We start from the raw sequence: 230,686 nt of genomic DNA on the forward strand, positions 1-230,686 counted from the left end.
AACTGTGTTGTTTCCGTATCACCGACCATTGCATCACCGGGGTCAGTAGTACAAAGCTGCTTACCGGTGCGGGATCGCTTGTCATCTTCATCAAAGTGTTGCCAAATCAAATTAGCATTAAACTTATCACTGGGAGTCCATTCAAAAATGGCACGCGTGGAGTAGAGATCCCGGTCGTTAACATCATTTTTGGTATAAGTATTGTAATCAAAGCCATCCCGCTTGGTCATGGCTCCAGAAAAGCGGAAAGCCATAGTTTCACCCAGCGGTATATTCAACATACCCTTGGTACGCTTACTATTATAATTGCCCACTTCAACCTCAATCTCTGAGGCGAATTCATCTTCCGGCATGATTGGTAACATATTAACCACACCAGCAGTGGCGTTACGACCATATAATGTGCCCTGAGGGCCACGCAGAACTTCTACCCGCTGTACATCAAAAAATTCCTGCTCAAACAGACGATTCCTGATTAAAGAAGCATTATTAAAACTTACTGCAACGGCAGGATCACTACTGGCAGAAATTGACTGAGTTCCTACTCCTCGAATAGAGAAATTGTATGAGCTAAAGTTTGTTTTGGAGAAGTTAACATTGGGAACGGCTCGCAGCAGTTCATTGCCCCCTTCAATCTTTAAAGCATCCATGTTATCCCCAGATAGCGCAGAGACTGCAATAGGCACATCCTGAATGCTTTCCTCAATTTTCTGTGCGGTAACCGTAACTTCTTCAATAGCCGAACCAGAATAGTTACTGGGCTTGTCCCCTTGCCCCTCCTGGGCAAATGCTGCCACAGATGCAGTATTTATTACCAAACAGGCAATCGCCACACTGTACCAGGGGATTGAATAGTCGCTAGGGTTTGCGGCGGGGATTGCTTGAGCAATCAAATTTTTTTGTTTATGAAGGCGCATCATCATACTGAGTTTCTCTCTCTTATGCTCACTATTATTTTTTTTCAAGGCCAAAACTGCCTTCCTTGGGGCCCAACTAGATTGAAGACGTAAAAAAATGATATTAGGGGGGATTAAAAATAGGTTAAAAGTTTAAAAATTTTACTTTTATTAAGTAACGCACAAGAATTGGGCACAATTGAAATCTGAACGTTGAAAACCGTGCCTGAATGGTTGGTGGTATCTATATTAAATAGAAATTTTTCAACAAATAATTCCCTTTAGAAACTCATATTTACATTGTAGATATAATGTAAGTCCTCACAGAATGTTGACGTAGAACAGAATTGTATAACATATGAAAGAAAGAGTTTCTAATAGATATCATACAGTTAATGTCTAGTTTGATTCAGCTTATTATCCATTAAAGAAGCATAGAAATTAAATGTGGTTACTATTTGATAAACCTAAGTCTTACTAGATAAGTATGCTAGTAGTGAGAATGGCCTTGTCTAAAGTAGGTAGAAAATATCAAAAAAATCATAACGCTCTAATATTTAAAAATTTTTAATTTAAATTCTGGCGTTTGTTTTTCCTCTGGCAGATATTTTTCCAGGTAAGCTTATTCTATTAAAAGCATGTCATTCTATTTGGTGAGTTTAGATATATATTCTATAGAACTTGATACACCACTCATCAAATAAATTTCTGTAAAAATTCTATCTATTAAATTTATAGCATTTTTCAGGTATGTGATTTTTATGCTCTGATCTGGTGCATGTCTTCCGTTCTTGATCCATCAGTAGGGTCCTAATCCAGTCTTTTTAGGGGGAACTTATACCGATATTTCTTAGCTCTTAGAGGATCAGCTTGAGTTCAAAGTACTTATATAAAATCTTCAATCAACAGAGGCATAACAATGAAATTTATCACCACATTAATTGCTGCGGTAATTTATATATTACAGGCAACTATTCAAGATTATAAAATCAGAGAGCGAGAATATTCCGTTCCACTTTCAACTATGCCAGATAATGTACAGGCACTTGCAGATGAAATGTTTGAAGAAGCAACTAAAGATAAGCAGCTTACTGCAGAGCAAGCTCAACAGATTGAAGCTGGTATTTGGAAGATGTTAGGTGAGGGCGCTGTACTTCAGAGAAATCATGAGCTGAAAAAAACAAGAGAAAAAATATCTTACTTAGGGCAGCTCTTATCTTGGTTTATGAAGGCAAAAGGGCTGACCTATGCACAGATTGAAGAAAAATATAGAAGCGAATTTACTGAATCTGAAAAGGAGCTACATAGAGCAATTGTAGAATCTGCCTCTCGTTCCAATCAGGATCTAGTCGGCAAACTTTGGAAGTCAATTTGCAAAACCTTTTGGAGGCAGGCAAAACTATAATCAGAATCCTGATATTTAAGTTTACTTAAATGCCAACCTTATTAAGTTCCTAATAGGTTTATATTAGGAACTTGTAATGGCGCTGATCTTAAACCGGATGAATATAGTCTTGCTCTGATGAATAGAGTAGCTATCCAGATTCTATAGAAGTAGTAATGCAAATGACAAATCTATGTGGCTCTGGGTTGCTACTCTAAATTACATAGCTATTTATTTTCATCACTTAGGTCGATAACTTCGATTCTTACCCCTTTATCAACCATCTCGGATAAATGGAATTTACCGTTAGGTTGTTTCACTATGGATTTTTCAATATCACCAGATACAAACTCCCATAGCTCAGGGTTCAGTGCATTTGGCTTTGGTTTGTAAACTTCCGCAGTGAAACCACGTTTTGGCTCATTTTCACGTAAAATAACGATATCACCCTTGTAATCTGGAGCTGTTATTATCGTTAATGTAGTTGTTTCGATCTTATCGCCGAATCCTTTTTTGTTCCACTCTCGTAAAACAACATTAACTTGAGCTTTGTCCAGTTTAACATCATCCGTTTCCGTGCTAGCACAGGTGAAGGATGACAATGTCATTAAAAATAGTAGTAGGATTTTTATAGGTTTTAGCATAAATATAATTACTTACAGTTGGTGGAAGTAATAGTTAAAAGGTTGTGCGTGTCTGGCGGTACAACAATAATTCCTGAGAGCCAGGGAAACATTTTTAATTGTGTCTTAGTGTATAATCCATCGCCAGCTTCTTTTTCCCAGTGTGATTCGTACACAAACTCTTTTGAATAAAGCCATACGTGCCTACCGCCACTTGACATTCCCAGTCCAAATGGAATATTTGCAAACGTGTTGTAATCTGCGTCTTTTTTCTTTGTTAGATTCAAGTAGGTAGTTACTTTATTTTTACTCGGATTATAGTTAATAAGAGTATTGCTTATAGGCACACGACTGACACTATAAGTACAGCTTTTCTTTACCTGGTTGTAGTAGCTTGCAATATGTTCACCCAGACCATCGCTTGGGTGGTTAATATCAGGATTATAATATACTCCTTTCCAGTTATGAGTATTAATCAAGTATTTTGCTAACTCGGTACCTTTTTCTCCAAGTCCACCCACTCGCTTGCTGGAATTAAGATTTCCAAGTTTCTCAAAGCTATATTTAAGAACCCAAATTGCCATTGTTATACAATCGCTAGAAATATGATTTTTATATTTTGTGGGGTTACCTATTTTAAGCTGGCTACCAACATGATTGCTGTGATCATTCATAATGGAATTAATCTTGTCTACAGCATGCTGTGAAAATGTCTTTGTCATACCTAACTTCCCAGTTGTTATTGTTGTGGAATTTCCTTATCGAGAACGATTTGATTAGATGACAATAGCCAATTAGGGTCAAGGAAGTGAAAACAGAGATCCTGTACTGCTGAGTTTGTTATAGTGTATTTTAGGCTGATAAAATCGCTCTAAAAACGGAGCTACTTCACATATTCTATTTTTGATATTTATCAATCACCGACATAAATCATTAAGAATCAGAAAGTTAGTACGGTGAATAGTAGGTATACACCTGGAACCTTTGAATCTTGATGCTGCTAACGCAAGAAATAACAAAGCATTACACCGAGTATCAGAAATAAAAAATGGGGTGTGATAGATAATCCTCGCCCAAAGTTTTCTGTTAAATCAGAGCGCGTTATCCATATTTGGAGTTTCATTTCTGAAAAGTGGACTATCGTACCGGGTATGCCTGTTATTAAGTGTTGGAGTAAACATCCCTACTATCTAAACCTTGTAATATTATCTTGATGGCTTGCTGGATACTTAGATAATTAAATAATCTATGGATGTTGCGTTGAAGAGGTTTGTTCTGTGATTGCTGGGGATTTAATACCTTCAGACTCCAATCTTATGCTCAATAATTTCTTTGCTAATGGATGTAAACTTTCTGTATCAATCTCCTTGAGTCTGCGCTTACCTAAACGCTTATCCAGTGTGGCTAGGGACTGAATTAATGGGTTCTCGGAGTTTAGAGCTTCATCAATTTTGAGGGTATGAACGAATTCCCAGCAGGCTTGATAGGCATCTTGCCGAGATAACTCTCCATATTCCATCTCACCATAGGATATTTTCTGCTTTTCACTTACATGCTTAGGCACTTCGGAATCAGTAACCCAGCGATTATCCTTTCGATAGTAATCGCCACTCGCTCTATTCCAAAAGGCCCTTGTACAGAAGTTTGCTATGACCTCTTTATCAAGAGTCAACCAGGCATGTCCACACGAACAGTTTCCATAACTGGTACTATTGATAGAGATACGGCCATCCAGGGATGGAGAAAATTTTTCTTCAACTAGAGATTTAAGCTTGCTCCATTTCATTGGGGGATATTCCTACTTACTAATAACATCTAATTAATAAATTGATTCGATTGCTGTGGCCAATCAAAGATTAGGGTTCTGATAACTGCACCCTTCTACACAAGAACTCTACGCTTTTGTTATAAGTTACTTTTATAGGGTTGTCCATTTCTAAATGTTTGATCCATGGAGCATATAGATACTTGTTAAGATTAATACCCAGTTGAGAGTAAGCTAAGGTTTGAGTAAAGAAGCCTAACGTATACAAACTTAAGATCATTAAAAATAAGATCACTATCTTCTTCATGGCATCAGCAATTATAGTAGTAGAATTTTTATTGACCTGAGGTTCATCATTACCAATAAATCCTATTGGCTTGAGGATCTATGGGTATTTAATATCTGTACAAGTCGGGGTTGTATGTGATCTCCCCTTATTGGTTGTGCCTATTGTTTATCGACTTCGTTTTACAGTTTGTATTCATAGTGAAGAATTCAAGCATTTTCTGAAATGGAGCTCATTTTTTTCGTGCCAAACTTCGGCTTCCTCAATCCATTGAGTTTACTTTGTTTAGAGATGGCCCCGAAGACTCAGCCTCTTCAATTTCTCGATTTACTAGAGCTAGTAAGCGTCCCAAATATATAATATCATCTTGTATTTCTGAGAACCCTTCTTCTTCACACTCTCCTTCAGTTGTTTGATTTAGAATGCCTTCATAGGCCTGAATTGAAGCTCTAATATAGGTAAGGTCTTTGTAGCTAAATGGCATTTAATATCTTTTGATTTATGTACTTGCGAGTTATTTATGTATAAATCAACAATAGATTTTTTTGAGCTCTAAATCTATGTATATCCAAGATTACTATCTTGTGTTATTCAGGGTTACTATATATAAAAGTTATAGTTTCTGCTGATCCTTCAATTTATTTGACTTTATAGCCGTTTCAATCTCTTTAGCTTCCTTCAGTATTTTAGATTTGTTTTTTTCAACAAAATTTCTAATATCTGATTTGCTTAGTTGTTTATCTTTAGTCGTCATTTTTCCGGTCTCTCATGCGGTCGATTTCAGTTGGATTTGTTTGTTTTCCTGATGGTTCTTCTATTGTTGTGCCTTTTGATTTCTTTTTTACTTCTTCAGCATGTTTCTTCATTTTTGAACGAATCTCATTGATTCGGTCTTTATCTTTTTGTGAAAACTTGTAGTCGCTCATAATTTTTTCATTCCAACTCTTTTCCCGTGATAGATCTCAGGTGCTGAAAATCCTTGGCTTTCGTAATAATCTATTGCACCTTTTACGGGGTCTAAAACCCAAACCTCATCAGCACTAATCAAGTTGGCATAAACAGTAGCTCCAAAAGATAATATTGGAAAGACACCTTCGCCCAAAGGATTTGGTCTTACCGGTGTGGATTCTATAAGGTTCATTCTTACCTTTGTGCCATGCTTGGATGCAAAGCCATAACAAAGCCCGCAAAGTTGATTTTCATACCAAACTGACATTTCATATCTTTTTGGCTTCTTCTGATATGCATTAAATTCTGGCTCCCAGTCCCAACTGGCTCTCGAAGATCTTAGATTTGCTCCTCTCATCTCTTTCCAAGAGTCAGCCAGTCTTGCTGTCTTCAAACTAATACCCTTTATTGATGACTGAGGCCATGATTCCTGTGTAATAGACCAAACCTCTTCTCTGAGCGCTTGGTAGTATCCAATAACAGAAGGGTAATTGTGAAAAGTTAAATCTTCCATAGTATTTCCTATACTTAATTCAAAATATTTTCACTATATTAGAAGAGCTATTTTCTTAGTTGGTAAGATGCCGCAAAGTTTGATCCAGTTTCTAGATTTACTCGGACAGTTCATGGTGCCCAAGGTGGCTGTTGTCGTAATTTGAACCATAGTTGTATACAGCACTAAGCTCTGCTGAAAACATAAGTAGAGTCAAAGCCGGAACTTATGATTTTCAGCAGGAGCGTCCTGTTAAAGTGGATAACTACCCTTTCCACTGGTTCCTTCGAAACAGCTTCCAATTACGATTAGAGATATTACTTGGAAAATAGTCGTCCCAAGCGGTTGGTAAACATTTTGGTTGACGACGGTTTCTAATCTTTATTGGGATCTCTAGTTCATTTTCCAACGAAGCATAGTATTGCTTCATCTCGTTCTTGGTTTTAGGGTGTCGAAAATACCCCATATGGATCTCCATTAGCTATGAATTGCTAATGGAAACCAAACCCTCTTTTTAATAGTAGATTTCTATAGTTCATGCTTTCCTGCCAAAGAGCTTAAATAGTGTGCTCAACTGAAGCTGCATCATATCACTTGTCGATCAATGCCAAAATGGCAAATAACTATACTTAGAGCCGATATATCAATCGGTAAGTTATCCAGTACAGGCGAAAAACACCTATGCAGAGATAGGAACAAGTGTGCCGATTAAGTAGGATTTTAAGTGCTTTATGAAAACGGCATCGCGGCTAAAAAGAGACAATCCTTCGTGTCTCACTGCGATACCTAGGCTATTGGGATATTTTCTATCGACACAAGAATGACATACGGAGTGGTGGTTTTATGATTAATTGCTTTTATTTCCCACGTGAGAGCGAGTAAGGAGTAACCACCTAAACCATCACTCTTATGGATAACGCAAATTATCTAAGCTAAGGAGCATAAAAATATAGGCACTAAAATGATCTTATTGGATTTTATTCAGTTTGTTTTAGTGTCAAAGCTGCGTAAAATCGATTGATATTTATTGGTATTTTGGCCGGAATTGGGTGGCCTTTTGTGGGCCGATGACCAAGGACCAAAGGGATTCGAGAGAATCAAGACATCTAAGAGTTTTCTAAAGAACCATCTTCTCACAGGAGAACGGTAGCGTGACGTAACAGTAAGTAAAAGGCGCTGACCCAAGGTGCAGCAACACCAGGGGCCAGCTGACCAAATTGATAACATGACTATCAAAATGGCTATATGGATCATACGCTAGAAACCCGCTCGTCTTCAATAAAGTGGAGTACATTCAGCGGCTTGGAGCGACTCCCCAAGCTCTGGAAGCGTTGTGCCTGCCTTTTCTTCTTCTTTGCCTACCGTTCCCGCGCACCACCCCTATTTCCTCAAAAAGTCAGTTTCTCAGCCTTCCATCAGAGAAGGTCTAGCCATGGTTTGAGTATCAGTAGGAAAACAATATGTTGATCTTAAAGCGCCGGACAGGTGAAAACTTAAGGATTGGAGCCAATGTCTCAGGTACAGTCTTGGAAGTTAAGGGTAATCAGGTGAAGATAGGGATACGTGCTCCCAAATCTCTACCCGTACATCGTGAAGAAATATATGTGCGCATTAAAAAGGAATGGGCCACGAGAAAAGGGATTTTCTAAGAAACTTATCACGATTATAGTGTGATCGAAGCTGTGGCAAATTACAGTGTCGAAATTGGAGTAATTTGCCACTTATCTAAATCTCTAAAAAAGACTATTATCAACTAAATCATCTTCTAATAAAATCAACTAACACCTCCATCTTTTTTTTCAAGTCAAGAACTGAACAGTGGTTTTTATCTAATATTTTAACGACAGATTTAGCAATTGAGACTTTCTTATTTGCATAACTCAATGCGATATTGTTAATTGAGGTGTTATCTATTTTGGTTTTATCTTGGTATTGATAGCAATTGGAAATAGCCATGTCGAATGAGGAAAATTTTTCAAAAATAAAATCGGAGGGTTGTGTTCCCTTTAATTCTAATTTCTTATGATTATCCCCCTTGCCAATGGATTCACGTTTGAAACCTTTCTGCGTTAGAACTTCAAATAATAAATTTTTATCAATATAGTTTTCAATTTCACGGCCGTCTGTAATCCAAACTTTGATATAATCTTCAACAGATGAATCTAGGCCAATATTATCAATATTGGCTTCTTTAAGCCTATCTAACATGGAATTTAAATAAGCTTTAAAGGCATCATTATCCCGTTCTTCTTGAGAGGAACAATCAGAGTCAGCTATCAAGTACGCTTTTCTGCTGGTACTTAAAATGTTTATCATGTTCTGATCGATATCATCTAGCGCTGTAAAAGATGCAAGGTTTGTTCCGCCAAAGTATAAGAAAGAATAGTCCTTGCCCTCTTTAAGTTTTTCATCAGAAAATATATCAATCCATTTTTTCAGATAAACTCTATCACTGGGTCCTTCAACCCAAATAACAGTGTTGGCCTGCAGAATTTGAGAAGCTTTAACACCCAGGGAGTCTAATGTTTCGTAGTGCTTGATTACATTATCATTTGGGGTAATCAGGCTAGCACCATTATCTGATTTCAAAGTTCTATAAATGGCCCAGTTTTCATTAAGACAGTCAATCAGGGATGGGGAATGAGTAGTAATAAAGAATCTGTGGCTATGTAGTTCATTCTCAAATATGTTCACTAGTTTAACGACAGCTTCTGGATGTAAGTTAGCTTCTGGTTCCTCCAGAAATACGTTTAAATTTTTATCTTTATTAATCCAAAGATGTGAAAGTAGCATCACTATTTGAGAAACACCTGTACCTAACTGATCTAATGAAAAAGATAATCCCGATCTGAATTCAATACTCAAATCTGTATCCACAATATCGATATTGACTATTTCTTCAGCTAGAATATCGGTTAGCCATTTTTTAATTTGTCTTTTATATCCGGCCCATTTTGATGGGGTTGCCCTATTGAGTCTTAATTTATCTAATTCCTTAATTATTTTTGCGCCATCAAAATAGTAGTTTTTTTCATTGTTTGAATTACGCGAATGATGTCGGATAGGATCGACAAATACTAAGGAAGTTAAGAAGCGACTCCAATAGAATTCGTTATCATTAAAGCCGGCCACATCATCAGTGGGATCTACCCATATATCTGCCTTTAAATTTGAACAAATTTGACCGCGGTCATTGAAGATTGGTTTATCATTTATTTTTATATTTAAGACTGAGGTGTTGGAGCTAACGTTGTGACAGCAATCTAGAGAAACTTTACTCTCATTCGTTCTATAAGAAACCTTATCATTCTCGGTAAAGTTATTATCCTTTGAAAGGATAATTTCGCATTCTATTTTATCTTTGCCCCAATTCCAGGTTTGGCTTTCATCAAGTTCAGTGGCAACTGTAATCGGTTTTCCAGTAAGAAGATTTTCATGGGCTATACTTTTCAAATAATTAAAATATTTAGATAAATTCGATTTTCCTGAATTATTTGGCCCAATTAATAGATTTATCGACTTTAGATCTTTTATATCGACTCCATCTAAATCATATGAGCGCCAGCCACAAAGTTTTATAGAGTCAATTTTCATTTTAATTTATCCTGCTTATGCCAGGAGTTCATCAGATTTTTAAGTGAGTAGTCTTCAGGTTTTCCTAATTGCCAAGATTGATGGTACCTAACATCATTACTTTTAGGCATTGGGTTAGGCTCCCTAAATTGAACTTTCCTTGGTAAAGAAATAGAGTCACCGGAAACAAATGCTTCACCGTCTCGAAGACTAGGTAAGACATCAACTTGACCAGCTAATGTGTCAGGTAATAATCTTTTAATTTTGTTTTGGTCCAGATCATTGGTAAGCCTAAGAGCTATATATGTTCCACATTGTGATAATACGGTCGTAGAAACATTTGATGGACGTTGAGTGACAACCGTCAAACCAATACCATATTTTCTACCTTCTTTAGCAATTCGTTCAACACGTTCTTTTGAAATGTTGAACTTTGAGCTACTATCCTCAGGAATGTAGGTATGAGCCTCCTCTAAAACTAGATTAAGAGGGATGTTTTCAGGATCTAAATCCCAATACTTAAAATCAAAACATAGTCTTGAAATAACTCCCACACATACAGCTCTTACTTCAGCGGGTAATCCGCTTAAATCAAGTATGTTTAGATAGCTCTGATTTTCAGTCAAGCCTAACAAAAATTCGAAATATTCAGCTATTGACGTTTCATTATTAATCTTGTTGTGCAGAAATGAATATCTTGTATCACTCCGAACTGCTTCGAGTTTTAGGATGATACTTTCATATGGTTTCTTGGCAGTAGCACTTGTTTGAGTTTCTTTTTCATTTATTAAGTCATCTAAAAGAGCATCAATATTGAAAAAGATTGGTGTATCTGCAGAGACTACCACTTCATCAATATTTCTTTTTTTGACTTCATCCTCCTTTAGTTTTGTTATGAGCCTTTTTATTATTGCTTTTTGATTTGAGCCTGGTTCAAGATTGTAAACCCCAAAAAACTCTTCTAAATCTAAGAACCAATATGGAAGTGAAAAGTTTGGCCAGGGGATGGCACTTGTCTTTTTTCTAAAGATTTCATTTTGTGTATCTCTTCCATAACCAAATGCCGATGGATACTCATTGTGGATGTCAAAAAACAATATGCGGGGGTGCTCATAGCTAGATAATATAGATTGGACTATCGATGCTACCGTACAACTTTTTCCACTTCCGGTTGTACCTAATATTGCAGTGTGTCTACCCATGAGTTTATCCAGATTTAAGTATGTCTGGTTATCATCACTTTCATCAGTAACACAAAAATGTTCCTTATCTTCTCTCTGATCTATACCTATTAATTGATTTACTTGATCACTACTCAGAAAGTATGTATCGCAATTAATTGTAGGAAAACGTTTAGTGCCTCTCTTGAATTTTTCTTCTACTGCACAACCCAATATTGAAAGCGTTACGACCTTTCTCTCTTCTCTAACTATATCAAAGCCATGATCTGTCCTTTGGGTTTTTTCAATCTCAGTTATTTGCACCTTACTAATTGTGCAAATAGTATCGCCATGAGCCCCGCCACAGTTCACATAAGCGCCAACTTCGGCACAGTGTTTGATGTTTTCAAATTCACGTTCCAGAGCTTCGGCATGAAGTATTATCTCACTTCCATCAACTTCTTTAATTTTGCCAAACTTTAAATCCTGTTCTCTTAATGTTGACACTGTGTAATTTCCTTATTAATTTCTCTGAATAATTTCTAATTGGCCTGAATTTTAGATTGTTAAAGCCCATTTAATAGTATGGTCTTCATAATATCACTTCTCAACATGACCCAGTAATGGGGGGCAGTCTGTTGAGCATGAATAATAAGTATATTAGTCATTTATGGCATATGGTCGTGTTGTTAATATTTTGACATCTGTAATAGATGTCTTATTTTGGGCTAAAGGCTTGTCAATAATAACCAATGGGATTAGGAGTAATATTTATAGGTCTAGGAAATAGTGTTTGATATTTTTTTTAAATTTTTATGTGATTAACCAATGGTATAGGGTATATGAAAACAGTCAAAATATTTCGTAATGGGGGATTATTAGCTTAAGTTGAGTATCTTGAATGGATATTCTAAGTCAGATTATTTGCTAACTAGAACTATCGTTCCGAAAATACGATTTTCACGCACTAGAAGAAAACAACGCCGCCACCGCCAATAAAGTAGCCACCCAAATCCCACAAAGAATCTTCCAAAAAAGCGAAGCATCCCCTTTCTCAGTAGGATCTTCTCTTAGGTAATCCGGGTTCGGATTGGCCAGATCGCGCATAAATTCCGTTAAGGTGGAGTAGCGCTGTTCCAGGTCGATACTACATCCCCGTTCCAGGGCGCGGTCGAACCAGATGGGGACTACCGGATTAAACTGGCTGGCGGTGCGGTAGCGCAGGCGTTCGAAGTCGGCGTGGGAGCGGCAGTTTTCAATTTCTTCGCCGTAGGGCAGTTCGCCTGTAAATATTTCGTAGGCAATAGTGGCGAGGGCATAGATATCGCCGCGAATACCGCTGTTGTGCCCGAGGATATAGTGGGGGTCGGAGTAGCTGGCGGTGCCCAGCGCTTCCGGGTGCTCCAGGGGGCGGAAAATCTCGGCACTGCCGGCTACATAGACTGAGCCGAAGTCGATAATTTTTACCCGCCCGTCGCCGTCGATCATGATATTGGCCGGGCGCAAATCCTGGTGAATGGTTTCCTGATCGTGGAAGGCCTGTAGCCCGGTGGCAATTTCCTTAAGGATGCGAAACGCTTCCGCCGGTTTGGGAAAGCGGTTATTGGTGATCCACTGCTCCAGGGTGCTGCCCTGCACATACTCCATCAGGTAATAGAGCGCGGTGCGCGGGCGGGTCTGCCGGTGCAGGCGCACTACCTGGGGGCTGCGAATACGCAGGCCTATCCACTCTTCCTGAATAAAGCGGTCGATATAGTGGATATCGTCCTCGTAATTTATCGAGGGAGTTTTCATTACCAGGATTTCCCCGGTGGCACTGTCACGCACCAGGTACAGCTGGCTGCGCTGGGAGGAGAACAGCTCCCGTTCCACCTGGTAACCATCCAATACCATGCCCGGTTCCAACTCCGGGGGGAAGGGCAGGCGGGTAAGCTGGCGGCTGTAGTCGTCCAGAGTGGTTTGTGGCAATGCCTTTACCTTTACCACTAATGCGGAGAGGTTATCGTCACTGCCGTTTTCCTCGGCAAGGCGCACCAGGGTTTCCGCTGTTTCCTGTTCGCTTAGTTGGGTATCTGCCAGCAGCTCGCGCAGTAAATCCTGTTTAATAAAGTCGTGCACCCCGTCGCTGGTAATCAGCAGTACATCGTCCTTAGCCAGGCTGAGCTGGCCGTAATCCACTTGCAGGCCGGTATCCATTCCCAGCGCGCGGGACAGCATCTGCTGGCGGTGGGCCAGGGTGATGTTGTGGTCCCGGGTGAGGCATTTAAGGTTGTCGCCGCGCAGGTGATAGATGCGGCTGTCGCCGATATGGAAATAGTGGGCGGTGCGGGATTTAAAAATCAGGGCAGAGAAGGTGCAGAGGAAGCCCTTTTCCTGTTGGGGAAAGTCGTGGCTCTTGCGGTATAGCTTGCTGTTAATGGAGGCGAGGATTTTCTGTCCGGCGTGGGCGACAGACCAGGTATCCGGCACCTTGTAATAGTCCCGCACAAACTGCTCGGTGGCGGTGTGGCTGGCTTGGGCACCGGCTTCGGCGGAGCTGACACCATCTGCCAGCGCGGCGACTGCACCCAGGTATTCCTGTAAGTGCGGGCTGGCTGGCCAGTGATAGATTGCCGCGTCTTCGTTCTGCGGTTTGATGCCGGCACTAGTGCAGAGGCCGTGGCTCAATCGCGGTGTCTGGGCTTCGGGGTTTGCCTCGGTTTCTGTTTGCACCCCGGAATTGGTTTCGCTCACAGCTTTCTCCTATCTCTTTTCGTCCCCTCAGACCAACGGCGAAAAACAAAGAAGGGCCATTGGCCCTACTTTGCGTTTGTTGCTGGATAACTGCTTTCCGATCACTCCACGCTGATCAGCTGCACTGTGCCATCCGGTAGCACTTCGGCGATATTGCCTTTGGGCTCTTCCAGGAACAGGCAGGCGAAGAAGATCACCGCTGCTGCGCCGCAGATAATCAGGAAGAACTGGCTGTAGCTGACATAAGACAGGGCGGTAAGGAAAGTAACCGCACCCACGTTGCCGTAGGCTCCGGCCATACCGGCGATCTGCCCGGTCATGCGGCGCTTCACCAGGGGTACGACGGCGAATACGGCACCCTCACCGGCCTGCACGAAGAAAGAGCAGCACATGGTGGCCACTACCGCAGCGGGAATCCACCAGCCGCCGTTGATCTGGCTCAGTACAAAGTAACCCACTGCCAGGCCGCCGATCAGGAACATCAGGCTGCGGCGGCGTCCCAGTTTGTCAGAGAAGTATCCACCAGTTGGGCGAGCCACCAGGTTCATAAAGGCGAAGCCAGAGGCGAGCAGGCCGGCCTTCACCGGGCTCAATCCTTCAAAGGTTTCCAGGAAGAACAGGGGCAGCATAGAAACCACGGCCAGCTCTGAGCCGAAGGTGACGAAGTAGGCCAGGTCGAGGATGGCTACCTGCTTGAAGTTGTATTTCTCCAGCTCGGGCACACCTTCGCGCAGGTGGTCTTTGTTTACATTCCAGATCATGCGGGTCTGGAAGGCAAACAGTGCTACCAGCAGTCCCCACATCACGTAGGTGGCATTTTGGCTCAGCAGGGCTACGCCACTGGGAGACAGTTTGTAAGCCAGCGCTGCGAGTGCCAGGTACATGGGCACATTCATCAGCAGGTAGAAGTAGAAATCCCGCTTGCTGGTCACTTCCAGGCCGCCGCTCTTTTTCGGTTTGAAGTAAGTGGAACCTTTCGGAGTGTTGCGGGCAACGCGGTAGTAGATGATGCCGTAGAGGCCGGCGATGATGCCGGTGAGGCCCAGGGCATAGCGCCAGCCGTCTTCACCGCCGAACAGCAGGGCGATGGTGGGTAGGGTCATGGCACCGGCAGCAGAACCGAAATTCCCCCAGCCGCCGTAAACACCTTCTGCCAGGCCAACTTGTTTGGCTGGGAACCATTCACCCACCATGCGGATACCAATTACAAAGCCGGCACCCACAAATCCCAGCAGGAAGCGGAACAGGGCCAGGGATTCATAACTGTCTGCAGTGGCGAAGCCCAAACAGATTAAAGATGAGGTCATCAGCAGCCCGCTGTACACCAGGCGCGGCCCCAATTTATCCACCAGCATACCGATAATGATACGGGCGGGGATGGTGAGTGCCACGTTGAGGATTAACAGGGCTTTTACTTGCTGGCTGGTGAGGTCGAACGCTTCCTTGATAAAGACCATCAGCGGAGCGTGGGAGAACCACACCACGAAAGTCAGGAAAAACGCAAACCAAGTAACGTGCAGCGTCTTTATTTTGGGATCGCCCCAATTAAATAAATTGAGGCCGCTGGATTGACTCATGACTATTTTCTCCGGCTTCTCAGAAATTTTTAGAGGTGGATAGGATCATGACCGATAGTATTTGAGCAGCGCCAGAGGGAAAGCGCGCAAAAGGGGTAACTGGAAGGGAAATCGATTTGTATATGGAAGGGAGTAACCCCTTGGGGTTAGTAGCTCGGAGTGGGTAGGGGCGGTTTTTAGTGCGTTTCTACCCCTGTGGGGGTAGTTGGCGGAAATTGATAATGATTAAAAAGGGTTTTTGGGAGTAATTGTCGCTAGCCGATTTTTTGTGCATCTTGCCAATAGCTTGCCTCTGTAGATTTCTCGCCCCCGCTGTAATTCTGTGATCACTTATCTGGGGCGGGGGCCCAATGCGGTGAATAACCGGGGTGGCAATTAATTTTCGACAGCCAATATTTTGGAGATGCCTGCCGTGCAATATACACAGCAACTCGCCGGGCGCGCGCTGATATTTGCCTCGGCCATGTTCGCCGCTAACTTCTCTGTTTGGACGCTTTATGCGGTATTGGGGGTAGAGATTCGCGGGCAACTGGATCTGTCTGCAACTGAATACGGGGTTCTACTGGCTGCGCCGATTTTGAGTGGGGCGCTGTTGCGTTTTCCGGTGGGATTACTGGTGGAATATTTTTCTGCGAAAAAGCTGATTTTATTGCAGATGCTGTTGTTGCTGCCTGTGCTCTTTTTGTTGCCCTTTATCGATAGCTACGGGGCTCACTTGCTGGCGGGGCTGTGGCTGGGTATTTCCGGGGTGTCTTTTGTTTTGGGGATTCGCTATATCAGCCCGTGGTTCGAAAGAGGGCGGCAGGGTACTGCGATGGGCATTTTTGGTGCAGGAAATGCCGGAGCTGCAATTACCTTGGCATTGGCTCCTGCCATTCAAAATTGGTTTGGGCGCGAGTGGATAGGGCCGGTTTATGGAGCCGGGATTATCCTGATGATGGTTTTATTCGAATTTTTTGCACCAGAGGAAACCCGCTATATGCGCAGCCGGGGAAAACCGGATCTGCGCAGTCATTTAAAGCCGTTAACGCAAATCCGGGTTTGGCGTTATGGCCTCTACTATTACTTTGTTTTTGGCAGTTTTCTCGCGCTTTTACTGTGGTTGCCGAATTACTATCTGTCGGTGTACCAAGTCAGTACACCGGTTGCAATGGCACTCACCCTGTTGTTTGTGGCCCTTTCCAGTTCACTGCGCGCTTTGGGGGGCTGGTTTGCCGATCGCTACGGTGCGCGCACCGTCAATTGGAGTGTTTTCTGGACTTGCCTGGTCTGTCTTTTCTTCCTCAGTTACCCGCCCACCAGTATGACTATTCACGGGGTGGAACGGGATGTGCATTTAAATATTGAAGTGGGTATTGAGCTGTTCACTTTACTGCTACTGGTTATCGGTATCGCCCAGGGATTTGGCCGCGCGTCTGTTTACAAAGCGCTGCACGATAATTTCCCCGCGCATATGGGGAGTGTTGGCGGTACCGTAGCCACTATTGGTGCCCTCGGTGGTTTTACCCTGCCTGTTCTTTTTGGTATCGCTCAGGACTTAGTAGGTATCCACAGTGCGGCCTTTATGCTGCTCTACGGTGTGCTCGCTATTTGTATGTTGGTTATGTATTTGGCGATTCAAAGAGAAAATTATATGCAGCGTTTACAGTACGCACAGCAAAATAATTTCCTGCTTGAGGAAACCAGCGAAACCGAGGCTTTGCCGGATAGGTAGTGCCCACTACCAATAAGGGATTACGCCTGAGTAAAGGCTAGGGAGTAAAGATTAATTAAGCAGGAAAAAATCTATGGTTTCAGTCGAGTCTGAAAAATTGTAATTTGTCACTGTTCACTCCGTTGTTGCAAAGGAAAAGCGTCATGACCGTTTCCAAATTCCCAAAAATTCTCGGTGCCTTACTGTTGGGGGCATGCAGCACTGTTGCATTGCAGGCCGCTGCGCAGGAAAGTGAAAATGCCACTCTGGTGGATGCGTTGAAATCCGGTGAAGTCGGATTGAATCTGCGTTACCGCGTAGAGACTGTTGATCAGGATGATATTGATGATGAAGCAGTTGCATCCACTTTAAGAACTCGCCTCAACTGGCGCAGTGGCAGCTACCGTGGCTTTACCAGCTTCCTGGAAATGGATGATGTTACGGCAGTTGGCAATGACAGCTACAACTCCACCGTTAATGGTGAAGGCGAATACCCGGTAGTGGCTGATCCGGAAGGAACTGAAATTAACCAGGCCTACATTCGCTACAGCGGTGGAAATTCCATAATTACCGCCGGTCGCCAGCGCATTAACCTGGACGGGCAGCGATTTGTCGGCGGTGTTGGCTGGAGACAAAACGAGCAGACCTACGATGGTGTTCGTTATCAGTACGGCAGTGCCGATAGCTTCCAGTTGGATTATAGCTACGTCTACAACGTTAACCGTATTTTCGGTGAAGACAGTGCTGGTTCCGATATGGGCGGCGATATCCAACTGCTACACGCAATTTATCCAGTAGCTGAAAACCATAAAATCAGCGCTTTTGTTTACAATCTGGATCTGGAAGATTTCACCGATAATGCAAGTCGCACTTATGGGGTAGATTACAAAGGTAAATTTGGTCCGGTAAAAGCCAACCTGAGTTATGCGCACCAGTCAGATATTGGTGACAACCAGTATGACTATAGTGCTAATTATTACCTGGCAGAACTTGGCGCTGATCTGGGTCCTGTTGCGGCAAAACTCGGTTATGAAGTTTTGGGTTCCGACAATGACGTTGGTTTTAAAACCCCGCTGGCAACCTTGCACAAGTTCCAGGGTTTCACTGATAAATTCCTGGGAACCCCCGCTGACGGTGTCGAAGATCTGTATGTTGGCGGTTCTATGAAAGTGGCCGGTGGCAAGCTGGGCTTGACCTATCACAACTTTGAAGCGGCCGAGGGCTCCGTTAGTTACGGTGATGAGTGGAACCTGAGCTACGGGCACAAAATCACCGACGACATTTCTGCACTCGTTAAGTACGCAACTTATCGTGCTGATGAGTACAGCACTGACACCGACAAGCTTTGGATCATGGTAACCGCTAATTTCTAAGCGGCTGAAAGAACTCCTTAGCGAGGCCCCCGGCTTCGGCCGGGGTTTTCCCCGCACCTTGAACCTGTTTTTATAATTTATAAATTTTAATCGACTGAAGCTCCACGTTTTGATGTCTCCCCGAGGAGCATCAGTTCGAGCACCAAGGGAGTACCACCTTTGCCCCAAGCATAAATTAACCAGCTTGATACACTGACATCAGTTTAAACACCGAGTCCCGCTACCTAAACCGCGTCGTTTTTTATTGACGTTGCAAGGTGCCGGGACCGTGGCCGTACCGGCCACCAGGGTCTAGCGGGAAACTGCGCGGCCTCCCGAAATTGGAAAGGCGTTTAATGTTACAAGACAATTTTGGCCGTAGGTTTTACTACCTGCGCCTGTCCGTGACGGACATCTGCAACTACCGCTGCAACTACTGCCTGCCCGAGGGCATCGGTTGCGGACGTTCCCTGGAAGGGGAAAATCCTCTCTCAGTCGCTGAGGTGGGCACATTAGTGCGCGCTTTCGCTTCACTGGGTACGGAAAAGGTACGCCTTACTGGCGGAGAGCCCTCCCTGCGCAAAGACCTGGTGCCGCTGCTCGAAGCCGTGCGCGCTAGCGATAAGATTCGCCGCTTAGCCATCACTACCAATGGTTACCGCCTGCCCAGTCAGATAGACGACTGGCACCGCGCGGGTTTGGATCAGGTGAATGTCAGTATCGACAGCCTCGACCCGGCTCAATTCCACCATATCACCGGCCACAATCGCCTGGATAAAGCCTTAGCAGGCCTGGATCGCGCCCTGGCCTTGGGTATCGATACCAAGGTCAACGCAGTGCTGATGCGCCAGTACAACCTGGCCGAGCTGGATAATTTCCTCGCCTGGGTTCGCGAGACTCCGGTGACCCTGCGCTTTATTGAATTGATGCGCACCGGCGATAACCGCGAGTTCTTCGCCAGCAACCATGTCTCCGGTGGCGATATAGAAACCCTGTTGCTGCGGGAAGGTTGGGAGCAGGTGATCCGCACCCGCGATGCCGGTCCGGCGCGGGAGTATTTCCACCCGGATTACGCCGGTCGTATCGGCCTTATTACCCCTTACGGCAAAGACTTCTGTGCAAGCTGCAATCGCCTGCGGGTATCGGCTCAGGGCAAGTTGCACCTGTGCCTGTTCGCCGACCAGGGCTTTGATATGCGCGAAATCATCGCCGATGGCGATAGCGAGGCGCTGGCAGCTCATATCCGCGAGTTGATTGTGGATAAGACCGCAGGCCACCAGCTGCACGAAGGTTTTACCGGCGCTACCCGCAACCTGGCGATGCTGGGGGGCTAGGGTTATGGCCAGGGCTATTGTTAGTAAATCAACAATCGGCGTGGTGCTGGCCGGCGGCCGCTCCAGCCGGATGGGCCGCGACAAGGCCCTGCTGGCCCACCCCCAACAGGGCAATTTTTTGCAGCATGCCGAGGCATTGTTGAGTGAGCTTCCGCTGGCAAAAGTCGTCACCAGCGGCGCCCGCCCCGGAGCGATTGAAGACCTGGTGCCGGAGCGGGGTCCACTGGGCGGCCTATATTCGGTAGCCCTGGCAACCGGTGCTGATGCGGCCCTGGTGATCCCGGTAGATATGCCTCTGCTCGGGCGGAAGCACCTCGCAGAGTTATTGGCTGAGGGGCAGACAAGTGGCCGGCCCTGTTATTTTGAAAACTTCTTTTTTCCCCTGTGGCTGCCTTTAAATGGCGACTGCCTGGATTATTTGCGCCGTGCCGTTGAGGGCAGTGCGCGCAATTCTGTCGGCGCGCTGCTGCGTCACCTGGGGGCCAAATCCATACCCATAAAAAGTGCTGGCGATTGGCATCGCAATATCAATACGCCGGCAGATTATCTCGGCTTGAGTACGCCGGATAAAACTCCAGAAAACAGTTTTTTGAGAGACCACTGATTATGTCCGCACACGCTAGCAAAGAATTTGTACCGCTCAATATCGCGGTACTTACCGTATCCGATACCCGCAACGAGCAGACTGATACCTCTGGCCAGTACTTGGTGGAAGCCCTCAAAACTGCCGGCCATCAGCTCGCAGATAAGCGCATTACCCCGGACGATGTTTACCAGATGCGCGCGGTGGTCTCCGCCTGGATTGCAGATCCGAAAGTACAGGTGGTATTGGTGACCGGTGGTACCGGTTTTACCGATCGCGACTCCACGCCGGAGGCCCTGAGCCCGCTGTTCGACAAAACCGTCGACGGCTTCGGCGAGCTGTTCCGCCATATTTCCCTGGGGGATATCGGTAGCTCCACCGTGCAATCCCGCGCGCTCGCCGGCCTCGCTAACCGCACACTGATATGCTGTATGCCCGGTTCCACCGGAGCCTGCCGCACAGCTTGGGAAGGCATATTGCTGGAGCAGTTGGATGCCCGCCACAAGCCCTGCAACTTTATCCCCCATGTGCGCTTTGCCAGCGCACCCTGCGAGAGCCGGGGGTAATTTGTGAGCCAGTTAACCCACTTAAACCAGCGCGGCGAAGCCAGCATGGTGGATGTTACCGAGAAGGACATCACTGACCGCAGTGCCCTGGCCGAGAGCAGCATCTGTATGAGTGCAGAGGCTTTTGCACTGCTGAGCCAAGGGGCGCACAAAAAAGGCGACGTGCTCTCTGTAGCTCGTATCGCCGGCATCCAGGCCGCCAAGAAAACATCGGATTTAATTCCCCTGTGCCATCCACTGGCATTGACCAAAGTAGCGGTGGATTTCGAATTACAGCAGGAAAAGCATAATGTGCATATCACTGCTTTCTGCCGCTTGGCCGGGCGCACCGGAGTAGAGATGGAAGCGTTAACCGCAGCTTCGGTAGCGGCGCTGACTATTTACGATATGTGTAAAGCTGTGGACCCGGCGATGGAAATCGGCCCGACCCGTCTGCTGCAAAAAACCGGCGGTAAGCGCGGCCACTGGCGCGGCGATGCTGCGGACAAGGCGTAAAAATTTCAGAGGTGTAAAGCGATGGTAAAGGTTCTGTTTTTCGCGCGTCTGCGCCAGCAATTGGGCATGGGCGAGACTACCCTGGAGGACTTTTCCGGCAGTCTCAGCGAGTTGCGCAATACCCTATGTGAACAGCACCCGGATTGGAGCCCGCACCTGCAAAGGGATGATATTCGTATGGCCCTGAACCAGGAGCTGGCAGAAACCGGAGCCCAGGTGAAGGCTGGGGATGAAGTTGCATTTTTCCCGCCGGTTACCGGCGGTTAGTGGTGCCAATATGAAAGCCGTTGATCGTATTGAAGTCTGTGAAGCGCCCCTCGACGTAGCGGCTGAATATACTGCGCTGCAGGGCAACAGTGGTGATGGTGCCTGCGCCCTGTTTGTGGGTTCGGTGCGGGACTTCAATGCGGGCAGTGATGTCTGCGGCCTGGCCCTGGAACACTATCCGGGCATGACGGAAAAAAGCCTGCAACGGATTATTAATGATGCCCGCGATCGCTGGTCCCTGGGTCGTGTGACTATCGTCCACCGTGTTGGCCCCATGCAGATCAACGATGAGATTGTTTTTGTCGGTGTTACCAGCCCCCACCGTCAAGCTGCCTTTGCCGCCTGCCAATACATTATGGATCGCCTCAAAACTGAGGCGCCTTTCTGGAAGCGCGAAGCGGTTGCGGATGAGTCCGGTAAGCCTTCAGAGCGCTGGGTCGAAGCTCGGGCCAGTGATGCTGCGGAGATGGAAAAGTGGTCCGCCGGCTGAGCTTGCTGCTATCCGCTTTACTGGTGGCCATCGCGCTACCGGTAAATGCGGATAACTGCACCTTGCGGGTGGCGGTAGCGGCCAGTTTCCGCCCGGCACTGGAAGAGGTACTGCCAGAATTTGAGCGTCGCCATGCCTGTGTGGTGCAAATCAGTAGTGGCAGCTCCGGGGTGCTCTACCAACAAATAGCGCACCGCGCGCCCTTCGATTTATTCCTGTCTGCCGATCGCGAGCGACCCGAACTGTTGGAAAAGCAGGGTGGGGCACTGGCCAACAGTCGTAAGACTTACGCCCTGGGTTTACTGGCTCTCTGGCACCCAAAATCGGAATCGAATATCGAGCAGTTACTGCAAACCTGGCCTGATAAAATTGTACTAGCCGATCCCAAAGTAGCGCCCTTTGGCAGTGCCGCCCGGCAGGCGATGCAAAGCCTGGACTTGTGGAAGAAAAAACAAACTCAATTAGCCCGGGCCCACAATGCTGGCCAAGCCTATTTAATGCTGGATTCCGGCAATGCGCAGCTGGGCTTTGTCGCCGCCAGCCAGATGCAAGCAGCCGGCCGCGATAACTACTGGCTGCTGCCGCAGCGTTTGTACAAACCCATTGAACAGCAGTTGCTGATTCCCACCCAGAGCCGTCGGCCTAAAGAGGCGCAGTCCCTCGCTGACTATTTGCGTTCAGCGGAAGTGCAGGTGCAACTACAGCACTTGGGTTACGGTGTTTTGCCAACTCAATATCGAAGTAGAGATGGAGGGAGTGGCTAATGAGTATCGCTGCTGCCGACTGGCAGGCCCTGTGGCTAACGTTAAAATTGGCCGGCTTAACTACCTTGCTCTTGTTTATTATCGGCGTGCCCCTGGCCTGGAAATTGAGCCAATGGCAGAGCCGCTGGCGCCACGGTATCGAGGTATTAATTACCCTGCCGCTGGTACTGCCACCCACGGTGTTGGGTTTTTATTTACTGCTTTTATTTTCTCCCAACTATGCGCCCGGGCAGTGGCTGTCACACATTTTTGATGGCCCTTTGGTGTTTTCTTTTACCGGCCTTGTATTTGCGTCAGTGATTTATTCCCTGCCGTTTATGGTCCAGCCGCTGTTGGCCGCGTTTAATGCCAATGGTCAGCGCCTGACCCAGGCTGCCGCAGCACTGGGTATACCGCCCTGGGCGGCACTATTAAAAGTTCTTTTGCCGGCGAGTCGCGCCGCTATTGTGAGTGCCTGCGCTTTAACGTTTGCCCATACCCTGGGTGAGTTCGGGGTAGTGCTGATGATTGGTGGCTCTATTCCCGGTGAGACCCAGGTGGTTTCTATTGCTCTTTATCAACATGTGGAGGCGATGGAATACGGTGCGGCGCACCGGCTGGCTTTGATGTTGATGGGAATTACTACGGTACTGCTACTCGCTGCCCGTTGGCTGGGACATAGTTTGGCCCCGCGCGGATCAAACAACGAGCAGGCTAAACCGGTAATGGGGGTGCTGGGCTAATGGAAATCACCTTACCCCTATTCGGTACTGCGTCTACCACTTCTGATTCCAGCGGATTGAGTGTTACAGGGCTGGTGACTCCGCTTAACGCTGCGACTCCCTGGCAATTAGAGCTGCCAGCCTCTGGAGTTTTTGGCCTTACCGGTCCCTCCGGCAGCGGCAAGAGCACATTACTGGCGGCCCTGGCTGGTCAGCGCCATTGCCGTGGCAATATCACTTTTGCCAATACGGTTTGGCAGCGCGGACGCCGCGCCCTGGCTACCCACAAAAGAACGCTTTCTTTGGGCTTTCAGGATAGCCGCTTGTTTGCCGGCCAGTCGGTGGCAGATAACCTGGCAGTGGCCCGCCGTTACAGCCGCAGGCCACTGCCAGAGGAAGAGCATGATCGGCTGCTAAAGGCTTTTGGTATTGAACCGCTGCTACATCAGCCGGTAGAGCTATTGTCTGGTGGAGAGGCCCAGCGTGTGGCTGTATTACGCCAGCTTTTTAACAACGCGCCGCTGCAATTATTTGATGAGCCGCTTTCAGCGGTTGACCGCGCCCAGGTACTGCGGCGCCTATTGCCGACCCTACGGGATTTCTGGGCCCGATATCCGGCGCTGGTAATCTGGACCAGTCACGACTTTGATGAAATCCAGCTGCTGGCCCAGCGCTGTTTGTGGATGGATTCTGCCAATTTGTCCGCACCACTTCCCTTACCTGAAATTGCCCAGCGTCTGGATAGCCACGGCGTAGGGGATAGTTGTCGCAGCCGGATTGAAGCGCGAGTGGAATCCCTAAACGATGGTCTGCTCACTTTGGATCTAGGGGGGATTTCCATCTTTGCAGATAGGGTGACAGGCCATTATCGAAAAGGCGATACCGCTGCTTTTCTGCTGGAAGCTGGAGATATCAGCCTTAGTGTAGAGAAGCCGGGCCTGTCCAGTATCCTTAATTGCCTGCCGGTAACTTTAGTTGCTAAGCAGAACCTTACCGATGGCCGCATTCGTTTACAGTTAGCCGCTGCTGATCAGGTGTTCTACGCAGATATTTCCCGTCTCTCCTGCGAGCGCCTAGAACTGCGTGAGGGCACTACCTACTTTGCCCAGTTTAAGGCCGGTAGTCTTGCCGGTTTGTAAGTAGTTTCAGGGCAATTTCTGAAAGTGCATTTCTTCGATCCCTAAAACCACAGCAATTTTTTTGCTAAGTTTGAACACCAGCTAACTGAGTGGTGCTCCTATGGGCGTTGTGTTGGGAATTTCCCTCTTTAACGAGGGCGATAAGTTTTACCGGGAAAAAGCACAGGTCGAGGGCTTACCCGTAGCGAAAGCTGTGACCATTGAGGATCTACACCCAGTACTTATTCGTTGCATAGAAGAAGGCGGGCACAACTATCGAGTAAGCCGCCTGGAATCGGGTGAGCTGGAAATTGCCGAGCTACTTGAGGATTGTGAGCCCTACCGGATCGATGCTTTCCGCTATCAGCTTCGCCGAAAGGGCGACGCTATCGTTATCCACTCTACTTACAAAGACGATGCCTTGTACTTTCATCTGGCTTGCCGCGCAGCCAGTGGGCAGAGAGTTAAGATAGATTTCAACGGCGAGCACCCGTTTTATAACTATGACTCCATAGCGGAATACCAGGGTGGTGGTAACTATCATCTGGCTAATCTCTTCGACCTTCAATATCTGCCCGGTTATATCGAAGAGCACTGCCGGCGATTTATTCACTGTCCGGAGTACTGGTCTTTTACCTTCTTTATCCCGTATTTGGGCAAGGTAGAGCTGAATAACTACACTTCCGATCCAGAACAGCCTCTCTACCACCTCGATTTCTATTGCCCGGAGCGCAAGCTAAAAATCTTCCAATCGGCGACTGAGAGAGAAGGCTCTTACTATTTTCGCGACGCTATCTCGACAGAAAAGCTGGTGCAATTGCTAGAAGATATGGCGACAGAACTGCTGCCAGAGCTGCAAGAAGCGGGTGTTATGTCTTGCTTGAGCTGCTTTGAAGCTATCCATCAAGCCTACAGTGAAATTGAGAGCACCATTGAGACGGATGACAGTCTTGCCTCAGTTGCGGAGGATCTTGTTGGGTACCAACAGAGTATCTGCGGCAGACCTGTCCAATACGAAGTCACTGAAAATGCAGATGGGTCTATTACTGTGCAGGCCTACTATTTTCAGCCGCCCATAGGTTACAACTATACGATTAGTGCTGAGGATATCGCAGGGTGCCATATCTATTTGGATAAGCTGCACGATTTAGATTTTTATGAGCAGATGTGTATGGCTATTGCCAGGCATCTATGCCCGACGATGCCGACCGTTGAAGACTTGGATGAAGTGACGATCTACTATCGCAGGGATACCGATAGACAGCTGATTTCCAGCCTGCTTGAAGGTTCGGATATAACGCCGATATTGGTTCAGGTGAAATAAAAAAGGGGAGGTTAAACCTCCCCGCAACAGCGGTTCCCCGCCCGTGAGACCAAATTATGGATTGTAGAATTCACCGTTTTTGCGCAGGTAGAACCAGTAGTTAACTACCAGGCAAACCGCGTAGAAAATGGCAATGCCTGCCAGAGCGTATTCCGGGGTGGTGGCTTTGATCTGCTCGCCGAAGACCTTGGGAATATAGAAGGCACCGTAGGCGGCAACTGCTGAGGTCCATCCCAATACCGGGCCTGCCTGCTCTTTCGGGAACACCATGGCGATGGTGCGGAAGGTAGAGCCATTGCCGATACCGGTAGCGGCGAACAGCACCAGGAACAGTAGGAAGAAGGGCAGGAAGAACTCTTCCGGAGTGGCTGAGCCGTAGGCGGCCTTCATGTAGTAAGCCACACCCAGGGCACTACCCACCATGATTGCTGCACAGATTTGGGTAACCAGGGCTCCGCCGATACGGTCGGAGATCCAACCACCTACCGGGCGAATCAGAGCGCCGATAAACGGACCCATCCAAGCGTACATCAGGGCGCTGGGGCCATTGTTGTTGATGGTATCGTGAGTCATAACCCCGTCCACCATCACGTGGCTGTATCCGAAGATCACCTTTATAGCCAGGGGGAAGGCCGCTGCGAAACCGATAAAGCTGCCGAAGGTCATGGTGTAAATGACACTCATCACCCAGGTGTGCTTGTTGTTGAAGATACGGTACTGACGCTGCAAGCTGGTTTTAATCTCACCGGGCAGCAGCTTCAAGCCGAACACGGTAGCGGCGATTACCAGCACCAGAACGATTTCCTTGGGCACACCCCAGCCTGAACCGTTGGCCGCTTCGGGAAGCAACAGCCACAGACCTGTGATTGCGGTGAAGAGGCCGATTCCCAACATCATGGTCATCTTCAACATCGCGCCGATAGAACTGCCCACATCCGGGGTGACTTCGTCGGTGCGCAGGTTGTTCATACCGAACCAGCCGACAAAGGCCAGTGGAACCAGGAACAGCAGCCATACAAAACCGGCATTTTGAATCCACGCTTCAGAACCGGCTGGTACTTTACCAATCAGGGAGCCAGAGCTGCTCACCAGGGTCATGGGATCGCCGCCAGCGGCCCCGAAGGCACCGAAGGTCATAAACAGCGGTACCAGGATCTGCATGGTGGTAACACCGAAGTTACCCAAGCCCGCATTCAGGCCAAGCGCCAACCCTTGTTTTTCCTTGGGGAAAAAGAAGCTGATATTGGACATGGAAGAGGCGAAGTTACCACCGCCAATACCTGACAGCAGAGCCAGCAACTGGAATACCCACAATGGGGTCTCAGGATTTTGCAAGGCGATACCCGTGCCTAGGGCAGGGACCATCAATAGGGCCGTGGTAAAGACAATGGTGTTGCGCCCACCGAATAATCGAATAAAGAAACTACTGGGTATTCGAAGGGTAGCGCCGGTGAGACCGGCAATTGCCATCAGGGTAAACAGATCGGCTTTGGCAATGGGGAAGCCAAGGTTGAGCATTTGAACGGTAATAATGCCCCAGTAGAGCCACACGGCGAAGCCGCACAGCAAACTGGGAATGGATATCCACAAATTCCGGTTTGCGATTTTTTTGCCCTTGGACTGCCAGAACTTGCTGTCCTCTGGGGCCCACTCGTAGATGTCAGACACGGCGGCCACTCCTCCTCGAAATGATTCGTCCGGCCACTATGGGCCGGGGCTTATCCCTGCTCAATTACCAACAGTAAGTAACCCCTTTGCCCCCGCGCGTAATAGCTACCCATTTGGGGGTAAGCGCAGGCACTGAGCCCTGTGTTAAAGTCACTGTTCAGAATTAGTACAACTTACAGCAATGAAGCAGGACACCCCATGACTTCTTCTGCCACGGTAATGATGGTTGATGACCATCCTCTGTTTCGTAAAGGTCTCAAGCAATTGTTTGCTATGGAGCCCAGCCTGGAGTTGGTAGCCGAGGCCAGTAGCGGGGAGGAAGCGCTGGAGCTGGCCAAACAGCACGAGCCGGACCTTATTCTATTGGACCTGAATATGCGCGGTATGGACGGGCTGGATACCCTGCGGGCAATGCGTGCAGCTGATGTAGCCTCACGTATCGTGATACTCACCGTTTCCGATAACAACGCGGACGTAGTTTCCTGTATTCGTGCCGGTGCCGATGGTTACCTGCTCAAGGATATGGAGCCGGAAGATATTCTCGATCAGGTTATCCAGGCCACACACGGCAAGCTCGCTATCAGCCAGCGCCTTACCGAGATCCTCGCCTCCGCTCTTCGCAAGCCGGACAATTCCGGTGCGGATACCCTGTCGACGCTCACCAGTCGCGAATACCAGATCTTGCAATTGATCGCCGATGGCCTCAGTAACAAGTTAATCGCCCGTGAATTGGATATCAGTGATGCCACTGTAAAGGTTCACGTTAAACACTTATTGAAAAAGTTGGGCATGCGCTCCCGGGTGGAAGCTGCTGTGTGGATGGTTAATCAGAAGCGACCGGAATCCCAAAACCGCAGCCACTAGTTTGTCCCAACCGCAAAGGAATGAAGTAAGAGATATTGTCCATGCCCACTATCGACTGCTGTAGCCAACCGGGCCTGATGCCCATCGAAAGCGCCCGCGAAAAACTTCTCGAGGCACTGAGCCCAACCAGTGGCACTGAGACTTTGCCCCTGGCACAAGCCGCCGGTCGAGTATTGGCTGAGGATGTTATCTCCACAGTAAACCTACCGCCCTGCGACAACTCCGCAATGGACGGTTACGCCCTGCGCTTTGAAGACCTGGCCAGTGGCTTGCCGCTGGAACTGATCGGCAAATCTTTTGCCGGTGCACCTTTTGACGGTGTGGTGAACCCCGGCACTTGCGTGCGCATTATGACGGGAGCCGCAGTACCGGCCGGTGCAGATACGGTAGTGATGCAGGAAAATGTCGATGCCCAGGGGGAGTCGATACGAATAAATTGTGAAGTTCGCGCTGGCGACCATGTTCGCCGCTGCGGTGAAGACGTGGCTGAAGGAGCTAGCTTGCTTAAGGCCGGAGAGCGCATCAGCGTTCCACATATTGCCCTGCTCGCCGCTGCCGGTGTGGGCACAGTGACTGTAGTGCGCAAACCGGTAATCGCACTTTTCTCCACCGGCGATGAATTGCGTCAGTCCGGCGACGCCCTGGGTAAGGGCGATATTTACGATAGCAACCGCATTGCCCTGTTATCAGCCCTGGACCAGCTGGACCTGGATATTTTGGATTTGGGTATATTGCCCGATAACAAACAGGCTATTACCAATGCCTTGCAGCGTGCTTCCGAAGAGGCCGATGCTATTATCACCTCCGGTGGAGTTTCCGTTGGCGAAGCGGATTACACCCGTGAAGTGTTGGAAGAGCTGGGAGAGATCGGCTTCTGGAAAGTGGCGATGAAGCCCGGCAAACCTTTTGCATTTGGTTTCCTACAGGGAACGCCCTTCTTCGGCCTACCCGGCAACCCAGTTTCCGCCCTGGTAACTTTCTACCAACTGGCCGTTCCCGCCCTGAGTGTGATGAAAGGCGATCAGTGGACTGGCCCGCAGACCTTACAGGCAAAACTGTTAAAACCGCTGAAGAAAAAGCCGGGCCGTACCGATTTCCAGCGGGGTGTATATCGCAGTGATGAAAACGGGATATTGGTAGTAGAACCGGTTGGTACCCAGGGGAGCCATATTCTTTCCGGTCTGGCTGCTGCTAACTGCTTTATCGTTTTGGCGCGAGAGAGTGGCAGTGTAGAGGCTGGGGAGCAGGTGGTGATTGAGCCTTTGAGGGTGCCGTTGGGGTAGGGTTTTTTATAGCTGCTTTCGTATTGAGTATGGGCTCGTATAAGCTATATCCAAATTAATTTGATTGAAATGGGTAAGGGCGATGAGGATTAGCTTCGCCCGTTGGGCTCGCTGCTCTGCGGCAGCTTTGCTGCCTCCGAGTCGAACCTGAGTTTGAGCGAAGCCTGGGAGTTAGCCATATACAAGAAAGCCCGCATAAGCGGGTGGTGTGCGTGAGGATTAGCTTCGCCCTTTGGGCTCGCTGCTCTACGGCAGCTTTGCTGCCTCCGAGTCGAACCTGAGTTCGAACAAAACCCTGGGAGTTAGCCATATACAAAATAGCCCGCATAAGCGGGCTTTTTTGTATATGGCCCGCCCGAGAGGATTCGAACCTCTGACCTTCGCCTCCGGAGGGCGACGCTCTATCCAGCTGAGCTACGGGCGGTTTAATTGGCTATCTGTGCCAATGGGAGGCGGATTATACAGAAGCTGGGGGGCGGGTTAAAGGACATTCTGTTGGCTTATATAGTCTTTGGCAGGTGGCGATGCAGTGCTTATAATGCGCGGCGTAGGAGTTTGCGACGATATTTTGAACGTTTGTGGGCCAACTCACTTCGGTCCTTTTGGGGGAATATGATGAAGCGTATTTTGGGTATTGTGGCGGCATTGGCCGTCAGTGCGGCTACGGCAGTGGCCCAGCAGTCTGTTGATGAAGAAATCGCAGAGCGAATTGCTCCGGCAGGTGAAACCTGCATGAAAGGTGAAGAGTGTGCAGCGGCAGTAGCGGCAGCACCTGAAGGTGCTAGCGGCGGCGCTGCTCGCAGTGGCCAGGATATCTACAACGCAAGCTGCCAGACCTGTCACGCAATGGGAGTTGCAGGTGCGCCAAAATTCGGTGATGCCGCAGCTTGGGCGCCCCGTATTGCCAAGGGCATGGACACTCTTTACAACAATGCCATTAACGGTATCAATGCCATGCCGGCCAAAGGCCTGTGTATGGACTGTAGCGATGACGAGATCAAAGCTGCTGTGAATTACATGGTGGATAACAGCAAGTAAGCTGTTTCACTATTGGAAAAAGGCCGCTCATTGAGCGGCCTTTTTTGTATCTAGCCTAAGGAAAACCTGCTTTCAGCCACATATTTGATTTTTTAATTATTTTATTAAGTCAAATATTAAAGAATAGATTTGTGAGTTGTCATATATGACTATTGGAAAAATTTTAAAATATAAATGTAATAAGCCGTAATTAGGCGCCATTTCCCTCCAACCCAGCAGAATCTGTATTATCCGCACCTGCTTCTTAAAAAGATGTATATAACAACACAGGGAATTTATTTATGAAGCTAGGGAAGTTGCTTTATTTCACTACTCTATCGTTTTTATTAGCTGCTTGTAGCGGCGGCGGAGGTAGTGGTGGAAGTGATAGCGATAATGGAGAATTACCTGATACTTCTGGTGGGGGTGGTTCGCAATCAGTACAGTTCACGATTCAAGGTCGAATCGGAGAAAGTATTGATGATGTTGCCACTGTGAGAGTCAAAGTGGGTGACACTGATTACGATGCAGCTGTTGATGGAAAAGTATTTTCTGCAGAAATAAAAGATTTAGAAGTTGATGACTTAGTCAGCATAGTGGTTAGTTATCCGGCCAATGAAAATCGTAAAGAAATTATCCTCAAGTCTTATGTAGGAGATGTTTCACTGGTAGAGGCGCGGGAAAATGACGGCTTGGTTTCTGTTGATGAGCTGCCGACACTTTATGTAAATGCGATGTCTACCGCTGCAGCTGCTTTTTTAGAAAAAGTTAATGGAGGCGAAATTACTTTATCTAGTGAGTTGTTGAATGCATCTCAGGTTTTGCCACAAGAAATGCTGTTAGAAAGTGCTGTTGGGCTTCGTTATGTTATTAGTGGTGGTGAATCGCCACTTTTTTCTCATGATAATACTTATGAGTTTATTCAAGATTATCCGGTAGCAGCAAAGGTAGCACTACAGTTGAAAAATACGTCTTCTGTAAGTGCTGAAAATTATCAAGAGCTTCTAGCCCAGCTTTTGAGTGATAGTGAGCAAATTACACCTGTTGAAGGTTATTCTGGAGAGGATGTAATACTTGTTACAGCAGATCCACAGATAGAGCGTATTCGTGGATTTGTGATGAATTTATCTGGAGAGGAATCGGGTTCAGGGCAGTTTATAGATGACCACTATGATGTTGAAACAATTGACCCGTTAACTTATGTAATTTCCGACAATAAAACAATTTTAGATGTATCAGGCTGGGATCGAGGCGGCTATTTTCCAGAAGAGTGTACGGCGGATGGAAATTTTTCGGCTAAACTCAATAGTATCCAATTAACAAAATATTACGATGCTGCATTTTATTCAGCGTATAAAATTGATTATGCCTATTCGTGCGAATCACCAGATTTAAATGAGGTAAACGCAGTTAATTTCCAAGCGGGAAAACAGTTTGCCCAAGTAAATATCCAGAGAGTGGGAGATTTGAAGGAGATATCTTCAGCTGAATTTTCTATTGCTGGCTTTAGAGATCGATCTGGGGATAGCAATTTTTCATACGCAGATGCTTGGCAACCTTCGATCATTACTCCAAATGCAAATGGAACGATTGATCAAAGGTTTGACCTTCTTTCTGGTTATGAAGATGGTGGTGTACTTTCTTTTAATGATGCCGGAAACCTGGTTATAGAAAGTAATCGTGGGGTAAAAGTAGAATACTATACTTTTGGTACTTACGGAGCTGCTATTCGGACTTTGGGTGTTTTGCGCAGAGCGGATGGTTCTTTAGTTTCGGTTGGAGGCCACTTTGCCACACCGGTCGTGCGCGGTACTGTTATGCCTGCTCCTTCCGACATATTCAATTACGGTGGTATCTTCGATTTATTGGATTCGGAATTCCCAAGCTATCAGGAACAATTCGGATTACGGTACTTTGCCGATGGAAGTGGTACACAAGTTTATGAGGGGAGTGAAGGAATTACAGAGTCTGGATTTAACCTTTTCAGCTGGTCAGATACAAATATTATGCGTGAACATCGCTATTTTGTAGATCCTACTACCGGTGAAACTTTTAGTTCTTGTCCTGCAGACAATGTTGATTGTGTAGAATGGCGATATCGAGAAGTAGAGCCCCTCTTTTTTGATGGTACTTACTACTATCTCCGTGTTTATCAGGAACAAGACTTCTGTAAGATAAGTGGTAGTGATTCATGTAAAGAAGCCTGGGGCTATATCGATCGCTGGACCTTGTCAGCAATCCAGTAACTGATTGATACATACTAAAAAGGCCGCTTTTCAAGCGGCCTTTATTGTTTTTGGAGCTGATGGGTGGGTGTATAAACTTCAATCAAACATACTCAACAACGACCCCAAAGTTTCCTCTCCCTTCGCCTGATTCTGCTCCGGCGTCGCCTTACCAAACCCTTCCAACAACACATCTTCTTCTGGCAATTCGTCAATAAAGCGGCTGGGCGTGGTGTCCTGGGTTTCGCCGAACTGTTTGCGCTTGCCTGCCAAAGTCATGGTTAAGGTGCGCTGGGCACGAGTGATACCCACGTAGGTGAGGCGGCGCTCCTCTTCGATGTTGTCGTCTTCAATACTGTTGCGGTGGGGAAGTAAATTCTCTTCCATACCGATCATAAACACGTGGGGGAATTCCAGGCCCTTGGCGGCGTGCAGGGTCATAAGGCTGACCTTATCGGTGGCTTCCTCTTCTTCCTGGCGCTCCAGCATATCCCGCAGGATCAGTTTGGAGATGGCCTGTTCCAGGCGAATATCCTGCTCCAGCTCATCGTCGGTGCCCTCCATAATCTTGTTGAGGCTCTCCAGCAGCCAATACACATTCTCCATGCGCTTCTCGGCCACCTTCTCGCTGCTGGCGTTTTGCGAGAGCCAACCGGCGTAGTCGATATCTTCCAGCATTTCACGCAAGGCGCCATTGGCGGTGGTATCGCGACAGTTGCGCTGTACCCCTTCGAGCCACAGGGCAAAGCGGTTCAGGCGTTCGTAGCCCTGCTCGTTGATATGCTCCTTAAAGCCCAATTCCGAGCAGGCTTTGAACATAGAAATCTCGCGACCCTTGGCGTAGTTGCCCAGGGCTTCCAGGCTGCTGGTACCTATTTGGCGACGCGGGGTATTGATGATGCGCAGGAATGCGTTGTCATCATCCGGATTCACCAACAGGCGCAGGTAGGCCATCACGTCCTTGATTTCAGCGCGGGCGAAGAAGGAAGTACCGCCGGACATCTGGTAGGGAACCTGGTGTTCCTGCAGTTTCATCTCAAGGAGACGCGCCTGGTGGTTGCCGCGATAGAGCACGGCAAAATCCATAAACTTGCAGCCGCGACGGCTCTTCTGCAGAAATATCTCGTTGGCGACCCGCTCCGCTTCCTCATTTTCATTAGCCACCTTGAGAACGCGGATCTCCTCACCCAGGCCGCGATCGGACCATAATGCTTTGTCGAATTCGTGAGGATTGTGGGCGATCAGGTGGTTGGCCACTTTGAGGATGCGGCTGGTGGAGCGATAGTTCTGCTCCAGTTTGATCAGGCGAAGGTTAGGGAAGTCGGTCTTCAGCGCACTCATGTTCTCCGGGCGCGCGCCGCGCCAGGCGTAGATAGACTGATCATCGTCTCCCACCACTGTGAGGCCGCCGCGCCCGCCCACCAGCAGCTTTACCAGCAGGTACTGGGAGTTGTTGGTGTCCTGATATTCGTCCACCAGCAGGTAGCGAATCTTCTTGCGCCAGCGTTGCAGCAACTCCGGGTCTTTGTCGAACAGCTGTACCGGCAACAGGATCAGGTCGTCGAAGTCGACGGCATTGTAGGCCTTGAGGGCTTCACAGTAGCGATCGTAGGCAATGGCGATGGCCTGCTCGCCGGGGCTCTGTGCCTGCTCCAGGGCACGGCGCGGGGTGAGCATATCGTTCTTCCAGTTGGAGATCTGGTTCTGTACCCGATCCAACAGGTCTGTATCCAGGTCGCCATCCCTGAGCATCAGCTCCTTGATCAGGGCGCGGGCGTCTTCGGCATCGAAGATAGAGAAGCCCGGCTTAAAGCCGGCGGCGCGGTATTCCTTACGCAGGATATTAAGCCCAAGGTTGTGAAAGGTGGATACGGTGAGACCGTGACTCGCCTTGGACCGCTTGCCATCCGGGCCTGCCAGCAGTTTGCTGACCCGCTCTTTCATCTCCCGTGCCGCCTTGTTGGTGAAGGTGAGGGCGGCGATATTGCGCGCGGCGTAGCCACACTGCTCGATCAGGTAGGCGATCTTGCGGGTGATTACGCTGGTCTTGCCGGAGCCGGCACCGGCCAGCACCAGGCAGGGGCCATCGACATACTTCACGGCTTCGGATTGGCGGGGATTGAGCTGGGTCATAGATGGGGCTGCATCTTCGCGTCGCGGAAAAGCGGGAGATTCTAGCAGTCTTGGCTCGAATCATCCCAGTACCAGTGCGAACCACCGGCCACACGTATACTTTGCCCTTGGGATTGGCTATAACTGCGCCTTATTCCCTGCTTGTGTAACCCCATGCAACAACCCATCGCCGGCTACCACCTGGATGAAGAGAATCACTGGGTGGCGGAGCTCGCCTGTGGCCACTTCCAACATGTACGCCACAATCCTCCCTGGACCAACCGGCCCTGGGTGATCACTGAACAAGGGCGCGAGTCTATGCTGGGTTTCCAGCTCAATTGCAAGAAATGCGATGAGGGCGCACCGCCCGATACGCTCGAAAAGGTTGTATAGCCATGACAAAACTCTGGGTCGATGCCGACGCCTGCCCGGTCGCCATCAAGGAAATCCTGTTTCGCGCCGCTGAGCGCACAGCCACAGAACTGACTTTGGTGGCCAACCAAGCGGTGCGGGTGCCGCCGTCGCGCTATATTCGCTCCGTGCAAGTGACAGCGGGTTTTGATGTGGCGGATAACGAGATAGTGCAGCGCTGCGAGGCGGGGGATCTGATCATTACCAGCGATATCCCCCTGGCAGCAGAGGTGATCGACAAGGGTGCTGAAGCCCTTAATCCCCGTGGGGAGCGCTATACCAAAGCCAATATCCGCGCGCGTCTGAATATGCGGGACTTTATGGATACCCTGCGCTCCAGCGGCGTGCATACCGGCGGACCACCGGCCCTTAGCCAGGCGGACCGCAAAGCTTTTGCCGATCAGTTAGATAGATGGCTGGCAAATAGTCGCAAGTAACTTTAAGGAGAATTGCCGTGGATAATTTGAGACTGAAGCCAATGGAAGAGTGGCAATTCCCAACATTGATGCCCTGGCTACCTGATAGGGAGCAGTGCCAACAGTGGGGGGGGCCTGATTTCAGGTTTCCGTTCGAGGGGAAGTCCTTCTTGGAGGATTGTCGTTGGCCGGAGTTGCCCAGCTACGCACTTCAGGACAGCAGCGGTGATGTGCTGGCTTTTGGGCAGTATTACCAACACCTGGGCCGCTGCCACCTAAGTCGCTTAATTGTCTCCCCCAATCATCGCGGAGCCGGATTAGGGCGTGCGCTGGTAGTACAGCTTGCACAAACAGGAGCCAGAGCCCTGGATGCAATCGAGTGCTCTTTATTTGTCCTGCGTACTAATCTAGCGGCACGGACTCTCTACCAGAAATTGGGTTTTGAGGAAGCGGCTTATCCAGGTCAGCGAAAATGGCTGGATCAGTGCGATTTTATGGTCGCACCGTCTGTAGATTTTCAGCAGAAACAAAATATTGAATAGCGCGAATATTTCATGCCTGAATTAATACAACCCACGACCGAACGCTTGCAGCTGCGTCAGTGGCGAGAGGAAGATAAGCCTGTATTTGCCGAAATGAATGCGGACCCAAGGGTGATGGAGTTTTTCCCCTCATTGCTGACGCGACAGCAGAGTGATGCCGGTGTGGATCGCAGTATTGCGTATATTGAGAAATACGGCTGGGGCTTTTGGGCCTTGGAACTGAGAGACACCAACGAGTTTCTCGGATTTGTCGGTATGAAAAATGTGACCGAAGATTTGCCCTTCACTCCAGCGGTAGAGATTGGCTGGCGCTTGGCCTTTCCCCACTGGGGAAAAGGCTATGCCAGTGAAGCTGCACAAGCATCTTTGGATGTAGCTTTTAATACCCTGAATCTCAGCGAAGTCGTTTCCTTTACTGCACTACAAAACCTTCGTTCCCAGCGGGTGATGGAGCGGCTGGGTATGCGGCGAGATTCTCTCGTCTTTGAACATCCACTGGTCCCCAGCGAAAGCCATCTGCAGCGGCACTGCCTTTATCGCTTAAGTGCTGATGATTGGAAAAAATCTTGATGTGATTAGCTTCAGTTAGCTCGGGAACCATTACTTTTTCTTGGGTTCGGAGAGGGGGTGAATATGAGGTTCACCCCCTCTTCAACAATAACCAAGCAAATATAGCCCCACCATTAATTTCAGGTGAGGGCAGGGAGTTCTCGCTATGGGTTTTCTTAAATCGGCCTTTATAACGGCAACTGGTTTTCTGCTAGCGACTTTGCATATCGGCGTGTCCGCCGAACCTCTACTTAAAGTCAGTAAACGCCCTGATGGATCAACGCTTTACTGGTCTTTAGAGCAACCATCGGCTAAAGGGAAATATGGCTTGTTCCTGATAGCCCAGGGATCTGGCTGCCTACCTGCTGTTAAAAATACTACTATCCAGCAGGCTAAAGAGTTAGCGGCAGGATATGTTGTTTTAGTGGTAGAAAAATATGGTGTAACTCACTCTGACAGCCCGGAAGAGCAATTTAAAGATTGTTCAAAAGAGTATGTAGCTAACCATACCGTTGAGCAGCGTGCGGTAGATGTAGAGCAGATTGTCGACGAACTGCGCGGGGCTGATTGGTGGAATGGCAAGCTGGTCTTGTTCGGCGGTTCCGAAGGTGGTGATCTTGTTGCACGACTGGCGCCGAGGCTAAATCCCGATGCGGCAGTGGTCTTTTCAAGTGGATTGGGGGAATCCTTTGCTCAAGTGCTAAAGAGCTTGGTTCCGCCCCACGTAGCTAAAGAGGTAGATGCCAAACTCGCCTATGCCCGAGCTAACCCAGAAAGCGCGGAAGTCTGGGGTGGAAACTCTATGCGTTGGTGGGCCGATGTCGTCGATCGGGTACCGGTCAACGATTTATTGAACAGCCATGCCCCCATATTATTGATCCAGGGCACAGAAGATAAATCTGCCCCGGTCAGTTCCGGCCGAGCAGCACGAGATGCCTATGTATCAGCCGGACGTTGTGAGCTGACTTATTGGGAGTACTCCGGTTACGATCACTATATGACAGATAGGGATGGCGTAAATCACCGGGGAGAAGTCTTTGAAAGAATTTCTGGATGGATCAAAAAGACTGCACTAAATGGAGCTCCCGGGTGTATCTCTGGTGCCGGTAAAAGTTGAGACTGATCAATGAATATAAGAATCCAATTAGCCGCAATAGTAATGGCAGCTTATTCCAGTTTTTCGGCAGCGGAAAACTATGCTGTCTTACCACAACTGGAAACCTACAAAGTACCAGAATCCTGGCGTCAGCCAGTAGCGCCTCTAAAGATTGCAGGTAACACGTGGCAAATAGGTACCGAGGGAATTACCTCACTGTTGTTAAAAGGCAAAGAGGGATCAATTCTAATTGACGGTGGCATGGAACAAACGGCTGAGCATTTATTGGAGAATATGCGCAGATTGGGAGTCGCCCCCTCGGATCTCAAGTTAATCTTGCACAGTCAGGCCCATGCAGACCATGTAGGTTCCTTAGCCGAGCTAAAACGCGTAACTGGTGCACAGGTAGTAACCAATGCCGAGTCAGCGGTGTTAATGGCTCGCGGTGGTGCCAATGATATTCATTTTGCCGACGAACTTTTATATCCGCCAATAAAGGCGGATCGTATCCTGCACGATGGCGAGCAAGTGGTTCTAGGGGATTTGCGTCTACGCGTACATTTTATCCCAGGCCATACACCAGGCAGTATGGCCTGGACCTGGGAAGACAAAGTTGATGGTAAAACTAAAGATATAGCTTATGTGGATAGCCTTACAGCGCCCGGTTACCAACTGATTGATAACCGCCGCTATCCCAATATCTTAGAGGACTTCCGCACAAGCTTTGCCCGTGTGCGGGATTTACCTTGTGATTTACTACTTACCCCTCATGCACCTGCCAGCGGTTGGGAGTTTAAAAACAAAGCTATACAGAAAAAATCAGTAAGCTGTCATCAATATGCAGAGAAAGCGGAAGAAAAATTAAGTGAAAAGCTGGAAGCTGAGAAAGATCCAGCTGACTAGATATTTGCGCTACAAAACATGGCTCGGCATATTAATGCCGGGCCAAAAATTGATGCACCTTTGGCACAAGATAGAAATACATTAGTGGGACCAGAATAGCGGTCATTATTAGCGCTTTTAAACCAATTGCAATTTGCAATTCCAGTGCCTGCATCCCTAGAAGTAATAGAGTAACAATAGGGTAAACCAATGCCCAGATGCACAGGGCGTGTAGTATCGGTTTCTTCATTTGTTCAATTCCTCCATAAATTTAGAAATTGTCTTAAAATATCCGGGCAAGATTTTTTGTAGAAATTGTTTTCCATTCTCAGTAAGTGCTACACATTTTGACCTGCCATCGCTGGAGTCTGCTTCCATTACGATGAGCTCATCTTCCACCATGCTTTTCAGGGTTCGTGTCATTACCGGGCGAGAAACATCGATGCGCTCTGCGATTTCTGAAGCCAGCAAACTGTCTCTTTGAGGCTCCCGGTCGATAACGATCATTACCAGGAAGCGCAGCTGGGAGGTTCCGTGTTCAGAAAAATAGCCCTCCAGCTCCCGCAATAGGAGGCTCGCATCCCGCATCATGGTAAGGGCGCCCTGAACGGCAGCAGGATCTTTTACAGAAAATCGTTTGGAATATCCCTCAACCATCTGTTGTGAGGGAAGTTCTTTGAGAAAAAACATAAGGGTTTTAAGCTAACCTCTCCAGCTTATTGATCTCCACAGGCTCTTTTAGCCACTCTTGATAGGCTTCGAAAATTGGGGTGATGTAGGGCATAATGTAATGCTTATCGAGATCTTCCTGACTGCGCCACTCCTCGTATAAAAACAAGTTTTCCCCGTCCTCGTGTACTGCAAACTTCAGGCAGCCCTCTTCCTCCAATGTATTAGCCACTATGGACAGGATGGCCTGCTTGGCTTGGTCAAAGAACTCTGTCTTGGGAGAAATCTTGGCAATAATGAATAAATTTATAGCCATAAACGTCACTCTCTATGGAATCTAGTTATCATGATAATCAAATGGGGTGGATTGTCAAACTACTTGTGGGTCAGTTTAATGTAAGGAGTGGAGGAGAACAGTCGGTTTACTTAACATTGTAGAGATAGCAGTGGCTCAACTAGGAGCCACAGAAATGATGATTGCACGAAACTAGTAATGAGCTACCTTGGAGTGGCAAAATAAACTTGGCGCTTGTAAAGCTTACGCCACTGGATACCGTCTTCTGATTTCCATATGTCATTATTTATTCCCTCACCCTGACCCCCAATAAGTAATAGATGGTCACCATTGCTCACTATTTCGTGAGAGCCTCTGGCTGAGAAGGGGGCGGAAGAGGTTTCCAGAGTCCAGTTAACCCCATCCATAGAAGACCATATATCATTGGTATATTCCGCCATTTCTGTGTCCCATCCCCCAATTAGCCATAGCTTATTCTTAAAGGCTACAAATTGGTGATCGTAACGAGTATTAAAGATTGGGTTAAGCGTTTCTTTTGACCAATTGATACCATCGGTAGATGACCACATGACATCATCTGAACCTAAGTCCCCTTTTCCTCCAAAAACCCAAATTTTATTATTGAAACTGAGTGCCTGATGAAAGTGGCGAGATATAAATGGAGGGTTATCTGTGACAAGTGTCCAGTTAATACCATCTATTGATGACCAGATATCTTTTTTTCCTGTATCGCCATAATCTTCGGTACCTCCAATAAGCCATAGCCGCTCATCGTAACTTATGAGTTGATGGCCGAATCGGGCTGAGAATCCAGGAGTCTCTGACTCTAACTTCCAATCTATTCCATCAATAGATGACCAAACGTCATTCTTTAATCCGTGAGATTGCTCGCAACATGCTCCGTCATTACCTCCAATTAACCACATTTTTTCATTGTGGATCGCGACTTGATGTCGATAACTGAAAGGGAAATTTGGACTGTCTGTCGCTAGTGTCCAATCTGCCCCGTTACTAGATGACCAGATATCATTCTTTGAACTTCCAGAACCACCAATAATCCAATATTTATTTTTATAATAAATAGCTTGATGTTGTGTTCTTGGTGGTATCTCATCAGTTTTTGTGTGTTGTTGCCAATTCACACCATCTATAGATGACCAGATGTCATTTCTTAACCCACTAAACATACCACCTGACCGACCGCCAATTAACCATATTTTTCCGGTAAAACTAATAGCTTGATGGTTTTCACGGGATGAAAAAGGAGTACTTTCGGTTTCTTGCTGCCATCTAACTCCGTCTGTTGATGACCAAATATCGTTTATATTATTTGGGCTGCCACCTTCACTGCCACCAATTACCCAAAGCTTATTGTCATGGGATACTAGTTGGTGGTCTTCTCTCGCCATAAATGGGGTCTCTTCTGATACCTGTTTCCAATGTTCTCCATCCTCTGATGACCAAATTTCACTCTTTGTGAAATCAAATCCCAGGGCGCCGATCATCCATAGTTTATTGTTGAAACTAATTGTTTCTGCTGCCCATCCGATTAAGAATGAGGGGTCTTCTGTAACAAGAGTCCATGTGACTCCATTAGTAGACGACCATACATCATTGTGAAAATTGTCCCCTGTTGAATCTCTATACGCACCACCAATGATCCATAATTTATCATCGTGAGTAATAAACCTCTGTGTAATGCGACTCGGAAAATTGGGATTATCCGTAACCAGTTCCCAGGTAATGCCGTCATCTGATGACCAAATTTCATTATTTTCAGGGTTACTAATAGGACTTAGAACAACCCATAATTTATTATTGTATACGGCGGCTTTAGGGGACCAGGCTAGAGGAAAAGGTGCATTTTTGGTTTGTAGTTCCCAAATAATTCCATCACTACTGGACCAGATATCATTTTGGTACTCCAAACCATCATAACCACCGATGAGCCAAAGTTTTTCTTTAAAAGCTATTACCTGGTGTCCCTCTCTCCCAGAAAATTCTGATGTGGTTACTGTGACAGAGGCTTTTGAAGTATCAGAAACAAGATTGTAGAAAGCTGGCTGGGAGAGAGTGGCAGCTGTATCGGTAACTATTTGACCGTTGATAGTACTTAACTGCCCATTTTTACAAGTATTATAGCTTTCTAGATTACACTCATTCTCAGCGCTACGATAAAATAAGATATTGTCATCTGACTCAGAAAACTGAATTTTAGTATCAGATTTGCCTACCCACGCAGTCATACTGATTGTTTTTATTTCAGAGTTAACTTGATAGCTAGATGAAGCGGAAAAGTATTGATTGTCCTGATCTATATTTGCCGTTATGGTAGCTGAGCCTGCGGCTATAGCAGTGATTAAGCCTTCTGAATCAACAGTGACTATTTCTGGATTATTAGAACTATAAGCGATTAAGCCTGAGCCTTGCCCAGTTGCAGTATTTTGTAAACTGTCGCCAAGATATAAATCAATTGAACCAGTATAGGCGAATGTCAAATTTTGTTGGCTCAACGATGAGTCAGACTTCTCACCACCACCACCACCACCACCACCACAGCCAGTTAAAAAAATACTAATAAATATAGTGATAAATAATGATAAAATGGGGTTAATTTTTATTTTTATCATCGACTCGTCCTTTATGAGTACGTACTTACGTATTAATTAGAGCTAATTTTATATAGAAAATAATAACAGTATTTAGATACTGATTTTAATCCTAAATATTGATAGGGATTGGAAAGGGTTAATAACTATCTACTTTATAACTCAGGTTTTTGACTAGTTTGATAAAGCAATTACATTTCTTCGGTCGAGATTTCTATAGGCTAGTGCCTCAGCAATTTGAGTAGTACTTATATGTTCAAAATTAGTGAGGTCTGCCAGGGTTCGAGCTACTTTAAGAATACGGTGGTAGCTACGCGCGGATAGCCCCAGTTTTTCCACCGACTGTCGTAAGAGGTGCTTTTCCTTTTCCCCCAAGGCACAGTGCTTTTCCAGCTCTGCGCCTTTTAACAGGTTATTTGTCTTACCTTGCCGCTGTATTTGTTGCTGGCGTGCGGCACAAACTCTCTCTCTCACGGCATCGGAAGTTTCTCCGGGAGCTGAATCCTGTAATTGCACAGCATTCATAGTGCCCACCTCCACCTGCATATCGATACGATCCAGCAGGGGGCCAGAGAGTTTGTTGCGATATCGATCTATTTGGTCTGGGGTACAGCGACAGCGGGGCTCGCCTAAATAGCCACAAGGGCAGGGGTTCATAGCCCCAACCAGCTGAAAGTGGGCGGGGTAGGTGACTTGGGCTCGGGCGCGGGAGATTCGCACTTCACCATTCTCCAGGGGTTCTCGCAGTATCTCCAGAGCGTGCCTGGGAAATTCGGGCATTTCATCGAGGAACAGGACTCCCCGGTGCGCAAGGGATATCTCACCGGGCCTTGGGGTGCTGCCACCACCGACCAGCGCTGTTGGTGAGGCGCTGTGGTGCGGGGCCCTGAAAGGGCGCAGGCTCTGGTGAGGGAGGCCTGCGCTGGAGTAAACGCTCGCTACCTCTAATGACTCTTCAGTTGTCAGCGGGGGCAATATTCCTGGCAGGCGGCTGGCCAGCATGGTTTTGCCGGTGCCGGGCGGACCGTAAAAAAGCAGATTGTGGCTCCCGGCTGCTGCCACTTCGAGAGCGCGGCGGGCCTTTAGTTGGCCGCGCACATCGGCTAAGTCTGCGCAAAGGTGCTCTTCGGCAATAGGCTCTGCAACAGCTTTGGGCATAGATTCACGCCCATGAAGTTCGGCGCAAACTTCCAGCAGGGAGTTGGCAATGCTGACTTCGCCGGTAGCCAGCGCGGCTTCCGCACCGTTCTCGGTAGGCACAATGAGTTTACGGTCTTCATTGGTGCAGGCTACGGCTGCCGGTAAGCTACCACTTACTTCCCGCAAGGCGCCAGTGAGTGCTAGCTCGCCAATAAATTCATAACGTTCCAGAGTTTCGGTGGGAACCTGTCCCGAGGCGCTGAGAATGCCGATGGCGATGGCCAGATCGTAGCGGCCACCTTCCTTGGGTAAGTCGGCGGGGGCGAGGTTGACGGTAATACGGCGCTGGGGGAAGTCGAAATGGCTGTTGATTAGGGCGCTGCGCACACGGTCGCGGCTCTCCCGCACCGCCGCTTCCGGTAAACCCACAATATGAAAAGCAGGGAGGCCATTTGCCAGGTGGGTTTCTACGGTAACCAGAGGTGCAGAGACCCCGAGCTGAGCTCGGGAGTAGGTGACTGAGAGGCTCACGATTTCATCCTTGAAGTGGCTCCCTGGGCTTAGTCCTTGGCGGCGCTGTCTCTCTGCGCCAGGGCTTGCTCCAGCATTTCGACCTTGTCTTCGAGTCGTGCCAGCTTTTCCCGGGTCCGGCGCAGTATCTCCACCTGAGTGTCGAACTCTCGCTGGGAGACCAATGGCAATTTATCCAGTGATACCTCCAGAGCACTGCGCAGGTCACTGGTCACCACGGCGCCCTGTTGTTGTAGCTCTTTCAGCAGCTGTTGCAGTTTATCTGCTGCCACGGGCATTTCCTCGCTAAATAAGATGGATATGAATAGCACGGGATTGTAACCCAGTGCATTTTTTGGAAAAAGCAGCCTAACAGCGCACCGTTCTGAGCGCACCTTAATCTTTACCTCCCCACTTCAGTGCAAAGGAAGAAAGGTAGTTCCATGTTGGTGCAACACTTTGCCTTCGAGTTTCTATTCGTACGAATTTTACTAATTCAATTACTCCTAACTTATTGATTTTACTTGCGGTTGCAGTGTTGGCATCAAGTCTGCAAACAATCTGTGCAGGTGTCCCATTAACGATCATTGGGAGTCTGGGAAAGTAGCAGTTCACGAGACGCAAGCGACCCTCTGTCACACCCGACAGTGAAGGACTGATTGCAGGCGGCGCCATAAAAGCACTCGAAAAAACAGCTTCAAAAGCCTTGGAGGATCAAAGTGGAAAATAAAATGTATAAAGTTGCCACTCTCGTCACCGGTGCCGTTCTTGCACTGGGCGCTGCAAATTTATCGATGGCTGCCGAGGGCGGTCCCAGCGTTAGTGCCAATGTGGGTCTTGTTTCTGACTATAGATTCCGTGGAATTAGCCAGACTGATGGAAGCCCCGCAGTACAAGGTGGTGTCGATATCGATTTTGGAAATGGCATTTATATTGGCACCTGGGCGTCCCAAGTGGATTTTGATTATGAGACTGATCAAACCGACTACGAACAGGATTTTTACGGCGGTTATAGTGCGGATATCAATGACAGCGTTAGCTTTGATGTTGGCTACATTTATTACGCCTACCACGGAGGAAGTGAAGATGAAGATTATCAGGAAATATACGGCAGCCTGAGTTTTTCAGATTTAACGTTGGGGTTTGCCTATTCCAATGATTATTGGGCGGATACCGGTGAGTTTTATTACCCTTATGCGGAATATAGTTTCGCTCTTCCCTCAGATTTTTCTCTCGATCTACATCTGGGATTAAACCTTTTTGAAGAAGAAGGTTTTCTCGATGAATCTGATTCCTATATCGATTACTCCGTTTCCCTCAGTAAAGAATTTGGCGGCTTGAGCCTGAGCGCTTCTTTCGTGGGCACCGATGTTAGCGATAAAGAGTGCTACGAGACCGATTGGTGCGAACCTACATTGCTCGCCGGCGCGACTTATACCTGGTAATACAAAAGGGCCTTCGTTAATGCGAGGGCTCGTTTTTCTTTAGGGGAATACCATGAAATTAATCACTGCAATCATTAAACCCTTCAAGCTGGATGCTGTGAGAGATGCCCTGCGGGAGTCGGGGGTTAATGGTGTAACGGTCACTGAAGTGAAGGGCTTTGGTCGCCAAAAAGGGCATACGGAGTTGTATCGCGGCGCAGAGTATGTGGTGGATTTTCTTCCGAAAACCATGCTGCAAATAGCGGTGGCAGATTCGCAACTGGATGCGGTTATCGAAGCAATTGGTTCCAGCGCGCAGAGTGGCAAGATCGGTGACGGAAAAATATTTGTCGCAGAGCTTGAGCAGGTCGTGCGCATACGTACCGGAGAAACCGGTAATGCAGCAATTTAATTAAAAACCGAAAACATAATTTTAATAAATATCCAGATTTGAACGGAGAGGAATATGGAGAACCAAATTTTTCAATTGCAGTATGCAATTGATACTTTTTACTTTCTGATGTGCGGCGCCTTGGTAATGTGGATGGCCGCCGGCTTTTCTATGCTGGAAGCTGGCTTGGTGCGCTCCAAAAACACCACGGAAATTCTCACCAAGAATGTGGCCCTGTTTGCGATTGCCTGCATTATGTATCTGCTGACTGGCTACGCCATTATGTACGATGGTGGCTGGGCATTGTCCGGTATTGAGGCGTTTAGTCTGGAAGGCGTCCTCAGCGATTCTGCAGAAAATGGTTTTGAGGGTGACTCCGTTTATTCCGGAGCTTCAGACTTTTTCTTCCAGGTGGTCTTTGTCGCTACCGCTATGTCCATTGTGTCCGGTGCGGTTGCCGAGCGTATGAAGCTGTGGAGCTTCCTGGCCTTTGCAGTAGTTTTGACCGGTTTCATCTATCCACTGGAAGGTGCCTGGACTTGGGGCGGCAAAGAGGTTTTCGGCCTGTACAACTTGGGCGATCTTGGTTTCTCTGATTTTGCCGGTTCCGGTATCGTGCATATGGCGGGTGCAGCGGCTGCGCTTGCTGGTGTTCTGCTACTGGGCGCGCGCAAAGGCAAATACGGCCCCAACGGCCAAGTGTATGCCATTCCCGGTGCTAACTTGCCGTTGGCAACCCTGGGTACCTTTATCCTGTGGATGGGCTGGTTTGGCTTCAATGGCGGCTCCGTACTGAAGCTGGGCGATGCTGCCAGTGCGCACTCCGTCGCCATGGTCTTTGTGAATACCAATACCGCTGCTGCCGGTGGTGCTATTGCTGCACTGATCACCGCCCGTATCCTGTTCGGTAAAGCTGACCTGACCATGTTGCTCAATGGCGCGCTGGCCGGTCTGGTAGCAATTACTGCGGAGCCATCGACCCCGACTGCATTGCAGGCAACCCTCTTCGGTATGATCGCTGGTGTGTTGGTGGTCTTCTCTATCATCACCCTGGATAAGTTGAAAATCGATGATCCGGTGGGCGCTATCTCCGTACACGGCGTTGTCGGCTTGCTCGGTTTGCTATTGGTACCTGTGACTAACAATGATTCCAGTTTCAGCGGGCAATTGATTGGCGCACTGACCATCTTTGGCTGGGTATTCGTCAGTTCATTTGCAGTGTGGTACCTGCTCAAGCTCGTCACTGGTATCCGTGTGAGCGAAGATGAGGAGCAAGAGGGTGTTGACTTGACCGAATGCGGAATGGAAGCTTACCCGGAATTTATGAACAAGTAAGTTAACAGTGTCGGTGCTGCCCCATAGGCGGGGCAGTGGCCTGGGTAAGGTTCTCTCGACGAGGACGAATCAGGGGAAATACTCAAGATGAAATTGATTACGGCTGTAGTAAAGCCCTTCAAATTGGATGATGTACGCACTGCCCTGTCTGAAGTAGGCGTGCAAGGAATGACCGTCACCGAGGTAAAAGGTTTTGGGCGTCAAAAAGGCCATACAGAACTTTATCGTGGCGCCGAATATGTGGTGGACTTCCTACCGAAAGTAAAATTGGAACTCGCTGTTGATGATGAGATGGTGGACTCCGCTGTTGAGGCAATCACCAAGGCGGCGCAAACCGGCAAAATCGGTGACGGCAAAATCTTTATCACGGCTCTCGAAGAAGTCATTCGTATCCGTACCGGTGAAACCGGTAGCGAAGCTGTGTAACCTGTTTGATAACTCTTTCATAACGTAGCGATTGAGTATCATAAGCCCCGCAAGGGGCTTTATACGCACTTCTGATAAGTCCCGCTATCTAGCCTTCGATCTTTGTTATCTATTTAGCTTGAAATACCTGCTACCGGTGCAGGCGCAAAAATCTGCATAACTAACTGAAATATTCCCATTTCATTTCCCAACAAAAAACTCTACAGCCTCCTCCTTGTGTTACTGGCACGGGGGTGGGGAACTGCCTATAAATTAATCGCCGCTATTGACGCGGTAGGGGATCGCCACTGAAAAGTGGTTGTCAGTTTTGTAGATGCCGCGGGAAAGGGGCGGCACAGAGGTACTCCCTCTGTAACAGGAGTAAAGGTTACAGGGTTTTAGCTATGAAAGATGGTTATGAAGATCAGGGTAAGAACTCTCGCAGCAAGGACTCCGAGGAATTTGCAGAAGAACGCAGTATCACCTCTCGCCAGCGCGCCAGAAGCCAGTTAAGTTCCGATGTAGAGGAGTTTCTCGCCGGTGGCGGCGCGATTAGTGAAGTTGATCCAGAAGTTACCGCCGACCCCCCGCGCAAACCGCAGCCAAAATACGGCAGCCGCCCTATCTAATCTCTCTGGTCGCTGTTGCTCCTCCAGCAGGAGGAGTGACAGTTGGCCAAACCCCTCTCAGCCTCTCAGAGCTTTTACCGATTGAGCAGTTTCGGTAGCAGGCGCTCCAGGACTTCGCCGATATAGGATAGGAATAAAGTGCCCAAGCTAGACCGGTAGTACTGGGGATCAGCAGAGCCTACCGCTAGAGTGCCAAGTTGATTGCCCAAAGGAACTACGGCAGCTGAAGCGATATATTGCGCTTTTTCCGCAAATAGGAATTCTTTTTCCCGCTGGCGCAAAACACCACAGATGGGGCGGCCGTTACGAATTATTCCGCCAATTGCCGTCTCGGCATCGGAAAATGTGCTGGTCTGAACTTGTCCCAGGCTTTGGCGGGGAGCAGATAATGGCTCGAACAGAGTCAGGCTGGTGAACTCAACATTGAAGTCAGCGGCGAAACTGGCATAGAGAGCTTCTGTGACTTCACCGATATTTTCAGCTTCCAGCAGTGCCAGGATAAGTCGGCGGCTATTGAAAAATAACTGGTCGTTGTCCCGGGCGTTGTGCAAGAGCTGGTCGAGGCGCTGGCGCATTTCGATATTGCGCTCACGCAGCAAATTCGTTTGGTGGGTCATCAGCGACACGGTCTTGCCATTTTCCCGCGGCAACTTGATGGTTTCCAGAAGTTCCATGCGCTCTTCAAAGAACTCCGGGTTTTGAATCAGGTAGCGGGCTACCTGCCGTGCCAGCAGTTTATCGTCACGCTGGGTTTCCTTGTGAGTGTCGCCGGCAATCTCTTCGGGGGGCTGATTGGCGTCTGTGTGTTCCATTGTGTTTGCTTTTTCTGGCACGGGGATGGGGCATCGGACAACTGATGTGGCGAAGCGTTCTGCTCTCTGAGTTATCCCGTACCCGCTTGTGGCGGGTCTACTGCCAAATACCCGGACAATTGTTTAGAGAATAATCTGCCCGTGAAAAACCGTGGTTGCGGGCCCGGTCATAGTAACTGGCTGGCCGGGTCCGCTCCAGTGAATTGTCAGTGTGCCGCCGGGGAGCTGAATTTGGACTTTGTCATCCACCAGGTTTCGCAGGCGAGCGTATACCATGGCAGCACAGGCGCCGGTGCCACAGGCACGAGTTTCGCCAACGCCGCGCTCAAATACCCTGAGCCGGGCTTCGGTGCGTGTATCCACTTGCAGAAAGCCAGCGTTGACCTTTTGTGGGAACCGCGGGTGGCGTTCAATTAGGGGCCCGAGTCTTTCTACCGGTGCGGAAGCGATATCTTCCACCAGCAGAACCGCGTGGGGGTTTCCCATGGATACAGCACCAATGGTGAAGGTCTCCCCGTCCACTTCCAGGGGATAGGACTCTGCACGGCGATCGGCGGAAAAAGGTACTTTTTGGGGCTCAAGGACTGGTGCTCCCATATCGACACTAACCTGATCCCCGTCCAGCACTCTAAGGTGCAGTAAACCGGCGGCAGTTTCTACTTGGATATTTTTCTTACCGGTAAGGCGGCGTTCACGTACAAAGCGGGCAAAGCAGCGGGCGCCATTGCCGCAATTTTCCACTTCGCTGCCATCGGCGTTAAATATGCGATAGCGAAAATCCGCCTCGGGTGTGCGGGGCGGCTCCACCAGCAGTACCTGGTCGCAGCCCACGCCGAGGCAGCGGTCTGCCAGGCGACGAGTTTTTTCCGGGGTCAGTTTAATTTTTTGGCTGACGCCGTCGAGCATCACGAAATCGTTGCCGAGCCCATGCATCTTGCTGAATTTAACGCGCATTCCATTTCTCTGTTCGTACTGATTTTCCGCGGCGTTAGCTGCGGTTTGGGGCCCGGGCTGAAAAATGGACCCCACTGCGATGCAAGTAGCTGATCAGGCTTTTTTGGGGACAGTGGTCTCACCGCGAACCAAGTCGGCAAAAGTCTCCCGCTCACGCACCAGGTAAGTTTTGTCGCCATCCACAAGTACTTCAGCAGCGCGACAGCGGCTGTTGTAATTGGAACTCATGGTGAAACCGTAAGCACCGGTCGACAACATGGCTAACAGTTGCCCCTCTCGCAGAGATTGGGAGCGGTTTTTACCCAGGAAGTCGCCCGTTTCGCATACCGGACCGACAATATCCCACAGGGTACTTTCACTCTCGTCCGGTGTCACTGGCACAATATCCTGCCACGCCTGGTAAAGGGCCGGACGCAGGTTGTCATTCATGGCGGCATCGACGATAGCGAAGTTGTGCTCTTCGGTACGCTTCAGGTATTCGACCCGGGTCAGCAGGGCGCCGCCGTTGGCGGCAATGGAGCGGCCGGGTTCGAGAATCAGGGATAAATTGCGTTCGCCGATACGCTTGTGGACCTCCGCCAGGTAATCCCCGACAGGGGGTGGTTCCTCACCCCGATAGCGCACTCCGAGGCCTCCGCCCAGATCCAGGTGTTCCAGAGTAATTCCCAGCTCGGCGAGCTGATCGATAAGGACCAGCAGGCGATCGAGTGCATCCAGGAAGGGGGCGACTTCGGTGAGCTGGGAACCGATATGGCAATCCACACCGGTAATTTTCAGATGCTCAGAATCCGCTGCGTGCTGATAAACCTCGATCGCCTTGTCTATGGCGATGCCAAATTTATTTTCTTTGAGACCAGTAGAAATATAGGGGTGGGTTTGTGCATCCACATCGGGATTGACCCTGATGGAAATTGGGGCGGTCTTGCCACACTCTGCGGCCACGCGCTCAAGGCGGTCAATTTCCGCTTCTGATTCAATATTGAAGCAGTGCACTCCAACCTCCAGAGCACGCCGCATTTCCTCTGAGGTTTTACCCACTCCGGAAAATACGATTCGCGATGGGTCGCCACCGGCGAGCAGCACTCGCTCAAGTTCCCCGCCGGAAACAATATCAAAGCCCGCCCCCAGCTGTGCCAGCACTGACAGAATGCCCAGGTTACTGTTGGCTTTCACTGCGTAGCAGATTAGGCCGGGACGATTGCCGAGGGCCTCGGCGTAATCCCGATATTGCCGTTCAAAGTGCGCGCGGCTGTAGACATAAGTGGGGGTGCCGAAATTCTCAGCTATTTGTTCCAGTGAAACCTGCTCAGCCCACAGGCTACCGTCGCGATAACTAAACTCTCTCATATGACCGGTTCTTACTCTTCTAAATCTTCCTCGACATTGGAGTCATCCGCTGTGCCCGATTCGTCGTCGACTTCGATAGTCGGGCCGGTCTCAATGGTGTCATCGATATCGAAGTCGGGCCCATAGCCGTCTTCAGATTCAATTTCATCAACGGTTTCCACCGCTTGCTCTGCTGCAGAGCCGGGCTCGCCCGGTTGTGCCGCACCGCTGGTGGGTACTGTCTCCGGCGGGCCACCTGGAATATTGGAGGCGGGCATGGCGGGGTCCTGTGGAAGATAGAGAGGACCTTTTTGGCCACAGCCCAGTAACAGTGCGGTGGCACCGATGGTGATGGTTAATAGAGAGAGTCGTTTTTTGAGCATCGATAACATCCTGAGAGTCGGAGAGTCGGAGATTCGCAGCGGCAACCGGCAAAAGCCTGATAGTATAGCGGCCCACCTGATTCAACACATTACACGGTAACAGAAGTAACCAAAGATGAGCCAAGCGGAATATGATGCGGCTGTGGAGCAGACTCTAATCGGTATTGAGGATGCACTCGATCACTGCGATTGGGATATTGACTACGAACGCAGTGATGCGGTGCTGACCCTGACCCTGGAAGACAATGGCAGCCAGGTAATTCTCTCGCGCCAGTCCGCCAACCGGGAGTTGTGGGTCGCCGCTAAATCCGGCGGCTACCATCTTTCTTTTGAAAACCCCGGTTGGAAGTGCACCACGACCGGTGAGGACCTGCCGACTTTGCTCGACCGCGTATTGAGCGAGCAGCAAGGCGAACAGGTTTCCCTCGGATTATCCGCTTAAACGCGCTGCGAAATCTCTTCCCGTGCGCGCTTACAGGCCGCGCGCACCTGGTTCGGTGCGGTACCGCCAATATGATCGCGAGCCGCAACCGAGCCCTCTAAAGTCAGCACCTCAAATACATCTTCGCCAATTTCTGTTGAGAACTGTTGTAGTTGGGCCAGGCTGAGTTCGGATAAGTCTTTATCCTGTTCAATAGCAAAGGATACGGACTGCCCGACAATTTCGTGAGCATCGCGGAAGGCCACCCCTTTGCGTACCAGGTAATCAGCCAGGTCCGTCGCGGTGGAGAAGCCCTTGGCCGCAGCTTCCAGCATATTTTCTTTTTTTGCCTTCAGTGCCGGCACCATATCGGCAAACGCGCGCAGGCAATCCAGAGCGGTATCGGCGGCATCGAATAGCGGCTCTTTATCTTCCTGGTTGTCCTTGTTGTAGGCCAGCGGTTGGCTCTTCATCAGTGTGAGCAGCGCAATCAGGTGGCCGTTAACCCGGCCGGTTTTTCCGCGCACCAGCTCCGGAACATCGGGGTTTTTCTTCTGCGGCATAATTGAGGAGCCGGTGCAGAAGCGATCGGGCAGGTCAATAAAGTCGAACTGGCTGGAGGTCCACAGCACCAGCTCTTCACTGGCCCTAGACAGATGGGTGAGCAGCAGTGCGGCGAAAGCACAGAACTCGATAGCGAAGTCCCGGTCGCTGACTGAGTCGAGGGAGTTTTCTGTGGGGGCATCGAAGCCCAGCAGCTCCGCTGTGCGTGCGCGATTGATCGGATAGCTGGTGCCGGCCAGTGCTGCGGCTCCCAACGGTGAGCGGTTAACCCGTTTGCGGCAATCCATCAGGCGCTCGAAATCCCGGCTCAGCATGGCATTCCAGGCCAGTAAGTGGTGGCCAAAGGTCACCGGTTGCGCGCTCTGTAAGTGAGTAAAACCGGGCATAATGGTATCGGCTTCGCGCTCCGCCAAATCGACCAAGCCATTTTGCAGGCGGGTCAGTTCGGCAGCAATCAGATCGATGCGCCCACGCAGCCACAGGCGGATGTCGGTTGCCACCTGATCGTTGCGCGAGCGGCCGGTATGCAGTTTCTTGCCAGTGGCACCAATGCGTTGGGTCAGGCGCGCTTCGATATTCATATGGACATCTTCGAGCTGCACAGACCAGGGAAATTCTCCCGCTTTTATCTCTTCGGCGATGCCCTTCAGGCCGTCGGCTATCTTGTGATATTCATCAGCACTTAATACCCCCACTTCTGACAACATCTGCGCGTGGGCAAGTGATCCCTGGATGTCTTCCATGGCCATGCGCTGGTCAAAAGTCACCGAGGCGGTAAATCGCTCGACAAAGGCATCGGTGGCTTCACTAAAGCGGCCGCCCCAGAGTTTGGCGGCAGGATTGTTGGCGGACTCGGAGGGGGATTTTTCGTTACTCATGGTTTTCCTGGCTGCAGTGAGATGAAAGGCTGGGGAGCTTGGTGATATCTTGCGCTTGGAACTTTGGGACAATCAAGAATAACAACTGCATGTCATTCCCCTGGCCGTCGGGCATTATAACGCAGAAAATTCGAAAATATCGCACGGAAAATAAGGATTCTGCGCTATCTGGGCAGCTTCCGTTTCTGCCAGACCTCTGTAGTGTCACCTCTCTGGCGGTACTGGTATTGATGGGGGAATTGCTGGCATTGGTACTGGTCCTGGCCCTGGATGGTTTACCGGAATTCAGTTGGCAGCGCCTGGGGCTGATCTCTCTGGTGATCCAATGGGTGATATTGCCCTCGGCCGCGCTACTTTGCCGACTTCGGCCGAGCCTGGCGAAAATGCCCCACAAACTCGCTGGCGGCTTGAGTTTTATTGCAGTGCTGTCGGTGCTCATATTGGTGATGGCAGTGCAGCGCTCCCTGCGCGCGGTGCTGTTACAGACCAGCTTTGACAGTTGGGGGTTTGCGGGCGACTGCCTGCTTGGGGCTATTTGTGCGGGGGTGGTATTGCGCTACGCCTATCTTCAGCAGCAACTCTACAACCAGCAGCAGGCGGAGCTCGGTGCCCGAATTGAGGCACTTCAATCGCGGATTCGCCCCCATTTCCTCTTTAACAGTATGAACAGCCTGGCTAGTTTGATCGCTGTTGATCCTGATCGCGCGGAGCGATTGGTAGAGGATTTATGTGCATTATTTCGTGCAAGCCTCGCCGATCCAAAGCTGGTGCCTTTAGCGCAAGAGATTACTCTAGCCCAACGCTATTTGGAGATTGAAGCCCTGCGTCTGGGGGAGCGTTTACGCCAGAGTTGGCAGCTAGACGAGGGCCTGGATAAGGTTCAGCTGCCCAGTATGTTGCTACAACCCCTATTGGAGAATGCGGTGTTGCACGGTGTGGCACAGTTGCGGGCAGGCGGAGAGATCAGAGTACAACTCTCGCAAGAGGGGGGCATGTTCAAAGTTGTTATTGAAAACCCGTTGCCACAGGACAGTGCAGTTCCTGCGAAGACTGGTAATGGCATGGCGACAGAGAATATTCGCCAGCGTCTCACTGCATACTACGGCGATCGCTTCAAATTTACCGCCCGTCGGGAGGAGGGCCGGTACCGGGTCATACTACAGCTACCCTTATCTCCCCGGGAAGTGGACCGGCGGGAAATAGAGTCCACCACAAATTCCAAGAAGACTATCGAGGTGATGGAGTGACCCAATTGCGCGTACTGATTGTTGATGACGAGCCTTTGGCTCGTGCCCGTCTGCACCGGCAGTTGGAGAGGATCGATAATTGTATTGCTGTAGGAGAAGCGGCAGATATTGAAGCCGGACTATCACAGATCCGCGAACTCGACCCGGACCTTGTGCTACTGGATATTGAAATGCCCGGTGGTAGTGGCCTGGAATTGGCTCAGCAGTTATCCAGCTTTGTGTATCCGCCGGCAATAATTTTCTGCACTGCCCACGATGAGTTTGCTTTGCCCGCTTTTGCCACCTCAGCGATTGGTTATCTATTAAAACCTGTGAATGTCGAACAGCTGCGCGAGGCAGTTTCCAAAGCGCAGCGTCTGAGTAAGCTGCAGCAGCAGTTGTTAACCAAGCAGGATCTGGAGGAGCCCAGTGGCCGCAGCCGCATTAAGGCGATAAGCCGCCTGGGGGTGGAGCTGCTGGATGTAGATTCTATCCGCTGTCTGGTTGCGGACAGCAAGTATGTTGTAGCCCATCACTCCGCTGGAGAGACCATTCTGGATGAGTCTCTAAAAGAGCTTGAAAGTGAGTTTGGACAGCGTTTCGTGCGTATTCACCGCAGCGCACTGGTGGCTGTGCAATATATTGTTGGGTTGCGCAGGGACGGTACAAATTACCGGGTAGAGCTGGATGGCGTAACAGCAGCGCCGCTGGTGAGCCGGCGCATGCTGCCTTCGGTAAAAGGATTGATCGCAGAGATGTGTTAGAGCTTAAATGCTTCCGCGGATAAAAACAGCGAGTACGGCTGCAACCATTAATACCGCAAAACATACCCTGATTATTCGCGCCTGCCTGGGTTTATGAAAAACCGGCCTCAGGCTTCCTCCTAAGCACAACCAGATAAAATCCACCGCAGCGGCTACCAGTAAACAGACCAAGCCTGTGGCTAAATAGCTCAGGCCACTCTCTTCAATCGGTAGTAAGAATTGGGAGAATATGGCGAGAAAAGCAGCATAGGCCTTGGGATTCAATAAGTTAAAAATAAACCCATCCAGCAGCGACGGAGGCTGAGCCGTCGACGATTCGCCCTGCTCCAGTACCGGGGCCGTGGCAATTTTGATCGCGATATAGCCAATATATAAGGCACCGCAAAGCTGAACCGCCAAGCGCGCTTCTGGCCAGGCTGCCAGTAGTGCGGCGATGCCGGCGGTTGCCCCGACAATGGCGACACTCAGGCCAAGCAGGATGCCGATAAGGAAACCGCCGCTTTTTCTCACTCCAAATGTCGCTCCCGATGCGGCCAGGGCAAGTGGTGCTGGACCAGGGGAGCCGAGCAATAGAGCGGTTGCTGCAATTAGTGAAAAGAGTGCTTCTAACATATTTTTTGGTCCTACTTCCCGCCTGCAACGTCAATAAATGAACCGGTAGTAAAGGTGGATTCATCACCGAGTAGCCAAGCCACAGCTTTAGCCACTTCCTCTGCTCGTCCCCCACGCTTGAGTGGAATCGCAGACTTTACTCGCTCAATTCTGTCTGCTTCGCCACCATCAGCGTGCATTTCTGTATAAATAAAGCCAGGCCTAACACCATTTACGCGAATCCCTTCATCGGCAACTTCCTGGCTGAGCCCGATGGTCAGCGTATCGACAGCGCCCTTACTCGCTGCATAGTCGATGTACTCGTTAGGTGATCCCGAACGGCTGGCAGCAGAGGAAATATTCACGATGGTTCCTCCAGTGCCCCCATTTTTGATAGACATTCTTTTGATTGCTTCCCGGCAGCAGAGCAGGGTGCCGGTGATGTTGGTACTCAGGATTTCATTGATGCGCTCAGCGTCCATCGTTTCGACGCGCATTTGCGGTTTAATGATTGCCGCGTTGTTAACCAGGCAGCTAATTGGGCCTAGTTGCTCGTCGACCATATTGAATAGCTGAACAATATCTTTCTCCGAGGAGATATCGGCGCGAACGGCTATTGCTAAAACACCAAAAGATCGAAGCCCGGCGATCAGTTCTTCCGCTTGCTGCTTGCGCTGCCGGTAGCTAATGGCAATCTGATACCCCCTGTGGGCAAGTAATTTGGTTGTCGCGGCACCAATGCCCCGGTTGCCGCCAGTGATCAAGGCAACTTTTTTATTCATATTGATTGGTCACTCTTTAAACGGGATATTGCGCAGGAAAATAGAGACTTATTGAAAGGCTATTTTCTTCCAATAAAAATGCTGCAGAAAAGAGCCTGCGATATTATTCAATATCGGGCGGGATCAGCTTTTGCATTGCGGAAGTATCCGCAGCGGATTATACCGGGTGAAAACCGTTTACAGGCTGGGGACCTTTGATATGTCTGTAAACGGTTTTGATCTGGCTGGATCGGGGGCTAGTAGAGCTGAGGACCACCGTCTCCGTACTCTGAATCATTTTGTAGACTCAACTCGCCAGCGGCACTATTTAAGTACTCGGCATCGGATTCGGATTTGAGCTTAATCATCAGGCGCAAATCGTTGGCGGAGTCGGCGTGGGAGAGGGCATCCTCATAGGTAATTTCTCCCCCATCGTAGAGCTCGTAGAGTGCCTGGTCGAAGGTCTGCATTCCCTGCTCACCAGAGCGCTTCATCAACTCCTTGATCTTATCCACTTCGCCCTTGCGGATCAGGTCCGACATCAGCGGGGTATTGATCATGATTTCAAGGCAGGCACGGCGGCCATCGCCATCGGGGGTCGGTACCAGCTGCTGGGCCACCATCGCCTTCAGGTTGAGGGACAGGTCCATAAACAACTGTTTGTGGCGGTCTGCCGGGAAGAAGTGAATGATCCGATCTAGGGCCTGGTTAGCATTGTTGGCGTGGAGGGTGCACAGACACAAATGGCCAGTCTCGGCGAAAGCGATGGCGTGGTCCATGGTTTCGCGGGAGCGCACCTCACCGATCAGAATAACATCTGGCGCCTGACGCAGAGTGTTTTTCAGGGCTACATCGAAAGACTCGGTATCCAGGCCCACTTCGCGCTGGGTCACAATACAGCCGCGATGCTGGTGGATAAATTCGATCGGGTCCTCAATGGTGATGATATGGCCCTTGGTGTTCTCATTGCGGTGGCCGATCATGGAGGCGAGGGATGTGGACTTACCGGTACCGGTGGCGCCCACAAAAATGATCAGCCCGCGTTTGGTCATGGCCAGGTCTTTGAGTACGTCGGGTAGTCCGAGTCCATCGATAGTGGGGATTTTGGTTTCGATGCGACGCAGCACCATACCCACCAGATTGCGCTGAAAGAAGGCCGATACCCGGAAACGCCCCACGTTGCGCACTGCAATCGCGAAGTTCAATTCCTTTTGCTCGGCAAACTCGCGCCGCTGTTTCTCGTTCATGGTTCCCACCACCAGCTCGCGCGCTTTCTCTGGCGTGAGCGCGGTGCTGCTGCAGGGCACCACTCGGCCGTGCAGTTTTATGGAGGGCGGGACGCCCGCCGTGATAAATAAATCCGAAGCGCCCTTCTCTACAACCAGTTGTAGAAGTCTTTCAATATCCATGGTGTTTACCGCGTTTTATCTCGACTTTTCTTCCCCAGATTGGGGGCGGGTTTTGGCCGTTTAGAAGTTCTCCGGCATCTTGGCTTTTTCGCGAGCCACTTCGCGACTGATAATGCGGCGTGCCACCAGGTCTTCCAGACATTGGTCCATGGTCTGCATGCCGACGCTGGCTCCGGTCTGGATGGCCGAGTACATCTGCGCGATTTTGTCTTCGCGGATCAGGTTACGGATGGCTGGGGTACCGCGCATAATTTCGTGGGCAGCGACCCGGCCACCGCCGTTTTTCTTCATTAGCGTCTGGGAGATAACGGCCTGAAGGGATTCCGACAGCATTGAACGCACCATGGCTTTCTCCTGCGCCGGGAATACATCCACCACACGGTCAATGGTTTTGGCGGCGGAAGTGGTGTGCAGGGTGCCGAATACCAAGTGACCGGTCTCTGCCGCAGTCAGAGCCAGGCGAATGGTTTCCAGGTCCCGCATCTCACCTACGAGAATGATATCCGGGTCTTCACGCAGTGCAGAGCGCAGTGCTTCGGCAAAGCCGTGGGTATCACGGTGTACCTCACGCTGGTTCACCAGGCACTTCTTGGATTCGTGCACAAATTCGATCGGGTCCTCGATGGTGAGGATATGCTCGTATTTGTTGTCGTTGATGTAGTCCATCATCGCCGCCAGGGTGGTGGACTTACCGGAACCCGTGGGCCCGGTCACCAGCACCAAGCCACGGGGAGTATCCGAAATCTGCTTGAATACCTGACCCATTCCCAAGTCTTCCATAGTGAGAACTTTGGAGGGAATGGTCCGGAATACGGCGCCGGCACCTCGGTTGTGGTTAAAGGCGTTTACACGAAAGCGGGCGACACCGGGGACTTCAAAAGAAAAGTCTGTTTCCAGTAGTTCTTCGTAATCCTTGCGCTGCTTATCGTTCATGATCTCGTAGATTAGGCCGTGTACCTGCTTGTGCTCCATTGAGGGCAGGTTGATACGGCGCACGTCGCCGTCGACACGGATCATCGGCGGCAGGCCCGCCGAGAGGTGTAAGTCCGAGGCGTTTTGCTTGGCGCTAAAGGCGAGGAGTTCAGTGATATCCATACTGCTACCTTATGGTTCTTGTTTGGGCTCAGGTAAAATCGCCGCTCAAATCGGTAAGGGCATCAGTATATGCGCAAAGAGACAATCGTCGAAAACCTGAATGCAGTAGGTGAGCGGATTGTGACATGCTGCAACAACTGCGATCGCAACCCCGCAGAAATTACCTTGTTGGCGGTTTCCAAAACACGACCGGCGGAAGACCTGCGGATTGCTTTTGCTGCTGGCCAGCATCACTTTGGCGAAAATTATTTACAGGAAGCCCTGCAAAAACAGGATGCCCTGTCCGACCTGGATATTCACTGGCATTTTATTGGGCCGCTTCAATCGAACAAAAGCCGCGCTGTGGCAGAGCGATTCCAATGGATGCACACGGTGGATCGCTTAAAAATTGCCCAGCGTTTGTCGGCACAGCGCCCCAGTAATATGACACCACTCAATATCTGCTTGCAGGTGAATATCGATGGCGAGCAGAGCAAGTCTGGCATAGCTCCACAGGATTTGGTGGCTCTGGCGCGTGAAGTGATGATATTGCCGGGGCTGTGCCTGCGTGGCTTGATGGCGATTCCCGCTGCTCGTGACAATGTATTTGAGCAGGAAAAACCATTTATCCAGTTGGCAGGGTTGCTGCAAAGTCTTCGTGAAGAATTTCCTGAGCAGACCTTCGATACTCTATCCATGGGGATGTCTAAAGATATGGAGGCTGCTATTGCCTGCGGCGCCACTATTGTGCGTATCGGCACAGATATTTTTGGGGCACGAAACTATTCTGCATGACAGAATTAGTACGCAAGTAGATTTTTTTGGGATACGGGATGACAAAATCTGGGACTGTAGATGTATTGCTGCTGCTTTTATCAGTGAGCGCGGTGCTATCTCTGTCTGTAACGAATAGTGTACTGGTGACTTGGGTGGCGCTTGAGTGGTTGGCTTTAATCTGCCTGATTGCATTTGTTTCTCCCAAAATCTCATTGGTTACCGGTTTTTTGAATTCGGCAGTTATTGGGATATTCGGAGATAAGAGCCGCTATTGGCTTTGGATACTGGCGATTGTTCTGAACTTGATCGCGATTGTGGAAACATTTCCTTTTTTGTTTAGTTAATCAGGGGCTCCTTACATAGTTAAGTTCTAAAAAGAAAACGGCCCTAAAGGCCGTTTTCTTTCTCTGGGAACAAATAATTATTGTTCATTCAAGCTGAGCTGCTTTTTTTGATCTTCACTCAGCAGGTGTTGGGCAAAAAAGAGCGCTGTTGCCTGGGTAAAGGCATCACTGTTCTCTTTCTTGCGGTAACCGTGCCCTTCATTGAGTGCGTTCATATACCAGACTTGATTGCCATTCTCGCGAAGTGCAGCCACGATTTGCTCAGCTTCGGTGACAGGTACCCGAGGGTCATTTTGTCCCTGCACTACGAACATTGGCACCTGGATCTTGTCCACATTGTTGTTGGGGCTGATTTTTTCCAGGAAAGCGCGCATCTGCGGATCCCGCTCATCACCGTATTCGACTCGACGAAGGTCGCGACGATAGCTCTTGGTATTGGTGAGGAAGGTGACAAAGTTAGAGATGCCGACGATATCCACTGCTGCTTTTAAACGATCGGAGTAGTAAACACTACTGGCCAGCACCATGTAACCACCGTAGCTGCCGCCAAACACAGCAACGCGTTCCGGATCCAGATCAGGCTGGGTAGCAATCCAATCCAGAAGAGCACCGATATCCCTGACTGAGTCCTCGCGCTTGTAGCCGTTATCCATGGCTAGGTAGCTCTTACCATAACCAGCGGACCCGCGTACATTTGGAGCAATTACAGCAACGCCAAGTTTTTCTAGCCACAGCTGGTATGTGCTGGAAAACATGGGGCGGTACTGTCCTTCAGGGCCACCGTGGATTGAAATAACCACAGGTACAGGGCCTTTGGCATTGCGCGGCTTATAGACGAATGCGGGAATTTCACGCGGCTTTCCATCCACCTCGTCGAAAGTGGGATAGTGCACCAGTTCGGGTTCGACAAAGCTTTCGCTGTCGAGACCACCGACTTCACTAAATGTCCATCGGGTAAGGTCACCACTGGATAGCGGGCGGCGGCCAAGGTCCATTACAAAGGAATCGGAGGGAGTTTTAGGCGTGTTTAGGGTTAGGGCCAGCTTATCACCTTCGGGGTTAAATTCTATTCCGCCGATAAGACCGATCGGCAGAGAGTCGACCTTGCGGTAGCGGTCATTGCGTGGATCGTATAGATAGAGGGTGGACATACCATTTTCGTTGGCGACAAAAGCGCCGCGGCGACCGTCTTTACTGAGGATAAAGCTGCTGATATCCCAGGGGATATCGGAGGTAATTATCTTTTCATCGCCACTCTCCAGGTCTTTGCGGATCAGTTGGGTAAATTCGCGCCCTTTGTCAGAGATGATATAAACCGAGCGATTGTCATAACTGAAACCCGCTGGGAAATTGCGGGAATCAGCCTCTTCATCGCTCGTACCGGCGAGTAGTGAGACTTCGCCGCTGTCGAGATCCAGCAAATGGACATTAGATCGAGTGGAGGAGATATATTGCATGACCAAAATTTGGCTGCCGGATTGTGAGAAATCACTGGGACCCCACCAACTGCCATCCTCAGACTTAAGGATCAAGCGGTCTTCTTTTTTGTCACTGTCGAAAGTGGTTAGCCATATATCATTGGCCCTGCCATCTCGGCGAGTACTTTGGTAAGCGATAGCTGAGCCCTGCTTATTCCAGAGAATACTGCCATTGCGAGACTCACCATCAGTAATCATCTCGCTAGTGCCATTTTCTGTATCAAACAGGAAAATCTGGGCGTATTCATTGCCGCCGGCATCCATGGTGAATGCCAGTTGGCGGTGCTCCGGGCGGGTAGAGATGCCGCCTATCGGTTCTTCGAAAAAGGTTAGCTGTCGGCGAGCGCCACCTGCATTCTCTACCTTGTGTAATTGAGAAACTTCGCCGAAGCGGGTACTGACATAGATACCGTTACCTTCAAGGTCCCAGCCCCGGAAGCTAGCTGAGCGTACGTTCTGATAACGATTGAGCTCATTGATGATAGTTTGGGGAATGTTTGGCACATCTTCGAGTACCAATTGGCCGTTGTTTAGCGTACGAGTTTCTACTGCACCAGCGGCACTGGTCGCAGTGATCAGTGTCGCTATAAGCAGTGAACGCCATCCTTTTTGCATACTGTCCTCCGTTAGGAGCCACTTGGTATGGCTCTCTTGTTATTTGAATCTGGCGGCCACATATTAGCGGAATGCCCCGAACGGGGAAAAGCAACAAAATTTTTGTAACCGCCCAAGGTGATATGAGTGAGTACAGCGAACCCTAAGATGGTTTTTATTGGTGGCGCCGGCAATATGGCGGGGGCAGTGATCGGTGGTTTGGTGGCCTCCGGTTATCCGGCGGACCGGATCACTGCTACAGGCCGTGATCGGGACAAACTCAATGCTTTTGCCGAGAGCCATGGGGTAGCTATTAGTGACGATAATGTTGCCTCTATTATCGATGCCGATGTAATTGTGCTGTCGGTGAAACCGCAGGTTATGCGAGAACTTTGTGAGGGGCTGAAACCCCATTTGGTGGATCGCTCGCCCTTGATTATCACTTTTGCTGCGGGAATTCCGCTCGCGGCTTATCACCGTTGGATGGGAATGCACCTCCCTATTGTCAGGGCTATGCCTAATACCCCGGCCCTGGTGCAAACCGGAGTTACCGGTCTTTATGCCGATAGCAAGGTTACGGATGAACAGAAGGAACTTGCCGAGCGCATCGTCGATGCGGTAGGTATCTCATATTGGGTTGAGGAAGAGCGCGGCATCGATCAGGTGATTGCGGTAGCGGGATCGGCACCGGCTTACTTTTTCCAGTTTATGGAGGCCATGATTGATGCGGCTTCCGCCGGTGGCCTTGCCCGTGCGGATGCGGAGCGCCTTGTGTTGCAAACTGCCCTGGGCGCCGCCAAACTGGCGGTCGCCAGCGATGTTGATGTCGCCCAGTTGAAGCGCAATGTGATGTCACCAGGTGGAACCACTGAGCGCGCTGTTCAACGTTTCGAGAAGGGTGGGTTGCCGCAGTTAGTGGCCGATGCCATGCGCGATTGCGAGGAGCGGGCGACGGAAATGGCAAAGGAATTGGATCGGTAACAGGTTCCGGTCCAGTTGGGTAGGTGCAGCGGTGGCTGCTGAGAATCTTTTTGTTTAGGGTTTATCCATGGTCAATACCTTCAGCGATATCGGCGTTTATGTCGTGGGCATACTGGGCATTTTGTTCCTTTTCGCCGTGTTATTGCGTTTCCTATTGCAGTTGGGCCGTGCGGATTTTTACAACCCCATATCTCAGGGAGTTGTGAAGGTTACCAACCCTTTGCTGCTGCCGCTGCGCAAAGTGGTGCCAGGACTTTTTGGCGTCGATATGGCCTCAGTAGTACTGGCGTTGATAGTCGGTTGGGCGATGATTATGGCTTGCGCCATGATTGCAGGTTACGGCCTGGTTAACCCCCTCAGTGCCCTGCTGTGGTCGTTGATCGGCTGTGTCTCCACTGTGATAGCGATGGTGTTTGTCGGCTTATTGGTCTCCATCGTTGCCAGTTGGATTGCGCCGAATAGCGGCCATCCAATTCTAATTTTACTGCACCAACTCCTGGAGCCATTTTGCGGACCTGTGCGACGCTTGATCCCGCCGTTGGGGGTGATTGATATCAGCCCGATATTTGTCTTTATCCTGCTCACTGTGATTAACAGGCTGCTTATTGGTTTTGCCCAAATGGCCAACATGCCGGCTTTCGTGTACAGCCTGTTTTGGCATATCCCCGGCTTTTAACCGGACTCTGATCACCCCAAAATATCCCCTGCATCTTTCAAGCCCCGCCCTCTGGGGCTTGTGCAGTTGTTCGAAGGTTTCTTAAATTGTGACCGGCTGAACATTTCTTCACCTGTGCGTACTAGATCGTATTTGGCGCGGTGTTAGACTCTTATACTATCGATTGACGGCCCTTTCTCTTGTCTTAGTAGGGGCCGGTAGTCCCGGGTCTCAATAACAAGAACACCGTGAAATGGAAGACGCACTTTTACGCCAGCATATTTCTGACTACGACCGTTGGAAAAAGAATCTCGATCGCCAGTTTGCCCACTTCAGCCAATGGCTTGAACAGCACTTCTCTAATTCTGCTGGTGCCTGCCAGGTTGTACAGCAGGCCCGCGCCCTACTTGCAGATGACCAGTTCACCCTGGTTTTAGTTGGGGAGTTTTCACGGGGGAAAACTGAACTGCTCAATGCCCTGTTGTCGCAAACTTACGGCCAGCGTCTACTGCCCTCAAGACCGGGGCGCACCACTATGTGCCCCACGGAAATTTTCAGTGATGGCGGTGAGCGCGCCAGTCTGCGGCTGCTTCCGATTGAGACCCTGGCGACGAATACCAGCCTGGAGAGCTTCCGCCGAATTCCGCAAAAATGGGTAACTCACGAGTTTGATGCCAATGATCCCGAGGCAACCCGAGAGACTTTATTGAAGGTTGCCTCGACCAAGTCAGTAATGCCGGAAGAGGCCGCCCGCTATGGCTTTGATCGGCGCCACTTGGATGGCAAGGGGAACCTAGTCGAGATCCCCGCCTGGCGTTTTGCTTTGATTTGTCTGCCGCACCCATTGTTGGATCAGGGGTTGCGTATTATTGATACCCCGGGACTGAACGCCCTAGGCAATGAGCCGGAGCTCACATTGAGTACACTGCCCGGGGCCCAGGCGGTTGCCTTTCTGCTGGCTGCCGATGCTGGGGTAAGTGGTACCGATATGAGCATGTGGGAAACTCACCTGGCGCCACTGCAAGAGCATCGCGGAACATCCGTGATGGCCCTGCTCAACAAGATGGATGTGCTTTGGGATGATCCGGAGGAGGATGCTGAGCTGCTGTTGCGACGCATGCGCGCTGAAGTGGCCGGCCTCTTGTCTCTGCCTCAGGAAAGTGTTGCCGGTGTCTCTGCAAAAATGGCTCTGTTGGGGCGCCAGCAGCGGGATGCTGATTTGGTGCGAAGCAGCCGCTTCGGTGAGTTTGAAAGGATGCTGGTTCAGCGCCTGCTGGAGCACCGGCATAAAATGGCCGAGCACCGCTCACTGCATCAAGCTCTCACCCTGATGGCTGATACCCGCGATCTACTCAAGCGTCGTTTGAATAGTGGCCGGGCAGCGCTGGCTCACCTGCAGCGCAATAGTGGCAACACCTCAGAGCAATTGGCAGAGTTGGAACAGTTGCAGACGACCGTGCGCGAGCAGCATAAGATTTGTCATCAGGAATTGCTGACGCTCAAATCCAGCCAGAGAATGCTTACACGACAAAGCACTTCTTTGTTGGCGCCGATATCCAGACAGCAGTTGCAGGCGCTGATTGACGATACCCTGGCTACTCTCAATCGCCGTTGGACGCCCATGGGCATGGCCAGGGCTATCGATACTTTTATGGAAGGGGTAGACCATCAGATGTCTAACCTCGAGCGGGAAGTGGATCAGGCTAATCGCTTGCTCGACGCTGTATTTGAGCGCTCCAGCTTGAAGAAAGTAGATGATGCCGAGCAGTATTTTACTATCCGCAAATTTCGTTTCGCGTTGCGTGGACTGCATCGCCAGGCCGCTCAGCTGAGGCGATCCCCGCAGTTGTTATTGGCGCGCCGCAGCCGTCTCAGCGAGCGCTTTATTACCACGCTTGCCAGTGAAGTGGGTCGGCTGTACAACGATATGGGTAACAAAGCGGAAAATTGGTTAGAGCAGGCTCTTGAGCCTCTCAAACAGCATGCGCAGTATCAGAAACAATTACTCAATCGCCATTTGATTAAACTCACCGAGTTGAAACAGAAAACGCGCAGCCGCCGCACGGATCTTCGAACTCTCGAGGATGAGGTTCAGCGCAATGATAAGGCGCTGGTGGCGTTAGAGGATTTACTGCGGCACAACAGCACTGCACCACAGCCGGTTGCGCCGGCGCCGCGCGCGCACAATGTAACCCCCTTGAAGGCCTCCCATACCACCTGAATTGGGTGCTAATTGATATTGGTTCTGACTGGCATTTGTTATAAGTTGCAGTGATCTTATTCACTGACTGCTTCGGCAATTTGCCAGGCAGCACCTATCAACCTGACAGATACAGTGCCTTGTCAACGGAAAATCCTATCGCTTCTGCGGAAGCCCAAACCGCAACTACCGGTGACCCAGGCTCCGTGGGCCTTGTTGAGCCTAAAAGTCATTACTTTAGTGAACCGCTGGAGTTGGCCTGTGGCCGAGCGCTGAAAAATTACACTCTGGTTTATGAGACTTACGGTGAACTCAATAGGGAAAAGACTAACGCAGTTCTGATCTGTCATGCTCTGTCTGGGCATCATCACGCTGCGGGGCGACACAGTATCGATGATAAGCGTCCGGGGTGGTGGGACCACTATATCGGACCGGGTAAGCCGATAGATACTAATCATTTCTTTGTGGTGTCCGTTAATAATCTCGGAGGTTGCCACGGATCTACCGGCCCCGTATCCATCAACCCGGATACCGGCACTACCTGGGGGCCGGATTTTCCATCACTGCGTGTCCGCGACTGGGTCCACAGCCAAGCGCGTCTGGCGGATATGCTAGGTATTCGACAATGGGCGGCGGTTGTTGGCGGCAGTCTCGGTGGGATGCAGGCGATGCGCTGGTCACTGGAATACCCTGAGCGCCTGCGTAATTGTGTGGTGATTGCCTCTGCCATGAAGTTATCTGCACAGAATATCGCGTTTAATGAGACCGCACGCCAAGCGATAACATCCGATCCAGACTTTTGTGATGGGCACTACCTCCAACAGGATAAGTTACCCCGTAGAGGCCTGGCCGTTGCGCGTATGATCGGGCATATCACTTATCTGTCTGACGATGGGTTGGGGCGCAAGTTTGGTCGAGAATTGCGCAGTGGCAGCTTTCAGCAGGGGTCGGATGAAGAGGTGGAGTTTCAGATACAAAGTTATCTGCGCTACCAGGGGGCCAGTTTTTCCACCACCTTCGATCCCAATACTTACATTCTGATGACTCGAGCGCTGGATTTCTTCGACTTAGCTCGGGAATACGGGGATGACCCGGTAGAGGCCTTCTCCCATGCCAAGTGCCGGTTTTTATTGGTGTCATTTACTTCTGATTGGCGCTTTGCGCCGGAGCGCTCGAGGGAAATCGCCGATGCCCTGATGCACGCGGATATTCCAGTCAGCTATGCCGAAGTAGAGTCAGTAATGGGACACGATGCCTTCCTGCTGCCCAATGGTCGTTATGAAGGTGTATTTCGTGCCTATATGCAGAGAGTTGCGGCAGAAATTGCTGAGGAGGTGTACTGATGCGGATAGATTTGGATGTGATCCAGGAATGGATCGCTCCCAACAGCCGGGTTCTCGACCTCGGCTGTGGCGATGGTGCACTGCTCGATCAGCTGGGGAGAAATAAAAATGTGAAAGGCTATGGCCTGGAGATTGATCCCGAGCAAATAGAGCGATGTGTGGCCCGTGGGGTCAATGTTGTCGAGCAAAATCTGAATACAGGGCTGGGAAATTTTGCTGATGGTAGCTTTGATGCTGTGGTGATGACCCAGGCACTGCAAACCTTGAGTCAGCCTCATTTAGTGGTAGAGGAAATGCTCCGGGTTGGGCGGGATTGCATTATTACGTTTCCCAATTTTGGGCAGTGGAAGGCCCGCTGGCACCTCGCATTCTCCGGGCGCATGCCAGTATCCGACTTATTGCCATACGAATGGTATGACACTCCCAATATTCACTTTTGTACTTTTACAGACTTTGAGGTGTTATGCCGAGAAAATGGCTGGGCGATTCTGCATCGGCAAGTGGTTTCTGAGTCCATGGTTGGGCGGGCATTCAAAGACTTTTTACCAAATTTGTTTGGTGAGACAGCCATCTATCACCTAACTCGCTAAACTAAGATTTGCGCCAGCTCTTTTGTGGAGGACTTTGGCGCGATAAATAGATCGAGAGAGGCACTCCTGAGGGGGCCTGACTGGAATTGACCACCAAACCTGCCGGGAGAGGTGGCGCCTATAACAACTGGAGGTGGAGCGTGAAACGCATCCTTACCCTGGCTGCTTCTGTGGCCTTGCTATTTTTATCTGTCGGCGCTGCCGCGCAAGAAGCGCGTACGATTAAGAACTACGCTGATTTTGGCGACTATCGAGTAGTCTATTCAGTGTTCAATAGCGATTTTATTCAGCCGGATATCGCCCGTCAGTACCAGTTGGCTCGAGCAAAAGATCGGGCCTATGTAAATGTCTCTGTCGTCAAGAAAGAGGGCGGAACTCATGGCCTTAGCGCTGAGATGTCTGGTACAGCTACCAACCTGATCCAGCAGTCAAGACCACTTAAGTTCAAAGAAATTCGGGAAGGGGATGCTGTTTACTATCTTGCGCCCCTGCGTTTTGAGGATGAGGAAACCCTTACTTTTAACGTAGATATCAAGCTGCCCAATGGTAAAAGTGAGACGATCACTTTCCGTCGCAGACTGAACCGATAGATATCTGCCAAGGTTCTACTGGCTGAGAGCTGGTCGAAATCCCTTCTTTAAGATTCACCGCGGGCCGAGGCCCGCTTTTTGTTTGAAGCAATATGGTAAATAAAATTGTTCTTGCCAGCGGTAATGCCGGCAAACTTCGCGAGTTTTCACAGCTGTTCGCCTCATGGGATATACAGGTTCTTCCTCAATCTGAATTTGGGGTAAGTGACGCTGATGAGACCGGATTGAGCTTTATTGAGAATGCTTTGATTAAGGCCCGCCACGCCAGCCGTATCAGTGGCCTGCCGGCATTAGCCGATGACTCCGGGCTGTCGGTAGATGCATTGAGTGGTGCGCCGGGAATTTACTCTGCACGCTACTCAGGTGCCGGGGCGACTGATGAAAAAAACAATGCGAAGTTATTGGAGGTCATGGTTGATGTTGAATCTAAGCATCGCACTGCCAGTTTCCACTGCGCGCTGGCTTTTGTGCGGCAATGGGATGACCCGGTGCCTTTGGTATCTAGTGCAAAGTGGAGCGGGACGATTCTGCGGGAGCCGGCGGGAGAGCAGGGATTTGGTTATGACCCGCTGTTCTTTGTTGAATCTGAGGGAATGACTTCCGCTGAACTGCCGAGAGACTTGAAGAATCGACTGAGCCACAGGGCCCAGGCTATGTCTCAATTTGAGCTTTTATGGCAGCAAAATATGCAGGGTGCTGACCTTGCCTGATCAGATTGCTGAATTACAGCTGCCACCGCTGAGCCTGTATATCCATATCCCCTGGTGTGTGCGCAAATGTCCCTACTGTGATTTCAACTCCCACCAGGCTGATAGAGACCGGGCTAATTCGGACTACGCCCTACCGGAATCCGAGTATGTGGCGCAGTTGCGTCTGGATCTGATCAGCCAGTTGCCCTGGGTGCAGGGGCGAAAATTGCAGTCCATCTTTTTTGGTGGCGGCACGCCGAGCCTGTTCTCCCCCCAAGCAATTGGGCAGATCCTGGAGGCTGCTGAGCAGGTGGTGGGTTTTGCTGAGGGGGTCGAGATAACCCTGGAGGCCAACCCCGGCACTTTTGAACAAGCCAAGTTCACTGGCTATCGATCTGCTGGAGTTAATCGTCTTTCTATTGGAGTGCAAAGCTTCGATTCCAATCAGCTACAACAATTGGGACGTATTCACAGCGGAGAAGAGGCCGAAGGTGCCCTGGCAATGGCGCGTCGTGCGGGCTTTGACAATATTAACCTCGACCTGATGCACGGATTGCCCAATCAGACCGAGGTGGAAGCCCTTGGCGATTTGCGCCGTGCAATTTCCTTGGCTCCAGAGCATATTTCCTGGTACCAATTAACGATTGAGCCAAATACTGCATTCTACAGTGCGCCACCAGTCACCCCCGGCTCCCAGCTGATCGCCAGTATGCAGGGCAGCGGACGCGAACTACTGGCGTCCGAGGGCTATCGTCGTTACGAGGTGTCGGCTTATAGCAAACCCGAACTTGAATCCCGCCATAATATTAATTATTGGTCATTCGGAGATTATCTGGGGATTGGTGCCGGTGCTCATGGCAAGGTAACCCTAGCTGAAACTGGGCAAATTCTGCGCAGTCGTCGCACACGCACTCCGAGGGACTACTTGTCTATCGCCAGGCAAGATCCCGAGCTGCTGCATAGTGCCTTGTCTGAACCCCATACTGACAGGGTTGAGAATGAGGATTTGCCACTGGAGTTTCTTATGAATGCCCTTCGCCTGGCGGATGGTGTTCCCAGTGATACTTTCACCCGCTACACCGGATTGCCGATGTCCGAGCTGCAAAAACAATGGCCTACCTTGATGGCAATGGAGCTTGTAGAGTGTTTGGATAAGCGGATTGCTGCCACGGCTTTTGGCTTTGACTATATCGATGAGATTTTGCAGCGCTTCCTGGAGCAGGCGTAAGTCTGTGGCAGGAAAGACTTGAAATCCCATTTTGCGCCCCAATTTTGAGGGCAATGGTGCATCGCAGCTGTATAACCACCGCTGTGACCGTGAGAAGATGCGTTGGCGGTGCCCACGCATCGAGTAACTAAAGAACAGGAATGCAATATGAGCGAGCACTCAATCGTCAACGTATCTGACGCTGAATTCGAAGCAGAAGTTCTCAAAGCTGAAGGCCCGGTGTTGGTAGATTTTTGGGCACAGTGGTGCGGTCCGTGCAAGATGATCGCTCCAGTGCTGGAAGACCTGGCCGGCCACTACGGCGATAAGTTGAAGATCGTAAAAGTAGACGTTGATGCGAATAAAGAGAGCCCGGCCAAATACAATGTCCGCGGTATCCCCACGCTGCTGCTGTTCAAAGGCGGCAATGTCGAAGGTACTAAAGTCGGCGCACTGTCCCGCGCGCAGCTGACTGAGTTTATCGACGGTCAGCTGTAAGACTGTCGTTTCCATCCTGCAAAGGGGGTAAATTTCTTTGCAGGATTGGAAACACCCGTTATACTGGCTGTAATTCTGAAATAGTTCAGCGGTCTTGAATTAAATGAGACGAGCTGACAAAACGCCCCTCCACAGGGTCCCTGACCATCCCCGGCGCGTATACTCCTCGAGTTGAACTTGTTCTGATAATGCTCCATAAATTGATTATGGAGAGCAAAAGTTTACTGAGTACTGTGGTCTTGGTAGGAAAAGGTACCTAGGTGTATCGGGTAAATAAACGAGCTAATCTCTAATATCAAACCCCTCCTCAAAATTTCAGGCGTGTCCGCGCCATATGACAACAGAAACATTAATAAGCAATTGGTATGAATCTCTCCGAATTAAAAACCAAACCCATTGAAGAGTTGATTGAAATAGCCAAAGGCATGGGCCTTGAAAACCTGGCCCGTTCGCGCAAGCAGGATATTATTTTCAATATCCTCAAGCGCCACGCCAAAAGCGGTGAAGATATTTATGGCGACGGCGTATTAGAAATCCTTCAAGATGGTTTTGGATTTTTGCGTTCTGCTGACTCCTCTTATCTTGCGGGACCGGATGATATATATGTATCTCCAAGTCAGATTCGCCGATTTAATTTACGTACGGGTGACTCAATTTCCGGAAAGATTCGCCCACCGAAAGAAGGTGAAAGATATTTTGCCTTATTAAAAGTTAACGAAATTAATTTTGACAAACCGGAAAACGCACGTAACAAAATTCTTTTCGAAAACCTCACTCCTCTATTCCCCAACGATCGCCTCACCCTCGAGTGCGGAAACGGCTCCTCCGAAGACCTGATTGGTCGTATTATTGATCTTGTAGCTCCAATCGGGAAAGGCCAGCGCGGCTTGATTGTTGCGCCGCCGAAGGCCGGTAAAACGATTATGTTGCAAAATATGGCACAGGCCATTACGCGCAATAATCCAGAGTGCCACTTGATCGTACTTCTGATTGACGAGCGTCCTGAGGAAGTGACAGAAATGCAGCGCTCCGTGCGCGGTGAAGTTGTTGCCTCTACTTTTGATGAGCCGCCGGCACGTCACGTACAAGTTGCGGAAATGGTAATTGAAAAAGCCAAGCGCCTGGTTGAGCACAAGAAAGATGTGGTTATCTTGCTCGACTCTATCACCCGCCTGGCTCGCGCTTACAACACAACAGTTCCTAGCTCCGGTAAAGTATTAACCGGTGGTGTTGATGCTCACGCCTTAGAGCGCCCGAAGCGCTTCTTTGGGGCAGCGCGAAATATTGAAGAAGGCGGAAGTCTGTCTATTATTGCTACTGCACTTATCGATACCGGCTCGAAAATGGACGAAGTGATTTTCGAGGAATTTAAAGGTACCGGTAATATGGAATTGCAGCTGGATCGCAAAATTGCTGAAAAACGCGTATATCCGGCCATTAATGTGCGCAGATCCGGCACTCGCCGGGAAGAGCTGTTAATGCCTGAGGGCGAGCTGCAGCGAGTGTGGATTTTGCGTAAGCTGTTACACGATATGGAAGATGTGGCATCGACTGAATTCCTAGTGGATAAATTGAAAGATTTCAAGACAAATGACGAATTCTTCCTATCCATGAAACGGAAATAATTTTTGTATATAAAGTAGCGCCTAAAAAGGCGCTCTTTATTTATTAGGAGCAGAATAAGACGATTAATTGCGTCTATTACTGTTGAAAAGGCGAGCCAATAGGCATATAAAGTTCCACATTGTGGCGCTTGATATGGATTTTAGGCAACGCGCCTTACTGAATTGGCCCAGGGGTTTATTTCTCCGCAAAGGGCCAATCTCAAATGGTTAATCTGGTGGAGCTGGTTATCCATTTGTGACTGCACGACAGCCCACACACCTAGTGAGAACCTTTTGTGAATATCTATATTGGAAATCTGGCCTACGCGGTAACCTCTGACGACCTGCACGAAGCTTTTGGTGCATTCGGAGAGATCTCTCGGGCTACTGTTATCACCGACCGTGAGACTGGCCGCTCTAAAGGCTTCGGTTTCGTAGAAATGCCTAACGACGATGAAGCGCGCAAAGCTATCGAAGAGATGAACGACCAACCGCTGTCTGGCCGTAACATCCGCGTTAACGAAGCTAAGCCTCGCGAAGATCGTCCGCGTCGCCCCCGCTTCTAAGCTGTAAAAAGCTTATTATTTCCGCGGCTCGCAGCCCAGGCTTGCGAGCCGCGACTCCCTCCCTCCTCTCTCTTCATTCCAATTGGTGTGTTGTTACCCATCCTGCGCCTTCTGTTTTACACTGCGCTCTGGTTTATAGTCACGCCTTGTTAGCCCATGAAATATAAAGATCTACGCGACTTTATTAAGTTGCTGGAAAAGCGCGGCCTACTAAAACGAATCAAGCACCCTGTTGACCCCATTTTGGAAATGACAGAAATTTCCGATCGCGTATTGCGAGCTGAGGGGCCTGCATTGTTGTTTGAGAACCCGGTAGGCTTTGAGACCCCAGTTCTTGCCAATCTTTTCGGAACACCAGAGCGAGTCGCCCTGGGGATGGGAAGAGAGAGTGTTGCCGAACTGCGTGAAGTGGGAGAACTGCTGGCTTTTCTCAAGGAGCCGCAGCCACCGGAAAATCTCCGCGATGCCTGGGAGAAGTTGCCGGTCTTTAAGCAGGTCCTGAATATGGGGCCAAAAGTCGTAAAGGGTGCCGCTTGCCAACAGGTGGTCCTTGAGAAGGATCAGGTTGATCTTCATCAGCTGCCAATCCAAACCTGCTGGCCGGGAGATGCCGCTCCGCTGGTCACTTGGCCCTTAGTAATTACCCGAGGGCCTGAGAAGAAACGGCAAAACCTGGGCATATACAGGATGCAATTAATCGGAAAGAACCGCCTGATAATGCGCTGGCTCAGTCATCGCGGGGGTGCGCTGGATTATCGGGACTGGTGTAAGAAGCATCCCGGTGAACCCTATCCGGTAGCTGTTGCCCTGGGTGCCGATCCCGCCACAATTCTGGGGGCCGTTACCCCGGTGCCGGATACTTTGTCTGAGTATGCCTTTGCCGGCCTGCTGCGGGGGGATAAGACAGAAGTGACTGATGCCTTACTCAGTGATCTTCAGGTGCCTGCCAGTGCCGAATATGTTCTGGAGGGATTTATCTATCCCGATGATATGGCTGATGAGGGGCCCTATGGGGACCACACCGGTTACTACAACGAAGTGGACAGCTTCCCTGTGTTTACGGTAGAGAAGGTTACGCACCGTAAAAATCCCATTTACCACAGCACCTATACCGGGCGCCCACCGGATGAACCTGCGATTTTAGGCGAGGCTTTAAACGAGGTTTTTGTGCCAATCCTGCAAAAGCAATTTCCTGAAATTGTCGATTTCTATTTGCCGCCGGAGGGATGTTCTTACCGTCTCGCCGTGGTCACCATGAAGAAGCAGTATGCGGGTCACGCCAAGCGGGTAATGATGGGTGTCTGGTCTTTCCTGCGTCAGTTTATGTACACCAAGTTTGTTATTGTCGCTGACGAAGACGTCAATGCCAGGGATTGGAAAGATGTAATCTGGGCGATGACCACGCGTATGGACCCGGCGCGGGATACGGTGATGGTAGAAAATACTCCGATTGATTATTTGGATTTTGCTTCGCCGGTCTCCGGTTTAGGCTCAAAAATAGGTTTTGATGCGACTAATAAATGGGAAGGTGAAACTAGTCGGGAGTGGGGTGTACCTATTGAGCGCGACCCGAATGTGGTTAAAAAGGTTGATGAAATATGGTCTAAATTGGGCCTCGAATAAGCACAGCGATATATTTTCAGTACTCCCGTCCGAATAAGCGCCCTTGGTGGAGCTCAGTACAGTGACCGCATAGCGGTCACTCTTTGTTTTTTCTTCCTTCTTTGCATCTATAGCTTTTACTGTTGGCGTCGCAGTCAGGTACGGGCTAGATCGTGGCCCTGAATTAACTATAAGGATTGCTTTAATAAGGAAAATTTATGTAGTGGGCCTGATAGGGATAGTCATTTTCGTATTTTGGTATTAGTACCAAATGAGCAGGAATAAAATGCTTGAAATTATAGTATCGAAGAATTTATATATGTAGTTACTTGGTAGGCAGCCATACCTTGAATAGCTATTGCCAGAATAAAAGTGTGGGGGATAATCCGAGGTATTTGTCGCCATTTATTTTTGAATTGGACGTTAAATATGGTTTATTAGCTTGATGAACAGAGATATGGATATTAAATCGGCCAATGCGATGAAACGTATTGCTATTCGCCTCATGAAAATATAAAAACAACTGTAGGATGACCACTCCTGAAATTTTTATTTTAAGGAGGGCCTTTCTTGTTGTGTATTTTTCTAAGGTTGGATGAGAGTATGATAGGGAATTTATCAAAACTAGTAATTCTATTTTTGGGGATAGTAATATTTCAGCCTGTAATTGCCAGCCAGGATAATGGTGCAGAGGCAATTTTTGAGAAGATCAAAGGGCTAGCTGGAGAATGGAGAGAGGAAGGGGCAAAAAATGACGATTTTGTTATTAGTTTTTCCGATACAGCTGGAGGAAGTGTAGTACTGGAAAGTTGGCTCTATAACGGGCGCCAACATTCCCTGACGGTCTACCACTTGGATAATGATAATTTAATAGTGACGCACTATTGTCCCCAGGGTAATCAGCCCAGGTTAAGTTGGCAAAAAAATAGTGTTGAAGATACTTTGGCATTTTCTTTCAAGGATGTAACTAATTTTACTTTGGACGGTAAGAGTCGTCTGGATAGCCTTTCTTTTACCTGGTTAGGTAACGGCAAGTTACAGCGGGAAGAGACTTACTTGAAGAACGGGGAGCAGTTACCCTCATCCCTGACCCTGGTACGTAAATAAGCTGCCAAATCGTTATTAACTGATAGTTTAGATGTATTATTTCTCAAAGCTGGAGCGAAATTCGCGCCAGCTTTTTTATTTGTGAACTTTATTGTGGTTTTGGTTTATATAAGTATGATTCGCGACAGAATTTACATGCTGCTGCCAGTATATTGGCATGGGGTGACAGTGCAGGCTATGTCTGGGTTGTGTTTTTGCGTATGGCGACATGCTGCATTGAAAACAAGTAGATATCTAATTCCTGGGGTTGGGAAACGGTTGAAGTTGGAAGTGAGTAAATAACTAAAATTAAATGGAGAGGTAACAAATGGAATTAATTATTTTTGTAATTATTATGGTGGCAGTTCTTGTTCTGCCTCTGAAGTTGGCAGCTGCCATGTTGGGGGCGAAAAATACGGGTGTATTTTATTGTCTTTTCGCTTTGCTGTTGGCCCTAATTATTCAAAGAATTGTTGGCGGCATGTTGCCGGGTGTGACGGATAGCGCTGGGATTTTAATGACAATTCCCCTGGCTGCTATAGCCTATATGCTGGTACTTGGTACGGGTTTTTTAAAGGCTATTCTAATTGCCCTTTTACAAGGGGTAATTACTTATTTTGCCATGTTACTTTTTGTGGGCTTGCCTTGGGCTGTTTAAAAACGAAATAAATTCTCGTAGAAAGTCTGCAAGCGGCGACTTATTGAATGTTAAATCGCCATTTGCACTATCATTGATTACTAATAGTTTCCTTGCGTGCAAGCTATAACTTTCTGCAAATGGATGCTCTACACATCAGCCTCCGTGCCAATGATGTGTTTCCTGGATTGGGTTTCTACTGGGCAGGCTGTAGGTCCTACTTTCCAATAGGAGCCGCAAGAAACTTACTTAAAACATCAATATAAGTTGGAAAAGCTTCGAATTGGGGTAAATGTCCAACCCCTTCCATTTCGACTAATTCGGCTTTGGGGATTTCTGCTGCTGTACGCTTGCCTAATTGATCGTACCGGCCTAATTTTTCTTGTACCGCTTCAGGCGCGCGGGCGCGGCCAATAGCTGTTCGATCTCGGGTACCTATAATCAGTAGGGTAGGCACCTTGATATTGGCAAACTCATAAAGTACCGGTTGAGTGAATACCATTTCGGAAGTTAGGGCATCCACGGTTGCCATATGAGCCGCATCGGGTCCCAGGGTCCAGCCAGCTTGAATATCCAGTAGCGGGTTATATTCTTCGCGCCACTGCTCAAAAAAGTAGGCTTTACTCATGTAGCGTTTGATAGATTCTGGAGTTTGTTTTTTTTCGCGAGCAATCGCTTGGTCCAAAGGTTCATAGGGAACCCATCGCTTCCAGTCTTCAAGGCCTATAGGGTTTACAAGTGCTAGCTTTTTGACTCGCTCCGGGTACATCAGGGTAAACCGGGTAGCCAGCATGCCTCCCATAGAGTGCCCAACTACCATAACCTCTTTTATTTTCAATTTATCCAATAAAACCTTGGTATTGTTGCTAAGTCCCTGAAAAGTGTATTGGGTTAACGGTTTACTGGATTTTCCGAAACCGATCTGGTCCGGCGCTATAACCCGGTACCCTAGCTGACTGAGTTGGGAGATAGTCTCCTTCCAATAAGCCGCCGAAAAATTCTTACCGTGTAACAGGAGTACCGTGCCTCTTGCATCTCTACCCTCTGCAGGAGGTACATCCATAAAGGCCATTGCCAGTGGTTGCCCCTGTTGTTCGAAATGAAAGTGATGAACTGGATAGGGATATTCGTAATCAGTTAAGGCTTTATCTTGAGGAGTTACTGAATATTCAGCGGATGCATGGCCAGTAAAAAACACACTGGCGGTAAAAAGTAAGGCAACTATGTAGCGCACAAAGAGGGTCACAGCCGTGTCCTTATTGGTAAACGGGAGTTCACTATAGGCGCAATTGGGGAGTGGCTGAAAGGCCCGTCGGCCTTTCAGGGGAGATGACTCAGGCGTGAGCGCCTAGTAGGGGAGTGCCTTGACTGGGCATAGGCAACTGGGGCAAGTCCTTGACTGCTTGTAGCAAGCCTTCCTCATAGAGTTTTGCTGCTTTATCTTTTTCCCCAAGGGATTGAAATAGGCGAGCCAGTTCAGCGGAGGTAGCGGGATCTTGGCGCAACAACAGGCTTTTCTCAAAATATTGCTGAGCTTTGCCCCAAAGTTCATTGCGCATTGAGAGGCGTCCGAGACAGGTTAGCAGTGCGGCACTCTCCCCATACTCTTTCAGCCAGGCTTCAGCAGCTGATATTTGTGCCGCAGGGGCGGCCCCCACCAGGCAGCCGTAGAGTTCGGCAAGCTTGGGGTCCCAGGCTCGATTGAGTAGCCAGCGCAAATGCTTCTCTGCCTCGGTATCTTCGCCGATCCGATGCAGTTGCTGAGCGTAGAGACTGCGCAGGGCTTCGTTGCGTTGCCAGCGGCCACTCAGGCTTTGCCAGGTATCGTGTAATTTATCGATATCTTTGCGATTAGCAGCCTCAGTCAGTTGATGTTGATACACCTCGAGTTCAAGCTGGTGCAGCTCAGCTTTGGGCATGTTCGCATGTTTCTCCAATTCGGGCAGTAATGCGCGAAGACGGCTCCAGTCACCCAGAAGGTAATAAGCCTGCTTGAGAAGTTGTAACAGGGCAGGATGTTTCGGCTCGAGCTGCTTGGCGCGCTCCAGGCTGGCGATACACTGCTCGTAATGTTTATCCAGGAGCTGCATACGAGCTTGGCTTAGGGCCACAGCCAGGCGGGTATCTTCACCACAGGCCTCCGCTTTGGCGAGTAACTCATTGGCCTCCTCACGAAAGCCCAGCTCAAAGGCGCTGCGTGCTGCCGCCAAATAATTGATCAGCGGGGCTTCAGATCGAGGGGCGCTCTTCAGCAGCTGACGGCGCGCCCGGGACCAGTTGCCCTCCATAAATTCCACCAAGCCGCTGGTCAGGCGTCGGCGCGCTACACGCTGGCGACCAAATCTCAGCCGGTCGACACTACCTCGGAATCCGCGAAAGATACTGCGAGCCAGCCAAATGGCAAAGAAGAGGATAATTAGAGCTGCTGCCAGCGAGAAAATTGCGAACCAGAGGTTCATCTCGTAGCCTTTATTCAGTTCACCGCCAATACCGATTACCAGGTAGCCGGGATAATTGTTAATAGCCTCCGGTAGAAAAGCGCCGAGCAGCAGTAGTACCAGAGCGGTGAAGAACAGTTTTTTCACTGGTTCTCCTCCTGTTGCGAGGCAGTTGGTGTGGCGGTGCCGGATGTTTTGTGTAAGCGCTCAATATAATTGCGCAGGGCAAGCTGGGAGGCGCTGAGGTCAGGCATTTCGACCTGGATACGCTGTTTGCTAAGTTCCGCTAATTGTTGGGCCAGCGCATCGCGCTGCGGACTGGCAGTGCCATAACTGAGTAGTAGCGACCGCGCACTATCCAGAGCGTCCCTGTAAACCGTGGTATCGCCGCGAAGCAATGCCAGTTGGGCCTGCTCCATATAAAGGCGCAGAGTCTGGCGAAAGCGAGCTTCACTCTGAGGGGAGAGCATTACCGGGTTGATGTCTCCATCAATGGGGCGTACCGATTCGCGCATAAAGCGGGTGAAGTTGTGCCACTCCCGCTTCCACAGGGGGGCACTCTCCTCAATGCTGGGCTGCTCTTCACTGGGTTGTTGTTCTGCCGAAGCCATATCGAATCGCGGTTGAATATTTGTGCGGACTAGCTGTTCTTCCAAGGCGCTGAGACGGAGGTATAAACCCTGGCGATCGATGTTTTGGACCAGTTTCAGTGAGGTGATATCGCGGGCAAGTTGTTGGCGTACTCCGTATAGATCTGGTAAGTCCACATCGCGCAATATCTCGTCCACGCGCTCGACAAGCCCCAGCGCAGCGCGACTATCGTCTTCGAGAAGCAGGCGTTGGTTGGCTAGACGCAACAGGTAATCTGCCTCAGCCAATTGCCAATCGTCGCGGCTTACATTTCCCAGCTGGCCCAAACGGTTTCCCTGTGCGGTGACACTGCGCTGCATGGAAGCCAGTTGCTGCTGCAGTTGGGCGATAGTACGATTTTGTCGCTCCAGTTGATTGCGTAAATTGGCATCGGCCTGCTCCAGCTGACTGAACTCCCCGGAATAATCGGGGGTTTGGGGTTCAGTTGGGGCTGGGGTAGCAGCAGGGGTTTCCGAAGTGGTATTGGAGGTCGGCGCTTGGGTGGTGTTTTCAGCGGCAGCCGGCACTTCCGTTGCAGGGGTAATAGTGGTGGTGCTCTCCGGGGCTGCCGTTTTTCCGGGTAGATAGTTGAGGTAAGCGCCAAGGTGTTCGCGCAGCTGAGGAGAGTTAAACCAGGCCAGTGAGGCCACAGCAATCAAAATGAGGATGACCAGTAGCCACCACCACAGCCCATAGGATCTACTGGCCGCAGCACCGCCGCTGGCTTTACCCGTAGAGGCTTTTTCCTCTGAGGCTTTGGCGAAATTACTTTTGCCTTTTACAGGCTTTGTGTTTTCCGGGGGCTCATTGGTCGCGGCTATATTTTGATCTTTTTTATCGGTCATGGGTATGGCGGCGCAGGTGGAAAATGTCGTCAGATTATAACGAGTGGCGCGAGCCTTAATAGCGGGCTAAACGCCGTTTTAAGATTTTTAGCGCAAAGCGGTCGAGAATTCGATAGCAAATCAGCCGAGGGCTTTACGCAGTGTTTCCAGCATAGCGTTATCGCCGGCATTTAGCGCGCTATAGCAACGGGCAAAACCAAGCTCATTTGCCCGAGTGGCAACTCGTATACTCGGGCAGATAAGAGCGATTTCAAAGAGTGTATTGCGGTTTATCTGGCGGATACAGGTAACCAGGTTATCGAGTGTTTCACCACTGTGCACACTGATAATATCGGGTTGGAATTCATACTCAGCCAGGGAGGTTGCAGCCTCCGGTGGCAGCACTCTCCGATAGAGTTCGCAATAAGTTACTCGCGCACCCCTATCACTCAAGGTGTCGCCGATAAGAGGGCGGCCACCGGAGCCGCGAAAAATAAGAACTCTTTTTCCGTCCAACTGCTGTAACCAGGGTAGGCGCAGCAACTCCTCGGAGTTCATCGTATTGCCGCTTTGCTCGCAGGGTATACCTCGCTTCTCCAAAGCGCTGGCCGTTGCTGCACCGATCGCCAAAAAGCGAGGTACTTGGGGGAGTTGTGGCCAGTAGTCTTCAAGCCAGTCTACGCCGTAGCGCACGGCGTTCTGGGAAACAAAGATTGCGACATCCGTTTGATCAAAATCGAGGATTGAGTTTTTTATGGCCTGTATGGCAGCTTGATCCTCAATTGGCTCTATGCCGAGCATGGGGATGTTATCTACCTGGGCCCCCAGGCCGCGCAGTAGCGCACACCAGTTATCAGCCTGCTGCGTTGGCCGCGTACTGAGAATACGTTTGCCCTGCAGCAGGTCGGGGATGAAATCGCCCATATCAGATACCGGCGAGGATTTTATCGGCACCATCGGCCAGTAACTGTTCCGCGAGTTCAGTACCCAGTCGCTCTCCCTCAGCGGCAGGGCCACGATTGTCGGCATGTATCATGGTTTTGCCATCGGGACTGCCAACGAGTCCGCGCAGCCACAGGGTGTCACCATCCAGCTCGGCGTAGCAGCCGATAGGCACTTGGCAGCCGCCGTTGAGGCGCTTAACCAGGGCGCGCTCCGCACTGAGTCGGGCTGCGGTTTCCGGACAGTGGAGCGGTTGGATCAAGGCTTCCAGTTCACTATCGCGGCGCGACTCGATACCCACTGCGCCCTGTCCACCAGCGGGGAGCAGGATGTCTGTTGCCAGGAAGCTGCGGATACGTTCCGGCATTTCAAGTCGCAGCAGTCCGGCCGCAGCGAGGATGATTGCGTCGTAATCGCCGGCATCCAGCTTGGCCAGTCGAGTATTCACATTGCCCCGTAAAAAGGTGACTTTGAGGTCCGGGCGACGGGCAAGTAATTGGCATTGTCGGCGCAAGCTGGAAGTGCCGACTACTGCTCCCTGGGGCAGGTCATCAAGGCTGTCATAAAGATTACTGACAAAGGCATCGCGGGGATCTTCACGCTCACAAATAATCGGCAGGTGAAGTCCTTCGGGGAATTCCATGGGGACATCTTTCATCGAGTGAACTGCGATGTCCGCACGGCCTTCGAGCATCGCCACTTCCAGTTCTTTAACGAACAGGCCTTTACCGCCCACTTTGGTTAGTGGGATGTCCAAAACCTGGTCACCCCGGCTGGTGAGGGGCAGTAACTCGATAAGAAGTTTGGGATGCGCCTGTTGCAGGCGGTCTTTGACATAGTTGGCCTGCCACAGAGCCAAAGCACTCTGTCGGGTGGCAATGCGAATACGATCTATAGACATGCGGCTCAATCACTTATTGGTTGAAGCGGCCATTCTAACAGAGTCGCAATGCCGTGAGGTTCTCTGTAGCCGAGGGGCTAGCCCCTGGTGCGCAGCCAGTCTTCGAGAATTATCCGTGCGGCTATTGAGTCCACTGGGTCTTGTGCGTAGTTGCCACGATGTCCGCGTTCGTTGGCCTCTTCCTTGGCGGCTCGGGTGCTTAAACGCTCGTCAATGAGCTCTACCGGTAGTCCATAGCGACCGTGCAGGCGCTGGCTGAATTTTCGCGCACGCACGCCAAATTCACTTTCACTGCCATCCATATTGAGGGGGAGGCCAACCAGTAAAAGGTGGGGCTGCCACTCTTTGATCAGGCCTTCGACGGAGTCCCAATTGGGCTTGCCATCTTTGGCGGGCAGTGGGGCCAGTTCCCGTGCTCCACCGGTAAGGCTCTGGCCGTAAGCTACGCCAATAGAGCGGGTTCCAAAGTCAAAAGCTAGCGCTGTGACGGGTTTATTCATAGGGGTCAGTAATTTTTCTGTTAGGCGTGGCCAGCTTGGGAGCCGAGGCCGGAAAGATCGATGCCGTGGCGGGCGGCGGCGCTTTGCCAGCGTTTTTCGACCGGTGTTGCGAATAGGGTTTCGGGCTCTGCTGGCAGTGTCAGCCAGGCGTTTTCTGTCAGCTCCTGCTCCAACTGACCGGGCCCCCAGCCTGCGTAGCCGAGGGCGAGTAGTACATCGTCAGGGCCGCGCCCTGCGGCGAGGGATTCGAGGATGTCCTTGGAGGCAGTCAGGCTGATATCTGAATTGATTTCGGTGGTAGAGTCGAAGTGCATGCCGGTGCCGTGCAGTACAAATCCCTGCTCTGGCGACATTGGGCCACCGAGAAGGACTGGCTCGTCACCGCGCAAGCTGAGATCCTCCAGAGACAGCTGCTCGAATACCTCGTGCCAGTGCACTTTACTGGGCATATTGATCACTATGCCCATGGCACCGTCGCTATTGTGCTCAACAATCAGTGCGATAGCGTGTTTGAAGCGCGGGTCCTCCATACCGGGCATAGCGAGAAGGAACTGGCCGCGCAGGTTTCCGTGAGTCAGGTCGCTATCGATATTCGAATTAGGCATAGATCAGTAATAAACCGCCAGTTGAAAGCCTATTTTAGCCTCGGATGGGCAGATCCCCCGCAGAAGTAGTAAGTCCCCCGGTTCTTTCGAATTGCCAGGTACGGATAATTTCCAGTCGATCAACTTCGTTCTTGATCTCTACTGGGAAGGGAGCGAAGGGAGCAGCCAGACGCACAATTTGTTGGGCCGCATCATCGAGAATGCGCTCGCCGGAGGATTGAAGAATAACAACCTTCTCGACGGCTCCGGTGGGAAGTAACCGCACCATCATGCGTAACTCACCACTAATTTGTTTTTCCAAGGCCTCTTCGGGAAAGTTATCACTGCCAACAGCTTCGATTTTCTGGCGCCATTCATGTAAATAAGCGGCATCGGCTGAGGCTCTGGTAGCTACAGATGTCAATCTGCGTACTCGGGGGCGCTCGGCAATAGTTTGGCGAATTTTATCGAGACGCGCCTCTAAGCTAGCTATTTTAGGGTTGCTCAATGGCAGGTCATTGGGTGCGTCGCCACGCTTTTGCTCGGATAATTTATCTTCCGCTGAAAGTTCGGGAGCCTGAATCGGGCTCTCACCAACAGTGGTAATTAACAGGCGGCGCTGCTCTGCTGGCCGCGCAGATTGTTGTTGTGGCAAGGGCGTCACACGATGAATTTGCGTATCGGCAAACTCGGCACGGCGCTTAGTGGATAACTCTTTCCGAGAGTCTGCCGTACCACTGGCTAATTGGTTATGCTGTGCCAAGTAGTCAGCATCCTCTGGGGCCTGAGCGGAATTTTGCAAAGAAAGTGTGACTTCAAGTGTCGGTGGCGCCTGTGCACCTTCGGGAAACTCAAAAGTTAGCCTAAAGATAATTAACACGTGCAAGGCGACCGCAAGAAACAATGAGAATACAAAGCGATCACGCTGCATTGCATGAAATTGAGTCGCGTTGGCAGAGGAATTCATTATCTATTATCAACTACTACTTATTCGGGCGTGCATTTCACACAGCCTTGTTCTCAGTGGTAAACCGCCCTGAGAGTTATCAAACGCCCAGTTTACCTTTTTTGTGCCAGCAGGTGTGTGATGCCGCTCATTAGTCGCGCGCCTATGTCCGTATTGTAAGCGGCATCAATTTCCCGTACACAAGTGGGACTGGTAACGTTAATTTCTGTTAGGTAGTCACCAATAACGTCCAGCCCGACAAATAACAGACCTTTTTCTTTCAAAGTGGGAGCGACTTGCTCAACGATCCAACGATCCCTATCGGTCAGGGGGCGTGCTTCGCCGCGCCCGCCGGCTGCAAGATTGCCGCGAGTCTCGCCCGCTTCCGGAATTCGCGCCAAGCAATAGGGAATCGCTTCACCGTTAACGACCAGGATACGCTTGTCACCGTCTTTGATTTCGGGGATGTAACGCTGCGCCATAATCTGCTGGCGGCCGTGCTCGGTAAGCATTTCCAGAATTGCTCCAAGGTTGGCGCCATCTGGTTTGCAATGAAAGATGCCTGCACCGCCCATACCGTCTAGAGGTTTAAAAATGACATCTTGATGAGTTCGATGAAATTCCCGCAGCTTCGCCATATCGCGGCTGACTAGAACCGGTGGGCAGCACTGGGGGAAACTTGTCGCAAAAATTTTCTCATTGCAGTCGCGTAGCGCCTGAGGCTTGTTGACTACCGTCGCACCTTCGCGCTCTGCCGCTTCGAGAATATAAGTGGAATAAATATATTCATTATCAAAGGGGGGATCGACGCGCATCAGGATTACATCCAGGTCCCCGAGTGGCATTTCTCTGGACTCTTCCAGAGAAAACCAACGATTTGCATCGTCAAAAACCTGCATAGGGCAGCCGCGCCCAGTTGCGCGTCCATTCTCCAGGTAAAGATGGCTCTGCTCGAAATAAAACAGTTGGAAACCACAATCTTGTGCGGCTTGTAACAGTGCAAGCGTCGTATCTTTTTTAAAATTGATCTGGGCGATGGGGTCCATCACCACACCGAGGGAATAATTCATACGGGTTTCCAAATCGTTGGGTATTTCTATCCCAGTTATCACTGGTTTTGCTCCCAAATTTGTGGCCGCTACCAGCGTTGTTGGATAGATAAGGTAAGAGCAGCTTTGCGAAGGTGCAACCTTCTTAACGCAATACCTCCAATGAATGTATAAGTGGCGATAATTTGAACTGCGTCGCCTGCAGTGTGTCGACTCAGCTAGATTCGCCTGGGGTTCTGTGATAAAAGTTCGTCTCAGCGTGCGACCTTCGCCAGGCTAGGCGCCCGGACCCCGCAAGCGGTTTGAAAAAAGGGCGCAACTAAAGTTTTCGCGTGCCCGAAAATAAGTAAACAGGGGATTCAAAAAAGACTATGGAGCTTAACTGGGAAAGTCTGACTGTCATGGTGATCGACGACAGTAAGACAATTCGCCGCACTGCGGAGACGTTGCTGCAAAAGGCGGGCTGTACCGTGGTCACCGCGACAGACGGTTTTGATGCGTTAGCAAAAATCGCGGACTCCCGTCCGGATGTCATTTTTGTCGATATTATGATGCCGCGCCTGGATGGCTATCAAACATGTGCGTTAATAAAAAATAACAGCGAATTCCGCTCCACCCCTGTTGTAATGTTGTCGAGTAAGGACGGTTTGTTCGATAAGGCAAAAGGGCGTGTTGTTGGTTGCGATCAATATCTGACCAAACCTTTTAGTAAGAGCGAGCTGCTGGGTGCTATTTCCGCTCATGCCAAGCCGCACCATGCCGCATAAGTGGCCTACAGAAAAAGAAAATATAGATAACGGACTCCATTGTGGGCATTGTGCCCACAAGCTCGGTACCAAAATTTAATTAGAGTACAGATTTTCCGGTAGTTACAGACCGGTTGATTTTTGTACCCACACTATCGGTAGTCATAGTGCATCTCGGCACATGCTAGCGAGGATAATCACAACAAAAACCGCCGAGCGCAGTAGTTGTTGCCGAAAAGATGTCATGGGGGAAATGATGGCAAGAGTACTAATAGTTGATGACTCTCCTACAGAAACACATAAGCTGACAACCATTCTTGAAAAAAATGGCCACGCAGTAATCACCGCTCCCAACGGTGAAAGCGGAGTTGAAGTAGCCCGCGCCGAACGCCCCGATCTGATCCTGATGGATATTGTGATGCCGGGTCTCAACGGTTTCCAGGCCACCCGTCAATTAAGCAAAGACAGCAATACCGGTGAAATTCCGATCATTATGGTAACTACCAAAGATCAGGATACAGACCGTGTCTGGGGTATGCGCCAGGGAGCTAGGGCTTACCTGACCAAACCTGTCGATGAGAGCAAATTGCTGGATGCGATCGGGGAGGTGTTGGCCTAATAGCCAGCTGCGAAAAGTGCAGTCACAAACACCTTATTTAACTCTGGTTGATATTGCACGGCGCGCCAAAGCGCAGGCCACTGGCCTGCCTGGCCGCCGGGAAATCAAACCCTATTGGACCGGTATCGGTTTCTCTCTTCTGGATAACCACTTTGTCGCCTCCATGGATGACGTTGTGGAATTGCTCGAAGTGCCACAGCACACCTTTATTCCGGGCGTTCAGCCTTGGGTTAAAGGCGTCTCTAATGTTCGTGGTCGCCTGCTTCCCCTTATTGATCTCGCAGCTTTTTATGGTGGCTACCTCTCAGGTCCGCGCCAGCAACGTCGTGTTTTGGTGCTCGAGAGGGATAAGACCTACGTGGGGCTTATCGTGGATAAATTGTTTGGGATGCAGCACTTGGCGTTTGAGTATGCCCGTGAGGCACCGACAGATTTGAGTGAACCATTTGCGCCAATGGTGCACGGCCAGTTTGTTTTACAGCAGCATCGTTGGCTCGTTCTCGATATGCGGGCACTGATCAAGGATGCGCGTTTTATGGATGCAGCTTTACGCTGACTAATCCAGTTCTTTCTTTCCGGTAGCCGAGGGTGGTCGACCGGATGGCCCGCAATTAGTGCAGGGATGTACAGCACTGACTGAGGGGTCTTGTCATTAAAGCGTTAAAACTAAAGTGGTATTAAACCGGCCTAATGCAATGGCCCGCTAGGAGTAAATTATGAAACCAGGCTCCCAGAGTTCCTTTTCCGCGCTGCGCAGTAACCCTGCCGCGCTGGTATTAGGTCTACTGGTACTCGCCACGCTGGCGGGGCTTATTGTCAGTATTTATTTGGTACAGACTCGAGACGAGCAGGATAAAGAGTACCTGCAGCAAGTCGCCGAGTTGCGGGCCCTTTCCTATCAGGTAGTTTCCTATGCGCCGGCGGCAACCGCAGGCGATAGTGAGGCCTTTACCGAGCTGGAAAATGTTACCGAAGAAATGGCTAATGCCTGGAACCAGCTTCAGCGAATGGATGACAGCAGTCGCCGCGCCCTGGGTGCTCAGCTGTCTGCTTACGATCAGGTTTGGCGCAGCTTGCGCGAGCAGGTCGACACGATCATCGGCAACCAGGAAACCATCGTATTTCTTAACGATATCGCTTCAACGCTGAGTGACTCGCTTCCGGAATTACAGGCGGAGCACAACAATATTGTAGAAATTCTGCTGGCTAACAACGCTCCGGCAAATCAGGTGGAGCAGGCCCAGTTGCAGGTATGGCGTGCGGAGCGTATTGGTCGAAATATCGATAAAATGCTCCAAGGTGGCGATGATGCCGAAGCCGCCGCTGACCAGTTTAATACCGATGCCAGTCTTTTCGGTAAGGTGGTTGACGGTATGAAGAGCGGCGATGTGGTGATGGGGATTTCCCGTATTACCGATGAAGAGGCTCGCCACTCATTGGATGAAATTACTGAGCTGTTCGGCTTCGTAAGCACCTCCGTGCGGGATATTTTCGAAGCAACTCCGGCCCTGTTTGCTACCCGCCAGGCCTCTGACGGCATTATCGCGTCATCTCCCCAGCTGATCGAAGCATTGAGTACGCTGAATGACCGAATCGTAAACCTTTCAGATGATCGCCAGCCCAACAACCTGACCATTGCTGCACTGGCTTTGGTCTTCGTTTTGTTGATCTTCGGTATGATGGCGATGGCATTCTCCGGTACCCGCCGAAACCTGAAAAAAGAGGAAGATACCAACGAGCGTAACCAGCACGCGATTATGCAGCTGCTGGACGAGCTGGCCGACCTCGCCGACGGTGACTTGACCACCTCTGCAACGGTAACCGAAGCCTTTACTGGTGCGATTGCCGACTCCATTAACTTTACTATTGACCAGCTGCGTGTGCTGGTATCGCGGATTAATGGTGCTGCACAGGAAGTATCTGGCTTGTCCCAGGAAACCCAGCAGACTGCCCTGCACCTCGCCGAGGCCTCTGAGCACCAGGCGCAGGAAATTGCCGGAGCTTCCGCCGCGGTTAACGAAATGGCGGTCACCATTGACCAGGTATCTGCCAACGCCTCTGAATCTGCCCAGGTAGCCGAGCGCTCGGTACATATCGCAAGTAATGGCGCCAAGGTGGTACAGAACACCATCAAAGGCATGGATAACATCCGCGAGCAGATTCAGGATACTTCCAAGCGAATTAAGCGCCTGGGTGAATCCTCCCAGGAAATTGGCGATATCGTAAGTTTGATTAACGACATTGCCGACCAGACCAACATTCTTGCATTGAATGCCGCGATCCAGGCGAGCATGGCCGGTGATGCCGGTCGAGGCTTCGCGGTGGTTGCGGATGAGGTACAGCGACTTGCGGAGCGCTCTGCAGCTGCAACCAAGCAGATCGAAGGCCTGGTAAAAGCGATTCAGTCCGATACCAACGAGGCGGTAATCTCCATGGAACAAACCACCAGTGAGGTGGTACGTGGAGCTCGTCTGGCCCAGGATGCGGGTGTTGCACTGGAAGAAATTGAAAGTGTATCCAACAACCTGGCATCGTTGATTCAGAACATTTCTAACGCTGCACGTCAGCAGGCTTCGTCTGCAGGCCACATTTCCAACACGATGAACGTGATTCAGGAAATTACCTCGCAGACCTCTGCGGGTACCCAAGCTACCGCCCAGTCCATTGGTAACCTGGCGCAGACCGCGAGTGCACTGCGAGAATCCGTTGCCGGCTTCAAACTTCCGCAAGAGGAAAGTGTTGAAAGCAACAGCGAGCTGTATGACGTGGAGTTGCCGGAAATGGATACAGATACTTTCGCTATTGAAGGTGAAGATACTCATTCATTGGAGTCCCGCGAAGACCGGGCCCTGGCCTAACCCACACAATAATACCCGGCCATTATGAAAGTTGGCCGGGTGCAAAAGGGGCGCACGGAATTGCTTCCGATAAATCCGCGGGTTTTTCTCGCTGAAAACTGTAGCGCTTGAGTACTGAATAAATTATTGGGGACTTGGCGTGAGTCACGACAACCCGAACTTTATGGCCTTGGATTGGCTGATCGGTGAAATTAACGAGACTTTGGCGCAAGCGCGCCAATTTCTTGAGACGTTCGCTGTAGAACCCGATGCGGGTGCCTCTCTTCTGCAAAACAGCTTGTCGCTGGTGCACCAGGTGCACGGTAGCTTGCATATGGCACAGCTCAGTGGTGCCGCGATGTTAGCAGAAGAGATGGAGCAACTTATCCAGGCCCTCGCCACTGGTGCGGTTGAAAATACCGACGAGACGCGCGAATTTTTGATGCGCGCATTGCTGGAGTTGCCCCTTTACCTCGAAAAGGTTTCTTTTCAGCGTCGTGACAATGCCGTTCTCTTACTTCCCCTGATGAATGACTTGCGCGCAGTGCGCCGCGAGCGATTGATCAGTGAAGGAGCGCTTTTCTCACCAGAACTGTCTTCATTGGCAACGGTGATTGGAAAGCGCCAGCCCCTCGTCGCCGATAGCGCCCGCTTAAATGACTTGGTCACCAAGTTGCGCAAGATGTATCACGTAGCGGCTGCGGGTCTGATCCGGGATGTAAACAGCGGCGAAAGCCTGGCTTACCTCACCAAGATTATTGAAAAAATGCAGCTGCTTTACAGTGGCAGCTGCCGCCAATCCCTGTGGGAAGTACTGTTCGGTATTTTGGAGGCGCTCGGCGAACACCGTATTAATGTGCAGCCCGCACTGCGCCATTTACTGCGCAAGGTGGATATTGAATTCAGGTTGTTGCAGGGGCGTGGCGCAAAGGTATTGGACGCGCGCCTGGATCAGGACTTTCTGCGAAACCTACTTTTTTATGTCTACCTCGCCGGTCCGAATGGGCCGCACTGCGAGAAACTCTACCAGCGCTTCGCACTAGATAAGGCGGTTCCCGGTACGCCTCGCCCGGATACTGAAGATGTATTGGCGATGGGGCCAGAAGCCCTGGGCAGTGCAATTGCTGCAGTGCGCGATGAACTGCAATTGGTGCGTGAAGCACTGGAGCCCAGTACAACCGATACAGAACAACCCTCGCTGTCAGATACGGCCGCTGTGGCCAAGCGCCTCGCGGATACACTCGGTATTTTGGGATTGGAAGCGCAGCGGGTTCGCGCTCGCAGTGTCTACGAAGACCTTCGCGACGCCTCCCGTGGTACTGACGTTGAAGAGTACCTGATGCGTGCCGCCGGGGAATTGGTTCAGCTCGATTCAGCGCTTGCCGCCACCGTCGATCGCAATAAAAAAGTCGACGATGAGCAGCCCATTATGGGCGACGCCACTGACTCTGTATTACGCGAGGCCAGACTCGGTCTGGAAGCGGTAAAAGAAGCGGTCATGGAGTATGTGGCCAGCCATTGGGATATCAGTTACCTGAGTCGTGTGCCACAGCGTTTACAAGAAGTCTGTGGTGGTCTCGAAATGGTGGGTTACCAGCGAGCGGGTGAAATCATCTCCGCTTGCAACCGCTATATTGGCAGCTCCCTGATTGAGGCTGGAGAACAGCCCGAATGGACAATGCTGGATACTCTGGCAGATGCCATTACCAGTGTTGAATACTACCTGGAGCGTCGTGCGGAAGGTCTGGCTGATGCAGAAATGCTTTTGGCACTGGCTGAAGATAGCGTAGAGGCTTTGGGCGTTTCGCTGAAGATCGTCGATGAGAGTGAGGCCGACGTCAGTCTGGAAGCGTCCCCGATATCAGAACCCGAACTGCCAGATCTTATTGATTACGATTTAATCCCCGATGACGAAGCCACTGCGGTTTCTGACGAATCTCTGGACTCTCAAGCTGAAATAAATGCGGAAGAGTCATCTGCCATAACTTTGCAGCTGCCTGTCGATGAAGCAGATTCTGTTGTGGAGTCCGAGCTGGAAATCGATGGAGAGTCTGCTCCGGAGGAGTCTTGGTTCTCTGATGGGGCTCCTCAGGTTGAAGCTGCTTCGGTACTTGAAGTTGAAACTGGGATAGAGGCTCCTGAAGCTGAGGAAGCGCCTGCTGAGATTGCTGACTTCATTGAAGCTGCACCGATGGTAGAGTCTGCTGAGGTTGAGCCGGTTGCTGCAGTTGCAGAGGTCGCGGATACGACGGAGGAACTCGGTGATGACACTGAGAGCCTGATTGACGATGAAATTATCGAGATCTTCCTGGAAGAAGCCGGGGAAGTTCTTGCGCATATCAGTTGTTACTTCCCGGAGTGGGCTGCCAATTTTGCCAATCAGGATGCCCTGGTAGAGTTTCGTCGGGGCTTCCATACCCTGAAGGGGTCGGGCCGTATGGTCGAGGCCCTGGATATTGGTGAACTGGCCTGGTCTGTGGAGAATATGCTCAACCGGGTTATCGATGGCAGTGTGAAACCCGGGCCTGCCCATGTATACCTGATTGAGCAGGTGTATCAGAAGTTCCCCTCAATGATTGAGGCGTTTAAACACGGACAGAGCGACCCCGATCAGCAGCTTACCCTGCAGTTACAAGCCTGGGCTGAGCAGCTGAGTGCGGGAGAGATGCCCGCTGATCTGGAAGCCCAAAGTGCAGGCGGTGTCGCGGCAGTTGACGCTGTTGAGGACACCGGAGAAGACCTGGCTCAACTCTGGGAAATTTTTGCCCAGGAGGCAGAGACGCACCTCAATGTCGTAGATGAGTATCTGCAGGATATGCAGGCTGCCGCGCCTTTGTATGGTGTTCCCAGCGATCCAATGCACCGGGCACTCCACACACTAAAAGGCTCCGCACATATGGCGGAAGTCAAAGTGGTTGCCGAAATTATGGCGCCACTGGAGCGCTTCGCTAAAGAGCTGCGTATTTATCAGGTGCCTATCGATGCAGATATTTTTGATCTGATCAATGATAGCGCCACCTATGTGCGTGAAGTGCTGGAACAGATTCGCTCTTCAGAGCCTCTCGCAATAGAGAAATCGGAACAGTTTCTTGCTCGCGTTGCTGAATTGCAGGAGCGCTCTGTAGGTCACTTGATTCGCGAGCGTGAGGCGAATGAACCTCGCGCGGTCGATCCCCAGCTTCTCGAAGTCTTGATGGCTGATGGCATGCGGGTGCTGCTTGATGCAGACCAAATGCTGACTGAGTGGCGCGCCGACCCGGCAGATAAAAGTCGTGTTGTATTGGTCGCTGACGAACTCAATGTTCTGCAGGAGGCGGCCAGCCGGGCGCAGTTGCCGATCCTGGCCGAGCTCGCTGAGCTGTTGCTGAATGTTTATCGCAAAGTCCTTGCTGGTGACCTTGAGCAGGAGCCCGCACTATGGGCCTCTCTTGAGCAGGGACACAACGAGTTGCTCGATTTAATCGATGCAGTAGCAGCAGCACAAGACCTCCCTGAAGTCAGCGAAGCTGTGGAAGAGGCGCTTCGCTACCTGGCTCAGGGTGAGGAAACCAGTTCATCAGCAGAAGATGACTACGACCTCGATGAACTGGGAATCGATAGCGAAGCACTGGCTATTGCCGAGCCTGAAGAGCAGGCGCCGGAGCCCACGGAAGTAACCGAGCTTCTGGTTTCAGAAGCATCCCCTGATGAGTGGATTGAGCCACCTGTATTACAGGTGTCGCACGATGGGGAATCTCTCGATGGCGAGGCTGAGGATTCGGAAATTCCTCAATTGCAGGCCATAGAAGTTGAGGCCGCCGTTGAGGACGTTTCTCAATTTGAAGAACCCTTCTCTGCACCTGAAGTTGAACCTGCTGGCGACCTGGCTATCGAGCAACCGGGTAGCGAGGTGTCATCACAGGATTCCGCTCAGTCTGTCGATTTACAGAAGCTGCTGGCAGACATTGACCCGGATGTTGTCGACGTCTTTATGGAGGAGGCTGGAGATCTTACCGATGAGCTGGAGGAACTGATCCAGAGTTGGGAAGAGGAGCCAGAAAGCCGTGAGCAAAGTGAAGCCCTGAAGCGTGTATTGCACACCTTTAAAGGTGGTGCACGCATGGCTGGCCTAATGGGGTTGGGTGAAGTAGCTCACCGTTTTGAAACGGTGATCGAAGGCATGCGCGACAACGATCGGCCCTCCGCAGATTTCTTCGCCAATGCCCATGGTATCCACGATCGTCTCGCCGATGGAGTAGAGACAGTTCGCGCCTGGATGGCTGGTGAACAGCTTGATGCTTTTGTACAGCTGGTCAGCACCGATTGGGCGGATCAGAAGCCGGCTAACTCGGCAGCTGCAGAAGCAGTTATTGAATCTGAAGTTTCAGACGAACAACCTCAAGAAACTGTTCTCGTAGCGGATGCGGAACAAGGTGATGAAGTCATTGCGGCCGAGAGTACTCAGCCGGATGCTGATGTAGTTGCTACGCAGCTGCCCGAGATCGCTGTAGGTCAGGAAAGCGATAACGTTTTGCCGTTTATCCGCAAGGCCGGTAATGCAGAGCAGGAGGTAGCGGCACCGACCCGGAACCAGCCCCAGGAGATGGTGCGTGTAGCTGCTGAACTTCTGGAGGAGTTGGTAAACCTCGCCGGTGAGACTGCAATTTCCCGTGGTCGTCTTGAAGAGCAGATGAGTGAGTTCGGTCTCGCCCTGGACGAGATGGATGTGACGCTGGTGCGTCTCAACGAACAGCTGCGCCGCCTGGACCGCGAGACCGAGGCTCAGATCCTGTTCCGCCAGGAGCAGTTGGCAGAGCAGGACGGCGACTTCGATCCGCTGGAAATGGACCGTTACTCGTCTATTCAGCAGTTATCCCGTTCCCTGCTGGAGTCCACATCTGACTTGATGGAGCTGCGCTCCACTCTGAATAACAAGGCGCGGGATACAGAGACCCTGTTGCTCCAGCAGTCCCGAGTAAATACCGAATTGCAGGAAGGTCTGATGCGCAGCCGCATGGTACCTTTCTCCCGTCTGGTACCGCGCCTGCGTCGCATCGTGCGCCAAGTAAGTGCTGAGCTGGGCAAGCAGGTCGAGTTGGGATTCTCCAACGTTGAAGGCGAGCTGGACCGGTCCATGTTGGAGCGTATGGTTGCGCCACTGGAGCATATGCTGCGCAACGCTGTGGACCACGGCATTGAAATGCCAGAGGAGCGTTTGGCTGCCGGCAAGTCTGAGCGTGGGCGTATCGATGTGGCGCTGAAAAGGGAGGGCAGTGAAGTTGTCCTCACCATCCGCGATGATGGTGCCGGTGTCAATTTGATCCGGGTGCGTGAAAAGGCGGTGGAAAATGGCCTGATGAGGCCGGATGCTGAGCTCTCGAATAATGAGATTCTTCAGTTCATTCTGCAGGCCGGTTTTACCACTGCAGAAAAAGTTACCCAGATCTCTGGCCGGGGTGTGGGAATGGACGTTGTATCCGCCGAGCTGAAGCAGATCGGTGGCAGCGTCCATATCAACTCAGAGGCAGGCGCAGGAACAGAATTTGTCGTTCGGCTTCCGTTCACAGTTTCGGTTAACCGCGCTTTGATGGTGCGAATTGGCGATGACCTGTTTGCACTGCCGCTGAATACCATCGAAGGTATTGTGCGCCTCAGTCCATTTGAGCTGGAGCACTACTATCGCTCAGATGATGCGCGTTTCGAATACGCCGGAGAACTCTATCAGGTTAGCTATTTCGGTACTCTGCTGAAGTCTGGTGCTCAACCCAAACTCAGTGTCGATGATATGCAACTGCCCGTTTTGTTGGTGCGCTCTGAAGGGCACGCTATGGCATTACAGGTGGATGCCATTAAGGGCAGCCGCGAGATTGTAGTGAAAAGCCTCGGCCCGCAGTTCTCCGGGGTTCAAGGGGTATCAGGTGCAACGGTAACTGGTGATGGTAGCGTCGTGGTGATTCTCGATGCTCACGCCCTGCTGCGTCGCCAGGCCACTCAGCTGGCAAGGCCGGAAGTGCCGCAGCTTCAAATTCAGGAAGAGCCTGAAGTGCAGTCCGAGCAGGAGGCGCGCCAGCAGACCGTTATGGTTGTGGACGACTCGGTTACAGTGCGCAAGGTAACCACGCGCTTCCTGGAGCGAGAGGGCTATCTGGTTAGCACTGCAAAGGATGGTCAGGATGCGGTTATCCAGCTGCAGGATAAGATCCCGGATCTGATCTTGCTGGATATTGAGATGCCGCGTATGGATGGCTTCGAGGTTGCCCGCCATATTCGCTCCAGCAGCCGCCTGCGCGATATTCCTATCGTAATGATTACTTCGCGTACCGGTAATAAGCACCGCGATCACGCTATGTCCCTGGGAGTTAACCACTACCTGGGTAAACCTTACCAGGAAGATGTACTGCTGGCGGCTATTCGTGAGTATGCGGATGCCGAAGCTGTCGGAAGCTGAGACGGCAAACATCAGGAATAATATAGAGATAGGCAATGAGTGAAGTTGAAGCGCTGCCGGTAGATGTCCCCCAGGAAGTGAGCAGCCTGTTATTGCCCCTTGAGCAGGGGCAGCTGCTGGTGCCGGTGGACAGCCTCTCAGAGGTTGTTGCAATGCAGACGCCGATGGCAGTTCAAGATGTACCCGAGTGGTATTTGGGAGATCTGATCTGGCGGGAACAGCGCCTGCCGGTGGTATCTTTTGAAGTGATGTGTGGTGGTGCCTTGGGAGCAGTTGCAGAAGAGGGGCGTATTGCGGTGCTGAGTACGGGAAATCCCGATGGTGAGCTGCCGTATTTTGCATTGCTCTTGCGCGGCACTCCGCGCCTGGTACGGGTTACCCCTGAGGAGTTGGCACTGCGAGAGCAGCCGCTAAGCCCTGGAGAGTTAATGCATGTGGCGCTTTCTGGTGAGGAGGCGGTTATTCCCGACCTGCAGGGATTAGAGCGGGCCTGCTTGCGCTATCGCAGTGACTGAGTTGTTTTGCGATGTATCACCAAAAAAGGGGCCTGAGGCCCCTTTTTTGATTGAGCTGTTCGCTTAGAACAGCTCTTCCGGTAAAGAATCCTCCCGGCCATCCTGGCTGGGCATATCCATATCTTCATCGGTGTAGCGATTGCGATATGGGTTATACACTTCGCGGCCGGGCACCCGGTTGGTCCTGAATATCTCAAACATGCCCCCGTAAGAGGTACGCAAGCCATTTTGAGGGTTGATGCGTACCGTAACTATGCCATCTGGTTGAGCCAGGTGGCGCTCGGGAAGACCTTCGAGGGCACTGCTCATAAAATCGATCCAGATAGGTAGAGCGGCCGAGCCACCGTATTCATTTTTACCCAGTTCGCCATAGGAATCGAAGCCAACCCAGGCACTGGTAGCCAGGTAGGGGCTGTAACCTGAGAACCACGCATCCCGTGGACCATTGGTGGTACCGGTCTTTCCGGCAATATCACCGCGTTTCATCGCCAGAGCGCGGCGCCCGGTACCCTTTTTGATAACATCTTTAAGCATCGAATCCATTATGTATGCCGTCTCTGCGGACATGGCTCGCGGAGCGCGAGGACGCGCTTGGCTCTTGCTCGGGTCGAGGGGGCCAACGGGCAGTACGTGTAGTTCCGCTGGCTCTTCACCTTGATCGACCCCTTGTCCTTCCAGCTGTAATTCCGCGAGATCGACGGGTTCAGCGGACAGGGTTTCAGAGCCTGTGCCCGGCTCGGGACAGTTATCGCAGACCGTGAGAGGCAGTGCTTGATACAGGACTTCGCCATTAACATCCAATACCCGGTCAACCAGGTAGGGTTCCACTCGGTAGCCACCATTGGCGAAGGCGGCATAGCCTCGCACCATCTCCAGGGGCGTGAGAGCGGAGCTACCCAGGGCGATGGTCAGGTTGCGGGCGAGCTTGCTGCGCTCAAACCCAAAGCCTTCGACAAAGCCCAGGGCGTAGTCCAGTCCTAGGGATTGCAGCAACCGGATTGAGACCATATTGCGGGACTTGTACAAAGCCATACGCAGGCGGGTTGGGCCGAGGAAGGTCCCTCCGTCATTTTCTGGCCGCCATACATCTTGCAGGTTGGTTTCCTCAAAGATAATCGGGGCATCATTGATAATGCTCGCCGCTGTATATCCGCGCTCGATCGCAGAGGCGTAAATAAAGGGCTTGAAACTGGAGCCGGGTTGCCGGGCGGCCTGAGTGGCCCGATTGAAATGGCTCTGGCGGAAGTCGTAACCACCGACAAGGGCGCGGATAGCCCCATCTTCGGGCTCAATAGATACCAGGGCGCCCTGTGCTTCCGGGACCTGGGCTAGAACCCACTCTTCAGTCACCTGGGGTTCAGCAGGCTCGATATCACCGCCCTCGGGATCCGCAAATGGATCGGCTTGAAGAGGCTCATCTACAGCGGTGGCGATCATCTCGCTACTGGAGTTGCTCTCTTTCTTTTCCTTAACGACCTTGCGCAGCCGAATAACATCCCCGGGAGCAAACATTTTTTCAGCGGATTGAAGGCGTGCTCCCCGGGCGCTCTCAGAAATATAGGGCCTGATAGAACTGAGCCCATTGCTCCAAGGCAATTCAATTACGCGCCGATCTCTCAGTTGAACTTGAAGTTTCTTGGGTTCTACCGCAGTGACAACGCCGGGTTCCAGACCGCCGAGAATGGGAATCTCGTTGAGTAAATCGATAAGTTGGTCGCTATCTTGTAGCAATTCCGGTGCAAGGCGCTGTTCTGGGCCGCGATAGCCGTGGCGCGCATCATAGGTTTCCAGACCGTGCTGAAGCGCATTGCGAGCCGACTCCTGCAGGCGACTGTCTATCGTTGTTATGACCTGGAAGCCGTCGGTATAAGCGTTGTCGCCAAAGAGGTCTACTGCCTCCTTCCGTGCCATCTCGGCGATATAGGGTGCATCCAGGTCGAGGTCCCGGCTGTGATAGCTGGCTGTTACTGGCGCAGTAATAGATTGGTTATATTGATCCTGGTTGATATAGCCAAGGTCGAGCATCCGCATCAGGATCCAGTTGCGGCGTACCAGGGCTCGGGAGGGGTTGGCGAGAGGGTTGAAGGTCGATGGTGCTTTGGGAAGTCCCGCCATCATAGCCCACTGGGCCAGATTCAGATCCTTGATATCTTTGCCGTAATACACCTGAGCTGCAGCTTGGAAACCATAGGCGCGGTTTCCAAGGAAGATCTTATTGATGTAAAGGGCGAGGATCTCGTCCTTGGTCAGCTCCTGTTCGATTTGCAGCGATAGCAAAATTTCATTGAACTTGCGCACAAAACGCTGCTCTCGGCTGAGAAAGAAGTTGCGCGCCACCTGCATTGTCAGTGTACTACCACCAGACTGGATAGAGCCGGTCTTAATCAGCTGCGAGGCGGCCCGCATCAAACCTTTGATGGAAACACCATTGTGGGAGTAAAAGCTTGCATCCTCAGCGGCGAGGATCGCTTTGATAAAGGGTTCTGGCGTTTGCTCGATCGTGATAGGGTTGCGCCGCTTTTCACCGAACTCACCGATCAGTTTCATATCCCGTGAGTAGACCCTCAGAGGGGTCTGTAAGCGGATATCGCGGAGGCTCTCCACTGAGGGCAGCCCCGGTTTGAGGTAGAGGTAGATACTGGCTAGGGCCATTGCTGTAGCGGCCACACCGGCAAGGCCGAGCCAAAGCAGTGCGAGCAGACGATTGCGGGCTTTTACGGTCATGAAACTGCTTCTGTGTACTTCATCAAAGTGATTAGGTGAATAATTATACGAATATTGTGCGCTATTACCTATGCAAATGCAGGTTGAAGCGTTAATTTAAAGTGCTATAACATCAAACCCTCATAACCCACGGAAAAGATAAGAAAAAATGGGAATTTTCCCTTTTCTGAGCAAAGGCCCTAAGGCCATGTTGGGACTCGATATTAGCTCTACTGCGGTCAAGTTGCTGGAGCTAAGTCGCAACGGCGACAAATATCGGGTCGAAAGTTACGCCGTGGAACCTCTCCCACCCAATGCCGTAGTTGATAAGAATATCAATGATGTGAGGGCGACGGCTGAGGCTATTCGCAAAGTTGTGCGACGCTCCAAGACCCGCCTGCGGGAAGCTGCCGTTGCCGTCTCTGGGTCAGCGGTGATCACCAAGACGCTCGAAATGCCAGCGGACCTTACTGACGAGGCATTGGAAGCCCAGATTGCAATCGAGGCTGACCAGTATATTCCCTATCCGCTTGAAGAAGTCAGCCTGGACTTTGAGGTGCAGGGGCCCTCTGAAAAGGGGGAAGGCCAGATGGAGGTCTTACTCGCAGCTTGCCGCACAGAAAATATTGAACAGAGGATCTCTGCGCTGGATGAGGCCGAGCTGGAACCCGGTGTGGTAGATGTTGAAGCTTACGCCATAGAGCGAACTTACACACTGTTGGAAGATCAACTCCCCCCTCAAGAACAGCTAGTCGTAGCCGTTATAGATATTGGAGCGACGATGAGTGCCCTGTCCGTCCTTGTGGATGGTAAAACAGTGTATACCCGTGAACAACTCTTTGGGGGGCGTCAGCTCACCGATGAAATTCAGCGGCGCTATGGTCTCTCAGTAGAGGAAGCGACTCTGGCGAAGCGCCAGGGGGGTAGTGGCTTACCAGATGACTATTTTGCTGAAGTGTTGGAGCCCTTTAGAGACGCGGTAGTTCAACAGGTAACTCGTTCTTTGCAATTCTTTTATTCCTCAACCTCATATAGTGATGTGGACCATATCCTTCTGGGGGGGGGAGTTGCGGCGATGGAAGGAATTGGTGAGCTTATTAGCGAGAAGCTGGGGCGACCGACAATGGTTGCTAATCCATTTCACAAAATGAGTGTGTCTTCACGGGTTAATCGTCAGGCTTTGGCAAATGAAGCCCCCTCACTAATGATTGCCACAGGGCTGGCGATGAGGGAGAAGGACTACTGATATGGCAAAGATTAACCTTCTGCCTTGGCGCCAGGAATATCGCGCTCAAAAGCAAAAAGAATTTCAGCAAATAATGGTAGTCGTTGTTTTTGCTGTGGCTGCCGCTATGTTTGGCTGGATGAAAACTGTTGATAAGCAAATAATCTATCAAAATGAAGGCAATCAAATCCTGAAAAACAGGATAAGTGAATTGGACATTCAGGTAAAAGAAATTAAAGACCTGAAAAAACGCCGGCAGGAATTGATTGATCGTATGCGTGTAATTCAGGAGTTACAGGGTAACAGGCCACTTGCAGTGCGTTACTTTGATGAGCTTGTTCAGGCTACGCCAGAAGGTGTATGGCTTAGCTCTATGGAGCGAGTGGGTAATAAGCTGTCCCTGTCAGGTGTGGCGGAGTCTAATAATCGGGTTTCTTCTTTTATGCGGAACCTGGATCAATCTGATTGGTATGAGGCTCCAGCTTTAGCAGGGGTTACTGCTAGTCCGCGGCATGGCGAGCAAGCGAGTGCTTTCGAGTTGACGGTCAATGTCACAGGTAGAAAGCAGGAAGATGACCAAGGCGCTGCGAAAAAATAAGGGACCGCACCATGGCACTGGCAGATACGCTAAAGCAGATAAATGAGCTTGATCTCAATGATATCGATTTTTCTCGTATGGGCATTTGGCCCTTACCGGGGCGGATAGCCCTGCTGATTATTATATCAGCAGTCATTGTTGGACTCGGTTATCATTTTTTAATTAGCGATCGATATCAGCGGCTTGAATTGGCTGAGAGTAAAGAGCGGCAGCTGTTTAAGCAGTTTGAAAAGAAGCAGGAACAGGCTCACAACCTAGACGCCTATAGACTTCAATTAGAGGAAATGAATCAGACTTTTGGTGCATTGCTCAAACAGCTACCCAAAGACACCGAAGTTCCTGGTTTACTTGAAGATATCGATGAGTATGGGCGGGGAAGTGGCCTAACGATAAGTGATATTGACTTGCAGAAGGAGCGGGTCGGTGAATTTTACGTAGAGTTACCGATCCAGATATTCGTTAAAGGTGGATATCATGAATTTGGTGCTTTTGTGAGTGGTATTGCTGGTATGCCCCGAATAGTGACTTTGCATGATTTTAAAATAGTAAATGATAAAGAAGGCGGTTTGCTCAGAATGACAATCAACGCCAAGACCTATCGCTATAAAGATCAAGGTGAAGAGGGATGATTAAATACCTCTCGATTGCAGTTGCTCTGCTATCAATTGTCGGGTGTGACTTAAACTCTGATCACAGTGAGTTGCGTAAGCGAATGGCTGAAGTGGAACGGAGGCCTAAAGGTCAAATTGAGCCTATACCGACATTTACCCCTTATAGCCCCTATGTTTATGTAGCGGCTGCTCAGCGAAGCCCCTTTACCAGGCCTGTTCTTGAGTCCGAACAGCGTATAGTGGGGCGCAGGTTAGATGTTGCTCCAGATTTAACTCGTCAGCGAGAGCTACTAGAAGGGGTTAATATTGATGCGCTGTCGATGGTTGGTAGTTTGTCACGTGATGGGCAGATCTGGGCTCTGATAGACGATGGCTCTGGTGGAATTCATCGCATAACTGTTGGTAATTATCTCGGAAAAAATCATGGCCGAGTAGTGAATGCCACTAATGCACAGCTCGATATTTTAGAAATTATACCGGATGGCACCGGAGGCTGGATTGAACGGCCGCGGGCTCTGGCGTTGGAAGAGAGGGACAACGGATAATGAACAATAAACAGTTCGCCTTTTTAATGACTCGATTCCAGTTATTGCTGCTGGGATTGTTGTTATTCCCAATAGCGTCCAATGCTCAGGTAAACCAGCTCAATGACATTCAATTTTCTGAGCTGCCTGGTAGCCGGGTCCAGCTTCGTCTTACCTTCAGTGATAAGCCCCCAGAACCAACGGGTTACACAATAGAGCAACCCGCGCGAATAGTTTTAGATTTTGCCGGAGTAGAAAGTGTGCTTCCGCAAAAAAAATACTCTCTAGGCATCGGAGCCGCACGGAGTGCAGTCATTGTGTCCAGCGAGGATCGCACTCGACTTATCGTTAACCTGGATGAGTTACCGGTATACTCCAGTGAGCGCCAGGGTAATCAGCTGCTAATGGAGATAGGAGCAGACTCTTCTGAGAGTGAAGCTAGTGTCGCTGCTGTTCCGCAACATGATGCTGGCATGAGCTTGGGGGGTGACAAGCAGTTCCGAGCCTCAGGGAGTGTGGCTGTAAATAATGTTGATTTTCGCCGTGGTGAAGAGGGTGAAGGCAAGGTAATAGTTAGTCTCACAGACCCTGCGGTTAATATTGATGTTGAACGTACAAACGGAAAAATCTATTTGACTTTCCTGGGGGCTGAACTGCCCGAGTCTTTACGCCAGAGACTGGATGTTACAGATTTCGCGACTCCTGTTAGTTCAATTACCGTAGATTATGACGGACGTAACACTGTTATTTCAGTTGATCCAAGCGATGTTGAGTACGATTACTTGGCGTATCAGGCGGACACCGAATATGTATTAAGTGTTAAGCCACTTACAGCTCAAGAGATTCGTGAAAAAGAGAAAGAGTTTCAGTTCGATGGTAAGAAGCTTTCACTCAACTTTCAGGATATTGAAGTTCGCTCAGTGCTTCAGGTGATTGCTGATTTTACCGACTTAAATTTGGTAGCCAGTGATACAGTTCAAGGCCGTATTACGCTGCGCCTGGATGGTGTCCCTTGGGATCAAGCACTGGCACTTATTTTGAAAGCAAAAGGGTTGGATAAGCGCCAGGAGGGCACTGTCATTATGGTTGCGCCAGCGGCTGAGATCGCTGAACGAGAGCGCCAGGAGCTTGAAACTCGAAAGCAATTAGAAGAATTGGCTCCGCTGCGAACGGAATATATTAGTGTTCGCTATGCTGATGCAGGGGAGTTGTTTGAACTCTTCTCTGGAGGGCAGAACGGTGGATCTGGCCAAGGTGGATTTGCGGGAGGTGGCAGTAGTGGAAACTCAAACACCCCAACAATGCTTTCTGCCCGCGGTAGTGCAATTGTGGATGAGCGCACTAATACTATTATCTTGACGGATACTGAGGATAAGATTGCCCAGTTTAGGGCGTTAATCGAGGCTATTGATATCCCGATTCGCCAAGTGATGATTGAGGCACGAATCGTAACTGCTAGTAGTGACTTCCAGAAAGAGTTAGGTGTTCAGTGGGATTATGCTGATCTTACCGAAATTGGTGACGGTACTTATGGCCTAACCTCAGCGAGTAATTGGTTGGAAGAAGACACTTCTTTGGCAGAGCTAAGTACTCAATTTGACCCAATGTTGGTTGATCTTGGAGTCACCAATCCAGCTGGTAGTCTTGCCTATCATATTTTGAAGGATAATTTCTTCCTTGGCCTGGAATTGTCAGCCTTAGAGGATAGTGGACTGGCAGAGGTTGTTTCTCAGCCAAAAGTTGTGACCGGTGATAAACAGGAAGCCACTATACAGTCTGGTGTTGAGATCCCCTATCAGGAAACCACTTCTTCTGGGGCTGCTTCTATCACCTTCCGAGAGGCTGTACTGGAATTGAATGTGACCCCTCAAATTACACCAGACAATAACATTATTATGTCTCTAAATATTGAGCAGAATAGTGTGGGTGAGTATGTAAGTGTGGGTGATGGCCAAGTCCCCTCTATTAATATCAACACCTTGGCGACCAAAGTATTGGTACGCAATGGTGAAACAATTGTTCTAGGTGGTATTTTTGAAGGTACCGCTGTAGAGAGTGAAACCAAGGTTCCCTTGCTGGGCGATATTCCTTATATCGGTAACTTGTTCAAGCAGACTATACGCACGGACGATAAACGTGAGATCCTGATGTTTATCACACCGCGTATTCTTGAAGATGAGGCTTTTTACTCTAAGTGATCACCCGCTCTATTTTCCTGGTCGGCCCCATGGGGGCCGGCAAGTCTACTATCGGCAGGTTGTTGGCAGCTCAATTACAGCTGCCTTTTGCCGATACCGACAAAGTGCTGGAAGAGCGCACTGGTGCGGATATTCCCTGGATTTTTGATGTGGAAGGCGAAGCCGGATTTCGCCGTCGTGAGAGTGAAATATTGGAAGAGCTCTGCCAGGGTGAGTGCCAGGTTATCGGTACCGGTGGCGGAATAGTTTTGCTCGAGGAGAATCGACGCCAGCTACAAAAATATGGCCATGTAGTTTATTTGCAGGCCAATATCGATCAGCTTCTGGAGCGCACTTCCAAGAATACCAATCGCCCGTTGCTTCGTGTACCCAACCCCCGTCAGCGTATTGCGGAAATTTTGCAGGAACGTGAGCCTCTGTATCGTGAGGTTGCAGATATTATTTGCGACACCAATGACCTCTCCCCCAAACAAGCATCCCTTCTGGTCGCAGAACACTTAGGCAGCCTGCTGTCCGATTAGTCCCAAGCGTCTGTGCTAAAGTGCGTCTCACTTCTGTTGAGATAAGCACTAGGGGATTGAGAGCAGTATGCAAAGCCTTAACGTAGAACTCGGCGAGCGTAGTTATCCGATAATTATTGGTTCAGGTTTGCTCGGTGACCCGCAATATGTCCTCCCTTACATTAAAGGCCGGCAAGTTTGCATTGTTACCAATGAAACTATTGCTCCTCTTTATTTGGCGACATTATTGGAAGGGCTAAAAGGGCTCGATAAAGTGGATGTTGTCGAGCTTCCCGATGGTGAAGCTTTTAAATCACTCGACACAGTAAATCGAATTTTTGATGTGCTGCTGGAAAAGCGTCACAACCGCACTACGACACTAATCGCGTTGGGCGGGGGTGTTGTTGGAGATATGTGCGGTTTTGCTGCAGCCTGTTATCAGCGCGGGGTTAACTTTATTCAGGTACCGACTACCCTGCTGTCTTTGGTTGACTCCTCTGTTGGGGGAAAGACCGGCGTTAACCATCCCCTTGGTAAAAATATGATTGGCGCCTTCCACCAGCCCCGCCTTGTCCTCGCGGATACCGATTCCCTTGCCACATTGCCTGCACGTGAATTTTCCGCAGGCCTCGCTGAGGTCATTAAATACGGATTGATCTGTGACAGCCCATTCTTCGAATGGATCGAGGAGAATTTACAAAAGTTATTAACGAGGGAGCCCGCAGCACTGGCTTACGCTATTGAGCGCTGCTGCGCCGACAAGGCGAATGTTGTTGCCAGTGATGAGCGCGAGAGTGGTCGTAGGGCGATACTGAATCTTGGCCACACCTTCGGCCACGCTATTGAGGCAGTGCAGGGGTATGGCAGTTGGTTACACGGTGAGGCCGTTGCCGCCGGCATGGTTATGGCGCTGGAATTATCCAGATTGCGCGGAGATATCGATGCAGAGCTGGTGGAGCGATTGCGAGTGATGCTAGAGGCGGCTGATTTGCCGCAGCAGGCACCGGAAGGTATGACAACCGATGAATTCCTCCAAGTAATGCAGGTGGATAAGAAGGTGCTGGACGGAAAATTGCGTTTGGTACTGCTAAAGGCGCTGGGAGAAGCAATTATTGTCGATGATACCCCTAGAAAAATGATTATAAATGCACTGAAAAACTGTGGTGCTGAGTGATAACCCTGCTCTTATTGTCAAAATAATAGGACTGAGTACCAGAAAGGTTAGCTGCTAGAAGATAAGTTTGGTTTTGTTCGGTTTGACAGACTAATACACTGCTAAAAGTTGAAAATGTAGTGTTGGGCAAGTAATATTGCGCCCCCCCGAAAGGAAAGGCGGGGCAAAAAACCGCCAATAACAACAAAAAAAGCCCCAGCAGAGGGCTTTTTTTATCTCGGGATCTTTTTCCAAGGGACCGCAGGAGAGCGTAGCGCGAAGCTTAAAGTGACATTCGCCCATAACAGGCACTTCTTTTTTTTAAGCGCCAGTGGTCCCCCAATCGATAGCGACGAGGAATTCTATGGGTAGCAGTCTGTATCAGTTGGATGAGTTTAAGGACAACTGCGGTTTTGGTCTGATCGCTCATTTGCACGGTGTGGCAAGTCACAAGTTAGTGCAGACGGCCATTGAATCCCTCACTTGCATGACCCACCGGGGTGGTATTGCCGCCGATGGTAAAACCGGTGATGGTTGCGGTCTTTTGCTGCAAAAGCCGGATGCTTTCCTCCGCGCAGAAGCCAAGACCCTGTTTGGTGCTGAGCTGACAGCAACCTACGCAGTGGGATCGATCATGCTCCCACTGGATCATGCCGAGGCCGATAAAGCCCGACAAATTCTCGAAACTGAGCTGGAAGCTCAGGGCTTAAAGACTGTCGGCTGGCGCACCGTACCGACCAACCCGGAATGCCTGGGCCCCATTGCCCGGGATTGCCTTCCGCACTTTGAGCAACTGCTGATCAACGATGCGGACGAGCCCCTCGGCGAGGCGAAATTCAATGCCCGTCTGTATGTGGCCCGTCGCAAAGCCGAGTTGCGCTTAAGTAGCGAAGTCTATATCGCCAGCCTTTCAACCAGTGTCCTCTCCTACAAAGGCCTGATGATTCCGGCTGATCTGCCCAAGTTTTTCCCAGAACTGGCCGACCCGCGCCTGGAAACCGCGATCTGTGTTTTCCACCAGCGCTTTTCTACCAATACCATGCCCCGCTGGCCCCTGGCTCAGCCATTCCGCTTGCTGGCACACAATGGCGAGATCAACACTATTACCGGCAATCGCAACTGGTCTGTTGCCCGCACCAGTAAATTTGCCACTGACCTGATTCCAGAGCTGAATGAGCTGGTGCCCCTGGTTAACCGTGAGGGTTCCGACTCCTCCAGCCTGGACAACATGCTGGAGATGCTGTTGGCGGGCGGCATGGAGCTGCACCGGGCCGTGCGCATGCTAGTGCCGCCGGCCTGGCAAAATGTTGAAGGAATGGATGCGGACCTCCGCGCTTTTTACGAATATATCTCCATGCATATGGAGCCCTGGGATGGGCCGGCTGGATTGGTGATGACGGATGGCCGCTATGCCGTGTGTACCCTGGACCGCAACGGCTTGCGCCCCTCGCGCTGGGTGATTACCAAGGATGACCTGATCACTGTGGCCTCCGAGGTGGGCGTGTACGACTATGCCCCTGAAGATGTTGTAGCTAAGGGCCGCCTTGGACCGGGGCAGATGCTGTCGGTAGACACCCAAGAGGGCAAGCTCTACCACACCGCTGACATCGATAATATGCTCAAGCGGGCGCAGCCCTATAAGCGTTGGCTCAAGGATAAAGCACGCCGTATCCGCTCTACTTTAGTTACCGCGCCGGTGGACAACAACTTCTCCCACCAGCAATTCAAGGTCTACCAAAAGTTGTTCAGCTCCTCCCTGGAAGAGCGCGATAAAGTCGTCCGGCCCATGGCTGAAGCGGGCCAGGAAGCGGTCGGTTCAATGGGCGATGATACGCCGATGGCGGTTTTGTCCCGCTACAACCGCTCGCTCTACGACTACTTCCGCCAGCAGTTTGCCCAGGTAACCAACCCGCCAATTGACCCCCTGCGGGAAACCGTGGTGATGTCTCTGGAGACCTGCCTGGGTCGAGAGAAATCCGTATTTGAGGAAACCCCCGAGCACGCAGATCGGGTGATCCTGTCTTCGCCAGTACTTTCCCATATGAAGTACACGGCACTCTTATCCCTTGATCGCCCGGGCTTCGAAGCGGAGATCTTCGACCTGAACTACGACCCCGCTGAACAGGACCTCAAGTCGGCGATTGAACAGCTCTGCGCCAAAGTTGAGGTCTCAGTGCGGGCGGGTGCTGTGATTGTAGTACTGTCCGATCGCGATATTCGCGAGGGGCACTTGCCAATCGATGCACTGCTGGCGACGGGCGCGGTGCACCACCACCTGGTACATGCGGGCTTGCGCTGTGACTCCAATGTTGTGGTGGATACCGCCAGCGCCCGCGATGCACATCAGTTGGCCTGTTTGGTTGGTGTCGGTGCCACCGCAGTACACCCGTATTTCTCCTACAGCATTATCAATCACCTGATCGATACCGGTGAATTACTGCTGGATGCCGCTGAGGCGCAGAAAAATTACCGCAACGGCATTATCAAGGGCCTGTTAAAGATCCTGTCCAAGATGGGCATTTCCACCGTTGCCTCTTATCGCGGCGCACTGCTGTTCGAGCTGGTGGGTATTTCCAAGGATGTGGTGGACCTGTGTTTCCCCGGAGCGCCCACTCGCATTGAAGGTGCCGGCTTCCCCGAGCTGCAAGCCGATATGGCGGCCCGCTCTGAAATTGCCTGGAAAGCCCGCAAACCTGTTTCCCCCGGCGGCCTGCACAAGTTTGTCTACGGCCAGGAGTATCACGCATTTAACCCGGATGTGGTGACTACCCTGCGGCGCGCTGCCAGCACCGGTGACTATGCCGCGTGGCGGGACTACGCGGAGCTGGTTAACCAGCGCCCGGTGGCGACATTGCGGGATATGCTGGACTTCAAGGAGAACATCGAACCGGTAGCTCTGGAAGACGTGGAGCCGGCAGAGCAGATTTTGCGTCGCTTTGATACGGCGGCCATGTCACTGGGGGCCCTGTCCCCCGAAGCCCATGAATCCCTGGCCCAAGCGATGAATCGCCTGGGTGGGCGTTCAAACAGTGGCGAGGGCGGTGAAGACCCAGCCCGTTTTGGCACTGATAAAGTTTCCAAGATTAAGCAAATTGCCTCCGGTCGTTTTGGCGTAACACCGCACTACCTGGTAAATGCGGAGGTATTACAGATTAAGGTAGCCCAGGGCGCCAAGCCCGGTGAAGGCGGCCAGCTGCCCGGCGGCAAGGTCAACGAATTGATCGCGCGGCTGCGTTATTCGGTGCCCGGCGTGACCCTGATTTCCCCGCCGCCGCATCACGATATCTATTCCATCGAGGATTTGGCGCAGTTGATCTACGACCTAAAACAGGTCAATCCCGATGCCTTGGTCTCGGTAAAACTGGTATCGCGGCCTGGGGTTGGCACCATTGCTGCGGGTGTTGCCAAAGCCTATGCGGATTTGATCACCATCTCCGGCTACGACGGCGGCACAGCAGCCAGCCCAATTACCTCGATTCGCTATGCCGGGTCGCCCTGGGAGCTGGGATTGGCGGAAACCCACCAGACCCTGCGCGCCAATGATCTGCGCGGCAAGGTTCGGGTACAAACCGATGGGGGGCTGAAAACCGGCCTCGATGTGATTAAGGCGGCAATTCTCGGTGCAGAGAGCTTCGGCTTTGGAACGGCACCCATGGTGGCGATCGGCTGTAAGTATCTGCGCATCTGTCATCTGAATAACTGTGCCACCGGTATCGCCACCCAGAAGAAGGACCTGCGTGACGAGCACTATATCGGCACCGCAGAAATGGCGATGAACTTCTTCCGTTTTGTCGCCGAGGAGACCCGCGAGTGGATGGCCAAGCTCGGGGTGCGCAGCCTGGAAGAGTTGGTGGGGCGTGTGGACTTGCTGCGCGTACTGGATGGCGAAACTGACAAGCAGAAAAAGCTGGATCTCGCGCCTCTATTACATACGGATGAGCTGTTGGACAGCAAGCCGCAAACCTGTCAGTCCGCGACGAATGATCCCTGGGATAAGGGTGAACTGGCGGAGCGGATGGTGGCGGATATCCTGCCTACCATCGAAGGCTTTAAAGGTGGCGAGTTCAGCTACGACGTGACCAACTGTGACCGATCCCTGGGGGCGCGCCTGTCTGGTGAGATCGCCAAGCGCTACGGTAACCAGGGCATGGTTGAAGCTCCGGTGAAACTGCGCCTCAAAGGGGTCGCCGGCCAGTCATTCGGTGTGTGGAATGCCGGTGGTTTGGATATGTATTTGGATGGCGATGCCAACGACTATGTGGGTAAGGGCATGGCCGGCGGCAAGCTGGTTATACGACCGCCGCAAGGTAGCTCATTCGCCTCCCAGGAAACCAGTATTGTCGGCAATACCTGTCTCTACGGCGCCACTGGCGGCAAGTTATTTGCGGCGGGTTGTGCCGGTGAGCGCTTCGCCGTGCGTAACTCCGGTGCCTTTGCGGTAGTCGAAGGGGCTGGAGATCACTGCTGTGAATATATGACCGGGGGTATGGTCGCGGTTCTCGGGCGCACCGGATTTAACTTCGGCGCCGGTATGACCGGTGGTTTCGCCTATGTCCTGGATATGGAGCGGGATTTCTTCGATCGCTGCAACCATGAGTTGATCGAGCTGCGCCGAATCAGCAGCGAAATTCTCGAGCCACACCAGAGTCACCTGCGCGAAGTTATCGAAGAGTATGCGGCGGAGACCCAGAGCGCCTGGGGCGCCGAGTTATTGGATAACTTCGATGATTACTTGAGCCGTTTCTGGCTGGTTAAACCAAAGGCGGCGAGCCTTGCAGATCTTCTTTCCGACGTGCGCAAGCGCGGCGAATAAAGGCGGGGTGGAGAAACAGTATGAAAGACAGACTGAACAACGACTTCCAGTTTATCGACGTAAGTCGCATCGATCCGCCGAAGAAGGACATCATCACCCGCACCGGCGAGTTTGTTGAAATTTATGAGCCTTTCAGCGAGCGACAGGTGGCCAGCCAGGCGCACCGCTGCCTGGATTGTGGCAACCCCTATTGCGAATGGAAGTGCCCGGTACACAACTACATTCCCAACTGGTTGAAGCTGATCAGCGAGGGCAATGTTATTGAGGCAGCTGAACTCTGCCACGAAACCAATACTCTGCCGGAAGTCTGTGGCCGGGTGTGTCCCCAGGACCGCCTCTGTGAGGGCGCATGTACCCTCAATGATGGCTTTGGTGCGGTCACCATCGGCAATGCGGAAAAGTACATTACTGATACAGCCTTCGCCCTGGGATGGCGCCCGGACTTAAGCCATGTTGAGAAAACGGGTAAACGAGTAGCGGTGATTGGTGCCGGCCCGGCTGGGCTGGGCTGCGCTGATATTTTGGTACGCAATGGCGTGCAGCCGGTGGTGTTCGACAAGCACCCGGAAATTGGTGGCCTGATTACCTTTGGTATTCCCGAGTTCAAGCTGGAGAAGTCGGTAATGCAGCAGCGCCGGGAAGTGTTTACTGAGATGGGCGTTGAGTTCTGTCTCAATACTGAGGTGGGTAAGGACATCAGTTTTGAGCAGCTGCTCAATGACTACGATGCTGTTTTTATGGGGATGGGCACTTACAACTACATGAGGGGCGGCTTCCCCGGTGAAGATCTGCCCGGTGTTCACGATGCTTTGCCATTCCTGATTGCCAACGTAAATCGCAATATGGGCTGGGAGCGCGATGCTTCCGAATTTGTTTCGGTTGAGGGCAAGCGCGTGGTGGTTCTCGGTGGTGGTGATACCGCCATGGACTGTAACCGCAGCTCGATTCGATTGGGTGCTAAGAGCGTAACCTGTGCCTACCGCCGCGATGAGGAAAATATGCCCGGCTCACGTCGGGAAGTGGCCAATGCCAAGGAAGAGGGCGTACAGTTCCTGTTCAATCGCCAGCCGGTTGAGATCGTTGGAGATGGCAAGGTGGCCGGGGTTAAAGTGGTTACTACGGAGCTCGGTGAGCCCGATGAAAACGGCCGCCGTCGCCCTCAGGTGGTGCCCGGTTCTGAAGAAATTATCCCGGCGGATATCGTTCTGGTGGCCTTTGGATTCCGTCCCAGCCCGGCGGAGTGGTTTCCGCAGCACAATATTGAAGTTGCCGACTGGGGTGGCGTCGTCGCTCCAGAAAAACAAAAATACAAATTCCAGACCTCCAATGAGAAGGTGTTTGCCGGCGGCGATATGGTGCGCGGCTCCGACCTGGTAGTGACCGCTATCTGGGAAGGGCGCCAGGCCGGTGAAGGTATTCTCGATTACCTGGATATTTAATCGTTTCTGATTTGCAGTGGGGGCAGGGTCCCTCACTGCCCAATTATTCCGTGCACATTTGTGCCAGTCCCAATAGGCACCTCGCAATATCTTTGCCACCCTGTGTATAGCGGCCAAGCCCCTGTACAATGCCCGTTTTTTTAGCCCGCTCGGTGTGCCTATGTCTGATACCAAACCGTCCGAATTGAAAAACGACCGCTTTCTTCGCGCCCTTCTGCGCCAGCCAGTGGATCGAACGCCCGTGTGGATGATGCGACAGGCGGGGCGCTACCTGCCGGAATATCGAGCCAGCCGCGCCGAAGCTGGCAGCTTTATGGATCTGTGCCGCAATACTGAGCTGGCCTGTGAGGTAACGCTGCAACCTCTGGAGCGCTACCCGCTGGACGCCGCCATTCTGTTTTCCGATATCCTGACTATTCCCGATGCCATGGGCCTGGGCCTCTATTTCTCTGAAGGAGAGGGCCCGAAGTTCCACAAGCCCCTGCGCACGGCGGCTGATATCGAAGCCCTGGAAGTGGTGAACAGCGAAAAGGATTTGGACTATGTGATGAATGCCGTGTCCACCATCCGCCGCGAGTTGAATGGTCGCGTGCCGCTTATCGGCTTCTCCGGCAGTCCCTGGACGCTGGCGACTTATATGGTTGAAGGTGGCTCCAGCAAGGATTTTGCCCGCTGTAAGGAAATGCTCTACAACCGCCCTGAGCTGATGCACCAGTTACTCACGGTGCTGGCCGACTCTGTTACCGATTACCTGAACGCCCAGATTCGCGCTGGAGCCCAGGCCGTACAGATCTTTGATACCTGGGGTGGGGCACTCAGCCACAGTGCTTACCGTGAATTCTCCCTGAAATATATGCAGAGAATTCTCCAGGGGCTGATTAAAGAAGTCGACGGTCGTCGAGTGCCGGCCATCCTGTTCACTAAGGGAGGTGGTCAGTGGTTGGAAGCAATGGCTGATACTGGCGCTGACGCCCTGGGCTTGGATTGGACGACAGATATTGGCAGTGCCCGCGCCCGAGTGGGAGACAAGGTGGCCCTGCAAGGCAACTTGGATCCAGCTGTTCTCTATGCGAGTCCCGAACGAATTCGCACAGAAGTGGCGGCTGTTTTGAAGTCTTTTGGTCAGGGTAGTGGCCACGTTTTCAATTTAGGTCACGGAATTACCCCCAAGGTAGATCCGAAACATGCTGGAGCCATGATTGAAGCTGTGGTAGAGCTGTCAGCCCAATATCACGCTTAAACGGGTCACTGATCTCTGAGTCTGTGAATGCAGTCTCACTTTGGGCGGGTGAACCTTAATATCTCTCCATGATATAAAGGTGAGCTTGCCCAGAGGACCGAGGATTTTACGCCACGGGGTCTTTCAGGGCAGCTTTTTAGCGTTAACTACAGTTGTCGGCACCTTCCCCAGTGGCAATCGAACAAGCAAAAATTTCTGTCGGTGATTTACAGCGCGGCATGTTTGTCTCCAAGCTCGACAGGCCTTGGACACGAACCCCATTTGCGCTGCAGGGTTTTTATATCCGCGATTTGGAAGAAATCCGCCAGCTACAGAAATACTGCCGGTTTGTTTATGTCGATATACACAAAACTGTCGGCAGTGCCGGAGTTACCCTGCGCCGATTACTCGGGGGCAGCGACACTTCCGCAAAGGGCCGTGCTTCCGGCCGCACAGCGGTCACTATCCCCTGCAAACCTGTCACTGTTTTCCATAAAAAATACCCCCCTCCGCAGCCGGCGCAGCGAGAAGCCAGTAATGCGCGCAAGCTTCACGGCCAGATCCTCTATGGTATGAATGAGGTAATGGGGCTTGTCTCCAACAACAGGCCCATACCGGTGCAGCAGGTCAACCAAGTCGTTGAGGATTTAGTAGAAAGTGTGTTGCGCAGTCCCGATGCGTTTGCCTGGCTGGCTCGTGTGCGAGATAAGGATGAGCACACCTACAGTCACTCGGTGCGTGCCAGTATTTGGGCGGTGCTATTCGGCCGCCATATCGGTCTTTCACGCAGTGATTTACTAAAGCTCGGGGTGGCTACTCTGCTGAAGGATGTAGGCAAGCTGGCTATCGACGGGGAAGTGCTGCAGATGAAGCAGCGCGACCCGCGCAGTGAATTGGAGTATCGAAAGTTTGTGCAGCACAGCGTCAAGATGCTGTCGGCAGACCCAGAAATAGATCCGAAGGTTATCGAAGTCATTAGTGCCCACTGCGAGCGCCACGATGGTAGTGGTTACCCTGAGGGCTTGCGCGGTGACAGGATTTCAGTGTTGGCGCGCATGTGCGGAATAGTGACTTTTTATGATGAAGCCACTAACCCAAGAGGTTCCAGTGAGCCGGTAGCGCCATCCCGGGCGGTTGCCAAGTTATATGACCTGCGGGGTATCGCCTATCAAGAACAGCTGGTGGTGGAGTTTATCCAGGCTATTGGTCTCTACCCCACTGGTACCCAGGTAGAGCTGTCCACTGGAGAGGTTGGCGTGGTGGTGGAACAGACCTACGACCGGCGCTTGCGACCAAAGGTAATGATCGTTCTCGATGGGCAAAAACAGACGCTCAGCAAGCCTCGCCTGTGTGACTTGGCTGAAGTTGAGGATCGAGAACAGAAGCTTATCGAGCGTGGCAAGATGAGTGTCGAGGAAAAGATCAGTATCCTCAGGGATATAGAACCCGGAGCTTACCCTCAGGTGGATGCGGCGAATATTCGCGACAATTATTTATTCCGCGGTGGTCGACTGGGGCAGCTGCTGACGCGCCTGACAAAATAAGCCCCCTTTTTCAGAGACGGCTGTTAAAACTGCCGCCTCTCCTTATTAATATCAGTCCTTGCCGGATAGTAAATTACCGAAATGCTCACCCATGCGCACAGGCGACTCGGCTTCCAGCTGGTCGAGCCAGCTCACCTGGTCTGCGCCAAATAGCATAATGACGGTAGAGCCCAGCTTAAAGCGTCCCATCTCCTCACCTTTCTCCAAGTGGATGGGTGCCTTATCCAGATAATCCGTATTGATGACTTTGCGCTGGATAGGAGCGACTTGTCCGGCCCATACGGTTTCGATACCGGCGACAATCATTGCACCCACCAGGATCATTGCCATGGGTCCGGCTTCAGTATCGAATACACAGACCAGACGCTCATTGCGCGCGAACAGGCGCGGAACGTTTTCTGCCGTTACCGTATTTACAGAGAAAAGCTGCCCGGGCACATAGGTCATGCTGCGCAGGGTGCCGGCCATGGGCATATGCACCCGGTGATAATCCTTCGGTGACAGATACACAGTGGCGAAGTGTCCGTCATTAAATTGCGCCGCTACCTTGGGATCACCGCCCACCAGTTCAACCAGGCTGTAGTCGTGACCTTTAGCCTGGAAAATACGGCCGTTATGGATCTGGCCCAGCTGGCTTATGGCGCCGTCGGCAGGGCTGGCGAGGGTGTGTTGCCCTTCGACAATGGGGCGGGCTCCGTCCACCAGTTCGCGGGTAAAGAATTCATTGAAGGTGCGGTAGGCAGTGCAGTCGCTCTCTTTGGCCTCCTGCATATCTACACCGTACTTATCCACAAACCAGCGGGTGAAAGGATCTTTGATCCACTTGAGTTCTGTATTCGCCAACCAGCCGGCAGCGCGGGAGAGTGCGTGTTGCGGCGTTAGGTATTGCAGGGCGGCAAAAAGTTTAGGGTTCATAAATCTACGTCTTTTCTCAATGTATCTACTGCTGTACCGGCGTATTGGGCAAATTGCCCCACTCACTCCAGGAGCCTGGATAAGCGCGAATATCCAATCCCAGGGACTTGCCCACTAACCAGGTAAAAGCGGAGCGGTGATGGCTCTGGCAGTGGGTGACAATTTTGTGTGAGCTATCAATTCCCAGTGCAGCGAGGAATTCGCGGGCATCCGCACGAATACGCAAGTCTTTTTGCGGGTCCATCAATTGGGTCCACTCGCAATTGATTGCTCCCGGGATATGACCGCCCTTCATTGCCAGGACCCGCTCACCGCGATATTCCTGGGGTGAGCGAGCATCCCAAACAAGGAATTCATCATTGCCCAGTTGATCCTGGATTTGCTGGGCGTCCATCGCAGCTGTGCTGTTGACGGTGATTTGAATATCACTCGGCTCGATATCTGGTGCCTCGGTAGTGAGAGGAAGGCCGGCGCCTCGCCAGGCCAACATGCCACCATTCAAGTAGCTGTAATTGCGGTGGCCTATCATTTCCAAGGTCCACAAAAAGCGCCCAGCCCAACCGCCGCCTTCGTCGTCACAGGCGACCACATGTTGTTCCGGCTTTAAGCCGATAGCTTGAAACACCTGGGTCAGCTGTTCGATGCCGGGCAGTTTGCCCGGTGCGGGCGCGGTGCCAGCCATCAGCGCCTGGAACGGCAGGTGAACGGCCCCTGGGATATGGCCGTTGAGGTAATTGTGGGGTGAGCTGAGGTCTACAATCAGCAGTTCTTCGCGCTCAAGCTGAGTCGCGAGCTCATCCGCTTCGATGATCAGTTTCAAAACTTGTTCTCCGATTCCAGGCTGTTGCGCAAATGCAGAAAACTATTCATGCGACGCTCGCTAATTTTTCCATCGGTCAGAGCCTCCTGGATAGCGCAACCGGGTTCGCCCTGGTGGCGGCAGTCGCGAAAGCGGCAGTGTCCTATAAATGGTCGGAATTCCACAAACCCTTCCAGTAGGGCGGCCTCCTCCATATGCCAGAGTCCAAACTCGCGAATCCCGGGGGAGTCTATCAGATCACCCCCACTGGGCAGGTGAAACAGTTCCGCGGCAGTGGTGGTGTGAGTCCCCTTTTGGGTTGCCTCTGATAGAGCACCGGTGCGGGCGCCGGCACTGGGAAGCAGTGCGTTGACCAGGGATGACTTGCCCACCCCGGACTGCCCTACAAAAACGCTACATCCCTGCGCAAGGGTTTCCAGCAGCTCCGGCAGGCCCTCGCCAGTTTTGGTAGATAACCGTAAAACCGGGTAGCCGAGCTCCGGGTAGGGGGCGAGTAGCTCCTCCAGTGAATCGCGATTGCGTTCATCGATCAGGTCGGTTTTGTTGAGCAGCAGCATGGGTGCTATGCCGGTGGTCTCTGCGGCTACCAGGTAGCGGTCTATGGCATTGGCAAAAGGTTCGGGGTAAGGGGCGATAACGATCAATATGCGATCGATATTGGCTGCAACAGTTTTCAGGTCGCCGTAGCGATCGGGTCTTTGCAGCTCGGAATTGCGCGGCAGGCGCGCGCCGATAACACCAATGCCCCCATCGCTGTCTTCGCTGGCAGGGTGCCAGGCAACGCGATCGCCGGTCACCAGGGTTTCGATATTGGCGCGCAAATGGCAGCGCTGGCGCAGGCTCGGATCACTCTCGCTCTCCACTAAAACCTGTGTGCCATAGTTGGCGATAACCAGGCCGATCTGTTCCTGCTCCAGTTGCCCCTCTTCCAGGGCCTCTTCGGCAGATTGCTCACGCTTGCGGGCGCGGGCTTCACGTTCCTGCTGGATTTTGTTGATACGCCACTGTTGGCGGCGATTTAATTTGCGTTTACTCATGCACTAGCACCTGGAGACTAGCGGCGGATTATAGCTATTGCAGGGTAGTTGCGGTAACTTGCGCGGAAAGTTTGAGGAGACCCGTTGTGGATCAGAACAACCTGATCTGGATTGACCTGGAGATGACAGGCCTGAATCCGGACAAAGAGCGCATTATTGAAATTGCCACAGTCGTGACGGATTCACGCCTGGAGATTCTCGCCGAGGGTCCCTCAATGGTCATCCACCAGAGCGATGCCTTGCTAGATGCAATGGATGAATGGAATACCGAACAGCACGGTGGTTCCGGGCTGGTAGCTCGGGTCAAAGAATCCAGTATTTCCGAAAGGGGCGCGGAGAGGGAGACCCTGGAGTTCTTGCGACAGTGGGTCCCTGAGGGAGCATCTCCCATGTGTGGCAACTCTATCGGCCAGGATCGCCGCTTCCTGGTGAAATATATGCCGGAGTTGGAATCCTATTTCCACTATCGCAACCTGGATGTCAGCTCGGTGAAGGAATTGGCTCGTCGCTGGCGCCCAGAGGTTTTGGATGGAGTTAAAAAACACAGCAGCCATTTGGCGCTCGACGATATCCGCGATTCTATTGAGGAATTGCGCCACTACCGCGAGACTTTTTTCCGCCTCTGACCCCCACTCCCGATTAGCCAGCGGGCTTGCGTTTGATTTTACGCTTGCGCCTGCGCCCGCTGCGCAACCGCTCCAGCGCCCAATCGATATGCTCCAGCACCAGGGGCGTGGCGTCGGCGCGCGCACTCTCCAGGGTGTTGATGACTTCGGGCGTGGCCTCGCCATTGCCTAAGGCAACAGCCAGGTTGCGCAGCCAGCGCTCGTGGCCGATTCGGCGAATCGCCGAACCCTCAGTCTTGCGCAGGAATTCCTCTTCGCTCCAGGTAAACAACTTCAGTAGCTCACCATTGTCCAGTCCGTGTCGGGGATGAAAATCTTTTTCCTTGGTGGGCTTGGCGAACTTATTCCAAGGGCACACTATTTGGCAGTCGTCGCAGCCGTATATCCGGTTGCCGATGGGCTCGCGAAATTCCTCAGGGATTGGGCCTTTGTTTTCAATAGTGAGGTAGGAGATGCAGCGCCGCGCATCCAGGGTGCGATCATCGATAAAGGCATCGGTGGGGCAAACCCTGAGGCAGGCGACACAGTCGCCACACTGATCATGCTCCTCGCTGATATCTATGGGGAGTGGCAGGTTGGTGTAGATTTCGCCGAGGAAAAAGTAAGAGCCGGCGGTCGAATTCAGTACCAGCGTATTTTTACCAATCCAGCCCAGGCCGGCCTTGGCTGCCAGGGCCTTCTCCATTACCGGGGCGCTGTCGGTAAAAGCCCGACCTTTCGATTCAATGCCCCGCTCGGCGCAATAGGTATCAATTTGCTTTGATAGATTGGCCAGGCGTTTGCGGATCAACTTATGGTAATCGCGGCCATTCGCATAGCGGGATACATAGGCCTTACTCGAATCCTTCAACACTTTAATAGGCTGGGTGTCCGGCGGCAGGTAGTCCAGACGCACGCTGATTACCCGCAGTGTTCCCGGCTCCAATAATTCGGGGCGCCAGCGTTTCTCACCGTGAGCGCCCATCCAGTCCATATCAGCGTGATAGCCCGCATCAATCCAGGCGCGCAGGCGTTCCCCTTCCTCCTCCAGCTGGCAATCGGTAATACCCACTTGTTGGAAGCCCAGTTCTCTGCCCCAAATTTTGATCTGTTGGGCTAAGTCGGCGAGCAGTGATTCGGTCATAGATAAAGCGGCTCGATATTCCCTGCAAGCACAATGCCTGGCCGGGGCGGTATACTTTGCGGTTGGCGCAAACGATGGCGATGTAATTGCCTATTTTGCCACAGATGAATTCTTGACCACATCGCGGGAGCTGCATGGACACGCCTCAACCTCTATACAGTGCCGAGTCGGTACGTGAGCTGGATCGACAGACGATTGCTGCACTGGAAATCCCCTCCATTCAACTGATGAAGCGCGCCGGTCGCGCGGCTTTTTCACATCTACGCAGGCACTGGCCGGAGATTGGCCGCCTCCAGGTTTTCTGCGGTGGTGGGAACAACGGTGGGGATGGCTATGTGATTGCCGCCCTCGCCGCGCAAAAGAAAATCCCGGTCACCGTTTATGCGTGTACCGATCCTCAGCACCTGAGTGGCGATGCCCGGGAGGCCTATGAGTACGCCTGCAGGGAAGGTGTCCAGGTGGTGAACTCTCTCGCAGAACTGGATACGGCGGATGCCAATACACTGATTGTGGATGCATTGCTGGGAACGGGCTTTAGCGGTGAGCTGCGCTCCGGCGTGGCGCATGCGGTTGAGCGAATCCGCAAAAGCCCTGGCCCGGTGTTGGCTGTGGATATCCCCTCCGGTCTGAGTGCCGATACCGGCAGTGCCGGCGAGGCGGTCAGTGCCGATATAACGGTGACTTTTATCGGCCGCAAAATGGGACTCTACTGCGGTCGCGGCCCGGCGCTCTGCGGAGAGGTAATTTTCGAAGGCTTGGGGGCACCTGAGGCTGCCTACCGAGCAGTTGAGCCTTTGGCTATGCGTTACGAGGCTGATGCTATCCGTCGCCTGCCAGCGCGTGCCGCCGATAGCTTTAAAAACCAGTTTGGCCATATTTTGGTTGTCGGCGGTGATACCGGATTTGGCGGTGCTGCATTGATGGCTGCGCAATCCTCAGCGCGCTGTGGAGCCGGGCTGATTTCCCTGGCGACCCGCCCTGAGCATTTGTCCGCAGCGTTAACTCGCAGTCCAGAAGTGATGGCCCATCCGGTGATTTCCGGGCAGGAGCTGGAACCGCTGCTCGAAGGCCCCAGCGTAATTGCAGTGGGCCCCGGTTTGGGACGCTCCCCCTGGAGTGAGCAGCTGCTGGCGCGAGCCGGCCGAGCTGAGGCGCCCTTGGTCGTAGATGCCGATGCATTGAATATTCTCGCCGAGGGCCGGGTTCTGGCCGGGGTCCGGCGGGATGACTGGGTGTTGACCCCACATGTGGGGGAGGCCGCCCGCCTCCTGGGTTGTGATACCGCCGAGGTGCTCGCCGATCCGCGCGCCGCTGCTATTGCAGTTCAGCAAAAATTCAGTGGCGTGGTGATATTAAAAGGCGCCGGTACCCTGATTGCACATGATGGTGGTGTTGACCTGATCAACAGCGGTAACCCGGGCATGGCTTCCGGTGGTATGGGAGACCTCCTCACCGGTATTGTTGCAGCATTGATTGGCCAGCACTTGCCGCTGGTGGAGGCTGCCCGACTGGCGGTGTGGTTACACGGAGAGGCGGGTAATCGCGCTGCCGAAGAGGGTATGCGGGGATTACTCGCTACGGACTTATTGCCCTGGATTAGACGTTTGGTAGATTGATGGCGAGTGAATTGAAATTACATTTGGCTGATGAAGCAGCCACCGTATCCGGCGGCAACTTGCTCGGGCAGGCCTGTCTCGCGGCGGGCCTGCAACAGGGGCTGACGCTGTATTTAAATGGCCAGCTGGGTGCGGGAAAGACAACTTTCTGTCGGGGGGTACTGAGGGCCTTTGGGCACGAGGGTGCGGTAAAGAGCCCCACTTACACCCTGGTGGAACCCTACGAACTCGAGGCTCACCGGGTTTACCACTTCGACCTCTATCGTCTGGGTGACCCGGAAGAGTTGGAGTTTATGGGGGTGCGGGATTATTTCTCTGCGCAGAGTTTGAGTCTTGTAGAGTGGCCCGAGCGGGGCGAGGGCATATTGCCCGATCCAGACTTGGAAGTTGAGTTGGAAGTACCGGAAAGTGGTCGCCAGCTCAGGTTAATTGCGCACTCGCCCGAGGGTGAGCGCGTAATAGACCTGCTGCAAAAGCTGCTGCGAGCATCCTGAAAACGCCTGAACACAGGGAAATACTGATACCAATAAGCAAAGGGGCTGGGAAGTAATGAGTTTTATGTGGCGGTCTCTGTTAGTTGTCGCGCTGTGGTTGGCAGTTTTCCTGCCGGCTTCTGCGACGCAAGTGGAAGGTGTGCGCGTCTGGAGAGCACCCGACCATACGCGTCTGGTTTTTGATTTAAGCGACCCGGCAGAGCACAAGTTATTTACCCTCAAGGACCCCCACCGGGTGGTTGTCGACCTCTCTGATACCGAGTTGAAGGCTGAGCTGGACAAGTTGGATCTGGACAAGACGCCGATCGCCCGGGTGCGCCATGCCCGTCAGAATAAAAAAGATCTACGGGTTGTATTGGACCTAAAGCAGCAGGCCAATCCGCGCAGCTTTGCTTTGCGGCGCCATGAAAACCTGCCGGATCGATTGGTGATCGACCTTTATGACGAGGTTAAAGGCAGCGAGAAGACGCTGGAGCAGGTCAGTAGTGAACGCAATATCATTGTCGCTATTGATGCAGGGCACGGCGGGGAAGACCCCGGGGCTTCCGGTCCCGGTCGCTTGCGGGAAAAGGATGTGGTGCTGGCGATTGCCAAACAGCTGCACAAAAAGATAAACGGTGAGAAGGGCTTTACCGCCAAACTGGTGCGTACAGGGGATTACTATATTCCTTTGCGGGAACGGGTAAAAATTGGGCGCAATATGCGTGCGGACCTTTTTGTGTCGATCCACGCCGATGCCTTTACCCGTAAAGATGCCCGTGGCGCCGGGGTTTATGCGGTCTCCTCCCGGGGCGCAACCAGTGAAACCGCCCGCTTTTTGGCCGCGAGGGAAAACGAGTCCGATCTTATCGGTGGTGCCGGCAGTTTGAGCCTAGGCGATAAGGATGACACCCTTGCCGGCGTATTGCTCGACCTCTCCATGACTGCCACCATGAATGCCAGCCTGGATATCGGCGCCAGTGTGCTGTCACAGATTGGCACCGTCACTCACCTGCACAAAAAACAGGTGGAGCAGGCCAATTTCTCGGTGCTGCGTTCGCCGGATGTGCCTTCAATTTTGGTGGAGACGGGTTTTATTACCAATCCCCAGGAAGCGAAACGCCTGCGCGATCCCAGTTTCCAGCGCAAGCTGGCGCAAAAGCTCAGTGACGGTATAGTGGCGCACTTTAAGAGCCGCCCCCCGGCGGATACCTGGCTCGCCGCCAACCAGAGCGATAAGTCTCGCAACCACGTTATCGCTCGCGGGGAGACCCTTTCGGGTATCGCGGCGCGATATAATATCTCCGTCGCCGCCCTGATGAGAGCGAATGGCATCAAGAACTCCGTGATTCGAGTGGGGCAGACCCTGAGTATTCCTTCCGGCTGAGACCTCAGTGTCGAGCGGTCCTTGCAGCATTAACAGGCCAGATTCATGCACGATAAAATCCAGCAACTCTCTCCCCGCCTCGCCAACCAGATTGCAGCTGGTGAGGTAGTTGAGCGCCCGGCATCAGTAATCAAGGAGTTGCTGGAAAACAGCCTGGATGCGGGCGCTACACGGCTAGAGGTCGATGTGGACGGCGGTGGTAGCAAGCGCATGAAAGTGCGCGATAACGGCAAGGGCATAGAGCGGGAAGACCTGCCAATGGCCCTGGCCCGCCACGCGACTTCCAAGATTCATGCATTGGAAGATCTGGAGGCGGTGGCCACCCTGGGCTTTCGCGGTGAGGCCCTCGCCAGTATTTCCTCGGTGGCGCGCCTGGCATTGACCAGCAGCCGCGATGAAAGTGGCAAGGGTTGGCAGGTAAGTGCGGAGGGCCGCGACATGCAGGCGCAGCTCGCGCCCTCGGCTCACCCCCGTGGCACCACTGTGGATGTGCGCGATCTGTTCTTCAATACGCCCGCTCGGCGGAAATTCCTGCGCACAGAAAAAACAGAATTCAATCGCATTGACGAGACGATTAAGCGCTTGGCGCTGTCCCGATTTGATGTCTCTATCAGCCTGCGCCACAACGGCAAGGGTGTGCATAATCTGCGTGCGGGCACCGGGCGGGTGGAAATGGAGCGCCGTGTCGCCCAGGTGTGTGGGCCGGCGTTTATGCAGAATGCGCTGCATATCGATGTGGAGCGCAGCGGCCTGCGCCTGTGGGGGTGGGTTGCGGAACCCGCATTCTCGCGCTCCCAGGCCGACTTACAATTCTTTTATGTCAATGGCCGGGCTATTCGCGACAAGGTGGTCAGCCACGCGGTGCGCCGGGCGTTCGCCGATGTTTTGTACCATGGTCGCCATCCGGCATTTGTACTTTATCTGGAGCTGGACCCGGCTTCCGTCGATGTGAATGTGCACCCGACCAAACACGAAGTGCGTTTTCGCGATAGTCGCCTGGTGCATGACTTCCTGTTTGGCAGTTTGCACCGGGCCCTGGCGGATGTGCGTCCGGGGCAGAAAGAGGAAACAGAAAGCGAGCCGGAGCAGGAGCGCCAGGAACAGGTCACGGGTTTACAGGCCGGTGAATTTGCCGGGCAGCATAAAATGCCACTCAGCAATCGCCCCTCGCCCTCAAATCTGCGCGAGCAGATGAACGCTTATGGCGCTCTGCACCAACCGTATCAGGACTCATCCCCGGCGACACAACAGCCGCGGGGCGCCCCTAGCAGCCGGCCAGTGCCCGTGCCCCAAGCATCTTCCGGGACGACCATAGGGGCCAGTGCGGGCATTGAAGGCGAATCAGAAGTGCCGCCGCTGGGCTTTGCCCTGGCGCAGTTGCATGGAATCTATATTCTCGCGGAAAACGAGCACGGGATGGTTGTTGTCGATATGCACGCTGCCCATGAGCGCATTGTCTATGAGCAGATGAAAGTGGCTTATGCGGCCGGTGGAATTCAGGCTCAGCCCCTCCTGGTTCCAGTGAGTCTGGCTGTCAGCCAGCGGGAAGCGGACTGCTTCGAGGAGCGCAGCGAGGTGTTTACCGCGCTTGGTTTCGTATTGCAGCGGGCCGGTCCGGAGACCTTACTGGTGCGCCAGGTACCCACAATGCTGCACGGCGCGGAAGTGGAACAGCTTGTGCGCGATGTACTCTCGGACCTGCTCGGCGAAGGCGACAGCGCCCGTATTGGTGAGCGCATCAACGAAGTGCTGGGGACAATGGCTTGTCACGGTTCTGTTCGCGCAAACCGACGTCTGACAATCCCGGAAATGAATGCTCTGTTGCGGGACATGGAACGCACGGAGCGCAGTGGCCAGTGCAACCACGGTCGCCCGACCTGGACCCAGGTTAAACTGGCAGATATGGATAAGTGGTTTATGCGCGGCCAATAGGTACGCGGCAGAAGTGGGTGGTAGTTTGAATAACAGCTTGCCGGGTGATAAGCCCCGTGTAATTTTCTTGATGGGTCCAACGGCCTCCGGCAAAACGGATCTGGCCATGGCGCTCGCCGATCGTTTGCCCGTGGAATTAATTAGTGTTGATTCTGCTCTCGTATATCGAGGCCTTGATATCGGTTCGGCCAAGCCCTCAGTAGAAGAGCTAGCTGCATACCCTCACCGTTTGATCGATGTCTGTGACCCGTCTGAGTCTTATTCGGCAGGTCGTTTCCGTAAAGATGCTCTGGAAGCTATGGCAGAAATTACCGCTGCTGGTAAAGTGCCATTACTGGTTGGCGGAACTATGTTGTATTTCCGTGCTCTGTTGGAAGGCATGGCAAAATTGCCTGAAGCGGACGCAGCGGTGAGAACAGAAATTGAAGCTCGCGCAGAGCGTGAAGGGTGGCCTGCATTGCATGCGGAGCTGGCCCAGGTGGACCCGCAGTTGGCGGCAGAGCTACATCCCAACCATTCGGTGCGTATCGAAAGGGGACTGGAAGTTTACCGCCTCACCGGTGTTCCGCTTTCGCAGTTGCGTCGCGAGCAGGAAGCTGGGGGAATACAGGAGCAGTACCAGGTGTGCCAGATGGCCATTATGCCCCGCGATCGCTCCCTGCTTCACCAGCGAATTGAACTGCGTTTTCGCAAGATGCTCACAGCGGGCTTTATTGATGAAGTCCAGGGTCTGCTGGACCGAGGAGACCTGCACGAGGACTTACCGGCAATTCGCGCGGTGGGATATCGACAAGTTTGGCAACACTTGCAAGGCCAAACCGATTACGATGATATGGTGGCCGCTGGAATTGCGGCGACGAGGCAGCTTGCCAAGCGCCAGTTAACCTGGCTGCGGCGCTGGCCAGACCTGCTAACTTTGTACACTCAGGATGAGCAAGGTGGGGTGCGTGAGAATGACGAAATATTGGCTGAAGCCTTGAAATTTCTCGCTTAAGCATCCATAACGTGGTTGGGCTATTAAACGACAAGCCCGTTCAGTCAGTTTTCACAGAGTCCGGCCTTTTCCGGCTCGCTACTACACTACTTATACGCGTATTCAACCTCAGTCGTTTTTTGATCCGCGCTCTTCGCGGGTGCGATTGCGGCCTGCATACCGCATTCAGCTTTTTGACAAGGAGAAAAAAGATGTCAAAAGGGCACAGCTTACAAGACCCTTACCTCAACGTATTGCGCAAAGAGCGTATTCCGGTTTCTATCTATCTGGTAAACGGCATCAAGCTCCAAGGGCAAATTGAATCCTTCGACCAGTTCGTGGTGTTACTCAAAAATACTGTGAGCCAAATGGTGTATAAGCACGCCATTTCTACGGTTGTTCCGTCGCGTGCAGTGCGCGTACCGCTATTGAATCCCGCAGCCCAGCACGGCGGCGAGGGTAATGGTGAAGGCGGTGAGCGCGAATCCTTTAGCTAAAAGATCCGTATCAATTTCACCTGCACCCCGTTTTGCCGGGGCGCCAGCAGCTCGGTGAGCCCCTTGCAGGGCTTGCCGGTTGTCACCTCAGTCAGGGCTTATCGCGCCCTTTTCGCAATAGAGAATTCCCATTGTTTTTCGATCGACCGGAATCCGGTGAGCTCGCAGTACTGGTACACCTAGAACTCTCCGCCATCGACAGTCCCGACGACCCTCGTGAATTTGAGGAGTTGGCCCTATCTGCCGGAGCAGATCCTGTCAGTTTTATTTTCGGCCAGCGCGCCACTCCAGACCCGAAGACCTTTGTTGGCCGAGGTAAATTGGAGGAGATTCGCCAGGTGGTGAAAGATCAGGAAGCCGCCCTGGTTATCTTTGATCACATCCTGTCTCCGAGTCAGGAGCGCAATATTGAGCGCGAATTAAAGTGCCGGGTGCTGGATCGCACAGGGCTTATTCTGGATATTTTTGCCCAGCGTGCGCGAACTCACGAGGGTAAGCTTCAGGTGGAATTGGCCCAGCTACGCCATATGGCAACGCGGCTGGTGCGAGGCTGGACCCATCTGGAGAGGCAAAAGGGTGGTATCGGCCTACGTGGGCCCGGTGAAACCCAGTTGGAGACAGACCGGCGACTGCTGCGCGCGCGCATAGACTCCATCGAGAAGCGGCTGGAAAAGGTACGCCGCCAGCGGGAGCAGGGGCGCCGCGCGCGCTCCCGGGCAGAAATGGCCACAGTATCTCTGGTTGGCTACACCAACGCGGGCAAGTCGACCCTGTTTAATCGCCTGACCGATGCAGATGTCTATGTCAGGGACCAATTGTTTGCCACCCTCGACCCGACCATGCGCAGGGTTGAATTACCCAATGTTGGCGCCATGGTATTGGCTGATACGGTGGGATTTGTCTCTCACTTGCCGCATAAACTGGTAGAGGCATTCCGGGCAACCCTGGAAGAGGCCGCCAGTGCGACGTTGCTTCTACATGTGGTGGACGCTGCGGCAGATGACCGATTACACCTGATGGAAGAGGTGCAAACGGTTCTGGAGGAAATTGATGCTTCGGAACTGCCGCAACTGGTGGTTTATAACAAAATTGATCTGCTGGCAGATTTTGAACCGCGTATAGACCGGGATGATCAGGGTGTACCCCGGGCAGTTTGGCTCTCTGCGGTAACAGGTGCGGGTTGTGAACTTTTGATTGAGGCTATTGCCGAGCGCCTGGGCGAGCAAATGGTGCGCGGGCAACTGGTAGTGAAGCCTCATCAGTCCAGGCTGCGAGCGCAGCTATTTGAAATTAATGCGGTGCAGTCGGAAGTCTACCGCGACAATGGTGACTGCGAATTGCAAATATTATTGCCGCGTAGTGATTTCCAGCGTCTGCTGGCGCCACATATTGCTGGCAATGACGCGCCGGAATGGGTTTTGGAAGAACCCATTGCCGAGTAGTTGTCGTATAAACATTGATTTTAAAATTCAGGTCATATTGCGACCTTTAGTCGAATTTGCTCGGGGTTGGTCTCCGCAGACTGCCCACTTGCCTCAGGCTAGGGCCTGTCGGCAATATTTTGTCGGCAATGGATGCTAGAATCCGCCGAAGTAAAAGATTAAGTGATCATAGTTGGAGTAAGTTAAATGGCCTGGAATGAGCCGGGTGGTAACAATAAAGACCCCTGGGGTGGTGGCGGTAACCGCAATAACGGAGGCCCGCCCGATCTCGATGAACTACTGCGAAAAATTCAGCAGAAACTAGGTGGCCTGTTTGGTGGTGGTGGCAGCGGCAGCCCAAGTGGCGACTCTGTCAAATTTCCCTGGGTACTGGTTATTGGTCTCGCCGTATTGATTTATGGCGGCCTGGGGATTTACCAGGTCAACGCCAACGAACAGGCGGTTGTTTTGCGCCTGGGCAAATACCACTCCACGGAATCTGCCGGCCTGCACTGGAATCCGCCGCTTATCGATAACGTCACCAAGGTCAATATGACTGAGGTGCGTACCGAGCGCACTACCGGTCAGATGCTGACTGAGGACGCCAATATCGTAGAAGTGGTACTCACTGTGCAGTGGCAGGTTGGGGATGCTGAGTCTTTTGTGCTGCGTGTTCGCGATCCGGTGAAGAGCTTGCAGGAAGCCACCGACAGCGCCCTTCGTCACGTGGTGGGCTCTCTCACTTTAAACGGTGTGATTTCCCAGAACCGGACCCAAGTATCTGCCGATACGCAGGAACGATTACAAGAATACCTGGACCTGTACCAGACCGGTATACGCATTGATGTGGTTAACCTGACTGATGCTAAGGCACCGCGCGAAGTGCAGGATGCGTTTGACGATGTGACCAAAGCCCGTGAGGACGAGGTGCGTCTGCAAAATGAAGCTCAGGCTGATGCTAACCAGATAATCCCGGTTGCCCGTGGTCAGGCTCAGCGCATTATTGAAGAGGCCGAGGCATACAAAGCCCGCGTCATCGAGAGTGCCCGAGGTGAAGCTGTGCGCTTTGAGAAACTGCTGGCTGAATATGAGCGTGCCCCGGAAGTTACCCGCGAGCGTCTCTACCTGGATGCGGTACAGGATGTGATGGCCAACACCTCCAAGGTGATGGTGGATGTCGAGGGTGGCAATAACATGATGTACCTGCCGCTAGATAAGTTGGCGCAAGGCGGCGCTGGAGCAGCGCGAGCAGCCCAAAGCCAGGACACCTCGCCTGTAATGATTGAGGAAGTCTATCAGCGTGTTATTGAGCGCCTTCGTCGGGATGACGCCAGCACCCGTCGCAGTCAGACTATTCGCTAGGAGGGGATGATATGAATAACAAAACACTGGGTATCATTGTTGTCATCCTGGTTGGAGTATTGGTACTTTCTTCCAGCGCCTTTGTAGTGAAAGAGACTGAAAAAGCCGTGCTACTGCGTTTTGGTGAGCTGGTGCGCACCTACACAGAGCCGGGTCTCTACTTCAAAATCCCTTTTGCGGAAAGGTTGCGCAAGTTTGATGCGCGTATTCAGACGGTGGATTCCAGTCCCGTTCGTATGCTCAACAGTGAAAACAAATTCATGATGGTTGATTCGTATGCCAAATATCGAATCTCTGATGTGGATAAGTTTTATATCGCCACTCGTGGTGACGATCGCAATGCGGTGCGCCTGCTGTCGGAGCGGATCAATGATCAGCTCCGGAACGAGTTTGGTGTGCGCGATCTGCATGAGGTAGTCAGTGGCGAGCGCGATGAGTTGATGGCGGAGATCACCAAGAACCTGAATAAGGTGGCTCAGGATGACCTGGGAGTGCATGTGATTGATGTGCGCGTCAAGCGGATTGACCTGCCACCGGAAGTCTCCGAGTCTGTGTTCCAGCGTATGCGCGCTGGTCGTGAGCTGGAGGCGCGGGATCATCGCGCCAAGGGTCAGGAGGCCAGTGAGCGTATCAAGGCTAATGCCAATCGCCAAAGAGTGGTGATTGAGTCTGAGGCCTACCGCCAGGCGGAAGAGTTACGCGGTGCGGGTGATGCAGAGGCGGCAGCCATTTACGCTGCCGCCTACAGCAAGAATCCGGAGTTTTACCGCTTTACCCGCAGTCTGCAGGCTTACAAGGAGTCCTTCCGGAGCAAGTCAGATATGCTGCTGGTCGATCCAGATAGCGAATTCTTCCGCTACCTGAAAGACCCGAAAGGAGAGTAGGGCTGAAAATGCTGTGTAGCACTGGGCAACTGGTGCTATAGGCGCCGGGTTAGATTCGATAACCCTACCTTCCTGTTAGCACTTGATGCTAAAATCACGCAAACCGGGCCCAGCCCGGTTTTTTTGTGGGAAGTGCTGCGGCTCGTTTGTGGCAAGCGCTGCGGCACCGCAATTTCTTCGCTGACGAATTCATTTCATCATGACTCAAGCCGATCGCTGGATGTTACCGGATGGCATTGCAGAAATTCTGCCTGCGGATGCCGTGCAATTGGAGACTCTGCGCCGCCAACTACTGGACCTCTATCACTGCTGGGGGTACGAGTTGGTGATACCGCCGATGTTGGAATTCACCGAGTCCCTCCTGATCGGGATGGGCCATGATGTAGATCTGAGCACCTTTAAGGTTACCGACCAGATATCTGGACGCACTTTAGGTATACGCGCGGATATGACTCCGCAGACTGCCCGGATTGATGCCCACAGCTTTCCCCGCAGAGGCGCCAACCGCCTCTGCTACGCCGGTCAGGTGGTGTACACCAAGCCGCGAACCCCGATGGGTTCGCGAGCGCCGATACAGGTTGGTGCCGAACTGTTTGGTGTGGACAACCTCGGTGCAGATCTCGAGGTGATCTCGCTGATGCTGCAAAGCCTTCAGGTAGCGGGTGTCAGCCAAGTGCACCTGGACCTGGGCCACGTCGCGATTTACCAGAGTCTGGTTGAAGCGGCGGGCCTCAATGACGAGCAGCGCAGCGCCCTGTTGGCCATGTTGCAGAGCAAGGCGACTGCTGATCTGTGCGAGTGGGTCGAGGAGAATGTTGGCGACCAGAAGGCTGCCGAGTGGCTGAAGGCACTCCCGGGGCTGGTTGGGGGACGGGAATGCCTGGATAAGGCCCGCGAACTCTTTTCTGGAGCCCCGCAAAATTTGCTGGCGGCAGTCTCCGATTTGAGGCAGGTAGCTGAGGCTCTGAATGAGCGCTATCCAGAGGTGACACTGTTCTTCGATTTGAGTGAAGTACGCGGCTACGACTATGAAACAGGTCTGGTATTCGCCGCCTACACACCGGGCCACGGCCAGGCATTGGCCAATGGTGGACGCTACAACGGTATCGGGGCCGTGTTTGGGCGCGATCGCCCAGCAACAGGCTTCAGTAGTGACCTGGTGGCATTGAGTAATCTGGGCAGCGCTGCCGTTGAAGAGGGCGCTGCGATATTGGCGCCAGATGTCAGAGGCTCCCAGGGCGCTGAACTGTGGAAGGCGATTCACGAGCTGCGGGCTCAAGGTGAAGTGGTCATCACGGCCCTCGCTGGTGGTGCCGATAGTGAACTGGATTCCCGCTGTGACCGAGAGTTGGTTGCTGAGGGTGGTTCGTGGGTAGTAAAACCACGAGACTGATTTTTCGGGCGCAGTGGATGTGCCTATTATCGCGCGGGCCTACCCGCAGACATCCATTTATGTGGGGCCCCGGCTCCCGCAGAGAAAAACCTGAGTTTAGAGATTTATACAGATGGGCAAGAACGTAGTAGTACTGGGTACCCAGTGGGGCGATGAGGGCAAGGGCAAGATTGTCGATTTGCTAACCGAGAAGGTCTCGCTGGTAGTGCGTTTCCAGGGTGGTCACAATGCGGGCCACACCCTGGTTATCGATGGCGAAAAAACCGTACTGCACCTGATTCCCTCCGGTATCCTGCGCCCCAGCGTAACCTGCTTGATCGGCAATGGTGTGGTGCTCTCCCCGGAGGCGCTGCTGAAAGAGATGGCTGAGCTGGAAGAGCGTGAAGTTCCTGTTCGCGAGCGCCTGCGTCTTTCCCCGGCGTGTCCGCTGATCTTGCCAGTACATGTTGCCCTCGATCAGGCCCGTGAAAAAGCACGCGGCGCCAAAGCGATCGGTACTACAGGTCGCGGTATTGGTCCCGCTTACGAAGATAAAGTTGCTCGTCGCGGTCTTCGCCTGGGTGATCTGTGCAACTGGGATAACTTCTGCCACCAGCTGAAAGAGCTGATTGATTACCACAACTTCGCTCTGACCGAATACTATAAAGTTGATCCGGTCAGTTATGAGGACACCGTTGAGCAGGCCAAAATCTGGCGCGAGCAACTGGTGCCGATGATCACCGACGTTGCCGATCACCTGCACAAAGCGCGCGAGAACGGAGAGCATATCCTGTTCGAAGGCGCCCAGGGTTCCCTGCTGGATATTGACCACGGTACCTACCCGTTCGTAACTTCCTCTAATACCACTGCTGGCGGTACCGCTACTGGTTCTGGTTTTGGTCCTCTGTACCTGGATTATGTATTGGGCATTACCAAGGCCTATACCACTCGCGTTGGCGGTGGTCCTTTCCCAACTGAGCTGGACTGCGAAGTTGGTCGTCACCTGGGTGAAAAGGGTCACGAGTTTGGCGCTACCACTGGCCGTCAGCGCCGCACCGGTTGGTTTGACGCTGTCGCTGTGCGCCATGCGATCCGAATCAACAGTATTTCTGGCCTGTGCCTGACCAAACTGGATGTTCTCGATGGCCTCAAAGAGGTAAAGGTTTGTGTGGGCTACCGCAACAGCGCTGGTGAAGAAGTACCAGTACCTTTTGATGCCGCAGGTTGGGAAGGTGTCGAGCCGGTTTATGAGTCTATGCCCGGTTGGACAGAGAATACTTTCGGTGTGCGTCGTGAAGCGGATTTGCCGGCCAATGCACGCGCCTATATCGCTCGAATCGAAGAGCTGGTGGGCGCTCCGGTAGACATTGTTTCTACAGGCCCCGATCGCAACGAAACCATTGTTCGCGAATCTTCCGCTTTGTGCGAAATGGGTATTCACAACGCTAGCGTTTAAGCCCTGACCGCCCGGTTGTGAATGTGCAGTCTGGTGATGGCCTTGCTATTTTAAGTGAGGCCTCTGATCATTAGACCTGTTCCAAGTTATTGGTCGTGCACTACACGCAGGCTTATGACCTGAATTTAACCGGGCTAATTTATGTCATCTTCCGTTTCCGTTGCCAGTCGTTACAGTTTTGCTGAAGAGATCGCCAATAGTGTGACACATGGTGTTGGAGCGCTTCTGGCGATTGCCGGTCTGGGTGTATTGACCGGATTTGCTGCCCTGCGCGGGGACGCCTGGCATATTGTCAGCTCCAGCGTCTATGCCTCCACCCTGATACTCTGTTTCCTAGCCTCCACGCTGTACCACGCAGTCAGCCATATCGGCGCCAAAGCGATACTGCGGACCCTGGACCACTCGTCAATCTTTCTATTGATTGCTGGAACCTATACTCCCTTCACCCTGGTTACCCTGAGGGGCCCTTGGGGTTGGTGGCTGTTCGGTATTATTTGGGGGCTCGCGCTGATCGGATTGATTATTCAGTTCACTCCGCTGAAGAAGATTCGAGCTCTGTCTATCACTCTCAGTGCCTTGATGGGATGGGTCGTGGTGGCTGCTATCAAGCCGCTGTCGGACAGTTTGGAAACTGGCGGTTTGTGGCTGTTAGTTCTCGGTGGTCTCTGCTACACCGGCGGAATCGCTTTTTACCTCTGGCGCAGCCTGCGCTTCCACCATGCAATTTGGCATCTCTTTGTGCTGGCGGGCGGTATATTGCACTTCTTTGCGGTGCTGTTTTACGTCATTCCCTAATCTTCCCGTTTTGCGGCAGAGCTCACCCTAAAGGTGAGCAGCACGAACTTCCCTCTCATGTGACTGTCCAGTTTAATAGCAGGTGGGAAGTTCAACGGTTACCGGCCAATCCACCTTTCGGATAAGAGTGGCTCGTTCTACCCTTGAGCGAGCAAAAGTTGTGTCGAAGGTAACTCCATGCCCAAATTGCAATGGTTTCAATATCTGTCTGCCATCCTCGCGATAAGCGCGGTTCTCCTGGTTTCCAGTACCCATGCACAAGAGAAGGCCGATCCGGCCTTCGAACAGTGGGTAAAGGAGTTCCGTAAAACCGCGATCAAGAGTGGAATCTCTGCGGAGGTTTACGACCAAGCCTTTAAAGGAATCACTTCTCCAGACCAATGGGTTCTGGATCGCGCAGCCTATCAGCCCGAATTCAAAGCACCGGTGTGGCAGTACTTTGATAATCGGGTGCAAAAGAGAGCGATTGAACGAGGCAAGCGGGAAAAAGAAAAAATGAAGCCCTGGTTGGACAAGATCCAGAAGCGCTTTGGGGTGGACCCCAATATCCTGCTTGCGATCTGGTCTGTGGAATCCAGTTTTGGCGGCATCCTCGGTAATGACAAGGTAATGCGCAGTGTCATTCGCTCACTGGCAACACTCGCCTACGCGGATCCCCAGCGTAAAAAGTTTGGCCGTCAGCAACTGCTGGCCGCGCTAAAAATATTACAGGCAGGAGATATCGAGGGTGAGCACTTGTTGGGCTCATGGGCTGGAGCTATGGGGCATACCCAATTTATTCCCACCAGTTATCAAGCCTATGCGGTGGATATCGATGGTGATGGTAAACGGGATATCTGGAACTCCATTCCGGATGCGCTCGCGACTGCCGCCAACCTGCTATCCAGTAACGGTTGGCAGCGAGGAAAACCCTGGGGTTATGAGGTCAATATTCCCGCTCGTAAAATGCCTGCGGGAAAGATGTCGGTAGCCGAATGGGAAAAGCTTGGTGTCAAACGGGCTAATGGTGAGCCCTTTCCCAGCAAGAAAGCCATTGCCGAATTAAAGTTACCAGACGGCCGCAATGGCCCGGCATTTTTAGTGTTCAAGAACTTCTTTGTCCTCAAGCGTTACAACAATTCAGATCGCTATGCGATAGCTATAGGCCTGCTGGCAGACCGGATTGGCGGCGGTGCGCCTTTGGTAAATGATTGGAAGCGTCCATTTACTCCACTGGATAGTGTTCAAGTGGAAGAGTTGCAGAAGTTGCTCAAACAGAAAGGGTTTTACACCGGAGAAATTGATGGCAAGGCAGGTCCGGGTACCCGCAAAGCGGTAAGTGAATTTGAAAAGAGTGCCGGCGTTGAAGTTCAGGGCTACCCGAGCAAGGAAGTTCTGGAGTTGTTGAAGAAACAATAGGGAGTCCCTAAAAGTTCTCATCTGGTAGGAGCGTATCCTGGAGTAGTTCCAGGTTCTCGACAACACCCTCGGGTTCACGGAAGTAGGCGATGTGGTACATCGCCTCGCCTTCCTGGACCAGAGGGATATTCTGTCGCCCAATAATGATTCCATCCTCATTGCAGATCAGCTGGTCCAGTTCCTGTCCGTATGGATCTGCAATGGTCGCCAGCAGGTCGCCCCGGTAGACCTGATCCCCGAGTGCCTTAAGATGATTAGCGATGCCGCTATCCCCCGCGCGAAGCCAACCGCTGCGTCGAGCAACAAATGGCTCTATCACATTTGTCTTTCGGGTTTGCGGCAACATCTCCAAGTGCTTCATCACATTGATCACACCTTTAACACCGGCGCGGATACTGAGTTCATCAAAGCGCAGGGCTTCACCAGCTTCATACAGTAATACTCTCACCCCGAGATCTGCGGCTGCTTGGCGCAGGGATCCGTCGCGAATAGAAGCGTTGAGTAGCACGGGAACACCAAAGGCCTTGGCGAGTTTTCGGGTTTTCTCATCGTCCAAGTTAGCGCGAATTTGGGGGAGGTTACTGCGATGTACGGCCCCTGTGTGTAAATCGATGCCATAGTCGCATTTGGTGACAATTTCCTTGAGAAAGACGTGAGCCATACGTGCGGCGAGAGAGCCCTTTGCCGACCCTGGGAATGAGCGGTTTAGGTCGCGCCTGTCAGGTAGGTAGCGAGTGTGTTGCAGTACCCCGTAAACATTAACCATTGGAACTGCAACCAGGGTTCCGCGCAATGACTTTAGGCGGCCGCTTTGGATAAGCCGGCTTATTATTTCAATGCCGTTGAGTTCGTCCCCGTGTATTGCGGCACAAACGAACATCTTGGGGCCATCTTTTTTACCGCGCTGCACATAAACTGGGATTGCCATTTCTGTGCTTGTGTACAGCCTTACAACAGGCAGGTCGATATGGCAGGACTCGCCCCTGGAGACATGGACTCCACCGATCTCAAAATCCGAGCGCTCTTCCATAACACTCACGGGCAAATAGATATACCCATAGTGTATAGGCAGATAAGAGTTGACCCGGGCAGCAATTGTTGACGTAGCTGCCCGAGTACTTCGCTACAGTTGCCCGATTGATTGGGCAGAAGTCGTCAGGTTATGTGAGCGGTCCCCATTTAGCCAGATGCCGAGGGCTGGGCTCCAGTAGCCGGAGGGGTGGTACCACAGCCCGGTCTCTACATCCGCGAGCAAGTTAGTTCCCCGCCAGGCACTTGGCCCTTGATTGTGGGGGTCTTTTCCTTTCTCTCCAGCCTCCCCACCTTGTGACCACTGAGCGGCACCTTGGGTATCAAAAATCGCGAGTGGCTTGCCATCGGGGTTGGAAAGGTAATGCTCAATATTGTCGGCAGTCCATTGGCAGAGAATGGCATTGGTTTGGGGTTGGTGAATCCAATGGCTTAAACCTCGGGACTTGCCGTCAATATTGTGAATTTCCCCCCAGATACCCAGGCTGCTCCAAATAGTGACAACGCGGCGCTGGCGGGTTGATTTTCGGTGGGTACATGTCTTGCTTAACCGCCGACCGAAGGGGTCGTAGCGGAAGTAGGTTTTAAATTCCCCGCACTCCGCGTGGCTCATCAGGCCCCAGCCGTCGTACTGGTATTGATAATCCTTGCGGCCTGGTATGTTGCTTTCACTAATAATATTGCCGCGCTTGTCACTTTCTGTTTGAGGTTGGGTCGGACTTTGCTGTGCCCGCAGCGGGTTGGTCATTTGCAGGGGAGGGGATTTCTCAAAGTGCCAGGAAAGTGCTTGACCGGACTCCATACCTACCAGGCGCCCAAATAAATATTTGTGATTACTGCGAACCTCCCCTTGAACCTGGAGGATATCTTGGCCTTTGGATTCGGTGCGAACAATGGCTTCACCATTGGCATCGATTCCATACAGGGCTCCACAAGGGGCGAATGTATAAGACAAGTCGAGATTGTCGGAGCTGGCACTCTTTAACCAGCCGCGTTTGTCATATTGATACTGAAGACTGAAATCCCGGATATCGGCACTGTCGTGATGCTCTGCGGTTACCCGACCGCGGCTGTCGTATTTAAAGCGCACTGAGGAAAGGGCATTATCTGCCTGTACCAGCCTGTTGTGTTGGTCGTAGTGGAACTCACTATTTTGGCCACTGTTATTGCGAATACCGGTTAATATACCGCTGTTGTTATAATTGAAGTACCAGCGAGAGTCATTATCACAATATTCATGCAGGCTGCCGTCTATATTGTAATGCCAACGCCAAGTTCGATCCTGTGGTGCCTTGTGGCTGACTAATTGCCCGTAGTGATCATATTCCCAGTAGTAATTCCCTACGGGGCTCTCCAGGCAGGTGAGTTCATCCCTAGGGCTGTAGATTAATTCCCAGTTGTTACCATCAGCGAAATTGATATGGCACGGGCGGCCCGCGTTGTCATAATCACAAAGAATACTCTGTCCACTGTCTCCGTGGATGGCATTGGGCAGGCCGCGTTCAGAGTAGTCCAGACCGTACTGGTGAATACCCAGGTGGGCTTCACGCAATTCACCCGCATTGCCATAACTCCACTCACGCCATACTTCGCCATTCATCTTAAGCGAAGTGATTCGTTGCCAGTGGTCGTACTCAAAGCTCAGGACTTTATCGTCTCTACGAACGGACTGCAGCTGGCCTTGCCCATCCCAGCTGAAGTCCACTTTGCCTCCCTCTGGGTCCTGAATCTGTGTGATCTGCCCCCTATCTGTGTAGAGAAACAGCCAAACATGTTTTGCCGGGTCGACAATACGTTCTGGGCGTCCCTTCTCGTTAAACTTGTATTGCCATAGGGTCTCTCCATTGATAACTGCCGCTTGTAAATAGCCGCGATCGTCATAGAGATATCGATTACTAATATTGTGAGAGGTGGATCGGACAAGCCGGCCGAATTCATCGTGACGGAAGAAAAGCCTATGGCCGTTGGCCTGAATTTCTTCACTGAGATTACCGTAGGAATCAAAAAGCCAGCTAAGGCTACGAGATTGCTGCTGTTCAGAAATTCTCTGGCCGAACTTGTTAAAGCGTATATAAATGGGACCGGACAGCTCTGACTCGATCGTGCAGGTATTATGACTTGCGTGCCAGTTAAGACTGGTGATTAATTCATTGGACTGTATTAGCTGGCACCGGTCGTGTGTATCGTAGGTAAATTGATGAATTCCAGATTGGCTATTATTTAACTGTACCAACTGTGTATTGTTATATTGGTATCTTTCTCTTTTAAGGCCGCTACAACTTTCGAGTAGTTGACCATCTTGATAATTGTAGTTGCAGAGGTCGCTTTGACCTTCGGCAGCGTGGCTATTTATTAAATTATGGATATGACCGTTCTGGCAGTTAAATTCAACAACACGACCCCAGGAGCTGACCATTTTCTTAGGCAGGCCCTCCTGATAGTCGATTGTTATGGCGTTACCAAATTGATCCCTGATTTCTACAAGTGGTAGAGCGCTATTTACACCATCAGCGCGAAATATTTTGTGATGCTGATTGAATGTCGTCAATCGATAACTGTGCAGGCTTTGCCTGAATAACATCAACCGCTCAAAGCGGTTATAGCACCCGTGACCAATGGCGGGTAATTTGAATTTTACAGACCTCCCTTCGGCAGTAACCAGCTTTACAACGTTATCGTGTACAACAAGCTTTTCACTGAGAGAGTGCCGCCAGCCAACACCAATGCCAGTATCCTCATTGAGAGAGGAGCGAAAATATCGTTTCCATTCAAACGGTAGCGGTCCAGGAATAAGTACGTCTGTTCGCTCGAAAGCGACTTCCCCTGTTGCGGTAACGACGTGCCCGTTAATTCGATGGCAACGATCTAAAGCTGGTACCACCTCGTTCTCGGGGTTAATACCAGGGGTATTGGTGAATTGCGTGGGGTTGTCTTCAGCTTCATACAGGAGGGGTAATATTGGTGCTGAATCGATACTAAAGCGATTAGACGTGATACTTGGCAGCTTTGGCCAAAAGCCCTCACTCACTGGAGTGGATGATATGTTTTTTAAAGTATGTTCGACCTGAGAGAGCCAGCGTACAGCCGATGCAGGGCTCTCATGAGAAAGAGTAATTGTCGGAGGGGTAAGCGTATTGAGTAAGTTAGGTATTAGCTGGGTTAGACGTTCCGGTGTCATATTACAGTATCCGGTAAATCAAATTAGCGGTGTAACTTTCTAATTGTTACGTCAGGAGAACTGGGACGTTCGGTAACACTTTGTTCGTGGGGGAGTATTTGACGCAATGATTGTGAAGAATATTCCAATATTCCTGCAGTAATATTGTCGCGCCCACCTAGGCGATTAGCATCGTCAATAAAACGATATACACACTCTAATGCCGGACGATGAGTGGCCAGCACGCGCTCTATCGCATGATCATCAAGATATTCAGTGAGCCCGTCGCTACATAACAAAAGGAGTGCGTTTTGCGTGAGTTTCCAGCTATTTATATCCGCCTCTACACTGCTGGAAACCCCCAAGGCACGGGTAATATGGTTGCGGACATTGGACTCTTTGGCTTGCTCGGGGGTTAATTGACCTGAATCAATCATCTCCTGTACAACGCTGTGATCTCGTGTAAGGCGCTGCAATCCATAATTGTTCCACAGGTATGCGCGAGAATCGCCAATATGTGCAACGATTAAAAAGTCGCGCCACATGACCGCGGCAACCAAAGTTGTTCCCATATTGGAAAACTGGGGGTTCAGGTTTTTGGTATTGATTAGAGCTGTATTTGCGCTGTTGACTGCGTCGATAAGGGTGGCGCGCAATATAAGCTGTTGCTGTTCAGACGTGCAGGAGAAAAAAGTGTGTTTCAGCAGGTCATCGAGATGGGCTTGAACCGTCTCAGCTGCAATTTTACTGGCGGTGGCGCCACCGGTGTAACCGCCCATCCCGTCGGCTACCACAATATAGGCAAAAGGCTGCTCCGCCGACGCGTACCAGCGAATGCTATCTTCGTTTTCCTCACGAACCTGACCAATGTCAGTGCGCCCGTTGACCGCCAGACTAATTTGATCCATGTCTGGTGCAACTCCCCTTTAATAAAAAGCAATACAATGCGGCGTAATATTATTACAACCGATCACCGAGGCTAATGTTAACTTGCTCGCATACCAAGTTTGAAATACTTTTCACTGATTTGCGATAATAAGAGCCTTACCTCTCTACAGAAAAGGCTTTAAGCCAGCTAAAAAAGGACCCATAGGCAAAATGCCCCGTTTGCCCAGGCTCAATTTGATAAATGTTCCCCAGCATATTGTGCAGGTAGGCCACAACAATCTGCCCTGCTTCTTTGACGAGGAAGATTATCAATATTATTTGATTAGTTTGCGTAACGCGTCAGACCAATATGGCGTTGATGTTCACGCATATGTTTTATTGCCCAATATGATCCAGATCATAGCTACGCCCACGATACCGGATGGGATATCATCTATGATGCAATCCCTTGGGCGTCGCTATGTGCAGTTTGTCAATCACCGTTACAAGCGCTCCGGAACACTATGGCGAGGACGCTATAAGTCCAGCTTGATTGATTCTGATGCGTATTTGTTGACCTGTTACAGATACGTAGAGTTGCGCCCACTGTATTTGGGATTGTCAGACTCCCTTGAGGATTACGAGTGGTCAAGTTTTAACCATCACGCAAACATTAAGAAAGATAATTTGATCAAGGATCACCGCTTGTATCTATCTCTTGGGGATACAGTGGTGGAGAGAGCGCAATCTTACAGGAAGTTATTTCAGTATAGCTTTGATCGAAAGTTGCTCGACTATATCGCTGAAACGATTAAGTTAGGTCATGTGCTCGGCGGGGATGCGTTTAAAGAGAAAATTGAGCAGATTGTTAACCAAAGAGTACGACCGCTTAAGCGTGGTCGCCCTAAAAAAGCAAATAAAGTCGAAAAAGAACCAAAAGAAACTGCCTAGCTAAAACCTAATGTCGGGTTGAGGGCGTTAAAAGGCCATAAGAAGTAGGGTAATTAAGCCCTGTCAGCAGGTGACAAATTGTGAGTAGGCCCAGCATTTCAACGGGATTTCAGATCCTTGGCGATAACAATAAGGAAAAACCAGTTATGGATTTTGGCACTGATAGATTGAAAGTTGCGATCCTGGGTGATTTCAGCGGGAGAGCGAGTCGCCGCCAGTGTGAACCCGAAACGATTTCCAGTCGAAGGGTATACCTGTTGAACCGCGATACCTTTGAGGGCGTTTTTGCTGATCTAGGCGTGAGTTTGCAGTTGCCCGTACTGGATCGCCCTCTGGGATTACCATGCTTTGATGATTTGCACCCAGATTACCTTTATAGCCGTTTGCCATTGTTTAAGAAGTTTATTGAGCTGGAGCGCAGGCTGCTCGATCCGCGTCAGTTCCAGCAGGCTGCTGAGGAAATTCAACAGTGGAAACCAGAGTTAGCCACTCAGCAGGGCTTGGGTCAGCGCGATAGCGAGCAGTCGATATTGGATGAAATCCTGGCTGCCGGTCGAGAGCGTAATGCAAAGGAAGGTCAAAATACTTTCCAGGTTGACCAGCTAATCAAAGATATTGTCGCTCCTTACGTGCAGAAAAGTGAGGACCCTCGCCAGGGTGAATATCTAAATGCCCTGGCTGAAGCTACGTCTGATGCGATGCGTAAACTGATGCATCACAGTGATTTTCGTCAGTTAGAGGCTAGTTGGCTGAGTCTGCAACTTTTGCTGAGACGTGTCGAAGAGCACGGGAACCTGGATTTTTACTTAATAGACGTTAGTAAAGAAGAGCTTCTAGCTGATTTTGCTGAAGCCGAAAGCGACTTGGAAAAGTCGCAGACATTTAAGTTACTGGTTGAGCGTGAAACAGCTTCTGGAAATATCCCCTATAACTTAGTCATAGGGGATTACTTTGTTACTGATGAGGAGCGAGACCTTCACCTGCTGATAGATTTATCCACGATTGCAGAAGCTGCGGGAAGTGCACTTTTATTGGGTGGGGATCCAAAATTAGCAGGCTGTCCAAACTTGTCAGGTTCAGTAGATCCTGATGATTGGTACTATCCGTTGAGCGATCAGTTTGCGGAAAGTTGGCAGGCGGTCCGTGAATACTCTGCTAGTGAGCATGTTGCGTTGGCAGCTCCCAGATTTATGCTCAGACTCCCCTTTGGGAAAAATACTTCTACAACAGAGTATTTTAATTTTGAAGAATTAACCCCAGAGCAGGGTCATGAATATTATCTTTGGGGGAATAGTGTTTATTTGTTGGGGTTAGCGGTTTGCCAAGGCTTTTCTCAAACTGGCAAATTACAGCCCCCTTCGTCTGCAAGTTATGAAGACTTACCCCTTCATTTACGCAAGTTACCCAATGGCGAATTATTGACGCCCTGTGCAGAAGCGCTCCTGACAGATAGGGCGGCTGCAAAATTTATGCAGGCTGGTATTAGCACTATGCGTTCGGTGCAAGGGCGGGATCAAGTCATTCTTCCGAGCTTTAGTTCTTTGAGTGGCGGTACACTCAAAGGCCCTTGGGCGTAAGTGTAGGGGTTGGATCTTTACAGGAATATGCGGGCAAAAATCTACCTGAAGACTATGAATAAACCACTATTGTGAGTCAGGAATAAATGGATCTAATTCTATCAGTATTGGCCGACCCTTCTGGCGCCAATATGCTTAAACATACAAAACTGTTCACGAAAGCTGGTGGCAGTTTGGGTCGCTCTGCCGATAATTATTGGGTTTTACCCGATCCAGATCGAGTGGTTTCCTCAAAACACGCACAGATTTCCTTTACCGATAATCAGTTTTTTCTGGTAGATACTAGTACTAATGGAACCTATTACAATGATTCAGAAAATCCGTTAGGAAAGGGAAATCAAGTCCCATTAAAAGAGGGCGACATGATCGTTCTCGGGGAATATAAATTGAAAGTTTCACTGCGACAGCCTAAGGAAGAGGGAGATCTTCCCAAAGGTCTGGGAAGTGCAGATTTTCTCGATACCTCGGATCGAACAACATTCAGCGCGGATGCCATGGCAAAAATGCAAAGCCAGGCAGAAGCGAAAGAATTGGATAGTTGGCTTGAGCCGGGTTCCAGCCCGCAGTCAGATGTGGCTCAAACTGGGGAGTGGGGCTCGATTGGGCTGGGTAATCAGGCTAATACCCCAACTAGCGATAGTCTTCTCACCTCGGAATCGGGCCCTCTGGACCCACTTGCTGCCTTTGGCCAATCTGACCCGTCTGGTCTTGTTGGTGGTGCTCCTGAGATGTCACCCGTCGGTGGCTTAGTGGGTTCTACGGGTCAGCAGCAATCCAGTAATCAATGGTCTGATGATGAGTGGTGGAAAGATGGTAGTGACGATGATCATGTGCCAGCTGACCAGCACTCAATGCAAATAAATCCCCAGCCGGTACCGGAACCTGTCGTTGAGACGGTTGCGGTGCCTGAATCTCAAGTGGTATCTCCGCAGCCGCAAGTTCCTATGGGTGGTTTCCAGGGGATTTCACAGCAACCTGTCGCAACTCCGATACCACAACCTCAGGCTATGCAGCCACAGCCACAGCCACAGCCACAGCCACAGCCACAGCCACAGCCACAGCCACAGCCACAGCCACAGCCACAGCTACAGCCACAGGCAATGCAATCTCAGCCGTTAGGGCAGCCCCAAGGGTTTAATCAGCAGCCAATTTCTCCGCCTGCTCAAGATAACCCCTTTGCAGACTCTTTCGCTGCTATGCAGGGGCAACAAGTTGATGGTGCTCCAGGGTTTGGTTCCGGGCAATCGTCCTCGCAACCGCAACCGCAACCGCAACCGCAACCGCAACCGCAACCGCAACCGCAACCGCAACTACAGCCAAAACCAAATCCACAACTGGATTTGGCTGCCCAAGCTCAGCAGTTTTCGCATTTACAGCAATCCCCAGTAACTCAGCCCACAGGTTCTTCAGGGGGGAGCGTTTTTGCATCTACTCTCGGCCTGAATATGAACACGGTCCAGTTGCAACAGGCGGACCAGCAAGCAGCTGAAATTGTCCGGGAAACAGTAGCTCGTCTTATTGACCTTTTGCGCGCAAGAAACAGCATAAAGAATGAGCTGCGTGTGCAGCGAACCATGATTCAAACGGAAGCTAATAATCCGCTGAAATTTAGTGCTACGGAACGGGATGCATTGGAAGCCATGTTTGCGGGTACCGGTGCTTTTATGAATCCCGCTGAGGCAGTGAAGGATAGTTTTGATGATTTGTCGGATCATCAAGTTGCGGTTTTGGCTGGAATGAGAGCAGGTTACAACGCCATGCTCAAATTCTTTAGCCCGGAAAATATTGAGCGCAGACTGGGGAATACTTCCGGCGTTTTTGGAAACAAAAATGCAAAAAAATGGGAAGGATTTACTGCAATTTACAGGGAGCTAGTTGGTGATCCGGATAATTGCTATCGCAAGTTGTTTGGTGATGAATTTGCAGTTACTTATGAAAATCAATTATCAGAGTTAAAAAATGCGCGAAGCATTAAAAATTAATAAGTTGACGGAAAAGAGGGAATTGCTTGTGTCGATAAAAAAATTATTTCAGGTCAGTTTAATCGCTGTTTTGGCAGTTGCAGTTGTTGGTTGCCAAACAACGAGGCGGACTCTAAATCTGGATACCAGTCTCGAGTTGGTTGTAGAGACACAGAATGACGTGAACCCAGATGATGATGGCCGAGCTTCTCCCGTTGTTATACGAGTGTTTATGCTCGCGGACGAGCGCCAGTTTGCCCGTGAAGATTTTCTTAACCTTTACGAGAATGCTCAATCCCGCCTCGGCAAGGATTTGATTGATACTGTAATCCTTAAAGAGTTTGCTCCAGGGGAACAGCGTATAGAAGAACTGGCTTTAACGCCGGACGTAAAATATATCGGGCTTCTAGCTGAGTTTGTACAGTATCAGGATGCAGAGGCACTAATGGTGCTGCCAATTACAGACCACAAAAAAAATGAATATGAAGTATCGCTGGCTGATGTACGAATTGGTTCACCAGATGATATTGCCAAGCGTCGTCGAGCAAAATTGACTACTCGTGGCAGTGAAGATGATAGTGGGGAAACAGTAACAATCTCCAAAGAAGATTATGAAAGAATGAAAAAAACGCTCCCTGATATGCAGCGGTCTCAATAGGGCAGAAATTATTGCCCGGGCAATAAAAATTGCTGCCCTGGAAATATTACGAGAGCTTTTTAAGGAACATTTATGTCGGCAAACAATAAAGTGATCTGGAGCGAGGGCATGTTTTTACGCCCTCAGCATTTTCAACAGCAGGATCGCTATCTCGAACAGCTTGTCGAAGCGCGCACAGCTCCGCTCGGGCCTTATACCTGGGGGATTGTAGAGCTGGCGATCGATAGTGAGCCATTATCGATGGGAAAAATTTCTCTATCGAGAGTGAAAGCTGTTTTTCCCGATGGTACCCCGATACTTGCCCCTGAAAATGAGCATTTGCCGGATGTTCTGGATGTTCCGGTTAATACTCGTGATGAAATAGTCTACTTATGTGTGCCGATGAAGCGCCCAGGTAGCCAGGAGTCGATTCGAGATCAAGAGGACTTCCCGCAGGCACGTTATCAGGCTTCGAACTTTGATGCCCGTAATAGTGCGGCGTCTTCTGGTGAGTCCGCGCGTATCCAAGTCGGAAAGTTAAGAGCTTGTCTCAAATTAGGTAGTGATGATCTGAGTGGCTATGCTGCGGTTGGAGTTGCCCGAATTAAAGAGCGCCAACCAGAAAAGCCGGTAGAGCTTGATTCCGACTATATCCCACCGCTGTTAAATGCGGAGACTTCTGCGGTTATCAATGCATATATTGAAGAAGTAAAAGGATTGCTCGACCATCGAGGCTCGGCTCTGGGTCATCGTTTGAGCGACAGCGGAAGAAGCGGATCTGCAGAAATTGCTGATTATTTGTTACTGCAGGTTATTAACCGCTTTGAACCCTTATTAAAGCAGATCACGGCTCAGCCCCGATTACATCCGCACAACTTATTTCTTGAATTATTGCAGTTGGCAGGCGAACTTTCGACGTTTACTGCTCAGTCTAAGCGCCCTCCAGAAATTCCGGTGTATGCACATGAGGATCTGCAAGTAAGCTTTGCTGGGCTGTTTTCAGCACTTAGGCAGTCGCTCTCCACAGTACTGGAGCAAACAGCGATTGCAATGGAATTGGTGCAGCGCAAATTCGGGATATATGTTGCTCCGGTTACCGATCCTTCATTATTAAAATCAGCCAGTTTTATTATGGCCGCAAAAGCGGATATGCCTGGCGATCTATTGCGCAGCCGCTTCCCCACGCAGGCAAAGGTTGCCCCAGTTGAGGCGATTAGAGAACTTATCTCTGCGCAGTTGCCTGGCTTGACTCTGCGCCCACTTCCCGTGGCTCCTCGACAAATCCCCTATCACGCAGGGTTCACTTACTTTGAGGTGGAGCGCAGTGGAGAGTTATGGCAGGCCATGACTCGCTCGGGTGGTTTTGCAGTGCATCTGGGCGCAGAGTTCCCTGGATTAACTATGGAACTCTGGGCCATAAGGAATAATTAATATGAGTAATGACAGCTTTACTCCTCCACGGGCCCCTAATGCTGGGGATAGAACGGTTTTGATACCGACACCCGGTGCCGCAGCAGCACCGGCAGCAGCTCAGGCTCAGCCACAATTCTTTGCCAGCCAAGATGCCCCGGTCGAGGCTCAGGTCCGCAACAGTCTTAATCCATTGGTGTCTGCGGCTTCGAAATTGTTAGGCGTAATTATCAAATTGCGCACAACGATGAATCACGCCAACGTACCTGATCTGCACAAGCGACTTACTACGGAAATCCAAAGCTTCGAGCGTGAGGCAAAGCAACTGGCTTTAACACCTGAATCAGTGCTAACAGCCCGTTACTTACTATGTACCGTCGTGGACGAGGTTGTTTTGACCACGCCTTGGGGTACAGCTAGCGGTTGGAGCCAGCACTCTCTACTTAGCCTATTTCACAAAGAGACTTTTGGAGGGGAGAAGTGTTTTGTCATTTTGCAGCGCATGCTGGAAACTCCCGCAAGTCATTTGGAACTCCTTGAGCTTTTTTACCTGTGTTTGAGCTTGGGCTTTCAGGGTAAGTATCGGCTCGTACAGCGTGGACACGAACAAATAGAACAGATTCGTGATGAGCTCTACAGAACAATTGAACAGCACAAGCAGCCAATGGACCGAGATCTTTCGCCGCGTTGGCAAGGATGCGTAGAGCGAAAATCCCGGCTGATTCACTATATACCCCTCTGGGTGATTATGAGTGTTGTCCTGGGATTGTTACTTGCAACTTATAGTGGTTATCGCTGGTGGCTCTATGAAACGACGACACCGGTCGCGGACCAGATTTTAGATTTGTCCAAAAGTGATGATGAGTCTCCGCAAGGAGAAGGGTAACACTCGGGCTGATATTGATCCTGGGTATGGTCGATACCCTGGAAGACGGAGCAATTCATGAAACGCTTGCGTAACTTTTTTACCAATAAGTGGGTGTTGGGGCTCATAGGGCTCTCAGCTCTTTCCCTCCTCATTTGGTTTGCGGCTGATTACATTAAGTTTGGTAGTGATAATGCCACGCTTTCTCACTCTGTCCGGCTAACTATTATTGTTTTTATTTTTGCTATTTGGCTTGTGTGGAATATTAGCCAATGGTTGGTAGAGAGACGCCAAAACCAGGCTTTAATAAAAGGCATTGAGGAATCACAAGAAGCCGATTCTACAGATCCAGACGAAGAACGCTCGCTGGAAGAGTTGAATGCTCTTTCTGGTCGCTTCCGTGAAGCGATGGGTGTATTACGTAGTGCTCGGTTTAAATCTGACAAGGGACAAGTTTCCCTTTATCAGCTTCCATGGTACATCATTATTGGGCCTCCCGGTTGTGGTAAAACAACAGCCCTGGTGAACTCCGGGTTGGAATTTCCTCTGGCGCAGAGTCATGGGAAGGAAGCCCTGGGTGGGGTAGGGGGCACCCGTAACTGTGATTGGTGGTTTACCAATGATGCAGTTTTAATTGATACCGCAGGGCGTTATACGACTCAGGACAGTCACCGGGTTTACGATAATAGCGCTTGGAAAGCTTTTCTGAGCTTATTGAAAAGATACCGCCGCCGCCGCCCGATCAATGGTGCTCTGGTTGCAATTAGCTTGCAAGATTTAATGGTGCAAACGGAAGAGCAGCGCCAACACCAGGCAAAAATTATCCGCCAGCGTGTAAATGAACTGCAACAAGAGTTGGGTATTCGCTTCCCGATTTATCTCACTTTCACAAAATGTGACTTAGTTGCAGGTTTTACAGAGTTTTTCGACAACCTCTCTCAAGCTGAGCGTGAGCAAGTTTGGGGAATGAGTTTTCCCCGTGAAGCTAATGCCACTGTAGGGGCCCCTCTCGATAATTTCAAAGCAGAATTTGAGCAGCTGATAGAGCGTTTGAACCAACGCGTATTGTGGCGTGTTCATCAGGAGAGGAATGTAGAGAAGCGGGCGTTGTTGCAAGGTTTTCCTGCCCGAATGGAAAGCCTTACAGATATTTTGACAGATTTTGTAAAGCAGACTTTCGGTCCAAATCGTTACGAAACCGTCCCTATGGTCAGAGGGGTCTACTTTACTAGTGGCACTCAGGAGGGCAGTCCTGTTGACCGTATGATGTCCTCCGTAACCGCTGATTTTGGACTAGAGCGTAGCGTCGGGCCAAAATTCCAGGGTGTTGGTAAGAGCTTTTTCTTGCATCGACTATTGAAGGATGTCGTTTTCCCCGAGGCTGAATTAGTAGGCGTTAATCGCCGGATTGAGTCAGCTAACCTTTGGTTACGCCGGGGAGTTTTTGCTACTTTGGCGGGAGGCTTTGTCGGAGCTATTTTCTTATGGAGTGGCAGTCTCGCACAGAATAAATTATCCATGGGAGAGGTTAGCGATAATCTCAGCGCGTACCAAGGTGCAGAGAGTGAGCTGAAAGGTAAAAATATTACGCCCATCAGTGCCTTAAATTTGTTAGAGCCTTTGAAGCGGGCTAGTGCGGTCTACGATCGTGAGGAACATCCGTGGATTGGCAATTTGGGGCTTTATGACACCAGAATTGATACCGCGGCAAATGATCTCTATCGCCATAAATTAGAAACTATTTATCTTCCCGCTTTACTTCGTGATATAGAGAGTGACTTAAGTCGTCTCGGAAGTAATGATCCCGCTTTGGTAAGTACTCTCAAAACCTATTTGATGTTTTTTAATCCAGATAAAATGGATTTGAAAACCATAGAGGCTTATTACACTGCTCGCTGGGAGCGTCAGTTACCCGGTGAAGCCGGGAGGCAGGAAGAGCTGCGCTACCACCTGGATCAACTATTTATTCAGCCTCTCCCCAATTCAATTGAAGAGAATGAGAGGGTGGTAGCTCGCGCGCGACAGCAACTGCGTCGTATCCCTGTACCTCAGCGGTTATTTGCTCAACTACAAAATAGTGACTTCGGATTGACCCCTGTAGATCTCTACCAGGAAATTGGTGGAGACACTCAGCAAATTTTTGGTATGGGGGCCAATAATCCAAACTTCACGATTCCCTTCCTCTATACAAAGGCGGGCTATAAAGAACTGGACTTTGGAGCGGACTCTCAGCTGATGACAAATATGGCTGAAGAACGCTGGATATATGGAGGAGATCTGAGTGGTGAGGACTTTACCGAAGCCGACCGTGAAAAGCTTGGTGAGGAAGTAAAACGAATCTATCTTGGGGAGTACTTACAGCGTTGGCAGGGCTTCCTTGGCGGGTTCAAAATACAGAGGTTTGGTAGCACTTCACAGGCATTGGATGTGTTGTCAAAGTTGTCTGATCCTATTTACTCACCCCTGCTTGCGATTACCGAGATAACTTCAGATAACACTCGTCTGACCCTTCGCCCTGAGGTTCCAGTCGATGCTTCTGGGGTACCGCTACCTGTATCCAGTACTACTCGAAAGTTGGGACAAGCCGCACTGGGTAGTGCAACCAGTGCCTTGCAGGATCATTACAAGCCAAACATTGTTGATGTTAGGTTTGAGGAGGTCCAGCGAATCACTCAGAGTGAGAAGGGGCGGCCAGCGCGTATCCAAGAATACCTGGATACTATTAATAAAATTCAGGAATACCTCACTGAGATCGACAGCGCTCCCGATTCGAATCAAGCGGCTTTTGGACGTGCCAAAGCGCGTTTTGCCGGCGGTAGCGATGCGATTAAACAGTTAAGGGTTAAGGCTGCTAATGCACCAGCACCTTTTGACCAGTGGCTGACAGATATTGCTGACAGCGCTTGGGGACTGGTAATGGCCAAGACTAAGGCGCATATAAACCGTGTCTGGCGTGAAGAGGTGTATCAAAGCTATAGCAATAGCCTGGCAAACCGGTACCCACTGCGCAGCGACCGTGACCAGGAAGTGCCGGTGATGGAGTTTAACCAGTACTTCAAACCAGGTGGTATTGAGGAGAAATTTGTCAATCAGTATCTGAAACCATTTGTGGATACCAGAAACTGGAAAATCAAATACGTTGAAGGGCAGGGTATTAGCCTTTCAAGGGAAGCCCTTTCCCAGTTGCGTCGAGCTGAACGTATTCGAAAAACTTTCTTCAGTGCCGGCGAAGGAGCTTCTTACTCTTTCCGTATTGAGCCAACGAAACTGGATTCCAGTGTTCGTTTGTTTGAACTTGAACTTGGAGAGCAGCGAGTTCCTTACTCCCATGGCCCTAAAACCACTAAAAAGCTGACTTGGCGTGGTGGTGAAAGTAATCGGGTTCGCATTATCTTTGAAGATCTGAATGAGACTGTTCATCGCAAGCATTTTGAAGGGGACTGGGCATGGTACAGACTGTTAGCGAGCTCAGATTTGGAAGCCGGGCGAAGTAATGCAGAACACTTTGTCACTTTCTCTGAGGAAGGGCGAAAGGCTCAATTTAAATTGATTGCATCTAATGTAAACAATCCATTCGACCGCAGTTTACTCCGCGGATATCGATGCCCTGAGACCCTGTAGACGGAGTAGATGATTTGCAAAATACAGTTGGTATTTTTGGTAAGTTGCCGGGTCACGGGGACTTTGTTCAGCGACAGCTGCCGGGTAGTTTTGTCACTGTATGGGATGGCTGGTTACAACGAGCGGTATTCGGTTCTCGCGAACTCGTAGGTCAAGAGTGGTTGGACTACTACTTGACCAGTCCTGTTTGGAGGTTTGTCCACAGTAAAGGCATCATTGATGCCAATGCGTGGGCCGGAATTTTAGTACCTAGTGTGGATAGTGTTGGGCGCTATTTTCCGTTGACATTTGCTGCTCCGCTATCCCCGGTAGTGGATGCATTTGCTTTTATGTCTGATGCTAAGAGCTGGTTCCAGAGCTTGTCTGAATTAGCAATTACATCGCTACAAAATATGCTACATGCAGACCAGTTATGTGAGGCATTTAGTGCTCCCCCTGACAGGGCGGGCATTATCTCTCTGCCTCCAGCACAGGGAGACTTTGTCGTCTCCACAGGCCAATCGAATAGTCTGGAAAGAGGTTTTGCAGGTCTATTAGGGCAGATGAGCAAAAGTAGCTACTCCGCATATAGTCTGTGGTGGAGTGAGGGGTCTCAACACTTGGCCCCGACAACCTTGCTGTGCCCATCATTGCCAAGCCCTGAGCTCTATAGCTCAATGCTTGGTGTGCAGTTACAGAAGAATATAAGTTAGGATTGAGGGCACAGCGTGAGACAGCTGGTTATCTTGGATAAGAAGAAGCATCGCAATTGCAAATTAATCAAAAGTGATCTTTCCCACAGTAAGAATTCGCATATTTGCCCAATCTTATTGCCTGAATTCATACCGGTGGCGCGTGCCTGTCCTATTATATTTGCTCGATCAAAAGAGACGGGAAAGCTTGAGAGCTGTGCATTACTTGGCGTAACACCTGGAGAAAACCTTTTTTGGCAAGAGGGACAATGGCAGGGTGATTATATTCCCGCATCTATTCGCTCTTATCCCTTCTATTTAAAATATAAAGAAGGTGACTCTTCCAATGCATTTGTTTGCGTTGAATCCTCTCTATTATCTGAAGACGGAAATAGTTCTTTAGGTGTTAGGTTGTTTGAAGAGAATGGGAATCCAAGTGGTCACTTATTGGAAGCGCAGCGCCGCTTAGAGGATATCCATCTTAAAAAGACGCAGGTTTGGAAGTTTGTCGGTATTTTGCAGCGGAATAATTTGCTGGTAGAAAAAGAAATAAATATAGATTTGCCAGGTGATGTTAAGCATAAATTAACAGGTGTTTATTGTATTTCAGAGAAGAGATTGGGAGAGCTTGATTCTGCAGCTTTCCTGGAATTGCGTGAATCAGGCTGTTTGCCTTTTATTTATGCACATCTTTTCTCCTTGCAGAAGTCGACAGCTTTAAGTGCGCTGCATAAAAAATTTCATGCGAAAATTCTTCACTGATATTAAGAGTGGACTTTTACTTTTCATCTATGGATTTATTGATCAGAACGTTAATTTAAGAAAACCTATAAAGTTTGATTGAATTGAGATAATTGTATTAGAGGTTCTGGTTGTAAAGTGAGTATCAGAGCAGGAAGCTAAGGTTACTGATATGTCTTACAGAATAATTTTTACTGGAGAGATAAGAGGTTCTGTAGAGCGGCGCTATGCAATTGCTGCATTGGGGCGTGAATTTGGTTTGGGCTTTAGTCAAATAAAAGGACTGCTGACTGGGGCAAAATCTCAAATCAAGGCTACGGAAGATAGAAGGGAAGCCTGCCAGCTAATGAAAAAGTTCTGGGAGGCGGGATGGCATACTCAGCTCTGCTTGGGTGATCAATTAATACACTGTACTGAAAAGTCTAGTAATTGTGGTGACCCTCCGTTACCTCCGGCTCTAGAATTTTTGGAAAGTACTGATGGCACAGTTTCTATTGGTATTCCAGCCGGTTGGCAAGGGTTTGACAATCTGAATAGGGAAGCTGTGATTCAGGCCGGAAGTTCAGAGCTAAGTCGCTATTTGATCGTACTAAAGCAAGATCGATCTCTGCTTCCCCATGATTTGTCGATTGAGCATTTCGGTAAAGCACAAATACATCAGTGTCTGACTAGAGTGGAAAATGGCGTTATTATATCCGGGCCTGAACCACTGATAAGTAACAGTCAAAATGGCCATATTTATGAGATGTCTGCTGAGGTTGTAAAAACACCAGTTCGCTATTTGGTCACTTTCTTTCAGAGTCCGGATAGTTTCTATTCTGTGTTTTTGTGGTCATCTCTTGAGAACTTTGAAAAGAGTAGGTCTGAGTTTTTGCATATTTTTGCCACATTTAAACTTGTGACTAGTATGGGGAGTTGCGATTCAACAGCAGTTCCTATGTAATGGCTTGGAATAAGAAGCCAAAATCTAACAAAAATAAATAGCGTAAAATTGTCAACTGAACATGTTTTTTAAAGTAATAGGTACCAAGCGCATTATTTGCCTTGATTAGATATCTACAACGTGTACTCTTCTCAGAATTCTGATTAAAGGATTTGATTCGGTATAAGGGCCTTTTTTGATGGCATTCCCAAACACGATAAATATCGATGAATTAGTTGCTCCAATCTCAGAGGATAATCCCGTAGGGGAAGATATCCGAGAAGATCGTTCGCCAACTTCTGATTATTACTCGATCAAAGATGCTCGCAACAGTGCAAGAGCTGCTGAACGCTCCGCAATGTTCGATGATGCAGATACAGACCTACTCGCACCTTGGAGGGATGTAGCAAAAGCTGCAGAAAATATCCTAGGGAAAAAGAGTAAGGACTTGGAGGTTGCCAGCTGGTATACCGAGGCCTTGATTCGCTTACATGGCTTTATTGGCTTGAGAGATGGCCTGCAGGTGATTGACTCGTTAGTAGAGCAATATTGGGAAGGTCTGTATCCCTTACCAGACGAAGACGGCCTTGAAACAAAAGTAGCACCCCTGACAGGTTTGAATGGTGATGGTGGTGATGGCACCTTGCTAATGCCTATTCGCAGTGCCGGTATTACTCCCGAAGGGGATTATGGGGACTATTCATTCTTCCAATTCCAACAGGCTCGGGATGCTGACAGAATTGCAGATGACGATGCTAAGGCTGCTCGAATAGAAACGCTGGGTTACAACCTTGAGCAGATTGATCAATGTGTAAACAGTGCGAGTGGTGAATGGGCTCAAAACCTCGTCCAGACAATCGAGGCAGCGCTGGGGCACTTTAAGACCATAAATGATAGCCTGCGACAAAGCTGCGGCCATGATGCCCCCCCGTCCACGAATATTTCATCTCTATTGGATGAGGTGTTGCGGACAAGCCGTTTTATTTATAAGACGCACTTGGAGTCTATGGAGCAGACTCAAGAAGATGTGGCGCCTGAATCGTCAGAAGAGCCTGCTGGGGAAGTTCAAGCTGGAAATGCAGCTGCAGCAGCGGTTACTTCTGTAGCTGCCTCTGCTGTAGCTGTCCCTACCGGTCCGGTAGTGTCCAGAGAAGATGCCTTAAAATTGCTTGAGCAGGCGGCAAAGTATTTTCGTACCTATGAGCCGCATACGCCGCTGGCGCCCGGCCTGGAGAGGCTGATAGGCTGGGGACGAATGACCGTTTCACAATTGATGTCTGAATTGCTACCTGATGATCAGTCGAAGGCGCTTTACTCCCAATTGACGGGAGTTCGTCTCGATGGCACGGATACACAAAAATATATAACCCCACCAGTGACTACAAGTGGCACGTCATCAGCTCCTGCGGTTGCCGCAGATACACCTACTGAAAGTGTATCCGCGCCAGTCTCTGATGAAGGTTGGGGTGAGCAACCGCAAGAAGAAGCCAGCACTGGTTGGTAATTAACTGAGAACAGCAGTCCCTAAAGTCGGAAAGGAGACCTTAGATGTCTGAAAGCATCCACAACAAACTTAAGCGCGTGCGTAAGCCGCGTGTACATATCACTTACGATGTTGAAACTAACGGAGCCGAAGTCAAAAAGGAGCTTCCTTTTGTGGCGGGTGTTATGGGTGATTACTCTGGTGATAATGCCGAGAATCGCAAGGCACTGAAAGATCGTAAGTTTATCCAAATTGACCGCGATAACTTCAACGACGTAATGGGTAAAGTAAACCCAAAGTTGAACTTGCAGGTGGAAAACACCCTGACTGGTGACGGTAGCAAGATGGCTGTTGATCTCGACTTCAACAACATGGACGCCTTCTCGCCGGAGCAGATTGTTGAGCAGGTTGAGCCACTAAAGCAATTGCTTGAAGCCCGTAGTAAGCTGCGTGATCTGCTGAGTAAAGCTGATCGCTCTGAGGAGCTTGAAAAAGTACTTGAGGATATTCTCAAGAGCACAGAAAACGTCAGCGCTATCTCTGACCAGTTGGGCTTGAATGAGGATAAAGGAGAGGACTCAGAATGAGCACTGAAGTAGAAAATGTTGCAGGAAGTGAAGCTGAAGAGCAATCGGCGAGTCTCCTAGATCAGGCGATTGCGGCAACTAAACAAACTGAGCCTCAAGAAGCACAAGACTTGCTTGCGAATTTGACAGAGCAAGTAATGAAAGGGACGGTCACCTGGGATCGCAACCTGACCCAGACCATCAAGAAAGCTGTTAGCGCGATTGATAAGGCAATGTCCCAGCAGCTGTCTGCGATTTTGCATGACGAGAAATTCCAGAAGCTGGAAGGATCATGGCGTGGTCTGAATCACCTGGTCATGAACTCGGAAACTGGCGCTACCATGAAAATCCGCATGCTCAATCTGAGCAAGCGCGAGCTCTTCCGCGACCTGGATAAGGCAGTTGAGTTCGACCAGAGCCAGACCTTCAAAAAAATCTATGAAGAAGAGTTTGGTACTGCGGGTGGTGAGCCATACGGCGTAATGATCGGGGATTTCGAGTTCACCAGCCACCCTGAGGATATCGAGCTTCTGAGCAAGATGTCTAATGTTGCTGCGGCTGGCTTCTGTCCGTTTGTTGCAGCCGCCGGTGCCGGCATGTTTGGTTTTGATGACTACACGGAACTTTCCAAGCCGAGAGATCTGGGTGGTATTTTTGAATCCGCCGAGTACATCAAGTGGCGCAGTTTCCGTGACAGTGACGACTCCCGTTTTGTCACCTTGGTAATGCCGCGTACCCTAGCCCGTACCCCTTATGGTGCTAACACCAAGCCGATTGAAGCTTTTGACTTCGAAGAGTTTGAAGTGGATGAAGACGGCGTTTCCCGTCCAGCAGAGCACGATCAATACTGCTGGATGAATGCTTCTTATGTTATGGGCACCACCATGACTCAAGCATTCGCTGAGAACTCCTGGTGTACTGCAATTCGCGGTGCTGAGGGTGGTGGTAAAGTAGAAGGACTGCCATCTCACGTGTTCAAGAGTGACGATGGGGATCTCGATCAGAAATGCCCCACAGAGATTGGTATTACCGATCGCCGTGAAGCGGAGTTAAGCGCTCAAGGCTTCTTGCCTCTGTGTCACTACAAGAATACGGATTACTCGGTATTCTTTGGTGCTCAAAGTGCGCAAAAGGCGAAGGCATACGATGACCCTGACGCCACTGCTAACGCAGCTATTTCTGCTCGCTTGCCTTATTTGATGGCGACCTCTCGTATTGCACATTACCTCAAGGTAATGGCACGCGATAAAGTGGGTTCCTTTATGGAAGCTGGTGATTGTGAGCGCTGGTTGAACAAGTGGATCTCCCAGTACACTAACTCCAACCCCGACGCGAGCCCTGAAATGAAAGCGAAGTACCCGCTTTCTGAGGCCCGTGTGGAAGTAAAAGAGATTCCGGGTCAGCCTGGATGTTATAGTGCGATTGCCTATCTGAGACCCTGGTTACAGATGGAAGAATTGACGACGTCCTTGCGTATGGTGGCAAATATCCCATCTGCGGGATAAGGCTCCGGGCCCGCCTCTAGGGGCGGGTTCTCTCTTCACATGGCCTTGTTCAAGGCCTGCGTTTTACCATTATTTATTCAAATAATAATTCTTGTTGGAGTATACCGGTGCCCCGTGCAGCACATGACCAAATATCGGAAGATCAATCAGATGTTCTACCGGAGAAATTGGCGAGAGGGCAGCAGAGAGAGCTTCATAAATTTCTGCAGGAACCGGATGATCTTTTTGCATTTGAATATTGGCTCACAGAATTATCCCCCTGTACAAATAGGGATAATTATTCCGTTCGCCATTATCTGAGTCGAATTATCGCCGAGTTGGACGAGCTAATCTGTGACCAGTTGAATTGTATAATTCATCACCAGAAGTTTCAGAGACTTGAAGCGAGCTGGCGGGGGCTATCCTTATTGGTGTTTGATACACCCCACGCTGAAAATATTAAAATCAAACTCTTAGATGCCAGCTGGAAAGACCTGGCGAAGGATATAGAGCGGGCCCCGGATTTTGACCAGTCTGGCCTGTTTCATCTTATATACAATGAAGAGTTTGGTACTCCAGGTGGCGAGCCATTCGGTTTGTTACTTGGAGATTATTATGTATCCCATCGGCCACTGCCTGACCACCCCTATGATGATGTCTTTACTTTGCAGGGCATCGCACATACTGCAGCTGCAGCCTTTGCACCGTTTGTTTGTGCATCAGCACCGCAACTTTTTGGTGTAGACAGCTTTTCGGATCTAGCAAAGCCTATCAATTTTTCAGAGGTGTTCCGTCAAAAAGAATACATTCGATGGAATGGCCTTCGGGACCTGGAAGACAGCCGATTTATTGCTTTGACGCTTCCTCAAGTTTTGATGAGAGAACCTTATAATCAGGAATTTTCATCCTACCGTGGTTTAAGGTTTCAGGAGCAGGTACGGGCATCCCATAACCAGAATTATTTGTGGGGGAACGCCTGCTTTGCATTGGGTGCCGTCCTGTTAAGAGAATTTAGTGAAGTTGGCTGGTTTTCACATATTAGAGGGGTTGCACGTGACCATCTGGGGGGAGGGCTGGTAACCCAGCTACCAATGGTGCCTTATAGGCCAGATAGTACTCCTGGCATGATCCGAATGGCCACGTCAATTTTGGTAACTGATTTTGCTGAGCGGGATTTAAGTGACTTAGGGTATGTATGCTTGAGTCATTGTTACGATACTCCTTACAGCGCCTTTAATAGTGTTCCATCACTTCAAAGGCCGAAGCAATACACTTCTAAAGCAGCCACGGCTAATGCGCGTATTAGCTCCATGTTACAACAAATACTTTGCGCATCCCGCTTTGCTCATTATATCAAAGTAATGATACGGGATAAGGTGGGTGCGTATATGAATGCTGCAGACTGCGAGCGGCAGTTGCAACATTGGCTGGATGAATACACAACGGGAAGGGATGACCTTTCCTGGGAAATGCAGGCTCGATACCCTCTACGGGAGTCCCGGGTGCAAGTAACGGATGAGCCAGGCAAGGCGGGTAGCTATCAAAGTGTGATTCATCTCAAGAGCCATTACACCGTTGACCATCTTGTATCTGAGCTAAAACTTACAACCGCATTGGCAACAATCGGCGTCGGAGCTACCTAATTATTATGGTTAGAGAAAAGCGATTATTGGCCCCGGTATTGGATCGATTATTACAATCATCTAGTAAATTGGATGTACATCAATCCCATCAAGTGTTGAGACAGTTGCGTGAAGGGGTGCGTCGTGATTTGGAATACTTGTTCAATACAAGATTTAAATGTATTTCCGCACCTTCAACTCATGAAAATTTAGAACAGTCGAATATTAACTACGGGTTGCCAGACCTATCAACAGTCAATCTTTCCTCTGCCGCTAGCCGAAAACAATTTTGTCGAGATATTGAAAAAACAATTTTAAATTTTGAGCCCAGAATACGTTCGGTAAAAGTAACCACCCAAGACAAAGTGGATGTCGAAGATCCTAGTATACGCTTTCGTGTTGAAGCTGTATTACATGTAAATCCAGCATCGGAAGTAATTGTATTTGATTCGGCACTCAACCCAGTTACCCAACTGGTGGATGTCTCTGAGATTATGTGATGAGTGAAAAATTAATAGATCTCTACGAGCGAGAGCTCGCATTTATTCAGCAAACTTCTGCTGAATTTGCAAAGATGCACCCTGCTGCCGCATCCCGGCTTCAGCTGGATGCAGACACAGTTGATGATCCTTTAGTAGGGCGATTGTTGTCTGGTTTCGCTTACATGAACGCTCGGGTGCAGCAAAAGCTGAGTGATGATTTTCCGGAGTTAACAGATGCAATGCTGGAAACTCTGTATCCTCATTATCTTCGTCCTATTCCCTCTTGTGCCATTGTCCAGTTTGAACCGGAAAAGGACTTGGATGCGATAACCAGGGTAGAAAGAAAGACGTTACTCGAAAGTGATAGCTTTCAAGGGCAAACCTGCCGCTTTACAACTTGTTACCCGGCAGAAATTTGTCCATTTCAGGCGGTGAGTGCCACCCTGATGCCAAGGCCATTTATTGCCCCGGGCTGTAATGATATTCAGGGCGCTAATGCAGTTTTAAAATTGTCCCTTAAAACTTTTAGCCCAAGCATTAAATTTTCTGAGTTAAACCCTGAGAGTCTCCGCTTTTTCCTTCGTGGCCAACCATCTCATATCTATAGTTTATATGACTTGCTATTAAGTAAGTGTGTAAGGTTGGTTGTTGCCAATGGGGAGAGTGATCCAAAGCCAACTTTTCTCTCTCCTGATGAAATAAGTCAAGTAGGGCTAAGTCCAGAGGAGGGTTTATTACCATATCCTGATACCGCATTCGTAGGATATCGACTCCTAACTGAATATTTTGCTTTTCCGGAAAAGTTCCTTTTCTTGGATATATTAAATATTGGTGAGGCGTTAAACGAGAGCTTTGACGATACTTTAAATCTGTATTTTTATTTATCCGAAACTCATGAAGAGTTAGAAAAACAGATTTCTCCAAGCATGTTTGCCTTGGGTTGTGCTCCGGTTGTTAATTTATTTAAACAAAGTGCAGATCCTATTCCACTTAATCACTCGCAGTATAGTTACCATGTGGTCCCTGATGCTCGTAGAAGTGATGGCTTAGAAATATACTCAGTGGATGAAGTAGCGGCAACTAATGGTGATGGAGAGACAACCAGTTACCGGCCTTTCTATGGAATTCGACACAGTCAACATCATGCTGATCAATCTGCCTTTTGGTTTAGTCGTCGCAGAGATGTGATCGAAGGAGAGCATCGGAATGAACAAGCATCTGAGATTGATATAAGCTTAGTCGATCTGGACTTTAATCCGCATAGAATTAGTGATCAGACATTAGATATTAAGTTAACTTGCTGTAATCGAAATCTGGCCAAAAAATTACCTAGTGGTAGCGCCCAACCATATTTAGAGGTTGTTGATGGTGATTTGCCAGTTAGCCGAATTAGCTGTGTGGTTTCCCCAACAGCAACTATACGGCCGCCTCGACGAGAGCGAGGGTATTGGAGGTTAATTTCCCACCTTAACTTAAATCATCTTTCCCTTTCAGGTGCAGAGGGATGTAATGCGTTAAAAGAAATTTTTAGGCTTTATGACTTCCGTGACTCTGCTAGTACGCGCAATTTAATCGAATCATTGTTAAAGCTTAACACTAAACCAGTTACTGCTCCGATTCAAATAGATCAAAGTGTAGTTTTATGTCGCGGCACGGAAGTTGAGATTGAACTTGATTCCATGATGTTAACAGGAACAAGTCCATTGTTATTTGCTAGCATCATAGAGCGTTTCCTGGGCTTATACTGTTCAATTAATTCATTTACAAAACTGATTGCCACTATGAGTGGTCGAGATGGGGAGTTGAAGCGATGGCCACCTCGCGCCGGCGAAAAAGCTTTACTGTAATTGAGCGTTTACGCCGAGAGCCTTATAACTTTGATTTTTTTCAAGCGGTAAGGCTGGTAGAGCGTGCAGTACATCTGGCAGGTACAGGTTTTAGTAAAGAACCTATAGCTAGCGCTGCCCCTCCGACTAAAGAACTGATTCGGTTTAGTGCTCAATCTGGTTTGTCTTTTGTTAGCTCGGATGTTTTACGTCTAGAGAAAAAAAATGTTGTACATGAAGAGCCCGATGAAAATGAAACTCATCAGTGGCATATGGAGGTGGGTTTTACAGGGTTAATCGGTAGTCAGGGGGTGATGCCGTATTACTTGACTGAGTTAGTGCAGAGGGAGCTTAGGGAGAACAATACGGCACTGCGTGATTTTCTGGATATGTTTAATCACCGGAGTATCTCTCTCTTTTATCAAGCTTGGCATAAATACCAGTTGCCTGTGAATTATGAACGGCAACGGCTGCAGAATTCTCGAGAGCCAGACAAGTTTACCCAGGCTCTTGCGTCCCTTGCAGGGCTTGGTACAAATGAAATGCGCTATCGAATGCCGATACCGGATGAAGCCCTTGTTGGAATGGGGGGACACCTTTCCAGTGGACGCTGTTCCGCTACCGCTTTATCCAGCATGATCAAGCATTATTTTGATTTAACGGTAAGCATCGAGCAATTTCAGGGACAGTGGGATGAGTTGCCGGATGATATTTTGTGCCGATTGCCCAGTGCTCAGGTGCCGAAGGGTATTAATAATTGCTTGGGAGTAAATACCATTCTGGGGACGCACTGCTTCCAAGCCCAGAATAAATTTCAGGTAATTATAGAGTCAATGCCTTATGAGCAATTTATGACTATTGCTCCCGGTACGAAAAAGTTGGAATCGCTTAAGGAGTTTATTCGCTTTAGTGCTGGTATTGAACTGGATTTTGAGTTGTCGGTGACACTTTCAACCAGCCAGGTGGCACCTATCCAGCTAAATAGAAAAGCTGAGAATGAACCTTTACTGGGATGGAATACTCACATGGCTAGTGAACAAGATGGTGAAAGGTTAGTACAAATAACCTTAAGTGCAGACAATATTTCACCTGATGAAGCTTTACCTGCTGCATAAGTAAAATTAACAACATTATTATTTAGGAAAGGATATTCAACGTGATCAATATCGATTTGAAGCGATTGGTTGATACCATGACTCCGCATATGCGTGACTCACTAGAGGGCGCTGCTGGGCTTTGTCTGTCACAGAACCAGTACAATGTTGAATTAGAGCATTGGTTACTGAAACTTTTGGATCAGTCTGATACTGACCTTTACCATCTGTTGGAAAAACACGACTGTAATCCAGCAAATTTTGCCAAGCAGCTGGCTACAGCGATTGCTGGATTTCGGGCCGGCAGCAGCCGTCCACCAGCCCTGTCCCCAACTATCGTAGAAGCAGCGAAGAATGCTTGGATGCTGGCTTCTATTGATTATGGACATAGAGCAATCAGTTCCGGACACTTTTTGGCTGCGCTTTTACTGGAAGAAACTTCTCGTCGCCAGATTTTAGAATCCTGCCCAGAACTGAAAGAGATAGCTCCAGAATCAATCCGCGAAACCGCTCGTGCAATGTTTGGACAAAGTGGAGAGTCTAGCCATATTAGCGCTACGGCGGATATGGATGATGGCGCAGCTGCAGTTGCTGCAGCTGCTTCTAAAGCTCCGGCTCTGGACAAATATACAATCAATTTAACTGAAAGAGCGAAGAAGGGAGAGATTGACCCTGTACTTGGTCGTGATGAGGAAATACGCCAATGTATCGATATCCTAACCCGCCGGCGCCAAAATAATCCAATCCTGACTGGTGAAGCAGGTGTTGGTAAAACTGCTGTCGTTGAAGGTTTTGCTCTTCGAATAGCTAGTGGTGATGTACCTGAGCCATTGCGCGGTGTAGCCGTACGCACGCTTGACTTGGGACTTCTCCAGGCTGGCGCCAGTGTAAAAGGTGAGTTTGAAAACCGCTTGAAGTCTGTAATTTCAGAAGTGCGAGCATCTGCAACGCCAATTATTCTATTTATTGATGAAGCACACACCATGATTGGCGCGGGTGGTAAAGAAGGGCAAGGAGATGCTGCTAACCTCCTGAAGCCTGCACTGGCACGCGGTGAATTACGTACTTTAGCCGCCACAACCTGGGCGGAATATAAGAAATATTTTGAACGAGATCCTGCTCTGACCCGTAGATTCCAGGTAGTAAAAGTTGAAGAGCCTGATGAGAGCAACGCGATTGATATGATGCGTGGTATTGCAACCTCGTTGGAGGAGCACCATAAAGTACGCATACTGGACGAAGCTATCATAGCTTCGGTCAAATTATCTCATCGTTATATTCCGGGGCGCCAATTGCCAGATAAGTCTGTTAGCTTACTGGATACGGCCTGCGCGCGTGTCGCTCTCAGTCAGTCTGCTACTCCTGGGGCGATTGAAGATGCTCGTATCAATATAGATCGCACTAATACTACCCTGGCTAAACTTGAGCGTGAAAACGCGGCAATGGGTGAGCATGAGGAGCAACTGGCAGAGCTAAAAGAGTTTAAAGCTTCTGAAGAAAAGCGTTTGGAAGTTCTCGAGCAGCAACTGCTTAAAGAGAACGAGCTAATCGGACAGATTCAGCAACTCCGCGATCAGATCGATATAGAGTTTATGAAGGCCCAAGGTGGCGAAGGTGAAGATACACCCGACGAGGCCTTATTAACCGACTATCAGCAGCAGCTCAAAACATTAACTGCGGATTTGGAAGTTATCCAGGGGGATACCCCGTTAATGCAGCCAGCTGTTGATGAACAGGCTATTGCCGCAGTAGTTGCCAACTGGACTGGAATTCCTGTCGGCAAGATGGTTAGCGATGAAATTATTGCTGTGAAAACTTTGGCAGAGCGCCTGAATAAACGTGTTATTGGTCAGCCCCATGCTATCGAGGCTGTCGCTCAGGCAATTCGCACTTCTCGAGCAGGCTTGACAGACCCGCGTAAACCGGTGGGTGTATTTATGTTCTGTGGTACTAGCGGTGTAGGTAAAACAGAGACAGCCCTTGCCTTGGCTGATGAGCTGTTTGGTGGTGAGCAAAATATCACGACCATCAATATGGCTGAATTCAAGGAAGAGCATAAAGTATCTATGCTGTTGGGCTCTCCTCCCGGCTATGTAGGTTACGGAGAGGGCGGTGTTCTTACCGAAGCTGCACGCCGTAAGCCTTATTCGGTAATCTTATTGGACGAGATGGAAAAAGCTCACCCAGGTGTACAAGATGTCTTCTATAACCTGTTTGACAAGGGGACCATTAAAGACGGTGAAGGAAGGGATATCGACTTCAAGAATACCGTAATAATTATGACCTCCAATGCAGGGGAGGATGCAATTAGAGCTATCTTCAATCAGGTAGAAGAAAAGCCCGAGCCAGATGTATTGATGGACAATATCCGCCCACATCTGCTACAAAAATTCAAGCCTGCTTTCCTCGGTCGAGCAAATGTGATTGCTTATTACCCTCTCGATGATGAGAATCTGGTAGAGATTTGCAGAATCAATATGCGTAAGATTGAAAAGCGCGTTCACGAGCATTACGGAGCTTCCTTTAGCTATGACGAGGATGTTTTGATTAACATTGTTGCTCGTTGCCACGAAGCTGATACAGGTGCTCGTAATATTGAAGTTATTCTGAACAAAACATTATTGCCGGAATTGGCTAGTGAATGTTTGGATAAAATGGCGCGTGGTGAAGAAGTGAAGGCAATTAAAGTATCCGCAACGGAAGAAGGGGACTTTAGTTACACAGTAGAATAGAGAATTGTATATAAGCCCGGCAGTGATATTGATGAAAAATCATTGCTGGGCTTGGTACCACTAATAACCATATAGATACAACTGGTCTTAAGAAATAATTACTGGTTTGGTCTTCCTGCCCTCATTACTAAGTCAGAAACAGCGCGGTGCATACGTAGAAATACCATACGAATAAAGGAAACCGTGATATCAGTACCTTCAACAATAGTAAGTCCGATTAGCTGTGCCAGCCTACGGATAAGTCGTAAAATCCAAAAAGAGATATCCTTACTAATCTGGTAAGCTTTGTGTAGAAATATTGCAAGTCTATCTAGAAGTGTAAAGGTTGTCCCACCGGTCACGATTAAAGAAATTCCTGCAAGATGAGTGATCTTCTTGAGCACCCAAAGCAATGCCTCCCCAGCTATCCATGCCGTATTCATAGTTAGTGAGAGAATACCATCAGATCTCAACCATGCTTCAACACTTTTTTCTAGGCTACCTTTAGGTTTTCTGAGTTTTACATCATCCCAATCCAAACCTGTTCCGTTGGGAGAAACAGACTTTATATAAGTCTTACTGCTATGGTTTGTTCCTGGGTTGAGGCTTGGGGTTGGCAGTTCAAAGTCTCCAGTCCCACCATTTGGAACGTGGATAAATGGCCAGGTAGGCACCATAGGAACAGGATCAGCACGATGATAAACGCGATAAATATTCTCAGCCTTCAGTTTCCTTTTGCAGCCACTGGCGAAGTGATCAAGTCCCACTCGAGGGCTGCCAAATGTATACAGCTTTACAGATTTACCTGTATGTGATGAAAGCCAGTCTGCAGCAAGAGTTGCTAATGCACCACCAAGACTATGTCCAACGCAATGGATTGTATGAATGTCTTTTGGAAGATTTCGAGCAAAGTTTTCCAGTTTAGGTAAAAAAGATTCAAAAGTATAAAAAAAACCTTGATGGACAGCCCCCCCAGTATGAAATCTTTTCACACCAGCATTTAAGTCTGTTAATACATCATATAGGCTGTCAGTACCTAGTATGCTTACAAAAGCTTGTCCTTTATATTGTTTTTTTCCCGAAAGTACTATGCCTCTTGTGTCTGTACTTTTTATTAGGACAAGAGCACCGGCTTCCCCATTGAATTTGCTTGACAATTCTTCATCAATTTCAAAATCATCTTTATAGGCATCAAAGAAAAGTTCCCGGGTATTAGGTTCTTTAACAAGATATGTGTCAGCAGCAAGTTTAGCGCTGTATTTTGGGCTGAGCATAGTGTTGCCATCCTTGTTTCTTAGTTTAGGTAAATTTGCAGGAGGTTTTTAAATATGAATCAAAAACCTCTTCTAGTTGTAATTCGTCTGAAAGTTCACAGGTTAAGTTAAAGGGCTTTCCATCAAGTTCTGAGTTTTCTTCCGGGTGTCTTTTTGCGTATACCCAGATTTTGTAGGAATGATCATTATGCTCAACTGTAATTTTCTGGGCAGACACAAACTCAACTGGCAATACCTGTGTTAAAGAGTTAGCAAATTTGGATGGAAGAATTGCTACTCCATCCTCATCGGATGTAAATGTATCTATCCATTCTTTTTGCCATTGTATGGAGCGTGTGATCTTAGCCCCTGATACAGGCTCGCCATTTAGGGTTAACTTGATTTTCATTTCTGAAAATGTACAAGCTTTAAAGGGGTTGAATGAAGCCATAGCGTTAGTCCCTCCAGGTGATATGGCAATTAATAAAAAAGATATTAAAAATAATTTAAATTTATATTTTTTTTGCATGGTAAAAACCCTCTGGCCATTTTGGCTAAAGTGATTATTTTCTGGTTGGTTGTGATCTTTACTTATATTTCGGCCCTAAATCAGCAATCACCCGCATAGCGGGTGGTATGGTGAAAGCCCCCAGAGGGGGCTTGTTACAATCCCGCCAATTGCATCTGCTCTTGCCGGCGTTCTTCAACCTCTTGATTCTTGATGTACTCTCGAATCATCTGCTCATCAAGCACTACTGTACTCACGCAGTAGCCCCGAGCCCAAAAATGTCTTCCTGTGAAATTTCTCTGTACATGCTTGTACTTCCGAAATATCCGGATCGCAGATTTCCCTTTCAGAAACCCAACCGTATTGGAAACACTTAACCTGGGAGGAATCATTAACAACATATGAATGTGATCCCTCATTGCGTACCCCTCGACCAACTCAATGCCTTTTTGACGACACAAGTCTCGGAATATTGCTCCAATCTCACGTCTCAATGCCCCAAATAACGCTTTCTTTCGATATTTGGGCACAAATACCACATGGTACCTGCAATAATGTTTCACGTGAGCTTGGCACTGCCAATCTCGCATATGGCCTCCTTAAAGAACTTGCCGGTTCATGGAGGCCATATTTTTACTCTGCACGCCGGAACGGCAGAGCCTTGTCAAGTCTCACCGCCAGAGGCGGTGGTTTACCCATGTATTAGTTAAGTTTATTGATAAAGGCTCGTCGAAAATATATTGTTAATGAAAATTTATTGTGTGAAATATTTTAATTAGTGATCTGTAGGTTATATAAACATATTATTTATATTTGATTGGTAATTCTGTGCTATTTTTAGCTGAATAAAGTTGTTTAATATTTCCGGTTCTTAGGTTGGTTTTCCTAGGTCCGTGCAAGACATGCATTAATATGCGAGTAACGACTTTTGGGTTTAAAGTAATTGTGTTAGATAGCTAGCTTCTCCATTGCGGTCGGCTAAATATCCTAATAAAAGAGGAGGTCACTTTTAGTACACAGAAGTATTGTCTTGTGTACTAGGGCCTATATTTTAAGCCGTTATCTTTATTCAGCGGATATGGTGTGGCAGAGAGATGCCCACTCGGTGAGAGTGGGCTTGTGTGAATACTCTTAACCATAGATATGGGGTGATCTTAATTGGATAACACCAGTTTCCAATTTATCTATGCCGGCACACCGAACTTAGTTAGCACGCGGGATGGACCTATTTTATCCACCTATCAATACTGTAGGGCAACCGATGACTATTTTTCCACCATGCCCTGTGGTATCTCCCATCCTTGCTGCGGGTTTCTTTTGCAACATTACTGTAGTGCTTCCCATAGCGACCGTATCAGGCGGTCCAACACAGGTACAGGTGCTACCAACGGTTGCTGAAGGCATCCCACCGATGATAACAGTGGGTGCTCCTGGGCTTACTACTGGGCCACCCACATGAGGTACTGTGCCGGTGACCATTGGGCATACATGCATATCTCCAATACGGGAGGCTGGCTTACCCATAGTTTATCCCTCAACCCTACCGTTTCCGCCTCGTGCTAGATCGAGACCTTGTTCCATATAGCGCATGAACCTTTTGTTTGGATCGACTGGGTCAGATAGCACGGCAGCAAGGGTAACACTGCCTGCGACTGCATGAGCATAAAGGTGTTCTGGCGGCTCTACTACCGGCTCACCTTCGGCTGCTAAGCTCCCATGACACCAACTCGCTGCAGTAGCCGCCCAGCTCGCTGGAGTTTTATGTTTTGTTTTATCGCCGAATAGTTTGCAGCGTAAGCGGGCTTCTTCACTGGGCTTTTTTGCCCAAGTCTCAGCTGCATTAAGCGCATTCACATTGTCATCGTCAGTTTGAGGGCCTTGGATATCTCGGGCCGCGAGGCAAGCCCACCACACGGCTTCCCGCTTTGGTAGGCCATGAGCAAGCAACTTGATCGCGTCTGGAAATAGGCCTGCTTCCACAAGGCGGTTTATACTGACTTCTGGCGCTGTATCCGGTACCAGATGATCTTCTGCCTCGTCACTAACTTCAAAATTCTTAAGTAGCTCATCTGCGGTGAGAGCTTCTACTTTAATGAGGTCTGTCATTGGTATATCCCCATCAGTTAATCATGGTTACGCCGCCTTTCAGGGTCAGCATTCCGCCACCTTTAACTTCTGCAGTAGCGTCGCCCTTACAGGAAAGCATTGTTCCTTTGATGGTGATACCAGCTGGAGTCAGTTTAATACTGCTACCGCCGACTTTTAATTCAATGGATGCTTTGGAGGAAATCTTAATTGCACCCATTGCATCAGTAGTTTGAGAACCTTTACTGACCTTGAGTGTGTGATTTCCTGACCCGATAGTTACAACTTGATTGCCTTTACTGACATTGAGTTTCTGATCACCTTTTGAGATGGTGACAACTTCACTGCCATCGGTAACCGTAATAGTCCGGTCTTGCTTAACCTCAAGGGTTTGTTTGTTCTCTATCTTACCTGTTTGGTCATTATGGACGACAAAGTTATGGTCTTTGCCGGCTTCCATATAAAGCTCTTCGCTTCCGCCTTTGTCATCAAATCGAAGTTCGTTAAAGGCGCTACCGTCATACTCAGTTTTCCAGCCGCTTTGAGTCGCAGTGTAGTTGGGACCAGGATTATCGCCGTTATATACGGCTCCAGTTATCAGTGGTCTATCTGGATCACCATTAATATAAGTAACAATAACTTCTTGATTGACTCTGGGGACAAAGTTGGCGCCCCAGTTTTTTCCGGCAAATGACTGCATCACCCGTACCCAACAGCTGTTCTGCTGTGAATTCCATGGGAACTTGACTTTGATTTGGGTGTAGGGGTCTTGTGAACTGTCAGAAGTGGTGGCCTTAACTTCAAGAACGCGTGCGACTTGCGGAGAGTGTACTTTCTTCGCAAAAATATTTGGCTCAGGTCTTGGAGTTACTGATGATGGGATGCAACTGAAAGTATTGTGGAAATGTGTTTCCGCACTATTGCCGTCTGTAGCAGAGATATGTACGGAAGTAATCAGGTACTTCCCTTTCTCTGACGATATTGTGTGGTCAAAATTAAAACGGCCGCCAGCTGTGAATGAAGGGCAGTCACTGCGCCCATGGCTCACATCGAATAAAGCTTCTTGCGCTTCCATTGAACGCTCGGCTAGCGCCTTATGGTAGCTATCTGTAAATTTGTGCTTATTTTCACCGTCAGCCTGAAAATGGTTTAGCCCATAAAGACCGCGCATATAATTGCTGACATCATTTAGTTGGCTGGTAGTTTTAACTTGCTGTTTATTATCTTTTGTTGCGGTGAACTCACAATAATCTTTCAGTTCAAAGCCGCCACCATGATAATTGAAATTTCGCTGCCAGCTACTTACAGTATTTTTTGTCGGATGACTGCCGCTCCCATCGTACTCTATCTGTTCGCTTTCACAGTCATAGAAATCCTGGCTATCATCACAAAGTACAAGTTCGTGTTGCCCATTTGAGTGCTTGAAGTAATAGGAGATACCTTCTTCAGCCATAAGGCGATTGATGAATTCAAAATCGCTTTCATCAAACTGCACGCAATATTCACGAGTTATGTATTCAGCATTTAATTTAACGCTTAGCTTTATAACTTTGCTGTACTCGCCCAAAACTTCTTCAAGAATCTGTTTGGCAGATTTCTTTTCAAAAATTCTGTTGGAGCCCCCGAGGCTGGTAAACCAAAGGCCAGGTTGAATTGTGGCGCTATAACTTCGCACTCCCTCAGCGTTAACATCGCGCAGAGAAAGTTGAGTAACGTAACCATTGATATAGCGAGGAGCTTCTGAGTGGTGTACAGAAACGGTAACGGCCTTGCCGACGATATCTTTCTGGCTTATTGCATGGTCATCGGATAGGAGCTGAAGCTCATAGCGGAAGAGTTTGGATATATGTTCTTCGCCTTGCAGGCTGGCAGCGATTACCGCATCCGTGCCGAGCGGGCTGTCGACTTTAATCAGTCTTCTATCTTGATTTAATGTAGTCATGGGCAGCCCCTACTATCCCTACGGTGCCTTGGAGAATAGTACTAGTTATTATACATTCAGTTATTTAGCTGAAAACTCAATAAGCGCTCAGCTAAATAACTGCTAAATAATGGTCTGCAGAATTTCCTGCAGACCATTGTATATGCAGATCAGATTCTGCTGGCTTACAGCGGCTTGGCTGTTTCCAGGTCGTATCCAACACGCATATTTTTGGGGTTCTTGTTGGTCTTGTCTGCGTGGTTGAGGTCCGCTTCGATTTTAGCGTAGCTCAGGGATACAGATTCAGCCGGAGCGCCACCAGCGGAAGCGCCGATGCTGTAGGAGGAAATCAGGGTGTTTTCCAGTTTGTACACTGCGTACTTCTCTACAGAGTTAGCACCGGTTTGTACTACGTGGATCTCAACGGTAACACCTTCGTCACCAGTTACAGAGGATTTGAACAGACCGCCGGAAGCAGCGTCGATGCGCTTGGTGAAGCTTACTTCGCTCAGGCTCGGACGAGAAGCTTCACGGTTTGACATTGCGCCAGCTTCCATGGTAATGCCGCGGCCAACACCGAAGTTGAAGCTGTCAATTTCGATCCAGTCCTCGTAGCCAGAAGCAGTAACATTGCCTTTGATGGCTTTGTTGTTGAAGTTCATGTAAATAGCCATGGGATGTCCCTCATTATTTGGCGTGTGATGTTGGTGGTTAATCCCTTACCACCGCGATTCGCAGTAGTTCAGGTGGTCGTCGCGGTGGCAACTGTGATGATTTAAACAAAGAGAAAGGTAAAAACAAACTAATTTTCGAGTTATTTAATCGACTCTGGCACTAATTTCGAGAGGCGATTTTATGCCGTTACGATTTATGCATGTTTGCTCAAATTGACTCTGACACTAATTTAATTTTGCTAAAAACTAACAAATCTTTAAAGGGGATAAATAAGTGGTTTGAGTCATGGATATTGATTGACAGTCAAATATCTATTTGAAAGCATTTACTGGTATTTTTTTGATAAGCTTGCTTTGTAATAATATGTAATTCAGCCTTATATCGGAGTGATACTCAGTGTTTTCGGGGGCTGGATCAAAATAATAGTTTGATGGCGCGTTAAGGCAAATTTATTTGAATATTGATTCATTGTTGCTACATAGGCTGTTCGATATACTTCGCACCCTACTTTATTGCCTTGCCCATTAGATCAATAACAAAGTTTTTGCGGATTTGGATGTGTCGTAATGGTTTCCCATGGAGGCGGAATTGAACGATAAGACGCGTATTGTTCGGCCGAGTGACACTCCGCCGGGCTCAGGCCAATCAACCAGCGGGCTGACAGAAGATGGTGATATCACCGTTGTTGTACAGCAGGATAAGACTGGAGCAAATGATCACCCCCCGGTTAAAGGTGCCCAACCGGTAATCCCTTCAGCTGCTGCCAGCTTTAGCTCAGATGCTACTGTCTTTGCGCCTTCCCCTAATCCCAATCGGGTGGGAAGTGGGGCTGGGGGCAATGAGGTTTTGGGTGGGGTTTCGGCCGATTCGGCAGTGCCACCTGAACCCTTTGAAGCTTCCGGCTCAAATGCAGTGACTAAAACTGTAATCAAAGGTCGATTTGAGCTTGACAAACTCTTGGGTGTCGGGGGGATGGGAGCGGTATACAAAGCTCTGGACCGCCGCAAATTGGAAGCCAATGACAGCGAGCCTTATGTCGCTATCAAACTGCTTAATGATGATTTCCAAAAACATCCCGATGCTTTCATTTCCCTCCAGCGGGAAGCGCGCAAGTCACAAACGCTTGCACACCCTAATATCGTAACGGTATACGATTTTGACCGTGATGGTGATCGCGTATTTATGACAATGGAGTTCCTTGAGGGTGCTCCATTGGACAAGTTGTTGCGTGACCATGCCGATGTTGGGTTGGAGCCCGAGCGTGCCCGCTCGGTATTTTGGGATATCTCCCAAGCCCTGATATATGCCCACTCCCACAAAATTGTTCACTCGGACTTTAAGCCAGGCAATATCTTTGTAACCAATAAGAAAGGTGCAAAAGTATTTGACTTTGGTATTGCCCGAGCTGTTTCTGAAGGGGGAATCGCAAATAAAGCTGGCGAAACGACAGTATTTGACGCGGGCACTCTTGGAGCCCTGACTCCGGCATATGCGAGCCTTGAGATGCTCAAGGGAGCTGAACCGGCACCGAGTGACGATGTGTTTGCGTTGGGGTGTGTTGCCTATGAGCTCTTCTGCGGGCGTCATCCTTATGACAAGACCCCCGCTGATAAAGCCATGGAGCAGGGCCTGCGGCCCAAGCGGATCAAAGGGCTTAATCGCAGGCAGTGGCGCGCACTTGAATCAGCACTCGAACTAAAGCGCGAAAACCGCACTAGTACCGTAGAGAAGTTTGTACAGGCGTTCTTTGTTAGCCATGCCTGGAAGTGGGTACTAGGCAGTGCGTTTGTCATGGTGTTGGGTGGTGCTGTAGTGGGTTATGGCCACCTGCAGCAGCAAAATGCTGTAGAGCAAGAGCGAGTCAGAATCGAGCTCGAGCGCAAACACGAACAGGAGCTCTTGGCCAGGCGTATTGCTGATAAGAAAGAGGCCATCACCCGGTTGATTGGCTTGAGTATTTTGACTCCAGCCTGGGAGCGAGATCTTCAACTGGAGTTGGAAGAATACTCCGAGCTGAACCCTGCGGATAAAGAATTCCTGGATTCGTCTCGTCGTCAGGTATCAGAGCTTTTCCTGGCTGCAGCAACCGGTCAGTTAAACCTGGGTAACCTCGATCAGGCTGATGTCATGCTGGCGGGGGTTGCCAACTGGTATGGTGAGTCTAAAGAAGCTGAGGCTATCAAAACTCAGCTGGCGAATGATAGAGAGAACCTGCGCGCTCGCCTTGAAGCGGAGCGGATCGCCGAAGAGCGTGAAGCCGAGCGTATCCGCCTGGCGGAAGAACGGGCGGAGCGTCGCCGCCTGGCTGCGCAAAAGCAGCAGCAGATTGATGCTGTGCTCGATGATATGGAGGTAGCACTCACCTGCAGCTTCTCCATGAGTGCCACTGCAATAGGTTCACAGTTGTCCAGCCTGGCAAAGCTGGATAGTGCAAAAGCCTTGAAGATCCGTCCAGTAGTGGGCGAAGAGCTGGTAAATTGCGCATCCAATCTCGGTGCCAAGGATCCGATACAGACGGAAGCCCTGGTTGATCAATTCAGGGCTCTACTGCCCGCATACCAGCCATTGAAAGACTTTAAGTTGGATTTTTGTGGGCACCTGGTTCCGGGCAGCGGTCGGCGTGGCGATCGCTACACTTGTCGTGACCGTCTTGCGGATGGCAGCAAGGGGCCTGCAATGGTGGTGATTAAAGGTTTGAGTGGCAGGCCACTGGCTGTGGGTAAATATGAGGTTAGCAGCACTGAGTTGGCTCAATTCTGCCGCATTGCCGGTCAGTGCGGAGAGCAAACTCCAGAAGCAACGGACTTGCCGGCAAATAACTTATCCCTGGCAACTGCAGAGGCTTATTTAAGTTGGCTCAGTGATGAGACGGGTTACCGCTACCGCTTGCCCTCTGAGCAGGAGTGGTTTGCTGCTGCGAGTGCCAGAGGGGAAGACGAAGTAGCAGATCGCAACTGTCATTTGAAGTATGGCGGTATTGAAAAAGGTGCTGAGCTAGTACCTGCCCGAGCTGGCTCCTCTAACGGGTTTGGATTACTCAATGCTGTAGGAAATGTCCAGGAGTGGGGATTGGGTACAGAGGGCGAGTTGCTCGCTTTGGGAGGTAGCCGCATTGATCCAATGAGTCGTTGTCTGGCAACAACCAAGAAGCTTCATAATGGCCAGCCCGATGAGTTTACCGGTTTCCGTGTCGTTAGAGATGTTAACTAGATTAAACAATTACCAGCGAATATCGATACGATAGTTGAGTTGGTTAGATTAAAGATTAAAGATTAAAACTGGGGGAAATATGCTTGGGCTAGGAAAAAGTAAGTTGGCATTATTTATAGGTGCTGGCTTTCTTGTATCGCAAGTGCCGGCTTTTGCCCAGGAAGATGGATCTAATTTTCGCAGTCGAGTGCGGGATGCTTTTAACCAGGATACGCCTACTATTAATGAGGTGGATGTAACCAAAGACTTCCTTCAACGCACTTATGAAGCCGAAGACCCCAACTTAAATACAGAGATTCCTGAAGTCTCCCAGAGAAATCAGGGGCCGCGAATTACTGTAAAAGAATTTAAGTTTCATCGTTTAGAAGAGTATCCCGAATTTGGTATTTCCCGAGAGACTGTTGAGGAAATGGCAGAGGAGCTTCGGGCTAAATTCATGAAAGAGGATCAAATCCTCGCTAGCGGTTATACCGTAGACAATTTGGAAGAGCTGGCAATATTGCTGGGCAATATGAATGCTCAATTTAATCCTGGCGGCTTGGGCCCCGCTGAGCTTAAAAAGCTGGTAAGTGTAATTGAAAAACAAAATAAAGAGAGGGGCTTAAGTTATGGCGATCTCGAAGAGATTGCTGCTGAACTGACAAGCTTCTATCGTCGCCAAGGGCTGTTTTTGGCCCAAGTGCAAATTCCCGCTCAAGACGTAGAAAATGGAGTGGTCACTCTTACGGTACAAGAGGGGCTTCTTGGGCAGGTCGTTGCCGAAGATAACGAAGAGTACACAGACGAAAAACTGGCAGAACCCTTTGAAGACCAGCGTGGCCATCTGGTAAATCACGAGAATATCGAGGAAGGCTTATATTTACTTAATGACCTGCCAGGCTTAAACGTTACCGGCTACTTTAGTGCGGGTGACAACCCCGGTGAAACCAAGCTTAATTTAAAAGTGCGCGAATCAGACTCCTGGCGCGCAACTTTCAGGGCCGATAACCACGGTTCACTGTATACCGGAAGCGAGCGACTTTACGCAACTGTTGACTGGTTGAATCCCCTTGGGTTTGGTGATGCATTGACCCTGGGGTATTTAAAATCAAACCCTGAGTCAGACGATGATTTTGGCTCTGACCTCGGCCAGTTCAGATATAGCTTTCCGCTATTTGGCCCTCGTACCCGCCTGGAAATATCAGCCGATCATAATGAATTTAGTCTTTACGATGAAACCGATGAAGATAACGTAATTAACTTGCTGGAAATTTCCGGTGTTAATAAAAGTTATGCATTGTCTTTAGACCATAAATTCCGACGCTCCAGGGATTTTAATCTCACAGGCTCTTTCGGCCTGACAGAAAAGAAATCAGACCTGGATGGCATCATTGAATTTACCAATGATCACGTCTACGGCAGCGAAATCGGTTTTTATATGGATAGCCTTTCCAGTGGCTTCATTCCAATGCTCAACGTCTTGAGTGCTACCGCGCAATATGGTGAGCACCAAAATACGGTTGACGAGGGCAGAGGGGACGACTTCAATAAACTGGCAATTAATTCCAGCTCACTGCTCTTTTTACCCATGCCTTTTACAGATGATCGTTCAAGGTTAATCGTTAAAGGAAGAGCTCAATACAGTGAGAGTAACCTGCCAGGGTTTGAGCAACTATCCCTCGGTGGTGCTAATGGTGTGCGTGCCTTCTCAGCAAGGGATTTCTCTGCAGATATTGGAGCAGTGGTTACCGCAGAGTGGTACCTCAACTTCCCGGAATTCATGAACCCGATCCTGTTTAATCAGCGACTGAATGACATTTTCCAAGTAGCACTAATTGCCGATGTTGGCTATGGCTATGTGAATAACTATGAGGAAACTGTGGAGGATGACTGGGCTCGATTCTCCGGAGGCGGAATGCTGTTTAAGATGAATTGGAGCGACAGCTTCTCAAGTAAAGTCTCTGTCGCCTGGCCAATTATGTCGAGTTCCTCGATAACGAATATTGCAGTTGGTGAAGACGAACCCACCGTCTACGCTGATTTCTCCGTTTTTTATAACTGAACAAATACTGTTTCCTCGAAACTTAAAAGTAGCAAGGTTCCTCTTCGCAAGGTGCTGGTATGAAAGCCAAAGACAAAAAGCTTGAGTTAAGAAAATTAGCAAGTGCCATCAAGGTATCAAGTTTTGCCTATGCAGGCCTGTTTGCAGGTCTGATCAGCCCCATGGTTCATGCTGGACCTGAAGGCGGAGTGGTAACCGGCGGTAGCGGCACCATCGATGTTGATGGGACTACAACAACGGTCGACCAGGTAACAGACCTGTTATCAATCGACTGGGATTCTTTTAATTTAAGTGAAGAGGAACTAGTTCAATTCCTGCAGCCGGACTCCTCCTCTATCGTACTGAATCGAATCCTGGATCAGGATGTCACCACGATCCAGGGTGCGATAGAAGCCAATGGCCACGTTATCCTGGTGAACCCGCGGGGGGTTCTCTTTACTGAAACAGCCACAGTTAATGTCGGTGCGATAACCGCGTCCGGGCTCGATATGAGCCCTGAAGACTTTATGAACGGCGATTTTGCCTTTAAAGGCGAGTCTGGTTCCTCAGGGGTTGTTATTAATCGGGGTGTAATTAATGCGTCCAGCGCAGTCCTGGTTGGTAAGCAGGTAACAAACGCCTCTAGCGGTTTGATCAGTGCAGAACTTGTTACCCTGGCAGCAGCTGATGAAGCTTTATTAACTTTTGATGCCGATGGCTTGATCGGCCTCAAAGTGACTAAAGAGGTTATGGAAAATGACCTCGGTCTCGATAGTGCCGTATTAAACGAAGGCTCCATTGACGGCGCCCAGGTTGTGATGGAAGCCAGCGTTTCCGGTGACCTGTTTACTGCCGCAGTAAATAATGAAGGCACAATTACCGCTAGTGGTATTGATACCAGCGGAGGCAAAATCCGCCTGTTTGGATCGGGTTCTGGAGTCGTTAATAGTGGAGCTCTGGATGCATCCGGCAGTGCCGGTGGTGAGGTTGTCCTGGAGGGCGATTTTGCCGAGCACAGCGGAGATATTTCGGTAGCAGCTGACTCTGGCAGTGGCGGTTACGTTGCTGTTTTGGGTGATGAAGTTGTTGTTAGCGGGAATATTGATGCCAGTGGTACTTCCTCCGGTGGTGAAGTCCTTATTGGCGGCGACTACCAGGGGAATAACGAAGATGTTCGCAATGCCGAAACCACCGTGGTCACGGCAGAAGCCAATATCGATGCCAGCGGTGTTGGCGATGCCGATGGCGGCACCGTTATTGTCTGGGCCGATGACACTACTGATTTTGGCGGTACGATTCTCGCCGAGTCAGGGGAAGACGGCGGTGATGGTGGTCTGGTGGAAACCTCCGGCAAGATTTACCTGAATCTGGATGAAGACAATATGTTTGTTTCCACCCTTGCTCATGGGGATGGGGAGACAGGTACCTGGTTGTTGGACCCGGGTTGGATGAATATCCAGGATATCTGTAATGTCGGTGAGACGAATTGTATTTCCACAGGATCAATTGGACTTGGATTAGAGAATAATAATTATGAAATCAATGTTACAGATACAGGAGATACGGGAAATGGTAATGAGTACGGCATCCTAGTTGATGGAAATATTAGCTGGAGTGAAGATACAACACTCAAGCTAACCTCTTATAGTGATGTGACAGTCAATGAGGGTTTCACTATTGAGGCCACTGGTGCTAATAGTGACCTAATTATTCAGGCAGGCGGAGCTTTTACTAACTCAGGCACTATCGATGTTTATAATTTTAATTTAACCGTAGGTTATGACGCATCTAGTAATACCGGGTCTGATGCAACAGAAAATACTCTGGGTGACCTTACTGTAAGGACTTCCGGTACTATTACAGGCAGCAGTGATTCAGATAAATTCACATTGTCAGATGATGACGATGATATAACCATTACTGGTGACAACGCATTTTCTCTCGATACCATTTCCTTCTCTGGCATTGAAGAAGTTGATTTGGGTGCTGGTGATAACAATATCACAGCAATCAGCACTGCGACCCTGACCGGCAACGACAATGAAGCTGAAACAAACTTAATTGCTTTTAGTAACATCGACACTATGACTGCGGATAGCCTCGAAGGCTCTGCTTCAGCAGATAGCTTCGTCGTAACCGGTAATAACAGCCTAACTGCCAATAGCATCAACTTTAGCAGTGTGGACACGGTCGATGCCGGGGATGCGGGAACAGGCAGTGACAGCGTTACCGCGATCAACACCGTCACCCTGACCGGCACAGCCTATGAAGCCGAAACGAACTCAATTACGTTTAGTAATATTGAAAGCGTCACTGCGGATAGCCTCGAAGGCTCTGCTTCAGCAGATAGCTTCGTCGTAACCGGTAATAACAGCCTAACTGCCAATAGCATCAACTTTAGCAGTGTGGACACGGTCGATGCCGGGGATGCGGGAACAGGCAGTGACAGCGTTACCGCGATCAGCACCGTCACCCTGACCGGCACAGCCAATGAAGCCGAAACGAACTCAATTACGTTTAGTAATATTGAAAGCGTCACTGCGGATAGCCTCGAAGGCTCTGCTTCAGCAGATAGCTTTGTCGTAACCGGTGATAACAGCCTAACTGCCAATAGCATCAACTTTAGCAGTGTGGACACGGTCGATGCCGGGGATGAGGGAACAGGCAGTGACAGCGTTACCGCGATCAGCACCGTCACCCTGACGGGCACAGCCTATGAAGCCGAAACGAACTCAATTACGTTTAGTAATATTGAAAGCGTCACTGCGGATAGCCTCGAAGGCTCTGCTTCAGCAGATAGCTTTGTCGTAACCGGTGATAACAGCCTAACTGCCAATAGCATCAACTTTAGCAGTGTGGACACGGTCGATGCCGGGGATGAGGGAACAGGCAGTGACAGCGTTACCGCGATCAGCACCGTCACCCTGACGGGCACAGCCTATGAAGCCGAAACGAACTCAATTACGTTTAGTAATATTGAAAGCGTCACTGCGGATAGCCTCGAAGGCTCTGATTCAGCAGATAGCTTTGTCGTAACCGGTAATAACAGCCTAACTGCCAATAGCATCAACTTTAGCAGTGTGGACACGGTCGATGCCGGGGATGAGGGAACAGGCAGTGACAGCGTTACCGCGATCAGCACCGTCACCCTGACCGGCACAGCCTATGAAGCCGAAACGAACTCAATTACGTTTAGTAATATTGAAAGCGTCACTGCGGATAGCCTCGAAGGCTCTGCTTCAGCAGATAGCTTCGTCGTAACCGGTAATAACAGCCTAACTGCCAATAGCATCAACTTTAGCAGTGTGGACACGGTCGATGCCGGGGATGCGGGAACAGGCAGTGACAGCGTTACCGCGATCAGCACCGTCACCCTGACCGGCACAGCCAATGAAGCCGAAACGAACTCAATTACGTTTAGTAATATTGAAAGCGTCACTGCGGATAGCCTCGAAGGCTCTGCTTCAGCAGATAGCTTTGTCGTAACCGGTAATAACAGCCTAACTGCCAATAGCATCAACTTTAGCAGTGTGGACACGGTCGATGCCGGGGATGAGGGAACAGGCAGTGACAGCGTTACCGCGATCAGCACCGTCACCCTGACGGGCACAGCCTATGAAGCCGAAACGAACTCAATTACGTTTAGTAATATTGAAAGCGTCACTGCGGATAGCCTCGAAGGCTCTGCTTCAGCAGATAGCTTTGTCGTAACCGGTGATAACAGCCTAACTGCCAATAGCATCAACTTTAGCAGTGTGGACACGGTCGATGCCGGGGATGAGGGAACAGGCAGTGACAGCGTTACCGCGATCAGCACCGTCACCCTGACGGGCACAGCCTATGAAGCCGAAACGAACTCAATTACGTTTAGTAATATTGAAAGCGTCACTGCGGATAGCCTCGAAGGCTCTGCTTCAGCAGATAGCTTTGTCGTAACCGGTGATAACAGCCTAACTGCCAATAGCATCAACTTTAGCAGTGTGGACACGGTCGATGCGGGGGATGAGGGAACAGGCAGTGACAGTGTTACCGCGATCAGCACCGTCACCCTGACCGGCACAGCCTATGAAGCCGAAACGAACTCAATTACGTTTAGTAATATTGAAAGCGTCACTGCGGATAGCCTCGAAGGCTCTGCTTCAGCAGATAGCTTCGTCGTAACCGGTAATAACAGCCTAACTGCCAATAGCATCAACTTTAGCAGTGTGGACACGGTCGATGCGGGGGATGCGGGAACAGGCAGTGACAGCGTTACCGCGATCAGCACCGTCACCCTGACCGGCACAGCCTATGAAGCCGAAACGAACTCAATTACGTTTAGTAATATTGAAAGCGTCACTGCGGATAGCCTCGAAGGCTCTGCTTCAGCAGATAGCTTTGTCGTAACCGGTAATAACAGCCTAACTGCCAATAGCATCAACTTTAGCAGTGTGGACACGGTCGATGCCGGGGATGCGGGAACAGGCAGTGACAGCGTTACCGCGATCAGCACCGTCACCCTGACCGGCACAGCCAATGAAGCCGAAACGAACTCAATTACGTTTAGTAATATTGAAAGCGTCACTGCGGATAGCCTCGAAGGCTCTGCTTCAGCAGATAGCTTCGTCGTAACCGGTAATAACAGCCTAACTGCCAATAGCATCAACTTTAGCAGTGTGGACACGGTCGATGCGGGGGATGCGGGAACAGGCAGTGACAGCGTTACCGCGATCAGCACCGTCAGCCTGACCGGCACAGCCTATGAAGCCGAAACGAACTCAATTACGTTTAGTAATATTGAAAGCGTCACTGCGGATAGCCTCGAAGGCTCTGCTTCAGCAGATAGCTTTGTCGTAACCGGTGATAACAGCCTAACTGCCAATAGCATCAACTTTAGCAGTGTGGACACGGTCGATGCCGGGGATGAGGGAACAGGCAGTGACAGCGTTACCGCGATCAGCACCGTCACCCTGACCGGCACAGCCTATGAAGCCGAAACGAACTCAATTACGTTCAGTAATATTGAAAGCGTCACTGCGGATAGCCTCGAAGGCTCTGCTTCAGCAGATAGCTTTGTCGTAACCGGTGATAACAGCCTAACTGCCAATAGCATCAACTTTAGCAGTGTGGACACGGTCGATGCCGGGGATGCGGGAACAGGCAGTGACAGCGTTACCGCGATCAACACCGTCACCCTGACCGGCACAGCCAATGAAGCCGAAACGAACTCAATTACGTTTAGTAATATTGAAAGCGTCACTGCGGATAGCCTCGAAGGCTCTGCTTCAGCAGATAGCTTCGTCGTAACCGGTAATAACAGCCTAACTGCCAATAGCATCAACTTTAGCAGTGTGGACACGGTCGATGCGGGGGATGCGGGAACAGGCAGTGACAGCGTTACCGCGATCAGCACCGTCACCCTGACCGGCACAGCCAATGAAGCCGAAACGAACTCAATTACGTTTAGTAATATTGAAAGCGTCACTGCGGATAGCCTCGAAGGCTCTGCTTCAGCAGATAGCTTCGTCGTAACCGGTAATAACAGCCTAACTGCCAATAGCATCAACTTTAGCAGTGTGGACACGGTCGATGCGGGGGATGCGGGAACAGGCAGTGACAGCGTTACCGCGATCAGCACCGTCACCCTGACCGGCAATGATAATGAAGCAACCTCAAGCTCCATTACCTTTAGCGATATTGAAAGTATTACGGCTGCCGGCACCCTGGCCGGCTCTAGCAATAGCGATACTTTTGTCGTAGTGAGCGCTACAGAAGTCACAGCCAATGAGATCAGTGTGACAGGATTTGGCACTACTATTGATGCCGCAGACGGTGCCGATAGTGTGACTGGTGCCAGTGGTGCAAACTGGGCCCTGACTACTGAAGATAACAAAGCAACCAATAGCAATATTACTTTCAGCGGTGTGGAAAGCCTGGTTGCCGTGAGTGCCAACCTTGAGGGTAGCAGCAATGCGGATGCGTTTGTTCTGACCTCCGATGGCGATGTCGAAGTCAATGATATGACGGTTTACGACATGTCAGAGGTGGTTGGCGACGGTAGTGACAGCCTGGATGCCACGAACTTTACCGATGGCCTGACCCTCACCGACACGGATAAAAAAGTCAGCGCCGGCACCTTAGTGTTTTCCGGCATTTCAGATGCAGAGACCTTAGTGCTGACCGGTACCAGTGATGCGGATAGCTTCACCATCACCGGTGATAACGCCCTGGATGCTGCAAATATCAGCTTTACCAGCGTGGCGACAGTTAAGGCTGGGGATGAGGGAACAGGCAGTGACAGTGTTACTGCGACCAGCACCGTAACCCTGACCGGCAATGATAATGAAGCAACCTCAAGCTCCATTTCCTTTAGCGATATTGAAAGTATCACAGCTGCCGGCACCCTGGCCGGCTCTGACAATGAAGACACTTTTGTCGTAGTGAGCGCTACAGAAGTCACAGCCAATGAGATTACTGTGACAGGATTTGGCACTACTATTGATGCCGCAGACGGTGAGGATAGTGTGACTGGTGCCAGTGGTGCAAACTGGGCCCTGACTACTGAAGATAACAAAGCAACCAATAGCAATATTACTTTCAGCGGTGTGGAAAGCCTGGTTGCCGTGAGTGCCAACCTTGAGGGTAGCAGCAATGCGGATGCGTTCGTTCTGACCTCCGATGGCGATGTCGAAGTCAATGATATGACGGTTTACGACATGACAGAGGTGGTTGGCGATGGTAGTGACAGCCTGGATGCCACGAACTTTGCCAGTGGTCTGACCCTCACCGACACGGATAAAAAAGTCAGCGCCGGCACCTTAGTGTTTTCCGGCATTTCAGATGCAGAGACCTTAGTGCTGACCGGTACCAGTGATGCGGATAGCTTCACCATCACCGGTGATAACGCCCTGGATGCTGCAAATATCAGCTTTACCAGTGTGACGACGGTTAATGCCGGGGATGAGGGAACAGGCAGTGACAGCGTTACCGCGATCAGCACCGTCACCCTGACGGGCACAGCCTATGAAGCCGAAACGAACTCAATTACGTTTAGTAATATTGAAAGCGTCACTGCGGATAGCCTCGAAGGCTCTGCTTCAGCAGATAGCTTTGTCGTAACCGGTGATAACAGCCTAACTGCCAATAGCATCAACTTTAGCAGTGTGGACACGGTCGATGCCGGGGATGCGGGAACAGGCAGTGACAGCGTTACCGCGATCAGCACCGTCACCCTGACCGGCACAGCCTATGAAGCCGAAACGAACTCAATTACGTTCAGTAATATTGAAAGCGTCACTGCGGATAGCCTCGAAGGCTCTGCTTCAGCAGATAGCTTTGTCGTAACCGGTGATAACAGCCTAACTGCCAATAGCATCAACTTTAGCAGTGTGGACACGGTCGATGCCGGGGATGAGGGAACAGGCAGTGACAGTGTTACCGCGATCAGCACCGTCACCCTGACCGGCACAGCCTATGAAGCCGAAACGAACTCAATTACGTTTAGTAATATTGAAAGCGTCACTGCGGATAGCCTCGAAGGCTCTGCTTCAGCAGATAGCTTTGTCGTAACCGGTAATAACAGCCTAACTGCCAATAGCATCAACTTTAGCAGTGTGGACACGGTCGATGCGGGGGATGCGGGAACAGGCAGTGACAGCGTTACCGCGATCAGCACCGTCACCCTGACCGGCACAGCCAATGAAGCCGAAACGAACTCAATTACGTTTAGTAATATTGAAAGCGTCACTGCGGATAGCCTCGAAGGCTCTGCTTCAGCAGATAGCTTCGTCGTAACCGGTAATAACAGCCTAACTGCCAATAGCATCAACTTTAGCAGTGTGGACACGGTCGATGCGGGGGATGCGGGAACAGGCAGTGACAGCGTTACCGCGATCAGCACCGTCACCCTGACCGGCACAGCCTATGAAGCCGAAACGAACTCAATTACGTTTAGTAATATTGAAAGCGTCACTGCGGATAGCCTCGAAGGCTCTGCTTCAGCAGATAGCTTTGTCGTAACCGGTAATAACAGCCTAACTGCCAATAGCATCAACTTTAGCAGTGTGGACACGGTCGATGCCGGGGATGCGGGAACAGGCAGTGACAGCGTTACCGCGATCAGCACCGTCACCCTGACCGGCACAGCCAATGAAGCCGAAACGAACTCAATTACGTTTAGTAATATTGAAAGCGTCACTGCGGATAGCCTCGAAGGCTCTGCTTCAGCAGATAGCTTCGTCGTAACCGGTAATAACAGCCTAACTGCCAATAGCATCAACTTTAGCAGTGTGGACACGGTCGATGCGGGGGATGCGGGAACAGGCAGTGACAGCGTTACCGCGATCAGCACCGTCACCCTGACGGGCACAGCCTATGAAGCCGAAACGAACTCAATTACGTTTAGTAATATTGAAAGCGTCACTGCGGATAGCCTCGAAGGCTCTGCTTCAGCAGATAGCTTTGTCGTAACCGGTGATAACAGCCTAACTGCCAATAGCATCAACTTTAGCAGTGTGGACACGGTCGATGCCGGGGATGAGGGAACAGGCAGTGACAGTGTTACTGCGATTAGCACCGTAACCCTGACTGGTGATGACTATGAGGCGACTACAAACTCAATCACCTTCAGCGATATTGAGAGTGTCAGTGGCGGTGACCTGGAAGGTTCGGCGGGGAACGATACCTTCGAGGTAACAGGCAATGAAGCCCTGATGGCCAATCAGATTGCCTTCAGCAATATTGACAGCGTTAACGCCATGGCTGGCACAGACAGTGTCACCGGGGCCAGCGGTCAAAACTGGGTCCTGGGAAGCGATACTAATGAGGCGACCAATCACGGTATCACCTTTACCGGCGTGGAAACCCTGGTTACCGTCAATGCCAACCTTGAGGGTAGCAGCAATGCGGATGCGTTTGTTCTGACCTCCGATGGCGATGTCGAAGTCAATGATATGACGGTTTACGACATGTCAGAGGTGGTTGGCGACGGTAGTGACAGCCTGGATGCCACGAACTTTACCGATGGCCTGACCCTCACCGACACGGATAAAAAAGTCAGCGCCGGCACCTTAGTGTTTTCCGGCATTTCAGATGCAGAGACCTTAGTGCTGACCGGTACCAGTGATGCGGATAGCTTCACCATCACCGGTGATAACGCCCTGGATGCTGCAAATATCAGCTTTACCAGCGTGACGACAGTTAAGGCTGGGGATGAGGGAACAGGCAGTGACAGTGTTACTGCGACCAGTACCGTAACCCTGACCGGCAATGATAATGAAGCAACCTCAAGCTCCATTTCCTTTAGCGATATTGAAAGTATCACAGCTGCCGGCACCCTGGCCGGCTCTGACAATGAAGACACTTTTGTCGTAGTGAGCGCTACAGAAGTCACAGCCAATGAGATTACTGTGACAGGATTTGGCACTACTATTGATGCCGCAGACGGTGAGGATAGTGTGACTGGTGCCAGTGGTGCAAACTGGGCCCTGACTACTGAAGATAACAAAGCAACCAATAGCAATATTACTTTCAGCGGTGTGGAAAGCCTGGTTGCCGTGAGTGCCAACCTTGAGGGTAGCAGCAATGCGGATGCGTTCGTTCTGACCTCCGATGGCGATGTCGAAGTCAATGATATGACGGTTTACGACATGACAGAGGTGGTTGGCGATGGTAGTGACAGCCTGGATGCCACGAACTTTGCCAGTGGTCTGACCCTCACCGACACGGATAAAAAAGTCAGCGCCGGCACCTTAGTGTTTTCCGGCATTTCAGATGCAGAGACCTTAGTGCTGACCGGTACCAGTGATGCGGATAGCTTCACCATCACCGGTGATAACGCCCTGGATGCTGCAAATATCAGCTTTACCAGTGTGACGACGGTTAATGCCGGGGATGAGGGAACAGGCAGTGACAGCGTTACCGCGATCAGCACCGTCACCCTGACGGGCACAGCCTATGAAGCCGAAACGAACTCAATTACGTTTAGTAATATTGAAAGCGTCACTGCGGATAGCCTCGAAGGCTCTGCTTCAGCAGATAGCTTTGTCGTAACCGGTGATAACAGCCTAACTGCCAATAGCATCAACTTTAGCAGTGTGGACACGGTCGATGCCGGGGATGCGGGAACAGGCAGTGACAGCGTTACCGCGATCAGCACCGTCACCCTGACCGGCACAGCCTATGAAGCCGAAACGAACTCAATTACGTTCAGTAATATTGAAAGCGTCACTGCGGATAGCCTCGAAGGCTCTGCTTCAGCAGATAGCTTTGTCGTAACCGGTGATAACAGCCTAACTGCCAATAGCATCAACTTTAGCAGTGTGGACACGGTCGATGCCGGGGATGAGGGAACAGGCAGTGACAGTGTTACCGCGATCAGCACCGTCACCCTGACCGGCACAGCCTATGAAGCCGAAACGAACTCAATTACGTTTAGTAATATTGAAAGCGTCACTGCGGATAGCCTCGAAGGCTCTGCTTCAGCAGATAGCTTTGTCGTAACCGGTAATAACAGCCTAACTGCCAATAGCATCAACTTTAGCAGTGTGGACACGGTCGATGCGGGGGATGCGGGAACAGGCAGTGACAGCGTTACCGCGATCAGCACCGTCACCCTGACCGGCACAGCCAATGAAGCCGAAACGAACTCAATTACGTTTAGTAATATTGAAAGCGTCACTGCGGATAGCCTCGAAGGCTCTGCTTCAGCAGATAGCTTTGTCGTAACCGGTGATAACAGCCTAACTGCCAATAGCATCAACTTTAGCAGTGTGGACACGGTCGATGCCGGGGATGAGGGAACAGGCAGTGACAGCGTTACCGCGATCAGCACCGTCACCCTGACCGGCACAGCCTATGAAGCCGAAACGAACTCAATTACGTTCAGTAATATTGAAAGCGTCACTGCGGATAGCCTCGAAGGCTCTGCTTCAGCAGATAGCTTTGTCGTAACCGGTGATAACAGCCTAACTGCCAATAGCATCAACTTTAGCAGTGTGGACACGGTCGATGCCGGGGATGCGGGAACAGGCAGTGACAGCGTTACCGCGATCAGCACCGTCACCCTGACCGGCACAGCCTATGAAGCCGAAACGAACTCAATTACGTTCAGTAATATTGAAAGCGTCACTGCGGATAGCCTCGAAGGCTCTGCTTCAGCAGATAGCTTTGTCGTAACCGGTGATAACAGCCTAACTGCCAATAGCATCAACTTTAGCAGTGTGGACACGGTCGATGCCGGGGATGAGGGAACAGGCAGTGACAGTGTTACCGCGATCAGCACCGTCACCCTGACCGGCACAGCCAATGAAGCCGAAACGAACTCAATTACGTTTAGTAATATTGAAAGCGTCACTGCGGATAGCCTCGAAGGCTCTGCTTCAGCAGATAGCTTTGTCGTAACCGGTGATAACAGCCTAACTGCCAATAGCATCAACTTTAGCAGTGTGGACACGGTCGATGCCGGGGATGAGGGAACAGGCAGTGACAGCGTTACCGCGATCAGCACCGTCACCCTGACCGGCACAGCCTATGAAGCCGAAACGAACTCAATTACGTTTAGTAATATTGAAAGCGTCACTGCGGATAGCCTCGAAGGCTCTGCTTCAGCAGATAGCTTCGTCGTAACCGGTAATAACAGCCTAACTGCCAATAGCATCAACTTTAGCAGTGTGGACACGGTCGATGCCGGGGATGAGGGAACAGGCAGTGACAGCGTTACCGCGATCAGCACCGTCACCCTGACGGGCACAGCCTATGAAGCCGAAACGAACTCAATTACGTTTAGTAATATTGAAAGCGTCACTGCGGATAGCCTCGAAGGCTCTGCTTCAGCAGATAGCTTTGTCGTAACCGGTGATAACAGCCTAACTGCCAATAGCATCAACTTTAGCAGTGTGGACACGGTCGATGCCGGGGATGAGGGAACAGGCAGTGACAGTGTTACTGCGATTAGCACCGTAACCCTGACTGGTGATGACTATGAGGCGACTACAAACTCAATCACCTTCAGCGATATTGAGAGTGTCAGTGGCGGTGACCTGGAAGGTTCGGCGGGGAACGATACCTTCGAGGTAACAGGCAATGAAGCCCTGATGGCCAATCAGATTGCCTTCAGCAATATTGACAGCGTTAACGCCATGGCTGGCACAGACAGTGTCACCGGGGCCAGCGGTCAAAACTGGGTCCTGGGAAGCGATACTAATGAGGCGACCAATCACGGTATCACCTTTACCGGCGTGGAAACCCTGGTTACCGTCAATGCCAACCTTGAGGGTAGCAGCAATGCGGATGCGTTTGTTCTGACCTCCGATGGCGATGTCGAAGTCAATGATATGACGGTTTACGACATGTCAGAGGTGGTTGGCGACGGTAGTGACAGCCTGGATGCCACGAACTTTACCGATGGCCTGATCCTCACCGACACGGATAAAAAAGTCAGCGCCGGCACCTTAGTGTTTTCCGGCATTTCAGATGCAGAGACCTTAGTGCTGACCGGTACCAGTGATGCGGATAGCTTCACCATCACCGGTGATAATGCCTTAGAGGTCGCCGGAATTAACTTTACCGAGGTGGATACCGTTGATGCAGGCTCTGGCAGCGATAGTGTTATTGGTGCTAGCGGTGCTGACTGGACCCTGGAGGGGGATGATAATGAAGCAAGTAGCAGTAGCATTAGCTTCGTCGGTGTCGATAGCCTTGTTGTAACCGATGCCGATCTGTTGGGAAGCAGCGGTGCAGATGCTTTTAAACTGGAGTCGACTGGTGATATCGAAGTCTACAGCATGACCGTTTCCGGTATGTCTGCTGTCTACGGCCAGAACGGTAATGACAGCCTGGACGCTAGCGCCTATAGCGATAGCTTGAGGCTTACCGGCACCGATAATCAGGTAACGGTGGCTGGCCTGACTTTTGATAGCATCGAAAGTGCTGTGACTTCATCGCTGATAGGCACTACTGGCGCGGATAGCTTTACTATAGATGGCGACAATGCAGCGACCAGCTACGGTATCGCCTTTACCGGATTGAGTACCATTAATGCTCGAACGGGTGATGATACTGCTACTGGTGCAGACGGTGCAGATTGGAGCCTCACGGGAACTGATAACGAAGCCGTTAACAGCAGCATCACTTTTACCAACATCGATAATCTCACCGCCGTAAATGCAGATTTGGTTGCTACAACCAATGATGATGCATTTGTGCTCCAGTCTGATGCGGATGTAGAAGTTTACAGCATGACCGTATCCGGCATGTCTGCGGTGGATGGCAATGGCGGTGATGACAGCCTGGATGCCAGCGCCTACAGTGATGGCCTGTCATTAACCGGAACTGACAACCAGGTAGCCGCTGGCTCACTGTCCTTCTTTAACATTTCCAGTGCGGTCACTTCCGTCCTGACAAACACCTACGATTCTGCTGAGTTCCAGTTGCAGGGGGATCAGGCACTGGAAACTGCAGGCATTAGTTTTACCGGCCTTGAAGAAGTGAATACTTCGGGCAGTAATGACACCCTGGTGGCCACTGATAGTGACGATGACTTTACCCTTAGCTCCGATGGCGATATCAGTGTTGCGGGCATCGACTTCAGTGGGCTGGAAACGGTAGATGGTGCAGGTGGTAGCGACACCGTTAGTGCGGATGGGGCTACCTGGACCTCCACGAGCTCCGGCAACTCACTTGTCGAAGGCAGTGTAGAGGCTGAAGTAAATGGCTTGACCGTCTATTTTGATAACCTCGAACTTGTAGAAGGGGCGGGAAGTTATATTGGCCAGGATATCGATGGTGAGTATGAGTTTAGCGCTCTGGATACCATGACGATTGGCGGAGTAACGTTTGCCGACCTGGATAGTGTTGCTGCGGGTTCTGGCACAGATACCGTTTATGGTGCAGATATTGATGCCGTCTGGGATATCAATGACTCTGAACACACTGTTTCCAGTGGTGGAGCATCACTCACGATTACTGGTATCGAGTCTATTACTGCCGGTTCAGGTGCAGACGAGTTTAATTTAAATGGTGGTGAACTCGCAGGGATTGATACTGGAGCTGGCAGCGATACCGTCACCTTCTCTGGCACTGTGATTGACAGTATTTCCCTTGGTGCCGGCAATGATTTCTTGACGGTAGAAACTGATATTGGCCAGGAAGTAGAGCTTGCTGGTGGTGGCGGATCTGATGATTTCCAATACAACTTGTCCGGTGCGACCTGGGAGCTTTATAACAGTGGCAATCAGGTAGGTAACTTCAGTTTTGCTGGCTTCGAATACCTGGATAACACCTCTGACAGTATTACCGTCTTGACCGATCGAGCATTTGATTTTGAAGATGGTGGAAGTAGATCTGAAAGCTTCAATAAAAATGGTGCCGGGCTCCAGTTCAGCGATATGCGGTTGGGCTACGATGGCGAGGGCGATATTTATGTTACCAGCAGCTCAACAGATACTATCGGTGGCAGCCTGACTGCTGATCGTGCCGAACTGGTTGTTGGTGGCGATGTAGATATTGAGACAGATGTGAGTGCCTTGGCTGTTGCCACCTCGGGTGCGGATATCAATATCAGTGTGCAGGCTGCAGGGGATCTCGTGATTGATGAGATCGATGCAGGGCGGGGCACAGTTTCCCTGGCCAGCTCCAGCTTTGGCACCCTGACTGCTGAAACTTATGGAGATACCCATATCACAGCATCCGCTGTGACCTTGGGAACGGAAACTGAGTTGTGGACCATCATTGGTGAGGCGACTAACCCTCTCCGCATGGATGTCACCAATACAGTGGATATCTATTCCGTCAGTTACTATGAGCCTGACTTTATTGGCCAGATCCCGACGGTTACCAGCACTGGTGACGAGCTGCAGTCAGTTGCCGGTGCTCAGGCATCCCAGGGCCTCAAGTCAGCAGTTCAAAATGCGGTAGAGGATTTCAGTCATGTAGACCCTGCGATCTTTAGCGCTGTGAAGCCTTACAGTAGTGGTGTCGATGCGGTGAACTCCCCTGAGATGCGTCTCAGGTCCGGGGAATTGAGTCCCGCCGTAGCTTCAGCTGCTGAGGAGGTCGAAGCTGCACCTAAGTTTGACGCTGAACTCGAACTGGGCACCAGCGATGCGCCCAGCGATATTACTGTAGATCTTGGGGAGTTTAATGGAGGTAGTGCAGGGCACTAAAGTAAACTCCCTTCTGCAAAAAAGCCGGCTTTAGGGGCCGGCTTTTTTTATGTCCGGATTTTTTTTGGCTGAGTTTTAGAAGGAAAGATTTGAAAGCGAAGGTTGGGAAGTTAAATCGCCAAAACGAAAAAAGGCCGACTCTTGCGAGTCAGCCTTTTTGGAATTGGTGCCCAGGAGAGGACTTGAACCTCCACGACCGTAAGGTCACTAGCACCTGAAGCTAGCGCGTCTACCAATTCCGCCACCTGGGCAAATCAACGTGTGCTCCGTTGAGGACGCGAACTATAGAGATCTGCCCCCCCTGTGTCAACGGCTGTCTTGCGCTTTTTTCAACATTTTTTTCTTAGGTCGGGAAAATTGGCGAAATCGCTTATAATGCGTGCAATAGCGGCGAATTATTGACCAGGAATCCACCACCAACGCTGCCTTTCTTTATGGCCGGATAATCTCCGGAGGTTGCCAAACCCAGGCAACTGCCCAACAACGGATGCTGTTTTGACTCAAAAAAATACCTCAGACCCTTTCAATGCTGACCCTCATGCCCAGCGCGAGGCAGAGAAATACGAAAAGCCTGTGCCCAGCCGGGAGTACTTGCTGCAAATTCTGGAAAAACAAGCCGAGCCTGTACCCTGGGAAACGGTGGCGGATTTACTCGAATTGGCCAACGAGGATCGCCGTGAAGGAGTCAGGCGCCGTTTGATCGCCATGTCCCGGGATGGGCAGATTGCCAGCAACCGCGCCGGTGATTTTGGTGTACTGGATAAAATGAGCCTGATACGCGGCCGGGTTATGGGGCACCGGGACGGTTTTGGTTTTGTTATCCCCAGTGATGGCGGCACCGATCTATTTTTATCCCATCGACAGATGCGTAAAGTTTTTGATGGTGACGAGGTATTAGTTCGGGAAACCCCCGGAGGTTTTCGCGGTAAGCGCGAGGGCGCTGTTGTCAGGGTGATCAAGCACAATACCGAGCAGCTGGCCGGGCGCCTGTACCGGGAAAACGGCATTTGTTTTGTGCGCCCGGATAATCCGCGCATTAACCTGGATATTATGGTGGCTTCTGAGGACACCGCCGGAGCTGATCACGGCCAGTATGTTGTAGTAAAAATAGTTACCCAACCGGGCCGGGATAAAGTGCCGCAAGGTGAGGTTAGCGAGATTCTCGGTGATCACCTTGCTCCGGGTATGGAGATCGATGTTGCTATTCGCAATTACGGAATTCCCCACACCTGGCCCAGTGCACTGACGGCGGAGGTCAATGAAATCGCCGATGAAGTGCTTGAGGATCACAAAAAATCCCGGGTGGATCTTCGCCAGCTGCCGCTGGTTACTATTGATGGTGAAGACGCGCGGGATTTTGATGATGCGGTCTATTGCGAACTTTTACCCGACGGCAACTGGAAATTACTGGTAGCCATTGCCGATGTTTCTCACTATGTGCGCCCGGGTAGTGCGTTGGATGAGGAAGCGCACGGCCGTGGAAACTCAGTTTATTTTCCGGATTTCGTTGTACCCATGTTGCCGGAGAAATTGTCCAACGGCCTTTGCTCCCTGAATCCCGATGTCGATCGGCTGTGTATGGTGTGCGAAATGCACATCAACCGAAGCGGTGAAATTCAGGATTATCGTTTCTTTGAGGCGGTTATGCGCAGCCACGCGCGCCTGACTTATACCCAGGTAGGGCAAATACTCGATGAGCGGGATAACCGCGACAGTGGTGCCCGCAAGCAATTTGCGACCCTTACCCCACACCTGGACAATCTCCACGATCTCTACCTGGCGTTGCGCCAAGCGCGGGAGCGCCGGGGTGCTATTGATTTTGAGACGACTGAGACCCGGATAATATTTGACGCCCAACGAAAAATTGAGCGAATTATTCCGGTGGTGCGCAACGATGCTCACAAGCTGATCGAAGAGTGTATGCTGGCGGCCAATGTCAGCGCGGCGAGTCTGATGGAGCTATCGGAACTGCCCGCACTTTACCGGGTGCACGATGCACCCAAAGAGGAAAAACTCAGTAATTTGCGCGAATACCTGGGTGAATTGGGATTGCGCCTTCCCGGTGGTGGTGAGCCCCAGCCCAAAGATTTCCAGGACCTGATGGAGCAGATTGAGGGCCGTGCAGATGCACATATTATCCAGGTGATGCTGCTGCGCTCGATGAACCAGGCAGTTTACCAGCCGGAGAATCGCGGACACTTCGGTTTGGATTACCCGGCCTATGCCCATTTCACCTCTCCGATTCGCCGCTACCCGGATTTGCTCCTGCACCGGGCGCTGCGCTGGTTGATACGCAATGGCAGCGCCAACCAAGCTGCGGTGGCAAAAAAAGTTTACTCTGTGCCCGGCGCCAAACCGATTGCTCGAGAGCAGATTTTGCCTTATGACATGCCGGCCATGTTGCAACTTGGGGAACAGTGTTCCCTGACAGAGCGGCGCGCCGACGATGCGACCCGGGATGTGCTCAGCTGGCTAAAATGTGAATACCTGCAAGACCATGTGGGCGAAACCTATTCCGGTGTTATCAGTGCGGTAACCGGCTTTGGATTATTTGTGGAGCTGGATGAACTCTACGTGGAGGGCTTGATTCATATCACCGCCCTGCCCAAAGACTACTATCGCTTTGAGCAGGCGCACCAGCGTCTTATCGGGGAGCGCAGTGGCAAGCGTTACCATTTGGGTGACTCTGTCACCGTGCAGGTTGCACGGGTAGATCTCGAAGAGCGCAAGGTGGATTTCACCTTGAATGAACTGGTCCCACGCGCAAAGCGTGAGTCGAAGAAAAAGAAAGAGAGTACGCGGGTGAGTGCCCGCGCTATGGAAATGGCAGTAGAACATCAATTAGAACGCGAGCGCCGGGGCCGCGATAAAAAAGAAAATCCCAGCAATACCAGTGCTAACCCCTGGGCCAAGCATACCGAGACCACAGCCAAGTCCTCGCCTTTCCGCAAGCGCAAGGTGGGCTCAGATGAGGCTGTGCCAGTAGAGGCCAGTGTTGAAGCCCCTGTAGCAAAACCGGAAAAAGAGCCGCTCAATAAGAGAGGTGAAGGCGGGCAAAGTGATGATGCCCAGCCCAAGCGCAAGATTAAAAAACGTACCCCGACACGCAAGGGTGGAAAGCGACCTGCAGTGGCGGCTCGTAAAGCCGCACAAAAGGCTGAAAAGACAAAAACCCGTTCGGGTAAGTTAAAAAAGAAGAAAAAGATTTCTTCTAGCAGTAAAAAGAAAAAGTGATCGAGGAATAAATTGAGTCAGGAAGTTATCTATGGTCTGCACGCAGTGCAGGCCCTTCTAAAAGGTTCTCCGCAGAATGTATCGGAGCTTCTGTTACTGCGTGGCCGCAAGGATCAGCGCCTGCAAAAAATAATCCAGCAGGCGGAAAAAAATGATATTGCCGTGCGCTTTATTGACCGGAGAGCGCTGGATGAAAAGGTTGAGGATGGCGCTAACCACCAGGGTGTTGTTGCCATCTGTTCTGGCAAAACAAAGGTACACGATGAAAAATTCCTGTTCGACCTGCTAAAACAACTGGATCAGCGCGGCGAAGCGCCTTTCTTGTTGGTGCTGGATGGCGTGACTGACCCCCACAACCTGGGTGCCTGCCTGCGCTCGGCAGAGGCTGCCGGAGTCCATGCAGTGATTGCGCCGAAAGATAAATCCGCCGGGCTGACACCAACAGCCCGCAAAGTGGCCTGCGGCGCTGCCGAAGTATTGCCCTTTGTCACCGTGACTAACCTGGCTCGCGCGTTACAGCAGCTGCAGCAAGCGGGAGTGTGGATATATGGTGCAGCCGGTGAGGCGACACAGGATGTATACCAAAGTCAGTTAACCGGCCCCCTGGCGCTGGTTATGGGCGCCGAGGGCAGCGGCCTTCGGCGCTTAACCCGGGAACATTGCGATCACCTGATAAAAATCCCCATGGCGGGAGAGGTCAGCAGCTTGAATGTTTCTGTTGCCACAGGTGTTTGCCTGTTCGAGGCCGTGCGTCAGCGCAACGGCTAAGTAGCCTGTATGAACTGTGCGGACTAAGGAAAGTTCAAGGGGCCTCTGAAAGCCAGAGGCCTCACCTAATTATTCAGAGGCTCGTTTACATAACCGATACCTTGATTTCATTAACGTAACGATAGGTTAGCTGCAGTTGCTGTGCTTTACGGATACCCTGAGCGATTTTAGATTCACCATGGTTATATTTTTTGAGAAATGATAATTGGCGGATTATCAGTTTTATACAGTGGTATTATTTTTGTGAAACTCCTTTTGGGGAAGGTAGAGTTTAAATTTCAAGTGCCAGTAATTAATTGTCTCTCAATTACTGCATAATAATTTTTCCAATAAAAATATAGATCTAAATGCAGGTTAAGAAATTGTTTTTTAATCGCAATGGTAGGTAGGAATCTCCTGGGTTTTGGGGTTGAGCGCCTTAAGTGGTACTTCTGTATCTGTGTGCCTTGTTCGTATTTATTCAAATATAAAGGTGGAGCTTTATCCTTTAATATTTCTGATTTTTATGATGCTTATACAGTTGGAGTGAGTCGAAATATTTGTAGTTAGAAAGCCATTTTAATTGCTATATGGCACTTGGCTTTTTATTATAACGGCTTTATTGGAGGGGGTTTATATGAATGGAATTAAAGGCCAATATCAGTCTTGGCATTTGCACATTTTGCACATTTTGCACATTTTACGCCTGGGAATACTAACGCTCACGGTTGGTCTACTCAGTGCTTGTGGTGGTGGCGGAAGCAGTAGTGGCGGTAATGGCACCACAGAAACCGTTACATTGGAAAGTATTGGGCTGGAACAAGATAGCTCGAATGAATACCAGTATTTTTTAACGGCTTACTACAGTGATGACTCTTCCGTTGATGTTACGGGTGATGCGGATTGGTCCGTGAGCGACACTGACCTGGCAACGGTAGATGCCGGGCTGCTCACCCCGCTACATAGTGGGTCATTTACTCTGTATGCCTCCTATGAAGGGGTGGATACTGAGGTGGATGTTGAGCTGGCCCCTATCCTTGAAAGCGTACAGCTGGACAGGGATACCTCTAATTTCGATCAATATTATCTCACTGCCTACTATGATGATGACTCCTCAGAGGATGTTACAGAAGAGGCGGAGTGGTCGATAAGCGATACCAGCCTGGCGACGGTAGAGGCTGGCCTTATCACCGCACTGGAGAGTGGCTCAGCTACCTTGACCGCCTCCTTTAGCGGTGAAACGGCGGATATGGAAATTGAACACCTTGTCTATGTGCGTGAAATTTTTTCTACCCATGGTAATCATGCTGCATTAAAAAATAATGGTTCGGTTGTGTCATGGCCTGCATGGCCTGATGAAGATGATGACTATGTCAGCTTTAGTGAGGTTAGCGCCAACTTAACCAGTGATGTTATTGAGATTTTTGTTACGGATCATGCTTTCGCGGCATTAAAATCTGATGGCTCGGTCGTTACCTGGGGGCATACTAGCTATGGTGCAGATAGCAATGACGTTAGTGCATATCTGGCTAGTGATGTAGTTACTATTTATTCAAGGAAAAGGGTGTTTGCAGCACTGAAGTCCGATGGTTCCGTAGTGACCTGGGGACTTGACGGCTACGGTGGCGATAGCAGTGACGTTAGCACGGAAATCTCCAGTGGTGTTGTTGAGGTTTTTGGAACTGACGGAGCTTTAGCTGCCCTTAAATCGGATGGCTCTGTTGTGACCTGGGGAATTGAAGATGAAGGTGGCGATAGCAGTGCAGTGAGTGCGGAAATCTCCAGTGATGTAGTGACTGTTTTTTCAAATGATTATGCTTTTGCCGCACTTAAGTCAGATGGCTCTGTTGTGACCTGGGGAGACGAAGATCGCGGTGCCGATAGCAGCGCTGTCAGTGCAGAGCTCTCTAGTGAAGTTGAGGCCGTCTTTTCAACGAATACGGCTTTTGCCGCACTTAAGTCAGACGGTTCGGTCGTTACCTGGGGTGCATCTGAATGGGGTGGAGATAGCAGTACTGTGAGCACCGAAATTTCCAGTGGTATTGTTGAGGTCTTTGGAACTGGCGGAGCTTTAGCTGCCCTTAAATCGGATGGCTCAGTGGTTACCTGGGGTGGTACTAACTATGGTGGTGATAGTAGTGAGGTGATTGATCAGCTTACGGATGATGTTGAAACTCTCTTTACTGCTGAATATGCTTATGCCGCTTTAAAATCTGATGGTTCGGTCGTTACCTGGGGGAGCGATCAGGGTGGCGATAGCAGTGAAGTTAGTGCTGAGTTAACTGGAGATGTGGAAATGATTTATCCCAGTGAATATCTAGGTTTTGCCGCACTAAAGGCTGATGGGTCGGTAGTTAGTTGGGGGCTCGATGATTATGCTGATACTAGCAGTGTCAGTGATCAATTAGAGAGTGGAGTATTGGATATTTTTACCAGTACTGCATCCTTTGTAGCATTAAAAGATGACAAGTCGGTAGTAACCTGGGGGGCGGAGGGTTACGGTGCCGATAGCAGCGGTGTTGATTTCTATTAAATAGAAATTATATTGCTGGAATTGGGAGCGGTTTACTGACTTCTGGTGGTAATGCTACCAGTTGATCTGGTGGATATTACAGACTGGTATGCCTTGAGCCGACAATCAGGTAGCTATTGATTGTCGGCTTGCCAAGATAAATACATTAGCCGTCTAGCATCCATCTGCTTTGCTAAATATACCTCGTACAAATAATATTTTATTTGCAGCTCAAAAAATTACTTCATATTTTTAGTGGGGTATCCCGGTAATAGCTATTTGAGTGACAGCAGTTTTCTGATGGATCTTTTATTGGAATTTCTGTTCCAGTTCGCTATTAGAATTATATCCTTTCAATATTTTCTTTTGATCCTTTCTTACTTTATCTTCTTGTATTGTGCAGAAGGTTAGCTAAAGAATCCCCGTAAATAGCTAAAAGCCATAAACTGATATACCCCGGCTATAAGCTTCTCTCTAAATGCTCTCAACAAATGCAGAGTTCAATGCGCCGTAGTCCAGCACATTACTAAACAAACCACTATCACTGTTGACCACTGTCAGCTGCTTTGATGATTCGCTCAAGTGCCCATAGACAGACTGGAATAATGCTGGTCCGGTACTAAAGCGCTTTATGCCTGCAGCAAAAAACTCCGATATAGGGGCTATTCCCGGAAGCAGCATAATATTGATTGGCAAATTGATATTCGCTGCTAGACTCCTTGCCTCCTCAACTGAAGAGAGCCCAGGCACAAAGCCGCAGTCAGCACCGGCACTTTTATAAAGCTCTAACCTCTCTATACACATATTGATCGCTTGTTCACCGCTGGCGAGTCCATTGAGATAAACATCGGTACGGGCATTAATAAAAAGCGGGCGGCCGTTCAGTGCTTTAAGAATAGCGCTGATTTTTTCGCCGAGAGATTCGGGGGTGTCGTTACCATCTTCAATATTGATACCCACTACGCCCAGCTCCATCATTTTACAAGCCAGCTCAGCTACCTGTTCGGGGTTTTGAGAATATCCATCTTCAATATCCACACTCAGAGGTAATGAGGTCACCCGGGCAATCCGCGCGATAGCGTTTAGGTGTTCCTCAACTGGCAGGGCACCGCCATCGGCATAACCCAGTGACCAGGCAACGGCGGCACTGCTGGTACCTACCGCTTGGGCGCCTGTGTTTTGACAGATTAAAGCGCTGGCAGCATCCCAGGCATTTGGCAGGATCAGTGGGGCGTCAGTTTGGTGCAACTTGGTGAAGGTATTGAATGGGCTGTTGTTCATCGGGATAACCTACTTGAGCGATGTCGTTTGAGTGGTGAATTTACCGCTCAAGAGATTGATTCACTGGCCACAAACGGAACTGAACCGTGAAAACCGGAAAGACAAATAAGATTGTTGGCTGCGATGTGGGAGGGAGGTGAAACAGGCAGTTTTTATTAATACATGGCTAAGAAAGCTGTGAATCGCTTTCTTGGCCATGCAGGAAAGACAGAAAAAAGGAAAATCAGTTGAGAGCGGGATCTTTATGTAGCCACTGCTGTACTGCCTCAACTACGGGGGCGGGATTCTTGATCCAGCTGAGGTGTGGATTGCCTTTGGGGTAGGTGGGTTGCATCTCCCGGGTTTCACCGCCGACGATCGCCGCTAATTTACGGGCGGCCTGGATAGGGGCGAAGGGGTCGCCGTCCAGTGCAATATGCAGGGTGGGCTGGCTTGTCTTTTCCATTTGCCCAAAGCGATCCTCCGGTGCAAAGCGACCGCTAAATATAGATCGGGCCCAGTCTTTCATCAGCCTGCGGGCTTCGCGCCAGCCGAATCCCATACGCGCACCGGGGAAATAACCCAGCAGGCTTGAGGTAATACTGGCAATTGAGGCGAAGAGCAGGATGGCGTACTTGTGCAGGCCACTCCAGCTGCGGTGGTCCACATGGCCGGAGGCGATACTGACAACCTTGGCGTTACCGGTGAGGCCGGCGCGGGCCGCCAGCGTACTGGTTTGGCCGCCGATACTGTGACCGAGAATCAGCGCTGGCCCCTGGGGGAATTGCTGTTCCAGCAGTTGGATTAACTGTGGGATAAATGAAAACACCAGATCGTTGTAACCGTAGTCTGCATTTCGGTGGGGGCGCGGCAGGCTCTCCCCGGTGCCGGGCAATTCGCTGATGGCGGTGTTGTAACCGAGCTTTTGCAGCTCTTCCAGAAGCAGGCGGTAGCGGTTGGCCGGTACGCCCATCGCGGGAAGCACCAATACCAGGGGGCCTTCGCCGTTGTGTACTGTGGTTACTGGTACCTGGAAGGCGCCAAATTCTAATTGGTGGGTTTGTTGGGGCATGGTACTTCTCCCTTTAACAGTCCGGCATCATAGGCGAAGCCAGCTTGCCAAACCCATGACCAGACCGAGCAGTGCTGTGTCCCAATCCGCCAAATCCCAGAAACAAGGCGAGTGGCAGGGTAGTCATTTTGATCAACCTCTAACTTGGAATGCGAATGCACTTGCTTGAGGTAATTGATCCACTTGCAACCGGGCAGGCGAAGGCTTGGGCCTGATGCAATTGGTTAACTTGCAACCAACCCCACAACTGCCTAGAATACGCCGCCCGCAATGGGCCCGGTTTATCCGTGCCCGTTGTACTCCTTGCCTCATCGGACTGTCCGAGAGGCTGATTAACCCGTAAGGAGCTAAAATGCGTCATTACGAAATTGTATTCCTGGTTCACCCGGACCAGAGCGAGCAGGTACCTGGCATGGTGGAGCGCTACACTGCGTCCATCAAGGAGAGCGGTGGACAGGTTCACCGTCTGGAAGACTGGGGCCGTCGCCGTCTGGCTTACCCGATTAACAAGATCCACAAGGCTCACTACATTCTGATGAACGTAGAATGTTCTGAAGAAGCCCTTGAGGAACTGACTACCAACTTCCGTTACAACGATGCGGTTATCCGTAATCTGGTAATTCGTGAAGACGAGGCGATCACTGAAGAGAGCCCGATCATGAAAGCGGAAAAAGAAAGCCGTGAGCGCAAAGCTGCCCGTGCAGAGCGCACCGAGCGTCGCGAGCGCGCCGGAGAAGAGAAAGCTTCTTCCGACGCTGCAGAAGCTTCTTCCGATAACGCTGAAAGCGAAGAGTAAGGGGATTATCAGATGGCACGTTTTTTCCGTCGTCGCAAGTTCTGCCGTTTCACCGCTGAAGGTGTTAAGCGTATCGACTACAAAGATCTCGATACCCTGAAAGCCTACATCTCCGAGACTGGCAAAATTGTTCCTAGCCGTATTACCGGTACCAAAGCCAAGTATCAGCGTCAGCTGGCCTCTGCGGTCAAGCGCGCTCGCTACCTGGCCCTGCTGCCGTACACGGACAGCCACGAAGCCTAAGCCGCAGTTTGCTTAGACTCATTAATAGAGAAGCTATCTAGATATGCGCGCCGTAGCTGAATTTATTATGCGCGGACGCGTCAGGGCGGTAATCCTCACCATGTTGGGGATTCCGCTGATAAGCCCGGCAATTCTCGCTCTGGTGAGTTTGCGCCGAGGTAGCAGTGACGGCCTGATGGTTTTGGCCTGGGCTCTGTTGCCGGTCATCGTTGCATATATGACTGGCCATGCATCCTTGATGATGGCAGGTCTTACTATTTGCGCTTTTGTCGCCGCCTTTTGCGGTGCTATAGCGTTGCGTGGTACTCAATCGTGGGTCACTACGCTGATGACTGTGACATTTGCTTCTGTAGTGGGAGTATTGCTCACCTCTAATTTCAGCGGTGGTCTCTTACAGGGACTTGAGCAGACTTTAGAGGCGGCAGGGGTTCCATTGGGCCCTGATGCTCAAGAACAGTTGAAGCAGGAGCCACTGGCTGAACTCCAAATCGCTGGAAACTTGAGTTGGGTATTGGCACTTTTTACTACCTTGTCTCTCGTGTTGGGACGTTACTGGCAGGCCCTGCTGTACAACCCCGGCGGTTTTCGTCAGGAGTTTCATCAGCTGCGTTTGCCTCGGTGGTTGGCGGTGGTGGGTATGCTGCTTTGGCTGCTCTGCCTGATTACGCCAGGCTACGCTCTCTGGGGGTTGGTTATTACCCTCCCCTTGCAAGTAGCGGCCATAGCTTTGATTCATTGGCAAGTTGCTAATCGCAATTGGGGGTTAGGCCCTCTAGTGGCGATGTATGTAATGCTAGTGATTGCAGCAATACCCCTGGCGGGCTTCCTCTGCGGCCTGGCCCTGGTAGATAGCTGGATAGATATTCGCGGACGCTCTTCCAAATAAGCGCGCCCGCACAATACAGAAATTGAGGAAACCGAGATGGAAGTTATTCTGCTCGATAAAGTAGGCAAACTGGGCAACGTGGGTGACCGCGTTGATGTTAAAGCCGGTTTTGGCCGCAATTTCCTGCTGCCGACTGGTAAGGCAATTGCTGCTACCGCCGCTAACATTGCTGAGTTCGAAGCTAAGCGCGCTGAACTGGAAGCCGCTGCTGCCGCTAAGCTGGCTGAAGCTGAGAGCCGCGCTACCAAGCTGACCGATCTGGTTGTTACCATCGCTGCTAACGCTGGCGACGAAGGCAAGCTGTTCGGTTCTATCGGCACTCGCGACATCGCTGAAGCGATCTCTGCTGGTGGCGTTGAAGTAGCTAAAGCTGAAGTTAAGCTGCCGGAAGGCGCGCTGCGCGAAGTGGGCGAGTACGACGTAGACGTACAGCTGCACTCCGACGTAATTGCTGCAGTTAAAGTCGTTATCGAAGCCGAGTAAGGTTTTGCTGACGAACGGTTGGTGCTTCGGGCGCCAGCCGCGCTACAATCGGGCGCTGCACCCTATCGGGTCCAGCGCCTGTTTTGTTTTTACTATCCAGTAAAGTCCCATGATCGACGAATACGCCGCCCCTGAAGAAGAGATCCACAGCGAAGAGAGTTCACCCCTGCCGCATTCGGTAGAGGCGGAGCAGTCTGTGCTTGGCGGCCTGATGCTGGACCCGGGCCGTATTGATGCCGTTGCCGAACAGCTGAGTGAAGAAGATTTCTTTAGCGCCAGCCACCGCAAGATCTTTGCGGTTATGGGCGAGCTGAGCAATGGCGAACAGCCCCTGGATATCGTTACCCTCGCCGAGGGCCTCGCCAGCCGCGACCTGCTCGGTGAAGTGGGTGGCCCTGCCTACCTGGCGGAATTGGCCGAAAATACCCCCTCCGCAGCGAATATCGTCGCCTACGCCAAGATCGTGCGTGAGCGCTCCATGCTGCGCCAGTTGATCGCCGCCGCCGGTGAGATCAGTCGCACCAGTTTTAATCCCGGTGGCCTCGCCTCCGCCGACCTGCTGCAGATGGCCGAGCGCCGCGTGGCGGAAATCGCCGAGGGGCGCGCCAAAGAGGGCGGCTTTGTCGGCGTGGATACCCTGCTGAAAAAGACTGTCGAGCGCATCGATGAGCTGTTCAAGACCGAGGGTGATATCACCGGTATCAGCACCGGTCTTACCGAACTGGACCAGCGCACCTCCGGCTGGCAGCCGGGCGAACTGGTTATTCTCGCCGCGCGTCCCTCCATGGGTAAGACCGCACTGGCATTGAATTTTATCGAGAGCGCCATGCTCTGCCAGGAGAGTCCGACGCTGGTCTTCAGTATGGAGATGCCCTCGGACAGCCTGGTGATGCGGATGTTGTCCTCTATTGGTCGTATCGACCAGGGGCGCATCAGGAACGGCAAGCTGCAGGAAGAGGATTGGCCCAAGCTGTCCAGCGCCGTGCAGAAGATGAAAGGCAAGTCCCTGTATATCGACGATACGCCGGCACTGAGTCCCAGCGAGGTGCGCGCACGTACCAAGCGCACTGTGCGGGATCACATCAACAAATTGATGCGGGAGAACCCCAAGTTAAGCCGCGAAGACGCCGAGGCCAAGAGTATGCCCGCCATGATTATGGTGGACTACTTGCAGCTGATGCAGGTGAAGGGGTCTACCGAGGGCCGCACCCAGGAGATCTCCGAAATCTCCCGCTCTCTCAAGGCGCTGGCGAAAGAATACGAATGCCCGGTGATTGCCCTGTCGCAGCTCAACCGGGGAGTAGAGCAGCGCCCCAACAAACGGCCGATGAACTCGGACCTGCGGGAATCCGGGGCGATCGAGCAGGATGCTGACGTGATCCTGTTTATCTACCGCGATGAATACTACAACGAGGACAGCCCGGATAAAGGGATGGCCGAGTTGATTATCGGCAAGCAGCGTAACGGTGAGATCGGCACCTGCCGCGCAGCGTTTGTAGGCAAATACACTCGCTTCGATAATCTGGCGCCGGAATACTACCAGGGCGAATAAGCCTTTCTGCTAGGTTCGCGGCTGTCGAATATCCGAGCCTAGGGGAGCCACCTCTTGTTATCCGAACAAAAGATCCGCGCACTGGTGCTGCAACGCCAATTTATCCACAGCTCCTGGACTGAAGGATTGTCGGAGTTGTTGCAACATCTTGGCGCCCTACAGTTGGATGCTATCCAGCGAATTACCCGGGCCCACCACCACCAGCTCTACAATCGCCTGCCCGGTTACCGCGAGTCACACCTGGCTGAAGCTGAAGAGCGCCGCGAAATTTTCGAGTACTGGTCCCACGCCGCTGCCTACCTGCCAATGGCCCACTACCCCTATGCGCGGGTGCGTATGGATCGTATCCGCGCCGGTCAGCGCCACTGGTTTGAAAAGAATGCCAAGCTGTGTCGCTATGTTCTCGATCGTGTGCGAGAGGAGGGTGCCCTGCGGGCCAGTGATTTTGTGCGCACCAAGAGTGGATGGTGGGAGTGGTCCGATGAAAAGAAAGCCCTGGAGCAGTTGTTTCATGAAGGTGAGCTGATGGTCAGCCACCGGGAGGGCTTTCAAAAAGTCTTCGATCTCCCGGAGCGGATACTGCCGGCAAATATCCCGACCAATGCCGCCTCGGAAATTGAGTACGGCACCCATCTGGTACGCACTTTCCTGGGGTGCCAGGGGACTGGCCGTCTGGAGGAAATGGCTTATCTGCGCCGGGAAGACAAACCCCTTATCCAGCTGGCAATTAAGCGTATGCTGGCAACCGGTGAACTCACTCAGTGGGGAAAAGAGCTGATGCTCACTGAGCATCTGGACTGGGAGCCGGTACGACCATCTCGCAAAGTGCGTCTGTTATCCCCATTTGACCCGCTGATATTGCAGCGCAAACGCCTGCGCCGGTTGTTTGATTTTGAATATCAATTGGAGTGCTATGTGCCGGCGGCCAAACGCCGCTATGGCTATTTTTGCCTACCGATTTTATATGGCGATCAATTCGTGGGGCAGGTGGACTTGAAGGCAGACCGGGATGCGGGTGTTCTGCGGGTAGAGGCCCTGCACTGGAATAAAAAACCCGGTGTCTCGCTGGAGGCGAGCTACCACCGGGCTCTGGGGCAGTTTGCCCGTTTTCACGGGCTGCAAAGCGAAGCCGCGCTTACAGCTTGACGACTACGTAGACCTCCTGGCCATCGCGCTGGGTCGGCATAAAGTAATTGCCGCCATAGCGGTAGTACTGGATGCCATTGATGATTTCAGCGGCATAGCCATTGGGTAGGGTTTCCACCACTTGTCCGGGCTGAAAGCCCTGCGGGCCAGGGTCCGGGGTTGCAGGCACAGTAGCGGGGGCTGCTGCCGTTGCAACAGGAACGGCGACAGCCGGCGCAGGCGCTGGAACAACGGCTACGGGTGCTGGAGCTACAGCTACTGCAGGTGGCGCTACTACGACATAAGTCCGGGTAGCCGGGTGCCACTGATAGTAGGCATCGGCGTACTGGTAATAAGTAATTCCGCCTGCATGGACTCTGACAGCACTAGTTGGCAGGGTGACTACCGAGGCGCCCAGGGGGGCGGCGACAACGACGTAACCACGGGGACCGTGGCGGTAGAAATGTCCGCCATGGTAGTAAAAGGGACGTCCGCCAACTGCGACACGCACATGGCCAACAGGTAGTACGGGCGCAACAAATCCGATCGAAACACGTGGTCCGCGATAAACACCGCCACGGTGGTGGTGGCGATGATCTCCCCCGCGCTCATAACCGCGCGCATCGGCCGGTGGGCTAAAGGCAAAAGCGGCCAGCGCCAGGAACGCACTGGCGCCAATTACGACATTCAGTTTATTCACAGTCTCTCCAGCGAAGTGATTACTCACATTTGACATACTAACCCTTATCCTGACATTAAAGACAGGTTAATTGGTTAAGAATTGTCAAAGTGCCGGAGGCTGGATCAGTGGTCAGCGGTTGCGCTGGATGATTCCCATCAGCTTGTACATCAGCTGTGCGGCGGCAAAGTCATAGGCGTGAAAGCCCTCGATCGGCGCAAATTCCAGCAGATCGAAGCCAATTATCTCTCTTTGTCGCGCAACAGATTCGAATAAGTTGAGGGTCTGGTACCAGCCGAGACCGCCGGGTACCGGGGTGCCGGTGGAAGGGAAGACCGATGGGTCCATACCGTCCACATCCAGGGTAAAGAAGACTTTCTTGGGGAAATTCTCCGGTAACTGGAATTCCTGCACATTGTTGGGCACCAGTTGGTGGGCATCCAGATAGCCCACGTTGTGGTCCTTGCGGGCTTGAACTTCCTCTTCGCAATAGGCGCGGATACCCAGCTGGAACAGGGGGACACCGGCTTCTACCACTAGACGCATCACGCTGGCGTGGCTGTGTTTGTGGCCCTCATAGCGATCGCGAAGATCGGCGTGGGCATCGATCTGCACCACACCAAAATCGGTTTCACCGGCGTCCAGTAGCCCCTTGATAATACCCCAGGTCACCGAATGCTCACCGCCGATACCCACCGGCATCTTACCAAGAGCCAACACTTCTTTGGTGGCTGCGGCGATATTCTCCATCACCTGCTCTGCAGGGCCGGAAACCGAGACGGGCGAGCGGGTGTAGATGCCTAGGTCACAGGGGTTGGAGAAGTTGTCAAAAGTTTCCAGTTGCCAGGATGCTTCCAGGATGGAGGTCGGACCCTTGCTGGTGCCGCCACCGTAGGAGACGGTCTCCTCATAGGGGATGGGGATAATGTGAAAGAGGGCGTCTTCCGGCTTCGGCTGCTCGATTTCGGAGCCGAGAAAAATGGGGTATTCGTTTTCTGACAACATCTACTGGTCCTCTGGCGGAGGCTATAACTCATTGCCTGCCGCATCTATCTCTATCGGCACTGTTTAGGAGAGGCGTTCCTTAAAATCTTCGTAGCCGAAAGTTTTGATCATCTTCAGGTCGTCGGTATCCGAATTCCACAGGGCGATAGCCGGTAGGGGGATACCGTTAAAAGTATTGGTTTTCACCATGGTGTAGTAGGCCATTTCCTCGAATACCAGTCGCTCGCCAATCCGCAGTGGTTGACTGAAGCTGTATTCGCCGATGCTGTCGCCGGCCAGGCAACTCTGTCCGCCCAGGCGATAGGTGTGGGGTAAGTCACCGGGGCGAGCGGCACCGGTAATTTCCGGTCGGTAGGGCATTTCCAGCACATCGGGCATATGGCAGGTGGCAGAGGCGTCGAGGATGGCTTGGTTTTCACCATTCCAGGCGATATCCACTACCTCAGCCACAAGGACTCCTGCGAACAGGGAGATGGCCTCACCGGGTTCCAGGTAGACCTGTACATTGTGCTTGTCGGAAAAGCTGCGCACCGCTTCGACCAGCTCATCCACCTGGTAATCCCGGCGAGTAATATGGTGGCCGCCGCCGAAATTAATCCACTCCATTTGTGGTATCAGATCGCCAAACTTCTCCTCCACGGCAGCGATTGTGCGCTGCAGAGGTTTGAAATCCTGTTCACATAACGTGTGGAAGTGCAGGCCGCTGATGCCCTCGAGGGACTCTCCTTCAAACAGCGAGCGCACGATGCCCAGGCGCGAACAAGGGGCGCAGGGGTCGTAGAGATCGGTGTGGCCCTCGGAGTGCTCGGGGTTGATACGCAGGCCAAAACGCAGCTCTGGCCGCTGCTGTTGCATATCCAGGCACAACTCCCGAAAACGCTTCCACTGGGAGAAGGAATTGAAAATTACATGGTGGGCAAATTGCAGTATTTCCCGCAGTTCCTCATCCTTGTAAGCGGCACTGAAGACATGAACTTCCTTGCCTTTGTCGCGACCGCCGTACTCTTCGAACCCCAGTTTGGCTTCGTGCAGGCCACTGGCACAGGTCCCGGATAGATATTCAGCCACGATGGGCCCGGTGCTGAACATGGAAAAGGCCTTGAGCGCTGCCAGTACCTTGGCACCGCTGCGTTCCTGTACATCGGCGAGCAATGCCAAATTATTGCGCAGGGCAATTTCATCGATCACAAAACAGGGAGAGGGAACGCGGTAGGGGTCGAAGCTGCCGAAATAGTCAACGGGGGGAGTGAGGTCCATGGTGCGTTATATCCTGGTGCGGCGGGGCGGGCACTGGAGTCCGCCCCGCTAGGTCGGGAAAGAAGCGATTTACTGGAAGGGCTTATCCAACCAGGTTTCCTGCCAGGGCAGGCCGTACTTGTTCAGGTCATCCATAAAGGGATCTGGATCCATCTGCTCCATATTCCAAACGCCGGGCTTCATCCACTTGCCTTCCAGCATCATCTTGGCACCGATCATGGCCGGGACACCGGTGGTGTAGGAGATCGCCTGGGATTGAACTTCCTGGTAGCAGTCCTGGTGGTCGCAGGTGTTGTAGACGTAGTAGATTTTCTCTTCGCCGTCTTTGGTGCCACGGATAATGTTGCCGATGCAGGTCTTGCCCTTGGTCAGCGGGCCGAGGCTGGCGGGGTCTGGCAGCAGCTCTTTAAGGAACTGGATAGGTACAATTTCCTGGCCCTGGAATTCCACCGGCTCAATGCCAGTCATTCCGACGTTCTGCAGAACTTCCAGGTGTTTCAGGTAGCTCTCGCCAAAGGTCATCCAGAAACGCGCGCGCTCAATTTCCGGGAAGTGCTTGGACAGGGATTCCAGCTCTTCGTGGTAGAGCAGGTAGATATCCTTATCGCCAATGCCTTCGGGGAAGTTGAATACGCGCTTCTCTTCCATCGGCTTGGTGGTAACCCACTGGCCATTTTCCCAGTAGCGACCGTTGGCGGTGATCTCGCGGATATTAATTTCCGGGTTGAAGTTGGTGGCGAACGGCAGGCCGTGGTCGCCGGCATTACAGTCGAGAATATCCAGGGTGTGGATACGATCGAAGTGGTGCTTCTTGGCGTAGGCGGTAAATACGCTGGTGACGCCGGGATCGAAGCCGCTGCCCAGCAGTGCCATCAGGCCGGCTTTCTCAAATTTCTCCTGGTAGGCCCACTGCCACTTGTACTCGAACTTGGCCTCTTCCGGCGGCTCGTAATTGGCGGTATCCAGGTAGTGCACGCCGGTTTCCAGGCAGGCATCCATAATGTGCAGATCCTGGTAGGGCAGGGCCACATTGATGACCAGGTCCGGTTTCACTTTTTCGATCAGCTTTACCAATTCAGGCACATTGTCCGCATCTACTTCAGCGGTGTCGATTTTGCGCGGCAGCATAGCGGCAATCTTGTCGCACTTGCTTTTGGTGCGGCTTGCCAGGGTGATATTTTCAAATACCTCAGCAACCTGTGCGCACTTGTGCGCAACCACCTGGCCGACACCGCCGGCGCCGATGATCAGTACGTTGGCCATAAAGATCTCCTTAAATCTGCGGCTAATGTTACCGCTATATTCTCAAAGGCGTTGGCGCCTCATTTTTAAAATTTATTTTTCAAAGTAGGTGTAACCGCTCATGCTGGCGGTATAGGTTTGCAAAATCTGTTTGCGTTGGGCAGCGGTAATCAACCCTTGCTTGACGGCGCGTTCTGCCAGGCGGCGGAAGCGCTCAAACAGCGCCTTGGGCTGGTATTCCACGTAGCTTAACACGTCAGAAATACTGTCACCGTGAATCTCGTGGCTGAAGTCTATGCTGCCGTCTTCCTGGATGCGCACACTCACGACATTGGTGTCCCCAAACAGGTTGTGCAGGTCACCCAGGGTTTCCTGGTAGGCGCCAATTAAGAAAGTGCCGAGAATATAGTCCTCGCCATCCTTTAGCTCGTGTAAAGGCAGGGTTTTCTGCTCTTTTTCCCGGCCAATAAAGCGGTCGATCTTACCATCACAGTCACAGGTGATGTCGGCGATGATGGCGGAGCGCGTCGGAGCTTCGTCCAGGCGGTGGATCGGCAGCAGTGGGAATACCTGATCGATAGCCCAGATGTCCGGTACCGATTGGAATACGCTCACATTGGCGTAGTAGATATCCGACAGTACCTCCGGCAGGGCTTGCAGGTCTGCCGGAATCTCTTCGGCCTCATCCAGTAATTTGCGAATATCCTGGGCGCTCTGCAGGAACAGGTTTTCCGCATTGGCGCGTTCGCGCAGGCTCACCTGGCCGTGCAGATACAGAGAGCGCACTTCATCGCGGTAGTAGAGTGCGTCGTTGTAACTCTCTTGCAGGTTTTTGGGGGTGATACTGCGCACTGCGTCCTGCAGGTTGAGCAGCATCTGGTGGTCGCCTTCGCTGATCTTGGTGTGCTCCAGTTCCACCGGCTCGAAACGGGTAGTGTCGAGAATATCGAATAGCAGTACAGAGGAGTAGGCTACAGTGGCGCGGCCGGATTCGGTGATAATCACCGGATGTTCGACTCCCTCGCTATCGAGGGTGCCCATAATGGCTTCCACTACATCGACACAGTACTCGTCCAGGGAGTAATTCTTTGAGTGGGTGTAATTGGTCTTGCTGCCATCGTAATCAACCGCCAGGCCACCGCCCAGATCCAGGTAGCCCATGGGTGCGCCTTCTTCCACCAGATCGGCGTAGTAGCGGCAGGCTTCCAAAACTCCGGTGCGGATGTCGCGGATATTCGGTACCTGCGAGCCCAGGTGATAGTGCAACAACTTGAGACAGTCGAGCATATCGTGGTTGCGCAGTTGATCGACCATGGCGATCAGGTCGTTACTGCCCAGACCGAAAATACTGCGGTCGCCACTGGTCGCATTCCAGTAGCCGCCCACCTTGGAGGCGAGTTTTACCCGTGCGCCGATATTTGGGCGCACCTGCTCGCGCTCGGCGCAGCGGATAATGGTCTCCACTTCCGAGGGCGTTTCCACGACGAAGAAAACCTGTACGCCCAGGCGTTGGGCCTGCAGTCCGAGGTTAATAAATTCCTCGTCCTTATAGCCGTTGCAGACGATCAGGGATTCGGTGTTATCCAGAATGGACAGGGCAGCGATAAGTTCTGCTTTACTGCCCGCCTCCAGGCCGTGGTTAAAGCGGCGGCCGGCATTGGCAATTTCTTCAATGACCTGACACTGCTGGTTCACCTTAATGGGGAACACGCCGCGAAAAACATTGCCGTAGCCGCAATCGTCGATAGCGCGAGCAAAGGATTCGTTAATCCGGGCGATCTGCGCTTCGAGTAAATTCTCAATACGCAATAGCAGGGGCATACCCAGGCCGCGCTCGGTGGCGCCTCGGGCAATGTCCATCAGCGAAACACTGTGTGTTACCCCGTTGGGGCCGTCGACTTGCAGTGAAACTTCACCATTTTCGTTCAAATCGAAATATCCGGCGCCCCAATTGCGGATGCCGTAGAGCTCGGCCGAATCTTCGCAAGTCCAGTCTTTTACTTGTTGCTTTTTCATGGCGCCTTTCTGTTGATATTGGCGGGCGCGAATCTTGGGCCCAGCAGGGCCGGAAAGCAATAACTATAGATAAAAAAACGCTAATTTTTGCGCACTGAAAAGTAAATGGGGAGCGAGTGGATGGCCAGCTCTTTTGCACTCTGCGACAGGGGGCTTAAGAAGGTGATTGATCTGCGCAAATTTGAGTAAAAAAGGCGGCCCGAGGGCCGCAGGGAGGGGGGGATTGGGTAATCAGTAATAGGTCGGCTTGGGGACAACCCGGTAGCCGCGGTGGCTATGGTCCCACAGGTAGTAGGTGTCATAGGCCACGTAGTAATTGTGTCCACCGGCTACCACGGTCAGTGCTGATGCTGGCAGGCTGTGCACGATAGCGCCGTGGGGGGCCTGGGCTACTACGTAGCCGTGAGAAGCCGGGCGATAAAAAATTCCATCGCTATAGTAGAAGCCTGCTGTTCCGATACTGATACTGACGAAATTACGCGGCAGGTGGCGCCAGCGGTAGCCATAACCGTAGTGCGAGGGACGGTAGTGGGGGCGGTGGCCGCGATAACCGTGGCGGTAAACCGGTCTGTGTGCCGCGCGATATTCGTGGCGGTGGCCCTGCTTGTGGCCTTTTCTATGCCCTTTGTTATAGCCTTTGTTGTAGCCCTCTTTATAGGCGTGGCGAACTTCGCGGCGGTGCTGGCGCTCCTCTCTGCGTTCACGTCTGCGCTCTTCTTTCTTGCGCTCTTGTCTGCGGCGTTTCTTTTCCTGCTGGCGGTCGTGATGCTTGTCGTGCTGTTTCTTTAAGTGGCGCTGCTCGCGTTCGGCTCTTCCATATTTGTGGTGGTCGTCCATGGCGCGCTGGTGCCCGCGATGTGACTCGGACAGGGCGGGTGCTGCGATCAGCAGCAGGCTTAGGGTGGCGATGGCAGTAGTGAGGTGTTTCATAACATCTCTCCCGAGCGTGGGGCTCTTTTCTTTCAGATCAGGTCTTTTGTGTATCTTGGCGTGAAGTTTGCCCTGGCGGGTCTGAACACTTCCTGAACTGAATGGGGTAAAATTCGGCGGCAATCGACGGCGTAGATTGTGACTAATAGTTCAGATATGGGCAGAGATTGTCTGGCGGGGCCACAGGCTGGATTCTGCGGCGAAATCTTATTGAGAGCGGCAATTTTGCTATGTTGAGACACCTGGTCTCAGCGAGTATGATGCCGCGCTGATTCATAGTGAGCGGTAGCAAGATGCAAGTCTTCCACCACGTAGCAAGTCTGCGCGAGGCGCTGGCCCAGGCCCGCAAAGACGGCAAGACCGTCGGCTTTGTGCCAACCATGGGCAATCTGCACGATGCCCATATAGAACTGGTCAAAATCGCCCAGCAACACTGCGATCTGGTTGTGGTATCCATCTTCGTCAACCGACTGCAATTCGGTTTGAATGAGGATTGGGATAAGTATCCGCGCACTATGGAGCGGGATATGGCCAGCCTGCGGGAAGCGGACTGTGACTTCCTGTTCCATCCGGATGAGAGTGAGATTTACCCCAACGGCATGGACCAGCAGACCCGCGTGGTTTGTCCGGCGATGACCGATGTCCTGTGCGGCGCCAGCCGACCGGGTCACTTTGAAGGGGTCACCACCGTAGTTTCGAAGCTTTTCAACATTGTGCAGCCGGATAAGGCTATTTTCGGGATTAAGGATTTCCAGCAGTTAGCAGTGATCCGCCGTATGGTGGAAGACCTGTGTATGCCGGTGGAAATTGTGGCGGCGCCGGTGCATCGTGAGGAAGATGGCTTGGCAATGAGCTCTCGCAATGGTTATATCACTGCGGAAGAGCGACCGAAGGTTGCTGTACTCAACCAGTTACTTAACTGGGCTAAGGATGAAATTGTGGCTGGACGCCGGGATTTCGTCGACCTCGAGACAGAGGCGCGCAAGCGAATTGAAGAGAGTGGCTTTCGAGTTGACTACTTCTCCATCTGTTACAGCAAGGATTTACAGCCAGCGGCAGATGACGATAAAGAAATCACGATCCTGGGAGCTATGTACACCAGTGCAGCGCGCCTGATCGACAATGTTTCCCTGAAACTCTGAGGGGCATCCAACTATGCAAATTGAAATGTTGAAGTGCAAGTTGCACATGGCCGCAGTGACTCAGGCCGAACTCTGGTATGACGGTTCCTGTGCAATTGATGAGGACCTGGTAGAACTGGCTGGCCTGCGCGAATTCGAGAAGATCGATATTTACAATGTGAGCAATGGTGAGCGCTTCCACACTTATGTGATCCTCGCCGAGCGCGGTTCCGGTATTATCTCCATGAACGGCGCCGCTGCACGTAGAGTACAGGTGGGTGACCGCATTATTATCGCTTCCTATGCGCAGATGACAGAGGGCGAAGCCGATAACCACAAGCCCAAGCTGGTCTACCTGGATGAGAACAACAAGGTAGAGCGCAGCACTAATACTATTCCGGTTCAGCTAGCCGAAGCCTGATTCTTTTCGCTACAGGGCGTTGTGCCCTGTAGCATCCCCGCTGCTTATTGACCAGACATTAATAACACTTCCTGATTAAACCTCTTTTCCAGGTAGGACTCGTCCAGGGTGTAGTGCCAGAGATTTTTCTTTTGTCCTTTAGCTAGAGCGATTTCGCCGATTCTGCCAGGGTTATATTTAATCGGTTGGGCGAGTTGGTAGTTGGCGATGGGGTCCCGATAGGCCTCCTCTAAAGGAATTATCTCCCAGCCTTCCTTCCTCAGTCTTTCAGCCAGATCACCAATAAACAGGGCTGAAATATCCATTTCATGCAACAGTATGACGTGCTTTGGGGAGCGCCCGAGATATTTAATTGCCATATCGTCGTAGTACTTAATGCTCGCCATAAGAACGTCGACATAAAAGTTGGAGAGTCTTTCCATATCAACTGCTTTCCCATCTTTTACTGCCGTTTGGAAAAGTTCTTCGATATACCAGTCGTAGTTATTTAAGGTGATATAGGCGTTTTGATAGTTATTTTTCTGTAGTAGGTTCCGGATACCATCGCGTTTTTCGACAGTTTCGCCCTCGCGCAGATAGGGAAAGCGAAAATAGGTTTTAAAGTTGTCAAATTGTTGAAGTAGCTGGTGGGCCTGCAAAAAATCCGCTTGATAAGTGGATAGCCCTGTTTCCAGAAAATTGGGATGGCTATGGGTGTGATTGCCAATAATATGTCCAGCCTTATCGTAGCGGTGCATCCGCTCCAACCCTTCCTTATCGAAGGATTGAGTATTGGAAAAGAAGGCTACTTTGCCAACTTTATATTCTTCTATGTTTTCAATTAATGTTTTGGCCCGGGTTGGTCCATCAAAATAACCATCAGCTTTACGGGGGGCATCATCGAAAGTAATTGCCAGTTGTTTGGCGTTAGCGACTGGGATTGCCAACAAGTAAATTATCAATAATATGACTGAACGCTGCATGGTTTATTACTCTAATGAGTTTATTTACGAGCTGTTTGCCAGGCTAGGATTTAGTTGTCCTTCTATTCAGGTTTTCTGTCTTAATTTACTGGTCAGAAAACCTGCGTTGTCCAGTAGTCTAGGCTCAGTTGCGGTAGAGTTCGGCTTCCTATTGTGTCCACTATAGCTTCAGATGTATATGGCCAAAATACTTGTTAGTTCCTGCCTTTTGAACTGCGCCGTGCGCTATGACGATAGTAGTGTTGAGGCCAATAGCGATGATTTTGAGTGGCTTGTGGATACTCAGGAAATTGTTTCCTTGTGTCCGGAAGTGGCGGCGGGATTGCCTATTCCGAGGGTGCCGGCTGAGATCTGTGGCGCAAATGGAACAGAGGTGTTAGATGGAACTGCCGGGGTTATAGGTAGTGATAGAACAGATCTAACTGAGCAATTTATGCTGGGGGCCAAACTGGCTATGGAATTATGCAGGAAACACAATATCCAGTATGCAGTGCTTACGGAAAATAGTCCCTCTTGCGGAAGTAACTATATTTACGATGGCAGTTTTTCAGGGACAAAAATAATGGGCTCTGGTGTTGTGTCTGCGCTTCTTCAAAGGATGGGAATAATAGTTTTTAGTCAACATACTGTTGGGCAACTTAGAGAATTGATAAGTGTATCCAGAGCTAACTAAGTTGTTAGCATCAATAAAGTTAGATCGGTAAAAAGGGCATTGGTCACAGTTAGGCCCTATAGGTTGATTAATACCGGCGAAGCCGGTGGCTCCCAGATGTCAGTACGATTAGCGCAGTGTCCCTGAAAATTCTCCTTTTGTGACGCAGCACCCAGCCTGTTAGGTTTTGTCATTTTAAGGGTCCAGATTGGCAGTGACTGCTGTGGCAATAAACAGGTAAGACTGAATACCCTGTTGGCTATTTAAATGGCTGCAGGAGGCAGTGGTGGAAGGCAAGTTTTTTAAAGCCGATAGCAAGTTTATCAAAGCCGCATTGGTACTGGCGATCAGTTCCGCGTTTTATGGCTGCAGCGGTGGCAGCGGTGGTGGTGAAGATCCTGCGCCTGTGGATACCACTCCGCCGAGCCTGACACTGACTCCCGCCAGCGGGGCCTCTATTGCAGCAACCGACACCCTACGGCTGGATTTTAGCGAAGCGGTGGCATTGGAGGATATGTCCTTAAGTGGCGCCATGCAGGAAATGGGAGAGCTCTCTCAAGTCGATCAGGACACCCTGATCTTAACCCCGATAGCGGAGTGGGCAAAGGGACTAGAACTCTCCCTGACAATTGCCGCGCAGGATGCGGCTGGCAACCAGATGGCAGAGGTTGATGCTCACTATACCGTGGATGAAATTGCCCCTTTCGTAGTCAGTGTATCCCCAGCACAGGAGCGTTTGGAGAAGGATGGCGCAATCACGGTACAGTTTTCTGAGTCGATGGATCGCGACAGCCTGCAAATTAGCGGTTTGTTGCTGAATGATGAATACACTTTGACCTGGTCCCAGTCGCGCTTTAATGACGATACCTTGGTGATAGCTCCCAAGAGCCGCTGGCTGTCCGGGGAGAATCGCAGCCTGCACCTTGAAGCCAAAGACCCCGCTGGCCTGGATCTCCCCGCTGAACAGCACAATTTTACTGTGCCATTGTACTTTGAGAATTTTGACAGTGCGCAGGTCGTGATAGGCCAGGATGATTTTTCCAGTACTTTGACGGCCATCAATGCAAAAAATCTTGGCGAGGGGCCCCTGGGTTCCGCTGCCGTTACTGATGAGGGGAAGTTGTTCGTACCCGATTATACAAATAATCGGGTGTTAATTTTTAATTCGGTCCCCACAAGCAATGGAGCGCCGGCCAATGCGGCGCTTAATAAAGATAGTCTTGACGATAGCAGCGGGGGAGAGTTTGGTGGCGGGCCCACAAGCATAAGTTTTGATAGTGGAAAACTTTTAATAAATTACTTGTTTGGTACTCGGGGCCACAGTATTTTTGTTTACGATACTATTCCCGAAGATGGTCGGGCACTGCCTAGTGCCAAACTGCCGCAGGACAGCTGCCAGGGTAACGGCTCCGTATATTCCAGTGCAATGATTGCCGAGGGACGCGTATTCGCGGCCTCGTGGTCTAAAGCTCGAATGGTGGTGTGGGATGACTTGCCCTCAATGGAAGATACGGCACCGGATTGGCTGCTGGGCCAATCCACACTGGAAAACTGCACCCCTAATGACCGTGAGCAAGATGGCTCGGTTATGCAGGCCAGTGCTCGCACATTGGCTACGCCCGGAGATGTGTGGAGCGATGGAGAAAAGTTAGCTATCACCGACTCGGAAAATAACCGGGTACTTCTGTGGAACTCAATGCCTACTAGTAGCTTTGCTCCGGCGGATATAGTTTTGGGGCAAGCAGATTTTGTCAGTGATGAAAGTCAGCCCCCGAGTCGACAAACCCTGAGTTTGTTAGAGCGGGGTATCTGGTCTAACGGCATTCAGCTTTTTGTGGTGGACGGCGAAAATAACCGAGTGTTGATCTGGAACCAGTGGCCACAGGAAAATTTCGCTCCAGCAGATGTTGTCTTGGGGCAGGGAGATTTTGATCGCAGTGCCTTCAACGACAGCAACCAAAATGGGGTTGCTGACGAGGGGGAGTTGCCAAGTGCTGCTACGTTGAAATGGCCCGACGGAATTACCGCTTATGAAGATAAGTTGATTATCAACGACTCGGGTAATAACCGCTTTCTTATTTTCCAATCTCGTTAGTTTTCTCTCCTAAATGTACCGGGCTGGTAACCCGGTACAGGCAAACTTAAGTTGATTTGTTTTCTGAGGTTGCAGCCGGACTGCCTGTTCCCAGGGTTCCGGCTGAGATTAGCGGCGGTAGAGGTGCAGAGGTTTTAGCGGGCTCAGCCAAAGTTTAGGGATAAATAAAGAAGACTTAACTGAGCAATTTATACGGGAGCTAAACGGGCATTGCAGCTATGTCTGCAGCACAATATTAAATACGCAGTACTTACGGAAAATAGCCCATCATGTGGTAGTGATTATATTTACGATGGTAGTTTTTCTGGTGCGAAAATAGTTGGTTCTGGCGTTGTGTCTGCACTACTGAGGAGGGAGGGTATACAGGTATTTAACCAGAATATTGTGGGCAGGCTTAGGAAACTTTTGGAAGTATCCAGAGATAACTAAGCTTTCCAGATATATAGTCATATTAAAGGTAGGTATAAAAGTGAATTCTAAAGTTATCAATTTTAAAGAAAAATTGAACCTGTTCTCGGAGCACTGGTCCCCTAAAGTGATTGCCGAGATGAACGATTACCAGTTTAAATTGGTTAAGATCCAGGGTGAATTTACCTGGCATGATCATCCCGATACCGATGAGGTGTTTGTTGTAGTTTCCGGGCATATGCAGATCGAGTTTCGCGATAGTGTTATATCCCTTGGACCTGGTGAGATGACGGTAGTACCAAAGGGTGTGGAGCATAAACCCAGAGCTGAACAGGAATGTGAAGTACTATTGATTGAGCCTAAAGGGGTCGTTAATACGGGCGATGCCGGTGGAGATCTAACTGCGAAAAATGATGTCTGGATCTAAGTGATTGAGCGGTTAATCAACTTTCTTTTACTGTTTGCTTGTCTGATTAACTTGCACCTTTCAGGGCCTGCGTTGGATTGTCTTCGCCCCATGCCAAATTTTGAGATGAGGGGACTGTTTCGCAGCGGCTATGTTATAAAGTGACAAGAATAAAGCTCTAATAAACTCAGATTTCTCTAGGCTAGCCATGCCGCGCTAATAATAAAGGAGAAGATGATGTCTGAAGTGCATGTCCGCCCCGTTCCCCCAAGTTTTGCCGCTAACGCGCTGATTAGCGCCGAAGACTACGAGACAATGTACCGCCAGTCGGTAGAGAGCCCAGAGGCGTTTTGGGCACAGCAGGCCAAGGACTTTTTGCAGTGGGACAAGCCGTTCACCCAGGTTCTTGAGGAGGATCTGCACAAAGGTCATACCGCCTGGTTCTCCGATGGCCAGTTGAACGTAACTGTAAACTGCATCGATCGGCACCTGGCAAGCCGTGGCGAGCAGACTGCGATTCTGTGGGAGGGAGATGATCCCGCTGACAGTAAGGCAATCAGCTATCAGAGCCTTTATGAAAATGTGTGTCGCTTGGCCAACCTGCTGAAATCTCGGGGGGTTAAAAAGGGAGATCGGGTGTGTATTTATATGCCGATGATCCCCGAGGCGGCTTACGCCATGCTCGCCTGTGCCCGTATCGGCGCTGTGCACTCGGTAGTATTTGGTGGTTTCTCCCCAGTATCCCTGAAAGACCGTATTCTCGATTCCGATTGTCGCCTGGTGATTACTGCTGATGAAGCGGTTCGCGGCGGTAAGCGAGTACCGCTTAAAGCCAATGTGGATAAAGCGCTGGTGGACTGCCCCAATGTGCATACGGCCATTGTGGTTAAACACACGGGCACTCCGGTAGACTGGGACAGTAAGCGGGATATCTGGTATGGCGAATCCATAAGTGAGATGGAGCCGGACTGCGCGCCTGAAGTAATGGGAGCGGAGGACCCGCTGTTTATCCTTTATACCTCGGGCTCTACCGGTAAACCCAAAGGGGTCCTGCATACCACTGCCGGCTATCTGCTGATGGCCACCATGACTTTCAAATATACCTTTGATTATCGCGAGGGAGAGATTTTCTGGTGTACTGCCGATGTGGGCTGGATCACTGGGCACAGCTATATCGTCTATGGACCCCTGTGCGCTGGGGCCACCAGTCTGATGTTTGAGGGCGTGCCCACTTTCCCGGATGCCTCACGCTTCTGGCAGGTTGTGGATAAGCATCAGGTCAATATTTTTTACACCGCGCCGACAGCGATTCGGGCGCTGATGGGCGCTGGTGACGAGTTTGTAAAAGCCACCGAGCGCAGTTCCCTGCGACTTTTAGGCACCGTGGGTGAGCCCATAAACCCGGAAGCCTGGGAGTGGTATTACAGCGTAGTAGGCGATGAGCGCTGCCCGATTGTGGACACCTGGTGGCAGACTGAAACCGGTGCACAGATGATCACTCCACTGCCCGGTGCCATGGCTCTGAAACCCGGGTCGGCAACCCGGCCCTTCTTTGGCGTCCAGCCCGCGCTGCTGGATAGTGAAGGCCGGGAGATTGAAGGGGAGGGTGAAGGCTCTCTGGTGATTAAAAAGAGCTGGCCCTCCATGATTCGGGATGTGTACGGCAATCGCCAGAGAATGCTGGATACTTATTTTTCCGCATTCCCCGGTTATTACTTTACCGGTGATGGCGCCCGCCGCGATAGTGACGGTTATTACTGGATTACTGGGCGCATTGACGATGTGTTAAATGTCTCTGGACACCGCCTGGGAACAGCGGAGATTGAGAGCGCCCTGGTACTGCAAAATGATACGGCGGAGGCGGCGGTGGTAGGTTATCCCCACGATATCAAAGGGCAGGGGATCTATGCCTTTGTAATGCTCAAATCTGGCCATAAGCCCAGTGATGAGCTGAAGGCTGAATTAATTGAGCTCTGCCGCAAGGAGATAGGGCCAATTGCCAAGCCTGACTTTATCCAATGGGCGCCTGCACTGCCAAAAACCCGTTCCGGCAAAATCATGCGGCGTATCCTGAGGAAGATTGCCTGCAATGAGCTGGATAATCTGGGAGACGTTTCCACTCTTGCCGATCCCACTGTGGTTGACGCATTGATTGATCACCGCGAAAATCGCTGACCATAGGTTTGGCGCGTGAAGGCTTTATTGGCCGGGCATAGCCCGGCCTTTTCATTGGAGCTGGAGGTTAAATTCCTCCCCGGTTTTTGCGCCATTTTCAGCTAAATAGACAAGTAAATGCCTGCTGCTTTGCACAGTTAGTAATCCTCTAACTCCGGATAATGTTTTAAGGGTATTTACAGCTAAGGAGATTCCGTTTGGAACAGGGACAGTACCTCTGCGATCACTACCGCTTCGCTGCCGATCAGCGCCTCAAGGTTTTTAATTTTTTTGTTGTGTTAACTATGTTTGTTGAGGGCGGAATTTTCACTGCCATGGAGAAAGACTTCCACCCTCTAATCCTGGCGTTGCTGGGAGGGTTTGTGGTCATACTGGTAACCGTATTTTGGCTGATGGACATTCGCAGCCGCCAGCTTCTCAAGCTTGCTGTTCCGGCACTGAAAACCCTGGAAATGGGATTCCCGGAGGAAGCGAGAATTTTTTCCAACGATGCCATTCGTCGAGGTGACTTGGCCCGTTACACTTTCGCTTTCAGGGTTTTGTTGGTGGGGCAGCTGTTCTTTGGTCTGGGCGTCGCTTCTTACGGTATTTATCACTGGTATATCTCCCCCTAATCCCAACCTTGCAGTGGCGGGTATGATTGCATGAAGTGAACCACCTGCCACAACCTCCTCTTTGTCTCGTACGTTTAAAAGTCGGCGCTGCCGGCCTCTCTAGGCTATCTTGCAGAAGTATCCGCTTCCCTCCCGGGGTTTATACGATGCTTGATCATATTCGCCTTTATGTGCACAGCTATGAACGCAGTAAGGACTTCTATCAGCAGGCGCTGATGCCGCTGGGATACCAGTTGGTGATGGAGTTTGAGGATTGGGCGGGCTTTGGCTGGGCGGATAAAGCGGAACTCTGGATTCGTGGAGGGACCAGCACCACTCCACAATTGCATATCGCCTTTCGCGCTGAAGAGCGGCAGGTGGTCAGGGAGTTCTATCGCTTGGCCCTGGAGGCCGGGGGTAAAGACAATGGCGCACCGGCTGTCTACGAACAATATCACCCGGATTATTACGCCGCCTACGTACTTGATCCCGATGGACATAACCTGGAAGTGGTGTGTCATTTACCGGGGGACTTACAGGAATAAGTCGATCGAGATTTGGGAGTAATTTATGAACGAGGTAACTCGAGCAAAATACCTGCCAATAGCGCTGGTCGTTGTAGGAGTGCTTTTTATTCTGGCGATTTACCCGATGATGATGTGGATTTGGCCGGAAGGGTGGGGCTGGACCCCACGGCAGCCAGAATACGAGCAAATGATTATCGGTATTTATGTTACCTTGGGGGTGTTCTTGATACGCGCTGCAAAAAATCCCGCCGCAAATGCCAGTTTAATTTGGTTCACTATATGGTCTAGCCTTGTACACGCCGTCATTATGTTGGTGCAGGCATTGGTGGATAAAACAGAGCGCATCAATTTGATGGGAGATATTCCCGCACTTTTTTTGATTGCCGCTGTACTTTGGTACCTTATGCCCAAGCAAGAAAAATCTGATTGAGCATTTACTTTATTTTGACTTGCTAAAAAATCTGAATTGCTCTTTCTGACTCACCGTTATTGATCCCTGCTATAAGAGCGATAACAAGGTCTAATTTCCCGCTTATTGTTCTCCCCTATAAGCTCTACTCCTGTAATAGAGATGGCAGTAGAGATAAATAATCCCATGAAATACTTACCCTTATTTGCATTAACTATCGGTCTGATAGGCGGTGCCAATGCAGAGACATTGACTCGCGATAATGGCGCCCCTGTCGGAGACAACCAGAACGCACAAACTGCTGGAGAAAATGGCGGTAACTTGTTGCAAGATGTTCAACTGATTCAAAAATTGCAGCGTTTTGCCCGTGAACGCATTCCCGAGCGTGTAGTTCATGCTCGTGGAACTGGTGTTCACGGTGAATTTGTAGCGACGGCTGACCTCAGTGATTTAACCCGCGCAGCGGTGTTTGAGCGCGGTAGCAAAACGCCAGTGTTTGTGCGTTTTTCAACAGTAATCCACTCAAAAGGTTCCCCGGAAACCCTGCGCGATCCCCGTGGATTTGCCACCAAGTTTTATACGGAAGAAGGTAACTGGGATTTAGTGGGTAACAACCTGCCGGTATTTTTCATCCGCGACGCGATTAAATTCCCGGATATGGTTCACTCCCTAAAGCCCTCCCCGGTGACTAATCAACAGGACCCCAACCGTTTCTTTGATTTCTTTAGCCATGTGCCGGAATCCACCCATATGCTGAGCTGGGTCTATTCCGATTACGGTACACCGGCTAACCTGCGCCAGATGGATGGCTGGGGTGTTCACGCCTATAAATTTATCAATGATAAGGGTGAAGTGAACTATGTGAAATTCCACTGGAAAACCCGCCAGGGTATTAAGAATCTGACTGCGGAAGAGGCGGCGGAAATTCAGAGCAAGGACTTCAGCCACGCAACTCGCGACATGTATGCCGCGATTGAAAAAGGCGAGTACCCCCAGTGGGATCTGTTTATTAAAGTACTGAAGCCCTCCCAGCTTAACAGCTTTAATTACAACCCCTTGGACGCCACCAAAATGTGGTTGGACGTGAAGGAAACCAAAGTGGGCACCATGACACTCAACCGTGTACCCACTAACTTCTTCCAGGAAACTGAGCAATCCGCGTTTGCGCCTGCCAATATTGTTCCGGGAATTGAGCCTTCGGAAGACCGCTTGTTACAGGGCCGCGTGTTCTCATACTCCGATACGCAAATGTATCGCCTGGGGGCCAACCACCAGCAATTGCCTATCAACCGTCCCCGTGTTGCCGTAAATAACTGGAACCAGGATGGGGCGGGTAATTACGGCCAAAAGACTTCAGATGTGAACTATCAGCCGAGCCGTATCGATACGCGCACCGAGGACCCCAAAGGTCTTTATAGCAACAAGGCGTTGAATGGCAGCACCCAGCAAAAGGCCATTGAAAAGAAACTGCCTTTTGCCCAGGCGGGTGCTTTCTACCGCAGCCTGAGTCCTGAAGAGCGCCAGAATCTGATCGAAAACCTCGCTGGTGATCTGGGTAAAGTGAGTGATGAAAACACTAAGCACATTATGCTGAGCCACTTCTATCAAGCGGACAAGGACTACGGACAGCGCTTAACCAAAGCGGCTGGTGGCGATCTGGATCGCGTGAAAAAACTGGCCCGGTAATTTTTACCCAGGTGCGGGCGACCTCTGTCGCCCGCTAAATTTATACAGGTGAAATTATGAGATTATTTTTATTCGCACTACTCTTTCTCACCCTGGGGGTTCAGGCAGGGGAGCCGGAAAAAACGGAATCTGATTTTACCGAACTCTCTCAGTATTATTTTGCCGCAGCCAGGATTGGTGATACCGAGGTGCTGCGTGAATTTTCGCAAGCGGGTTTCCCCCTGGATGTACGCAACCCGAAAGGTTACACCGCACTGATGATTGCCACTTACAACGGCAAGGGGGAAGCTGTGGATTACCTGTTGCAGAGAGGTGCAGATGCCTGTGCCCAGGATCGCCGTGGCAATACTGCCCTGATGGCAGCGATTTTTCGCGGTGAGTTCGTCCTTGCACGAACCCTGCTAAAGCAGGATTGCGATTCGCAGCAGGTGAATAAGGCCGGCCACTCCGCAGAGGATTTTGCCGAAGTTTTTGGTCGTGACCAAATGGTTCAGCTATTGCAGCAACAGCGGGCAAATGGCGACTAAGACAGTTTTTTGTGCGGTTGGCATTGGGTGGTGTCACCGCTCCTGTCCTGCGTGAACTCCTCTTGAGTTGGCCGCTTTAGCTTGCGGCACATTTCTCAGTTTGTCCCGGCCCCCGCGACCGCGTTAGCATAGCCAGCTGCAATCCAGTTGGTACCCACTATGACCTCGAATCATCATCCCTATGAAGCCCTCACGCCGGACGTGGTGATCGACTGTGTCGAGACTACCGGACTGATTTCCGATGCGCGTATTTTCCCTCTAAACAGTTATGAAAACCGCGTCTATCAGGTGGGTATTGAGGATGCCGAGCCATTGATTGCCAAGTTCTATCGCCCGGGGCGCTGGAGTGATGAGCAGATATTAGAGGAGCACCAGTTCACCCTGGAGCTGGCAGAGGCCGAAATTCCTGTGGTGGCACCGATACAGTTTGATGGGCGCACCCTGATGGAGTCCGCTGGATTCCGTTTTGCGCTTTTCCCCCGACGGGGCGGTCGCCAGTTGGAGCTGGATAACTTTGATCACCTGGAGCAGGTGGGGACCATGTTGGGTCGCATTCATGCGGCCGGCAGCGCCAAACCTTTCAGCTATCGCCCATCCCTCACTTTGCAGCGATTCGCAATTGATAGCCGGGAATTTATCCTGAATGGAGATTTCCTGCCACGTGAGAACCGCGAGGCCTACGCTTCAGTCACGGGCCACATTATCGAACAGATAGCCCCGCTGTTTGAGCGGGACTGGGATATGCTGCGCTTGCACGGTGATTGTCACAGTGGCAACTTCCTGTGGCGGGATGAGACTCCCTGGTTTGTGGACTTGGACGACTGCCTGATGGGGCCGGCGATCCAGGATATCTGGATGTTGATTTCCGGCAATCGCGCAGAGCAAACCGCTTACCTGGATGCAGTGTTGGAAGGCTATGAAACCTTCTATAGTTTTGATCCCCAGCAGTTGCAGCTGGTGGAGCCTCTGCGCTGCCTGCGGCAGATGCACCACGCCGCCTGGTTGGCGCGACGCTGGCAGGACCCGGCTTTTCCCCAGGCATTTCCCTGGTTTAATACTGCCCGTTACTGGGCAGAGCATATACTGGCATTGCGCGAGCAGCAGTCTGCGCTGCTAGAGCCCCCGTTGACCCTGGGGGCTGTGTAACATGGAGAAAGCAATAATGGATGCGACATGCACCGAGGCTGAGGCGGATCTGATCTGGGAGAAGATTCGTATAGAGGTGGCGCAGCAGGTAGAGCGGGAGCCGATCCTGGCCAGCTTTCTACACGCGACCATCCTGAACCACAATTCCCTGGAGGCGGCGCTCAGCTTTCACCTGGCCAACAAGCTGGACAATGCGGTGGCACCGGCGCTGTTAATTCGCGAGGTTATCGATGAGGCGCTACAAGCTGACCCTTCCATAGGGCATGCGGCGCGAGCGGATTTGAACGCAATTTACCTGCGGGATTCCGCCTGCCACTCCCTGCACGAGCCCTTCCTGTACTTTAAGGGCTTTCACGCCTTGCAGGTTCACCGTGTGGCCCACTGGCTGTGGCAGCAGCAGCGCCGCTCCCTGGCTATGTTCTTACAGCACCGTGTCTCTGTCGTATTCAGTGTGGATATCCACCCGGCTGCGCGTATGGGTGACGGTATATTGCTGGATCACGCGACCGGTATCGTTATAGGCGAGACCGCTGTGGTGGAAAACAATGTTTCCATCATGCAGTCCGTTACACTGGGCGGCACTGGCAAAGAGAGCGGGGACCGCCACCCGAAAATCCGCCACGGGGTTTTAATCGGTGCGGGCAGCAAGGTGCTGGGCAATATTGAAATTGGCGAGTGCGCCCAAATTGCTTCCGGAAGTGTGGTTCTTAAAACGGTACCGGCAAAGGTGTTAGTGGCCGGAGTGCCGGCAAAAGTTGTCGGGGCAGCCACCTGTGCTGAACCGGCATTATCCATGGATCAGTGTGCCCTGTCGCAAGTACAGAAATAAGGCTTGTCGCCCCGTAGCGAACACCGGCTGCGGGGCTGGGATCACTGGGGAAATGATGCAACGGCACTGTTCTTGGCACTATCCTTTGACCCATGAAATATAGTCTCAGCGCGAAAAATCTTACCTGCCGAAATTTGGAGGCTTATGCGGACTACCGCGCGAGCCTGGTAACTCCGGATTGCACCAAGGAAATTACAGGTATTGTCCGCAGTGATAGCGGCCTGCCTTCCATTGGGCTCAATCAGGTGATTTCCAATATGGTAATGCCGCCGCGCATTATTCAGCGTTTTGCGCTGGATTATTTTGCCGAGCGGCACAGCCCCTTCACCCTTTGGCACAGTGCCTCCAAACCCCTGGACAATGATGCTTTGGATGAGCTTGGGCTAAAGCGGCGCCAGTCCCTGGTAGCTATGGCCGCCGAGATACCCCGACTTAGCGCTGCCGAGGTTCCGGTAGTGGAACAGTTAGCCATTAGTGCGGTGAAAAAAGAGGCCTTGCCTGATTACGGCGCGGTGCAGGCTGCGGCGGCAGGGGAGCAGGAGGGGGCGCAGTTGGCGCACTTTTATCAGGGACTGCAGGGGATTCCCGAGCAGCGACGCGGGCGACTGAAATTATTCCTCGCTAAGCTGGATGGTGTGCCGGTGGCCGCCGGTTGCCTGTTTGCGGCAGCGGATGCACTGGGGCTCTATGACCTGGTGACACTTCCGGATTACCGGGGTCGCGGGATTGGTCGGGCCCTGTTCAAGCATCTGCTAACCGCTGCCCAGGGTAGCCACCATAAAAATCTTGTAGCTTTAGTGCCGGCGGATCGTCAGCAGCTACTGCTCGATAGTGGCTTTTTTGCAGTTGGCGAGGTTGCCCGCTATCAATACACTCCGGCGCCGGCGGCTGCTAAGCCCGACTGAAAGGGAAGGCGATAACTTCCTCTATCGATCGGTAACCGTCTTTTAACATCAGCAATCGGTCGACTCCCAGCGCGACCCCGGCGCACTCGGGCATGCCTTGATCCAGGGCCGCAACCAGACGCTCTTCAAAGGGGTGTACAGGGCGCTGGTTAGTACGACGGTATACCAGATCTTTTTCAAAGCGGCGCTGCTGTTCTGCGCTGTCTGTCAGCTCCCAATAGCCATTGGCCAGTTCCAATCCACCCACATAGGCTTCGAAGCGCCTGGCTACGGGCGTCCCCTGTTCGTCCGTCACCACTTTTGCCAGTGCCGCTTGCTCTGCGGGGAAGTCGTAGAGCAGGGTGATGCCCTCACTCATGGTGGGTTCCAGGTGGTGACTCATCAGCAGGTCCAGGCACTCACTGCGTTCGCGGGGTACAAAAGACAATTCCATTTCCCGCTTAACGCAGGAAATCAGCTCGGCTTCGCTGGCACTGTGGGGGTCCAGTTGCAGCTCCCTTAAAAACAATTCCCGGTAACTGAGGGACTGAACCTGGTCCGTCGCCAAAATACCGCAGAGCAGCTTGGCGACCTCCTCCATCAGTTGGTGATCGTCCCAACCGCAGCGGTACCACTCCAGCATGGTGAACTCGGGGTTGTGTCGACCGCCGGATTCGCCCTGGCGAAAAGCCTTACCCAAGTAGTAGCAATCTCCGAGTCCTGCGGCGAGTAAACGCTTTAAACCAAATTCCGGGCTGGTGGCCAGGTAGGCGTTTTCGCCCCGGCACTCTGTGGTGATGGACTCGATATGGGGGTCGCTGGTGGCGCGCTGGGATAGCACCGGAACTTCGGCTTCCACAACGTTTCGTTCAGCAAAAAATGTGCGTATTTCAGCGAGTAGCGCAGCGCGTTGGCGCAGGGCTGCAATAGTGGCGGTGGGGCGCCAGGTATCTGTGCTCATGGGGGGTAGCTCTGGAGACGAGCGGCCGTAGGCCGCTCGAGGGGAGGAGGTACTTAGTCTTCCTTGGCACGGCCCAGGTATTCGGCAGTGCGGGTGTCTACCTTGATGGTTTCACCGATTTCCAGGAACAGAGGAACCTTCACAACGGCGCCGGTAGCCAAAGTGGCCGGCTTGGTGCCGCCCTGGGCGGTGTCTCCGCGCAGGCCCGGATCGGTATCGGTAATTTCCAGGATAACGTGGTTGGGCGGAGTAACTGCCAGCGGAGAGCCGTTGTACAGGGTTACAGTGCAGATATCCTGCTCTTTGAGCCATTTTGAAGCATCGCCCACAGCATCGCTGCTGGCTTGGTGCTGCTCAAAAGTCTCGGGCTCCATGAAATGGTAAAACTCGCCATCGTTGTACAAGTATTCCATTTCGCGATCCATCACATCCGCCGCTTCCAGGCTTTCACCGGAGCGGAAGGTGCGTTCCCATACGCGACCGGTTTTCAGGTTGCGAAGCTTCACGCGGTTGAAAGCCTGGCCCTTACCAGGTTTGACGAATTCGTTTTCCACGATTGAGCAGGGGTCGCCGTCCAGCATCACCTTGAGGCCGCCCTTGAATTCGTTAGTGGAGTAACTAGCCATAGCAAATAGAGCCCTTTAAGTCATTTATCTATATGATTTTTAACGAGTTTTTTGTTTCTAGCCGATTCCAGCCAAGGCTGGGCTAACGCCCTCCGCTTCCGCCACAAATGGTAGCCGCAGGTAACTCGTCTGGCTGGGGAAAAGAGACTTCACCGCCAGCCCTGCATGATGGAGCGGGATTATACAGGAGGGTGGGAGCTTGAACGAATACCAGAGAGAAATGGAGGGGAGGCGTTCCGGTTGTTATAGCCAAGCTGCAATGATTGGGGCAGCCGGCAGTGCAATGGGCTTTAGCCCATTGCACAAAAGCACTTAACTTAATGGGTCGTCCCCGCCGCCATAACCTTTTCTCTGCATGCGGCGCACAAAGTAAGCAAAAGTCGCTTGCGTGCGTTTTTCCTGGAGGATCCAGTCGTGGGCTTCGCGGCCCAGTTCGGGATCAATATCCTGGATGGTGCCGGCGGATTCAGCCAGTATTTGCAGTTTGGCAGCGCGCTCACACTGAACCGCCATTACACAGGCTTCCTCAACAGAGCGACAGGCCATAATCAGGCCGTGGTGTCCCAGTAGGATTGCGCGCTTGTCCCCAATAGCGGCGGAAATCAGCTCGCCCTCGCTGTTACCCACGGGTACACCCGGCCAGTCTTTGAGGAAGGCAATATCCTCATACAACATGCAGGCGTCCATATGGGAAATCTTTAGCGGGCGCTCCAGCATGGAAAGCGCACATACGTGCATGGGGTGGGTATGCACGATGCAGTTCACATCGGGGCGCGCCCGGTAGATCCAGGAGTGAAAGCGATTGGCCGGATTGGCCATGCCCTCTCCGGACAGTACTTCGAGGTCTTCGTTGACCTCCAATAAGTTGGATGAGGTAATTTCATCGAAGCCGAGGCCCAGGCGTTGGGTGTAATAAGTACCGGGCTTTTCCGCGCGGGCGGTAATTTGCCCAGCCAG

At 50.8% G+C, this 230,686-nt stretch carries 190 protein-coding genes, 2 tRNA genes and 1 riboswitch (2 of these 193 cut by a window edge); of the genes, 124 read left to right on the forward strand and 68 right to left on the reverse strand.

Features of this window, described 5'->3' with window-relative positions; translation table 11 throughout:
- Positions 1 to 971, reverse strand: the start of a protein-coding gene (locus ACJJI1_RS08560; RefSeq protein WP_444959088.1) for a TonB-dependent receptor. The gene continues 2,125 nt to the left of window position 1, outside the view; the window shows 971 of its 3,096 coding nt (coding positions 1-971); its start codon is at positions 969 to 971; the stop codon falls past the left edge of the window.
- Between the two features lie 844 nt (positions 972 to 1,815).
- Between ACJJI1_RS08560 and ACJJI1_RS08565 the strand changes: the two genes are divergently transcribed.
- Positions 1,816 to 2,301 (forward strand): hypothetical protein, encoded by a 486-nt coding sequence (locus ACJJI1_RS08565; protein ID WP_444959089.1) that lies wholly within the window; start codon positions 1,816 to 1,818, stop codon positions 2,299 to 2,301.
- Positions 2,302 to 2,507: 206 nt separating this feature from the next.
- Here the strand turns inward: ACJJI1_RS08565 and ACJJI1_RS08570 are convergent, their stop codons facing one another.
- The 7 genes from ACJJI1_RS08570 to ACJJI1_RS08600 form a co-directional block, all read right to left on the reverse strand.
- Positions 2,508 to 2,924, reverse strand: a complete 417-nt coding sequence (locus tag ACJJI1_RS08570; protein ID WP_444959090.1) for a hypothetical protein — start codon at positions 2,922 to 2,924, stop codon at positions 2,508 to 2,510.
- A gap of 8 nt (positions 2,925 to 2,932) precedes the next feature.
- Positions 2,933 to 3,625 (reverse strand): hypothetical protein, encoded by a 693-nt coding sequence (locus ACJJI1_RS08575; RefSeq protein WP_444911898.1) that lies wholly within the window; start codon positions 3,623 to 3,625, stop codon positions 2,933 to 2,935.
- Between the two features lie 524 nt (positions 3,626 to 4,149).
- Positions 4,150 to 4,689: an SF0329 family protein gene (locus ACJJI1_RS08580; protein WP_444959091.1), complete on the reverse strand. Its 540-nt coding sequence runs from the start codon at positions 4,687 to 4,689 to the stop codon at positions 4,150 to 4,152.
- 527 nt (positions 4,690 to 5,216) lie between these two features.
- Entirely contained in the window at positions 5,217 to 5,438 is a 222-nt protein-coding gene (locus ACJJI1_RS08585) for a hypothetical protein (protein WP_444959092.1), read from the reverse strand.
- A gap of 129 nt (positions 5,439 to 5,567) precedes the next feature.
- A complete protein-coding gene (locus tag ACJJI1_RS08590) occupies positions 5,568 to 5,708 on the reverse strand; it encodes a hypothetical protein (RefSeq protein ID WP_444959093.1) in 141 nt (46 codons plus the stop codon).
- Positions 5,698 to 5,880 carry a hypothetical protein gene (locus tag ACJJI1_RS08595; protein WP_444959094.1) on the reverse strand — a complete coding sequence of 61 codons (183 nt, stop codon included), beginning with the start codon at positions 5,878 to 5,880 and terminating at the stop codon, positions 5,698 to 5,700. The genes ACJJI1_RS08590 and ACJJI1_RS08595 overlap by 11 nt, the downstream gene beginning before the upstream one ends.
- On the reverse strand, positions 5,877 to 6,416 hold the full coding sequence (locus ACJJI1_RS08600; RefSeq protein ID WP_152450519.1) for a hypothetical protein: 540 nt from the start codon (positions 6,414 to 6,416) through the stop codon (positions 5,877 to 5,879). Before ACJJI1_RS08600 ends, ACJJI1_RS08595 begins: the two co-directional genes overlap by 4 nt.
- 1,439 nt (positions 6,417 to 7,855) lie before the next feature.
- On the opposite strand from ACJJI1_RS08600, the gene csrA reads away from it, so the two are divergent.
- On the forward strand, positions 7,856 to 8,044 hold the full coding sequence (gene csrA, locus ACJJI1_RS08605) for a carbon storage regulator CsrA (RefSeq protein WP_444959095.1): 189 nt from the start codon (positions 7,856 to 7,858) through the stop codon (positions 8,042 to 8,044).
- 109 nt (positions 8,045 to 8,153) lie between these two features.
- Here the strand turns inward: csrA and ACJJI1_RS08610 are convergent, their stop codons facing one another.
- The 4 genes from ACJJI1_RS08610 to ACJJI1_RS08625 form a co-directional block, all read right to left on the reverse strand.
- Complete coding sequence (locus ACJJI1_RS08610) at positions 8,154 to 9,989, reverse strand: ATP-dependent nuclease (protein WP_444959096.1); 1,836 nt, start codon at positions 9,987 to 9,989, stop codon at positions 8,154 to 8,156.
- Complete coding sequence (locus ACJJI1_RS08615; RefSeq protein ID WP_444959097.1) at positions 9,986 to 11,635, reverse strand: ATP-binding protein; 1,650 nt, start codon at positions 11,633 to 11,635, stop codon at positions 9,986 to 9,988. The genes ACJJI1_RS08610 and ACJJI1_RS08615 overlap by 4 nt, the downstream gene beginning before the upstream one ends.
- Before the next feature lie 453 nt (positions 11,636 to 12,088).
- On the reverse strand, positions 12,089 to 13,861 hold the full coding sequence (locus ACJJI1_RS08620; RefSeq protein WP_444959098.1) for a bifunctional protein-serine/threonine kinase/phosphatase: 1,773 nt from the start codon (positions 13,859 to 13,861) through the stop codon (positions 12,089 to 12,091).
- 101 nt (positions 13,862 to 13,962) lie between these two features.
- Positions 13,963 to 15,438, reverse strand: a complete 1,476-nt coding sequence (locus tag ACJJI1_RS08625; RefSeq protein WP_444926413.1) for a NarK family nitrate/nitrite MFS transporter — start codon at positions 15,436 to 15,438, stop codon at positions 13,963 to 13,965.
- Between the two features lie 403 nt (positions 15,439 to 15,841).
- On the opposite strand from ACJJI1_RS08625, the gene ACJJI1_RS08630 reads away from it, so the two are divergent.
- The 12 genes from ACJJI1_RS08630 to ACJJI1_RS08685 all read left to right on the forward strand — a co-directional run bounded on the left by ACJJI1_RS08630 (position 15,842) and on the right by ACJJI1_RS08685 (position 26,125).
- A complete protein-coding gene (locus ACJJI1_RS08630; RefSeq protein WP_444959099.1) occupies positions 15,842 to 17,152 on the forward strand; it encodes an MFS transporter in 1,311 nt (436 codons plus the stop codon).
- Positions 17,153 to 17,295: 143 nt separating this feature from the next.
- Complete coding sequence (locus ACJJI1_RS08635; RefSeq protein WP_444926415.1) at positions 17,296 to 18,504, forward strand: alginate export family protein; 1,209 nt, start codon at positions 17,296 to 17,298, stop codon at positions 18,502 to 18,504.
- 196 nt (positions 18,505 to 18,700) lie between these two features.
- Positions 18,701 to 18,851: riboswitch (molybdenum cofactor riboswitch) on the forward strand.
- On the forward strand, positions 18,840 to 19,817 hold the full coding sequence (gene moaA, locus ACJJI1_RS08640) for a GTP 3',8-cyclase MoaA (protein WP_413664021.1): 978 nt from the start codon (positions 18,840 to 18,842) through the stop codon (positions 19,815 to 19,817). (Overlaps the previous riboswitch by 12 nt.)
- Before the next feature lie 4 nt (positions 19,818 to 19,821).
- Positions 19,822 to 20,421, forward strand: coding sequence for a molybdenum cofactor guanylyltransferase (gene mobA / locus ACJJI1_RS08645; protein WP_444959100.1), 600 nt, complete (start codon positions 19,822 to 19,824; stop codon positions 20,419 to 20,421).
- A gap of 2 nt (positions 20,422 to 20,423) precedes the next feature.
- On the forward strand, positions 20,424 to 20,966 hold the full coding sequence (moaB, locus tag ACJJI1_RS08650; protein ID WP_108731355.1) for a molybdenum cofactor biosynthesis protein B: 543 nt from the start codon (positions 20,424 to 20,426) through the stop codon (positions 20,964 to 20,966).
- Between the two features lie 3 nt (positions 20,967 to 20,969).
- Positions 20,970 to 21,461, forward strand: coding sequence for a cyclic pyranopterin monophosphate synthase MoaC (moaC, locus tag ACJJI1_RS08655; protein WP_444959101.1), 492 nt, complete (start codon positions 20,970 to 20,972; stop codon positions 21,459 to 21,461).
- A gap of 21 nt (positions 21,462 to 21,482) precedes the next feature.
- Positions 21,483 to 21,728: a molybdopterin converting factor subunit 1 gene (moaD, locus tag ACJJI1_RS08660; protein ID WP_444959102.1), complete on the forward strand. Its 246-nt coding sequence runs from the start codon at positions 21,483 to 21,485 to the stop codon at positions 21,726 to 21,728.
- A gap of 10 nt (positions 21,729 to 21,738) precedes the next feature.
- Positions 21,739 to 22,218 (forward strand): molybdopterin synthase catalytic subunit MoaE, encoded by a 480-nt coding sequence (gene moaE, locus ACJJI1_RS08665; RefSeq protein ID WP_444923714.1) that lies wholly within the window; start codon positions 21,739 to 21,741, stop codon positions 22,216 to 22,218.
- Complete coding sequence (gene modA / locus ACJJI1_RS08670; RefSeq protein ID WP_444959103.1) at positions 22,203 to 22,982, forward strand: molybdate ABC transporter substrate-binding protein; 780 nt, start codon at positions 22,203 to 22,205, stop codon at positions 22,980 to 22,982. Before moaE ends, modA begins: the two co-directional genes overlap by 16 nt.
- Positions 22,982 to 23,704: a molybdate ABC transporter permease subunit gene (modB, locus tag ACJJI1_RS08675; protein ID WP_444959104.1), complete on the forward strand. Its 723-nt coding sequence runs from the start codon at positions 22,982 to 22,984 to the stop codon at positions 23,702 to 23,704. The genes modA and modB overlap by 1 nt, the downstream gene beginning before the upstream one ends.
- Entirely contained in the window at positions 23,704 to 24,822 is a 1,119-nt protein-coding gene (locus tag ACJJI1_RS08680) for an ATP-binding cassette domain-containing protein (protein WP_444959105.1), read from the forward strand. The genes modB and ACJJI1_RS08680 overlap by 1 nt, the downstream gene beginning before the upstream one ends.
- Before the next feature lie 100 nt (positions 24,823 to 24,922).
- The gene (locus ACJJI1_RS08685) at positions 24,923 to 26,125 is read left to right on the forward strand and encodes a hypothetical protein (protein ID WP_444959106.1); all 1,203 of its coding nucleotides are present in this window, start codon (positions 24,923 to 24,925) and stop codon (positions 26,123 to 26,125) included.
- Positions 26,126 to 26,179: 54 nt separating this feature from the next.
- On the opposite strand, the gene ACJJI1_RS08690 is transcribed toward ACJJI1_RS08685, so the two are convergent.
- On the reverse strand, positions 26,180 to 27,793 hold the full coding sequence (locus ACJJI1_RS08690; protein WP_444895493.1) for an MFS transporter: 1,614 nt from the start codon (positions 27,791 to 27,793) through the stop codon (positions 26,180 to 26,182).
- A 198-nt stretch (positions 27,794 to 27,991) separates the two neighbouring features.
- Here ACJJI1_RS08690 and narL point away from each other — a divergent pair, with 198 nt between their 5' ends.
- Positions 27,992 to 28,657 carry a two-component system response regulator NarL gene (narL, locus tag ACJJI1_RS08695; RefSeq protein ID WP_108731363.1) on the forward strand — a complete coding sequence of 222 codons (666 nt, stop codon included), beginning with the start codon at positions 27,992 to 27,994 and terminating at the stop codon, positions 28,655 to 28,657.
- Positions 28,658 to 28,698: 41 nt separating this feature from the next.
- The gene (moeA, locus tag ACJJI1_RS08700) at positions 28,699 to 29,940 is read left to right on the forward strand and encodes a molybdopterin molybdotransferase MoeA (RefSeq protein WP_444934643.1); all 1,242 of its coding nucleotides are present in this window, start codon (positions 28,699 to 28,701) and stop codon (positions 29,938 to 29,940) included.
- Between the two features lie 347 nt (positions 29,941 to 30,287).
- Here moeA and ACJJI1_RS08705 read toward each other — a convergent pair.
- Positions 30,288 to 30,364: transfer RNA gene (locus ACJJI1_RS08705), tRNA-Arg, on the reverse strand.
- A 191-nt stretch (positions 30,365 to 30,555) separates the two neighbouring features.
- On the opposite strand from ACJJI1_RS08705, the gene ACJJI1_RS08710 reads away from it, so the two are divergent.
- Entirely contained in the window at positions 30,556 to 30,978 is a 423-nt protein-coding gene (locus ACJJI1_RS08710) for a c-type cytochrome (RefSeq protein ID WP_444935148.1), read from the forward strand.
- A 281-nt stretch (positions 30,979 to 31,259) separates the two neighbouring features.
- The gene (locus tag ACJJI1_RS08715; RefSeq protein ID WP_444959107.1) at positions 31,260 to 33,203 is read left to right on the forward strand and encodes a hypothetical protein; all 1,944 of its coding nucleotides are present in this window, start codon (positions 31,260 to 31,262) and stop codon (positions 33,201 to 33,203) included.
- Positions 33,204 to 33,281: 78 nt separating this feature from the next.
- Here the strand turns inward: ACJJI1_RS08715 and rep are convergent, their stop codons facing one another.
- Positions 33,282 to 35,315, reverse strand: coding sequence for a DNA helicase Rep (gene rep / locus ACJJI1_RS08720; RefSeq protein ID WP_444959108.1), 2,034 nt, complete (start codon positions 35,313 to 35,315; stop codon positions 33,282 to 33,284).
- A 153-nt stretch (positions 35,316 to 35,468) separates the two neighbouring features.
- On the opposite strand from rep, the gene ACJJI1_RS08725 reads away from it, so the two are divergent.
- The 6 genes from ACJJI1_RS08725 (at position 35,469) to bla (ending at position 39,211) form a co-directional block, all read left to right on the forward strand.
- Complete coding sequence (locus ACJJI1_RS08725) at positions 35,469 to 35,687, forward strand: DUF3565 domain-containing protein (protein ID WP_252084134.1); 219 nt, start codon at positions 35,469 to 35,471, stop codon at positions 35,685 to 35,687.
- Positions 35,688 to 35,689: 2 nt separating this feature from the next.
- Positions 35,690 to 36,142, forward strand: a complete 453-nt coding sequence (locus ACJJI1_RS08730) for a YaiI/YqxD family protein (RefSeq protein WP_444959109.1) — start codon at positions 35,690 to 35,692, stop codon at positions 36,140 to 36,142.
- A gap of 17 nt (positions 36,143 to 36,159) precedes the next feature.
- Positions 36,160 to 36,663, forward strand: a complete 504-nt coding sequence (locus tag ACJJI1_RS08735; protein WP_444959110.1) for a GNAT family N-acetyltransferase — start codon at positions 36,160 to 36,162, stop codon at positions 36,661 to 36,663.
- Positions 36,664 to 36,675: 12 nt separating this feature from the next.
- Entirely contained in the window at positions 36,676 to 37,233 is a 558-nt protein-coding gene (locus tag ACJJI1_RS08740) for a GNAT family N-acetyltransferase (RefSeq protein WP_444959111.1), read from the forward strand.
- Between the two features lie 145 nt (positions 37,234 to 37,378).
- Positions 37,379 to 38,329, forward strand: a complete 951-nt coding sequence (locus ACJJI1_RS08745) for an alpha/beta hydrolase family protein (protein WP_444906661.1) — start codon at positions 37,379 to 37,381, stop codon at positions 38,327 to 38,329.
- 15 nt (positions 38,330 to 38,344) lie between these two features.
- Complete coding sequence (bla, locus tag ACJJI1_RS08750) at positions 38,345 to 39,211, forward strand: subclass B3 metallo-beta-lactamase (protein ID WP_444959372.1); 867 nt, start codon at positions 38,345 to 38,347, stop codon at positions 39,209 to 39,211.
- A 31-nt stretch (positions 39,212 to 39,242) separates the two neighbouring features.
- Here bla and ACJJI1_RS08755 read toward each other — a convergent pair whose 3' ends face one another.
- The 6 genes from ACJJI1_RS08755 to ACJJI1_RS08780 form a co-directional block, all read right to left on the reverse strand.
- Positions 39,243 to 39,440 carry a putative antibiotic biosynthesis monooxygenase gene (locus ACJJI1_RS08755; protein ID WP_282930358.1) on the reverse strand — a complete coding sequence of 66 codons (198 nt, stop codon included), beginning with the start codon at positions 39,438 to 39,440 and terminating at the stop codon, positions 39,243 to 39,245.
- A complete protein-coding gene (locus tag ACJJI1_RS08760) occupies positions 39,437 to 39,880 on the reverse strand; it encodes a MarR family winged helix-turn-helix transcriptional regulator (RefSeq protein WP_444959112.1) in 444 nt (147 codons plus the stop codon). Before ACJJI1_RS08760 ends, ACJJI1_RS08755 begins: the two co-directional genes overlap by 4 nt.
- A gap of 7 nt (positions 39,881 to 39,887) precedes the next feature.
- Positions 39,888 to 40,175: a putative quinol monooxygenase gene (locus tag ACJJI1_RS08765; RefSeq protein WP_444959113.1), complete on the reverse strand. Its 288-nt coding sequence runs from the start codon at positions 40,173 to 40,175 to the stop codon at positions 39,888 to 39,890.
- Positions 40,176 to 40,357: 182 nt separating this feature from the next.
- Positions 40,358 to 42,784 carry a Kelch repeat-containing protein gene (locus ACJJI1_RS08770; protein WP_444959114.1) on the reverse strand — a complete coding sequence of 809 codons (2,427 nt, stop codon included), beginning with the start codon at positions 42,782 to 42,784 and terminating at the stop codon, positions 40,358 to 40,360.
- Between the two features lie 153 nt (positions 42,785 to 42,937).
- The gene (locus tag ACJJI1_RS08775) at positions 42,938 to 44,434 is read right to left on the reverse strand and encodes a YifB family Mg chelatase-like AAA ATPase (protein ID WP_444959115.1); all 1,497 of its coding nucleotides are present in this window, start codon (positions 44,432 to 44,434) and stop codon (positions 42,938 to 42,940) included.
- Positions 44,435 to 44,463: 29 nt separating this feature from the next.
- A complete protein-coding gene (locus tag ACJJI1_RS08780) occupies positions 44,464 to 44,706 on the reverse strand; it encodes an accessory factor UbiK family protein (RefSeq protein WP_108735120.1) in 243 nt (80 codons plus the stop codon).
- A gap of 438 nt (positions 44,707 to 45,144) precedes the next feature.
- On the opposite strand from ACJJI1_RS08780, the gene ACJJI1_RS08785 reads away from it, so the two are divergent.
- The 5 genes from ACJJI1_RS08785 to ACJJI1_RS08805 all read left to right on the forward strand — a co-directional run bounded on the left by ACJJI1_RS08785 (position 45,145) and on the right by ACJJI1_RS08805 (position 48,597).
- Positions 45,145 to 45,858 carry a TorF family putative porin gene (locus tag ACJJI1_RS08785; RefSeq protein ID WP_444959116.1) on the forward strand — a complete coding sequence of 238 codons (714 nt, stop codon included), beginning with the start codon at positions 45,145 to 45,147 and terminating at the stop codon, positions 45,856 to 45,858.
- A 52-nt stretch (positions 45,859 to 45,910) separates the two neighbouring features.
- Positions 45,911 to 46,249 (forward strand): P-II family nitrogen regulator, encoded by a 339-nt coding sequence (locus ACJJI1_RS08790; protein WP_282930336.1) that lies wholly within the window; start codon positions 45,911 to 45,913, stop codon positions 46,247 to 46,249.
- A 54-nt stretch (positions 46,250 to 46,303) separates the two neighbouring features.
- A complete protein-coding gene (gene amtB, locus ACJJI1_RS08795) occupies positions 46,304 to 47,563 on the forward strand; it encodes an ammonium transporter AmtB (RefSeq protein ID WP_413664044.1) in 1,260 nt (419 codons plus the stop codon).
- Between the two features lie 87 nt (positions 47,564 to 47,650).
- Complete coding sequence (locus ACJJI1_RS08800) at positions 47,651 to 47,989, forward strand: P-II family nitrogen regulator (RefSeq protein ID WP_108731383.1); 339 nt, start codon at positions 47,651 to 47,653, stop codon at positions 47,987 to 47,989.
- Positions 47,990 to 48,372: 383 nt separating this feature from the next.
- Positions 48,373 to 48,597: a hypothetical protein gene (locus tag ACJJI1_RS08805; protein ID WP_108731384.1), complete on the forward strand. Its 225-nt coding sequence runs from the start codon at positions 48,373 to 48,375 to the stop codon at positions 48,595 to 48,597.
- A 74-nt stretch (positions 48,598 to 48,671) separates the two neighbouring features.
- Here ACJJI1_RS08805 and ACJJI1_RS08810 read toward each other — a convergent pair whose 3' ends face one another.
- From ACJJI1_RS08810 to lptM, 4 genes are all read right to left on the reverse strand, one after another.
- Complete coding sequence (locus ACJJI1_RS08810) at positions 48,672 to 49,409, reverse strand: DUF484 family protein (RefSeq protein WP_444895478.1); 738 nt, start codon at positions 49,407 to 49,409, stop codon at positions 48,672 to 48,674.
- Between the two features lie 123 nt (positions 49,410 to 49,532).
- Complete coding sequence (gene dapF / locus ACJJI1_RS08815) at positions 49,533 to 50,363, reverse strand: diaminopimelate epimerase (protein WP_413664046.1); 831 nt, start codon at positions 50,361 to 50,363, stop codon at positions 49,533 to 49,535.
- A gap of 93 nt (positions 50,364 to 50,456) precedes the next feature.
- Positions 50,457 to 51,710, reverse strand: coding sequence for a diaminopimelate decarboxylase (gene lysA, locus ACJJI1_RS08820; protein ID WP_444940244.1), 1,254 nt, complete (start codon positions 51,708 to 51,710; stop codon positions 50,457 to 50,459).
- A gap of 11 nt (positions 51,711 to 51,721) precedes the next feature.
- Positions 51,722 to 52,072, reverse strand: coding sequence for an LPS translocon maturation chaperone LptM (gene lptM, locus ACJJI1_RS08825; protein ID WP_282930330.1), 351 nt, complete (start codon positions 52,070 to 52,072; stop codon positions 51,722 to 51,724).
- Positions 52,073 to 52,187: 115 nt separating this feature from the next.
- Between lptM and cyaY the strand changes: the two genes are divergently transcribed.
- Positions 52,188 to 52,514: an iron donor protein CyaY gene (cyaY, locus tag ACJJI1_RS08830; protein WP_282930329.1), complete on the forward strand. Its 327-nt coding sequence runs from the start codon at positions 52,188 to 52,190 to the stop codon at positions 52,512 to 52,514.
- Here the strand turns inward: cyaY and argH are convergent.
- Positions 52,511 to 53,935 carry an argininosuccinate lyase gene (gene argH, locus ACJJI1_RS08835; protein WP_444959117.1) on the reverse strand — a complete coding sequence of 475 codons (1,425 nt, stop codon included), beginning with the start codon at positions 53,933 to 53,935 and terminating at the stop codon, positions 52,511 to 52,513. The genes cyaY and argH overlap by 4 nt on opposite strands.
- Positions 53,936 to 54,024: 89 nt before the next feature.
- Here argH and ACJJI1_RS08840 point away from each other — a divergent pair, with 89 nt between their 5' ends.
- On the forward strand, positions 54,025 to 55,182 hold the full coding sequence (locus ACJJI1_RS08840; protein WP_444959118.1) for a sensor histidine kinase: 1,158 nt from the start codon (positions 54,025 to 54,027) through the stop codon (positions 55,180 to 55,182).
- Complete coding sequence (locus ACJJI1_RS08845) at positions 55,179 to 55,925, forward strand: LytR/AlgR family response regulator transcription factor (protein WP_444959119.1); 747 nt, start codon at positions 55,179 to 55,181, stop codon at positions 55,923 to 55,925. Before ACJJI1_RS08840 ends, ACJJI1_RS08845 begins: the two co-directional genes overlap by 4 nt.
- A gap of 3 nt (positions 55,926 to 55,928) precedes the next feature.
- Here the strand turns inward: ACJJI1_RS08845 and ACJJI1_RS08850 are convergent, their stop codons facing one another.
- The 4 genes from ACJJI1_RS08850 to ACJJI1_RS08865 all read right to left on the reverse strand — a co-directional run bounded on the left by ACJJI1_RS08850 (position 55,929) and on the right by ACJJI1_RS08865 (position 59,781).
- Positions 55,929 to 56,537: a LysE family translocator gene (locus tag ACJJI1_RS08850; RefSeq protein WP_413664051.1), complete on the reverse strand. Its 609-nt coding sequence runs from the start codon at positions 56,535 to 56,537 to the stop codon at positions 55,929 to 55,931.
- Between the two features lie 11 nt (positions 56,538 to 56,548).
- A complete protein-coding gene (locus ACJJI1_RS08855; protein WP_444959120.1) occupies positions 56,549 to 57,298 on the reverse strand; it encodes an SDR family oxidoreductase in 750 nt (249 codons plus the stop codon).
- Positions 57,299 to 57,534: 236 nt separating this feature from the next.
- Positions 57,535 to 58,686, reverse strand: coding sequence for a PilT/PilU family type 4a pilus ATPase (locus tag ACJJI1_RS08860; protein ID WP_108731394.1), 1,152 nt, complete (start codon positions 58,684 to 58,686; stop codon positions 57,535 to 57,537).
- Positions 58,687 to 58,746: 60 nt separating this feature from the next.
- The gene (locus tag ACJJI1_RS08865) at positions 58,747 to 59,781 is read right to left on the reverse strand and encodes a type IV pilus twitching motility protein PilT (protein ID WP_108731395.1); all 1,035 of its coding nucleotides are present in this window, start codon (positions 59,779 to 59,781) and stop codon (positions 58,747 to 58,749) included.
- A 69-nt stretch (positions 59,782 to 59,850) separates the two neighbouring features.
- On the opposite strand from ACJJI1_RS08865, the gene ACJJI1_RS08870 reads away from it, so the two are divergent.
- Both ACJJI1_RS08870 and ACJJI1_RS08875 read left to right on the forward strand, forming a co-directional pair.
- Positions 59,851 to 60,555 (forward strand): YggS family pyridoxal phosphate-dependent enzyme, encoded by a 705-nt coding sequence (locus tag ACJJI1_RS08870; protein WP_444959121.1) that lies wholly within the window; start codon positions 59,851 to 59,853, stop codon positions 60,553 to 60,555.
- Between the two features lie 38 nt (positions 60,556 to 60,593).
- Positions 60,594 to 60,881, forward strand: a complete 288-nt coding sequence (locus tag ACJJI1_RS08875) for a hypothetical protein (RefSeq protein ID WP_444959122.1) — start codon at positions 60,594 to 60,596, stop codon at positions 60,879 to 60,881.
- A gap of 77 nt (positions 60,882 to 60,958) precedes the next feature.
- Here ACJJI1_RS08875 and ACJJI1_RS08880 read toward each other — a convergent pair whose 3' ends face one another.
- On the reverse strand, positions 60,959 to 62,974 hold the full coding sequence (locus ACJJI1_RS08880) for a S9 family peptidase (RefSeq protein WP_444959123.1): 2,016 nt from the start codon (positions 62,972 to 62,974) through the stop codon (positions 60,959 to 60,961).
- A gap of 126 nt (positions 62,975 to 63,100) precedes the next feature.
- Here ACJJI1_RS08880 and proC point away from each other — a divergent pair, with 126 nt between their 5' ends.
- The 14 genes from proC to ACJJI1_RS08950 all read left to right on the forward strand — a co-directional run bounded on the left by proC (position 63,101) and on the right by ACJJI1_RS08950 (position 77,222).
- A complete protein-coding gene (gene proC, locus ACJJI1_RS08885; protein WP_444959124.1) occupies positions 63,101 to 63,934 on the forward strand; it encodes a pyrroline-5-carboxylate reductase in 834 nt (277 codons plus the stop codon).
- Positions 63,935 to 64,001: 67 nt separating this feature from the next.
- Positions 64,002 to 64,610, forward strand: a complete 609-nt coding sequence (locus ACJJI1_RS08890; RefSeq protein ID WP_413664057.1) for a YggT family protein — start codon at positions 64,002 to 64,004, stop codon at positions 64,608 to 64,610.
- A 232-nt stretch (positions 64,611 to 64,842) separates the two neighbouring features.
- Complete coding sequence (locus tag ACJJI1_RS08895; protein ID WP_444906643.1) at positions 64,843 to 66,810, forward strand: dynamin family protein; 1,968 nt, start codon at positions 64,843 to 64,845, stop codon at positions 66,808 to 66,810.
- A 137-nt stretch (positions 66,811 to 66,947) separates the two neighbouring features.
- Positions 66,948 to 68,132, forward strand: a complete 1,185-nt coding sequence (metX, locus tag ACJJI1_RS08900) for a homoserine O-succinyltransferase MetX (RefSeq protein WP_444908441.1) — start codon at positions 66,948 to 66,950, stop codon at positions 68,130 to 68,132.
- Positions 68,132 to 68,722 (forward strand): methionine biosynthesis protein MetW, encoded by a 591-nt coding sequence (metW, locus tag ACJJI1_RS08905; protein WP_282930320.1) that lies wholly within the window; start codon positions 68,132 to 68,134, stop codon positions 68,720 to 68,722. Before metX ends, metW begins: the two co-directional genes overlap by 1 nt.
- 140 nt (positions 68,723 to 68,862) lie before the next feature.
- Positions 68,863 to 69,312 (forward strand): DUF4426 domain-containing protein, encoded by a 450-nt coding sequence (locus ACJJI1_RS08910; protein WP_413664060.1) that lies wholly within the window; start codon positions 68,863 to 68,865, stop codon positions 69,310 to 69,312.
- Between the two features lie 92 nt (positions 69,313 to 69,404).
- A complete protein-coding gene (gene rdgB, locus ACJJI1_RS08915; protein ID WP_444959125.1) occupies positions 69,405 to 70,022 on the forward strand; it encodes an RdgB/HAM1 family non-canonical purine NTP pyrophosphatase in 618 nt (205 codons plus the stop codon).
- Positions 70,015 to 71,229 (forward strand): radical SAM family heme chaperone HemW, encoded by a 1,215-nt coding sequence (hemW, locus tag ACJJI1_RS08920; RefSeq protein ID WP_444959126.1) that lies wholly within the window; start codon positions 70,015 to 70,017, stop codon positions 71,227 to 71,229. Before rdgB ends, hemW begins: the two co-directional genes overlap by 8 nt.
- A 147-nt stretch (positions 71,230 to 71,376) precedes the next feature.
- Positions 71,377 to 71,706 carry a thioredoxin TrxA gene (gene trxA, locus ACJJI1_RS08925; protein ID WP_282930316.1) on the forward strand — a complete coding sequence of 110 codons (330 nt, stop codon included), beginning with the start codon at positions 71,377 to 71,379 and terminating at the stop codon, positions 71,704 to 71,706.
- A 365-nt stretch (positions 71,707 to 72,071) separates the two neighbouring features.
- A complete protein-coding gene (gene rho / locus ACJJI1_RS08930) occupies positions 72,072 to 73,331 on the forward strand; it encodes a transcription termination factor Rho (RefSeq protein WP_108731406.1) in 1,260 nt (419 codons plus the stop codon).
- Between the two features lie 275 nt (positions 73,332 to 73,606).
- The gene (rbp, locus tag ACJJI1_RS08935; protein WP_020413665.1) at positions 73,607 to 73,876 is read left to right on the forward strand and encodes an RNA-binding regulator; all 270 of its coding nucleotides are present in this window, start codon (positions 73,607 to 73,609) and stop codon (positions 73,874 to 73,876) included.
- A gap of 156 nt (positions 73,877 to 74,032) precedes the next feature.
- Positions 74,033 to 75,499, forward strand: a complete 1,467-nt coding sequence (ubiD, locus tag ACJJI1_RS08940; protein WP_444892573.1) for a 4-hydroxy-3-polyprenylbenzoate decarboxylase — start codon at positions 74,033 to 74,035, stop codon at positions 75,497 to 75,499.
- Positions 75,500 to 76,081: 582 nt separating this feature from the next.
- Positions 76,082 to 76,585 (forward strand): hypothetical protein, encoded by a 504-nt coding sequence (locus ACJJI1_RS08945; RefSeq protein ID WP_444959127.1) that lies wholly within the window; start codon positions 76,082 to 76,084, stop codon positions 76,583 to 76,585.
- A gap of 307 nt (positions 76,586 to 76,892) precedes the next feature.
- Entirely contained in the window at positions 76,893 to 77,222 is a 330-nt protein-coding gene (locus ACJJI1_RS08950; protein ID WP_413664065.1) for a hypothetical protein, read from the forward strand.
- Positions 77,223 to 77,418: 196 nt separating this feature from the next.
- Here the strand turns inward: ACJJI1_RS08950 and ACJJI1_RS08955 are convergent, their stop codons facing one another.
- From ACJJI1_RS08955 to gshB, 9 genes are all read right to left on the reverse strand, one after another.
- On the reverse strand, positions 77,419 to 78,447 hold the full coding sequence (locus tag ACJJI1_RS08955; protein ID WP_444959128.1) for an alpha/beta fold hydrolase: 1,029 nt from the start codon (positions 78,445 to 78,447) through the stop codon (positions 77,419 to 77,421).
- A gap of 88 nt (positions 78,448 to 78,535) precedes the next feature.
- Positions 78,536 to 79,786, reverse strand: a complete 1,251-nt coding sequence (locus ACJJI1_RS08960; RefSeq protein ID WP_444959129.1) for a heme biosynthesis HemY N-terminal domain-containing protein — start codon at positions 79,784 to 79,786, stop codon at positions 78,536 to 78,538.
- A complete protein-coding gene (locus ACJJI1_RS08965) occupies positions 79,783 to 81,114 on the reverse strand; it encodes a uroporphyrinogen-III C-methyltransferase (RefSeq protein ID WP_444959130.1) in 1,332 nt (443 codons plus the stop codon). Before ACJJI1_RS08965 ends, ACJJI1_RS08960 begins: the two co-directional genes overlap by 4 nt.
- Positions 81,115 to 81,234: 120 nt before the next feature.
- Positions 81,235 to 82,017 carry a uroporphyrinogen-III synthase gene (locus tag ACJJI1_RS08970; RefSeq protein ID WP_444959131.1) on the reverse strand — a complete coding sequence of 261 codons (783 nt, stop codon included), beginning with the start codon at positions 82,015 to 82,017 and terminating at the stop codon, positions 81,235 to 81,237.
- A gap of 1 nt (position 82,018) precedes the next feature.
- A complete protein-coding gene (gene hemC / locus ACJJI1_RS08975; RefSeq protein ID WP_444959132.1) occupies positions 82,019 to 82,936 on the reverse strand; it encodes a hydroxymethylbilane synthase in 918 nt (305 codons plus the stop codon).
- 77 nt (positions 82,937 to 83,013) lie between these two features.
- Positions 83,014 to 83,436, reverse strand: coding sequence for a Holliday junction resolvase RuvX (gene ruvX / locus ACJJI1_RS08980; RefSeq protein WP_413664071.1), 423 nt, complete (start codon positions 83,434 to 83,436; stop codon positions 83,014 to 83,016).
- Between the two features lie 20 nt (positions 83,437 to 83,456).
- A complete protein-coding gene (locus ACJJI1_RS08985) occupies positions 83,457 to 84,041 on the reverse strand; it encodes a YqgE/AlgH family protein (protein ID WP_282930307.1) in 585 nt (194 codons plus the stop codon).
- Positions 84,042 to 84,075: 34 nt separating this feature from the next.
- Complete coding sequence (locus tag ACJJI1_RS08990) at positions 84,076 to 84,987, reverse strand: energy transducer TonB (protein WP_444959133.1); 912 nt, start codon at positions 84,985 to 84,987, stop codon at positions 84,076 to 84,078.
- Between the two features lie 92 nt (positions 84,988 to 85,079).
- Positions 85,080 to 86,036, reverse strand: a complete 957-nt coding sequence (gene gshB, locus ACJJI1_RS08995) for a glutathione synthase (protein WP_444959373.1) — start codon at positions 86,034 to 86,036, stop codon at positions 85,080 to 85,082.
- A 350-nt stretch (positions 86,037 to 86,386) separates the two neighbouring features.
- Here gshB and pilG point away from each other — a divergent pair, with 350 nt between their 5' ends.
- The 6 genes from pilG to ACJJI1_RS09025 all read left to right on the forward strand — a co-directional run bounded on the left by pilG (position 86,387) and on the right by ACJJI1_RS09025 (position 97,159).
- Positions 86,387 to 86,782, forward strand: a complete 396-nt coding sequence (gene pilG, locus ACJJI1_RS09000; protein WP_020413651.1) for a twitching motility response regulator PilG — start codon at positions 86,387 to 86,389, stop codon at positions 86,780 to 86,782.
- Positions 86,783 to 87,017: 235 nt separating this feature from the next.
- Positions 87,018 to 87,380 (forward strand): twitching motility response regulator PilH, encoded by a 363-nt coding sequence (gene pilH / locus ACJJI1_RS09005; RefSeq protein ID WP_108731421.1) that lies wholly within the window; start codon positions 87,018 to 87,020, stop codon positions 87,378 to 87,380.
- A gap of 16 nt (positions 87,381 to 87,396) precedes the next feature.
- Positions 87,397 to 87,936, forward strand: coding sequence for a chemotaxis protein CheW (locus tag ACJJI1_RS09010; RefSeq protein WP_444959134.1), 540 nt, complete (start codon positions 87,397 to 87,399; stop codon positions 87,934 to 87,936).
- Positions 87,937 to 88,096: 160 nt separating this feature from the next.
- Positions 88,097 to 90,238: a methyl-accepting chemotaxis protein gene (locus tag ACJJI1_RS09015; protein ID WP_444959135.1), complete on the forward strand. Its 2,142-nt coding sequence runs from the start codon at positions 88,097 to 88,099 to the stop codon at positions 90,236 to 90,238.
- Positions 90,239 to 90,401: 163 nt separating this feature from the next.
- Positions 90,402 to 96,644, forward strand: a complete 6,243-nt coding sequence (locus ACJJI1_RS09020) for a hybrid sensor histidine kinase/response regulator (RefSeq protein WP_444959374.1) — start codon at positions 90,402 to 90,404, stop codon at positions 96,642 to 96,644.
- A gap of 35 nt (positions 96,645 to 96,679) precedes the next feature.
- Positions 96,680 to 97,159: a chemotaxis protein CheW gene (locus ACJJI1_RS09025; RefSeq protein WP_444959136.1), complete on the forward strand. Its 480-nt coding sequence runs from the start codon at positions 96,680 to 96,682 to the stop codon at positions 97,157 to 97,159.
- A 63-nt stretch (positions 97,160 to 97,222) separates the two neighbouring features.
- Here the strand turns inward: ACJJI1_RS09025 and ACJJI1_RS09030 are convergent, their stop codons facing one another.
- A complete protein-coding gene (locus ACJJI1_RS09030) occupies positions 97,223 to 99,883 on the reverse strand; it encodes a penicillin-binding protein 1A (RefSeq protein ID WP_444959137.1) in 2,661 nt (886 codons plus the stop codon).
- Between the two features lie 148 nt (positions 99,884 to 100,031).
- Between ACJJI1_RS09030 and ACJJI1_RS09035 the strand changes: the two genes are divergently transcribed.
- From ACJJI1_RS09035 to ACJJI1_RS09085, 11 genes are all read left to right on the forward strand, one after another.
- Positions 100,032 to 101,108 carry a pilus assembly protein PilM gene (locus ACJJI1_RS09035; protein ID WP_444959138.1) on the forward strand — a complete coding sequence of 359 codons (1,077 nt, stop codon included), beginning with the start codon at positions 100,032 to 100,034 and terminating at the stop codon, positions 101,106 to 101,108.
- 1 nt (position 101,109) lies between these two features.
- Entirely contained in the window at positions 101,110 to 101,685 is a 576-nt protein-coding gene (locus ACJJI1_RS09040; protein WP_444959139.1) for a PilN domain-containing protein, read from the forward strand.
- Between the two features lie 11 nt (positions 101,686 to 101,696).
- Entirely contained in the window at positions 101,697 to 102,314 is a 618-nt protein-coding gene (locus tag ACJJI1_RS09045) for a type IV pilus inner membrane component PilO (RefSeq protein WP_444959140.1), read from the forward strand.
- A complete protein-coding gene (locus ACJJI1_RS09050) occupies positions 102,311 to 102,841 on the forward strand; it encodes a pilus assembly protein PilP (RefSeq protein ID WP_444959141.1) in 531 nt (176 codons plus the stop codon). The genes ACJJI1_RS09045 and ACJJI1_RS09050 overlap by 4 nt, the downstream gene beginning before the upstream one ends.
- Entirely contained in the window at positions 102,841 to 105,018 is a 2,178-nt protein-coding gene (locus ACJJI1_RS09055) for a type IV pilus secretin PilQ (protein WP_444959142.1), read from the forward strand. Before ACJJI1_RS09050 ends, ACJJI1_RS09055 begins: the two co-directional genes overlap by 1 nt.
- Positions 105,018 to 105,539, forward strand: a complete 522-nt coding sequence (gene aroK, locus ACJJI1_RS09060; protein ID WP_282934602.1) for a shikimate kinase AroK — start codon at positions 105,018 to 105,020, stop codon at positions 105,537 to 105,539. The genes ACJJI1_RS09055 and aroK overlap by 1 nt, the downstream gene beginning before the upstream one ends.
- Before the next feature lie 67 nt (positions 105,540 to 105,606).
- Positions 105,607 to 106,692 carry a 3-dehydroquinate synthase gene (gene aroB, locus ACJJI1_RS09065; protein ID WP_444959143.1) on the forward strand — a complete coding sequence of 362 codons (1,086 nt, stop codon included), beginning with the start codon at positions 105,607 to 105,609 and terminating at the stop codon, positions 106,690 to 106,692.
- Between the two features lie 343 nt (positions 106,693 to 107,035).
- Positions 107,036 to 111,484 carry a glutamate synthase large subunit gene (gene gltB / locus ACJJI1_RS09070; protein WP_444959144.1) on the forward strand — a complete coding sequence of 1,483 codons (4,449 nt, stop codon included), beginning with the start codon at positions 107,036 to 107,038 and terminating at the stop codon, positions 111,482 to 111,484.
- Positions 111,485 to 111,504: 20 nt separating this feature from the next.
- Positions 111,505 to 112,923, forward strand: coding sequence for a glutamate synthase small subunit GltD family protein (locus ACJJI1_RS09075; protein ID WP_282930294.1), 1,419 nt, complete (start codon positions 111,505 to 111,507; stop codon positions 112,921 to 112,923).
- A 160-nt stretch (positions 112,924 to 113,083) separates the two neighbouring features.
- Positions 113,084 to 114,163 carry a uroporphyrinogen decarboxylase gene (hemE, locus tag ACJJI1_RS09080; protein WP_108731435.1) on the forward strand — a complete coding sequence of 360 codons (1,080 nt, stop codon included), beginning with the start codon at positions 113,084 to 113,086 and terminating at the stop codon, positions 114,161 to 114,163.
- 170 nt (positions 114,164 to 114,333) lie between these two features.
- Entirely contained in the window at positions 114,334 to 115,686 is a 1,353-nt protein-coding gene (locus tag ACJJI1_RS09085; RefSeq protein ID WP_444959145.1) for a cyclic di-GMP phosphodiesterase, read from the forward strand.
- Positions 115,687 to 115,737: 51 nt separating this feature from the next.
- Here ACJJI1_RS09085 and asd read toward each other — a convergent pair whose 3' ends face one another.
- Genes asd through rsgA form a run of 3 tightly spaced genes read right to left on the reverse strand, consistent with a single transcriptional unit; the run spans position 115,738 to position 118,458 of the window.
- Positions 115,738 to 116,601 carry an archaetidylserine decarboxylase gene (gene asd, locus ACJJI1_RS09090; RefSeq protein ID WP_444959146.1) on the reverse strand — a complete coding sequence of 288 codons (864 nt, stop codon included), beginning with the start codon at positions 116,599 to 116,601 and terminating at the stop codon, positions 115,738 to 115,740.
- A 25-nt stretch (positions 116,602 to 116,626) separates the two neighbouring features.
- The gene (locus tag ACJJI1_RS09095) at positions 116,627 to 117,421 is read right to left on the reverse strand and encodes a sulfurtransferase (protein ID WP_282930290.1); all 795 of its coding nucleotides are present in this window, start codon (positions 117,419 to 117,421) and stop codon (positions 116,627 to 116,629) included.
- A complete protein-coding gene (gene rsgA, locus ACJJI1_RS09100) occupies positions 117,418 to 118,458 on the reverse strand; it encodes a small ribosomal subunit biogenesis GTPase RsgA (RefSeq protein WP_444906622.1) in 1,041 nt (346 codons plus the stop codon). The genes ACJJI1_RS09095 and rsgA overlap by 4 nt, the downstream gene beginning before the upstream one ends.
- A gap of 86 nt (positions 118,459 to 118,544) precedes the next feature.
- On the opposite strand from rsgA, the gene orn reads away from it, so the two are divergent.
- Complete coding sequence (orn, locus tag ACJJI1_RS09105; protein WP_444959147.1) at positions 118,545 to 119,084, forward strand: oligoribonuclease; 540 nt, start codon at positions 118,545 to 118,547, stop codon at positions 119,082 to 119,084.
- Between the two features lie 13 nt (positions 119,085 to 119,097).
- On the opposite strand, the gene queG is transcribed toward orn, so the two are convergent.
- Positions 119,098 to 120,207: a tRNA epoxyqueuosine(34) reductase QueG gene (gene queG, locus ACJJI1_RS09110; RefSeq protein ID WP_444906620.1), complete on the reverse strand. Its 1,110-nt coding sequence runs from the start codon at positions 120,205 to 120,207 to the stop codon at positions 119,098 to 119,100.
- A gap of 134 nt (positions 120,208 to 120,341) precedes the next feature.
- Between queG and ACJJI1_RS09115 the strand changes: the two genes are divergently transcribed.
- The 13 genes from ACJJI1_RS09115 to ACJJI1_RS09175 all read left to right on the forward strand — a co-directional run bounded on the left by ACJJI1_RS09115 (position 120,342) and on the right by ACJJI1_RS09175 (position 135,773).
- The gene (locus ACJJI1_RS09115; protein ID WP_444895438.1) at positions 120,342 to 121,823 is read left to right on the forward strand and encodes an NAD(P)H-hydrate dehydratase; all 1,482 of its coding nucleotides are present in this window, start codon (positions 120,342 to 120,344) and stop codon (positions 121,821 to 121,823) included.
- Complete coding sequence (gene tsaE / locus ACJJI1_RS09120; RefSeq protein WP_444926471.1) at positions 121,823 to 122,317, forward strand: tRNA (adenosine(37)-N6)-threonylcarbamoyltransferase complex ATPase subunit type 1 TsaE; 495 nt, start codon at positions 121,823 to 121,825, stop codon at positions 122,315 to 122,317. The genes ACJJI1_RS09115 and tsaE overlap by 1 nt, the downstream gene beginning before the upstream one ends.
- A gap of 55 nt (positions 122,318 to 122,372) precedes the next feature.
- Positions 122,373 to 123,683: an N-acetylmuramoyl-L-alanine amidase gene (locus tag ACJJI1_RS09125; RefSeq protein ID WP_413664095.1), complete on the forward strand. Its 1,311-nt coding sequence runs from the start codon at positions 122,373 to 122,375 to the stop codon at positions 123,681 to 123,683.
- Between the two features lie 45 nt (positions 123,684 to 123,728).
- Positions 123,729 to 125,615, forward strand: coding sequence for a DNA mismatch repair endonuclease MutL (gene mutL / locus ACJJI1_RS09130; protein ID WP_444959148.1), 1,887 nt, complete (start codon positions 123,729 to 123,731; stop codon positions 125,613 to 125,615).
- Between the two features lie 70 nt (positions 125,616 to 125,685).
- Positions 125,686 to 126,609, forward strand: a complete 924-nt coding sequence (miaA, locus tag ACJJI1_RS09135; protein WP_444928260.1) for a tRNA (adenosine(37)-N6)-dimethylallyltransferase MiaA — start codon at positions 125,686 to 125,688, stop codon at positions 126,607 to 126,609.
- 191 nt (positions 126,610 to 126,800) lie between these two features.
- Entirely contained in the window at positions 126,801 to 127,085 is a 285-nt protein-coding gene (hfq, locus tag ACJJI1_RS09140; protein WP_020413623.1) for an RNA chaperone Hfq, read from the forward strand.
- Between the two features lie 131 nt (positions 127,086 to 127,216).
- Positions 127,217 to 128,527, forward strand: coding sequence for a ribosome rescue GTPase HflX (gene hflX, locus ACJJI1_RS09145; RefSeq protein ID WP_413664097.1), 1,311 nt, complete (start codon positions 127,217 to 127,219; stop codon positions 128,525 to 128,527).
- 186 nt (positions 128,528 to 128,713) lie between these two features.
- The gene (hflK, locus tag ACJJI1_RS09150; RefSeq protein WP_282930282.1) at positions 128,714 to 129,868 is read left to right on the forward strand and encodes an FtsH protease activity modulator HflK; all 1,155 of its coding nucleotides are present in this window, start codon (positions 128,714 to 128,716) and stop codon (positions 129,866 to 129,868) included.
- Between the two features lie 11 nt (positions 129,869 to 129,879).
- Positions 129,880 to 130,752, forward strand: coding sequence for a protease modulator HflC (gene hflC, locus ACJJI1_RS09155; protein WP_282930281.1), 873 nt, complete (start codon positions 129,880 to 129,882; stop codon positions 130,750 to 130,752).
- Between the two features lie 199 nt (positions 130,753 to 130,951).
- On the forward strand, positions 130,952 to 132,145 hold the full coding sequence (locus ACJJI1_RS09160; protein WP_444959149.1) for an ATP phosphoribosyltransferase regulatory subunit: 1,194 nt from the start codon (positions 130,952 to 130,954) through the stop codon (positions 132,143 to 132,145).
- Between the two features lie 112 nt (positions 132,146 to 132,257).
- Positions 132,258 to 133,580 (forward strand): adenylosuccinate synthase, encoded by a 1,323-nt coding sequence (locus tag ACJJI1_RS09165; protein ID WP_444959150.1) that lies wholly within the window; start codon positions 132,258 to 132,260, stop codon positions 133,578 to 133,580.
- Between the two features lie 141 nt (positions 133,581 to 133,721).
- Positions 133,722 to 134,375 carry a PAQR family membrane homeostasis protein TrhA gene (trhA, locus tag ACJJI1_RS09170; RefSeq protein ID WP_282930278.1) on the forward strand — a complete coding sequence of 218 codons (654 nt, stop codon included), beginning with the start codon at positions 133,722 to 133,724 and terminating at the stop codon, positions 134,373 to 134,375.
- A 177-nt stretch (positions 134,376 to 134,552) separates the two neighbouring features.
- Positions 134,553 to 135,773, forward strand: a complete 1,221-nt coding sequence (locus ACJJI1_RS09175) for a lytic murein transglycosylase (RefSeq protein WP_413664101.1) — start codon at positions 134,553 to 134,555, stop codon at positions 135,771 to 135,773.
- 7 nt (positions 135,774 to 135,780) lie between these two features.
- Here ACJJI1_RS09175 and ACJJI1_RS09180 read toward each other — a convergent pair whose 3' ends face one another.
- From ACJJI1_RS09180 to ACJJI1_RS09190, 3 genes are all read right to left on the reverse strand, one after another.
- Positions 135,781 to 136,803: a succinylglutamate desuccinylase/aspartoacylase family protein gene (locus ACJJI1_RS09180; protein ID WP_444959375.1), complete on the reverse strand. Its 1,023-nt coding sequence runs from the start codon at positions 136,801 to 136,803 to the stop codon at positions 135,781 to 135,783.
- Positions 136,804 to 136,896: 93 nt separating this feature from the next.
- Positions 136,897 to 139,980, reverse strand: coding sequence for a DUF6531 domain-containing protein (locus ACJJI1_RS09185; protein ID WP_444959151.1), 3,084 nt, complete (start codon positions 139,978 to 139,980; stop codon positions 136,897 to 136,899).
- A gap of 23 nt (positions 139,981 to 140,003) precedes the next feature.
- Positions 140,004 to 140,867, reverse strand: a complete 864-nt coding sequence (locus tag ACJJI1_RS09190) for a Stp1/IreP family PP2C-type Ser/Thr phosphatase (protein WP_444906614.1) — start codon at positions 140,865 to 140,867, stop codon at positions 140,004 to 140,006.
- A gap of 190 nt (positions 140,868 to 141,057) precedes the next feature.
- Here ACJJI1_RS09190 and ACJJI1_RS09195 point away from each other — a divergent pair, with 190 nt between their 5' ends.
- The 18 genes from ACJJI1_RS09195 (at position 141,058) to tssH (ending at position 165,471) form a co-directional block, all read left to right on the forward strand.
- Positions 141,058 to 141,777, forward strand: coding sequence for a transposase (locus tag ACJJI1_RS09195; protein ID WP_413664104.1), 720 nt, complete (start codon positions 141,058 to 141,060; stop codon positions 141,775 to 141,777).
- A gap of 80 nt (positions 141,778 to 141,857) precedes the next feature.
- Positions 141,858 to 143,354: a type VI secretion system contractile sheath domain-containing protein gene (locus ACJJI1_RS09200; protein WP_413664105.1), complete on the forward strand. Its 1,497-nt coding sequence runs from the start codon at positions 141,858 to 141,860 to the stop codon at positions 143,352 to 143,354.
- 86 nt (positions 143,355 to 143,440) lie between these two features.
- Positions 143,441 to 145,336 carry a type VI secretion system-associated FHA domain protein TagH gene (gene tagH, locus ACJJI1_RS09205; RefSeq protein ID WP_444959152.1) on the forward strand — a complete coding sequence of 632 codons (1,896 nt, stop codon included), beginning with the start codon at positions 143,441 to 143,443 and terminating at the stop codon, positions 145,334 to 145,336.
- Complete coding sequence (gene tssJ / locus ACJJI1_RS09210; RefSeq protein WP_413664107.1) at positions 145,314 to 145,973, forward strand: type VI secretion system lipoprotein TssJ; 660 nt, start codon at positions 145,314 to 145,316, stop codon at positions 145,971 to 145,973. Before tagH ends, tssJ begins: the two co-directional genes overlap by 23 nt.
- 72 nt (positions 145,974 to 146,045) lie before the next feature.
- Complete coding sequence (gene tssK / locus ACJJI1_RS09215) at positions 146,046 to 147,383, forward strand: type VI secretion system baseplate subunit TssK (protein ID WP_413664108.1); 1,338 nt, start codon at positions 146,046 to 146,048, stop codon at positions 147,381 to 147,383.
- A gap of 1 nt (position 147,384) precedes the next feature.
- Positions 147,385 to 148,248 (forward strand): type IVB secretion system protein IcmH/DotU, encoded by an 864-nt coding sequence (gene icmH / locus ACJJI1_RS09220; RefSeq protein ID WP_413664109.1) that lies wholly within the window; start codon positions 147,385 to 147,387, stop codon positions 148,246 to 148,248.
- A gap of 57 nt (positions 148,249 to 148,305) precedes the next feature.
- Positions 148,306 to 151,848: a type VI secretion system membrane subunit TssM gene (gene tssM, locus ACJJI1_RS09225; RefSeq protein ID WP_413664110.1), complete on the forward strand. Its 3,543-nt coding sequence runs from the start codon at positions 148,306 to 148,308 to the stop codon at positions 151,846 to 151,848.
- 14 nt (positions 151,849 to 151,862) lie between these two features.
- Positions 151,863 to 152,540, forward strand: a complete 678-nt coding sequence (gene tagF, locus ACJJI1_RS09230; protein WP_444911956.1) for a type VI secretion system-associated protein TagF — start codon at positions 151,863 to 151,865, stop codon at positions 152,538 to 152,540.
- 15 nt (positions 152,541 to 152,555) lie between these two features.
- Positions 152,556 to 153,281 carry a SapC family protein gene (locus ACJJI1_RS09235; protein WP_444959153.1) on the forward strand — a complete coding sequence of 242 codons (726 nt, stop codon included), beginning with the start codon at positions 152,556 to 152,558 and terminating at the stop codon, positions 153,279 to 153,281.
- A 151-nt stretch (positions 153,282 to 153,432) separates the two neighbouring features.
- Positions 153,433 to 154,203 (forward strand): hypothetical protein, encoded by a 771-nt coding sequence (locus ACJJI1_RS09240; protein WP_444959154.1) that lies wholly within the window; start codon positions 153,433 to 153,435, stop codon positions 154,201 to 154,203.
- Positions 154,204 to 154,381: 178 nt separating this feature from the next.
- The gene (gene tssA, locus ACJJI1_RS09245; RefSeq protein ID WP_413664114.1) at positions 154,382 to 155,686 is read left to right on the forward strand and encodes a type VI secretion system protein TssA; all 1,305 of its coding nucleotides are present in this window, start codon (positions 154,382 to 154,384) and stop codon (positions 155,684 to 155,686) included.
- A gap of 44 nt (positions 155,687 to 155,730) precedes the next feature.
- Entirely contained in the window at positions 155,731 to 156,252 is a 522-nt protein-coding gene (gene tssB / locus ACJJI1_RS09250; protein WP_413664115.1) for a type VI secretion system contractile sheath small subunit, read from the forward strand.
- A complete protein-coding gene (tssC, locus tag ACJJI1_RS09255) occupies positions 156,249 to 157,736 on the forward strand; it encodes a type VI secretion system contractile sheath large subunit (RefSeq protein ID WP_413664116.1) in 1,488 nt (495 codons plus the stop codon). The genes tssB and tssC (ACJJI1_RS09255) overlap by 4 nt, the downstream gene beginning before the upstream one ends.
- A gap of 107 nt (positions 157,737 to 157,843) precedes the next feature.
- Positions 157,844 to 159,358 carry a type VI secretion system contractile sheath large subunit gene (tssC, locus tag ACJJI1_RS09260; protein WP_444959155.1) on the forward strand — a complete coding sequence of 505 codons (1,515 nt, stop codon included), beginning with the start codon at positions 157,844 to 157,846 and terminating at the stop codon, positions 159,356 to 159,358.
- A 5-nt stretch (positions 159,359 to 159,363) separates the two neighbouring features.
- Positions 159,364 to 159,837, forward strand: coding sequence for a type VI secretion system baseplate subunit TssE (tssE, locus tag ACJJI1_RS09265; RefSeq protein ID WP_413664118.1), 474 nt, complete (start codon positions 159,364 to 159,366; stop codon positions 159,835 to 159,837).
- A complete protein-coding gene (tssF, locus tag ACJJI1_RS09270; protein ID WP_413664119.1) occupies positions 159,837 to 161,666 on the forward strand; it encodes a type VI secretion system baseplate subunit TssF in 1,830 nt (609 codons plus the stop codon). The genes tssE and tssF overlap by 1 nt, the downstream gene beginning before the upstream one ends.
- On the forward strand, positions 161,630 to 162,760 hold the full coding sequence (gene tssG / locus ACJJI1_RS09275) for a type VI secretion system baseplate subunit TssG (protein WP_444959156.1): 1,131 nt from the start codon (positions 161,630 to 161,632) through the stop codon (positions 162,758 to 162,760). The genes tssF and tssG overlap by 37 nt, the downstream gene beginning before the upstream one ends.
- A gap of 41 nt (positions 162,761 to 162,801) precedes the next feature.
- Positions 162,802 to 165,471 carry a type VI secretion system ATPase TssH gene (tssH, locus tag ACJJI1_RS09280; protein ID WP_444959157.1) on the forward strand — a complete coding sequence of 890 codons (2,670 nt, stop codon included), beginning with the start codon at positions 162,802 to 162,804 and terminating at the stop codon, positions 165,469 to 165,471.
- A 98-nt stretch (positions 165,472 to 165,569) separates the two neighbouring features.
- Here tssH and ACJJI1_RS09285 read toward each other — a convergent pair whose 3' ends face one another.
- The 7 genes from ACJJI1_RS09285 to ACJJI1_RS09315 all read right to left on the reverse strand — a co-directional run bounded on the left by ACJJI1_RS09285 (position 165,570) and on the right by ACJJI1_RS09315 (position 171,891).
- On the reverse strand, positions 165,570 to 166,724 hold the full coding sequence (locus ACJJI1_RS09285; protein ID WP_413664122.1) for a lipase family protein: 1,155 nt from the start codon (positions 166,722 to 166,724) through the stop codon (positions 165,570 to 165,572).
- 25 nt (positions 166,725 to 166,749) lie between these two features.
- Positions 166,750 to 167,232 carry a DUF6795 domain-containing protein gene (locus ACJJI1_RS09290; protein ID WP_444940199.1) on the reverse strand — a complete coding sequence of 161 codons (483 nt, stop codon included), beginning with the start codon at positions 167,230 to 167,232 and terminating at the stop codon, positions 166,750 to 166,752.
- A 134-nt stretch (positions 167,233 to 167,366) separates the two neighbouring features.
- Positions 167,367 to 167,801 (reverse strand): IS200/IS605 family transposase, encoded by a 435-nt coding sequence (gene tnpA / locus ACJJI1_RS09295; protein ID WP_444959158.1) that lies wholly within the window; start codon positions 167,799 to 167,801, stop codon positions 167,367 to 167,369.
- A gap of 640 nt (positions 167,802 to 168,441) precedes the next feature.
- On the reverse strand, positions 168,442 to 168,735 hold the full coding sequence (locus tag ACJJI1_RS09300) for a PAAR domain-containing contractile injection system baseplate protein (protein ID WP_413664124.1): 294 nt from the start codon (positions 168,733 to 168,735) through the stop codon (positions 168,442 to 168,444).
- A 3-nt stretch (positions 168,736 to 168,738) separates the two neighbouring features.
- Complete coding sequence (locus tag ACJJI1_RS09305; RefSeq protein ID WP_413664125.1) at positions 168,739 to 169,317, reverse strand: DUF6931 family protein; 579 nt, start codon at positions 169,315 to 169,317, stop codon at positions 168,739 to 168,741.
- Between the two features lie 13 nt (positions 169,318 to 169,330).
- Positions 169,331 to 171,238: a type VI secretion system Vgr family protein gene (locus ACJJI1_RS09310; protein ID WP_444959159.1), complete on the reverse strand. Its 1,908-nt coding sequence runs from the start codon at positions 171,236 to 171,238 to the stop codon at positions 169,331 to 169,333.
- Between the two features lie 164 nt (positions 171,239 to 171,402).
- Positions 171,403 to 171,891, reverse strand: a complete 489-nt coding sequence (locus ACJJI1_RS09315) for an Hcp family type VI secretion system effector (protein ID WP_444940196.1) — start codon at positions 171,889 to 171,891, stop codon at positions 171,403 to 171,405.
- Positions 171,892 to 172,480: 589 nt separating this feature from the next.
- Here ACJJI1_RS09315 and ACJJI1_RS09320 point away from each other — a divergent pair.
- From ACJJI1_RS09320 to ACJJI1_RS09330, 3 genes are all read left to right on the forward strand, one after another.
- The gene (locus ACJJI1_RS09320; RefSeq protein WP_444959160.1) at positions 172,481 to 175,102 is read left to right on the forward strand and encodes a bifunctional serine/threonine-protein kinase/formylglycine-generating enzyme family protein; all 2,622 of its coding nucleotides are present in this window, start codon (positions 172,481 to 172,483) and stop codon (positions 175,100 to 175,102) included.
- A gap of 103 nt (positions 175,103 to 175,205) precedes the next feature.
- Complete coding sequence (locus ACJJI1_RS09325; protein ID WP_444959161.1) at positions 175,206 to 177,143, forward strand: ShlB/FhaC/HecB family hemolysin secretion/activation protein; 1,938 nt, start codon at positions 175,206 to 175,208, stop codon at positions 177,141 to 177,143.
- Between the two features lie 59 nt (positions 177,144 to 177,202).
- Positions 177,203 to 192,262, forward strand: a complete 15,060-nt coding sequence (locus tag ACJJI1_RS09330; RefSeq protein WP_444959162.1) for a filamentous hemagglutinin N-terminal domain-containing protein — start codon at positions 177,203 to 177,205, stop codon at positions 192,260 to 192,262.
- 164 nt (positions 192,263 to 192,426) lie between these two features.
- Here ACJJI1_RS09330 and ACJJI1_RS09335 read toward each other — a convergent pair.
- Positions 192,427 to 192,513, reverse strand: a tRNA-Leu gene (locus ACJJI1_RS09335).
- A 244-nt stretch (positions 192,514 to 192,757) separates the two neighbouring features.
- Between ACJJI1_RS09335 and rnr the strand changes: the two genes are divergently transcribed.
- The 3 genes from rnr to ACJJI1_RS09350 all read left to right on the forward strand — a co-directional run bounded on the left by rnr (position 192,758) and on the right by ACJJI1_RS09350 (position 198,776).
- On the forward strand, positions 192,758 to 195,496 hold the full coding sequence (gene rnr, locus ACJJI1_RS09340) for a ribonuclease R (RefSeq protein WP_444959163.1): 2,739 nt from the start codon (positions 192,758 to 192,760) through the stop codon (positions 195,494 to 195,496).
- Between the two features lie 12 nt (positions 195,497 to 195,508).
- Positions 195,509 to 196,264 (forward strand): 23S rRNA (guanosine(2251)-2'-O)-methyltransferase RlmB, encoded by a 756-nt coding sequence (gene rlmB / locus ACJJI1_RS09345; RefSeq protein WP_444936796.1) that lies wholly within the window; start codon positions 195,509 to 195,511, stop codon positions 196,262 to 196,264.
- 616 nt (positions 196,265 to 196,880) lie between these two features.
- Entirely contained in the window at positions 196,881 to 198,776 is a 1,896-nt protein-coding gene (locus tag ACJJI1_RS09350) for an RCC1 domain-containing protein (protein WP_444959164.1), read from the forward strand.
- 453 nt (positions 198,777 to 199,229) lie between these two features.
- Here the strand turns inward: ACJJI1_RS09350 and ACJJI1_RS09355 are convergent, their stop codons facing one another.
- Positions 199,230 to 200,036: an isocitrate lyase/PEP mutase family protein gene (locus tag ACJJI1_RS09355; RefSeq protein ID WP_444959165.1), complete on the reverse strand. Its 807-nt coding sequence runs from the start codon at positions 200,034 to 200,036 to the stop codon at positions 199,230 to 199,232.
- 223 nt (positions 200,037 to 200,259) lie between these two features.
- Positions 200,260 to 201,087 (reverse strand): alpha/beta fold hydrolase, encoded by an 828-nt coding sequence (locus tag ACJJI1_RS09360; protein ID WP_444959166.1) that lies wholly within the window; start codon positions 201,085 to 201,087, stop codon positions 200,260 to 200,262.
- Between the two features lie 352 nt (positions 201,088 to 201,439).
- Between ACJJI1_RS09360 and rpsF the strand changes: the two genes are divergently transcribed.
- The 6 genes from rpsF to ACJJI1_RS09390 all read left to right on the forward strand — a co-directional run bounded on the left by rpsF (position 201,440) and on the right by ACJJI1_RS09390 (position 206,193).
- Complete coding sequence (gene rpsF, locus ACJJI1_RS09365) at positions 201,440 to 201,883, forward strand: 30S ribosomal protein S6 (RefSeq protein ID WP_282930240.1); 444 nt, start codon at positions 201,440 to 201,442, stop codon at positions 201,881 to 201,883.
- 12 nt (positions 201,884 to 201,895) lie between these two features.
- A complete protein-coding gene (gene rpsR / locus ACJJI1_RS09370) occupies positions 201,896 to 202,126 on the forward strand; it encodes a 30S ribosomal protein S18 (protein ID WP_108731487.1) in 231 nt (76 codons plus the stop codon).
- A gap of 43 nt (positions 202,127 to 202,169) precedes the next feature.
- The gene (locus ACJJI1_RS09375) at positions 202,170 to 203,012 is read left to right on the forward strand and encodes a hypothetical protein (RefSeq protein ID WP_444959167.1); all 843 of its coding nucleotides are present in this window, start codon (positions 202,170 to 202,172) and stop codon (positions 203,010 to 203,012) included.
- A gap of 36 nt (positions 203,013 to 203,048) precedes the next feature.
- Positions 203,049 to 203,495, forward strand: a complete 447-nt coding sequence (gene rplI / locus ACJJI1_RS09380; protein WP_444959168.1) for a 50S ribosomal protein L9 — start codon at positions 203,049 to 203,051, stop codon at positions 203,493 to 203,495.
- Positions 203,496 to 203,604: 109 nt separating this feature from the next.
- The gene (dnaB, locus tag ACJJI1_RS09385; RefSeq protein ID WP_282930237.1) at positions 203,605 to 205,047 is read left to right on the forward strand and encodes a replicative DNA helicase; all 1,443 of its coding nucleotides are present in this window, start codon (positions 203,605 to 203,607) and stop codon (positions 205,045 to 205,047) included.
- A gap of 54 nt (positions 205,048 to 205,101) precedes the next feature.
- The gene (locus ACJJI1_RS09390) at positions 205,102 to 206,193 is read left to right on the forward strand and encodes a winged helix-turn-helix domain-containing protein (RefSeq protein WP_444959169.1); all 1,092 of its coding nucleotides are present in this window, start codon (positions 205,102 to 205,104) and stop codon (positions 206,191 to 206,193) included.
- Here the strand turns inward: ACJJI1_RS09390 and ACJJI1_RS09395 are convergent.
- The 6 genes from ACJJI1_RS09395 to ACJJI1_RS09420 all read right to left on the reverse strand — a co-directional run bounded on the left by ACJJI1_RS09395 (position 206,183) and on the right by ACJJI1_RS09420 (position 213,301).
- Positions 206,183 to 206,872, reverse strand: a complete 690-nt coding sequence (locus ACJJI1_RS09395; protein WP_444959170.1) for a DUF6515 family protein — start codon at positions 206,870 to 206,872, stop codon at positions 206,183 to 206,185. The genes ACJJI1_RS09390 and ACJJI1_RS09395 overlap by 11 nt on opposite strands.
- Before the next feature lie 111 nt (positions 206,873 to 206,983).
- Positions 206,984 to 207,856 carry an agmatinase gene (gene speB, locus ACJJI1_RS09400; RefSeq protein ID WP_444959171.1) on the reverse strand — a complete coding sequence of 291 codons (873 nt, stop codon included), beginning with the start codon at positions 207,854 to 207,856 and terminating at the stop codon, positions 206,984 to 206,986.
- A 63-nt stretch (positions 207,857 to 207,919) separates the two neighbouring features.
- Positions 207,920 to 209,113 carry a carboxynorspermidine decarboxylase gene (gene nspC, locus ACJJI1_RS09405; RefSeq protein ID WP_108731493.1) on the reverse strand — a complete coding sequence of 398 codons (1,194 nt, stop codon included), beginning with the start codon at positions 209,111 to 209,113 and terminating at the stop codon, positions 207,920 to 207,922.
- 69 nt (positions 209,114 to 209,182) lie between these two features.
- Positions 209,183 to 210,376, reverse strand: a complete 1,194-nt coding sequence (locus tag ACJJI1_RS09410) for a saccharopine dehydrogenase family protein (protein ID WP_108731494.1) — start codon at positions 210,374 to 210,376, stop codon at positions 209,183 to 209,185.
- A gap of 72 nt (positions 210,377 to 210,448) precedes the next feature.
- Entirely contained in the window at positions 210,449 to 212,371 is a 1,923-nt protein-coding gene (gene speA / locus ACJJI1_RS09415; RefSeq protein ID WP_413664140.1) for a biosynthetic arginine decarboxylase, read from the reverse strand.
- Between the two features lie 231 nt (positions 212,372 to 212,602).
- Positions 212,603 to 213,301: a DUF6515 family protein gene (locus ACJJI1_RS09420; RefSeq protein ID WP_413664141.1), complete on the reverse strand. Its 699-nt coding sequence runs from the start codon at positions 213,299 to 213,301 to the stop codon at positions 212,603 to 212,605.
- Positions 213,302 to 213,594: 293 nt separating this feature from the next.
- Between ACJJI1_RS09420 and panC the strand changes: the two genes are divergently transcribed.
- Both panC and panD read left to right on the forward strand, forming a co-directional pair.
- Complete coding sequence (gene panC, locus ACJJI1_RS09425; protein WP_444959172.1) at positions 213,595 to 214,443, forward strand: pantoate--beta-alanine ligase; 849 nt, start codon at positions 213,595 to 213,597, stop codon at positions 214,441 to 214,443.
- 13 nt (positions 214,444 to 214,456) lie between these two features.
- Positions 214,457 to 214,843 (forward strand): aspartate 1-decarboxylase, encoded by a 387-nt coding sequence (gene panD, locus ACJJI1_RS09430; protein ID WP_413664143.1) that lies wholly within the window; start codon positions 214,457 to 214,459, stop codon positions 214,841 to 214,843.
- A 44-nt stretch (positions 214,844 to 214,887) separates the two neighbouring features.
- Here panD and ACJJI1_RS09435 read toward each other — a convergent pair whose 3' ends face one another.
- Positions 214,888 to 215,805: a polysaccharide deacetylase family protein gene (locus ACJJI1_RS09435; RefSeq protein WP_444959173.1), complete on the reverse strand. Its 918-nt coding sequence runs from the start codon at positions 215,803 to 215,805 to the stop codon at positions 214,888 to 214,890.
- Positions 215,806 to 215,983: 178 nt separating this feature from the next.
- Between ACJJI1_RS09435 and ACJJI1_RS09440 the strand changes: the two genes are divergently transcribed.
- The 13 genes from ACJJI1_RS09440 to ACJJI1_RS09500 all read left to right on the forward strand — a co-directional run bounded on the left by ACJJI1_RS09440 (position 215,984) and on the right by ACJJI1_RS09500 (position 228,163).
- Positions 215,984 to 216,478 (forward strand): 2-thiouracil desulfurase family protein, encoded by a 495-nt coding sequence (locus ACJJI1_RS09440; RefSeq protein WP_444959174.1) that lies wholly within the window; start codon positions 215,984 to 215,986, stop codon positions 216,476 to 216,478.
- Between the two features lie 265 nt (positions 216,479 to 216,743).
- Positions 216,744 to 218,552 carry an Ig-like domain-containing protein gene (locus ACJJI1_RS09445; RefSeq protein ID WP_444959175.1) on the forward strand — a complete coding sequence of 603 codons (1,809 nt, stop codon included), beginning with the start codon at positions 216,744 to 216,746 and terminating at the stop codon, positions 218,550 to 218,552.
- 210 nt (positions 218,553 to 218,762) lie between these two features.
- Positions 218,763 to 218,981 (forward strand): 2-thiouracil desulfurase family protein, encoded by a 219-nt coding sequence (locus tag ACJJI1_RS09450; protein WP_444959176.1) that lies wholly within the window; start codon positions 218,763 to 218,765, stop codon positions 218,979 to 218,981.
- A gap of 40 nt (positions 218,982 to 219,021) precedes the next feature.
- Complete coding sequence (locus ACJJI1_RS09455) at positions 219,022 to 219,387, forward strand: cupin domain-containing protein (RefSeq protein WP_413664150.1); 366 nt, start codon at positions 219,022 to 219,024, stop codon at positions 219,385 to 219,387.
- Positions 219,388 to 219,603: 216 nt separating this feature from the next.
- Positions 219,604 to 221,541 carry an acetate--CoA ligase gene (gene acs, locus ACJJI1_RS09460; RefSeq protein ID WP_444959177.1) on the forward strand — a complete coding sequence of 646 codons (1,938 nt, stop codon included), beginning with the start codon at positions 219,604 to 219,606 and terminating at the stop codon, positions 221,539 to 221,541.
- Positions 221,542 to 221,738: 197 nt separating this feature from the next.
- Positions 221,739 to 222,155 carry a hypothetical protein gene (locus ACJJI1_RS09465; protein ID WP_444906581.1) on the forward strand — a complete coding sequence of 139 codons (417 nt, stop codon included), beginning with the start codon at positions 221,739 to 221,741 and terminating at the stop codon, positions 222,153 to 222,155.
- Positions 222,156 to 222,301: 146 nt separating this feature from the next.
- Entirely contained in the window at positions 222,302 to 222,679 is a 378-nt protein-coding gene (locus tag ACJJI1_RS09470) for a VOC family protein (RefSeq protein WP_444892625.1), read from the forward strand.
- Positions 222,680 to 222,704: 25 nt separating this feature from the next.
- A complete protein-coding gene (locus tag ACJJI1_RS09475) occupies positions 222,705 to 223,091 on the forward strand; it encodes a DUF6632 domain-containing protein (RefSeq protein ID WP_444892626.1) in 387 nt (128 codons plus the stop codon).
- 165 nt (positions 223,092 to 223,256) lie between these two features.
- Positions 223,257 to 224,756, forward strand: coding sequence for a catalase (locus tag ACJJI1_RS09480; protein WP_444959178.1), 1,500 nt, complete (start codon positions 223,257 to 223,259; stop codon positions 224,754 to 224,756).
- Between the two features lie 56 nt (positions 224,757 to 224,812).
- Complete coding sequence (locus tag ACJJI1_RS09485) at positions 224,813 to 225,283, forward strand: ankyrin repeat domain-containing protein (protein WP_444959179.1); 471 nt, start codon at positions 224,813 to 224,815, stop codon at positions 225,281 to 225,283.
- Positions 225,284 to 225,442: 159 nt separating this feature from the next.
- The gene (locus ACJJI1_RS09490) at positions 225,443 to 226,429 is read left to right on the forward strand and encodes an SrkA family protein kinase (RefSeq protein ID WP_444892629.1); all 987 of its coding nucleotides are present in this window, start codon (positions 225,443 to 225,445) and stop codon (positions 226,427 to 226,429) included.
- Position 226,430: 1 nt separating this feature from the next.
- Positions 226,431 to 227,258, forward strand: coding sequence for a serine O-acetyltransferase (cysE, locus tag ACJJI1_RS09495; RefSeq protein WP_413664156.1), 828 nt, complete (start codon positions 226,431 to 226,433; stop codon positions 227,256 to 227,258).
- Positions 227,259 to 227,350: 92 nt separating this feature from the next.
- Positions 227,351 to 228,163, forward strand: coding sequence for a GNAT family N-acetyltransferase (locus tag ACJJI1_RS09500; protein WP_444959180.1), 813 nt, complete (start codon positions 227,351 to 227,353; stop codon positions 228,161 to 228,163).
- Here the strand turns inward: ACJJI1_RS09500 and epmA are convergent.
- From epmA to ACJJI1_RS09515, 3 genes are all read right to left on the reverse strand, one after another.
- On the reverse strand, positions 228,150 to 229,103 hold the full coding sequence (gene epmA, locus ACJJI1_RS09505) for an EF-P lysine aminoacylase EpmA (RefSeq protein WP_444959181.1): 954 nt from the start codon (positions 229,101 to 229,103) through the stop codon (positions 228,150 to 228,152). The two genes, ACJJI1_RS09500 and epmA, sit on opposite strands and share 14 nt — an antisense overlap.
- A gap of 53 nt (positions 229,104 to 229,156) precedes the next feature.
- Positions 229,157 to 229,729, reverse strand: a complete 573-nt coding sequence (gene efp, locus ACJJI1_RS09510) for an elongation factor P (RefSeq protein WP_108731510.1) — start codon at positions 229,727 to 229,729, stop codon at positions 229,157 to 229,159.
- Positions 229,730 to 230,041: 312 nt separating this feature from the next.
- Positions 230,042 to 230,686: the 3' portion of an aldolase gene (locus ACJJI1_RS09515; RefSeq protein ID WP_444911975.1), read on the reverse strand. Its footprint extends 150 nt past the window's final position; the window shows 645 of its 795 coding nt (coding positions 151-795); the start codon falls outside the window, past its right edge; its stop codon occupies positions 230,042 to 230,044.

Source organism: Microbulbifer maximicatervae (SeqCode), assembly GCF_052467065.1.

Coding starts and splice junctions, on each gene's coding strand:
- speB (WP_444959171.1), bottom strand. CDS start 207,856: ATGTTGTCAGAAAACGAATACCCCATTTTTCTCGGCTCCGAAATCGAG.
- pilG (WP_020413651.1), top strand. CDS start 86,387: ATGGAGCTTAACTGGGAAAGTCTGACTGTCATGGTGATCGACGACAGT.
- mutL (WP_444959148.1), top strand. CDS start 123,729: ATGCACGATAAAATCCAGCAACTCTCTCCCCGCCTCGCCAACCAGATT.
- ACJJI1_RS08985 (WP_282930307.1), bottom strand. CDS start 84,041: ATGCCTAATTCGAATATCGATAGCGACCTGACTCACGGAAACCTGCGC.
- ACJJI1_RS08875 (WP_444959122.1), top strand. CDS start 60,594: ATGACAAAATCTGGGACTGTAGATGTATTGCTGCTGCTTTTATCAGTG.
- moaD (WP_444959102.1), top strand. CDS start 21,483: ATGGTAAAGGTTCTGTTTTTCGCGCGTCTGCGCCAGCAATTGGGCATG.
- ACJJI1_RS08790 (WP_282930336.1), top strand. CDS start 45,911: ATGAAATTAATCACTGCAATCATTAAACCCTTCAAGCTGGATGCTGTG.
- ACJJI1_RS08570 (WP_444959090.1), bottom strand. CDS start 2,924: ATGCTAAAACCTATAAAAATCCTACTACTATTTTTAATGACATTGTCA.
- ACJJI1_RS09355 (WP_444959165.1), bottom strand. CDS start 200,036: ATGAACAACAGCCCATTCAATACCTTCACCAAGTTGCACCAAACTGAC.
- ACJJI1_RS09490 (WP_444892629.1), top strand. CDS start 225,443: ATGACCTCGAATCATCATCCCTATGAAGCCCTCACGCCGGACGTGGTG.
- ACJJI1_RS08575 (WP_444911898.1), bottom strand. CDS start 3,625: ATGACAAAGACATTTTCACAGCATGCTGTAGACAAGATTAATTCCATT.
- panD (WP_413664143.1), top strand. CDS start 214,457: ATGCAAATTGAAATGTTGAAGTGCAAGTTGCACATGGCCGCAGTGACT.
- modB (WP_444959104.1), top strand. CDS start 22,982: ATGAGTATCGCTGCTGCCGACTGGCAGGCCCTGTGGCTAACGTTAAAA.
- tssF (WP_413664119.1), top strand. CDS start 159,837: ATGAGTGAAAAATTAATAGATCTCTACGAGCGAGAGCTCGCATTTATT.
- tssM (WP_413664110.1), top strand. CDS start 148,306: ATGAAACGCTTGCGTAACTTTTTTACCAATAAGTGGGTGTTGGGGCTC.
- ACJJI1_RS08810 (WP_444895478.1), bottom strand. CDS start 49,409: ATGGAACACACAGACGCCAATCAGCCCCCCGAAGAGATTGCCGGCGAC.
- rep (WP_444959108.1), bottom strand. CDS start 35,315: ATGACCCAGCTCAATCCCCGCCAATCCGAAGCCGTGAAGTATGTCGAT.
- ACJJI1_RS09185 (WP_444959151.1), bottom strand. CDS start 139,980: ATGACACCGGAACGTCTAACCCAGCTAATACCTAACTTACTCAATACG.
- ACJJI1_RS09420 (WP_413664141.1), bottom strand. CDS start 213,301: ATGAAACACCTCACTACTGCCATCGCCACCCTAAGCCTGCTGCTGATC.
- ACJJI1_RS08630 (WP_444959099.1), top strand. CDS start 15,842: ATGCCTGCCGTGCAATATACACAGCAACTCGCCGGGCGCGCGCTGATA.
- tssC (WP_413664116.1), top strand. CDS start 156,249: ATGAGCACTGAAGTAGAAAATGTTGCAGGAAGTGAAGCTGAAGAGCAA.
- hemC (WP_444959132.1), bottom strand. CDS start 82,936: ATGTCTATAGATCGTATTCGCATTGCCACCCGACAGAGTGCTTTGGCT.
- ACJJI1_RS09305 (WP_413664125.1), bottom strand. CDS start 169,317: ATGACAGACCTCATTAAAGTAGAAGCTCTCACCGCAGATGAGCTACTT.
- gltB (WP_444959144.1), top strand. CDS start 107,036: ATGGGTAGCAGTCTGTATCAGTTGGATGAGTTTAAGGACAACTGCGGT.
- ACJJI1_RS09435 (WP_444959173.1), bottom strand. CDS start 215,805: ATGCAGCGTTCAGTCATATTATTGATAATTTACTTGTTGGCAATCCCA.
- tssK (WP_413664108.1), top strand. CDS start 146,046: ATGTCGGCAAACAATAAAGTGATCTGGAGCGAGGGCATGTTTTTACGC.
- ACJJI1_RS09195 (WP_413664104.1), top strand. CDS start 141,058: ATGCCCCGTTTGCCCAGGCTCAATTTGATAAATGTTCCCCAGCATATT.
- rpsR (WP_108731487.1), top strand. CDS start 201,896: ATGGCACGTTTTTTCCGTCGTCGCAAGTTCTGCCGTTTCACCGCTGAA.
- ACJJI1_RS08565 (WP_444959089.1), top strand. CDS start 1,816: ATGAAATTTATCACCACATTAATTGCTGCGGTAATTTATATATTACAG.
- hemE (WP_108731435.1), top strand. CDS start 113,084: ATGTCTGATACCAAACCGTCCGAATTGAAAAACGACCGCTTTCTTCGC.
- tagH (WP_444959152.1), top strand. CDS start 143,441: ATGGATCTAATTCTATCAGTATTGGCCGACCCTTCTGGCGCCAATATG.
- argH (WP_444959117.1), bottom strand. CDS start 53,935: ATGAGTAACGAAAAATCCCCCTCCGAGTCCGCCAACAATCCTGCCGCC.
- speA (WP_413664140.1), bottom strand. CDS start 212,371: ATGAAAAAGCAACAAGTAAAAGACTGGACTTGCGAAGATTCGGCCGAG.
- ACJJI1_RS08580 (WP_444959091.1), bottom strand. CDS start 4,689: ATGAAATGGAGCAAGCTTAAATCTCTAGTTGAAGAAAAATTTTCTCCA.
- ACJJI1_RS09375 (WP_444959167.1), top strand. CDS start 202,170: ATGCGCGCCGTAGCTGAATTTATTATGCGCGGACGCGTCAGGGCGGTA.
- ACJJI1_RS08950 (WP_413664065.1), top strand. CDS start 76,893: ATGGAATTAATTATTTTTGTAATTATTATGGTGGCAGTTCTTGTTCTG.
- ACJJI1_RS08880 (WP_444959123.1), bottom strand. CDS start 62,974: ATGCAAAAAGGATGGCGTTCACTGCTTATAGCGACACTGATCACTGCG.
- hflK (WP_282930282.1), top strand. CDS start 128,714: ATGGCCTGGAATGAGCCGGGTGGTAACAATAAAGACCCCTGGGGTGGT.
- ACJJI1_RS09485 (WP_444959179.1), top strand. CDS start 224,813: ATGAGATTATTTTTATTCGCACTACTCTTTCTCACCCTGGGGGTTCAG.
- ACJJI1_RS08760 (WP_444959112.1), bottom strand. CDS start 39,880: ATGTTTTTTCTCAAAGAACTTCCCTCACAACAGATGGTTGAGGGATAT.
- ACJJI1_RS09190 (WP_444906614.1), bottom strand. CDS start 140,867: ATGGATCAAATTAGTCTGGCGGTCAACGGGCGCACTGACATTGGTCAG.
- rdgB (WP_444959125.1), top strand. CDS start 69,405: ATGGTAAATAAAATTGTTCTTGCCAGCGGTAATGCCGGCAAACTTCGC.
- asd (WP_444959146.1), bottom strand. CDS start 116,601: ATGAACCCTAAACTTTTTGCCGCCCTGCAATACCTAACGCCGCAACAC.
- rplI (WP_444959168.1), top strand. CDS start 203,049: ATGGAAGTTATTCTGCTCGATAAAGTAGGCAAACTGGGCAACGTGGGT.
- ACJJI1_RS08685 (WP_444959106.1), top strand. CDS start 24,923: ATGGGCGTTGTGTTGGGAATTTCCCTCTTTAACGAGGGCGATAAGTTT.
- ACJJI1_RS09040 (WP_444959139.1), top strand. CDS start 101,110: ATGGCAAAGATTAACCTTCTGCCTTGGCGCCAGGAATATCGCGCTCAA.
- tssB (WP_413664115.1), top strand. CDS start 155,731: ATGTCTGAAAGCATCCACAACAAACTTAAGCGCGTGCGTAAGCCGCGT.
- ACJJI1_RS08680 (WP_444959105.1), top strand. CDS start 23,704: ATGGAAATCACCTTACCCCTATTCGGTACTGCGTCTACCACTTCTGAT.
- ACJJI1_RS08965 (WP_444959130.1), bottom strand. CDS start 81,114: ATGACCGATAAAAAAGATCAAAATATAGCCGCGACCAATGAGCCCCCG.
- ACJJI1_RS08890 (WP_413664057.1), top strand. CDS start 64,002: ATGGTCAATACCTTCAGCGATATCGGCGTTTATGTCGTGGGCATACTG.
- ACJJI1_RS09165 (WP_444959150.1), top strand. CDS start 132,258: ATGGGCAAGAACGTAGTAGTACTGGGTACCCAGTGGGGCGATGAGGGC.
- epmA (WP_444959181.1), bottom strand. CDS start 229,103: ATGAGCACAGATACCTGGCGCCCCACCGCCACTATTGCAGCCCTGCGC.
- mobA (WP_444959100.1), top strand. CDS start 19,822: ATGGCCAGGGCTATTGTTAGTAAATCAACAATCGGCGTGGTGCTGGCC.
- ACJJI1_RS09470 (WP_444892625.1), top strand. CDS start 222,302: ATGCTTGATCATATTCGCCTTTATGTGCACAGCTATGAACGCAGTAAG.
- ACJJI1_RS08715 (WP_444959107.1), top strand. CDS start 31,260: ATGAAGCTAGGGAAGTTGCTTTATTTCACTACTCTATCGTTTTTATTA.
- ACJJI1_RS08725 (WP_252084134.1), top strand. CDS start 35,469: ATGCAACAACCCATCGCCGGCTACCACCTGGATGAAGAGAATCACTGG.
- ACJJI1_RS08625 (WP_444926413.1), bottom strand. CDS start 15,438: ATGAGTCAATCCAGCGGCCTCAATTTATTTAATTGGGGCGATCCCAAA.
- ACJJI1_RS09075 (WP_282930294.1), top strand. CDS start 111,505: ATGAAAGACAGACTGAACAACGACTTCCAGTTTATCGACGTAAGTCGC.
- gshB (WP_444959373.1), bottom strand. CDS start 86,036: ATGAATTATTCCCTCGGTGTGGTGATGGACCCCATCGCCCAGATCAAT.
- ACJJI1_RS09175 (WP_413664101.1), top strand. CDS start 134,553: ATGCCCAAATTGCAATGGTTTCAATATCTGTCTGCCATCCTCGCGATA.
- narL (WP_108731363.1), top strand. CDS start 27,992: ATGACTTCTTCTGCCACGGTAATGATGGTTGATGACCATCCTCTGTTT.
- hflC (WP_282930281.1), top strand. CDS start 129,880: ATGAATAACAAAACACTGGGTATCATTGTTGTCATCCTGGTTGGAGTA.
- ACJJI1_RS09015 (WP_444959135.1), top strand. CDS start 88,097: ATGAAACCAGGCTCCCAGAGTTCCTTTTCCGCGCTGCGCAGTAACCCT.
- hfq (WP_020413623.1), top strand. CDS start 126,801: ATGTCAAAAGGGCACAGCTTACAAGACCCTTACCTCAACGTATTGCGC.
- ACJJI1_RS08840 (WP_444959118.1), top strand. CDS start 54,025: ATGTCATTCCCCTGGCCGTCGGGCATTATAACGCAGAAAATTCGAAAA.
- acs (WP_444959177.1), top strand. CDS start 219,604: ATGTCTGAAGTGCATGTCCGCCCCGTTCCCCCAAGTTTTGCCGCTAAC.
- moaB (WP_108731355.1), top strand. CDS start 20,424: ATGTCCGCACACGCTAGCAAAGAATTTGTACCGCTCAATATCGCGGTA.
- pilH (WP_108731421.1), top strand. CDS start 87,018: ATGGCAAGAGTACTAATAGTTGATGACTCTCCTACAGAAACACATAAG.
- nspC (WP_108731493.1), bottom strand. CDS start 209,113: ATGGACCTCACTCCCCCCGTTGACTATTTCGGCAGCTTCGACCCCTAC.
- ACJJI1_RS09115 (WP_444895438.1), top strand. CDS start 120,342: ATGGACACGCCTCAACCTCTATACAGTGCCGAGTCGGTACGTGAGCTG.
- aroB (WP_444959143.1), top strand. CDS start 105,607: ATGCAAAGCCTTAACGTAGAACTCGGCGAGCGTAGTTATCCGATAATT.
- dapF (WP_413664046.1), bottom strand. CDS start 50,363: ATGCGCGTTAAATTCAGCAAGATGCATGGGCTCGGCAACGATTTCGTG.
- ACJJI1_RS08710 (WP_444935148.1), top strand. CDS start 30,556: ATGAAGCGTATTTTGGGTATTGTGGCGGCATTGGCCGTCAGTGCGGCT.
- ACJJI1_RS09020 (WP_444959374.1), top strand. CDS start 90,402: ATGGCCTTGGATTGGCTGATCGGTGAAATTAACGAGACTTTGGCGCAA.
- ACJJI1_RS08755 (WP_282930358.1), bottom strand. CDS start 39,440: ATGAAGAAACCGATACTACACGCCCTGTGCATCTGGGCATTGGTTTAC.
- tssE (WP_413664118.1), top strand. CDS start 159,364: ATGGTTAGAGAAAAGCGATTATTGGCCCCGGTATTGGATCGATTATTA.
- amtB (WP_413664044.1), top strand. CDS start 46,304: ATGGAGAACCAAATTTTTCAATTGCAGTATGCAATTGATACTTTTTAC.
- ACJJI1_RS09035 (WP_444959138.1), top strand. CDS start 100,032: ATGGGAATTTTCCCTTTTCTGAGCAAAGGCCCTAAGGCCATGTTGGGA.
- ACJJI1_RS09025 (WP_444959136.1), top strand. CDS start 96,680: ATGAGTGAAGTTGAAGCGCTGCCGGTAGATGTCCCCCAGGAAGTGAGC.
- ACJJI1_RS09055 (WP_444959142.1), top strand. CDS start 102,841: ATGAACAATAAACAGTTCGCCTTTTTAATGACTCGATTCCAGTTATTG.
- ACJJI1_RS08970 (WP_444959131.1), bottom strand. CDS start 82,017: ATGGGCGATTTCATCCCCGACCTGCTGCAGGGCAAACGTATTCTCAGT.
- trxA (WP_282930316.1), top strand. CDS start 71,377: ATGAGCGAGCACTCAATCGTCAACGTATCTGACGCTGAATTCGAAGCA.
- trhA (WP_282930278.1), top strand. CDS start 133,722: ATGTCATCTTCCGTTTCCGTTGCCAGTCGTTACAGTTTTGCTGAAGAG.
- ACJJI1_RS08945 (WP_444959127.1), top strand. CDS start 76,082: ATGATAGGGAATTTATCAAAACTAGTAATTCTATTTTTGGGGATAGTA.
- ACJJI1_RS09330 (WP_444959162.1), top strand. CDS start 177,203: ATGAAAGCCAAAGACAAAAAGCTTGAGTTAAGAAAATTAGCAAGTGCC.
- ACJJI1_RS08740 (WP_444959111.1), top strand. CDS start 36,676: ATGCCTGAATTAATACAACCCACGACCGAACGCTTGCAGCTGCGTCAG.
- ACJJI1_RS09285 (WP_413664122.1), bottom strand. CDS start 166,724: ATGCTCAGCCCAAAATACAGCGCTAAACTTGCTGCTGACACATATCTT.
- panC (WP_444959172.1), top strand. CDS start 213,595: ATGCAAGTCTTCCACCACGTAGCAAGTCTGCGCGAGGCGCTGGCCCAG.
- ACJJI1_RS09350 (WP_444959164.1), top strand. CDS start 196,881: ATGAATGGAATTAAAGGCCAATATCAGTCTTGGCATTTGCACATTTTG.
- ACJJI1_RS08990 (WP_444959133.1), bottom strand. CDS start 84,987: ATGAATTCCTCTGCCAACGCGACTCAATTTCATGCAATGCAGCGTGAT.
- ACJJI1_RS09310 (WP_444959159.1), bottom strand. CDS start 171,238: ATGACTACATTAAATCAAGATAGAAGACTGATTAAAGTCGACAGCCCG.
- ruvX (WP_413664071.1), bottom strand. CDS start 83,436: ATGAATAAACCCGTCACAGCGCTAGCTTTTGACTTTGGAACCCGCTCT.
- lptM (WP_282930330.1), bottom strand. CDS start 52,072: ATGCTCAAAAAACGACTCTCTCTATTAACCATCACCATCGGTGCCACC.
- ACJJI1_RS08800 (WP_108731383.1), top strand. CDS start 47,651: ATGAAATTGATTACGGCTGTAGTAAAGCCCTTCAAATTGGATGATGTA.
- ACJJI1_RS09160 (WP_444959149.1), top strand. CDS start 130,952: ATGACTCAAGCCGATCGCTGGATGTTACCGGATGGCATTGCAGAAATT.
- efp (WP_108731510.1), bottom strand. CDS start 229,729: ATGGCTAGTTACTCCACTAACGAATTCAAGGGCGGCCTCAAGGTGATG.
- ACJJI1_RS09030 (WP_444959137.1), bottom strand. CDS start 99,883: ATGACCGTAAAAGCCCGCAATCGTCTGCTCGCACTGCTTTGGCTCGGC.
- ACJJI1_RS09480 (WP_444959178.1), top strand. CDS start 223,257: ATGAAATACTTACCCTTATTTGCATTAACTATCGGTCTGATAGGCGGT.
- ACJJI1_RS08850 (WP_413664051.1), bottom strand. CDS start 56,537: ATGTTAGAAGCACTCTTTTCACTAATTGCAGCAACCGCTCTATTGCTC.
- ACJJI1_RS08635 (WP_444926415.1), top strand. CDS start 17,296: ATGACCGTTTCCAAATTCCCAAAAATTCTCGGTGCCTTACTGTTGGGG.
- moaE (WP_444923714.1), top strand. CDS start 21,739: ATGAAAGCCGTTGATCGTATTGAAGTCTGTGAAGCGCCCCTCGACGTA.
- ACJJI1_RS08865 (WP_108731395.1), bottom strand. CDS start 59,781: ATGGATATCACTGAACTCCTCGCCTTTAGCGCCAAGCAAAACGCCTCG.
- miaA (WP_444928260.1), top strand. CDS start 125,686: ATGGGTCCAACGGCCTCCGGCAAAACGGATCTGGCCATGGCGCTCGCC.
- ACJJI1_RS08595 (WP_444959094.1), bottom strand. CDS start 5,880: ATGAGCGACTACAAGTTTTCACAAAAAGATAAAGACCGAATCAATGAG.
- ACJJI1_RS08855 (WP_444959120.1), bottom strand. CDS start 57,298: ATGAATAAAAAAGTTGCCTTGATCACTGGCGGCAACCGGGGCATTGGT.
- ubiD (WP_444892573.1), top strand. CDS start 74,033: ATGAAATATAAAGATCTACGCGACTTTATTAAGTTGCTGGAAAAGCGC.
- csrA (WP_444959095.1), top strand. CDS start 7,856: ATGTTGATCTTAAAGCGCCGGACAGGTGAAAACTTAAGGATTGGAGCC.
- ACJJI1_RS08805 (WP_108731384.1), top strand. CDS start 48,373: ATGAAAGATGGTTATGAAGATCAGGGTAAGAACTCTCGCAGCAAGGAC.
- metW (WP_282930320.1), top strand. CDS start 68,132: ATGCGGATAGATTTGGATGTGATCCAGGAATGGATCGCTCCCAACAGC.
- ACJJI1_RS08765 (WP_444959113.1), bottom strand. CDS start 40,175: ATGGCTATAAATTTATTCATTATTGCCAAGATTTCTCCCAAGACAGAG.
- ACJJI1_RS09240 (WP_444959154.1), top strand. CDS start 153,433: ATGTCTTACAGAATAATTTTTACTGGAGAGATAAGAGGTTCTGTAGAG.
- ACJJI1_RS09290 (WP_444940199.1), bottom strand. CDS start 167,232: ATGCAAAAAAAATATAAATTTAAATTATTTTTAATATCTTTTTTATTA.
- cysE (WP_413664156.1), top strand. CDS start 226,431: ATGGAGAAAGCAATAATGGATGCGACATGCACCGAGGCTGAGGCGGAT.
- icmH (WP_413664109.1), top strand. CDS start 147,385: ATGAGTAATGACAGCTTTACTCCTCCACGGGCCCCTAATGCTGGGGAT.
- ACJJI1_RS08870 (WP_444959121.1), top strand. CDS start 59,851: ATGCGCAAAGAGACAATCGTCGAAAACCTGAATGCAGTAGGTGAGCGG.
- ACJJI1_RS08730 (WP_444959109.1), top strand. CDS start 35,690: ATGACAAAACTCTGGGTCGATGCCGACGCCTGCCCGGTCGCCATCAAG.
- rsgA (WP_444906622.1), bottom strand. CDS start 118,458: ATGAGTAAACGCAAATTAAATCGCCGCCAACAGTGGCGTATCAACAAA.
- ACJJI1_RS09315 (WP_444940196.1), bottom strand. CDS start 171,891: ATGGCTATTTACATGAACTTCAACAACAAAGCCATCAAAGGCAATGTT.
- ACJJI1_RS09440 (WP_444959174.1), top strand. CDS start 215,984: ATGGCCAAAATACTTGTTAGTTCCTGCCTTTTGAACTGCGCCGTGCGC.
- ACJJI1_RS08785 (WP_444959116.1), top strand. CDS start 45,145: ATGTATAAAGTTGCCACTCTCGTCACCGGTGCCGTTCTTGCACTGGGC.
- ACJJI1_RS09410 (WP_108731494.1), bottom strand. CDS start 210,376: ATGGCCAACGTACTGATCATCGGCGCCGGCGGTGTCGGCCAGGTGGTT.
- ACJJI1_RS09180 (WP_444959375.1), bottom strand. CDS start 136,803: ATGGAAGAGCGCTCGGATTTTGAGATCGGTGGAGTCCATGTCTCCAGG.
- rpsF (WP_282930240.1), top strand. CDS start 201,440: ATGCGTCATTACGAAATTGTATTCCTGGTTCACCCGGACCAGAGCGAG.
- queG (WP_444906620.1), bottom strand. CDS start 120,207: ATGACCGAATCACTGCTCGCCGACTTAGCCCAACAGATCAAAATTTGG.
- tssG (WP_444959156.1), top strand. CDS start 161,630: ATGGCCACCTCGCGCCGGCGAAAAAGCTTTACTGTAATTGAGCGTTTA.
- moeA (WP_444934643.1), top strand. CDS start 28,699: ATGCCCACTATCGACTGCTGTAGCCAACCGGGCCTGATGCCCATCGAA.
- ACJJI1_RS08590 (WP_444959093.1), bottom strand. CDS start 5,708: ATGACGACTAAAGATAAACAACTAAGCAAATCAGATATTAGAAATTTT.
- dnaB (WP_282930237.1), top strand. CDS start 203,605: ATGATCGACGAATACGCCGCCCCTGAAGAAGAGATCCACAGCGAAGAG.
- ACJJI1_RS09125 (WP_413664095.1), top strand. CDS start 122,373: ATGAGTTTTATGTGGCGGTCTCTGTTAGTTGTCGCGCTGTGGTTGGCA.
- ACJJI1_RS09045 (WP_444959140.1), top strand. CDS start 101,697: ATGGCACTGGCAGATACGCTAAAGCAGATAAATGAGCTTGATCTCAAT.
- ACJJI1_RS09300 (WP_413664124.1), bottom strand. CDS start 168,735: ATGGGTAAGCCAGCCTCCCGTATTGGAGATATGCATGTATGCCCAATG.
- ACJJI1_RS09360 (WP_444959166.1), bottom strand. CDS start 201,087: ATGCCCCAACAAACCCACCAATTAGAATTTGGCGCCTTCCAGGTACCA.
- cyaY (WP_282930329.1), top strand. CDS start 52,188: ATGAGCCAAGCGGAATATGATGCGGCTGTGGAGCAGACTCTAATCGGT.
- tssA (WP_413664114.1), top strand. CDS start 154,382: ATGGCATTCCCAAACACGATAAATATCGATGAATTAGTTGCTCCAATC.
- ACJJI1_RS08860 (WP_108731394.1), bottom strand. CDS start 58,686: ATGGATATTGAAAGACTTCTACAACTGGTTGTAGAGAAGGGCGCTTCG.
- ACJJI1_RS08610 (WP_444959096.1), bottom strand. CDS start 9,989: ATGAAAATTGACTCTATAAAACTTTGTGGCTGGCGCTCATATGATTTA.
- moaA (WP_413664021.1), top strand. CDS start 18,840: ATGTTACAAGACAATTTTGGCCGTAGGTTTTACTACCTGCGCCTGTCC.
- tsaE (WP_444926471.1), top strand. CDS start 121,823: ATGGCGAGTGAATTGAAATTACATTTGGCTGATGAAGCAGCCACCGTA.
- ACJJI1_RS08600 (WP_152450519.1), bottom strand. CDS start 6,416: ATGGAAGATTTAACTTTTCACAATTACCCTTCTGTTATTGGATACTAC.
- ACJJI1_RS08770 (WP_444959114.1), bottom strand. CDS start 42,784: ATGATAAAAATAAAAATTAACCCCATTTTATCATTATTTATCACTATA.
- ACJJI1_RS09475 (WP_444892626.1), top strand. CDS start 222,705: ATGAACGAGGTAACTCGAGCAAAATACCTGCCAATAGCGCTGGTCGTT.
- ACJJI1_RS08745 (WP_444906661.1), top strand. CDS start 37,379: ATGGGTTTTCTTAAATCGGCCTTTATAACGGCAACTGGTTTTCTGCTA.
- rho (WP_108731406.1), top strand. CDS start 72,072: ATGAATCTCTCCGAATTAAAAACCAAACCCATTGAAGAGTTGATTGAA.
- tnpA (WP_444959158.1), bottom strand. CDS start 167,801: ATGCGAGATTGGCAGTGCCAAGCTCACGTGAAACATTATTGCAGGTAC.
- ACJJI1_RS08895 (WP_444906643.1), top strand. CDS start 64,843: ATGGAAGACGCACTTTTACGCCAGCATATTTCTGACTACGACCGTTGG.
- ACJJI1_RS08585 (WP_444959092.1), bottom strand. CDS start 5,438: ATGCCATTTAGCTACAAAGACCTTACCTATATTAGAGCTTCAATTCAG.
- lysA (WP_444940244.1), bottom strand. CDS start 51,710: ATGAGAGAGTTTAGTTATCGCGACGGTAGCCTGTGGGCTGAGCAGGTT.
- ACJJI1_RS09050 (WP_444959141.1), top strand. CDS start 102,311: ATGATTAAATACCTCTCGATTGCAGTTGCTCTGCTATCAATTGTCGGG.
- tssJ (WP_413664107.1), top strand. CDS start 145,314: ATGCGCGAAGCATTAAAAATTAATAAGTTGACGGAAAAGAGGGAATTG.
- ACJJI1_RS09500 (WP_444959180.1), top strand. CDS start 227,351: ATGAAATATAGTCTCAGCGCGAAAAATCTTACCTGCCGAAATTTGGAG.